Genomic DNA, 230686 nt, shown 5'->3' with positions numbered 1-230686 from the left:
TGGGCACCTGCCCGTCCGATCTGGAATCAATACGCCTACAATCCACTCTACATCAATGATGATCTCACAGTGCCGCGGGTACAAAAAAATCAGGCAACTTATCAGAATGGACGATACAATAACTTCATGGCCCAAAAAACCCTGTTGGACTCGGCAGGAAACTACAAAGTTCCTGCGGCGAGTTTGTACGGAACAATATTTTGTATTCGCTATGATGAAAGTACAAATGAGTATATTGTAAATTTTGATTTGTACAATCGCAGCGATGCTTCTGCACAAGCAGACAGCAGTCTTGCCGTTTCGTTTTATAATGGCAATCCGGAAACAGGCGGTGCATTACTAGGCATCTATTATACACAAACCAAACTACTTCCCGGCGATAGCCTGATAGGATTGGAGATCAGCTTGAAAGCGCAAAATCTCAAAGAGCTTTATCTTGTGGTTAACAGCAGCAGAAATAATTCAGGTCCCTTCGGAGACAAAGATTTTATTTTATTGGAATGTGATTACACGGACAATTTTTTTCATAGCCTTGATTTACCTGAATTGGAATACCGCAATGCAGAAATCTGCAGAGGATCCTCCTATGATTTTTATGGAAGACCGATCCAGGATACAGGAAGATATGTACACGTTCTCAGCAGCGAAAAAGGCTGCGATAGTCTGATCGTATATCTCGATCTCAATTTGTTGGATTCAGTAACAGTAATGCAGAACATTTCGATCTGCGAAAAATATGTATGGAACGACAAAGAATACACGAGCAGCGGAAGGTATATGTATGACACATTAAGTGCTAACGGATGCGACAGTTTGACAATCCTCGATTTGCAAATTTATCCAAAATCCGAGCAAATTATTTTTGATTCCGCATGTATATCGTACAATTGGAATGGAAATGTTTACACCAATTCAGGAACATACACATATCAAGGACAGACAGACCATTCCTGCGACAGCATCATCATCCTTAATTTGACAATTCAAGCTGCCGACACTATCATTCAGAATACGAGAGCTTGCGGCAATTACAATTGGAATGGAAATGTTTATACCAATTCCGGGACATACACATTCAATGGACAAAATGAAAATGGCTGCGATTCAATAGTTTTTCTGAATCTGAGCATCGATACCATTTTGTACAGCAATGAGTTCATTTCTTCCTGCGATCAATATGTGTGGAACGGAAAATCATACAACACAACAGGTCAGTACAGAGATACATTTTCTTCTATCAATGGTTGTGACAGCATCGTGACTTTGAATCTTGCATTGAACCAAAGTAAATCCATCATTCAAACACAGACAGCATGCGATTCATTCTTATGGTTGGGAAAGAATTATAAACAAAGCGGATTATATTATGATACCTTGAGCACAACCAAAGGATGTGACAGCATCATCAATCTATATCTGACCATTCATTCCACTAAAAATATAAAGCAACAAAAAACCGCCTGTGATTCTCTCGAATGGAATGGCTCTACATACAAACAATCCGGCATTTATATTTCAAAAAATCAATCACAGCATTCTTGTGACAGTATTACAGAACTGGAATTGACCATCCATCCAAGTACGCGGACGATCCTGATGCATTCTGCATGCGATTCATTCGAATGGAATAGAAATGTAATCAAACAATCCGGCATTTATACTCAAATATTGAGCAACCAATATTCTTGCGATAGCTTAGTCACACTCCATATTGAGATTTTCCCTTCTACACGAATATTAGATACGGTTCACGCTTGTGAAGAATATATCGACCCAATTACCGGGAACCGAATCACAAAAGACGAGGTATTGTCTTTCAATCAACAGACAGAACATGGCTGTGATTCTGTATTAAACAAGGTGGTATATATTCATCCACAATATTTCTATTCAGATACGGTTTATACCCAACAAAATTATCATTGGTCTATCAACAACAAAAATTATGGTGAATCAGGAACCTACACCGCAAATTTTCAAACCAAAGAACAGTGTGATTCTATATATACTTTATATCTGATCATAGAAGACGATATTGAAATTTATGCACCGAATGTAATCCATCCGGGAAGTGGCATTGCAACGAATAAATATTTTTATCTCATCACAAGCGGAGAAATAGATAGAATAGAATATCTGAACATTTATGACAGATGGGGTGAACTGGTATGGGCGAAAGAAAATTTTGGAGCTAATATTCCTGAGTTAGGTTGGGATGGAAGCTTCAGAGCTGAACAGATGAATCCTGCGGTGTTTGTTTGGATAGCAGAGATCAGATTGAAGAATGGAAAGCAGCTCACTTTACATGGTGATTTGACTGTGTTGCAATAGATCAGGCATCTTTTTTATTTATGAAGAAAGGAAGATTTTTTTACTTGGGAAAGAAATATGAGTCCAGCTATAAAAAAAATACCTAAACTAATCACGCTGTTTCGCATGCTTCCAGTGAGCTGTCCAACGATACCAAAAGTAAATGTTCCAGAAATAATAGACAGATAATACAAGGTATCATAAAAACTAAATAAGCAGGTATTCAGATTTTTTTCGGTGGGAATAATTTTTGAATATGCAGACCTTGACAGTGCCTGAATTCCACCTAGGACCATTCCTACCAGGGCAGCAACCAAATAAAATTGAGTTTTGGAATGTACCAGATATGCGAGCACACAAATTAATATCCAGATACATAGCATTATCATCATCGAAGTTTTATTTTGGCTCAGTTTTGAAATATATGCAAATAAGTAAGCACCTCCAATGGCAACTATTTGAAGGATGAGAATAATTAAAATGAGTTCTGATGATTCGAAATGTAACTCTTTTTGTGCAAATGCGGATGCGAGATAAATTACCGTTTGTACACCCGCGCTATAACAAAAGAATGAGAACAAAAAATACATCACATCTCTGTTGTGCCGAATATGATTCCAGGCTGTTTTCAATTTTTTTAATCCTCCAAAAAGCTGAGATTTATCGAATGCTACATTTTGATCCTCAGGGAGCCTGATGAATGAGTATTGAGAAAAACTAAACCACCATATTCCAACGCTAAGGAAAGCTAACCTTACAGGCAAATGATTTTCTGATGATATACCAAACCACTCGGGTTTTTGAATCACCAATAAATTTACTATCAGCAAAAGTACGCTACCTATGTATCCAAATGCATAACCTCTTGCGCTGATCTTGTCGCGATGTTCAGGTAGCGCTATGTCAGGTAAATAAGCGTCGTAAAATACCAGGGACCCTGCATGACTGGTCGTAGCGATGATGAAAGCGATAATTCCAATCCAAAGATTATTTGATCCGGTAAAAAAGTATAGCAAGATACAGGCAAGGCTCCCTGTAGTTGTAAACACACGCATGAAGAATTTCCTTTTTCCACCATGATCTGCAATTCCACTCAGTACGGGTGAGAGGAGACTAATCAGTATATAAGAAAAGGTTACAGAAAACGCGTAGAGACTTGAATTATAAACCGAAAAATTGAAAATGGGAATTTCTTCCGGCGTAGCTGCGAGAAAGAATACGGGAAATACAGCTGTGGAGATAACCAGGGAATACGAAGAGTTGGCCCAGTCAAACATTACCCAGCCTAAAATAGCCCTTTTGTCTTCTTTCATCTTTGTTCAATTGGCGGGCAAAATAAGGAAATATCCTTTCTGTCAAAGTGGAATTATATTTTGATATTTGCAAACTTAGATTCATTGTATGAAAATCTTGATTCTTTCCCGCAACGCGGCTCTATATAGTACGCAGAGCTTGATCAAAGCGGCACAGAGACGTAAGCATGAGGTTTATGTGATAGATCATTTACTCTGCAACCTGATTATTTCAGGTGGGAAACCTCAGCTATTCACAGGTTATGATGAGATGATGGGCTTTGATGCAGTTATTCCAAGGATAGGCGCTTCGGCGACACAATATGGTGCTGCAGTGATCCGGCAGATTGAAAATATGGGGATATTTACCACGGTCAAAGCAGACGCATTACTCAAAGCAAGAGACAAACTCACCTGCATGCAAATTTTATCTGCCGAGGGCATCGACGTCCCTAAGACAGGGATCGCCGCAGGAGACAGTTGCACAGGAGTAGTATATGATCAAGTTACTAAAGACAGGGCAGTGATCAAACTTTTGTCAAGCACTCAAGGACTTGGAGTAATACTTTGTGACAAGAAGAATCAGGGTCAGTCCATCGTCGAAGGATTTCATCGGGTGGGACAAGATGTGCTCATTCAGGAATTTATAGAAGACGCAAAAGGTTCGGATATACGGGCATTTGTTGTGGACGGCGAGATCGTAGGTGCGATGGTCAGGCAGGCCTTGCCTGGAGAATTCCGGTCAAATATTCATAGAGGAGCAACTGCAACAATTGCTAAGCTCTCTTCAGAAGAACAGGATATTGCCCTGCGCGCCACAAAAATTCTTGGTCTGTCCGTAGCCGGTGTGGATATTTTGAGATCGAAGCGTGGACCCCTCGTATTGGAGGTTAATGCCTCCCCCGGATTAGAAGGTATTGAAGCTACTACTAAGGTAGACATTGCAGGTAAAATTATCTCCTTCATTGAGAAGAATTTAAACTCATCTGAATAATGAGTAATATCAGTATACAAGGGCAAGATTTTCCGCCGGGCAGTTCAGGATTGGTGCGAATCAATGCAGGAAAGTTGCCGTCGGGAAATCGAATCTCAATATTTACATATATTTTCAGATCAAGGGTGCCTGGACCTACGGCACTTTTTTTAGGAGGTATGCATGGAGACGAAATCAATGGTGTGGAGATCATCAGAAGATCTATTCATGAAAATATGTTTTCTCAATTGAAGAGCGGCACGGTCATCGCGATACCCCTTCTCAATATATTTGGATTCATCAATTTTTCAAGGGATGTACCGGATGGGAAAGACGTCAATCGCAGCTTTCCGGGTAGTGTCAATGGATCATTGGCTAGCAGGATTGCCAGGATCGTTACCAAGAAAATTTTACCCTTGGTTGATTTCGGAGTAGATTTTCACACAGGCGGTGACCATCATTGGAATTATCCTCAGGTGAGGTATTCAACCAAACATGGCCCTTCAAAAGAATTGGCCCTGAAGACCAATTACGAGCTCCTCATCGAAAAAAGTATAGTTTCCAAATCTCTACGAAAAATAGCCAAGGCACAACACAAACCCATACTCGTGTTTGAGGGTGGTGGAGCTTTGAGGATTGAAAATTTTGTGGTGCAAAAAGGACAACAGGTGATCCGCAATTTATTGGAAGCTCATAAAATGTTGGAAGGTCCCAAACCTCAAAATCAAGTCAATCGCGTATTCAAAAAAACGGATTGGGAGCGCGCTCCTGAAAGTGGCATGCTGACATATTCTCGTCAGGCAGGCAGCTATGTAAAACATGGTGAAGTATTGGGGATAATTAGTGACCCTTTTGCACAAAGAGAAGTCAAAATGTTTGCCTCAAGAGATGGCTTCATCATCGGGCATAACAATGCTCCGGTGATCAATGTTGGAGATGGAATGTTTCATATAGCATATGAAGAAGAAAAGTATGTGGCTTCGGTTATTTCCTAGTATATTTTTATGCATCTTTCATTTATTTATTCCGAAAATTGCTTTAGCGCAAAAGTTTGTTACTGACAACAGATTCCAAAAAGTGGTCAACAATTTTGCAGAAGATACTGAGCTATTTACCGCATCAGTTGGGATCGGTATAATTGATTTGCAAACAGGAAATATAGTTGCCTCTTATAATCCGAACAAAGCCTTGATTCCTGCCTCAAGTTTGAAAATATTTTCTACAGCGGCTTTGATTTCAGAAGTGGGTGCAGAATATCAATATAGGACAGATTTTATTCTCGAAGGAAAAACAAATTTTGAAGGTGAATTCAATGGCAGACTTCAAATAGAACCTTCCATTGATCCCTCATTTTGTTCGCAGGATCAATTCGGTGCATTGCCTTTTGAAAATCTGGCAGATACCCTTGCCGGATTATTAATGAAGAGTGGAATAAAAAAAATCAGAGGTCAAATCACGGTCAACAGAGATTTAATTACTGATATTCCTGAGAATACGGAATGGCTTTGGTATGATCTCGGTAATTATTATGGCGCTGGTTGTTATTCACTGAATTTTATGGAGAACGCCGTAAAAATTTACTTGCAGGAACAAACTCGTTCAGGTAAAATCTGCGACATCGTAAAAGTCATCCCTTCTATACTTGAGGATAATTATTGTTCAGAGGTTCGATCCTCGGTGTACAAGTCGGACGAAAGTTTATTTGTATTGGGCAGTTCACAAGATGATATTTATACAGTACACGGAGATATATTGTGCTGTGGAAGAGATACAGTAGGATTGAAAGCAGCAATGCGACAACCTGAATCGGTATTTGTCAGGATGTTAATCTCTGCTTTAAAGAAGAGAGGGATTCAGGTAATTCTGGACAAAGTTGTCGATACTCCGGATGATGTAGAAGTATTGATCTATCAATATATTTCCCCGTCACTCTGGGCAATTGCAGATCGCGCTTTGAAAAAAAGTGTCAATTTATATTGTGAATCTTTTTTGCATACATTCGGAATGAAAAAAAATCAGACAAGCAAACGCAAGGATGCACTGATTGCTTTAAGTCAATTTTGGGGAAGTACGGGGATAGATACCAGAGGTTTGAATTTTGAAGATGGATCAGGTTTATCTCCGAAGAATAGTGCAACTCCACTTCAGCTGGCGCAGGCCCTGCTGTGGACAAATCAAAATGAAAAAACAAGGTACTTCTATAAATTACTGCCTGATGTTGCAAATGAAGGAACCTTAGCCGGTGAAATGAATAAATACCGTCTTTCCAAAGGAAAACTCAGGCTGAAAAGCGGGAGTATGGAGCGAGTCAGGTCATATTGTGGATATTTGATGAATAATGATAAACCAACTCATGCTGTGGCGTTGATCGTCAATAATTATTCCTGCAGTTCAGATACAGTAAGAAAAAAAATTGGATCTCTAATGTCAGGATTGTTAAAGTATAATTGAGACCTGAAGGAGTTTTCAAGTATTATTTTTATTATTATGATTGTAGTAATTCGTCGTGGATTAAAATTTTTTCCCATTTGATTTGCTCTTGCTTCCAATTCAGAATGTCATGGGCTTTTAAACAATTTTCATAATATTCATTATAGTTATTTTCAATAAGTCTGACAGCACTTACGATATGATCTGAATGAAGATTTGGGATGGTGACACCTACCTGAAATTTATTGATGAGATTTTGATATTCCGGAAAATTCATGTGAATTGCAGGAAGCCCTGCGGCAATGTAATCGAAAGTCTTGTTTGCCAGAGAGAGATAATAGCTTAAACTCTGATCTGAAAGTAAATTGATACCTACCTTAGCTTTTTGTGATTCTTTTCTCAACATTTCAGGAGTACATTTACCTAAAAATTTAATCTGATCATCTAGTTTATTTTCTTTTGTGAGAAGAATGAGCGACTCCAATATATCTCCATCACCTGCTATATGAAACTCATAGTCCGGCAACAATTTCATGCTAATGATCATTTGCTCTAATCCTCTGCCTATATTGACTGCTCCCTGGTACCATATGATGTTCTTGCGAAATGCTGGATTAGATACATGCATTTCCATTTGAGGTACATTTCTGATTACATGAAACTCCCTCTTATATTTTTTTTCTAAAATTTTGGAGATTTCAGTGCCTACTGTAATGCAACAGGAAGCAAAAGGGACAAATATCTTCTGGACGGATTCCCAGAAACTCTGAATGAATTTTTTCCCTTGGATTTCCGGACTTTCTTCCATGAGTTCATGTGCATCATAGATCATTTTTTTTCTAAGGATGAACTTCAGGATGGCAGCAGCAGGCAAAGTGTCTGCATCTACCGCATAGATCATATCTGAATTTTGGAATAGTCCTGAGAACAATAAACGCAAATTAAATTCCGCATAAAACCAAAACGATTTTTTAAAGAAACAGGAGACAAATACGATCTCCTTTCCAGGTATTTCATGGTTCTGAAAAAAATATCTTGAAAATATTTTAACTTGATAATCCTTCTCCGTAAACACCATCGACATTCGTTGCATTCTCTGGTCATACCTGAAATCAGATGTCGTAAATATAGCCAGAGTAGGCTTTTGTGTTTGCCTCATCAGCGGCTTTAATTTATTTTTTTAAAATCATAATTCGTGAATTCTACAAAATCTGCACAACTCACTTTTACAGATTTTACTTTGCCGTTTTGAACTTCAAAAGGAAACTCTTTAATGCCAAGCAACGGATTAGAATAAGTGCATAGGAATCTGTTTTCACCCAGTGACTCTAACCTGCCCGTACATTCATTTAACGGAAAGTAAATTTCCAATTCTTTGCCTTTGCGAATGATATTCATGCTGCCATACACTTCGTTTTCATATTTTCCTGTAAATTCATCAAGAGCAACAGAAGGCTTCCTATTCATGCTTACAGTATCTTTCTTCTGTTGGATCCATTTCAAATCCTCGTTCAATGATACCTGAAATTTTTGGAACATAGTATCAGAATAATCTCTAAAAGGCTTTTCAAGTAAAGCATCTAAGATTTCCATTTTTGCTGCCTGGTAAAATGAGTTCGCATCAGTGTTCGTAAATACGATCACACCACATTTTTTTTCAGGTACCCAGGTCACCGAAGTAACAAATCCATCAGCTCCTCCGGTATGTGATATCATCCTGAGATCGCAATAATCCTGAATTTTCCAACCAAGCCCATACATAGCAAAATGTCCGGTATTGTACATTGGCTTGTAATTGCCGATCAGACTGACGGGAGTAATGGATTTGTCAATTGCCGCCTGAGGTATGATCTGGCGCTGTTGCCAAATACCTTTGTTGATGATCATTGATAGCCACTTCGACCAATCTGCCACAGAACTGCAGATACTAGTAGCCGGTGCCATATTGTCAATGTTTGGTATCTTTAGAGGGATGAGTTTGTTTTCATAAATAGTGTGAGGCGAACAATGGTTATCACTACTTGGAAAATCAGCAGTCAGTGTCAGACTATTTTTCATTTCCAGGGGGCCGAATATTTTATTTTTGACGTATTCAGACCAGCTCAAGCCACTAGCTTTTTTTATGATTTCACCTGCAACAGCATATCCGGCATTACAATAACCCCATTTGTCTCTAAAACCGTAAACGGGCTTAATCAATGCCATCCTTCGGATGACATCGGCAGTCGTTGCCTTTGTAGACCAATGGCAGAAGTCTCCCTGAAAGGTTTCAAAACCCATCCTGTGACTTACCAAATCTTCGATGGTCAACATTGTAGTGGAATTCGGATCAAACAGTTTGAAATCAGGCAACCATTGACTCACTTTATCTTCCATGGTCAATTTTTTTTCCTGTTCCAAAGTGGCTAGAATTGTCCCCGTAACCGCTTTAGAATTACTCGCGATCATGAATAAAGTATTTTCATCTACCGGAGTTTCGGAGTTCATGTCTCGTACACCATAACCTTTGGTCAGAATTATTTTTCCATCCTGTATGACTGCAATTGCTGCACCTGGAATGTTCCATTTTTTCAGACCATTTTTGACATATAGGTCAAGACTATCGGGAATGAATCGGTCTCTTTGTGCATGTAATATTGCTGTTTGAAAACCAAGCAGAGAAAGAAAAAAAAATATTGAAGTCTTAATATAAATGCATTTGGCTGAAATCATCGGTAAGCAATTAGTATGGAATGAAGTAAATGAGATATCGGAAACGGATTGTTTGTTGATACGATAGCTTTCCTCGACAAAAATAGAAAATTTACTGATTTTCCCCTACATTTACCAAGTGGTCTTGGTGAGTGCAAATTTCTTGAGATTGTTTACAGGAGGCTTTGCCAGAGCGATTACTTTGTGGCCGTTTATCGTCGTGGACGATCACTCACTGATAAATGACACCGCATTGATAAACCATGAGAGAATCCATCTGCGACAGCAATTGGAATTGCTCATCATCTTTTTTTATTTCATTTATGGTTTACATTATTTGATTCAGCTGTTGAAAGGAATGGATCGGCATCAGGCATATTTGAACATCTGTTTTGAAAGAGAATCTTATTTGTATGAATCTGATTTGGATTATTTGGATAACCGTCGAGCATTCAGCTTTCTCAATTTCATCTATTAAAACCCTCTCTGGCTACATTATTTTTGAGTATTTGACATTGGAAAATTGCCTTATCTTAGGCGGCAAATTTGCGATATGATTTTAAGGAAAATATTAATTCTATTCGTCCATACATTATTGAGCTTGCTTGTATTTGCTCAAAATAATCCCCAAAATTTTAAACCTGAAATGTTCGGTGGTTTGATGTGGAGATCTATAGGCCCGGCAGTCACTTCAGGAAGGATTTCTGATTTTGCTGTGAATCCCAATAATTCAAGCGAATATTATGTTGCAAGTTCATCCGGAGGTGTCTGGAAAACAGTCAATCGCGGAACGAGTTTTACGCCCATTTTTGATTCACAAGGGTCATATTCCATAGGCTGCGTCAGCCTAGATCCGAACAATAGTTCTACAGTTTGGGTCGGTACCGGTGAGAATAACAATCAGCGCTCAGTAGCTTATGGGGATGGAGTGTACAAGTCTGAAGACGGTGGCAAGACCTGGAAAAATATGGGCCTTAAAAATTCAGAGCACATCGCCAATATCATCGTTGACCCAAAAAATTCTCAGACAATTTACGTCGCAGCCTATGGTCCGGTTTGGTCAGAGGGCGGCGAACGTGGGGTTTACAAAAGCACTGATGGTGGTATAACCTGGACCAATATCAAATCTGTAAGTCCTTATACCGGATGTAATAATCTAATCATGGATCCCCAAAATCCACAGGTATTGTATGCTGCATTCCATCAGAGGATGAGGAAGGTCTTCACATATATCGGTGGTGGACCTGAATCTGCATTGTTCAAAACTACGGATGGTGGTGCCAGCTGGTCAAAACTTGGAGGAGGATTGCCTGCTACGGGAGATATTGGAAGAATCGGAATAGACGTCAGCCCGGTGAACCCTTCCTACGTATATGCCGTAGTTGAAGCTAAGGACAATAACGGAGGAATCTACAAGTCAACAGACAAAGGCCAGAGTTGGACCAAGCAGAGTGGCACTTTTACTTCCGGCAACTATTATCAGGAATTAGACTGTGACCCCCACGATGCAAATAAAATTTATATTACAGATACCTACTATAAAGTTTCATACGACGGAGGAAAAACAGTCAGCAATCTAGGAGAAATCAATAAACACATTGACAATCATTGTATTTGGGTTGACCCAAAGGATCCTAAGCATTTGCTTGTGGGATGTGATGGTGGAGTATATGAAACTTATGATCATGCTGCGACCTGGGATTTTAAGTCTAACTTGCCCGTGACACAGTTTTATAAAGTTTCTACAGACAATCTATTTCCATTTTACAGGGTGCATGGTGGTACTCAGGATAATTTTAGTTTAGCTGGACCGAGTAGAACCACTTCGTCCAACGGTATTGCAAACTCGGATTGGTTTGTGACATCTGTGGGAGATGGTTTTGAGACTCAGGTTGACCCTAAGAATCCCGACATCATTTATGCGCAAAGTCAGTATGGTGGATTGATGCGATTTGATAAAACCAGTGGTGAATATCTGTTTATCAAACCTTTAGAATCAGAAAATGAAGCACCTTACCGATGGAATTGGGATGCTCCACTTTTTATTTCATCTCATAAAGAAGGGAGGCTTTATTTTGGATCAAATAAATTGCACCGAACAGACGATAGAGGAAATACCTGGAAAGTCATCAGTCCGGACTTGTCGAGACAGATCGACAGAAACAAAATTGAGGTAATGGGAAAGATCTGGTCTGTTGATGCCATTGCAAAAAATGGAAGTACCGATATTTACGGACAAACTACCAGTATTGCAGAATCAGCACTAGACGAAAATATCTTATGGGTGGGCACGGATGATGGTCTTTTACATCTCAGTACAGACGGAGGCTCCTCTTGGACAAAATTTGATAATTTGCCCGGAGTGCCCAACCAATCTTATGTGCATCAGGTGATTGCTTCTTTGCATGACAAACTGACGGCATTTGTTTGCTTTAACCATCACAGATACGGAGACTTCAAACCCTATGTCTTGAAAACCCAGGATGGAGGCAAAACCTGGAAATCGATCTGTGGGGATTTACCAGTTCGTGGATCCGTATATACTATTGCTGAAGATCAAGTAGATCCACAGTTGCTGTTTGTAGGTACTGAGTTCGGATGTTTCTTTACAAAAAATGGAGGCCAAAACTGGATGCAACTTAAAAATGGTCTACCAACAGTTGCGGTGCGAGATATCGAAATCCAACGTCGCGAAAACGATCTGGTGATTGCAAGTTTTGGTCGTGGTTTTTATATTTTAGATGATATCTCTGTTTTGCGCAATGTTAAAATTGCTGATCTGAAAGAAGAAGCAAAAATATTTCCAATTAAAGATGCATGGATATACGTAGAAAGAATGGAATTGGGTCTCAGAGGAAAAGGTCATCAGGGCAGTTCTTATTTCATGACCCCCAATCCAAAACCTGCTGCACAAATTTATTACTACATCAAGGACGATTTTAAATCATACAAAGACAAACGGAAGGAATCTGAAAAAGCAAAAGATGAGAAGAAGGAAAAATATTTTTATCCTTCCTGGGACTCATTGAGAAAAGAAGAGACCCAAGAAGATGCATATTTAATTTTTAAAATTAAGAATAAAAACGGAGAAGTTGTGCGCACATTGACATCTCCCGTAGCATCGGGTATCCAAAAAATCAGTTGGGACTTTAGGACTGCCAATCCAGGCCCAGTAGAAGGTAGGTTTGTGCCTCAAGCTGATCAATTATTTTCTGAAGAAGAAACGGGTCATCTGGTTCCTCCCGGAACTTATACGATCAGTATTTCTAAGTTTGAAAATGGAAAAGTCGTCGATTTGGTTGCTCCGGTTTCGTTCAATTGCAAATTACTTCCTCAGGGACATATGCAAAGCAAAGATCCTGAACTCAACAGCGATTACTATCAAAAAGTAGTTAAGCTTAGAAAAGCTTTAGGTTCCACTGAAGGCATTTTAGCAGATATCAAAAAGAGAGTCACTCAGTGCAAAACTTCAGCACTTGAAATGAAACAAAATCCCGGACCGGTGTTAGAGAAATTATCGACGCTGGATACTAAGTTGGCGACATTGGACCTGAGTCTATATGGAGACCGCATCAAAGCTTCAAAAGAAGTCGAAGTGCCGACTTCAGTAAGTGAACGCATAGGTACCATGGAGTATGCTACTTGGAGTGTAACTTCGGAAGTGCCTCAATTTTATAAGGATTGTTACAGCACAGCTTATGGTCAAATGAAATCCGTGATCACAGATTTGAGAATAATTGATGAAGATCTCAAGGCTGTAGAGAGGCTTATGGATCAGAATGGTGCATCTCCGACTTCTGGAAGATGGCCTGAATTGGATTGATACTTTCAGTCTTTGACAATTTTGAATAGAATTTCATATCATATTCTCACAGATCATTCGAGGCAAATTGGAGGAGATATTTATCAGTCCCATTGGACTTCGGATTTAGGCAAATTGATCATCTCAGCTACCGATCAGGGGATCTGTTTTTGTTCATTTGAGAGTGAAAATTATTCAGAAAATTTTCTCGATCTTTTTCCAAATCATCAAATCAGAAATGCAGAAAATGAATGGACAAAATCAGCGAAATCTTTTTTAGAAAATGGATGCCATTCCGGTCCACAATTGAGTTTGCATGTCTGGGGAACAAATTTTCAACACCTTGTTTGGCAGGCAACTATTGAAATTGGAAGCGGCGAGATCTTGTCATATCGTGCATTAGCCATCCGGATTGGAAATCCTCAGGCATCACGAGCAGTAGGACATGCTTTAGCGCAGAATCCAATTGCAATATTTATTCCTTGTCACAGGGTATGGTCCAGTGCTAATCAAAATGTAGGATATAAATGGGGAAAATGGCGAAAGAATGAATTGGTGTTGAAAGAGCGTTCAGCTATTCCAAATTCACGTTTACTTTTCTGATAATTTGTAAATTCGCAGCATTGCGGCAGATTTTAAGATGGCATTAGATTCCTGACAAACGGCAACTTTGTTTTCTTCCATAATACAAACGGCCTCTTTTTGACTCAAATCCGTATAGGTATATTTTCGATTCAATTTATAAGACAAAGTATCGCTACCGGTTCTTTGATTTTGCAGTAAAATGAGTTGACTAGCACTCGTGAGATAGACTTGATCTGTTGAATTTCCGCACCACGCACCGCTGATTTGGTTTTCATAGAGGAATGCATTCCCATAATGCAGACTTTGGATAGGAAGCAGCTTCTGTTGTTTTGTATTAGGAATGAGCAAATACAAGAAAGTTTTGTTGCAGAACCATCGATCTCTGTTTTTCGTAAACATCAATATGCTGTCGCCGGAAGTGCATATGGCTTCAATATCAAAATGCTTCTTGTTTCGTTTCATTTTTGTAGTAGGGTAGTCCCCAAATTGAAACTTGATTTGTTCCGCAAAAACGGTGTCAACAAAAAAACCTTTGCTGATATCGATTCTATTGATGACGCCTCCGCGGCGAGATTGATCATTATTTCCGCAGTCTGCAATATAAAGATGTTTCATTCCGTCAAAACTCATATCTTCCCAGTCGACATGAGAAGAACCTTCTACTCTAATTTGATGAATAATCTTGGCGTCTTGTGAAATTAAATAAAGAATTGGTTCGCAACCACTGTCATTGTGAGCCAGAAAATACTTTCCGTTTTCCAGGGCGATCAAACCGGAACATTCTTGTAGTTCATGAGCTAACTCTGCTTCGAAAATCAAGCTTGCATGTTGGGCAGAAATTGAAACGCTGCTGCACACGAGATAAAATGAAGTTAACAGAGTTATAACTTGCCGTATATGCTGCCTTGGCCATTTTATATTCAGCTTTTGCTCAGGCTTTACGACAAGAGTGATGGAGTGTAATTTCGCCATGCAAATGTTTCTTTCGATATGGTTTATTTTTAATTTGTGTAAAAATTGTGATCATCTATGAGGAGAGTTCTTGATGGTTTTGGTATCAAACTTGTGATGTAAGGATCAGATAGTTACAGAGAGAAAGATTTTTATTAATGACTATTTTCTGCTAAAATGAACTGATTTACAGTACCTGGAGTTTTGCGTATTTTAATATTATTTTTCGTTCCGGATTAGACACTTCGTCAAAGTGAATGGTTGCTATTTTCATGTCATTGTTTCCATCGATTTGCACTACGGTTCCTTTTCCAAATTTTTGGTGAAGAACCATTACACCTTCACGGATATCTTTGATCGGACTGGCTTTGAAATTGTCTAATAAAGCAGAGTTGACAGAACTCGGTTTTTGTGAAGGGATATAGATTTTTCTCGGCGTGAAATCATCTTCCTTTAGATTAAAAATCGACTTTCGGGCACCGGTTTGCGATTCGTATCTACCTGCGTCTATTTCATTGATAAACCTGCTCTTTTCATTTCTTCTCAGATTGCCAAAGAAATATCTGGATGTCGCATAACTCAGGCTCAACAATTTTCTGGCTCTGGTAATAGCTACATAAAACAATCTGCGCTCTTCATCGAGTTGCTCAGCTGAATTCATGGACATATAACTCGGAAAAAGATTTTCTTCCAGCCCTGTAACCAAAACAGCATCAAATTCCAATCCTTTTGCTGAGTGTATGGACATGAGAGTAATATAATCCGCTTGCGGATCCGCAGTATCCATTTCCGTGATCAGCGAAATCGTTTGCAGATAGCTCACCAGTGATTTATCTTCCGTGTTGAACTCTTCATCGTATTCATCTTCATCAACAAATTCCTTGATTCCATCCAGGAGCGACATTGCATTTTCCAATCTCGAAATTCCTTCTACGGTCATATCAGCTTTTAGTTCTGATGCCAATCCACTAAACTTAAAAATAAATTGTGCAGCATCGTAAGCATTCGCTTTTTGAGCAAAGAGATTCATCTCCTGCATCTGCATCCTAAAAGTTTGTAGAGCTGTACCTGCTTTTCCGGAAAATGCAATTTCTGCCGAAGCATCCCACAATGAGATATTTTGTTGTTGAGCGTATTCCATCAATTTATCCAAACTGGTATCGCCCAATCCCCGCTTAGGATAATTGATGATGCGTTTGAACGCTTCGTTGTCTCTTGAATTGATCGTCAGCCTGATGTAAGCGATAAAATCTTTTATTTCCTTCCTCTGATAAAAGGACATACCTCCAAAAACTTTGTAAGGTATATTCACTCTACGCAGTTGCTCTTCAAAAATTCTCGACTGTGCATTTGTCCTATACAAGATCGCGATTTCCTTATTCGGAATGTGATGCCTGTTTTTAATTTCAATAATAAAATCTGCTATTTTTTTTCCTTCATCCGTATCTGTGATGGCTTGTATCAATTTTATTTTGTGACCCTCTGAATGTTCAGTCCATATTTCTTTTTTGATCTGATTTTTATTGTATGTAATTACATCATTGGCGGCTTGCACTATATGAGTCGTACTTCGATAATTTTGTTCGAGCTTGAACACTTTTACATCCGGAAAATCATTCTCAAAATCGAGAATATTACTGATGGTCGCTCCACGAAATGAATAGATACTCTGCGCATCATCACCGACGATACAAATATTCCTGGGACTGCCTTTATACAAGCATAATTTTTTGACAATAGCATATTGCAGGTAGTTGGTATCCTGAAACTCATCCACCATCACATACTGGAATTGTGAGCGATATTTTTCGAGAACATTTTCAGGATTTTCATGAAGCAGCCTATACATCTGAAGCAACAAGTCATCAAAATCCATCGCACCTGCCAGCATACATTTTTGTATATACTTTTTATAAATTAGGTGCAACTGAGGCATTTTGTTCATCCGGTCCTGCGCTTGTAAGTCGGGATCGTTCTCATACATGATGGGCGTGATGAGATTGGATTTGGCGGAAGAAATCCGGGCCCTGATTGCATTGGCAGGGTATTCCTTGGCAGAGAGATGGAGCTCCTTGATGATTTCGGTGATGACTGACTTACTGTCGTCAGTGTCATAAATGGTGAAGCTGGAAGGATAGCCCAATTTAGGTGCCTCTACTCTTAGGATCCTCGCGAAGACGGAGTGAAAAGTACCGCTCCAGACTTTGCGCGCAGCATCTCCTGCTACCGCGTGGATGCGCTCTGTCATCTCTTTGGCAGCTTTGTTCGTGAATGTGAGGCTGAGGATGTTTTGAGGGGCAATTCCTTGTAGAATGAGGTAAGCTAATTTGAAAGTCAATACCCTGGTTTTGCCTGAACCTGGACCTGCGATTACCATTATAGGTCCATCACTGTGGGTCACCGCATTGCGTTGCACCTCATTGAGCTGTTTGAGAAAATCTGTCATTCTACAGGAGTCTGGTCTTGTGCGGCCAAAGATAATGGTTTTTTATCATGTGTTGTCTTCAGAATCTGTCCCTACCGGCTGCGCCAATCCGGATATAACAGCTTTAAGATGTACTGATGAGATCCCTGAATGTATTGCACTGCAATCCCGAAATGATCTCCTGTTTGATAACGGAATACTTGTTGTGGAAAGGACAGGTTTTTTGCAAATCGCAAGGTCGTATCTCCATAATACATGTCCTCAGAAAATCGTCATTTTCCAGCGCAAAGATGACGTCTGCAGGTGTAAACTCAAGTTGTATGTCACTGAAGTAAAATCCGCCTCGTGGACCCTTCACCGAAGACAATATCCCTTTTTTTGTCAAATCCAACATGACCTTGGCCAAAAAATGTTTGGGGATTTGGAGTTCCGTAGACAGCTCTTCCACTTTGAAGAGCTTGCCTGCTTCATGGTGGCTAACCATGTAGGTCGTCGCTTTGAGGCCGTATTTGCTCGTTTTCGAAAGCATGTGCAAAAGTAATATAAAAATATTTATTGAAAAATGATAAAAAGATAAAAATATCATAAATTTGCAAAAAACGAAGCATGAAAAAAATACTAACTATTTCATTATCAGTGTTGTGCGCTTTCGTACATACACTGTCTGCACAGACTTTTACACTTTCCGGTGAGTTTCGACCGCGGACGGAATACGCTCATGGGCTCAAAACATTAGCAGCTGCAGATCAAGATCCGGGATTTTTCACTACTCAGAGATCTCGCCTAAACCTCAAATACGGTGCATCAAAAATGACCGCATACCTGAGCTTGCAGGATGTCAGAACCTGGGGAAATCAGTCGCAGCTTAACGAAAATGAAGATAGGGCTGTGTCCATCCACGAAGCATGGATCATGCCTACCATCGGTAAAGGAGCCAAGTGGGCTTTAAAGATTGGAAGACAGGAAATCGTATATGATGACCACCGCATTTTCGGAAATGTGGGTTGGGCTCAATCAGCGAGAAGCCATGATGCTTTATTGTTGAAGTACTCTCCTTCTGCCAAATCATCACTCGATATTGGTTTGGCTTACAATCAGGATATTGCCAGATTGAATTCCAATCTCTATCTCAATGCATCCAACTACAAAACCATGCAATATCTGTGGTACCATACCAATTTTTCCAAATTGGGAGTAAGTTTGTTGGCATTGAATCTCGGCATGCAAGTGCTTTCTTTGGATAGCAATAATGTGTCAAACCAAGAGACTAAGTTCAATCAAACCCTCGGTACTCATCTCAACTACAAAACCGGCAAATTCACTATCCTGGCAAATCTCTATTACCAACTGGGTAAAAGAGCTATTTCGGCAGATCAGGATATTTCTGCCTACCTGTTGGGGCTGGACCTCGGCTATGCGATCAATGCCAAAAATAGTATCACACTGGGATATGAACTTCAATCAGGCAGCTCCCAGGTGGACCCATCTGAAAAACTTAACTCATTCACTCCCTGGTATGGTACCAACCATAAATTCAATGGTCATATGGATTATTTCTACGTCGGAAATCATCTCAATTCTGTGGGTTTGCAGGATATATATGTTAAGTGGAATACCAAATTCAGCAAATGCGGTTTAGGAGCTGACCTCCATTATTTTTCTGCCGCAGCTGATGTTAAAAAACCGGGCACACAAGAAGCTGCTCCTGCCAATCTGGGCACAGAGTTAGACCTTTATCTGGATTTTATGTTTTCCGATGCTGTGAAATGTCAATTGGGATATTCCCAAATGTTGGCTACAGAAACCTTGGGGTATCTCAAGGGCGGTAAGTACAATGAAACGCAGAATTGGGCCTGGGTTATGCTTAGCTACACCCCTACATTTTTGAAGCATGAAGTCATTAAGCAGTAAATCAATTTTATACATTAAAAAAATCATTATATGAAGAGTTTTATAAAAATTCTGGGAATGGCAATGATAGCGATCTTGCTATTCCAGTGTAAGTCAGAGAAAAGTAAAATAAAAGGTGCGGAAACGACAGTCGCATCAAAATCCGGGCATGTTTCTGCCGATGGTAAAGCAAGCCTCACGGATGATGAGATGGAGCAAGCCAAGAAAATTTATTTCCAGACCTGCGCCGGATGTCATGGCACGTCACGCAATGGAGCTACAGGTCCTTCTCTGTTGCCAGAAAAAAGAACGGCATTATTAGGTACGGCAGGTTTGAAAGCATTCATTACCAATGGTACCCCTGGAGGTATGCCTGACTGGGGAAAGCAAGGAATCCTTACACCTGAAGAGATCGATTTGATGGCCCGTTTTATACAATTACCTCCACCTCCGATCCCTGCATGGACAATGGAGGATATGAAATCGAAATGGAAATTGCATATACCTGTTGCAGACAGACCCACAAAACCTGAACACAACCGCAATTGGCAAAATTATTTTGGTGTCGTGTTACGCGATGCTGGCAAGGTTGCTATCATAGACGGTGATACCAAAGAGAAAGTGGCTATCGTCGAAACGGGTTACGCCGTTCATATTTTAAGATCCACAGCATCAGGCAGATATTTCTATAGTATTGGCCGTGATGGCAAGATTACCCTGATCGATTTGTGGATGAAAACGCCTACAGTAGTTGCGGAAGGAAAAGCATCCTTTGATGCTCGTTCTGTAGAAGTATCTAAGTACAACGGCCCTAAAGGAGATTTCAAAGACAAGTACGTGATTGTCGGTGGTTATACACCATCTCATTATGTAATCATGGATGCGCTTACTTTGGAGCCTTTGAAAGTAGTGAAAACCTCAGGAAAAGAATTGGACAATGGTCCTTTTCTGGAGGAGGCCAGGGTAGCATCGATTGTTGCTTCGCACACAGATCCATTGTGGGTGGTCAACGTCAAAGAGACCGGTATGGTGATGCTCGTTGACTATTCTGATTTAAACAAAATAGAAGAAAACACTGTGAGAATTCCAACTGCAAAATTCCTACACGACGGCGGTTGGGATAAAACGGGAAGATATTTTATAGTAGCAGCCAATGCAAGCAACAAACTGGTGGTGGTTGACGTGAAAGACAAGAAACTCAAAACTATCATAGATGTTGGTACCAAACCTCACCCCGGTCGTGGAGCAAACATAAAGAATGCCAAATACGGCAATATGTGGGTCACAGGCCACGTGGGCGAAAACCGCCTTTCTTTCATTGGTACGGATCCCGGACCCAATCAATTTAAAGAAGTCACAACGATCAAAGGATCTGGTGACGGAGGCGGCAATCTGTTTGTGAAATCTCACCCCAAATCAATGCACCTATGGGCCGACAGAGCTTTGAGCAATGACTCCATATTGCAAAGAACCATCGACGTTTATGATATCAGCAGCCTCAAATTGGTCAAAAGTTTGGTTGTCCCTGCGAAGTATCATGGCAGGGCAGTCCATATGGAATACAACAAGGACGGCAACGAAGTTTGGATCTCTGTGTGGGGTAAGATGAATAAACCGGAAGAGAATGCAGTTCTGGTTTATGATGATAAAACTCTCAATCTCAAAAAAGAGATCGTGGGTGATTGGGTAGTCACTCCGACAGGAAAATTCAATGTCTTTAATACAATGGCAGATATTTATTAATAAGCCATATATTAATTGGTAAATATTTGTAATAGACAAATAAAAATAAGTGAAAAAATATATTTTTCTTCATATTATTTGCTTTATTATCAGCTCATCTACAGCTCAGGTATTAGATTCAACCCGACCTCCTGAGCTGTTGGATGAAGTTGTCATAACTGCACAATTCAAGCCGACCCAAATAGATCGGGTCATCACACCCGTTAAAGTGATTACTTCCAATCAACTCAAGCTGACGGGAGCCCATCAACTCAGAGACGCTTTAATGCAGGAATTGTCCTTTGACATAGCCCAGGCTTCAGTATTTGGGGGCAGCCCTCAGATCAACGGAATTTCAAAAGAGAACGTGAAAATCATGGTAAATGGGATTCCTGTTGTGGGTCGATTGGATGGAGTCATTGATCTCAATCAGATTCCGCTGGTCAATGTTCGGCGCATTGAAATCATCGAAGGCCCATCATCCGTGTATCATGGCACAGACGCACTTGGCGGAACGATCAATATCATCACCGATATCGAGCGGAAATATCCCTGGTCTATCCAGGTTGGCGCCAATTACGAGTCAGTTGGAGCCAAAGAATTCAAATTCAACAGTTCGTTCAATCACCACAAACATCACTTGCAAACAGGCGCGAATGCTTATTTTTTTGATGGCGTTTCTTTCAATGGTCAAAGAGCTGAAGATTGGGAGAATCGCAATCAATATTCAGGATATTTTCAGTATGCATATTTGATGAAGAGGAGTGGTGTTCAACTCAGGTCTCAACTCACTCAAGACAATCTCTTTGATTTGGGCAATGCAGATACAAATCAGATCGCTAAGGATGTGTATTATTCCACAAGAAGATGGGTAAATTCGGTCCATTATAATTTAAGTAGCGGCAAAGCTCATTACTGGGATGTTGATGTCTCTTACTCTTTGTACAAAAGATTTCAGAAATACTACACCACTGATGTAACCAAAGACGAAACCACTTTGGATGCTAATCAGTCTGCGGCAGATACAACCGGATTTTTTACCTGGCATGGGAAAGCCACTTACAGTTTTACACCTGAAAACAAATGGTATCAGGGGCTTGCCGGTCTGGAATTCAATCATGAGACAACTACGGGAAGGAGAATTCTGGATCGCCAGCAAGAACTGAGTGAAGGCGCAGTGTTTGCTGCTGTTCGTTTGATGCCTTTCAAAAAATTGAGTCTGGAGCCTGCTGTGAGGTGGAGTCATTATTCGTATGGTAAGTCAGTACCCACGCCTACGCTGAGTGTAAACTACGAATTCTTGCCACAAAGCCATATTTGGGCAAATTATTCTAGAGGCTTTCGCACGCCAAGTATGAAGGAATTGTACTTGGATTTTTACACATTTGTCGGACCAACCAGTTATCATATTACAGGTAATTCTGACTTGAAGCCTGAATCTTCAGATCAATACCAGCTGGGGCTTAAACTGGTTTTACCATCGATACCTTTGCCTCATTCCATCCAGGTCAAGACCTATTACAATGATCTGAAAGATCTCATTGCCTTGAGTCCGATCATCCAGAATAGCAGGAATTATATCAATATCAACCACGATAAAACTTACGGTATAAAATGGGATGCTGAGCTGACTTTGTGGAAGTTCCTATCGCTATCCTACGGACAACACATGTTCTGGAACCGCAATGATTTTTATACCGAAGCTCTATCCTCACAGTTGGATAAGTTTCTGTTGTCGAAAGATTACAATGCAAGAATTCAATACTGTGTTCCGGCCTTGCACTCCACATTTGCGGTGTTTTACAAACATCGAGGAGAAAGACCGGCATATGCTTATGACAAAGCCAAGAAAGCGTATTTTGCAACCCAGACGGCTGCACTCGACAATTTGGACGCCATGTTGTCAGTGCATCTTTTCAAACACAGCATAGAGCTCAATTCCGGAGTAAAAAACATATTGAATAAGACCAATCTCGAAGAGCAGGTTTTGCTTTCGGGAGCTGCACATACCAGCTCATTATTCCTATGGGGTCGAACTTACTTCATCGGATGTCAATACTTTTTCAATCGTAAACCAACAAAGTAAACACATATGTTTTCAAAGAAAAATGCACAGATTTTCTTTTTTGGAGGGACGATCCTGTCATTCGCAGTATTTCTGGGATTGACCTGGCATAGTCTTGCCAATGAAGTACCTCGGCAGACCAATGCGGCCAATATTACGCCCGAAGTCACCAGAGGAAAAATAATTTGGGAGAAAACAATTGTATGGGTTGCCACACCCTGCTAGGTGAAGGTGCATATTATGCACCTGAATTGACCAAGGTTGTCGAGCGGCGCGGACCTGAAATGATCAAAGTTATTTTGACTTCCAAGATGCCCTGGGGTCCTCGTGGACGTCTCATGGTAGCCTATGGTATGTCAGATCAGGATGCCTCAGATATGATTGCATTTTTGAAATGGTGCGGCGAAATCGATTTGAATGGATTTCCACCTAAGCCGGTTATGTCTCAACCTCCAAAACAATAAGAATCATGAAATATCAATCACAGAAAGTCGCATATTTATTTTTTGCCCTGAGCATGCTCTTGCTCATTTTGCAGATCGTCTATGGGATTATCATGGCCCTGGGTCGCATCGGTTATGATGAGTGGTTTCATAGCTTTATCCCATTTAATACTGCTAGAGCAACGCATACCAACCTGTTGGTTGTTTGGTTGCTGAGTGGATTCATGGGGGCGGCCTATTATATCATCCCTGAAGAAAGTCAGAATGAACTTGTTTCGGTCCCTTTGGCCAAATTGCAGTTTTACAGCTTTGCACTTGTCGGAGTAGTAGCGGTCGCCGGTTATCACATGAACTGGTGGGAAGGCAGAAAATTCCTGGAGATACCAAGACCTCTGGATTACCTGGTGGTTATCAATGTATTGCTCTTTTTAGCTTTGATACTGGCCACTTTGTTTAAAGGTAAACAAAGGACAACGACAGCTATGGTGTTGACTATGGGTCTGGTTTTTGCTGCATTGCTCTACCTGCCCGGAATGATATGGTTTGAGAGTCAGACTTTAGATTCATATTTCAGATGGTGGGTGGTACACTTGTGGGTGGAAGGAGTTTGGGAGTTGATCATGGGAGGAATTCTTGCATATCTACTGATCAAGCTTACAGGAGTGGACAGAGAGGTCATCGAGAAGTGGCTCTATGTTATCATCGGTCTCACATTCATATCGGGAATATTGGGTACAGGACATCATTATTACTTCATAGGTGCACCCAGGTATTGGTTGATCATAGGCGGTATTTTTTCTGCGTTAGAGCCATTGGCATTTTTGGGAATGGCTTTGTTTGCATTTGCAATGTATCGCAGAGGAGGCCAGAAACACCCAAATACCATTGCGCTGTATTGGACGCTCGGATGTGCGATCACTTCATTTGCCGGAGCCGGATTGCTTGGAATGGCACATACCTTACCGTCGGTCAATCTGTGGACACATGGTACATTGGTGACTGCAATGCATGGCCATTTGGCTTTTTGGGGTGCTTATGGGATGTTGGTATTGGCTATTATCTCGTATGCCATGCCTATGCTGACAGGGCGTAAGCTTTATCAGAACGCTCGGGGACAAATTGCATTCTGGACTTCGAATATAGGCATGTTGGGAATGACCACAGCTCTGGCAGCAGCAGGTGTAGCACAGGTTTATCTGGAGCGAAGAATGGGAATTGAGTTTATGGATGCGCAAAACGAAATATCAATACACTTTGTCATCATGCTGGCGTCAGGATGCTTGTTTTTGTTTGGTATAATACTCTATATCATTGATTTTGTCCAGTATGGTACTCCCAAAGACGAGGCAGTCCGTCCAGTAGAAGACCATTTTGTTCCCGCTAAATGAGATCTATAAGGGATGAAGTTTGAAAAAGAACCTTTTTACCAAAGTACAGGTCGAGAAAATTTGATATTTGAACATTGTTATTTGAACCAGTTGCCCCTTTTGTTGAAGGGGCCCACTGGTTCAGGAAAATCGAGATTTGTGGAGCATATGGCCTACAAACTGGACAAAGACCTGATCACGATCACCTGTCATGAAGAAACGTCTTCCACCGACCTCATCGGCAGATTTATTTTGCGTGGCAATGAGACCGCTTGGATAGATGGTCCACTCACCATAGCAGCTAAATCAGGCTCCATCATCTATCTGGATGAAATCGCTGAGGCGAGACCGGATATACTCGTAGCTATACATTCCCTCACGGATTTTAGAAGGAATATGTTCATCGATAAGTTGGGCACTGAGATACAAGCACACCACGACTTTATGCTTGTTGCATCATTTAATCCGGGTTACCAAAAAAGTATGAAAGATCTCAAGCCATCCACAAGGCAGAGATTCGTTGCGATTTCATTTCAATATCCTTCTGCTTCGATAGAAGCTCAAATCGTTCAAGGGGAAACAGCTCTAGCCCAGGCACAAGTAGAAAAACTAATCCAAATCTCCAATAGGATCAGAAATCTACACGAATTGGGTTTGATGGAGACGGTCTCCACAAGGCTTATCGTCGATGCTGCAAAACTGATCAGCAGAGGATTGCCACCGAGGTTGGCAGTCAAAGCAGCTATGCTGGAGCCACTGACAGATGATCCTGAGACATTGACCACTTTGGAAGACCTGGCCAATCTCGCTTTATAGGCTTGAAATCAATAATTTGTCTTGGACCTACAGGAATTACTATTTAAAAAATTTTTTGCATGGCGAAAGAAGAAGAACGCTCCATCATTTTCTAGTTCATGTTCATTTCTGACTGAGCGACTCCAATCTCTTTTGCTCATCTCCAGGGCAATCTGTAAAGTAGCTATTGAAATTTCGCCGGCATTGATGAAGGGAGGTCGCAAAGGGATTTACTTTTATCTTCCTCAACAGATAGACTTTTACTCTGAAAAGTCCCTCAATGATGCATTTTATCTGTATCGTGTGCTTTATTTATGTTACCATTATCTGCTGGACTTGACTAGCCCAGATCATGGACTAAGCTCAGATATGATTATAGAAACATTGGAGAAAGATTTTCCTCGGGCGACTGAGATCCGACTTCGTTTGATGGATGGATTGCCGGATATAAGTTGGTTGACCGAAACTTTTATTCCAAATGATCAAGCAATCCAGGGGCTGGAAACAGGGCCTGCGACGTTTGCATCTTCTGTTCAAAAAGAGCAAGAAATTTCCACTGAATTAAAATCAAAAGCCGTGGAGTCGGTGAGCGTTTTGCAAGTCGATCGCCAAAAGCAGGAAGAATACATGCTTACCCACAATTTTGAGAAAGTAGAGACGGCAGAAGAGTTTGACGGAGTCTGGAGAGATTTTGACGGTGGAGACAGTCTTCAGGAGGATATGGAAGCACTGGATGAACTCAATCTAAAACATGTCGTACGTGTTGATGATATCGTCCACTCCATATACAAGGCTGAGTACAATGGTCAGTTCACGGTGGCTGAATGCAAAGAGCTCAAGCAGAGCGACCATTTCTATCCATACCCGGAGTGGGACTATGTACAGAAAAAATACCTGCCTGATTACTGCAAGGTTTTTCCGGTATTGTTCAAGTCAGTCAGATCCACCACGGGGGGCCAAATGATCAGGGATAGCCACAGGCAAATAACTATTTTGAAAAAGGAGTTGTCTAGGTTTTATAACCAATGGACACAAGTGCGTCGGATGAATCACGGTGACGAATTTGATATTGACGCATTGCACGATATGCACATTGATCTCCAGGCAGGCATACAGGCGGATGATAAAATCTATTTGTCAAAACGAAGAAATAGAAAGGATCTGTCGATTTTGTTTTTGATCGATATCAGCTTATCCAGTGACAGTTATATCAACAATGAAAAAGTCCTGGATATTGAGAAAAGAGCTATACTGAGTATGGGTGAGGCTTTGAGCGATTTTGAGCTAGACTTTCAGGTTGATGCTTATTTTTCTAAAACGAGAAATTTCTGTACCTACGTCACGCTGAAGCATTTCAAACAGAGCTGGCGAAGTGCAATTCAAAGTATCGGTGCCATTCAGGCTCAGGGATTTACGCGCATTGGTCCGGCATTGCGCCACAGCAGTACCTTGCTCCAAAAATCGCGAGCCAGATCAAAATGGCTAATCGTCCTGACAGATGGAAAGCCGACAGATTATGACAAGTATGAAGGCAAACACGGAATGGAGGATATCAAGCAGGCTTTGAAAGAAATGAAACAAAAACAAATTCAATACCACGCGGTAGCCATTGAAGATACTGCAAAATTTTATTTGCCGATGATGTTTGGCCGACAGCATTTCAGTATTGTTACACATGCAGAAAAGTTGTCGTTTGTTCTCCAGCAGTTGTATCAAAAAATAGCACAGTCTCAATGACAAATTCTCTCTTGAAACTGCTGCGTCGAGTCGAGAGGGAAGGCCAAAATCCGACTGATACATACATGATACCTGCAATAACAATAATCGCCGCAGTCTCTTTGGATATCGCTACATTCTTTTTTGTAGCCGAGCAAAAGGAGCCCGGATGCCAAACTAAATATTACTGCCAAAATAATGAAGCTTTTTTTCATGTGCGACAAGCTTGATTAGAAAGATTTGTGATATTTTTGTCACAAATTTAAATCCGTTTATATTACAAAAAATTAATTTTATTAAAATTATATAAAAATGAAAAAAAGACAAATTATTGTAATGTTATTTTCTATTTTGACAATAGGAATGTTGGTTTCATGTTCCTCAGGTCCGACGAAAGAGAATAACACAAATTCATCCAAGCCGACATCAATGGTAGAATCATGGGAAATGAAGCAATACATCAAAGGCGATCTTCCGGCGATTGACGAAGCCATGGTAAAAGCAGGAGAAGCGGAGTTTGGTAAAATCTGCGTGGCTTGCCATAAATTTGACCAGAAGCTCATTGGTCCAGCCTTGAAGGGTGTGACTCAAAAGAGAAGTGCGAACTGGTTGATGAATATTTTGCTACACAACGAAGAGATGGTTAAAAATGATCCTGATGCCAAAGCGCTGTTTGCTGAGTTTAACAATACGGCGATGTCAACTGCAGGTCTTGATGAGACGAAAGCGCGTGCAATATTGGAATACCTAAGAGCTCAGGATGCGAAGTGAGTAAAAATAAATTGCACTGAATTTTTTCATTTGATAGAAAAGGGTGGGCCAAAATTCCACCCTTTTATTTTTGCAAAAAGCAGGTACCTGTGGGTGGTTTTGTGGGATTGTGATCCTCCAACTCAGCTTCTCGGAATAATACTTGGGATTAAGATTATATTTGCGAAAAAAATTTAATATGAGACTGAGTTTGCTGTTTGTGGTTATCATCAGTTCTTGCACAGCTCAACGGGGAGACCAGGCTGCGGGATATTTTAAAACCAAGGGTATAACTACCAGTGCAGTGCTATCCGGAGAAAAAGCGATTGTCGTCGCAGGAGAAAGCAGCTTGTGGAAGGAAGATAGCCCCAATAAAGAGACCAAATATGGATTTTTGGCAAAAATGCCTTCGGATGCTTCTCAAATCCAGATCTATAAACTGGGAGATGACAAAGAAAATTGGAGAGTGGAGCATTTTGTCACTGCAGATCAGTACAGTTTTGCCTCCGGTCATTTTGGTGAAAACCGAATTCCTTTTGTTGCCAAAATCGACCAAAAGATGAATGTCGTGTGGGCAATGTCCAGCAATCAACTCAGTGCGGGAAACGAGTCTCAGACTGCTACCAACTCGAGAGGTGAACTGTTGATCAGTAGTAAAAAACCCGGAGCCGATTCGTATGTCATGCACTTCTGCCTTTTGGGTTCGGATGGAAAGCTATTGTGGGTGAGGCAACTGGAACATGTAGATCAGTTGTCCGCAATTCTTCCTGTGACAGGTGACAATTTTTTGATTTGTTTCAAACAAAAAGGCGCCTATATCGACGGTGAAACCAGAAAAAAATATTTACTCTACACTACGGTATTGTGCAGTTCCCAAGGAGAGATCATTTCTTTGGTATCGTATATTTTAGACAATTCACTCCTGCAGGATTTTAGTTTAGACGGCGTCGTACAGACAAAAAACAAAAATTTGTACCACTGGGGATCAGTGAGCACGAATGGCATTGCAGTGCCATTTGCCATGTCTAGTTCTGAAAACGGAGCCATACATTGGGCCAAAACATTTCCCGCAGCCCAAAATCTGAGTTTTAAAAATTCTGTGGAGCTTCCCAATGGTGATCTTATCGCGGTGGGTGATGGTTATGGAAGATCAGGTGGTTTTCTTCAAGCCGGTATGAAAGCTTCGGGAGACATAAAATGGATGCAATTGATTCCATGTCCATCTTATCAGCAAATAGTTTCTGCCCTACAGATTGCTGATCAGACTGTGATGATCTATGATAAAACATTGCAACTGGCATTCTACAAAATCAATGAAAATGGTCAGTCCTGTTTGCCGGGAGCGAGCCCTGTTGCGGTTCAAACCAAGGACTTTCCCGTTGATGTTCACCAGATTACTGCAGACTTCACAGAAGACAAGGAAGTTGTATGGACGAAGTGCAATGTACAGATGAGTTCTGGCGGACAGATCCACGCAGAGAGCGACTGCTCACACTAAGGTATTTGATACATCCTACTGAAATCTTGGTTATAGTACCAAATTTTGCAGCTGAATTTCAAAGAGGTGTCAATCGTTCTACAAAATAAAAGCTTTGCACTATGTTTGATTCATTAGCTAAGTTTTTGTAATCTAGCCTATGCAACTGCACTTGCTTCCTTCATGATTGTATCAAATCATTTGATCAGTTTGTTTTGCTCTGATTCTGTCACCATATAAGCACTTGGTTTTTTACCATTTTGATTCTCACCACGAACCACAGTTCAAAATCTAGGTTTAAAGTTGTAAGATGACAATTATGATTGACGAATTGTATGTTAATAGGATGAATTTCAATATTTGTCTATAGTGTAAATCTACCCATCGGGTTTGATGTATTATCGCATACTGTATGAGCATCATCTCCTTCAATCCGGCAGTGTGGTAAAATACTAAAACAGAGTATTTTTATGTTTATACTGTAACCCAAACACATCCTGATGAAATGGATTTTTTCACGTGGATTATTTTCTTGTTTCATTTCATTTCAATTTTTGAAATTCAATTAGTTCGTTCTTTTTACTTCGGATAATAAGCTAAGCAATAGCTATACATTTTGACTGGTGGATTCACAGTTCACATTTTTGTTTGATTATGCTAATTCAGGATTTTAAAAAATTGCTCTTGATCAAGTATCCGTGAAGTATCGGTGAAGTAACTTGAATCATTCGTACTCAATTTTTCGCCGTATCAGGCTCACACCGCCTTAAAGTTGGCGATTTGCAAAGTGATATTGAGTGATCAGGTTTTAAAGACGTATAACTTCTAAACTGAGCTTTGAAAAAGAAATGAACAGGATGAAAAAGTCGAGTTCATTATTTTTAATTATTTTGATTACTCAAACCAGGAAGCATACATCTGATAATTTCTCGCAGTACGAGTGACAAAAAATTCAAATTGCTTTGGGTCTATAGCTTTGATTTTTCTCACCGGAGATCCTGCATACACAAAACCGGATTCTAATACACTATTTTCCAATACCAATGATCCCGCACCGACGATTACTTGGTCCTGAATAAGCGCATGATCCATGACGATTGCTCCCATACCAATAAGCACCCTGCTGCCTATAGTACAACCATGCACTATTGCTCTGTGGCCAATACTTACCTGATCACCGATGGTGGTATCAGCTTTCTCAAAGGTCCCATGGACGATCACTCCATCCTGGATATTGACCTCGTCACCGATACGAATGGCGGCAACATCACCCCTGACGACGCTTTGAAACCAAAATGTACAATTGTCACCACATATGATATCTCCGATGAGACTGGCATTATCGGCCATCCAACATCCTTTTCCAAATTGCGGCAAATGTCCTCTCACGGATTTGATCAATGCCATGATTTGTTTAATTCATTGGAGTGAGAATATACGATTCTTTCTGTAGCAGTCGGAGGATCCCATTTGGTCCACCAAGGTGTCCTGCCCCCACCGCTATCAGGCAGACCTTTTCTTCCATGTGTTTGCGGATCAGGGGAATCCAGTTCCTGTTTCGCGAATACAGCAACAATTCCAGAAATTCAGCTGTGCCCGGATCTTTCTCTGCAGCTTCAGCCATCTCTTCCAGGTTTTGGCTGCGGTAGTCTTTGGCCAATTTTGCCAACATAGAGTCCGAACCACTATTACTTTGTTGGATGGCATCCAGCAACATTTTGGCTTGCTTTTTATAAGGTATAGCGTCGAACAAGCTGACTTGAAAATTAATGGTTTCAAGTCCTCCGGTTTCCTTCTCAAGACTGTCCGCCAAATTTTGCAGAACCAACTCATAAGATTTATAATTGCCGCTTTGTAAGGCATCACCTGATATACCATCGCTGGCCATTACCGAAAGAAACAGTGGTTTAAATTTAGAAATTAAAATCATGGGCAAACCCAATTTTTCAAAATGATCACTGATTACTTTCATTTCATCTACGGATAAGAGGTCCGCCAGGCTGGTATCGTTTCTCATCATCAACAAAGGCATGAGCTCGAATATTTTATTTGGGTCGGCGATTTCGTTCATATCAATTTCGAAGACGATTTTGCCGGATTGTTTGATAGCAGTGTCCAACTGTTGAGGCCAGAAAAAATCAGATTCAGGGATCATGTGAATTGTCCCGAAAATGTACACATAACGCTGAGTCTGAGGATCCGTCACTTTCCAAAGTAAGGAATGGGCCAGTTTTTCCTGAGCGATTACATGGTTCAGTATCAAGCTGAATACTAAAAAAAAGAAGTGTATGCGATATTTCATGTCTGACAAAACAGTTTTATGATGATTTAGATTGCTGAAACAACATCCATTCGTAACAAATAATTCCTGCAGCAACAGATACATTGAGACTGGATATTTGTCCAAGCTGTGGGATTGTACTTGTGGCGTCACAGAATTGCAATACTTGTTCTGAGATGCCTTCACCTTCAGAACCGAGCACGAAGGCCGTAGCACCAGGACTGATGTTTTCGCGCAAGGATGCAGAACTCTTTTCGGTACAGGCGATGACACGGAAGCCGTTTCGCTGCAAAGTTTTGACGGCATGTTGTGACTCACTAATCTGGGAGACCGGCAAACGGAGTAAGGCCCCTGCAGATGCTTTGATAGCTTCCTGATTGATAGGCGCACTGTCTTTTTTGGGTATGATCAAGCCATTTATACCAAACACCTCTGCGGATCGAGCGATGGCACCAAAATTTCTGACATCGGTTATCCGATCCAAAATAAGAAAACAAGGGTCCACACCTGATTGATATGCCAGATCAATGACATCTTGCAAATCCTGAAAAGCGACCCATTTCACCATCGCCACAACACCCTGATGCTGTGATCTGGTTAACCGATCGAGTTTGGATTTGGGTACCTGTAAGACGGGTACCTTATTTTTTCGGCATAGTTTGAGGAGCTCAGTGAGGCTTTCGTTCTCGAGACTGTCTTGCAAAAAAACTTTTTGTAGTGACTTACCGGCAGCAAAAGCCTCTCGCAAAGCGTTCTTTCCAATGATGAGGCCTTCGGATTCTTTTTGTTTCATAGAAAAAAGATGAAGAGAGAATGGTCAATAGACAAAGGTCATATTAATCCCGATGATGTAGGTACCTCTTCTAATAATTTTTAAATCCTATTGAGGATCCGGATTGGTTAATTCTCGCTCTCCTTTATAATTGGAAAACGCTGAGTGAGATCCCGGCCAAATATTGCAGACGCAAGAAGAAAATATTCAGTCAAAGATTTGGATAGGAATTTGTCAAAAAAGAATTGAGCTGCAAAAAAACATATTAACTTAGCACATCAAATGAAAAATCATCTGCATGAAAATTAAAATATGTAAATTATTGATTCTAGGGTTTTTAGTCATGAATATTTCATCCTTGTCTGGACAGTCTGCTGACCGGAAAGCGAGACAGTTTCTGGCTCAACAAGCTGAATCGTGGGGCTTGCAACAAGCTGATCTAAGTGATTTAATTATTTCAGACATGTACACTACAGACCACAATGGTCTTACGCATGTGTATTTTCAACAGCAATACAAAGGAATTCCGATTTACAATGCGGTAACTTCTGTTCATATTACCAAAGAAGGTAAAGTGATCGAGAGCCCGAATAGATTTTATGGCAAGTTATCCTCCACTGTAAATGCCACTACTGCCCGATTGAGCGCTTCAGATGCCCTCCTGGTAGCAGTACAACACCTGGGAGTGCCAAATGCTTTGGTGCCAACTAAGATTTCCCGTACGGATGATAAAGCGATTAGCTATTTTCCGGTAACAAATTTTACAAACAGCGAGATTCCCGTTAGACTGATGTACTTTCCCATGAAAGACGGAAGTCTGAGATTGGTTTATGATTTTAGTCTTGATCTCAATTACACTGACCAACATCCGGGCATCAAAGTAGATGCAAGGACAGGTGAGGTCTTACATCAGAATGACTACATAGTCCATTGTAATTTTGGAAGTACAAGCCCAGGATCTTGTCGTCAAGCAGATCATCAACACAGTAGTGGAGTATCTCAAGCCAGTCCGGTTGTTCGACCTGCAGCGCCAAATTCGTACAATGTAATCGCGTTTCCGGCTGAAAGTCCATTGGATGGGCCGAGGACGATTGTCGTCAATCCAGCGAGTCCACTGGCTTCACCATATGGATGGCATGACACGAATGGCAGTGCCGGAGCAGAAAATACAGTCACTCGTGGAAATAACGTCAATGCTTATTTGGACCGCAACGGTGACAATGTCAATGATGGGAATCAACCTGACGGAGGCAAAGACCTGATATTTGATTTTCCATTTGATCAAAGCAAAGAACCGCCGGATTACACCAAAGCAGCTGTGACCAACCTCTTTTATGTCAACAACATGATGCACGACATATTATATGGTTTTGGTTTCGACGAGAAAGCAGGTAGTTTTCAAGTGAACAATTACGGAAAAGGTGGACAGGGTAATGATGCAGTCAATGCAGAAGCTCAAGATGGTTCAGGAACAAATAATGCCAACTTTTTGACTTTAGCAGATGGCTCTCCGGGAAGAATGCAGATGTTCCTTTGGTCATCTTCAGGTAATGAAACATTTATCACTAAACCTGACAACCTCGCAAGTGCACTGAATGCAATACGTGGAAATTTTGGTCCGGCGCCTACTACTACTCCTATAACCGGGGATGTAGTATGGTCTGAGGACAAATCGCCGGGGAAGGAAAAACTTGGATGTTCAAATACCCAGAACGTTGCAAAATTGACCGGTAAAATAGCTTTGATAGAGAGAGGGGAATGTGAATTTGGAACAAAAGCCTTTTATGCTCAAAATGCAGGTGCTATAGCGGTCATTATCTGCAGCCATACAGATGAAAACATTGGTATGGATGGTGGCGTAGATGGAAGTAAAGTAAGTATACCGGCGTATTATATCACCAAAAAAGAATGTGACCGAATCAGGGTTTATGTAGAAAATGGTCTCGTCGTTACGATTAAAAAACCTGAGAACAATTTAGCTGTTCCCGATAGTCTTGACGGAGACTTTGACAATGGAGTCATCTGCCATGAATTTGGACATGGGGTCTCCAATAGGCTAACAGGAGGCCCGTCTCAAGCTGCTTGTCTTGGTAATGCTGAGCAAATGGGCGAAGGGTGGAGTGATTTTATGACCCTCATCATGAGTGCTAATGCTTCAAGAAAAGGATCTGACATAAGAGGTATCGGAAACTATGTGGTCGGAGCGAAAGTAGATGGTACAGGGATACGAAGAAAGCCTTACTCTACAGATTTGAATGTCAACAATTTTACCTACAAAAACATTGATGCGGAGGTCCACAATCTTGGAGAAATATGGACCTTGGTTTTATGGGATCTATATTGGGCATTGGCAGATAAATATGGTTACGATCCTGATTTCAAGAATAAAAATGCGGGCAATAATATTTGTATCCAATTGGTAATGGATGGGATGAAACTTCAACCTTGTATTCCAGGATTTATTGATGGAAGAAATGCAATTTTAAAAGCTGACGAGGTCAATAACGGAGGTGTAAATCAATGCCTGATCTGGGATGTTTTTGCTCGTCGAGGTTTTGGATATTCTGCCAATCAAGGTAGTTCAAATTTAGTAGGAGATGAGGTGGAAGATCTTGAATCTGCGCCACTTTGTGTAAATCAATTGAAGATGAACAAGAAAGCGGACTATATCGTCAAAGCAGGCCAACCGATCAATTATGAATTGACATTGAGAAATCTTCGTAAGGATGCGGCTAATCATGTCCGAGTTGTAGATCAGATCCCAGCAGGTTGTTCATATATCAATGGTTCAGCATCATTAGCTCCAAGCTCGGTATCTGGTACAGAGATCGTTTGGGAAATAGCCAATATGGCTTCCTTGCAACAAATTGTGATAAAATATCAGGTGGCGACTCCGGCAGGGCAGAATTCTAATACATTTTGGATTGACCCCATGAATGACGATAGTTCATATGACAACTGGGATATTATCATCAACAAGGGCTTTCTACTGTGGAATTTTGACAGCGATGGAGGAATAGCAGATAGCCGATGTTTTAGTGTTCCAGATACGACGATTATATCAGACCTTTATTTGGAATTATTGACTCCTGTTAAACTTTCAGGAGTCGAGCCATCTTTATTATATCAGCATTACATGAACACTGAGAGTCGTGCAGACGGTGGATATCTTGAAATCACGGAAGATGGTAAAATATGGACAAGATTGAAAACCAACAATTTCACGCTCAACACTTATAATGGTGAATTGGCCTATGGAACATTTTCAGTACCTAATTTGGAGGGTTTTTCCGGTTATACTGGAGGCTTCATTCCCGTAGTGGCTGATTTAAGTCCATGGAATGGTAAAACGGTACGAGTGAGATTTCATTACGGTTCTGATGACAATACGACTGGTACAGGAGTTGGTTTTCGCGGCTGGAAGGTGGACGAAGTTGAATTTATCAATCCAGTATTTTACAATGGACAAGCCTGTGTAACCAGCGGACTTGGAGATAATACTTGCATGACACTTTCAGGCAAGGGTACATTGGTGGAATCCAATAAAACTGTAGGCATTGATCCTGAGGTAACCACAAAACAGCTTGTCGCCTATCCGAATCCGACATCCAATCAACTTTATTTGAAGTTTGCTAAGGAAAATACAGCGAATGTAACAGTGCGTCTTCTGGACCTTTCCGGGCGAACTGTATTCCAAAATGAATTTAGGGAATTAGGTAAACAAACTAAAATAGACATCGCCAACTTGATACCGGGTCTTTACACTCTGGAAGTCAAGTCTAAGGATATCAATTATAGAACAAAGATCACAAAACAATAGTGTGAAGTAAAATTTTCGGGTGGCCGTACTCAGTCTGGCCACCCGATTTTTTTATTTATAGAGGTACACTTTAGTTTGCACACATCCTTTGAAACCGAATTGAATTTGAAAAATATATGTATTTTTTTTTGCATATATTAAATAAGTTCTTACATTTGCCCTGAATTAGTTGTCCCAACAACACATTATAAATCTCTTTAGCGCATAGCGAAAAAGCTGTAAAAAGAATTTACTAAAGCTTTTGCTATGACAAATAAACTTTCACTTCACTTTTTTCTCATCTTAGCAGGTGTGCTGTTTGTATTTATTACGCCGGCCAATAGCCAGTGTACATCAGATAATACAGCTCCTGAAATGGTAGGCAATTGCCCACCAATTTTTACAACAATATATACGCCTGCGGAGGGCGTCTGTACAGTTCCTGTTCCATTTGTATTGCCCACTTATACAGAGGATTGCAATGCAATGAATTTATTGGGTGCAGGAAGTACATTTTTTCACTCGTTCCTGATGGGACCGGGTGGAGGCACTATACCGCCTAGTGTATCATTTGGTACCGACTCTCTGCGTTTACGTGGAGTTTCTGATGGTACGGCAGGATCAAATTCTCAGAATAACTTCTGCTTTTTTGTTTACTGTTCAGGAACCTTGTCCTTCGATTATTTTGCTAGAATGACATCAGGGGATGATTTTGTTGGAGATAGGGCGAGGGTCATGATCGAAAATGCAGTCACAGGCACCAGTTCGGTCGATGTATTGACTCCAGGTACAGGTAATTCCATAGTAGGTACCAGGACGATAGCAGTCACCAGGGGTGATCGGGTTTGCTTTGAAATCAACTCAGACAATACTAATGGAGTGGACACCTTGACATTGAGTAATCTAATTCTGGAAGCAGATGGAGACCCGGAACCTTTATTTGATGGGCCTCAGCCTGAAGACTTGCTTTCCTGCGGCGTTTACTATTGGCTGCATGGAGGATTCAATTGTATTGGCGCATCTGATGGTTGTTCAGGTTTTATTTTTGTACGAGATACTTTCAATCCTGTCATCACAGGATGTCCTGATGACATATTAGTAGATCTAAGCCCTGACGAATGTGATTATACTGCCAGCTGGACGGCACCGACTGCCGAAGATGTTTGTATTTACGGCCCTGGATTTGTAGGTGCTTTTGCTCCTTATGCATGGGTGGAGTCGACACTTGATTCTTATTTTGCTACTTCATCAGGTACGCCTTCGGGACTTGATGCAAAATTCAGTCATGATGCAACGACACTTTCTATCACAGGAAGCAATAATGGTAAACCGTTTTTGTCCGTTGAAGCTTCTTCAAAAACATATATTCCTTGCAATGGTACTTTGAACTTCCATTGGGAGGCAAATATACTTGAGCCGGGAGCTTTTAGGGGAGATGAGGCTGGTTATCAATTAAGTGGAGGTCGTGTAGTACTGACAACGGTTCCATCAGGATCCTCAGCTTCAGGTGACATCAGTATCCCCGTTTCAATAGGGCAAACAATTAAATTTTGGGTCAATTCAGACAATATTGCTGAAGAAACAACACTTGATATCACAGCTTTTGAATTCATACCTGATCCTGTTACTTTAGTCCAAACAGCAGGGCCTGCCTCGGGAGATGTTTTAGCTCCGGGCCACTATGTTGTAGAGTATACGGCAACAGGATGTTGTGGAGAGAAGAAATGTACCTTCAACATTGACATCAATGCCAATACTATAATGGCATGTAAGAATATAAATGTGTCTTTAGACCAAAACTGTCAGGCACTGATTACGCCTGATGCGGTTCTTACTTCAGCATGTCCGGGAAGGGCAATTGTGGAGTTGAGTCACTATGGACATCCGATTCCAAATCCGGTGGATTCAAGCTATTTGGGTAAGACGATCATAGCCACAGTGATTGATACGCTAACTGGTAATACTTGTTGGTCAAACGTATTGATCGAAGATAAGCTTGCTCCCGAGATTCTGTGCCAAATAGATACCATGTCTTGTGCAGAGTTCAGTCGGGAATTGTCACCCGCTATCGTAGAAGACTGCAGCCATTATACAGTAACATTGTTAGACGAAAGAATTGAAAAATTGGAATGCGATCCTGATTTTATCAAGCGCATCATTCGGGTATGGGTTTCAACAGATGATCAAGGAAATTTGTCTGATACTTGTGCCCAAGAGATTTTTATCGAAAGATTGAAGATAGACGATGTCTTACCGCCACTCAATGTTCAGTTGGATTGTGAGGTCGCATTTGAAGAAGTGGATGAATTTGGTAATCCACATCCGAATGTCACCGGAATTCCTACTCTGAACGGAGAGAATATCTGGCCTAACGTGGATTTCCTATGCAATTTTGTAGTAACTTATTCTGATTATAATCTGGATGAAATCCGATGTGTACGCAAGATCATGCGTACCTGGACAGTGCGTGAATGGTGGTGTAATACAGAGTTGACCAGAACTTATCTTCAGGTCATTGAAGTTGTTGACGACAAGGGACCAAAAATCATTCATAGTGCATATGATTTCAATGCGACTACAGGTCACAGATCTTGTGAAGCGGATGTAATATTACCTCCAATAGAAGCAGTAGATGCTTGTCACAACGTACTTAGAATAGATGTAGAATATCCGGGAGGAATATTAATCAATCAGAATGGTGGTCCGGTTAAACTTCCGGTCGGTATAGACTCTGTTTTCTATAGACTTTATGACAACTGTTACAACTTGACAATGGACACTTTGATCGTAACAGTAGAAGATCATACTGCTCCAATAGCTGTTTGTGACAGAAGAACAGTTGTATCGATCAATCATAGTGGTTATAATTGGGTTCCTGCAGAAGTATTTGATGATGGTAGCTTTGACGAATGTCACCTGCACCATTTTGAAGTGAGGAGAATGGATGACAATGCTTGTGGTACCACAGGGCCTGATGATTGGGGACCTGAGGTAGGATTCTGTTGTGAGGATGTGAACCAAACTATAATGGTTGGTTTGAAAGTAGTCGATGGTCATGGAAATGAAAGCATCTGCATGATTTTAGTAGAAGTGCAAGATAAAGACATGCCTCTCATCACATGTCCGCCGAATATCACGGTAGATTGTAGATTCCCGATAGATTTAAATAATTTGGGTACTTCTTTTGGTAGAGTAGTGACTGCTCAAGCTGATCGCGAACCAATCGTTATAGACCCTGCATATTGGCACTATATTGATGGTCATCCACAAGATGGTTTGGCTACGGATAACTGCCCACCTTTGATGAGGGAAGAAATTGACTCAAGTGGATTTAATACATGTGGACTTGGAGTGATCAAGCGTTGGTTCATTGCGACGGATATTCAAGGTAACGAAGCTCGTTGCTGCCAGTATATCACCGTTGAAAATCATCACCCGTTTGACTACAGTAGCATCGTATTCCCTGAAGACCTAGATACTTCCGGTATTTGCGATCCTACAGGATTAGTTCCTGAACGATTGTCTGCACCTTACAATTATCCGACCTATTCAGATGATGTATGTAGTTTGATAGGCGCTTCATTCCACGATGAAATTTTCTCAGCAACAGTTCCTGGAGATCCATGCTTTAAAATATTCAGAGTTTGGAAAATCATCAACTGGTGCGATCGTGATGATAATGGCAACTTTATCATCTTTCAGGATACGCAGATTATCAAAGTGACGAATCTAATCGATCCGATCATCAGAACGGGATGTAGAGATACAACCATCTGTTCGTTTGATTTGAATTGCCGTCCTCTTCAAATCAGTTTGGGTATCACGGCGACTGACGACTGTACGGCGGCTAACCAATTATTGTATAGATATAAAGTTGATTTTAACAGTGATGGTACGATAGATTTGGATCGCGCCGGTATCGGTGAAAATATAGCAACAGGTACATGGCCTTTGGGTCATCATATCATCAAGTGGGAAGTAGAAGACCGTTGTGGTAATACAGCGAAGTGTAGTTATAATGTCAACTTGTTGAACTGTAAGTCCCCAACGGCATACTGCCTCAGCGATGTAGCAGTAGGTTTGGTACCAATGGACCTCAATGGTGACGGTACTCCGGAGACTAAGATGGTTCAAGTTTGGGCCTCTGATATTGACGCAGGTAGTGCACACAGCTGTGGATATCCTGTTAAATTGAGCTTCTCGAGAGATACGGCCGACAAATTCAGAATTTATGATTGTGACAGCGTAGGTGTTCGTCCGGTTGAACTTTGGGTGACAGATATCAATGGAAATACATCTTACTGCAGAACAAGAATCATCGTCCAAGACAATCCAAATTTACCGCCGCTTTGTCCAAACAACTTTGGTTCTGCGCAAGTATCTGGTTTGGTAAAAACCGAGAAAGGAAGTGAAATTCAGAATGTAAATGTTGAGTTGGTCAATGCTTCTAATATACAATCTTTGACAAACTATGAAGGTTTGTATGACTTTGGAAAAGTAAAAGCTAATGTGGATTATACTATACTTCCACAACTCAATAAAGATTGGTTGAATGGAGTAAGTACAGCGGACATCGTGAAAATACAGAAACACATTTTGGGTGTGGAATTATTCGATAGTCCTTATAAGATGATTGCTGCTGATGCAAACAACAGCAGAGACATTACTGCAAGAGATATTTCTGAGATCAGAAAGCTCATACTGGGAGTTCAGAATTCTTTCAGCTCAAACACCAGCTGGAAATTTGTGGATGAATTGTACAATTTTGGATCTATCGATCAGTGTTTGAAAGAAAATTATCCTACGCAATACAATATCACTAATCTAAGCTCTGATATGAAAGTGAATTTCGTTGGAGTAAAAATTGGTGACGTCAATGAATCTGCAAAGACCAGAGGACTTGCGGGTGCTTCAGTGAGATCTTCTCAGACCTTGGATTTGCACACGGACAATGTTTCATTAAGCAAAGATCAAGTGTACACTTTTACAGTGAAATCTGATAATGTCCATGAATTCGAAGGTATGCAGTTCACGCTTGAGTTTATCAAGGACAAAGTGGAGTTGGTTCAAATATCAGGTAATGATCAGTTCGGATTCTATCCGGAAAACTTCTCATTGCACCAGATGAATAACGGTCGCGTGACCTTCTCATGGAATGGAGCAGCTGAAAATGGACAGGATTTGTTTTCTATCACCATCAAAGCTAAATCTCCTGTAGATTTATCTGATGTATTCTTTATCAGCAGCAATGTAACACCTGCATTGGCAGTGTACAGCGGTGATGATCAGGATGCCATGGTCAAGTGGACTGTACGTGGTGCAAGCAAGTCGCCATTCGTCTTGTTGCAAAACGAACCAAATCCTTGGAACAATCGCACTACTTTGGGAATGTATATTCCTGAAAACAGCACAGTAAACCTAAGCATTTATGATGCGAATGGAAAATGTCTGTATGTGGATGCGAGACAGATGATCAAAGGATATAACGAATGGACTTTGGACAAGAGTTCTGTACTTCTTCCGGGAGTTTATTATTACCAGGTGGAATGTGCCGGCAGTGTTCAAAAGAAGAAAATGGTTATAGTTGAGTAAGAAATAAGTGAAAGAGAAAGAAAGGGTATCTGATTTTCAGGTACCCTTTCTTTTTTTTGGTGATAGCAGATATTATGGAAATGTATACGAGTCCAATTGTCATCTAACTCAAAGTTTTATGATATAATCATTTCGCAAGAATCAATTCCTTTGCAAAATTTATTATCCTAGAGCTGTCGTGAAAGAGAATCGTGTGATAGGATGTACCTGTTTTTTTGATTTATTGCTTCTGTTAAGCATGGTGTTATCTCGAAATTATCCACAATAGCGGCCATGTTTTGTAACTAGTGTACAATAGCTTTGATTAACTTGTGGCCTGAAATGTTTGCAGTTCGATTTTTCGGAATCACGCTCTTCTTCCTGTTTGCATTGGCGTGCAAGCATAATCTACCTTCAATGTCCGGAGGGATTAGTCGGGATATCCCGGTCGATTCCATTGCTGTCCCCAATCATAAAGACAGCACAGATTCAGCATTGAGAGCGCAAGACCGCACGATATGGCAGAAGCCGTATATGTTGATCGATATGTTGGGTGACCTAAGTGATAAGGTAGTCGCTGATATAGGTGCAGGAAGTGGATATTTTTCATTTCGCTTTGTGCATAGGGCCAAAAAAGTAATTGCGATCGATATTGAGCCGACACTTGTAGAAATGATGAACACTGAAGAGACCTATTACAAGCCTGAAATCCAGCTGCGGTTTGAAGCGCGCCTCGCTACACCCGATGATCCGCGTCTAAAAGATGGAGAAGTGGATATCATATTTATCTCCAATACCTATCCTTACATCAAAAATCGGAGGGATTATCTACATCGGCTCCTCAATAAATTTCGATCTCAGGGTAAGATCATGATTGTTGATTTTAAAAAGAAACTCAGCCCGATCGGGCCACCACAGGAAGAACGCCTGTCACTCGCTGATGTTGAACAAGATCTCATCGAGGCTGGTTACAAGCTCATCGTTTCTGACGATACCAGTCTGGATTATCAATACATCATCATAGCGTCGCCTCTCTGATGAGTAGATCCTCGCGGCCTGGGCCAGTGGACACATAATTTATTGGACAACGGGAATGTAGTTCTATAGCCCTAATCAATTCCTGGGCAGAATGGGGCAGCTCAGCATAAGTTTTAAAGCCGGATAAAGATTGTTTCCATCCTTCAAAAGGGCTGTATTTTACCGAGCTCACTTCTTCTAAAGAATAGGGCAAGGCCTCACTTAGCTCTCCATTGGACAGTTGGTACTTATCAACCAGACAGACCTGTTCAAAGTCGTTCAGAACGTCTATTTTGGTCAAACAAATCCCTGTAACTCCATTGATCATAACAGCATATTGCAGTTGCAGGAGATCCAGCCATCCGCATCTTCGCGGGCGTCCGGTTGTAGAGCCAAACTCATTGCCAGCTCTTCGTAGTTGCTCTCCGGTAGCATCCATGAGTTCTGATGGAAAGGGACCTGAACCCACTCTGGTGCAGTATGCTTTGGCTATACCAATGACTTCCCGGATAGAGGAAGGCGGTACTCCCAATCCCGTGCAGACTCCTGCAGTGATCGTATTGGACGAAGTGACAAAAGGGTAGGTACCAAAATCTACGTCCAGCATCGTGCCTTGAGCGCCTTCAGCCAGAATCTGTGCGCCGTGTCTGATTTCATCATTGAGATAATACTCAGTAGAAAGACATTGAAATTGCCTGATCAGCTCCAGAGATTCAAACCACGCTTCCTCATTTTCATGAATGTCGAATTCGACTTCAGGAAACTGTCGTATGAACTGTAGATGTTTTTCTTTGAGGGCCCTGTATTTGGCTCTAAAGCCTGTTTGATGGATGTCACCTATGCGGAGACCGTTGCGTCCTGTTTTGTCCATGTAACAGGGTCCAATGCCTCTCAGGGTAGATCCAATCTTCTGTTTTCCTTTGGAATTCTCTGAAGCGAGGTCAATCCACCTGTGTGTCGGTAGGATCAAATGAGCTTTCTGTGAAAAAAACAATTTTTCTTTGAGATGAGGAGCATAAGGTTCTACACGATTAACTTCCTGCCTGAACGTTATGGGATCAGCTACGACTCCGTTACCAATAATATTGACCACTTGCTCGCGAAATATCCCTGAAGGAATAGTATGGAGCACAAGCTTTTCTCCATTGATATAGAGAGTATGTCCGGCATTGGGTCCTCCCTGGAATCTGCACACGATCTTGTACCTGTCAGCCAGGTAATCCACGATTTTTCCTTTGCCTTCGTCCCCCCATTGCAATCCCAAAATGACATCTACCGGCATATCATGAAGTTTTATTGAGTTTGGTCTGAATTATCTGACGAAGGTACGATTAAAAAGTTTGTGGATGCATACTATTGAAAGTTTACGGGAATCCGGGAAAGAAGCCAAAAACAATGAGTAAATGACTTTTTGCTCAAGAGAGTTTTATTTGGATCGACAAATCGATTATTTTTGTTCGAACTATCATCCCTGGAATAAACACCGGATGAATACTCTTTAATGTCATGAAAGGTAATGTGCCTGTACGGGTAAAAAGGGTCTTGACACTCATCCAGAAATTGATGCAGTTTCCCCCGAAGAGGATAGATGCATTGGCTGAACGTCTGAATGTGAGTAAAAGTACTATTTATAAAGATATCGAAGTGGTTCGATCTATAGGAATGCCTCTGGAGCGTGACAGTCGCAGGAGATACTATTTTTCAGGGACACCTGAAAAAGCTCAGGCTTTTACCCTTGGAGAGAAGAAAGAGATCATTTCTGCTCTAAAACTCGGAGGATTATCAGCTGCACTTCAGAGCAAACTGAAGTTAAAACTGGGCTTGGAGACATTGGTGGATACACTCGAATACGCACATGTGGCGCGTCAGGTGAGCATGCTCCGGATTCTATCCCATACTGTGGAGGGAAAGAGTGCAGTATTGTTGCATGGATACAGATCTGTAAGTGTGGGCAGTTTGAACCGAGACAGGGTCGTGATTCCCCTTTACCTTGACGAGCGGTTGATGGCAATCTATGCCTACGTACCCGACAAGAGCAGAGTCCAGATATTTAAAATCAACAGAATGGAGGCTGTAGATCCAATGGATAGTATTCAGTTGAGCAATTTGCCGTCAGATCTCCCGGAAATTGATGCTTTTGGGATGGCCGGCAAGAAGGAACTTGAGGTGAGTTTGCTTCTGTCCAGGCGAGCAGCTGCGCTGCTGACAGAGGAGAATGGGATGACGAAAGACAAGCTGGTGAAATATCGCGAGAATGCGGATTATGAATGTAGATACGTCGATAGGGTATGCGCCTATGAAGGAATCGGCAGGTTCGTATTAGGATTGCTCCATGAAATCAAAGTTGAGTCTGATGATGGATTGAAGGAATACCTTGCCTCCCGGATAGCTGCACAAAAAATTTTTTAAAGTCATTCTGTAATTCTCAAAAATGGAGAAAAGCCCTTCGTACATTTACAATATTAAACCCTGAAGATGAGAATCAAAATCATTTTTGAACATAGTCGGGATGTGATCATCCCCTGGGATTATCAGTATGCTGTACAATCCTGGATCTACAAAATCCTCGACCATGCCAATCCTGAATTGGCTGCAAAGCTCCACGATCATGGTTATGCATACGAAGGCAAGCACTTCAAGTTGTTTTGCTTTGGGCCATGGCAGTGTTATTACAAACCACTGGGACAAGCAGGTATGAAGTTGTTGGAAAATATCTCAAATCTGAGTATTGGCTTTTTATTGCCGGAAGTCTTGACTGAATTTGTTCGGGGACTTTTTAAGGACCAGGCATATACTTTCTACTTCAAGGGATTTGACCCAATGCCTATTAGGATGGTTTCGGTGCAGAGGCTGAGCGAGCAGGAAATTCCGGAAGAAAGCAGGGATTATCGATTGCTCACGGGTGCAAGGATATCCATTAAAGATGAATCCAAAAAACATCCACAATACATTGGTCCGGGACACCAAGATTATATCGACCATCTCAAACTAAATAAAATTTTATTAAATGAGAATACATTTGAAATTATCTAAAAATATTCAACCTGTTGATTTTAGTTATCAACAAAAACAAGTCGGAACTATTCATAAATGGCTTGGAATAAATGAAATTCATGATCAAATGTCACTTTATTCCTTTTCATGGTTAAAGGGCGGCAGAAAAGTTGATGAACATTTAGATTTTAGTCATGGGGCTAGCTTCTTTATAAGCTTTTATGAGACCACTAGGTTAAAGGATATTATTAAAGGAATTCAGGCCGAACCCGAATTATTTTATGCTATGTCTGTTACTGACATTACCATTCAAGAAGTACCAATCTTTGAGACTAAACAGAGATTTATGGCAGAAAGTCCCATTTTTTTGAAATATTCAAAGGATAGAAAGTCAACTTATTATTACTTTAATGATTCTGAAAGTAATGACATCCTAACAAATAATGCAAAACACAAATTGCGAAAAGCAGGATTATCAGATGAAGGTGTGAATGTCTACTTTGAAAAAGACTATCCTACAGCATATACTAAAGGTACAACGTTTAAGGGAATATTTACAAAAGGCTCAGTTTGTCCTATAATCGTAGAAGGCTCTCCAGAGCAAATAGCTTTCATATGGGATGTTGGAATAGGAAATAGTACAGGAATAGGGTTTGGTTCTCTTTCAAAAATGGATTAATTATGGAAAAATATTTTGTTGTTAGATATGAAGGTCCATTTGGTTTTATAAAGCCCTGGACAGCTGTCAGGGATAGCGAGACTTATAGTCAACAATTTTTAACACCATCAATTGTGGCGGGAATGGAGAAAAAGTTATTTCCTGAGTTGTTGGTCCAAAATGGAATATTTAAAATTAAAGGTCATAGAATTTCTTATGATCAGATTTCAGGTCAACAAGAGCAAATCCAAACTAGAGGATGGAATTCGACAAGAAAAGGAAAAGAAATATTGTTTGAAAGGCCAAATGGCATATTAATAAGAGGGGTCATGATAAATCCAAAATTAGATTTAGTATTTTCGTCTTTAGATGATGCAGAAAAAGCATATAGGCAACACGTTTGCCTAAGCCGTAACGAAGATGTTTTATTACCAATTCAAATTATAGAAACAACAAAATCTGATTTTGACCAAAACGAAGAACTTTTTAAAGGTTTTGAATTAGTGTTTGAGAAAACAGAGAACTCATTTTTAGTTGGTTATCATAGGTTGACATTAGAACCTATGTATGGATGGCTTAAAATAGTTGGGAATCCAATTAATCAATATTAAAATGGAAAAATTATTAGCAAAATCTGGTCCAGAGTGGACATCCTTAGAAGACCACTTGCATCAAGTAGCAATTTCAACTGTTGCTTTTGCTTCATTTCTAGGTATGTCACAAGAATTGGCATATAAAGGTGCTATTTTACATGATATAGGTAAGGCACACCATGAGTTTCAAAAAAGATTAAAATCGAATGCCAAACCCGATAAAGTTTTTAGACATGAGATTGCATCACTGTTTTTTATTTCACTTTTTCCTGAATCAGAGCAAAATCATTTAATTGAAATGGTGATTGGTCATCATAAATCTATAAAAACGGGGGACGGTGTTGGTGAGCAAGGTATTTTGGATTTAGATAATACCGAAGATTATGAAGATTATCATTTAGGCAAGTGGGAAGACTGGAGTGCTAAAGCAATTGAATTACTAAAACAATTTGGAATAAAAACAAGGGAAATTTCTAGAGATCAAGCTTTAGATAATCTAAAAAATGTGGTTGATTATTGTAGGTATCAAGTGAAACAAAAAGGCTATTCAGAATGGAGAGGTTTGTTAATGGGTGCAGATCATTTTGCATCTGCATTAATAAGTTTAACTGAAGACGAGCTAAAAAATTGTTTTAAGCAACCAAACTTAAATTTTTATGAAAGAATTCATCCGCTTTATCCTTTATCACAAATTTCCGCTAAATCAAGTAAAAAGCATAGTTTAGTGGTAGCATGCACTGGTGCAGGTAAGACAGATTTTCTGTTTAGAAGGTGTACAGGTAGGGTTTTTTATACTTTACCTTTTCAAGCATCAATTAATGCAATGTTTAATAGAATTGGTAAAGATTTAGCTGCGGATAATCCTAACCTAGATATTAGGGTGCTACATGCATCATCTTCGGTTATTAAAAGAAAAGGAAGTGTGGAAGAAGTAGCTTTACAGTCGCTATTTGGTTCATCTATAAAAATTTTAACCCCACATCAGTTTGCTTCAATTGCATTTGGCTTAAAAGGGTATGAAGCCTTGATATTAGACTTAAAAGGTTGTGATGTTATTTTAGATGAAATACATACATATACAGGAGTTTCGCAAGCAATTGTAATTAAACTTGTTGAAATTTTAAAAAGCATTAATTGTAAAATCCATATTGGAACTGCAACAATGCCATCTATACTTTACAATAAAATTTTAAGTTTATTGGGTGATGATGTGCTAGAAATAAGTTTACCAAAAAAGGAATTAGAAAAATTCAATAGGCATAAAACATTTAAAATAAGTTCATTTACAGATTCATATCTCATAATAAGTCAAGCAATTACTCAAAAACAAAAAATCTTGATTGTATTAAATAGGGTTTCTAACGCACAAAAAGTATATGATGAAATTTGTCAATTATACCCAAGTGTTGATAAGATGTTATTGCATAGTCGATATAGGCGATACGATAGAAATCAAAAAGAAAAGGAACTTATTGGATTGGATGTAAATGGTGAAACTATCAGCAAATTTAATACAGCTTCTGATGCATGCATTGTGGTCTCTACTCAAATTGTAGAAGTAAGTCTTGATATAAGTTTTGATGTAATGATTACTGAAACTGCACCACTTGATGCTCTAGCACAAAGATTTGGTCGAATTAATAGAAAAAGGACATTGGATACAATAGGCCAAGTAAATAATGTTTTCGTCATAGCGCCACCAGATGACATTAAATTGGCACTTCCATATAATTTGGAAGTACTTAAAAGAACTTTTGATGTTTTAAATGATGGTGAAATCTTTGAAGAAAAACTCTTACAGGAAAAAATTGATCAGGTGTTTCCAAGTATTGATTTTATGGATATAGAAGAGCATTCTATCTTCAAGTCAGATGGTAAAATATCTATAAACAAACTCACTCATAGAAGTAAATCAATACTTTTTGAATTATTAAATATTGATTCTGTTTCATGTATTTGCGAAGCCGACTTAGAAGAATATGACAATTCAGATTTCGAAAGAAGAATGGAGTTAGAAATTCCAATTAGATATTATAATGTAGCAAAAATGAATCAATCTTTAAAAGGAAATAAACCATATATTATACCTGATAAAGCATATTCAACAGAACTAGGTTTAATGGCTTCAATGATAAAGGAAGAAAATTTTGACTTTAAATATCAATTATTATGATCACAGCAGTAATAGGAAGAACTTTTTTAAACGCCTATAATAATAAATAGCTGAATTCAACATTTAAGTGCGACAAGGTTCAAAAATACTTCATTTGGTGTTTTGTAGCCTAATTTTTTTCTTGGTCGATTATTTATTTGGGATTCAATTCGATCCAAGTCAGTTTGCTTGAGCATGGAAAAGTCTGATTTTTTTGGCAAGTATTGTCGTATTAAACCATTGATATTTTCATTGCAACCTCTTTCATAAGCGGAATATGGATGAGCAAAGTATATCTTAGTATTCAATGCTTTTGCCAATGTTTGATGATCTGCATTTTCTTTTCCATTGTCTAATGTAATTGTATGGCATAAGTTTTTATATTTTTCAATTTGCAACTGATTGTTTTGGCTGTGAATTTAGCTTCTTTGGACTCCAGCTTAATGATCTTGACAAACAAGGATTTTCTTTCCACCATACTGGCAATTTGGGACTTATGATTCTTTCCTACTATAGTATCTCCTTCCCAATCTCCATACCTTTTTTGAGATTCAACAATCTTTGGTCTATCTTCAATACATACTCTGTTTTTGATAATTCCCCTTTGTTTATAGGTATTTTTGCGTCTTCGCCTACTTCTGTGGGAATGTCTTAAATTACTCCATAGATCACCTCCTTTCCTTTTATCTTCATATACATATTGATATATGCACTCTTTACTAACCCTTTCATACTTATCAATATTCGCTCGACCTTCGATTTGCTCTGGGCTCCACTTGATTTTAAGTAATTGATCCACTTTGCTTTTAAGATCGCTTGTAATTTTATTCTTCCTTCCCTTTCCTTGTGCTCTCTGTTCACTCCGATCCTGAGCTCTTGCGCTTCCATATAACTTGTATGAACCAGGTGAAGAGTTTCTATCGAGTTCCCGATATATAGTGCTTCTATGATATCCTAATTCCACAGCAATCTGAATAATGCTCATTCCTTGCCTTTTAAATTGTTCAATTAATACCCTTTGAGGGTAGGTGATTTGTTTATACATTTGTGTACAGTTAAAAATCTTGAGGGGAAAGTACCTATTTTTATAATAGGTCTTTCTCCAAAAGAATGTTTTATTAACTGTCGCACTTATTTATGGAATCTAGTATATAAAAAGGAATTATCGCCCAAAGAGTTCTTTATAGAGGAGTACTTTGAATTATTTTATAATCATCCAAAATATTTGCAATGGGTTACAAACTCTCCCTTTGTACAAATGAAAAGTGGACAAAAAGTTCATTTGCTTAACTCTGAGGAACGGCTTTTAAAATTGGAAGAATTACATTTTAAAATTGAAAATGAAACTCCTGATGGTAGTTTTGTGTTGGGTTACCCAGCATCGACAAAAAAAGAATTCAATTCTACATCAAGTCTAGTTAGTGATATAACAATTCCAACTTCAAAAGATGAAATGTATTTGTCATGGTTTGGACATAGTTTGTCAATTGGAGTTGGTGCATATAATTTGCTGTTTAATGAACCAGAGATATTGCTAAGTATATATGATGGGTGGAAAATTTATAGAAAAATTTTAAACGATCCACTTTTAACACATATGGGGGGAAATCAAGTTATTACCTGGAATGGACAGTGGACAACTTATTTTTTTCATAATGATTTCGAAGAAGGTTTTGATTTTACAAATCTTGAAGATTTTGGCTTTTTCAAATCAAGTGATGGTATTCTTAAAATCGACACAATAAAATGGAGCAGGTTATTTTTTTCATTATCAAAGAAAATTCCAAATAAAATACTACTTGCTTACGTATGCAATATTTCTGATACAAATAAAACTGTTGGTTTTATACCTTTTCAATTAAAATCAGGAGTGAACTTAAAAACTATTTATAGAAAACTCACCAATGATGCTTCAATAACTCCTGAAAACTTTGATATATTATTTGGGATGAACTTCAAAAGAGCTTGTGAGCTGGGTAGTATTGGATTACATGCTTTAAGACCTGATGGGCTCGTAAAGTATATGAATGAAAACAAAAATATTTCATTCAAAAATGATGGCGATAAAATTAATTATTTCATTTATAAAACATGGTTAATAGCAATGATGTCAAAAAACAAAGAAGAAGTAAAAGAATATACGGTAGAACTGGCAAAGACCATTTTGAGGTATAGAAATTCGGGCACGAAAAATGACCGAAAAAATTTAGTTGAAAAAGAGCTTTTTGAAGCCAAATCGAAAAAAGGGTTTATCGAACATTTGACTACAATGGTTAAAGATTTAGATGAACATGATTTGAGTCAAGTAAAAAATCTTAAAGATGAAATTCATTTGATGACGAATGAAGAGTTTGGATATTTTTCCACTCTCTTAAAATTTGATTACGCATATTTAGAAAAACAATCATAATCTTAACACACAAAATTATTAAATAATGAATACAATTTATATTAGAACTTTAAAGAGAGCAGAACACACTGTATTTTGTGTTGCTGATGGACAAAAAACCTATTATGATTCGCAATTCAAAAAGTACATACCTTTTTCAAGTGGGCAACAAGTTAAAAGATCACTAATAGACAGCTTGTGTGATTCAATTAAACAAGCGCCTTCTCCAACTACTTTTTTATTTGATGTAAATAGGCAAAAAGAACTAAAGGAAGGAGAAGTGTATGGAACATGTGATCCAACTTATGCTGATCAGTTAATTGGAGGATGGATGAAAGCATCCAAGGGTGGTTCTGAAAGGACATTAAAAAGAAGAAGTCCACTTTCTATATCGGCAATGAGAGCTTTACATCCATTATTAGCAGGAGTCGAGAAAGAAGCAGGTTCTTTTGATAGAAGCGAAAGACCAAATAATGTTGTGATCGTAAGAGACGAAAATGGGAATGAATTAACAAATGAACAAATTGTCGAGTTTCTGGATGGAAAAGATAGAAGCTTGAGTCGTAAATGGTTGAATTCTTCAGACAGAGTTGTTGGATTATTTGTTGTAGATTTTGCTATTGATTTGAGGAGATTATTTTCTGTTACAATCAATTCTTTTGAACCAGAAATGAGTAAATCTACTATTGAGAAACTTAAAAATGAAGGATGGATTGAGTCATCTAATGTTTTTGGTCCTTCTCTCACCGTCCCTAAAGAATTAAGACAGAGTTGGATTAAAGGTTTAGCTAAAGCAATAATTGATTGGCGGATTACATCTAATCAATCACGTGCTTTTAGTTTGATGGATACACTTGCCATTTCAATAAGTGACAATGCAAATACCATAGCTGGAAGCATAAGAGCAAAATTGTCAGAGGATGATTCAAAAAAAGCAGATCCAATTATTGACGAAAATCTAAAAGGAGTCGAAACTTTTATAACGCTACAGGCTGGTGCTTTTGTACTTACAAAAGGTGAAAAAGTTGATGCTCTTGAAAAAGCTGAGCAACATCTCATCAACTTGATGATGGCATTTGATTATGAGAACCAATAATTATTTTTTTATAACCCTTGTAAAGCAGCGATTTACAAGGGTTATAATATTTTTCTTATAAAAATACCAGCATTCCTCATGTCCAAGCAAACCTTACAAAAATTCCTAAAAACACTCGATCGTGATCAAATAGCAGAGTTTGTGATGGAAATGTATTCAAATTCAAAACCAGCTAAGCAATACATCGACCACTTCCTTAATCCAGAAGTAGGCGCAGAGGCCATTGAGAAATATAAAAAAATCATCGAAAAAGAGTTTTATCCTAGAAATCCTATGAATGCAGGCCTAAAATATTCTGTGGCAAAGAAGGCCATTAAGGAATTTGCTGACTTAAAACCTGATCCAATCTTCTTAAGTGAGCTGATGCTATATCTCCCTGAGTTAGCAAGCAAATTCACGCATGACTATGGAGATATGACGGAACAGTATTATATAAGCGCTGAAAATAATTTTAATGCAGCTTTGCGATATATTGCTAAAAATGGGCTTTTAAAGCACTTCAAAGAGCAGGCAAAAAGTTGTGTTCAATATGCATCCCGTTGTGGATATGGCTTTAGTGATGCGATGAATGATATCTATTATAGTTATTATTAAGAATGATAGACCATGACCATCACTGCTACTCACGTCAATTACTACCACATCTGCCATCGCAAGCTTTGGTTATTTTCCAATGGCATCCATATGGAGCACACTTCAGACATCGTCACTGAAGGTAAACTCATCGGCGAATCAACGTATATGGACAGAGCTGTCAAATATACAGAATTACAGCTTGACGGTATCAAGATAGACTATTATGATGCGCGCAATAAAGTGGTCCATGAAATAAAAAAGAGCGATAAGATGGAAGCTGCGCACGAGGCTCAAGTCAAATATTATCTGTACAAACTGAAGCAACAAGGTGTAGATGGTGCTACCGGCATACTCGAGTATCCAAAACTTAGGCATACGCAGCAAGTAATCTTGACAGAAGAAGATATCAGGTTGATCCCATGCTGGGAAGAAGAAATCGAATTGATCATCGCCCGGTCGCAGATACCTAATGTTATCCATAAAACCATCTGTAAAAAATGCAGCTACTATGAGTTTTGTTATGTATAATATTTCATTGTGATCATGGCAGCTATACATGATATGACCATCCCACTGCTACCTGATAGATACTATCATATATTTAATCGCGGCATCAACAGAGAAGCTATATTTTTTAATGCAGAGAATTATAGTTACTTCCTCAGGAAATATGCAGAAAGAACGAACGGCTACTTGAAGACCTTAGCTTACTGTCTCATGTATAACCACTTCCATCTGATGGTGCAAACTTGTCCGGTGAGCGAAATTACATCACAAGCCCAAATCGATTTTGCTACTGTCAATCAAACTTTCTTAAAAGACTGCGCGCTGCCATGGTTAAGTCGGATGAATTTTGATATAAGCTCGATGAAGCTGTCACAGCTTCAAGATTTGACAAATTTCAAAAATTTGTTAAATCTTTATGATCATCTTGGTGACACCCAACATAGTGAAGACCTAAACCCTACAGATTTGTCAGGTTCAAACTTTCTAGATCAGTTGTGTTCTTGGATTTTGTCAGAGAGCTTGCGAAGTTTTTTCTTAGGCTATGCCAAGGCAATCAACAAACAACAGGAGCGGACGGGAAGTCTTTTTCAAAAAGGTTTCAGACGCAAGTTGATCGCTGATGATCTCGAACAAAAAAAGCAAGTCCTTTTTTATATTTATCACAATCCAATTCACCATTTCATCACTGACAACTATGAAGATTATCCCTGGAGTAGTTATAGGAATTTCAAATCAAATGCTGCTACCAAATTGGAATATGAAACAGTGTTGAATTGGTTTGGATCTTCTGAAAATTTTATTCGTTATGGGACCCAATATAGGACACTTAAAGGTCCTTCCAATTGGTCAATAGATGAAGATTAAATTATGAAGCGTAGCTACTATCTATTCAATGACGGGCGCATGAGCCGCAAAGACAATACGCTTTGTTTTGTAGCTCGAGACAAAGAGGGCCATGAACAGCCTGCAAAGTATATCCCAATTGAGACCATCGAATCGATGTATGTTTTCGGAGCCTTAGATGTCAATGCAGCCTTACTCAACTTGCTTGGTCAGCAGAGTATAACTCTCCACTTTTTTGATTATTACGAGCACTATACCGGTTCATTTATGCCTAAAGAATATCTGTTAGCCGGTAAAATGCAGATAGAACAGACAAAAGCTTACCTCAACAAAAAGAAACGATGTCATCTTGCTTCCCGTTTTGTAGAAGGTGCTATGTATAATATCGTAAAAAATTTAAAGTACTATGACCACCGCAATCGAGAGCTTGATCCATATATTAAGTCTATTGAGGACAATGTCGCTCAACTGGGACAAAGCAAGGATGTACCATCTATCATGGGAATCGAGGGAATTTGCAGACAATCCTACTATCAGTGCTGGAATCAGATATTGCCAGGCTTCGAGATGAAGGAACGAACAAGGCAGCCACCTTCGAACGAAGTCAATGCACTGATTTCATTTGGCAACATGATATGTTACACGCTTTGCTTATCAACAATCTACCATACACAGCTTAATCCGACGATTAGTTTTCTGCATGAACCCGGCTACAGGAGATACTCACTTGCCCTGGACATTGCAGAGATATTCAAGCCAATCCTTGTGGACAGACTTATCTTCAGAGTACTCAACAAAAAAGAAATCCAGTCTGAGGATTTTGATAGCAAACTGAACGGATGCTATCTTGCTGCGGCAGGTAAGAAGATTTTTTTGAAAGTATGGGAAGAAAAACTTGCGGAAACCATTAAGCACAGGACCCTCGGTAAGAGTGTAAGTTTCAAACAATTGATAAGATTGGAATGCTACAAAATCTCAAAGTACATATTGGGAGATACTCCGGAATACGAACCCTTTAAAATTTGGTGGTAATGTATGTGATTGCAATATATGATGTAGGAGAAAAGCGGGTGGCCAAGATGTTGAAACTTTGCCGTCAATACCTGATTTGGATTCAAAACTCTGTTTTTGAAGGAGAGCTGACTGAAGTCCAAATCCTGGAATTAAAGACAAAAGCAAAATCCGTGATGAATCCCGGTGTGGACAGTTTCATCATTTTTAGCAGCAGGGATTCGAAGTGGTTATATAAAGAAATTATAGGGAAAGAGCGCAACAGTACCGACAACTTTCTGTAATTTTAATGTATAGAAGTTCTTTGACATGTAGTTTGATTTTTTTTTGAACATAGCGAGGTATGTGTATGATGGCGAAGCAGTTTGTATACGTCGATTCCGGTTCTCAGATATTCATATTGTCGTCGATGAAGCTTGATTCTGTTTGTCCAATCACTTGTTGAATAGATAAAAACTTTGAACCTTGTTCTAAATAGCTGATTCTTAATATATTGTACTAGTCGTCGGTGAAAGGCCTAAATCGAGTAATAGAGCATCGACGCAGAAAAGCCTAAGAATGCAAAAAAATGCAATGTATAAGATATTGAAAAATAGGTATATTTGACTTCTTTGATAAAGACTTTTAATCGCACCATTTGTGGAATTGAAATCAAATAATAATTTGCCCGAAGGGCGCCTATTTAAGCTTTTAATCGCACCATTTGTGGAATTGAAATCAATGGAGGATTTCTTCATAAGGCACTGCTTATATTACTTTTAATCGCACCATTTGTGGAATTGAAATGTCGCTTGTGCCTCTCGAGGCGTTGTCTGATGTAAGCTTTTAATCGCACCATTTGTGGAATTGAAATGCAAATGGATATATTTTATAGTAAATATCAAAAGCTCCTTTTAATCGCACCATTTGTGGAATTGAAATGACGTTCCATTGGCATTAAATAATGTTACAGTAGAAACTTTTAATCGCACCATTTGTGGAATTGAAATTTTTTATACAATACCCAAGCTGCCCATATTGCACACCTTTTAATCGCACCATTTGTGGAATTGAAATCGACCAAAACAGTGTTTACCCTTAATAATCCTGTTGCTTTTAATCGCACCATTTGTGGAATTGAAATTCAATAAGTTTATTTGCAATAACTACGATTACATTACTTTTAATCGCACCATTTGTGGAATTGAAATTGTGTTGCGTCTGGATTGGATGTTAAGCTCCAATTACTTTTAATCGCACCATTTGTGGAATTGAAATCATTTTGTTAAAAATGGCTTTGTGCAAGCAGCAAGCTTTTAATCGCACCATTTGTGGAATTGAAATTCATATTTATCACACCACGCACCAATCCTAACCGTCTTTTAATCGCACCATTTGTGGAATTGAAATAACATCCCAGAGACCAGTGCATGCCGTAAATAATCCTTTTAATCGCACCATTTGTGGAATTGAAATCGAGGATCGCACGCTGCATAAAACTATTGTAAGCCGCTTTTAATCGCACCATTTGTGGAATTGAAATTAGTTTTTGTCGAATAAAACAGAATAAGATTTCATACTTTTAATCGCACCATTTGTGGAATTGAAATTGTGGGCAGACGACACAAAGCAATCCAGATTCTTGTTCTTTTAATCGCACCATTTGTGGAATTGAAATGTAACATACGCTTGGACGAAAGGAGCAGCAATTTCTTTTAATCGCACCATTTGTGGAATTGAAATAATACAGGATTTATCAAAATTTGCGATTGGCTTTGCTTTTAATCGCACCATTTGTGGAATTGAAATTGACATATAATAATGTGAACTGGGATACGAAGATGACTTTTAATCGCACCATTTGTGGAATTGAAATTTAAATAGCACATCATTATACTTAGATATTACCTTTCTTTTAATCGCACCATTTGTGGAATTGAAATTAGATAATAAAATAACAAACAACTGAAATAATAACAACCTTTTAATCGCACCATTTGTGGAATTGAAATGAATTTACATGTGATGCCGTATTGACTGAAAATCAACTTTTAATCGCACCATTTGTGGAATTGAAATCCAAACGGTTTGTTGGCAGTAGTGCTTTGTTGTTCCTTTTAATCGCACCATTTGTGGAATTGAAATCTTGTTATTGACGTAAGTGTTCTGTTTACTCCTATACCTTTTAATCGCACCATTTGTGGAATTGAAATGTATTAAAAAATATCAGATCCCAGATCTGGATCATTCTTTTAATCGCACCATTTGTGGAATTGAAATGCATCATTTGGTCGTGACGCTTGGCAAGATACATTCTTTTAATCGCACCATTTGTGGAATTGAAATTCAATTTTTGCCGGAACAATCGTACATGTTTTTTCAACTTTTAATCGCACCATTTGTGGAATTGAAATATAAATTTGAATGGTGATAATTGCATTGGTCTAAATACTTTTAATCGCACCATTTGTGGAATTGAAATTTTGTAAGTACATTTAGTGGATGGAATGGATATGAAAGCTTTTAATCGCACCATTTGTGGAATTGAAATCTTGCATCTATATTTACGAATCCATTTTGATTTGTTCCTTTTAATCGCACCATTTGTGGAATTGAAATATGTCATTAGTATATCCAGCAGCCGTACATATATTTCTTTTAATCGCACCATTTGTGGAATTGAAATATCTCACAGGACTATTTCAGTTTTCGGATCTGGACGCTTTTAATCGCACCATTTGTGGAATTGAAATTCATTTATGGTTAGACTTGGAGCGTGGTGTGATAAACTTTTAATCGCACCATTTGTGGAATTGAAATACCTGAAATTTATACAGATACCGTTAGTCGCAAGCCCTTTTAATCGCACCATTTGTGGAATTGAAATGGTCCAAGCTTAGATGAAGCAAACAAGAGGGCAACTGCTTTTAATCGCACCATTTGTGGAATTGAAATAATGGCTTAATCATTCCATTTCCAATTGAAGAAAATCTTTTAATCGCACCATTTGTGGAATTGAAATGGCCAAAGCAATGATGTAAATAAATATCTTAAAGACTTTTAATCGCACCATTTGTGGAATTGAAATAGCAAAACGCCGCTTCTCGGTGCCCTGAACGGATGCTTTTAATCGCACCATTTGTGGAATTGAAATAGCAAAACGCCGCTTCTCGGTGCCCTGAACGGATGCTTTTAATCGCACCATTTGTGGAATTGAAATATTGAAACGGCTTGAATCAGTTGCCGAGGAAACGGCTTTTAATCGCACCATTTGTGGAATTGAAATAGCGTTAGTTGCAATTTTACAGCCACCTTCTAATTGCTTTTAATCGCACCATTTGTGGAATTGAAATAAATATAAAGTTGCGCTAAGACGCTCTTGTAACTTTTAATCGCACCATTTGTGGAATTGAAATTAACTATGTAAAACTAGTTTGTCAGTCGCAACCTGCTTTTAATCGCACCATTTGTGGAATTGAAATCCCAAACGAATGGCGTTCAAGTCGTCCTCGCTGACCGCTTTTAATCGCACCATTTGTGGAATTGAAATGAAATAGTAGAATTTACAGGAAATACAGTAGTTGTCTTTTAATCGCACCATTTGTGGAATTGAAATTCTGGAAATGCTGGGACATATTATCAAAAAATAATAGCTTTTAATCGCACCATTTGTGGAATTGAAATCCGGCAGCATCTCTTTGAGATTATTCAACACTGTGCTTTTAATCGCACCATTTGTGGAATTGAAATTGTACGGAACTTCCATCAAAGCAGATTGAAGACAAACTTTTAATCGCACCATTTGTGGAATTGAAATAAAACTCGGACCGCCACAATCGGCAATCCGAAAACTCCTTTTAATCGCACCATTTGTGGAATTGAAATTAGATGAAAACAACCCTAAATCGCTTGGGTTAATAGCTTTTAATCGCACCATTTGTGGAATTGAAATTACGTTTTTAGCAGATGCGCTAAGACGCTCTTGTAATCTTTTAATCGCACCATTTGTGGAATTGAAATATAAAGGAAGGAATTGCTAAAATAAAGAATTTGCCTCTTTTAATCGCACCATTTGTGGAATTGAAATAACACGCAGGCACAGCAGGCCCAGCGCACGATTTTTCTTTTAATCGCACCATTTGTGGAATGCAAATTCACTGATTTTATTGCGTAATTAAAATTATCAATTGATGGGGCACTTATTGTGGAAATAATTTGTTATTACTTTAATTGGCAGTTTTTTGTCTGGTTAAACTTTTTGTGCATTTTTTATTCATGAGTGCGGGGCTTAAGCCGGTATGGCAGTCAGCTTGGAATATTGCAAACGAATTTTTGGATGACAGATGCATGTGATAGTATCTACTATTTTGGTGATGGAATCTATGCCTTCAGATAAATTGACCCAAATAAATTATAAATTTGGAGAGGATCAATACAATTAAACGAAAATGAAATATCATTTATAAAATTGAGCCTTTAGATTTATATTCCTAATTCGGAATTTTAAAAAATGATTATAAAAGAATGAATAATGAAAAGAATTAAGGGAGTTATTAGTTTAAGTGCCATGTTCATCTGGTTGGCTTGTGATCAATCAAATGAAATGAATCCATATCCAACAAGTATTCCTTCATGTCTTCACCATGTGTTGGATTCTATCCGATGCAGCACTCTAAATTTTCAACTTTACGAGTTAGACACAAGACAGGGTAAAATGTATCATTTAAATAACAGCAGTTTAGCGGATGAGAAAGAGTGGGTCTATGATGTGAATTGCAATGCAATTTGTTATGTCGATTGTATTTGTATCCCTCCGGACAAATTTTGCGAGCAGTGGGTATTTGAAGGTGGAGTCAATCTCATATGGAAAAACAAATAGGAGTTAGTATTTCATTTTATGTAAATTTGATTCTGGACAGTATTTATACTGAAAAGTTATAAAATCAGAATGGATAGGTTATAAATGGTGGATTTTTCAGGATTGATTTTTTGGAGTGAATAATAGAAAGATTATTATCTTTAAGATGGAAAGCCACATTCATGAAGTATATAAATTGGATCAGATCATTTCTTTTATACCTTAGTGCAGTATTATGTTCTATGACAAGCTATGCACAGGACAGCCTTCGTTCATCCAATCTACCCTTAGTTCTGATCAGTTCGCCCATAATTCCGATACCTGATGAGCCCAAAATCAATGCACACATAGCTATCATTGACCACCACACTAAACGAAACTTTGTAAAAGATACTCCTACTTTTGAAAGTGATATGCTGATTGAAACGCGAGGCAGCTCGTCTCAATCATTCTTTCCCCAAAAAAGTTTTTCACTGAAATTTATCGATAGTACAGGCGAAAATTACAATGCATCTGTGATGGATATGCCTGAGGAACACGATTGGATACTCTATGCTCCATACAATGATAAGACTTGTCAAAGAAATGTCCTCAGTTACTTAGTTTCCAACGAGATCGGGATGTATGCCAGCAAAACAAAATATTGCGAACTCTATATTAATGGAGACTATCAAGGTATATACGTGTGGATGGAGAAAATCAAAAGAGACAAAAACAGAGTGGATATCGCCAAGCTGGATAGTTCTGACTTGAGTAGTGAGGATTTAACAGGAGGGTATATTTTTAAAATCGACAAAACTACCAGTGCCGGGGGTGAAGGTTGTTTATCCAATTATCCTACATCCACCGGTCCTCATTTAGTTTATCAGTACGAGTATCCCCAGTTTGAAGATTTGCAAGATGAGCAAAAAAATTATTTGTGCAGTTATATCGATTCGTTCGAAAAAAGTTTGGTCAGTCCTCTTTATAGAGACACTGCAAAAGGATATCGGCGATTCGTTGACGTAAATTCTTTTTTCAATTATTTTATTCTCAACGAAATCAGTAGAAATGTTGATGGATACAGATTGAGCACTTTTCTATACAAAGACAGAAATGCCAAAATTCATATAGGACCTCCTTGGGACTATAATTTAGCCTGGTGGAATGCGGATTATTGTCAGGGTTCATGGGACAATGGTTGGTCATATCAATTTAATTCTTATTGTCCGACAGATCCATTCCCGGTACCTTTTTGGTGGGATAGATTTTTGTCAGATACAGGATTTACCAATGCCCTTAAATGCAGATATTCTGAGCTCCGAAGAAATGTCTTACAGGAAAAACAGTTATTTTATTGGATTGATTCTATTGCTCATATTACCGATGAAGCCAGAGCAAGGCATTTTGCAAAGTATCCAATACTAGGAAAATATGTATGGCCAAACCCGTCACCACTGCCACAAACGTTTGAACAAGAAATAGCGGCACTAAAGGTTTTTATTGTGCTGCGATTGCGTTGGTTGGACGATAACATGCCGGGAACATGCCGGATCTCAAATTCTATAGAGGGCTCTAAAGATGAATATCAATTGTTCATACATCCTCAACCTGTGAAGGATATTTGTTTTTTAAATACACCCGAAGGCCATTTGGACGAAATACGGGTTTATTCTATCGATGGCAAAGACCAAAGTGTCGGTTATGAGAAAGATCCTACACAAGAATCGGTATTCAAACTTCACGTTGAAAAGTTAAATCCCGGTATGTATGTGCTTGTAGGTTTTATTGATGGACGCTCTTTCACAGCCAAGCTATTGAAACTTGAGTAATCTATCTTTTATATATTTGAATTGGCTTGAGTAGAAAATTCCTTAAATAATAAAACATTTGCTTGAAATAGCAAAAATCCATATGCCAAATCTTCTATAGGTATTGTTTTTATTCTCAAATTGATGATTTCAGATGGATTGTAGTTGACTACTGGTGAAGGTATAAAGCTACCTGTTAATACTCCATTGACAAATAGAAATCCAGGCAATAGGCATATATATATGCTGAATATTTTGAAGACAAGATCTGATTTAGTGATAAGAAATGTGAAGATAGTAAAAATAGCATTAAACAAAAAAGTATAAAATGGATAATCTCTTTCTTTGAAATAGAACATAACGCTAACCGATAATAGAAAATAAAGAACTTGAAATATTCTATTGTATCTTTTGGTCCAGGACCAGTTAAAAAATTTGTCAAGACAGAAATAAGTAAACATGCAAGAGAAAGGGATACAGACAAAAAACATCCATTCTTCAATTGGTAAATTAATAATATCGGTTCCAATTGTATAAGTATGATCAAACCACCAAATACCTGCTTTAGTAAAGATAATATCCCAGGCAATAAAGGGTATTGCTACCAATCCTATTGAAGGAAACAAGAAATTAAAGTGAAGATGGAATTTAATTTTTTTATGATATGAGAACAGAAAACAAATGATGACTGCAAAGAACAGAACTAATAAGTATGTATAATGTAAATAAGGACTCATTGTATTATTTTAAATAGAGTTTGAAGTATTTAATTGGTACCCATAAAAATCCAAAGCACTCGCCATTTTCTTTAGAGATATGTTTGTGGTGTTGCTTGTGGGCTCTCTGATTGCCTTTAAATATGGATTTTTCGTTTGCTGTAGGACTTTGAGTCGCTGATGGATGAAAATGTCATGTACAAAAAAATATGAAAAACCGTACATTGTTATACCAATTCCGATGTATAATAATTGCGAGTAGACAGTACTCACTCCGAGGTAAATCAGTAGAATAGCAGGCGTTGCAAAAATAACAAAAAACCAATCATTTTTTTCAAATGCGCCTTTTGTAGAATGATCATGGTGATCTCTGTGTAAAAACCAAAGGAACCCATGCATCACATATTTATGGATAGTCCAAGTAGCTGCTTCCATACTTATGTAAGTGGATAGTATTATTAATAGATTCAACATGTACATTTATTTTGAGAGGTGACAAATGTGATATACTACAAGCGGTATTGATACTTTAAGTAATAAAGTTTTGATAGTATTGATTCTATACTCATTTGTTTTTCTATATTTTGATTTATGCTCATTTGGCATACCAACTTAAGCAAGGATCTCGATTTTGAATGAGAAGGATAATTCATTTTGAAATAATAAATTTATATTTCAAATTGCTTGAAATGAAAATAAGCAATTTATTGAAATTGTTAATACGGATTCTTGCTTTCATAATTTCAGATGCTGGCGTTTTTTTAATTTTGTGAAAGAGCGCTGAATAATATCGAAATGCCAAATATACTCCAAATCTCGAGTTATGTGGAAGCTTGAGTATTCCTTTTAGTGCTTCCGCGAATTCCATCTCAATTTCTTCTTCTATTATTTCCTTTGTGCCTGTATCAAATACCTTGGACTGAATATTTGGAAAGTATGATCTTCCCAGTGTGTTCAGATCCTGCTTGATGTCTCTAAGGAAGTTTACTTTTTGAAAGGCTGAACCTAGTCTCAATGCATAAGGTTTAAGTTCTTCAAATAGTTTTTTGTCTCCTTGGACAAATATTTTCAAGCAAATAAGGCCTACTACTTCTGCTGATCCGTGGATGTATTGTTTATATAAACTATCATCATATTTGATGTCCTCTAAATCCATTTTCATGCTGTTTAAAAAATGTTCAATCAGCTCCCTATCAATTCCCACTTTATTGACAGTTTCTTGAAATGCTTGAAGCACTGGATTGATAGAAATCTGGTCGTGTATTGCTTGCCATGTTTCCTTTTCTAGTCTTTGCAGGAGTTCCCGTTTGTTGGCCTCATGGAAACTATCCACTATTTCATCTGCCAACCTCACGAAACCGTATAGGGCATATATATGTCCACGTATATTTCGATCTATACACATAATTCCAAGTGAAAAGCTTGTGCTATATTTGTGGGTTAGCATCTTGCATGCTTGTCTTGAGAATTCATCGAAAACTTGCTTCATATCCTTTAGTCTAGTGTTCGTAAAATTTGCTTTGCAACAATTTTTCCAGAAATAATCGAAGGGGGAACTCCAGGTCCTGGCACAGTGAGATGACCTGCATAATATAAATTTTTGATCTTTTTATTTTTGATGGACGGTTTTAATATAGCAGTTTGCTTTAAAGTATTTGCAAGTCCATAAGCATTTCCTTTGAATGCATTATAATCGCGAATGAAGTCAGATATGCAAAAGGACTTTTTATAATCTATATGACTTTTCAGATCTGTAAAACCAGTGTGTTTTTCAATTCGTTTGAGCATCAATTCAAAATAATATTCATGCAAATTGGGTTTGTCAGAAACTCCAGCTGGAATCGGCATTAATAAGAAAAGATTTTCATGATTATGTGGCATTACAATGCGATCTGTCTTGGATGGGCAGCATACATAAAAAAGTGGGTTGCTAGGCCATTTGCTTTCTTTATATAACTCATGTAAGTGTTGGTCTAATGAAGGTTCAAAGAATAGGGTATGGTGGAGCAAACCGGGCAATGGCTTGTCCAGTCCCAAATAAAAAATTAAAGTAGAAGGAGAAAGAGATCTGCTATCCCAATATTCTTCTGAATAATTTACACAATCTTTTGGCAACAAGCTTTCTATGTGATGATAATCTGCTGACGCAACTACCAGATCCGTGATGATTTGATTTTCGTTAACCTGTAAGGATTTGATTTGATCGTTGTAGATCGTCATTTTGTGGACGGAACAGTTACAATGGATTTTTACTCCTAGTTCTATTGCAATGGATTGCATGGCTTCTATAATTTTAAAGAACCCTCCAAGCGGATATTTTGTGCCAAGTACTAGTCCTCCATAATTCATCAAACTATATAGCGCGGGAATCGATTGTGGTGCTGCTCCTAAAAAAATCACTGGAAATTCCATAAGTGCAATCAGTTTTGGATGTCGGAAGTACTTCCTCACAAAACTTCTAAAATCACTGAATAAATTGAGCTTCATGACACTTTTAAAAATGTCCAAAGTGAAAAACTCTGTTAGAGATAAGCAGGGTTTTTCAATGTAATTGGTCATACTGACAGTGTATTTGATCTTCGCATCTTCCATAAAGGCATTTAGACGTTTTCCAGCACCAGGCTCCATCGATTCGAATAGTTTGGTTAATTCACTAAAATCTTTGGGAATTTGAATTGTGCCGTCAGAAAAAACCATTTCAAACTGTGGGTCTAGTGAAATCAGTTCATAATATTGGTCAGATTTTTTCCCAAAATCAGCGAAGAAATTTTCTAATACATCGTGCATCCAATACCAACTTGGACCCATATCGAAGACATAACCATCAGGAGTTTGGATTTGACGTGCACGTCCTCCAAGAGAATTGTTTTTTTCATAAATATCGACATGGTGTCCTGATTTTGCTAGATAGCATGCAGCAGATAAACCAGACAGACCACCACCTATGATTGAGATTTTTTTAAGCATATCCTATAGATAGTTTTGGGTTACGGCTTCTAATAGATCAGAGCTGGCAATGTTTTGTTGGAATATAGATTTATGAAACTTGTCAAGTTTGTTTAATGCATTTATTAGAGTGCATTTATCCGAATGGGATAGGTGCCCAGTGACTATTCTTGAAGCTAATTTTATTTTAGGCATGATAGCTTGCAGGGCTTCAAGTCCTTGCCGCGATATTTTGATAATTTTTTTTCTTTTATCATTATTTGATTCAGTTTGGATTATCCAGTTATGTTCAATTAGCCGAGAAATCACTTTCATGCCAATAGATTTGTCATGGATATTCATTTTGATCAGATCCATCTTTGACATTGGCCCTTTTTCTTTAAGATTGATCAAGTATATAAACTCATCTTGGGTAGAAAAATCTGAATCTGACATAGCAGATTTCGAGTATGTCTTTGCGTATTTGTTTAATTGATTTAATAAAGTGCAGATGATACTATCCATAGATCTGCCCTTTTCTTTTCCATCCCAATGTGGATTGTATTTGACTTCATGCTGGTATCCAGCATGATTTATATTCCATTCTATGAAGCCCACATAATCTAGAGTGTACTGGCCTTTTGGTTCATGAGCATAGAAGGATTCCAGTTTTTCTAAAATATTTTTTAATAATTGCATCATATATCCCTTTTATAAGGTGTAAAAATACACATTATGAATCAAGTATAAGAATAAATTTACTCTAAAATTGATTTATTCTAAGTTTTTAACCTAATGATATATCACTGCATCGATTCCGACAGGATTGGGTGGATCTCGTTCTTATGGGTTTGCTTTTGGAAAACAAGCATTGAATACAACGGATAAAATCTAAGTGGTCGTCTTGGTAATATGCTTCATGCCTTCCCTTACCGTCAATCCTGATAGTGTATTTTTTTCGATAAATTTTTTAACCTTATCTGGCTCGTATTTTGAATATTGTCTCAGTGCCCAGCCAGCTGCTTTTTTTACAAAAAACTCTTTGGAATCAGCTCTGCGTAAAATCATCTCGCACATTAAAGGAAAATCTGTGTCCCTGGCATATCTCAATTGTACAATGTGTGCAGATCGCTGATACCAAATGTTGTCCGATTCGATCCATTGTTCGCATTTGGTTCTCAGCATTTTTGGTTTACTTTTAAGCAGATCACCAAGGAAATGGGGTGTGATTCCGTCAACTGTGTCCCACCAGGAATCTTTAACAATATAAGGTTCAAAAAATTCAACCCAATTGACATCCATCTTTTTGGTCAATCGAAATCCCAGGTCGAAACAAATGTATTTATATTCCCTGTACGGTTGTTTCCAGCAGGTGCTCATCCATTCAGCAAAATCACTGATTTTTTGAAATGGAAATTGAGTATTTGCGAATCTGCTGATTTCTTTTCTTTGCGGTGAATTGATGCCCAGGTAGTCAAATTGATCCCGCATATAAGCCTTCATTTGGCTGGCTCTTTCAGGGGAAGCAACTTGAAGCAATTCGGTCTCCAGATATTCGAATCGTTTTCTATTCGAAGCATTCATCGGTTATCGCAAAAGTGTTACAGTATTCGTGGTTTTAGATTCCTTTTCTCCACGTCTTTGGTAAGTAAGATGGTAAATATAAACTCCTGCAGGCATCAGGTTGCCTTCATTCTGCATTTTCCCGTTCCACCCTTGACCGATCTGATCTGTCTGGAAAACTCTAGCACCCCATCTGTCAAAAATTGACAAACTGTACTTCTCCAAATCCGGAAATTGACCGACAGGCTTGAATTCTTCATTGGTGCCGTCACCATTAGGGCTAAAGGCGGTAGGCATAAATATTGTAAAATTTTCATAGACAAAAACTCTTGCTTGAACCGTGTCGGTGCAAAGGTACTTGTCCACAGCAATAAGGTCTATGGTGTGCCAACCCGGACGATCAAATTGGATCCTGAGTTCTTTATCAAAATAGAAATCCAAGCTGTCAATCAGCCAGCTACGACCGGTAGTTGTTCTGCTGGTATCTACCAAATTGATAACGGCATTTTTTAAATTGATTCTCGTTGAGTCGAGCGTATAACCCGCTACAGGTGGTGGATATACCCTGAAGACATTTTTAAATTCTGCTTCATTGTAACATCCTAAAGGGGATGTCACCTTGAGCTTCACATCATAAGTGCCGATGGAATCAAATTGATGTCTGATGGACCCACCTGTGACGCCGGCACCGTCAGAAAACTCCCATTGGAGTTTATAAGAAGAATCAGTAGGAAAGCTGATGTTGCGCAGACTGACTTCAAGAGGAATACAGCCTTCGGTGTGATTTGGATCAAAGATCAGTATTTTAGGTGCTGGATAATACTCAAGAATTCTATTTGCTTTTTGAATGCAGCCGAACTGATCTTCGATTGCCAGTCCGATTTGATATTTTCCCGGACGGACGTACTGGATGGAGGCGTCAGGATTGTTGCTGGTAAATCCATCTCCTAAACTCCACGAGAACTCTTTTATTGTACTGGCACTGGAACTAGAATTGTTAACAAATGAGACCGGCCCTGCAAGGCAAGTATCAAAATTGACAGTAAAATCTGCTTTGAGGTCAGGTACGAGTCTGTTCGAATAGAAAAGCGAGTCTGAACATTCCAAGCCAGGGTTTAAATACATCTTGCCTATGTGAATTCCTCCTGTATCAAATTTTATGGAGGGCGACCATTTATCAGAACTATCTATTCCTCCGTTATTCTCATATTGCCATTGGATACCGCTTATAAAATTCTGCAAATAGCTTTTATTATTGAAGCTGAAACTGTCTGAATTGCAAACTAAAAATTCGTATTCTCTTCTGCCTATTTTTTTGCCACCACCCAGTTCTGCTACAACTGTGCCCTGACATATCGCTACATTGAACTGAAAATCCCTTTGGACGGTAGAAAGCAAGATCCCGTTTCTGTATTCATGGACGCATACACCTACGACGAATTGACCTACATCATTAGGTTCGCCGGTGATTAAACCGGTAATTGAGTTAATCGTGACAGCGGGATTGCCTCCCATTGGGTTTTGAGGACTATAGTACGGAAGACGAAAATTCACTTCCTCAAATGGAGGCGGGCAGTCGGGATTTGGGATAATCATATCGCATCCGATATTGCTCAGGCCACCACCATGCAGTGGTGCGCACAAATCGTAAATTAACAAATCCCCGTCGTCGTCTATTGCTGAGTGATCAAATGATAGTGGATTATTTACACAAACTACTGTAGGAGGGAAATTTTTGAATCTGGGACTGCTGTTGCACGATAATTGCGCCTCTGCACTAATTGAGATCGTATAAGTTACGCCGGTGCTGTTTGGAGAAACGATATTGGTAATCGTATAATTTCTACAACACCTTTGCCATACAATTACATATTCATCGTTGTAAATAGGAAGATCGATATAGGATTCATATATGCCTACTTCTACTCCAATGTTTCCTGGTAAAACTAAACATTTATATGTTGGATTTTGGATCAGATTAGGTGCACCATTTAAATTCACATTGACTTCATTCCTATTGTTGATCTTGTATATCTCGTAATTGTTTTTGACCTTTCTATATATCGTATAACCTAAGGGAGTATCAAAACCAGCACCATTCCCAAATTTGTCACGATAAAGTTCTATGGTGATTTTATATCTACGCGAAGTACTGTCAGTGCCATTTTTTCCATAACCTTGACACTGATAATACATTTCACCACCGATGATATGTGCTGCCTCCATCCTGATCGTTGCGAGACAAAACAAACCCAGAAATATAAACTTAAAAACTCCCATATGATGCATCAAGCGCATGGATTAAACTGCTTATGTAAGTGTCAAACATACAAAATATTATACATTGAATCCAAAAACCAACCTTTTTGAAGTTTGAGCAGATATTATGTTCCTGCCATCCCAAACGCATTGACCATTTACCCATGTAGACATAATTTTCCCTTTCAGGTAATCATTATCCAAAGGTGTCCAGCCACATTTGTACAGCACATCACTGTTTCTGATCTGAGTAGTGCCATCAGGGTCAAACACCACCAAATCGGCATAATAGCCCTCATCAAGAAAACCTCTACCTCTTAGTTTAAAGCAGATGGCAGGATTGTGAGCCATTTTTTGGACTACCCAAGTAAGGTCTCTTTGATTTTTCTTTGCGGTTGTATAAGCGAGCAAGAGAGAGTGCTGCACGAGTGGCAAACCGGAAGGCGATTGAAGATAGTTTTGAGTTTTCTCTTGGAGAGTATGAGGCGCATGATCAGTAGCTATGACATCTATATTTCCGGATTCCAAAGCGTTAAAGATTGCAATTCTGTCATGTCTGGATTTTATCGCAGGATTACATTTTATGAGGTTACCTAATCTTTCATAATCATCATCACAGAAGTACATATGATGGACACAGGCTTCAGCTGTGATTTTCTTTTGGGACAAATCCAAAGCAGGTTCAAAGAGTTTGCACTCTTCAGCGGTACTGATGTGTAATACGTGTAGACGAGTTCCATGTTCTTTTGCCAGCTCTACAGCGCTTTTGGAAGAAATCAAACAGGCTTCACGACTCCTGATGAGTGGATGATGTTGAGCCGATAACTGAGACCCATATTGCTCAAGAAAGAGTTCAGAATTCCGTTTGATCGTGTTTTCATCTTCACAATGGGTTGCAATCAATCCAGGGAATGAGGAAAATATTTTTTCTAAAACTTCCAATTTATCAACGAGCATGTTCCCTGTGGATGAACCCATAAAAATTTTCAATCCACAAACATTTTCCAGATTAGTCTTCATCACTTCATCGTAGTTCTCATTGGTGGTTCCCATATAAAAACTGAAGTTAGCATGTGATTCGGCAGCTGCTATTTGATATTTTTGTTCCAATAAAACCTGGCTTGTTGCCTGAGGTTGGGTATTAGGCATTTCCATAAACGAGGTGACACCGCCCGCAACTGCAGCAGCAGATTCAGTTTTTATTGTCGCTTTATGGGTGAGTCCGGGTTCTCTGAAGTGCACCTGATCATCTATGCATCCGGGGATAAGCGCCAGACCTTGTAAATCGATAACCTTGGCCTGAGGGTCAGAAATGTCGCTTGCTATTTTCTCTATTTTTTCTCCTTTGACGAGAAGGTCCGCTTCCCGAATTTGTGAGCGATTAACGATTTTTGCATTTTTAAAGAGAGTTTTTTGCATATTGCTTCATCAATGAATATATGATAAACATCCTTGGTAAATGACTTGTTTTGAAATAAGCTGATGACTAAAGTTCAATTGTATGAGCGATATTCATGAGCTTTGTAATTATTTTATACAGAATAGATGGTTTTCTCTCCTTCAATTTTTACGATTGGTGTTTTAGGTGGCGGTCAACTAGGAAAGATGTTGGCAATGGAAGCGATGCGACTGGATTTGAATATTAAGTTTTTGGATCCGGTGATTGATGCTCCTGTTTCTGGTGTTTGCTCTCAGTTTGTATTGGGTGATTTTTGCAAGAAAGCTGATATTTTAAGTTTCGCCGAAGGCTGTAAAGTGCTTACTATCGAAAGAGAAGATATTCTCCTTGAGGCTTTGGAGGATTTAGAAATCCAAGGAGTAAATGTTTATCCACAAGCTTCTATACTGCGCATTGTGGTGGACAAACTGAGGCAGAAAGAATATTTTTTAGCTTCAGGATTTGATTCAGCACCATTTTTTCCGGTCAATGGCAAAGCAGATATCAAAATCTTGTTGGAAAGTTCTTTGATACAATTTCCATTTGTGCAGAAAAAAAGACAAGGAGGATTTGATGGGAGAGGAGTTAAGATAGTTCGATCAGAAGAGGATCTTCAAGATCTTCTTGAAGGTCCATGCATAGTTGAAGCCATCGCTCAAATCGTCACCGAAATCAGTGTCATCGTTTGTAGAGATGCATTGGGACGGCAAGTGGTTTACGAGCCGGTATCCATGGACTTTCATCCGGAAGGAAACATGGTTGAATTTCTGGTTTGTCCTGCAGACCTGCCTCCTGATTTCGCTCTTCAAGCTAAAGCCATAGCTCTCTCATTATCAGCAAAGCTAGAACATGTCGGATTGCTAGCAGTGGAGATGTTCTGGAACAAGGACAGCTCCATTTGGATTAATGAAATAGCGCTTCGACCTCATAACAGTGGCCACCATACTCTTGATGACGGTAGTGTAAGCCAATTTGAGAACCATCTCCGGGCAATTTGTGGCCTTCCTCTTGGATCAACCGAAGCATCAGGTCCATCTATAATGATCAATTTGCTGGGTTCAGAAGGCCATACAGGATTGGCACAGTATATAGGAATGGACGAGGTTATGATAGATCCCCATGTGCACATTCACCTCTATGGAAAAACACATACTAAGCCTCATCGGAAAATGGGACATGTGACTATAACTGGCACGGATTTGGCTGCCATGAAGTCTAAAGCGAATTGGGTAAAACAAACACTTCGTGTCATATCTTCTGAAACAAATTAAATGAAAGTTGGAATAATAATGGGGTCAGATTCTGACCTGCATATCATGCGGGAAGCAGCTGAAATTCTGGATCACTTTGCCGTATCATATGAACTGAGAATCATCTCTGCCCATCGTACACCAGAAGCTATGCTCGAGTATGCGCATACAGCCATGGACCGTGGACTGAAGGTGATTATAGCAGGTGCCGGAGGTGCTGCTCATCTCCCTGGAATGGTAGCATCGGCAAGCTCTCTTCCTGTAATAGGGGTACCTGTAAAATCAAAGCAATCTTTGGACGGTTGGGACAGTATATTGTCTATCTTGCAAATGCCCGGTGGCGTACCAGTTGCAACAGTTGCACTCAACGCTGCCAAAAATGCCGGCCTGCTCGCTGTCCAAATACTCTCTGTCGCAGACAAACAGCTGTCTGAAAAAATGGTGAAGTATAAAGATGAAATGAAAAAAATGGTATTGAATAAAGACGAGGAACTCAATCGTTCGCACTCTCAGAAACTGAATGAACGATCTTAATAAATTCATCTACATTCAAACTCGCCCCACCTACCAAAAAACCATCAATGTCATTTTGCTTAGCCAAAGCTAGAGCATTTACAGCTTTCACGCTCCCTCCATACAGTATTTGTGTCTGAATGCTTAAATCATTGCCAAAGCGAGCACTAAGCCATTTTCTGATGGAAGCATGCATTTCTTGAGCTTGTTCCGGACTGGCATTTTTTCCGGTCCCGATTGCCCAAACAGGTTCATAAGCGATAACAATTTCCTCAATATGTTCTTTTTGGAGTGTGGCAAGATCTGATTCCAGCTGGTCCTTCACAAATTCTATATGAGCTTCTTTTTCCCTGATAGGGAGACCTTCGCCACAGCAATAGATAGGTTTTAATCCTGCTTGCAAAGCAGCGTGGATTTTTGCTGAAATTCTTGCATTTTCTGTGCTTTGACGTGCTCTCCTTTCGCTATGACCAATGATGACATAGCTACAACCGAGATCTTTTAACATTTGAGCAGAAATATCTCCGGTATGGGCTCCGAAAAGATTTTCGTTGCAGTTTTGCGCACCAATTTTCAAACTCTCTGATTGAAAAGGCATGAGTGAAAACAAGTGTGTAAACGGTGGGCATATGATCACTTCAACATTTTTTATAGGAAGAGCTCGAGCAACCTGCCCTGCAAGTGTCTTGGCTTCGGAAGGAAGGACATTCATCTTCCAATTTGCTGCAACAATTCTAGATCTTTCCATAAACTAACTTTGGTTCTGCGAAAGTAAACAAATATAAAGGAAAAGATTCGAAGGATCTTTTAGATCGCTTCCGATGAAGGAATCATTGAACCAAATCGACCCATTCAGAATAAAACTGGTATTTTTGTCGTTCAACTTCACCTTTGGATCTGATATGATCAAATAGGGCTATATGCTCATATTTGAAGTAGAAAGGGTTGGTGTCGTACTATTCAAATCAAATGGAAAACAATCATATTTTAGAGAATCATAAACCTGTTCCCAAATTTGAGTATAGGGATAGAGATGTGAGTTGGCTTGGATTCAATTACAGAGTTTTGCAGGAGGCAAAAGATCCATTTAATCCTTTGTTGGAGCGTATCCGTTTTCTAGCCATCTATTCCTCTAATCTTGGAGAGTTTTTTCGAATTCGGGTAGCACACCACAGAAACCTTAAAAAGCTAGGTAGGAAGACCAAGAGTAAACTGGAATACGATCCAAATGCTACTCTAAAGTTGCTTTACAAAATTGTAAATCAACAGCTGAATGAGTTTAATAATATTTTCGAGAAGGAAATAATACCTGAACTTCGTCTTCAGCAAATTTACTTACTCAAACAGAATGAACTTAATGCCACGCAAAATAAATTTATTGAAGATTATTTTCAAGAAAATCTATTGCCATTTGTTCAACCTGTTTTGTTGGTTCAAAAAAGGATTCGACCCTTTTTTAATAATTCCGAATTATATCTAACCGTTGTCCTTAAAGCAAAAACCCAACCAGGTGAACTTGAGGAAGGAACGCAATATGCAGTAGTTAAAATTCCCTCAGATCATTTGCCTCGATTTGTGGAACTGCCCTCGATAAAAGGGCGGCATGATGTGATTATATTGGATGATATTGTTAGACATTCATTGAGTTTTTTGTTTCCAGGATATTTTGTTATCGATTCATATTCAATAAAATTAACGCGCGATGCGGAGTTGTACATCGAAGATGAATTCAGTGGAGATCTTTTGGAAAAAATTAAAAAAAGTCTGGTCAAAAGAAACGTAGGTCCTGCATCCCGATTGGTATATGATGATGCAATGCCGAAAGAAATGTTGGAATATTTTCTGGATTTATTGGAAATTAAAAAAATGGATTTGACACCTGAAGGAAGGTACCATAATAATTTTGATTTTTTTAATTTTCCTGATTTCAAAAATAAAAATTTAAAAAATAAAGTATTTAAGCCATTAAAATATAAGGCCTTAATGGGTCAGGGAATTGATTTTTTCCAAAAAATTGCATTTAAAGATCACTTGCTCAACTTTCCATACCATGACTATGAGCCGGTTATTCGTTTTTTTGAAGAAGCTGCAAAGGATACCAATGTTACACAAATTAAAATTACACAATATCGTGTAGCTAAAAAATCGCGCATTATGAATGCGTTGATCGAGGCTGCCCAGCGAGGAGTGAATGTATTTGTATTTATTGAGGTAAAGGCAAGATTTGATGAAGCGGCAAATCTTGCGTGGGGCGAAGAAATGGAAAGGCATGGAGTAAAAGTGAAGTACAGTTTTCCAGGCCTAAAAGTACATGCAAAATGCGCACTCATCAGCAGGAAGATTGATGGTGAACTCAAGCATTATGCTTACTTGAGCACCGGAAATTTTCACGAAATGACTGCAAAAGTTTACAGTGATTATGGTTTGTTTACAGCTGACGAAAGATATACTTCAGAGGTAGTAAGATTGTTTGGATTTTTGGAAAATACAAAGTTGCCTTCTGCAAATTTCAAACACTTGCTCGTAGGCCAGTTTAATATGAATGATGATCTCAGGTCAATGATTGAATTTGAGAAAACAGAAGCTTTGGCAGGCAGGAAAGCTGCCATTTTCCTAAAACTCAATAGTCTTCAGGATCACGAAATAATAGACTTGCTATATGAAGCCGCTGACGCAGGCGTTAAAATCAGACTAATCGTTCGAGGAATATGTTGCATTGTTCCGGGGAAAGAAGGCATGAGTGAAAATATAGATGGTATCAGTATTGTGGACAGGTATTTGGAACATGGTAGATGCTATTGGTTCCACCGGGGAGGTGAGGAGCTACTATACATTTCTTCAGCTGATTGGATGGTAAGGAATCTGCATTTTAGAATTGAGTTGGCATTTCCTTTGTTTGATTCTGAAGTTAAAAAACAAATTATAGATATTCTGGAAATTCAATGGGAGGACAATGTGAAAGCACGCAACATCAACGAGGGCTTCTTTAATCAATACAGGAAGTCTGATACCAAAAGAAAGATTCAATCACAATACGAAACTTACAAATACCTGAAAGAAGCTGATGAAGATAAATGATTGCTCGAATGGCTTACTAAGTGAATTTGGATCTGCAAATATAATCTAAATTTAAATCTAAAAATCGAGGTGAATATTCATTCTAGCATTGTTTAACAATTAGCTATATATATTTAAACTTTCTAAGAGTATTTTATTGGATAGTTAAACAGGACTGTCTTAATAAAACCCAACCTTACATCAGGGTGAAACGCTTGGATTCACCCAGGTATCTATTTCAATTACTATTATTGCATTTTTACTATCTTCTTGGTCATTTGACCTTTGTTCGTTTGGAGCTGAATATAATAAGCACCTGCAGGAATATCGTCTAAATATAATTTTATCTCATTTTCTTTTGCAGTAAATCCACTGGTTTCAAAATGAGATAAACCATTTAAAGTGTTTACTACTTTTATGTCTTGTATAATGAGATCAACATTTGATTTTCTGATCGTAACTTGCCCTTCAGTTGGATTTGGAAAAAACTCCAACTCATATCGAAGTATTGGCTTGTCTATAGATAAAGGATCACAGTAATTAATAAGATCTACAATTCTGACTTTGACATTGCAAAAATCTGAATTTCCTGACCTGTCTTCGACCCAAATTTTTAAGACAGTATCTAATTCAGCTTGATTAGATTTTATCTTTAAATTTTTACAACAAAATTCAGTAGATACGGTCTTTTCTTTTTTATCAAAGTAATATATTAATTCATCTTTGGCTGTGCAATTGTCAAATGAACCTAAATTGAAATCTACTGCCCACAATGTGAGACAACCGCTTGGAGGCATTGGTATTGTAATAGTTTGGCTCTGACAAAATGGAGTAGGATTGATCGAGTCAATCATATTTTGAATGCTAAAGTTTTTGGATTCTACATTCCCACAACCATCCGTTGCTACCACGCTTAATATATGATCACCAACCGGATATTGCCCACTGGCGTCAAATGGATTATTATTATTGATTGCAAATAGGTTTGTCGAAAATTGAGGTTTAATACCATTTTTAAATTCTCTCATAGTCAAAGGCCCAACCCTACAATCTACCGATCCATCATTAAATAAATCGATAGAGTATTCTAATCGAATAAAATCCGGTACTGTGCAATTATCAAGGACGGATAATAGCAAATCAATCTGATGAAATTCCTGTCCGGAAGTTGATATTGAATCAATTTCATGACAAGTACCTATATTAAATTTGCATGTTGGTTTGATTAAGTCCTTTATTGCAATTGTATCCGTAAATTCCCAAATGCCGATTTCAGGTATCTTTGGATTAAATTGGCACCAGTCAATTACCTTCCAATTCCTATACACAACATAACAATAATTGCTATCCGGAAGAGTTTTATATGTATCTTGATAATCAGCAGATAAAAATGTGCAGTCAATGTTGGCTGAGTCAATATTGAAGATGAATTTTACAATACTATCACTGTTTGGTGCACAAGAAGATATGGAATAACTTCTGCCTTGAGGGGTAAAAGAAAACGGGACACAATCAATAACCCAAATTGTTTGGCTGTCAGAGATAGGAGTATTCCCTTTACCATAACTAGTTATTGTTCGAGTTATTTTACCGGTACCGCAAACTCTTTCGTCCTTAACCGTAATATGTGGCAGCATTGCACAATTTCCTGTTACATAACCGTCTAATCCCCATTCTGGCATGTATTTTTTTGTTTTATTGGTGGTATCATAAAGCTGATAATAGTGATCACATGCCATATTGGATACAGGTTTGGGTGAAATGGTCGAATCTATTTTTCCTGGATATCCATTTCTTTTATTGTTTTCGCAAAAAGCTTTACATACTATATCATGTGTGAATACTTTTTCTCTTAAAAATGGATTATTCACAATTTTACCAAATGTTGGATCATTCGCATCCTTTAATTTAGTAATGTCAAATTTAAATTCGCAGCTGACTACGATATCAGGAGGAGCTACTACCTCAGGATCGATGGCATTTACTATCTGAACATTGGTAATGCAGTCTGTGAATTTTCCATATAAATCTCCAGAGCTATCATTCATTCTCTCAGGCAATATCGGACCTTCTCCGGGATCTGTGGTGAAAACTCTGAGTATCATTGTTATCTCTGAAAATATATCATTGCAACATACATAAGTGGAATCGTCAAAATAAATTTGATGCCCCTGAGTGCTACGGTCGTCGTCTTTTAGAAATTCAGTACAGTTACTAAATGCTTGATCAACATTTGAACCATTTTGTGTTTTTTGTAATTGCTCCTGTCTTATTATTTTTTTGTAAAATGTTGTATTACAGGAATCATTAGAAGTGATGGTTATATCATCTGCGGAAATGGATAATCCGTTTATTGATGAATTTAGTAAACCATTTAAACTAAGATTTAAATTCTGTATGCATGAAATTTGACTTGGTCTTGCTACCGTTACTGACAAAACTACCTTTTTAGTAGTTTTATTTCCACAGACATCTTGCGCAATCAGTGAAACTGTATGATAGCCTTTTGGTAAATTTGTGATTGTATATCCAGTGTTTTGGTCCCCGGTGACATTGCCGGTGAAAGATTCAAAAGTATATGTGATTACTTTTGAGCAATCATCCGATAACCCTGGCACTGTCATTTTAATGTATCCTAAACAATTGGAATTACTTTCCTCGACATGAATAGAGTCTGGATAATTGATAGAAGGTCCATGATTATCTTCAACTTCAATGGTTTGTATTTTTTCCCATCTCCCAATACTTGGATTGATCAGGGGATCATATTGGCACCAATCAATGACCAGCCATTTTCTATCAATTTTGAAACAGTAGTCTGATTGAATATTATATAATTCATCAGAAAATGTAATGCTGATCATACTACAATTTGAAGTGTTTTCTACGATCTTAGGTTCACCCAATTCCGGATTGCTCGGTTCAAATGAAGAGATGCAAGAGTGTAAGCGAATTGGTTTTTGGTCGCAAACTCCAGGAGGCCAAACTATGTCACTTTTTAATGTGTCATTGCAGTATTCTTCACTTACATTGTATGGGTCACATTGAACTATCCAAATAAATTGTTGAACGTTTACGGCTCCATCCTGATCAGATACATTAAAATTTCTTATAATGAGGCCCTGGTTGCACTTACGTTGATCAGTAATCGTGATTTTAATTTTAAGAGGTTTTGAGCTGGAAGCTATTCCATCTTTACCCCAGTCAAGAATAAAAATGTTATGAGGATGTAATGGGTCAAACAAAGATTCATAGTAAGAACAAGCTCTGTCTGGAACAGAATTCGACCCACTCATTCCTCCAGGGTAACCAGTGTATTTGTTTGCATGACAGTATTGTTCACAGACGATGTCTTTTGTAACGATAGTCCTTTGATCCGATATATCTAATACTATATTGCCATATGGCGATCCCATATTGGATTTCATCAATTGTAAATCAACGTTTTGTTTACAACTCAATACTATATCAGAAGGGGCAGTTGCAGTAGGAATCGCATTCAAGTATAATGGAAAGAAGCAACTGAAAATAACTATTTTGAATGGAGTGATTTTCATTTATAATAATTTATGGAGGTTAAAATTTATAGTTGTAGCTGAAGTAAATATTTTTGTACTTTACACCTTCTTTAAAGGATGTCTCTTGTTTTGTGATATTATTTAGGGATTTTGAAAATTGGATTCCAGCTTCTATGCTGTACTTCCTTGATAAAGTATAGGATATTCCTATTTCGCCTCCCCAGAATGCGATTCCAATATTGTTATAAGGAGTATTATCGACTTTTTGATAAAAATCTGGAATGGAAGGGTTTATTTTGTATCCATAATACTTGTGAAATATAGAGATTTCTAAGCCTACTCCTATCCTGAGATTAAGTCTTCTTTGTAAGGGAAAACTTGTTTTTACTTGTAAGGGAATGGTCAACATTTTATATTTGTTATAGTAGTTGGCTTTTAGGTTTTCATGCACAATGTAATCAACTTTTCCTCTGTATTCTTTAATCAATCCACTTGAGTATTCTTCAATTCTAACCACCGCATTTGTGTCTTGCAAGTTTAATTGTCTTTGAATGTTAATATGGGTGTTATTTGTGGATTGACTGAATTTTAAACCTGAGATTAATTCCGCATGCTTGGAGAAAGAATAGGAGATCATTCCCTGGAAACCTATGTTTTCGAGTTCCTTTTCAAAATCTTTTCTGATGGCTATGGATAGATCCTCATTATTACCCTGAATATTCCTTTCTGCTCTACCTATAAAAGTTCCAATAAAATAACTAAATTTTTCGTAGTGCTTTTTGTGATTGACTTGCCTAAGTCTGGGTTGTTCTTTTGGCGTGGGAACATCCATTTCGAAACTTGGGCAATTGATTTGGGCTGATAATAGAGATGGTATGGTGTTAGGTTGATTTTTCTTTATTTCATATCGTGTTTTTGTTTCTACAAAACTAGGATTGGATGGCTCACTGTAAGGATTATTTTCAGGTTCTTTTGTCGTCTTGTTTGTGTCTGTTGAGTTGTATCCAAGCTGAATTTGATTCAAATTACTTCTTAAATCGTTTGAAATCTTTTTACCTGATTTTTCTGAGGCTAATTTTTGCAATTTATGGTTTTGTACTTTCGAATCCATTGAATGGTAATATGGCAGTGGTGATGAGTATTGTGATATTAAGTAATTAGAATGATCCGATTGATGATTATTCATATATGAGACATCGCTTAAGTTTAAGCCGCCATTATGGTAGTTGTATAATGCAAATCCAATACATATTGGTAGGAGGATCCAGAATATGTTTTGTCTTTTTCTTTTTCTAATTTTCATCCATATTATATCCAGTTGTTCTTCTTTGTCATAATGGACGTCTCTTTCGTTTGGGATAGGCCACATATTATTTTTATCGTGTGATTTCATTTATTTTCATTTTGTATTAGATCGGATAAAAATTTCTTAGCTTTATAAAATTGAGATTTAGATGTATTTTCACTTATATTTAAATGCTCAGCTATCATTTTATGGGTCCAATTGTGATATACAAATAGCTCCAAGACTGCTTTGTAACCATTTGGAAGTTGTTGGATGTAATCTTCTAAATTTGCATCATGAAGGAATGACGGAGACTCTGAATCATCATTTAGCATCTCGGGGATGTTTTCAAGGATTTCCAGAGGTACTTTCCTTTTTTGTTTTCTGAGTTCAGAGATGATAAAGTTTTTGCAAAAAATAAAAAACCAATTTTCAAAATCCCCTTTATCTTGCTTGAATGTATCATATTTATAATACAATGCTACAAAACACTCTTGCATTGCATCTTTGGCGTTTTCCTCATTTTGAAAATACTGAAGACACAATGCATAAACTCTTTTGTTGTAGTCATTGAATATTTGGTTAAAATGTTTGTGGTTGATTTTCATTTTTACTGCAGCATGCCTGAAAAAGCAAATGAAACCTGGTCTGAAAGATTGCCATTTTCATCCGATATAGAGCAGTCGGCTATTTTCAATTCGATTCGTTTCCCAGATATAAGATTAGTAGGTGCTGTTACAGCTCCATATTTTTGCAATTGAAAGAATTTGGTACCCCTGACTAAAGTAGTAAATTGAATTTTTTCATCGAAGAAATTATTTTTATAAGAGTAAGACATTTGATAAATTGACCCAGTAGATTTGTCTGTTGAAACGAACTGAAGTGTTTTGCTCAATCCATTGTATTCTAGTGTAATTACACAATTGTCAATCTTTTTCACAGCCCGATTGGAAAACTCTAGATAAACGCTTCCTGATTGACATTGAAATGCTTGTCTTGAATATAGGGATTCATTAATGCGGAAAGACTCCAGTGAGGATTCTGTATTCCCATCCAAGCATTTGAGTAATTTGAGTTCTAAGGAGCTGCATGGTATATAAGCTATTCCAAATTTTCCGGAACTATCGCTCAAAGCATAGAAGAGCAAGTCATTCGAGATGTCCATCACATATGCTTCAGGCACGGCAGAATTGTAGCAATCAATAACTTTTCCGGAAATGAAGTACCATTTTGTACCATTTAAATTAATTTTAAGTATGTTATTTTTTAAATGGTTGGTTTGTATTTCCTGAGTATAAATTGTGGATTGATTGCAATCCTTTATTTTTAGGTGATATGTCATATCGGAGGCTAATGTGGTGGCCCATTCTCCTTTGTCGTTCCAGTCAATTGTTTTGATTAGACTATTGTTATTTGAATATATAAATATTTTTCCGGTTGGAAGAAAGGAGTCATTAATTTGATCGATTGATCCACTAATATTAGTTTTAGGATGTAGGCTTGCACACGAATAAGTACCGGAATGCATGATGCGGCATGCAGCTTTATTATTTTCTATAATCGCGTTATTGTAAAATTCCCAATAATTGCTTTTTTCATTATACTTGAAAACAGAAATACTGTCTAGAGGAATATTTTCATCAATTCCATAGAGGCTTGTATTCACTTCAATCGGAATATTGCATTTCAAGGAGGTTTGATTGATATCAAGGAAATTAATGTTGAGCAGTTGGTGAATGTGCAAAGTCGATTCAGTTTCGTTCGAATCTATTGTCATATAATCAGAAGGGAATGATTCGGATGAAAAATGCTTAGTCAGGTCAAAATCAAAGTATTCGACATAGAAATTCAAACTATACTTTTGGCCGTTTGACGAGAGAAAGGAGTTAGGATGAATATACACTTCTGAATTTGCATTGGTGAGAAATCTTGCATTTGAAGACGCTGATAGCCGGATTGTATGTTTAGGTCTCATGACCAGAGAATGGATTTGGTGACCGCTTTCATAAGGTTTTTCAGCATAATAGGAATTGAAATATCCAGGACAAGTAATCTTAAAAGCCAATCTCTCCTTATCAAATTTTTCTTTAACGGTATGCATCCCCCATTGGTCTCCAAGGAATTCATGATCACCAATAATTATTTTAGCATTATTCAGTATTTTAGATTCACCGAGGGCTCTGACATATATAGTCTTTTCTGAGTAAACTTTTGGTTTAGGTTTATCCTCCTTTCTTGTCAATTGGAAGTCATCTTGCCTGCATCGAACGAAAATTAGAAGTAACGGTAGGATTATGGAGTATTTCATATGATAAGCATACTTTCTATTTGAATACGCTTCGTGGTATAATTAGTTGCCTGAATATTAAAGGAAAATAAAAAAGAGCTTCGAGTTGAGCTAGTAGCATAATAGATACCAATTGAGTATTTCTATACTTCTATAGATGGGAATAAATTATTCAATGATTACAATGAAGTAAGATATTTTCGCATTTAAGACATTGTAATTGAATACTATATATATGGCAATATTATCTTATATGAATGTTATGTATATCTTTTTTAAGGATCTAAGCCATTTGATGGCTTGGTGCAATTTGTCATTAGTTTCATAATTAGCTGTGTGGGATTTATTGATTCCTCTTACCGTTATTTAGAAAACCTGTAGAATAAGTAATATATTGTATTCAAGGTACATTCATTGTCAACAGTGATTGCTTAGTTTGATTAGTGATGTGAATATAGAGGAAATTTATCTTTTTTCTTTGTGCTTCAAAATAGAAAGCTCCAGCAACAAATCAATGAGTACTTTTATAGGTGAGCTTAATATAGTGAAATGATCGATTCTCGCAAAATTATAATCCTTTACTGTCCTGTGCCTGATGAAGAAATTGCTGTGAAGCTTGGAAGTAAACTTGTACACCTCAAGTTAGCTGCATGTACACAATATTGGCCTGCCACCTCTCAATTTTTCTGGGAGGGGCAAGCTCAGAAAGAAGGGGAGTTCATCTTGTGGGTTAAGACATTTGTTGAGCTAGGAGAGCTAGCTCAAAATTTTTTGACTGAAAATCATCCTTACCGTACAGCTTGTATCTTGACTCTTCATGCAACCGTTAACGAAGCGTACTACAGTTGGATGAAAACTGAATTGGGAGAGTAAACGCAATTAGAAAATTTTGAGAATACTAGAAGAAACGAAAGTACACTTAGTTTGAGCAGCAACACGGAGTGAAAGTGAACAAACGATATTTCTCAAGAGTCATGGTACCCGGGGCGGGACTTGAACCCGCACGGCCATTTCTGGCCACAGGATTTTAAGTCCTGCGTGTCTACCAATTCCACCACCTGGGCAAAACTTCTGAACCTTTGGTCAGTAGTTGAAGCGTATATTTTGGTTCAAATAACTAAGCAAAGTGCGCTTCTGAGGCGCAAATATAGATATAGTTGGCATATATCTATGTTTGATATCTATCAAAATTTTGGATGAAGTTAATGCAAGACTCAAAATATAACAAAATGAATAAGTACAACCGGCTGAAGGAAACTGTATTAACTCCAAATGATTCAAATACGATTAAATGAACCTCATCTTTGTAGATGCGCTGGTATCTAAAATTGATACAACTGCTGTAATAAACAAAAATAAAGATGTGATGAATTGCTCTTCAAATGAAGAGCGGGAGACGAGACTCGAACCCGCGACCCCGACCTTGGCAAGGTCGTGCTCTACCAACTGAGCTACTCCCGCAATTGAAAGGTGAATCAGATGGATCCATTCTGCTTTAAAGCATAAAGTCACCTGATGCGCTTTTAAAAATTTGTCAAGTTTTTCCGGAAATAAATCCGTCGAAATCTCGTTTGATTTCCAAAAGGACTGCAAATATAAACTCCGCGGTCAATTGAAAAAGAATTTTTAAAAGAAAAAATTATATGTCCCGGCCCTTGATTGAATTTGCATATGCGGTGAACGACCTGTAGCTTCATTTGTTTGCAAATATCATCCTGAAATATCAATTGGCACTAAATGTGTTCGTTAACCAGCATTGATTCAAAATATCTTATATTTATATATAAACAATATTCTTAATATATCTTAGTTTTGTCGCTTGATGAGTAAAATGGGTCGCGTATTGGTTGCAATGAGTGGTGGCATAGACAGCACTGTGGCTGCATTGATGTTACACGAGCAAGGATATGAAGTCATCGGAGTGACTATGAAGACTTGGGATTATAACCATACTGTTTCAACCAACGGGAAAGAAACCGGTTGCTGCTCACTGGACTCATTACAGGATGCTCGATCCTTGGCAGTCAAAATGGGCTTTCACCACTTTATTCTAGACATTCGAGAAGAATTTGGAGATTCTGTGATTGAGAATTTCGTGGAAGAATATTTGGCAGGACGAACACCTAATCCTTGTGTACTTTGCAATACACATATCAAATGGAGTGCCCTTCTTAAAAGAGCGGATGCACTCGATTGTCACTATATCGCCACGGGTCATTATGCCAGGACAAATCATGATGGCGGAAGGCATTGGATCTCCAAAGCTAGGGACTTGAACAAAGACCAATCCTACGTTTTGTGGGGATTGTCTCAAGATAGTCTTGCGCGAAGCTTATACCCCTTGGCAGAATGGGAAAAACCTCAGGTCAGAGAATTTGCCCGTGAGAGAGGCTTTGAAAGTCTCTCCAAGAAAGCTGAAAGTTATGAAATCTGTTTTGTGCCGGACAATGATTACCGGTCTTTTATACGGTATAAAGAACCTGACTTGTCTGATAGCTTAAAAGGTGGCCCATTTGTAGATCAGACCGGGAAGGTAGTTGGCAAGCACGAAGGTTACCCATTTTATACTATAGGTCAGCGAAAGGGTTTGGGATTGGCTTTTGGCAAACCCATGTTTGTCACACATATAGACCCTTTAACTAACACTGTTTATCTGGGTGAAGAATCCGACCTGGAAAAAGATGAATTGCTCATTTCAACCGCTAACTTTCAAAAATGGGACAAAGTGGTTCCCGATAAGGAAGTGGTGTTAAAAATCAGATACAAGGACATCGGACACTCTGCATTTTTGACCGAAAATTCTGAGGGTATTCATGCTCATTTTAAAACTTTGGTCAAGGGAGTGGCTCCAGGCCAGTCGGCTGTCGTATATGAAGGTGATGACCTTGTCCTTGGAGGTATCATTCAACGTTCAGCATATTCTTTACAAACTCAAACCAAGCCATTACATGAAGAGAATTTTATCCATTAGTGCAGCTATCAGCTTGACCATTTTTTTTGCATGTGAGAAAAAAACGGAGCCGGTTGATTTGGAAAAATATGGTCTTGAATATTATCCAGTCGAAATTGGAAAATATTGGGAGTACTCAGTAGATTCCCTTTTGTATGGACCTGTTGGACATACAGGGGTTGATAGCACTACCAGTTATCTGCGGGAGGAGATTGTCGATACTTTCAGGAATGACAAAAATGAACTCGTATATCGATTGGACGTTTTTGCAAGAAGCTCTGATACACTCGGTTGGGATTTAATCAATAGTTCATTCATTCGTAAAGACAACTCCAGTTTGATTAAAACAGAGAATGGTCTTCATTTTATCAAGCTAACCTTTCCTGTAACAAGGTACTCGAACTGGAATGGTAATGTTTTGATACATTGGAAAAGTGCAATCGTGATTAAAGGTGAGGAAATCGCAGCTTTTGACAACTGGAATTATATTTATGAAAGTCTGTCTGACAAGCTTGATATTGGACCGAAGCATTGGGATGATGTCCTGACTGTCAATGAAGCTGATTATACCGCATTTGACAATAAACGATACTCAGTAGCACAATACGTGAAGAATGTGGGTCCGGTGTATCGTGAACAGTGGTTTTTGGATACTCAGATCTACGATGAACGATTGACTTGGAGGGAGAAAGCTCAAAAAGGTATGATCCTCAGGATGAAACTCATACAACATAACTGATCTTTTGGAAACCGGGGATTTGCACCAGATAGAGTTATTGCCCTGTGGTACTACCGGCAAAACACAAGGAATACGGGGGGACTTGTTTTTCTTTCCAGTCGCTGCCTTGCAAGATCAATTCAGCAAAATGAATTGGATGTTTTTTGAAATCAAAGGGAATAAGGTCCCGTTTAGAATCTCCAAGTTTGAAGATTCTGAACCACCTGTGGTTCATCTTGAGGGAGTGGATACTCCTGAAACTGCAAAAGCACTTTCAAACCGCCAAGTATGGGTTGACGTTTATCATCTTCCGGAAAAGGCCTTAGGGATGATGAAAAAGACCAATGAACTGTCTGAATTGCAAAATTTTGTTATTTTTTCAGAAGACCATCAAAGTATTGCTAAGATTATCCGAACTCTCGAATATCCATCTCAACTTATGGCTGAAGTGGAGAGAGATGGTGTGGTTTTCTTGATTCCACTTCATGAGGACTTTATACAAGACATCAATATTTCTCAAAAAACGATTGTAATGAACCTGCCTTTCGGATTAATTCCTGCAGGTAATGCAACTTCTGCCGAAGAATCTGAATGAGTTCTATGGCTTTGGACATTGAACAGAGTCCTTGCCTTTACTCATAATCAGTTGATTCATTATTAGTTATCGCTAAAGATCAAAATACAAACGATTAAAAGTTTTTTGGACTTCCCAGAACTTTGGGATCAGTTCAGTATGGTCAAGAAAGGGAAAAGGTATTTTGCTTTTATTACCTTACACTTCAAGCAAAGAAAAAAACAGTTGCTTTACCTTTTCATGAGAAAAATTCGATAAAATTGCACTCTTAACTTATCCCGGCAATACATGCTCATAGGAATAACAGGAGGTAGCGGATCTGGAAAAACCAGCTTTATCAATCACTTGCGTGAGCAGTTCTCAGAAAATGAACTAGGATTGCTCTCCATGGATAACTATTACAAACAGAGGCATGAACAGCAGAAAGATCCGCAGGGAGAGTACAACTATGATACACCTGATTCTTTTATCATAGATGATTTTATTGAAGATCTCAGGAAATTAAAACGCCACGAAGAGGTCAGGAGAAAGGAGTATACTTTCAATAATGATACAAAGGCTGCGGGTATTGTGATTACACCGCCTGCTCATGCACATTATAGAGGGTTTGTTTTTAGTTCATGATCAAAGAATAAGGCAGTTGTTGGATCTGACCATACTAATCCAAGCTAAAGAAGAGTTGAAAATCATTCGCCGTATCCTCCGTGACCAAAAAGAACGGAATTATCCTATGGATGATGTACTTTATAAATACCAGCATCATGTTGGCCCGGCATTTGACAAGTACATCAGACCGCACATTGCCGATCTGGACCTCATCATTAACAATAATAGCTCTTATAGCAAAGCACTGGATGTCATAGCGGCATATGTGAGAGAGCAATGTAAAGGAACATAAAACTTTGGCTTGATGATGAGCTGCAGATGCACCTAAGTTGCTAATAATTAAACCAATAAGTATTAAATAAAAATTTATTTGAATTATCTTGAGCGATGTCAGCGATTATCTATATTTTTATGAAATTATTTAATAATAAGAGCCTTAAACAGGGAGTCCTATATAAAATAACAATCAAATTGAAGCCAGTTACATTCGAAATTATTTAATTTACTTTAATAAACAACTTTATGAAAAATTCAATCGTGTTTTTATTGTTTACCTTAATTGCATTGACCTCTTGTGAGAAAGATTGCTCGTCACCGGTAGTGCAAGACAATGAAGCTTTATTGACTAAACCTAAAGGTTGGAAATTTATTACGGCCAGGTCAATACTAAATGGTGTGCCCTATTATTATGAAAGAGGATCGCAACCACAAGATTTTGATGGCTGGACATTTACTTTTTACCCAAATCACACGGAGTTTTGAAGACAACTACCGGAATCAGAGACTTTACTTATAATTGGTTGGATCCAGAAAAACTAAATTTTCATATACTACCCAACAGCCTGATGTTTTGAATGCAATTTGGGAAAATTTAAATGTAAGTGAGACTAAGTTGTCATACACCGAATATATAAATTCACCATCTAGAATAAGCATGTCAACAATGAATTTGATTCCAATTGAATAATAGATTTAATCAGTAAAGATTTGGGAATTCTTATTGGTGCTAGCACTATTTTATTATCCGAGTAAACAATTAAGGGATTAATTCAAGCCAGATAAATTTCGCTGATTTTAAAATTTTTATCAAGAGGTTGTTGGAGAGAATTATAAAGCTGAAAAAAATTTGTAGGTTAATTTCTATGAAAGTTAAATTTCGGTAATATTTGGACTCTGATTTTAAATTTTGTAAGGTAAATATGGTCAAATTTTATTAATAATATTGATTGTGGGCTTAAATAATTAGGAATTTGAAATTTAGTTTTTATTGGCTTGAATATTTTTTAATTGCTTATTCTCTATGGATTGGTAACTAATTAATTATTAAATTCAAATAATAGTTGGTTTTTTTGACCTTTAATTGATTTGATTTTTATGACCTCTTTGTCATACTTGGATGGTTTAAAATGTGTATAGCAATCAAATAGTTTGTTTTTGTGAGAAGAGAATTGCATATTTAAGAAGCAGAATTCGGTTTAATTAAAAAGTTATAACGTAATATTAATCATTATGAAAAATCATAAATATTTACTCGGAATATTCTGTGTATTTTTGTTTGCGGATGCTGTTATGGCCCAAACTATTGAAGCTGTTTTCTCGGAGACAAATGTAAATTATGTCAACAGGTCCAGTGCTGTAAATAGCAAGGGCTATTTTTATTCTGTTTTTTCCGTTGGTGATCGGGTATCCATTTTTGAAACTGGTAATTCAAACCGCATTTCTCGAATAAAGAGCATTAAGACTCAATATGATGTCATCACCAGGGATATTTGTATTGACGCTAACGATAATATTTATATTTCGGGTTACTTATCAGGCGCTAGTAGAATTTGGGTGATTAAATTAGATAAAGACTTAAATGTATTGTGGTCTAATTTTTATGGAAATAATGTAAATTATTATGTTGGGGGGATGAGTGTAAATAGTGATGAGATCATTAATATAGTAGGTATTGATAAGTTTCCAAGTGCAGAACAAGTTTCTTTTTCTTTGCTGATTGGGAAGGATGGATCAACTATTAAGTATGAAAAATTTGCTGTAGATGCTACTGAATATGAAGCACTTTATTCTTCGATTCCTGTAGAGAATTCTGGGTTTATTCTAATAGGGACTGGAGGCATTTATAATACAAACAGATACCCGCTTTGGATTACCAGAATTGATGTACTTGGTAATATTATCTGGAGTAAGTTTTGGATACAGAGTGAAACAGATTTTGATAGGGGAATTTTCCCGGCTTCTATAGTAAAATATAATGATCGGGAGTTTGTAGTTTTCGGGAGAAAGGGTGATGATAGAAATGGGACTAATTCAAATCCTAAAGAGATAAATACAATACTGTTTAAAATTGACCTGGATGGCAATATTTTAACATTCAAGGAATTCAAAAGTCAACCAAATATTTTCAATTATTCATTTGGGGGCGCTTATGATGGAAATAATTATTATTTTGCCGGTAGTAATGGATTGCTGGGAAATGGTGCTTTTGTTGCAAAACTTGACCAGCAATTTAATGTTATATCTGCTAGGGCAGACGATCGGTTTGGGCTTTTGTTTACTGATGTGGAAACAAATAGTTCAAGGGCTTATTTTTCAGGAATCAAAAGAAATCAGTTTGGTAATTGCCAGAATTGGTATCTTAATTCGGATAAGAATTTTGATAAGTGGTGTGAGTTTAAGGATATCAACCTTACATCATTTGATTACTCACCTGTTCCTATGAACTTTGGAATCAAAAAGAGCAATGGCAGTACAACCGAACCTTTTATTATCCTTGCCAATGAAGAGTATTGTATTCAAGTGAATGAGGAAACAGTATGTCCATTGACTGGTTTACCATATGTAACTCAAGAAATAATGATTGGCCAGGGGCAGAAATCAAGCATTTCAGGACTTGACTCGGCTTATTGTAATGAGGATAATCTAATTCCATTGGTAGGTAAAGGATCGCCTTTAGGAGGTAAGTTCTTTCTAAATGGTGTGGAAGTGAATTCAATTAATCCCGGTTTATTATCACCAAATACAAAATATGTTTTAAAATACTATGCAAAAAATGCGGGTGAATGTTCTGATACAGCTTATCATAGTTTTACTGTCTATCCAAAACCGGAATTCCAAATTAAAGCTTCAAATGCCTGTGTGGGGGAGAGGTTGACCGTCAGTGTTGACCCAACGGGCTCAGGAAATTCATTCAATTGGGATTTTGGTGGGGCAAGAATCATATCTGGCAGTGGAGAAGGCCCTTATCAGGTTATTTTTGATTCACCGGGTACCAAAACAATAAAAGCTACAGAAAATTCTTTATTTTGTGGGTCATTAGAAAAAACTTTTCCATTGACAATTTCACAGGTATTGATCAAAACTTCCAATGACACCACTATTATTCAAGGATCTTTTGTTGATATGTCAGTAGCCCCTTTGAATGGTGCAAAACATAGTTTTAGCTGGTCACCAAATGTGGAACTTTCCTGCAATGATTGTCCAAATCCAAGAGCAACACCTAAGCGAACTACAAAGTATACTGTCACTGTTACCGACCTGGATACAGGGTGTAAGGCAACGGGTTGCATAACCATCAGGACATCATGTTGTAAATAGTGTTTTAATAATACCAGAAAAAGCTATGCTGATTCATATATAATTTAATTTTATATAATTTACTATCTTTGCACATTGTATGAAGGTAGTGATTTTCGCAGGCGGTATTGGTTCAAGGATTTCTGAGGAATCCATTTTAAAACCAAAACCGATGATTGAGATTGGCGGTAAGCCGATTTTATGGCATATCATGAAGATTTATGCAGCACAAGGATTCAACGATTTTATTATCTGTTTGGGTTATAAAGGACATATTATTAAAGAGTACTTTATTAATTACTTTTTATACAACTCAGACATAACTGTTGAACTAGGGACAAATAAACTCGAAATACATTACACCAATTCAGAATCCTTCAAAGTGACCCTTGTGGATACGGGCTTAAATACAAATACTGCGGGCAGGCTGAAAGCTATCAAGAGTTATGTTGAGAATGATAGTTTTATGTTGACTTATGGAGATGGGCTTGCTGATGTAGATCTGGCGAGTTTGATTAAAAGCCATAGAGATTCAGGATGTATTGCAACGTTGACTAGTATTCAACTCCCGGGTCGTTTTGGAAATATTGAAATCAACCCCAATGGGATTGTTACCAGTTTTCAGGAGAAACCTCAGGGAGATGGAGATGGATTAATGGCGGTTTTTTTGTATTGGAGTCAGCAATTTTTAAATATTTGGATGGTGATATGGCATCGATTCAATGGGAGAAAAAGCCTTTAATTGAGATCGCCAACGACGGACAATTGCATACTTACAGACATCATGGTTTTTGGAAATGCATGGATGCCATGAGGGATAAGATTGAATTAGAAGAATTGTGGGAACAGCAAATCGCACCTTGGAAAATCTGGTAAAATGCATTTCGCTTGAGTGAAGAACTAAAATCATATTATTTCAAGAAAAAAATTCTTTTGACAGGCCATACCGGCTTTAAGGGTTCGTGGTTGCTGAAAATATTATCGATGTGGGGGGCAGAAGTGAAAGGTATTTCTTTAGCACCTAATGCAAATCAAAAATTGTTTGGTCAAATCCAAGGCTTTAATTTATGCCACCACATTGAATTGGATATCCTGAATCAAAAGCAACTTGAAAATGAAATCAAAGAGTTTTGTCCGGAGATTATTTTTCATTTAGCAGCACAGTCTTTAGTAAGACAAAGTTACGATCAGCCAAAGGAAACTTACTTGACCAATGTAATTGGCACCTTGAATTTATTTGAAGCTGTTAAATTATTAAATATTAAATGTAATATTATCGTAGTTACGACGGATAAAGTTTACGAAAATATTGAACAGGAATATTTGTATAAAGAATCAGATAGGCTTGGCGGATATGATCCATATAGCTCAAGTAAAGCTGCATGTGAAGTATTGGTTTCTTCCTATCGCAATAGTTTTTTTAATCCGGAGAAGTATACGACTCATTTTGTAACGATAGCTACTGCTCGAGCAGGAAATGTAATAGGCGGTGGTGATTGGTCAGAAGGTCGAATTTTTCCGGATATGATCAAGGCATTTCAGAATTCAGAACCGGTTGTAATCAGGAATCCCAAGGCAGTGAGACCATTTCAACATGTGTTGGAATCCTTAAGTGGATATCTGCAATTAGCATTTATTATGGATGTACAAAGGCTAAAAGTGTCGTATTCATATAATTTTGGTCCAGGAATAAGTGATTGTATAGAAGTACAAGAGTTGGTAAAAACATGTGTAAAAGAATTGGGTTATGGAAGTTTTACAATTGATTCTTCAACAAATCATGTTCATGAAGCTAAGCTTTTGATGTTAGATAATTCTAAAGCAAAAAGAGAACTCGGTTGGCTTCCCAAGTGGAATATAAATATGGCAATTCGGTATACTTTAGAATGGTATATGGTGAATGACTCGGAAAAGATTATGAAAACTGATCAGCAGATTAAAGATTATTTTGATATAATATGAAAATTATAGAAGTAAGTGGTTCCGGGCTGTTTGAAGTGTATCTTGAACCTAAACCCGATCATCGAGGTTTCTTTTTGCGAACTTATTGTGCAAGAATGTTTCAAGAAGCTGGATTAAACATTAATTGGCTACAATCAAATCTGTCAACATCAACTAAAAAAGGGACAATAAGAGGAATGCATTTTCAATATCCGCCACATGGCGAGATCAAATTAGTTAGGTGTGTAAAAGGTTCAATATTGGATACTGTAATTGATGTTAGAAAAAATTCTTCAACTTTTCTTAAATACTTTCAATTTGAACTGACGCAGGAAAATTTAAAAATGTTATATATTCCAATTGGTTTTGCACATGGATTTCAAACTTTGGAGGATAATTGTGAAGTTAATTACATGGTAAGTGAATTTTATAATATTAATTCAGAAGGTGGAATCAGATATAATGATCCAAAGATTAATATTTCTTGGCCACTACCTTGTTCTGAAATTAGTGATAAAGATATAAATCATCAGTTAATTACTGATAATTTTATTGGAATTTAATGAAAAAAATTTTGGTCACCGGAGCTTCAGGATTTATTGGAAATCATGTTGTTAATAAATTGCTTGAAACAGATTGTAAGATTATTACCTCAGCAACTAGTTTAAGTAAAGTGGAACAGTATGAATGGTTTTCAAAGGTTGATTTTATAAGCTATGATATAATTAATCAGAAAATTCTAAACCTCTATGAATATTTTAGTTGTCCAGATTTAGTAATACATTTAGCCTGGCCAGGTTTACCAAATTATAAGTCTGAGCTACATGTAGATTCTATCTCCCACGTCAAATTGATTTTTTATCAGATTTGCTTAAGCAAGGATTAAAATCTGTTTCAATTGTCGGAACATGTTTCGAATATGGTATGCAAGAAGGTGAATTGATGGAATCATTTGATTGTAATCCAGTTACAGCATATGGTATTGCAAAAAATGCTTTAAGAAAGTATATTGAAGATTTAAGGAAAGAATATAATTTTAATTATAAATGGGTAAGGCTATTTTATACTTATGGATTGGGTCAGAATAATAAATCAATATTACCTCAATTGAAGTTTGCAATTGATCAAGGTCAGGAATATTTTAATATGAGTGGTGGGGAGCAAGTAAGAGATTTTTTGGAGGTTTCTAAATTGGCCAGTAATTTAACAAAAATATCATTGGATAAAAATTTCAATGGTGTTGTGAATAATTGTAGTGGCAAAGGTATTAAAATTAAGGATTTTGTTCAAAATTATATCGATTCTTGTGGTAGTAATATTAAACTAAATCTTGGGCATTATCCATATTTAGATTATGAACCTATGCAATTTTGGGGTAATATTAATTTATTAAAAAGGATATTAAATAACTCAAATACTACAAAATAAATTATCAAATGATTAATCATAGCCCATTGTCAAAGAAAGTGAATCTTAGATCATTGTACAATCAAAAACCACTTCCAATATTTCAGAATAAGGTTTATTCTAGTGAGAGAGAAGCTCGAAATTCACTTAAAAGAAGTGTCACCTTAATGCAGTGTCTTGATACTGGATTTGTGTTTAATGCATCTTTTGATCCTGAAATTCTTTCATACGACCAAGATTATAATAACGAGCAAAGTAATTCATCAATTTTCCAGGGTCATATGTTAGATGTTATAGGATTGTTGCAAAAAAAGGAGTTGCTTAATGGTAAAGTTCTAGAAGTCGGCTGTGGTAAAGGTTATTTTCTGAATCTGCTCCAGGAGAAGGGAGTTGATATTCATGGTATAGATCCTACCTACGAAGGAGATAATTCAAGAATTATTAAAGATTATTTTTCATCGCAATACAGCTATTTAAAGGCGGATTTAATTATATTACGTCACACTTTAGAGCATATTTTTTATCCATTAGAATTTTTGAATTTGATTGCAGAATGTAATAATTATTCAGGCTATATTTATATTGAAGTCCCAACTTTCGATTGGATCATTAATAATAATGCAGTTGAAGATATTTTTTATGAACATTGTAACTATTTCGACCCAGGTTCTATTTCTACCATGTTTAATAATTGTTCAATTGAGTATTTGTTTAATTATCAATATATAGGTGTTGTAGCTAAACTAACTGACATACGAAAATCTGCAATTACTACTAATGAATTTACGGATTATAAAGTTGAGTTTGATAGTAAGATTCTAAAATATCAAGATTTAGTTAATCAATTTAGTGATTTAGCTATTTGGGGAGCTGGAGGGAAAGGGTCCAGTTTTTTAAATTTAATAGATCCGGATTTAAAACGTATTAAAGCAGTCATTGATATTAATCCCTTTAAGCGGAATAAATTTGTTGGAGGAACAGGTCACCCTATTATTGCACCTGATAATATTGGTAATCATCACATTGAGAATATTATAACTATGAACAACATTTATTTACAAGAAATTTCTAAACTTACAAATAAAAACTTAATATGCTTATGAATCCAGAGTTTATTAAATTTTATAATGAAAAACAAGCAAGAATTGCATCTCAAGAAGGAAATATTCCGTTACAGAAAGCTAAAGATGAGTTTATTTTTCAAAGCATAAATTCAAAGTATTCATATAATTTTTCTTGGCTAGGTAGGCCAATAATTGCTTATCCACAAGATATGATTGCAATGCAAGAAATCATATGGAGAGTTAAGCCAGATTTGATAATTGAAACTGGTGTTGCCCATGGAGGTTCAATAGTTTATTATGCCTCGTTATTAGAGCTTCTTGGGGGCGACAGAATGGTTCTAGGGATAGATATAGATATTAGACAGTTTAATCGAGAATTAATTGAATCACATCCTATGAGTAAAAGAATTATATTGATTCAAGGATCGTCAACTTCTGATACAACAGTGAATTCAGTTAAAAGCATTGTTAAAGGTTATAAAAATATTTTGGTTTGTCTTGACTCTAATCATACACATGACCATGTATATAGGGAGTTAAAAGTGTATTCAGAGTTTGTAACTTTGAATAGTTATATGGTTGTTTTTGATACAATCATTGAGCATCTCCCCAAAGATCAGTATATAGATAGACCCTGGGATGTTGGCGATAACCCTATGACAGCTTTGCAACTATTTCTGGAAGAAGATTTTAGGTATGAAATCGATCATGAAGTTGATAATAAAATATTGATAAGCGTGGCACCCTCAGGATATTTAAAAAGAGTGAAATAATGCCATTTATAAGTTTTTTGTATCCCACTAGAGACAGAGCCAAATTTTTGGATAGGTGTTTGTTTGCTATGCTTCAATCTAAGTATAAAAACTTTGAAATTATTATATCTGATAATTCTATTGGTCAGTCTGCTAGACCTGTATTTGATATATATTCTAATGATCCGCGAATTTCCTATTTTTGGACAGGTGGAAATTTAAGTATGGCGGAAAATTATTCATTCGCATTATCTAAAGCGAAAGGAGAGTTTGTATCTGCACTCACAGATAAGATATTTCTTAAAAAACAATCTTTATCATTGATTCACAAAATAATAACTAAAAATAACTTGGATTTATTAAATTGGAGGGAAAGTACATTTGTTTTAACGGATGAAGACAATAATTTGGATGAAGGATTTATTTACAATTTGAGATATAATAATAATATCATTCTATATGATCCTAAAAAGACTTTAGATTATTTGCTTGGATTTTACAAGCACCGTTCCGAAGATAATGATTATTATCATTCTGGAAAAATATTTATGGGATGTGTTAAGAGGGATTTGATACAGAATTACATTGATAGCAATTCTTTTTTTCAGATGTATGCTCCTGATTATACTTCAAGGATTATTATTTTAAGCGAAGTTAAGAGATGCGCAGAAGTCACCTTGCCACTTCAGTCAAGTTTTCAAACTAATGTTTCTACAGGTGCAAGATGTGCCAAGTATCCTGATGTGGCCTATAATTTTTTTTATGAGTCAGATAAGATGGTGCTTGCAGAGAAATATTTTCCTATAAAAGGATTATATTCTAGCCAACAAAATCATGTGGCAGGAGATTATTTGCATATGATTGATGTATTGAAATTGAATTGGAAGATAAATTATAAGAATTTATACAATACGATTCTTTACGATTTAATAAGGGTCGATTGGCCAAATTCTGAATTAAAAAGCCAACACTGGAGATTACTTTTAGCAAAAGTTAGAGAAGGAGGTGTTAGAATTTATTTAGCAATATTATTTTATTTTTTACCCTTGCAATTGATTAAGTATTATAAGTCTTTAGCTTTTAAGAAATTATTGGCCATGTATTTCAGGATTAGGAACCCTAAAAGTGGGAATGGAGTTCGAATGAATCGTATATATTTCTCAAAATTTGAAGATGCAATTGAAAGAATGAATGACTCAATTTATTACTCCGAATATGATTTTGAGCATTGAATAGTACCGTTTCAATGAATATTTTACTCATTTATTATAGTTGGGAAAAGAAAAACAGAAATACTATAGATGAAAGTATACGAGCATTTGAGAATTATTCGGATCACAAATTATTTTACTTAAATTATGCTTTTGGGGTTCCATCGTTTTTAAAGAATAGAAAGTTTGATTTGATCATCTATCATTATTCGATTTTTGCATTAAAAATGCAAGAGAAGCGGAGTTTATTAGATGATACCGGGTTTGCAATATTAGCATCGCTGAAGGGATGTAAAATTGCTATGCCTCAAGATGAATACATTTACAATGATTTAATATGTAGATTTTATCGCAAGCAAGGTATTGAGACAGTTTATACATGCTTTTTCGAGACTGATTATCAGAAAGCTTACCCTGAATCTTTGTCAGGATTGAAGAACTACTTTACTGTTTTTCCAGGTTACGTAGACGAAAGAGCTTTAGATAATATCAAAGAATTTGTTTTACCAATTCAAGATAGACATATTGATCTTGGATATCGGGCTCGTAAAAATCCTTATTGGTTGGGTTCTTTGGGAGTTTTGAAATGGAAAGTTACGGAAGTATTTGGGAAATATAGTGGCATGATTCGGATGGATGTTTCTAATGATCCTTCGAAAGTTTTTCTTGGAGATGAATGGTATAATTTTCTGGCAAGTTGTCGATGTGTTTTGGGGGTGGAAAGTGGATCAAGTTTAATGGATTTTTATGGGGACCTGCGTCCTAAAATCGAAAAATACCAGACTGAGAATCCAATGGCGGATTTTTCAGAAGTGGAGACTGCAGTTTTTCCAAATCTCGATAATAATATTTGCCTGGCAACTGTCTCGCCACGTCATTTTGAGGCCTGCATGACCAAAACATGTCAGGTACTTGTCGAAGGAAATTATGCAGGAGTTTTCAAGCCTGGTTTGCATTATATTGAGGTTAAGAAAGACTGGAGCAATGTCCCTGAGGTAATTGAAAAAATAAAGGATCCGATATATTGTGAGCAGATTGCCGAGCGTGCATACCAGGATATCATTTTGTCTGGGAATTATACATATCGGAAGTTTGTTCAGGAGGTGCTAGACTTTGCTCAGACGCAAATCAGTGAGCCCGCTCCTGAGAATGCCAAAATGTTCCGTTTATTAGAGTGGAGAGAGAAGTATCCTTATCTTTTTCACCCCTTTTTATATGCTTATACCGGAATTAAATCTTACGCTAAACTCTATTTGCTTCGGAAAGGTTGGTTAAAATTTTTCATCAAATAGTAAAATTTTGTCTGGTGTAGCACTGACGCATGTTAGTAGGCTATTTGAATTTTAGTGTATATTTATATTTGTTATTGGTTATTGCAAGTTTAATTTTTCTTCCAATTTACCTTCTAAAATGAAAATATATGAAATTGTGGCGGGTTATAAGTTAAGTACTATCCTTAAAATTTTACTTGTTGCAATTTTGATTTACTCCCCTATATTCGGACATCTCAGCAGGCTTCCCATACGGATTTGGGATGAATCACGATTGGCTATAAACGCCTATGAAATGTACAGAGATGGTGGATGTCTTGTAACTACGTTTGAAGGAAAGCCGGACCATTGGAATACTAAGCCACCCCTCTTGATTTGGTTGCAGGTGTTAGCAATGAAAGCCCTTGGAGTAGGAGAATTAGCAGTGCGTTTGCCATCTGCATTTGCTGCATTTTTTACTGTCATGCTTTTATTGTTTTTTGGAATCAGGTATTTGCAAAATTTCTGGTACGGATTTGTCGCAATGTTGGTCCTGATCACCACACATGGTTATATAAATATTCATTGCACAAGGACAGGAGATTATGATGCTCTCTTGGTTTTATTTACGACTTGTAGTAGCATTTTTCTTTTTCTTTATCTTGATCAGCCTAACAGAAAGTATATTTATTTTTTTGCGATTTCGTCTTCCCTTGCAGTATTGACCAAAAGTGTTGCTGGTTTGCTTTTTTTTCCGGCTTATCTAATTTTTATCCTGATAGAGGGTAAACTGATAAGTCTTTTGAAAAATAAGGACATTTATTTTGCTTTTCTTATTTTTATATCGCCCATTTATATTTATTATCTTTCGAGAGAATTGATTGATCCAGGATATTTGAATGCCGTATTGGAGAATGAATTAGGTGGGAGATATTTACAAACCATTGAAAATCACAAACATCCTTTTTGGTACTATTATTCAAATTTTGTTCAATTTCAGTCACCATTTTGGATTTATTTGGTTCCGTGTGGTTGGGCAATTGGTCTATTTGCTCGTGATGTCAGGTTGAAAAAATTGAGTATTTACTTGATAATTCTTTTGCTCACTTATTTATTAATCATTTCTGTTTCAGGCACAAAACTAGAATGGTACGATGCCCCGACTTTCCCATTCATGGCCTTGTCTGTGAGCATTTTTATAAATTTGGTTTTCGATGCGCTGAAGAAAGCGAGATTCTCTGAAAATTTTGACCGGAATCCAATTCCCTACATATTCCTTTTTCTAATATTCGCTTGGCCATATAAGAAAATAGTGGAAAAGACCTATCTCCCTGTAGAGTATCCCTGGGATGTGGAATTCTATGAATTGGGGTATTATTTGCAAAAAGTATCCCGGGGACAATTGAAATCTTCGGCACGCTATTTGGCCTTTGATGGATATAATGCTCACAATTTATTTTATTTATACATGATCCGGGATCATGATAAAGCAATAGATTTTGTAGATTGGACTAAATTGCAGGCTGAAAACGTGGTCATCGCATATCAGCCGCATGTAATTCAATATATTAATGAGCATTATAAGGTGGAAGTCCTAGATACAAAAGGAAAAGTGCAAACATTTAAAATTAATGAACGGTTACCTTGAAAATAACCTACCTGATTTGGTAGTGATCGTACCTGTATACAATGAAGAGAAAATCTTGCTTGAACTGTACGCACGTTTGACAAAAGCCGCCAAGCAAGTTTCAGAAAATTATAGAATTTTGTTTATTAATGATGGTAGCAACGATGCATCTATGGAAGTCATACTCACTTTTGCTGCCCATGATGAAAATGTGGATTATATTGACCTCAGCAGAAATTTCGGCCACCAGCAAGCGGTCTCAGCAGGATTAGATGCTGTTGAAGGAAAAGCGGTTGTAATCATTGATGGGGACTTGCAAGATCCTCCCGAATTAATTCCTCAGCTTTATATCGAATACAAGAAGGGGTATGATGTTGTTTATGCCCAGCGCAAACGACGGGAAGGTGAGAGTGTTTTCAAACTGTGGACTGCCAAGTTATTTTATCGATTGTTAAGATCGATGACCTCAGTTTCGATGCCTGTTGATACCGGAGATTTCCGGTTGATAGATCAAAAGGTTGTCAACTGTTTAAAGCAAATGCCGGAGAAAACTAAATTCCTCAGAGGCCAGATTGCATGGCTGGGTTTTCGCCAAACAGCGTATTTATATGATCGGGAAAAGAGAAAAGCCGGATCAAGTGGTTACACTTTTAGCAAAATGGTCAGATTGGCATTAGATGGTATTACAGGATTTTCTGACAAACCCTTACAGCTAGTGTCATTATTGGGATTTTTATTCTGTTCTATTTCTTTTTTAGTCATACTCTATGCTTTGTATGCGCATTACATCCTGGAAAAGACGATTACCGGGTGGACTTCTTTGATCATCAGCAGTATGTTTATCGGAGGTGTTCAATTACTTTCGTTGGGCATCATAGGTTTATATATCAGTAGGATCAATACCAATGTGCTCAATAGGCCATTCTATATCATCCGGGAAAGTAAAATAAGTTCAAACAACAGAAGATCCTGAAATATTTTATTCTTCATGCTTTTTTCGGTGGGCTGAACCTGCAAGCTTATCAGATGTTTAGTTAATAAAATAGAAAATACCATGTCCGACAATCAGAATCCAAACAACCAATTGAACATTGAACTAACAGAGGAAATTTCAGAAGGGGTGTATTCCAACCTTGCCATTATATCTCACAGCCATGCAGAATTTGTGGTAGATTTTATCAGGTTAATGCCCAACGTTCCAAAAGCCAAGGTCAAGTCAAGAATTATTCTTTCACCTTCACACGCGAAAAGATTGCTGAGAGCCCTTTCTGACAATATCAACAAGTATGAAGCTCAATATGGTACCATAATTGATACAGAGCCACAAGGTTTTCCACCGATGTCATTCAACACTCCAACAGCCCAAGCTTAAAGCTAGAACAGGAAAAGAGTACCACAAAAAAAGTTTATCTCGTTGATCAAAGCCTCATTTCCTAAAATTAAAAGAGGCTATTGTTTGCATTTGGTGTCTGATAACCGAGGTGAGAAAATGCCTTTGGAGTTGCCACTCTGCCTCTGGTGGTTCTGTGGATAAATCCTTCCATGATCAAAAAAGGTTCATGGACCTCCTCTATTGTGCCTGCGTCCTCACTTACTGCTGTAGCTATGGTGCCAAGACCGACAGGACCACCATTGAATTTTTCAATAATACTACTCAGGATTCGATTGTCCATTTCATCAAGTCCATGATTATCGACATGCAATGCATTAAGTCCATATTCTGCAATATCCAGATCGATCTCTCCGGAACCTTTCATTTGGGCAAAATCCCTCAATCGACGCATCAGCGCATTGGCAATTCGAGGGGTGCCTCTACTCCTACGTGCGATTTCGTCTATTCCTTGCTGTGTATAAGGCACTTGCAAAATACCGCAAGAACGTTTTAAAATACGAGCTAACGTTTCATGATCGTAATAATCCAAATGGCAACTGATGCTAAATCTCGATCTCAATGGAGCGGTGAGTAAGCCCATTCTTGTTGTTGCACCTACCAAGGTAAATGGCTCCACATTGAGCTGTATACTTCGCGCACTTGGTCCGGAATCTATCATGATATCAATCCTGTAGTCTTCCATGGCCGAGTAGAGATATTCTTCTACAACAGTGTTTAGACGGTGGATTTCGTCTATAAACAGTACGTCTCCTTTCTGGAGATTGGTCAGCAGTCCTGCAAGATCTCCCGGTTTTTCTAATACCGGGCCTGAGGTCATTTTGAGCTGTGCTCCCAACTCATTGGCTATAATGTGGGATAAGGTGGTTTTACCTAAACCCGGAGGTCCATGCAATAAAACGTGATCCAATGCCTCTCCCCTTAGTTTTGCAGCACCTATGAATACTTTTAAATTGTCCACGATTTTAGTCTGGCCTGAAAAATCGGCTAACTCTTTCGGTCGTAAAGCCCTTTCTATTACTTTTTCTTCTGGCAATAGATGCTCGTTTCCAGATTCCAGGATCGGATTTCTCATAATTTGACTTGTGATTTCGGTGTGAAGCAGCCAATCAATATAAGTTTGGTTGTGCGAAAGTTTATTTGAAGTATCAATGCAGAGCATCGATTTCCTTGGAAAAGATCAAAAGGAGTATAAAAATTAGATACTTGCAACATATTCAACGGCGAATGTATAAGAAATTACCAAAATAGCTTAGTCTCAAAACGCAGGAAAAGAGATTTAGTTACTTACCTTTGCACCGAATTCTGAAAACTGTTTTCAGAAACGAACTAATCTAAGACCAAATCAAATGAGTAATCAAAAAATAACTTGCACAAACGGCAAACTTGCCGTGCCGGACAATCCGGTGATTCCTTTTATTGAAGGAGATGGTACGGGTAGAGATATCTGGAATGCATCTGTCCGTGTATTTGATGCAGCTGTGCAAAAAGCTTATGGTGGCAGCCGCAAAATCGAATGGTTGGAAGTTCTCGCGGGAGAGAAAGCTTTCAATCAAACCCAAAACTGGCTACCACAAGCGACATTGGATAGTATAAATGAGCATTTGGTAGCGATCAAAGGTCCATTGACTACACCAGTGGGAGGGGGCATAAGATCCCTCAATGTTGCTTTGCGGCAACAATTGGATTTATATGCTTGTGTGAGGCCTGTCAGATGGTTTGAAGGAGTGCCTTCACCTGTGGCAGATCCAAGCAAAGTGGACATGACCATTTTCAGGGAAAATACCGAAGATATCTATGCAGGAATCGAATTTCAACAGGGTACTCCGGATGCGATCAAGTTTAAAGAACTCATGAAGGAGAATTTTCCGGATCGATACAATAAGATAAGATTTCCCGAAACTTCTGGATTTGGTATTAAACCTGTGTCTCGTGATGGGACAGAAAGACTTGTAAGAGCAGCAATAGAGCATGCAATCAATCAAAATCAGAAATCCGTCACCTTGGTTCATAAAGGAAATATTATGAAGTTTACGGAAGGTGGATTCATGGATTGGGGTTATGCTCTGGCGAAAAACGAATTTGGTGCAGAGCTTCTTGACGGAGGTCCTTGGATGAAATTACCCAATGGGATCATTATAAAAGATGCAATAGCAGACGCATTCCTGCAACAAATTCTGCTTAGACCCGCAGAATATGATGTCATAGCAACGCTCAATCTGAATGGAGACTACATTTCTGATGCTTTGGCTGCACAGGTAGGAGGAATTGGGATTGCGCCTGGTGCCAACATCAATTACGTTACTGGACATGCTATCTTCGAAGCAACACATGGTACAGCTCCAAAGTATGCAGATCAGGACAAAGTTAATCCTAGCTCAGTAATCCTTTCAGGCGTCATGATGTTCGATTATATGGGTTGGAATGAAGCGGCAAAAATGATAATCAATGCTTTGGAAAGCGCAATTGGTGCTAAACGCGTGACCTACGACTTTCACAGATTGATGGTAGGTGCCACCTTGCTCAAATGCTCTGAGTTTGGTGATGAAATCATCCGCAGGATGTAATCGATTAGATATAATGCTCCTTTTAGATGTGAGTTATTCTTATCTATCTGGATGATTATAAATAGTTTAAAATTGAATAATATAAGAAGAGCAGGATGAAAATTCTGCTCTTCTTTTTTAGAATCAAATAATGGACAAATCAACATATATCCAATTAAATAAAGCAACCTGGAACGCCAGAGTGCCGGTACATCTGGGATCTGAAATGTATGATGTACAGGGATTTTTGAATAGTGATCGGGATATTTTACCTGATTTAGATTTGGGATTACTTGGGGAAATCAGGGGAAAGAATTTGCTGCATTTGCAATGTCATTTTGGGATGGATACCTTAAATCTAGCGCGCCGGGGTGCTCTGGTCACAGGCATTGATTTTTCTGAGGCAGCTATCTTGGAAGCAAATGAGCTTACAAAGCGATTGGGCTTGGATGCTCGGTTCATTTGTTCTGACATTTTTGATTTACAAACGGATCTTTATGAATCATTTGATATTATATATACATCGTATGGCACAATCGGGTGGTTGCCGGATATATCAAAATGGGCAGAAACTGTAAACTATTACTTAAAACCTGGAGGAACTTTTGTCCTTGTTGAATTTCACCCTTTTGTTTGGGCTTTTGATTCTGATATGAAGGCTATATCGTATGATTATTTCAATTCTGATCCAATTTTGGAAGAAGAAGAAGGTAGCTATGCAGATCGATATGCACCGATTAGAACTAAAACCATGAGTTGGAACCATGGATTAGCAGAAGTGATTTCTGCATTGTTGGAAAGGAATCTTCAACTTAGTCATTTTTCAGAACATGATTATTCACCCTACAATTGTTTTAGCAAATTAAGCCTTCATGAACCAGGTAAATATAGATTCTCTCATATTCCATATCGTATTCCTATGGTCTATGCTGTCAAGGTGACAAAAAAACTGGTCTAAAGGATATTTTTTTAATCAAGGGAATTCAAATCCATAAGCAATTTCTTTTTAAAAAAGTAAGATGAACAAGCTTGCTAATATGAGAATGAATTATTTTTACCACCAATTATGAGTTCTAATTCACTCAGTTATCGCTTCTTTTTTTTCTATCTGTTGATCTTTGTGTCTCAGGCAGCAATAGGGCAAAGACCCATCACCATCAAAGGTTTTGTAAAAGACAAGAAGTCACTTCAACCATTGGAATTTGTTCCGCTTACCATAACGAGCCGCACTGCAGGGACATATACAGATAGTTTGGGAAAGTTTTCATTCAAGGCATTTCCAAAAGATGTTGATAGTTTAATCATTACCTATATCGGATATTATCCCAAGTACATTGCGCTGAGCGGTAACAGTACACAGGAATTTGAAATATTTCTCGAAGAAAATGTAGGAGAACTACCTGAAATTATTATTAAGGCTGATCCAAATCCAGGTAAAACAATCATGAAAAAAGTGATTGCAGCCAATCCTAAAAATGATCCTTCGACGATTAAAAAAATGGAATCAAAAAGGTGGGAACGCAATGAGGTTTATTTGTTCCATCCCCGGGAAATGAGTGCTGCAGATCCATTGGATTTTATTTTTTCATCCAGAGTGAAAGCTCATAATGCTAACAAGTCAGATACTGATACTTCTAAATCTGAAATACCATTGTTTTTTAGTGAGAGTATTTCTTCATACATTTTAACTAATGATCCTTTTGGTGAGACTGAAAATTTAATAGCCGTAAAGAAAACAAACCTTGAGAGCGATAAATTGCTCGAACATATGTGCAGAATGGATGAAGTCCTTGATTTGTACCAATCAAAGATAGTCATCTATACAAAGGCCTTCGTGAGTCCTATTGGAAGCCTTGCATTAGATTATTACGATTACTATATCGAAGACAGTTCTTCTACAAACGATGGACATTTCAATATCACCCTTCAACTTATACCCAAATCCTGGCATGGCAATGTTTTTACCGGAAATATTGTAATCCATGACAGTAGCTTTGCCTTAGTGCAGGCAGATTTAAGATTAAGCAAAGAAGCCAATTTAAATTTTGTAGAAAAAATGCAAATTAAAGTTCAGTATGATCAAAGTTTTGATCCACTGACTAAATTAAATAAATGGTATCTCAAGCGCAATGAATTACTATTGCAGTACGAAGCAGGACTCGAATTGATAGGAATTCCATTACCATTGATCAATGATGATAGAAGATTAGTTGCCACTGTGAAAAATACTTATTACGATGTCAGACTTAATCCTTCAGAATCAAAAACCAATACCAGAATCGGTACCAGTGCTGTAATGCGTGTATATGATAGTGGACATTCAGACGAATTTTGGAAATCAGCAAGACCGGATAGCTTATCATCCAGAGAAAGTGCCATATATGATATGGCTGAAGCGATCAACAATAATAAGATACAAAAACTCAAAGATATTTTATTTAAAACAATAACAACGGGATGGTATAATTGGAACAATAAATTGTGGATTGGACCTTATGGATCTTTGGTAAGTAAAAATGAAATAGAAGGCTGGCGATTCAGGGTGCGTGTCAGAACAGATGAGGCTTGGATGAAAAAAACCGGTCTATATAGTCATCTTGCTTACGGATTAAAAGATGGAAAATGGAAAGGTTCTTTTGGTATCAAACAATTGTGGAATGTACAACCTTATACAAAGTCTGAAGCTTTTTATGGTAATGATTTTTTGATTGCTTCTGAATGGTATGATGCTCTTGATGCAGACAATATTGTCAATACTATTTTTAGAAAAAAAGTGCCTTATCAGAGGGTCCTTCAGGAACAATGGAACCTATCGCATGATCAGCAATTTGCTTCTGATTGGTATTTTCGCGTAGGGGGCATCCATAGGACCTTGACGCCATTCCAAATTAATTATATATGCAGAAATCCCGAATTTATCAGTCCGGAAAAAACGCCTGACATTTCGCCTGAACTCAGTGTGATCAATAGCAGTGAGGTGAGTATTGCTCTTAGATATGCATACAGGGAAAGGGCCAGGATTTTTGATTATGAAAGGAGAAGTCTTGGAAGTAGATATCCCACTGTTAATCTATCTTATACACATAGCATCCAATGGAAAGAATCACATTTTAATTTTCAAAAATGGAACATTGGTATTTTGCACAGAACTTACATTACTCCAAAGTGGACGATTAGTTGGAATGCGGATGTAGGGAAAATTTTTGGGAAAGTTCCTTTATTATTGGCATATATTCCGAGAGGAAATGAAAGTTATTTTACAACCAAGTATGCTTTCAATACTATGAATAAATACGAATTTGTAGCTGATAGATACGCAAGTGTCCAGGCAACAATTTCATTTGGGGGGACATTTTTTGATTATATCCCAGGTATCAATAAATTGGGCTGGCGTGAAAGAATTCTCGTTAATTCGTTCTGGGGTGATTTAAGTCAGCAAAATAAAGACTTCAATTACAATTCAATTTATAAAACAGCTGATAAGCAGCCATTCTTAGAATTTGGTGCGGGGATTGAAAATATTTTTCACCTTTTTTCTATTGATTATATATATCGGGCAAATTATAAACGGTCAGGCTCTTCTTCAGGATTGTTCGCCGGTATCCGTGCATTTTTTTAATATTGAGATGAAATTTCAATCCTGTTATAAATTTGAATTAATTTTCTAGAGCCTCAATACTCTCTCTTTTTTATTCGGATGATTATAATTCAATTGCAGTTATTGGATTAACTCTTTTATTTGATTTACAAATTCAGATATGGACATACTTCCTTGATCTCCGGTCCCTTGTTTGCGCACAGATATATTTTTTTCTTGGGATTCTTTTTCACCTGCAATGATCATGAATGGAATTTTTTTCAATTCATTGTCCCTGATTTTTCTACCAATAGATTCCGTTCTATCATCTATAGATCCTCTCAATCCGGCAGAAGTAAATTCATTTTGCAACTCGTTCGCATAATCCAAATACTTATCGCTTACCGGTAGGATGACATATTGTTCAGGTGTCAGCCAAAGAGGAAACTTACCTGCGCAATGCTCTGTAAGGACACCGATAAAGCGTTCCATGGATCCAAAAGGCGCTCGATGGATCATTACCGGCCTGTGTTTGGCATTGTCTGCCCCAATGTATTCAAGTTGAAATCTTTCAGGTAGATTATAATCTACCTGTATGGTTCCAAGTTGCCAGCTTCTTCCCAAAGCATCCTTGACCATAAAATCCAACTTTGGTCCATAGAATGCAGCTTCTCCTAATTCAGTGGTAGTCATTAATCCGGCTTCCTGTGTTGCATCTATAATGGCTTGTTCTGCTTTAATCCAATTCTCCTCAGATCCGATATATTTACTTTTATTCTCCGGATCCCTTAATGAAATCTGTGCGGTGAAATTGTCAAATCCAAGTTTTCTGATCACTAACATCGTCAGATTCATGACTTCTAAAAACTCACCCTTTACCTGATCTGGAGTACAGAAAATATGAGCATCGTCTTGAGTGAAACATCTCACTCGAGTCAAACCGTGTAACTCTCCACTTTGCTCATAACGATATACTGTTCCAAATTCAGCTATTCGCAGTGGAAGTTCTTTGTATGAACGAGGCTTGTGACCATAAATTTCGCAATGATGAGGACAGTTCATAGGTTTGAGAAGGAATTCTTCACCTTCGCGCGGAGTTTTGATGGATTGAAAGGAATCTGCACCATATTTTTCCCAATGACCGCTGGTGATGTATAAATTTTTATGTCCTATGTGTGGAGTAATTACAGGTGTGTACCCTCTTTTAATCTGTTCAGCTTTGAGAAAATCCTCTAGTCGTTGTCGCAAAGCAGTCCCTTTGGGCAACCATATGGGTAGACCAGCGCCTACTTTTTCAGAAAACATAAAAAGCTCCAATTCTTGACCCAACTTGCGATGGTCTCGTTTTTTAGCCTCCTCGAGCATGTGGAGATAATCTTCAAGTTCTTTGGCTTTTGGAAAACTGATTCCATAAATTCTGGTCAGTTGTTTTCTTGTTTCGTCACCTCTCCAGTATGCTCCTGCAAGGCTGAGAAGTTTTACTGCTTTGATGTGGCCGGTATTTGGAATGTGGGGACCTTTACATAGATCAACAAAATTGCCTTGTTTGTAAAAACTAATTTTTCCATCTTCTAATTCACGTATCAGTTCAAGCTTGTATTCATCATTCTTCTTGGTGAAATATTCCAGAGCTTCTGCTTTAGAAACTGCTGACCGCTCGTAATTATTATTTTGTTTTGCCAGTTCTGACATTTTCTTTTCTATTTGCACGAGATCATCAGGGCTTAAAGTTCGATCTCCGGAATCAATATCATAATAGAATCCGGCTTCGATAGGAGGCCCTATCCCAAACTTGATGTTTGGGTACAATGATTCAAGCGCTTCAGCCATCAGGTGAGCTGATGAATGCCAGAAAGTGCTTTTGCCTTCTTTATCGTTCCATGTGAGTAATTGAAGTGTCGCATTAACTTCTATCGGGCGAGATGCATCTACTACCTCCCCATTGACTTTAGCGGCTAATACACTTCTAGCCAGTCCTTCACTTATGCTTGTCGCAATTTGCATTGGAGTTGCACCTTTTTCATAATCAGCAACTCGACCATCAGGAAAAGTAATTTGAATTTTCATCTTTTATCTTTTATTCAATTCAGCAACAATTTCGATAAATGAACTGAAAGATCTTCAAAAGAGGATTTTGTACAGTTTTCTTATCCAAAGAATGTGAGATTGTGCTCAAATTTCTGCAAAGGTAATCAATTTAGTTTTTTTATATATTAAGATAAAAGTTAATATGAAAAATAAGCAATTCGTTAGGCTCTAGCTTTCCAAAGAAAATTTTGACAAGCAGTATTAACAGATTTTACTTATATTGCGTTACTGTTTACCACATAAAAACTTGATCATGTTGCGATTTATTTTTATATTAATATTTTATTTAATATATAATATATCATTTGGTCAATGTATTGGCTTGAGTGTAAACGCCGGTCCGGATTTGTTCAAGTGCAAACTTTCTGATGTTTTACAACTTCAAGGAGATGTACAGGGAAATTATCTAAAATACTATTGGGAACCAGCTTCGGGTTTGAGCAATCCAAATGTTCTGGATCCAATTGTAATCGCAGGACCGGGCAAATATCGATTTAAACTTGTCGCAGAAGGGCTCAGTACAACCAACCTGATTACAAACGGCGATTTTGAAGGTGGCTACTCGGGATTTTCGCATCAATACATTTACGGTGGACCACCTTTTGGCCCGGATCACCTGGTAGTCGATATGATGCCCAATGCCTACAACTCTTCCTGGAGTCCTTGCGGTGACCACACCAGTGGTTCAGGGAATCAATTAATAGCAGATGGTTCTACCAGTGCAGGTGATGCCGTTTGGTGTCAAATTGTGTCGGTGACTCCGGGAAACATGTATCAGTTTTCATTTTTTGCTCAAAGTGTATTTCCTGTGGCGCCAGGTCAGTTTTCAATTGAAGTAGATGGAACAAGTATCGGCAATGCAATTGCTGGTCCGCTATGTGGTTGGAGCAGTTTTGAAGCATGTTTTACAGCGAAATCTGCAAATATTGAAATTTGCATTAGGGAAACTTCAGGCGTTGGATATGGTAATGATTTTGGAATCGACGATATTACATTATTTGAAAAGTGCAGAGTGGAAGACGAAGTTGAAGTGGAAATCGTAGATCTAAAAGCTGCCCTTGATGTTGTTCAATTGCCAAAATGTGCGAGTGAAGAATTTACTCTCGATGGTAGCCGCTCGTCCTCCGGCCCTCAAATCAACTATGAGTGGAGCAGTTCAGGAGGAACAATTACTTCAATCAGCGGTAATAAAGCTAAGGGTAGGGGTCAGGGTACTTATATTTTGAAAGTCACTTATACCAACGGAAATGTGATTTGTGAAGAGGAAGCAGAAATTCAGATTGACGTATCCGACGATCTGATTGGAGATTTAACGAGTTCCGGAATAGCCAACTGTTCTCATGACACAGTTTATTTGGCAATATATGTACTCAATGGTAGTGGCTTATATTCATACAAATGGGGCCCGACCAAAGAAATCGTAGGAGGACAAAATACAGATACAGCCAAAGTAATCAACGCAGGAAGGTATTCTGTCACTGTCACTGATCTGAGCAGTGGATGCGAGTTTTATAAGGATATCGATGTGAAGAGTGACACGACTCTGCCACACAGCGTTATACAAGGCGACACTCTGATCAACTGTAAAACGAAATCAGTACGGTTACTCTCACAGCAGCAAGACACTTCAAGATATTTTTACACATGGATTTTGCCTGACAACTCGGTCGTATTCGATGAAACCGAATTGCTCTCAGGCCAATCGGGCAAATTCAGGCTGATTATTCAGGATAAAGCAAATAACTGTAGTGACAGCAGCGATTGGGATGTACAAATCGATACTACAACCAGTAATATCATCTGGAATGGAAATCTCACGATAGATTGTATAAATGAAGAAGTTACGCTTTTTCCCAACGTGAGTCCGAAAACTCAGAGCCTGAATTATTCATGGACCTTGCCATCAGGCCAATTGGTTTCTGGCGACACTTTAGCTTTGATCAAAACCACAAGTGCAGGTAGGTTTATTTTGACTGTTTCAAATATTGACAATTATTGTCAGGATACGATGAGTTTTGACGTTAGGGATATTCGCTCCATTCCAATGGTGGACGCTGGCCCCGATAGAGTACTCACATGCAAAGACAGTACGGTCAATTTATCCGGAATAGTTGGGCCGTCGAATTCGATTACATTCGATTGGAGAGATAGTTCCGGCAATAGCATATTGCCATCCAATCAGCTGCAACCTGATGTAAATGTGAAAGGTTGGTATTACCTGAAAGTACTTGATACGAGCAATCACTGTGAGTCTATTGATTCAGTCTATGTTGACGAAAACAGGAAAGTACCCAGATCCCTTATTACAGCCAATGATACAGTATTTGCGTGCAACGATAATTCACTTGTTCTGGATGGAGCCGGATCAGATTCAGGCCCGGGAATACTGATGAGCTGGAGTACAGTAGATGGTAGCATCCTCTCAGGTCAAACTTCAATGAAACTGACCATCGGATCTGCGGGCACATACATGCTTACGGTGAGGGATACAATTAATGGTTGCGAATCATCGAGTATGGTGACTATTGTTCCAGACAGGAATGCACCGACAGGGACAGCTTCGGTCAGTGATACATTGAACTGTAAGTTACAAACTGTAGGTCTGCGGGGCAGTGCTTTCAATCCGGCTGGACATCCAATGAAATATAATTGGTTTTCATCGCAGAATCATCCAATTATGAATGATACGAGTTTAAATGCGACTGTTACAGAGCCTGGATTATATGAGTTATTTATAGTTGATTTGTTCAATGGATGTACAACACGAGTTCAAACAACGGTCAGTCAGGATACAGTATCTCCCTTAGCATCAATAAAAGGAGACACGATCTGGAACTGTAAAACATCGGCATTGAGCCTTTCAGGGTTAACATCGATGGGCAGTCATCAGCTCAATTACAAATGGTCTACGACCGATGGAAAATTTACAGGGCAAGGCGACCGGGCAGATTTATTGATTGAAAATTATGGTACATATAAATTAGTGGTAGAAGACCAGAGGAATGGCTGTACGGCAGAGACAAGTTTTACAGTTAAACCGGATTTGAACGTACCACAACTGAGATTGGATCAAGTATTGAGCATAACATGTTTGAGAACTACTGTTGTCCTCACAGCCACAGTCAATCAACAGGGAAGCGCCAATTCAAAAGCATGGTACACAGTGCTTGGGAATTTCGTGGGCTCCCCTCTGGAAGATACAGTAAGGGTAGACAAAGCAGGGTATTATTATTATCGGTTTACCAATCTGGACAATGACTGTAGTGTAGTGGACAGTGTGTTAGTAACAGAAGACAAGACTCCACCAAAGGGCACAGCAGGAAGTGATGGTCAATTGACTTGTAGCGTGTCAGAAGTGCATCTCAATGGCAATGCTGACCCTGGAACTGAGGTTGAGTGGACTACGCAGGATGGTGTGATTGAAGGAGATGTAAATTCACTCCAAGTCACAGCTCAAAAAGAGGGAACCTATGTGTTAAGGATCAGCTCATTGACAAATGGGTGCGAAACAACAGATACAGTCAAGATCATTAAAAATACCAATGTGCCAACAGCTTCATTACATACATTGATCCAACCCAATTGTCCTGGAGACCAGGGAGCCATCCAAATAGTCGGAGCGGAAGGAGGAGAGGCTCCGTACAGATATTATGTGGATCAAAGAGAGACGGACGGGATATTTCCATTTCAAGTCAATTCGGGAGATCATGAGATTCGTATCATTGATGCGAATGGCTGTGATTGGGTAGAGAAGTTCAAGATAGTAGAGCCACAAGCCATATCAGTAGAATTACCAGTAGAGGTCACATTGCAGTTGGGATCAGATTATGATATAGTACCCGACTACTCAGTACCTGATGATTCTATAGCTTGGGTAAGGTGGACCCCGGCGGAAGGTTTGAGTTGTGGGGATTGTCCATATCCGACATTAAAAAACTTTAGCAGGGAACAGAGTTATACAATAAGCTATGTCGATAAAAGAGGATGTGAAGCACGAGCAGAGATCAGATTTGTAAAAGCGGAAAGAGGAGTTTGGTTACCAAATGCATTTAGTCCGAATGGAGATGGAATAAATGAGTATTTTTTTCCAAGTATCACTCCGTCGGCGGCATCTGAAATCAGTGAATTTTCAATATATGACAGATGGGGAGAATTGGTGTATTTTAGAGAGAACATACCACCGGAAGATAATACACAAGGTTGGAATGGAGTCTGGCGAGGAGAAAATGCATCTACGGGAGTATATGTATATGTACTGAAGCTGCGATGGAAAGACGAAACGACAGAAATTTTTAGCGGAGACATGACACTTTTCAGATAAAAATTTGGGATAAAAATTGGAAAATTCACTCGAGGTATTAGCCGAAGAAAGACATTGGATAGTAGTAAATAAGCCGCACGGTCTTCAAACAGAGCCTGATAAAAATTCACACACAAATCTGTTGGAAATGGTCGAGCAGTATCTGAAGACGCACAACAAATGGAACCAAAATGCACGAATCATTCCAGTCACCAGATTAGACCGGCCAGTCGGTGGGTTAGTATTGCTTGCATTGCGTAAAACCATGGCTGCCCGTTTGCAGAATTTATTAGAAACCCACCAGATCAGGAAAACTTATCGCGCATTGGTTTTGGGATCGCTCCCTGCCGATCAAGACTTGAAGTTCAAACATTATTTGAAGAAGGATTCCGGAAAGTTCAAGTCTATTATAACAAATCGGAAAGTAGATAAATTTTACAAGCAAGCTGATCTGCAATACAAAGTCAAAGCAAAAGTTCTTGATGAATGGACAGAAATAGAAGTGAATATCGGAACAGGTCGTTATCATCAAATCAGAGCTCAGATGGCCTTTTTGGGCTTGCCTATATGGAATGATGTTTTGTATGGATCTAAAAGCTACAGTGAAACTGTAAAAATTGGACTTGTATGTAATTCAATTGAAGTCAATTTATCACCGAGTGAAACAGCAATAAATGTTCGACTTGACCAAATTGATTGGATCAAGGATTACCTCAAGCAGTGAAGTCAAAACTAAATTTAAAGGAAGCGGAGGAAGAGGGATTCGAACCCCCGGACCTGTTACAGTCAACGGTTTTCAAGACCGCCGCGTTCAACCACTCTGCCATTCCTCCGACAGAAGTGCAAAGGTAAGTAAACTTTGAAGACATATTCTGCATCTTTTGCATGATTTATTATTGATAAAATGCGATCTATCACGATGGTAAATTCCATTGAATTGCTTTTTTGATACGTGTCCTGATATCTTTCTCCGCACCTTAATCAATTATCAATTTACATTTTATTTATATAAATAAAATGTATTTATAATATGTAGATATACAAATAAATATAATTTATGTATATTTATAATTTAAAATCAATTAAAAATTAATTAATTATATATAGCATATAATTATAATATGTATTATATTTGTACTGTGTAAGTTTTGGTTATTAAATGTATATTCGTTTTTGCTCGTGTAATGTCACGAGCTTTTTTTTTTTGTTCAAAAAATGTTCGCTTAAACCCAATTTCAACAAGAAAATTTGGTGTATACAAGGTAGCATTATACCGTGCTCATTAAAAAATCTTAGGATTTTGAAAGCTTTGACTTTATCCAAAGTCTCAAATCGCGCCAAATATTTCGATCACGAACTGCTGACCATGTCAATAAAATGCCTGGAGGCAGCATCACCAGACAAGGTATCCAGGCGGCAAGTAAGGCATCAATGGTCAGCGCTTCAGAAAGCCTTTTGCATAAAGTGTTCATTAAAATAAATACTACAAAAACGACGATGCAAAGCAGTAGTGGGTAACCATAACCTCCCTTTCTGACTATGGCTCCTAATGGTGCCCCGACAAAAATGAAAAGCAGACAGACGAAGGCATATGAATATTTGGTATACAACTCAAATATGTATTTCGCTTTTTTCTGATTGATGGATTTGAGGTTAGTATCATAAGCATTTTTTCTTGACTTTAGATCATTCAGATTAGACAACGCAGCTTCTGACATGGATTTCATGATGGAATCAGGTCGGGATTGCCATTGTGAAGTCAATTTTTTCAAAAGTGCTGTGTCAGATTGATTTCTCACAAATTCGTCGCTCAATTGTTGTACCCTGGATCGGGTTTTGCTCGTATCTCTGACTTCTTTTTTGTCATTTTTACTGATTTTACTCAAAACAAAATGACCCACTATTGGGCTTAGGTTTTTTCCCAATTCGTTATTCAAAGAATCTATATCGCGCCTGAGCTGAACACTATTTTTCATTTTCTGGTTTCCCTTGAAGAGTTCTTCATCAGTCCGATCAAGATTGAATTCCTTCAGGTCAAAAACTTTGTATAGTGTGGCAAACTGTGTCCTTATGAATGCTTCTTGATTTCGTTGACTACTTCCTCCTGCAGGCTGTTGATATATAGCACCGTTTTCCAACTTCATCACGAGGAATTTGTTTTTCCTCGTAATATACATGCTGCCTTCTGAAGCAGAGATGAATGTGCGCTCTCCGGTAGCGTCTTGACTACTGTGGTCATAGATCAGAATATCTGATATGTCCTTACCATTGGAAGCTTTCTTTCCTATCCGGATGACGTATCCATAAAAATCTTCGTTGAATACGCCTTCTTGCAAGCTCAGTGTAGGCTTTTGTTTTTTTAAATCATGAAGTCTGGAGAGAAACTGAAGATTGCTTCGAGGTATAAGATATTCTGAACATAAAAACGAAAAAATAGTCACCAACGCTGCAAAAAGTATAAGAGGGCGCATAATTCTAAGAAGGGAAATCCCAGCTGACTTCATGCTGGAGAGCTCATATCTTTCACCTAAATTTCCAAATTGGAAAACCCCTGCAAGTAAAACTCCTATGGGTAAAGCCCATGGAATCATGGAAAATGAGAGGTAAAGTAAAAACTCAACAATGATCCAAAATCCCGCACCTTTGCCGATGATGTCATCAATATAAAGCCAAAGTGTTTGCATCACCAAGACAAACATGGCTATCAGAAAGGATAAAATAAAAGGGGGAATGAACCCTTTTACCAACATCATATCCAGTTTTTTCCAAATCATTGTGGCCCCAAAAGTAGAACGATTATCTCTGTTGACAAAAAAAGAAAAGCCCTCGCTTTCGCGAAGGGCTTTTCTTACTATACGTACATCTAAACTGTTCGAACGAAAAAGTCCGCTGAGGGGTAACAGTTTTGCTTATTCTATGATGATCATCCTCTTTGTTGCAGTGTAGTGAGAAGCGTCCAACTGGTAGTAGTACATTCCTGCTCCACTCAATTCTGATTTTGAAATCGTCACAGTATTCATACCTTTTTGACCTTGCAATTCATAAACACGGATGATCTTTCCGGTTACATCGTACAATGTCAATTTCGCATCTGTTGCCTCCGGCAATTTGAATCCTACTGTAGTCTCTTTTGCGAATGGATTCGGATTGTTTTGATACAATTCAAATACTTCGCTTGAGGTTAAAGTAGAGCCATTTTTGATAAGCAATTCTACTCCTTGTTCATTTAGATCACTGTCATAAGATTCAGCTGAGGTAATATCACCTGTAATGGTTATAGCATTTGCTAAAGTCGTATTTGATTTAACGTTGAATACTAGTGTAAACAACACCTCATTCGGATTCAAGCTTACTGCTTTTGAATCATTCCAGCTAGTGGTCAATTTGCCATTAGCAACATGAGACCAACCAAAATTTGCATCGGTTAAATCCAATGTTCCCGGAATCATTTTATCCAATTGCATTGCTTGGTGGTCAAAGTTTATCGTAAACTGATATCCATTGATGTTTTTGAAATTCTGGGCAGTAAATGGAACTTCGATGGTTTTGCCAGCTTCAACTTTCTGGTCATTAGTCACTAAGCTCAATTTTGACGCGTGGCGTACAATTCCTCCGGTACCTAGACTTGCTTTTACACTTCCATTCAAATCACCCATTTTAATCGCTACAAAGTCAACAACTCGATCTCCGTTCTTCAAATCAAAAGACATGAAGTTGTCGTATTTCCAAGGATTGATCGGATCAACGAAAACAAAAGATTTTGGAACAAAAGTCCAAGATGGAGATTTCGCAAATTGCGTGTTAATTCCTAGGATCAATTTTCTGATTTCAGAAATATCTGAAGCAGTAATATTACCACTTAAGTTAACGTCGGCAGCGATCAAGCTGTATGGTGTTGCTATTGTTTCTATACCTAATATGTGTTTTTGAATTTTCACAATATCAATTGTAGATACACCATTCATCGGATTATCATTTCTCGTAGGCTGAACTGTATAGGCCTGTGACATATCAAGATCCAAGAATGTAAACACACCGTCATTTCCGGTTACCCTTGACTTCAAATGATTGCCATTCATCATCAACATCGTTTCAGATTGAGCTGTTTTATCTCCTGTTTCAGTCAACAATGTTCCTGTAACTCTCGCAATGTTTGTACTTGTATTCTTACAAACATTTTGATTGTCTTGAACGATAATACTTGTTGCACAATAGTCTCTGTTTCCTTCCAAATCTTGTACCCATACTTCTACCGGTACTATCAATTCATCATTTGCGTTTGCTTTTTCGAAATCTTCGCAGCAGATACGGATGCTAGGTTTGGATGTATCACTATTGAAATAGAATTTCAATCTTGATTTTGGTGTACAGTTATCATAACTACCTGCGTCCAGATCTTTAGCCCAGATGTCTATACAGCCAGTAGAAGGCATTGGTACTGTAATGATACCTGTAAGGCAATATGGAGTTGGAGCTTTGCAATCTTTGATTTCAAATAATGTAGAGCAAGTTCCAATATTTCCACATCCATCTTCAACATACCAAGTGATTCTGTGAATTCCAATTGGATAAATACCACTTGCATCAAACGGATTATTTACATTGTCGGCATTTGGATTATTGCGAACTGCAGGACGATCTCCTCGGGAGTAAGCTACCTGAGTCAGTTTTCCAACTGTATAGTCAATGGTTCCATCGTTGAATGCATCAATTTTGTATTCATATGACAACCAATCGCTTGGAGTACATGAATCTGATGCCGTAGCTCTCAAACTGATATGTCCTACACATACTCCCAAAGTATTGATCGCTGCAGGCTCACAAGCACCTACATGACAAGTTACATTTGGCTTGATTTTATCATTCACTTTGATCACTTGAGTATGCTCCCATCTTCCGGAATAGACTCCTTTTGAAGGATCATATTGGCACCAATCTACAACAGTCCATTTTCTCAGTATTTTATAACAAGCATCAGGCTCTATTGTAAATATTTCATCATCATGTTCAATTGAAATTAATGCACAATTGTCGTCTGCATTATTTGCTATTTCAGGTCTTCCTATTATATCTGGTGAAGTGTTTGCACCACATCCAAATACAGATGTTCCAGCACCGTCACAATCAGGCCATACGATATCGTCATCAGGATCGCACTTGTCGTCAGATACATAGAATGGATCACAATCGACTACCCAAATAGTCTGAGTTGCTTTAACGATAATATTATTAGGTCCTTTTGCTGTAACGGTACGTAAAATTCTTCCTTGACCACATTCTCTTTTGTCTTCAACTACAATTTCAGGTGATACATTGCATGAAGCCAAAACGTATCCGTCAAATCCCCAAACCAAATCATATTTATTGTCTGGGTGACTTGGATTGAATAATGTTCTGTAATAATTGCAAGCTACATTTGGAGCGGGCTGCAATTGTGGAGGTAATCCACTAACAAAACCCGGATAACCGGTGATATTGTTTTTGTTACAATATGCATCACACACTACGTCTGTAGTTTTAACCTTGCTTCTCCAAGCTACGTCATTTACAACTTTACCAAACGTCGGATCTGAAGGGTCTGACAATTTTGTCAAATCGAACCAATACATGCAGCTTACCACGATATCCGGTGGCGCTACTACTGTAGGAACGGATTTGTCTTGGACTTCTACCTCAACCATACAGTCGCTGAAGTGTCCAACCAATATTCCTGAACCGCTCATCCTTGATGGATGTACAGGACCCACACCTGGATCAACATCAAAAACGCGGAACACCACTCTGATAGTTTTGTTAACATCTTCGCAGCAGAACTTCACGTTGTCATCGAAATATGTTTGTGAACCATCCACATTCACATCATCATCTCCATTTGCCTTATTGCAAACTTTGGATTCCTTAGTAGAACCATTGTTCGTACCTTGGAGCTCATCCATTCGGATAGCTTTGAAGAATATATGAGCAGCGCAGTTGTCAAATGAACCATCGTCAAATGTTTCTGCATTGATTTTAGCTAAGTTTAAACCTGGAGATTGAGTTCCTGTAATTGTGACTACGGTTGTTTTATCACATACAGCGATAGGCGGATTTTTGTCGACAACATTGATTCTTACTAATTTCTCAGTAATGTTGCCGCAGCAATCTTCCGCTATGATATAAGCGTTTTGGATACCAAGAGGAAGATTTACCACGACAAAGCCTGTTTTTTCGTCACCAAGGACTGTTCCATCCTCTACTCTAATGCTGTAGTGGATTTCATTTGAACAGTTGTCAGTGATCCAGGCTGGTGGAACTTCCCATCTACCTTCGCATTTCCAAATATCTGTACCAACTTCATAATCATCAGGGTACAATATAGATGGTCCTTTGTCATCTACTACTTTAATGATCTGGTCGTAATAGCGGGTAGCTCCTGTGCACCAGTCTAGCATGATCCACTGACGTAAGATTTTGTAACATCCAACAGAACCCGCATCACATCCGGGTTTTGCGATATCGATACGTATGTCTTTGTAAGTGGCAGCAATGTTGGAACATCCTGATACGGTTGGTCTGCCAGTACCTTTCCACATGACAAGTGAATCTGCAGGCCAACATCCAGGATTAGATGGATAATACACCGGATCTGGATTTGGGTTGCCCGCATTTATACCGGCATCTATGCTGTTCCATCCTAGTATTCTAGGTACGCGGGCTCCAGTACATTTATATACAAATGAATCTAAAAGATAACCGTCTACACATAATGGAGCAGCAACAAAATGTGGTGTAGGATCAAAAGATTTGTTGATTTTGTTTTCACATAATAAAGCATTTTGGTTGCAACCATTGAAAATGAAATTTGTCACCATAAATGTGTCTTCTCTGCCAATATTATTTGACCTGACAAAGAATCTAAAATCGTCCCCTGGTTGAACTGCAACCGATGACGTTCCTGAGGCAAACATGCCGGCAGGAGGGGTAGATAAGAAGGTATACACGCCATTCAAAGCATAACCGGCTTCATCATTTTGAAAATTGCCGGCTCCACCTCTAATCATGGAAGTCCAATCAAATGTGATAGTTCCACAGTAAGGAATCGATAATATAGCAGCATAAGTAGTATCCATTTTAGCTGGCGCCACACCATCTGCACCAATGATTGTCAACTTTGAGTTGGTATTGGTAAAGTTGACGGTTCCATTTATTGCTCCGGGGCCTGCATTTCCAACCTGCCAATTTGCAGGATCAAACGGACCTGTAAAAAATTTGAATACTGTCTCTCTTCCTACAACATCAAAATGAGGAGGCACGGGAGCTACAAAAATATCTCCCAACAATATTCTGATCGTTTGAACACAGCTGGATTTGTTTCCATGAGAATCTGTTGCAATCCATGTCCTGGTTATAATTTTTTCATAACCTAATGCACAAGATCCTTTGTCAACTTTGTCTGTATAAGTCAACGTGTAAGTTCCACAATTTTCAGTTACAAGAGGTAATCCTGTAAATGCAGGACTTGTAGGATCCGTACAGTTGATTTCTACATTCAATGCGCACGACGTAAATATTGGCGCAAGCTTGTCTTCAACGAAAGCACGTCCCCAACAAGAATTGCCTGAAGAGATTTCTCTTACAGTCAGTTCAAGGTGTCGACCGATTTGTGCAGCTCCGATTTGCACACCCGGCATAACCGGATCTACATCAATAATCGCACGAGTCACCCAGTCGCGAGCGATCACTAGCATGTCTGCATAGTTATATCCTGTTCCTTCCAGGACCATATCAGGCGTGATCGTAGCCAGACATGTTTCATCCAGACTGATCTGAATGTCGTCATTACAAGCAAGTTGTCCACGCATGGCTTCCGGACTGGAAGAGGAAGCAATTAATGTCGCAGTGCTTGAAATGACTAGCATGAGCATAATAGCACCACTCAACTGGCGCCTCAATGCTTTTAGTAAGCTTAGTCTAATCATACAATAGAGATTTGGATTTATAAAAAAAAACAACTAATTACATGAGTATAAATACATTTTCAGCCCTGCTTCTGTCATTTCTGACTTGGCAAATACTGAAAATGCATAATTGAGTTGTTGAGTATGATTAGCTATTAAAAGATGTAGCATAAATTCGTATGTACTTTGCTTCGTCTGTAGCATACGAATTTAGGTCACACACGTATCAGTTCAAATGTTCATGCAGAGCATGAATTTGATATGATGATCAAATTGCTTGATTAGCTTTTTGATCTTGTGTGACAGTTGTTACGATGCAATGATGGAGTGAAATAGAGCTGTGTGCAAGAAATAACTGATATATTTTTTCTTGTTATTCATAATCGGAAGAATAAAAAACAGTAATACATAGTGCCCCCTGTAAAATCTCTAATATGAAATTTTACCAAATCAAAATAAATTATCATGTACTGCCTAACCTTTTGGTATTAGTACATGCAATCTCGAAAATCTGATTGTTGCGGGGGATAAAGTATAGTTTTCAGATAATAAACTAAGCTTCACTAACAGAGAATAAAAAGTGTGCCAAAAGTGCAATCTGACATTGCAAAATTCATATTCAGATTGCGGATCATTTATTTTTTGGTCAATATCTTATATTTAAAAAAGTAGATTTCTTATATTGAAATAAAAAAAATATATAGAGTTCAGGTCGTGAAGAATGTATTGTCTTGATTTTATACTTTTGCGCATCATAGTCAGACATGTGGAACTTAGATAAAACAAATACCAGACAGCTACTAAAGTTATCAGGACCGCTAATCATTGCCAATATATCTCAGATGTTTCTCGGGATAATGGATGCCATGATGGTAGGGCAGATCAGCTACAAACACTTAGCTGCCTCTTCGCTGGTCATCAATGTCGTAGGAATTCCATACGTGAGTTGCATAGGACTGGTAAGCGTAATTTCACCTCTGGTAGCTTTTCTTTACAGTGACAGAAAAGCAAGCGATATAGGAAGTTATCTATGGCATGCGCTCATTTTAAATACCTTGATTTGCATAGTAATGTGCACTTTATTACATATTTTTTCCGGTGTAATCTTTCATCTCGGACAAGATGTTGAAGTAGTTAATTTAGCCAAACCATTTCTGATTTATATGACCTGGGCAATTTTGCCAATGGTCATTTTTTTTACTTTCAAGCAATTTAGCGATGGATTAGAGCATACCAGATTCCCGATGATACTTTCATTGCTTTCGATTCCATTTAATTTTATTTTGAATTATGCTTTGATTTATGGGAATTTTGGATTCCCGAGGTGGGAACTGGTAGGATCAGGCTTGGCGACATTAATCACGCGCATCACTATCATGATAATTTTAATCGTGCATGTGCTTACCCATCCCAAGTTTAAGGAGTTTAATTTGTTCCGGTTTCGATGGGATCCCAAGGTAATGAAAAAAATAAGCTCATTAGGATTGCCATCAGCGTGGCAGTACAGTAGTGAAGTTGGAGCTTTTGTGGTTCTTGGAATATTATCCGGCTGGTTTGGCGCTCAACAACAAGCAGCACACCAAACTGCAATGTCAATTGCTGCATTTACCTTTATGGTTTCATTAGGATTGTCAACAGCAGGTTCTATCAAAGTCGGCGAAGCATTTGGTAATGGCAAAATGAATCTTGCTTGGGTATTTGGCAAAACGACAATTCAAATTGCATTTATTTATGGATTAGCTTGTGGGATAATCTTTATTTTTTTAAAAAATATATTACCTATTAGTTTTACTAATGATCCTATTGTCTTTCAAATTGCATCACATCTTCTTGTGCTTGCCGCATTTTTTCAAATTTCGGATGCTCTTCAAGCGGTTGGAATTGGATTATTGCGAGGCCTTCAAGATGTTAAGATTCCAACTATTTTTACTACTGTAATTTATTGGTTTGTCGGGGTGCCGGCAGGATATTTCCTCTCAGTCCACAGGAACATGAAAGTTTATGGCATTTGGATAGGATTTATCATTAGTCTTGGACTGATTGCAGTTTTGTTGTTTGTGAGGTTTTACTATATAACTCGAAGTGGAAGACCTAAGTTTTAATGCTTTCTTATCTTTGTTTAAAATTTGGCCGGATGAATTTTGATTTTTCATTGTTTGAAGCTTATTGTAAGGATTATTGGAAGGAGAATAAAACCTACCAAGTGGACTTGAAATCAACAAGGCCAAAATATTATATCCTCGATATGTTTCCTTATCCCTCAGGGTCTGGACTTCACGTCGGTCATCCTTTAGGTTATATTGCTTCAGATATTGTAGCAAGATGGAAAAGGATGTGCGGTTTCCATGTGTTACATCCTATGGGATTTGATGCTTTTGGTCTTCCTGCAGAACAGTATGCTATCCAAACAGGTGTACATCCAAAAGATTCTACTGAAACGAATATTAATAGGTACATTGATCAACTTGATAACATTGGATTTAACTATGATTGGTCGAGATCTGTCAATACCTCAGATCCAAAGTATTATAAATGGACTCAGTGGATATTTCTAAAACTTTTTGATCATTATTACGATACGGAGTCAAATTCAGCAAAATCAATCAATTTACTCAAACTGCATTTTGAGCAGTTTGGGACTTCAAATTTACAAGCTGCCCATTCCTTTGAAGGCCAATTTACACCTGAAGAGTGGAAGAGAAAATCGTTGTATGAAAAGGAAGATATTCTCATGAATTTTAGATTGGCATATCGAAAAGTGAGTTATGTCAATTGGTGCGAAGCATTATCTACAGTATTGGCAAATGATGAAATAAAAGATGGAGTATCTGAAAGGGGTGGACATCCTGTCGAAAAAAAACCAATGATGCAATGGGCTTTGCGTATTACAGCTTATGCGGACAGGCTTTTGTCTGACTTGGATAGTTTGCAATGGTCTGATGCATTAAAAACAATGCAGCGAAATTGGATTGGGAAATCATCAGGAGCTCAGATTTACTTTTCTACTGAAGAAGGACAAAGCGAAATTGAAATTTACACTACAAGGCCGGATACGATATATGGAGTGAGTTTTCTTGTTTTAGCACCTGAGCATTCAATGATTAAATCCATAACTCGTAAAGAAAACTTGGATGAGGTAAATCAATATATTGAGCAAGTTTCCTCAAGATCTGAAGTAGAGAGACAGACCGAAGGCAAAAATGTCAGTGGCGTATTTTCAGGCACTTATGCCATTCATCCATTCACGGGAGAAAAAATTCCAATTTGGATTGCTGAATATGTTTTGATCGAATATGGCACAGGAGCTATTATGGCGGTTCCTGCACATGACGATAGGGATTTTTTATTCGCGACAAAATTTAATCTTCCTGTTGTTCAAGTCATTGACCAGTCAAGTATTGAAAGCGCACATCGTGAAGACAAGACGGGTGTTATGATCAATTCCCCTATTATCAATGGAATGCAAGTCAAGGATGCTATCGAATTCATTATTCAAGAAATTGAGCGTAGGCAAATTGGGTCACGAAGAATCAATTTCAAAATGCGTGATGCCAATTTTAGCCGACAAAGATACTGGGGCGAACCATTTCCTATAGTTTATAGTCAGGAGGGCATAGCTACTCCATTAACCTCAGATCAACTTCCGGTAACGCTTCCTCATTTGGAAAATATAATACCTGGAAAAGGAGGACTTTCTCCCTTATCTCATGCTCAGAGTTGGATCCATGAATGTGATCCAAATACTCGTGAGATTGATACGATGCCCGGATATGCTGGTTCTTCTTGGTATTTTTTAAGATATATGGATCCTAACAACAACAATGAGTTTGTTTCGCGGGAGGCTGTTGAATATTGGAAAGACGTAGACCTGTACATCGGAGGTACTGAGCATGCAGTGGGGCATTTAATGTATTCCAGATTTTGGCATAAATTTTTATTTGATCTTGGATTTCTTCCCACTCAAGAACCATTTATTAAATTGGTCAATCAAGGAATGATCCAGGGAGAAATTAATAGGATTTATATGTCTCGGGAAGACGAAAGCACCTCTGAGATCGACCTGCATTTTGCATCCCTTGATTATGTAAATCAAAGTGGATTAAAAAATTATGTATTGGTTGAAGTTCCACTTTCGCTCATACGCAAAAACCAACAGGGCAAATCAATTTTACCGAAAGAAAATATCTCACAATTTTTAGAATTTAAAGGAAGTCCACGAAGTACAAAAATTCTGACAATTGAAGGTAAAGATATCCTTCTTGAATCTGAAATTGGGAAGATGTCAAAACGCTATCACAATGTGGTCAATCCCGATGATGTCGTAAGAGAATATGGAGCGGATTGTTTTAGAATGTATGAAATGTTTTTAGGTCCCATTGAACAAAGCAAACCCTGGGATACAAAAGGGATCAGCGGAGTAGTTGGTTTTCTGAAAAGGTATACATCGCTTTTTGCTTCTGATGGAAATACCATAGAACTTTCTAACGAAGAACCTACAAATGATGAATTAAAAATATTGCACACTTGTATTAAAAAAGTGAATTCAGATCTGCAGCAATTATCATTTAATACTTCCGTGAGTGCATTTATGATTTGTGTAAATGAACTTAAAAAACTTAATTGCAGAAATCAAAATATTTTGTTGCAATTGAATACATTGCTGGCCCCATTCGCACCATTTTTGACCGAGTTTATTTGGCAAAATTCAGGTGGAAAAAATAGCATACATCATGAAGAATATCCAAAACATGATGAAGCATATTTGCAATCTGATGTGGTCACATATCCGGTCAGTATAAACGGGAAGAAAAGATATGAGTGGACTGTTCCGGTAGATATGCCTAAGGAAGAGATTGAAAAACAAGTATTGGAGTTGGAAGATATTGTAAAATGGACAGAGGGTCACACTGTGAAAAAAATAATTTTTGTCCCTGGCAGGATGATTAATCTTGTAATTTAAGAATCTAGAAGTGTATTAAAATTGTAACTAATGTTACTTCTAATATTATTCCAAATCATCAGATCCAATCTAAGACTAATAGTTCTAGTAGAAAATAGCGGAAGGTCAGGGATTCGAACCCTGGGTACCCTTTTGGAGTACACACACTTTCCAGGCGTGCCAATTAAACCACTCTTGCAACCTTCCTCAATTTTTGCAATGACTTTTATTGCGGGCTGCAAAATTATACATCTTGAAATGGAAATCCAAATACTTCTACAATTATTAAGGGAATGACACTGGATATCATTTTGACAATGATGTATGGAATGTTCTGTGGCTATATTGCCGGACGCATCATAGGGGAGGATGGTTTTGGCTTGATTGGAAATTTGGTAGTAGGGATTGTAGGTAGTTTTATTGGAAAATGGGGGGCTTCTATAATAGGTTTTCATCTTGAATATGCATGGATGCAGAATTTTATTTGTTCAATTTGCGGTGCCATAATGTTTATAGTTTTGATTAGAATTTCCTATAGACTTGGCGAAATACCTCGAAAAAAGAGGAAACGCTAAGTATCACCAGACTTTTTTGAGACACCGTTGATTTATTTCCCAATTTTCTGTTTAGATGCGCCGTGCTAGACAAATTTAGTGTTCATTTCGTTCGATTATGAATTTCAGCTTCAAAAATAGGCTTTATTCGCTAGTTACAGAGATGATATTTACGAATATAATTTCGGCTTGGCGATTTCTAGTGAACAGGAATCACGTACTTTTGACCAGAATTCTTTTATGGCAACAAACAAATCATACCGATTGAAATGTGGTTCTAAGGACTGGATCATTACCGAGGCGGATATCAAAAGTACAGATATCATCAAGACAGGTCCCGATTCCTTTCATATTATACATAATGGTCATTCATTAAGTGCTCATATTGAGTCTGTTGATCTAATTCAGCGCAAAATAAAAGTATTAATTCGACAGCAAAGTTTTGAAGTTTATATAGATACTCCTTTGCAACAACTCATTGATTCTATCGGATTCGTAGCTGGAAGGAGGAAATCAAACGATACTTTGACTGCTCCGATGCCAGGTATGGTGTTGAGAATTCTTGTTGAAGAAGGTCAAACCATTCGGAAAGGTGAAGGATTGCTTGTACTTGAAGCAATGAAGATGGAAAATGTTTTAAAAGCAGCTGATGACGGAGTGGTGGCAAAGCTTGTGGTAAAGCCGTTAGACAAAGTTGATAAGGGCCAGACTTTGATAGAGTTTGGTTCTGTTTCGCAATAATTTGTTATGAAGTTTAATTTGCATACAAAGCTGGAATGGATGGAATTGATTCGGAAGGATCTTTTCGACAAAAATCAGCACGCACCGACCTTTGAATCGTCATTGAGTTTTAATGGTAATCCATTTGTTCATTTTGATGACCTGAATTTTGATCTCAAACCTGCTTTTTATAGTGTAGCAGACGTTTCGAAATCAATACGAATACCGCTAATTGATGCTTTAAAATCAAATCAATTTGCCCTTAGGTGCTTGAACTTTGGAGTTAGTAAATTGACATTCATTGTTGATCAAGAATTAAATGATAACGATTTGCAGATTTTGATGAACAGTATCCGACCTGAGTTTGTGGAAATCGAATGGATAATCTTAATTGAAAATGATGAAGTTAAATATAATATAATCAATTATTATTCTAAATATTATCCTCAAATTTCACCAAGCATTTATTATCCTCATTCTTATTCAGTGATAGAAGATATTGATAGATCAGCAGTCGTTTTAACTCCTTGGATGAATTTATTAAATAAATATCATGAGTTTTGTCAAGATTCAGCTGAAAGTGAATATTTTAAAATAGATTTCAGAATGAGCTCAGATTTCTTAAATTCTATAATACAAATGCGTTGTTTGAATTTGATTTTATCGCGAATTGCTGAATTATTAAATTATAAAAAAGTGAATTTCACTATTGCTACCTGTGTCAGATATCCCGGTGAATCCAATGACGAACTAATTGAAAATTCTACTAGGTCTGTAGCAGCTTATTTAGGTGGTGCAGCCGAAGTATTCATGGAATGCTCAGAGAGCGAAATGATTGCTGATTCCAACCTGCTCAGCTTGATTCAAATTCCTGAAATTCTGGAGCGAGAATCTGGTTTGTCAAAAGTTCAGGATCCTCTTTACGGTTCACATTTTATTGAATCAAATACAGAAGCACTTTGCAGTAGATTGTGGAGCAACTGGGTAAATCGATTTTAAATCAAATGCATGAAAAAAATTCTAATAGCTAACCGGGGAGAAATTGCAAGGCGCATCATAAGGACTGCTCACAAGATGGGTATCCAAACCGTAGCAGTTTTTTCTGAAGCTGACAGAGATGCACTTTTCGTTAGAGAAGCAGGTGAAGCCATTTGCATTGGTGCAGCACCTTCCAAAGATTCATATCTGGATATTGACAAAATTATTTCAGCAGCTAAAGCAACTCATGCCGATGCCATACATCCGGGATATGGTTTTTTAAGTGAGCGAGAAAGTTTTTCGCAAGCAGTTGCAGATGCGGGATTAAGTTTTATAGGACCTTCTCCTTATTCTATTAGGTTGATGGGAGATAAAATGGCTTCAAAGGAATGTGCTCGAAAAATGGAAGTGCCTATACTGCCTGGTTCTGAAAATTCAATCTCCGATCTTCAGGCTGCGCGTGCACTCGCTATGCAAATAAAATTACCTGTCATTATCAAGGCTTCAGCTGGAGGAGGCGGTAAAGGAATGAGGATCGTTCATGATTATGGTGATCTAGAGGAGAATATTAGATTGGCATCCAGTGAAGCGCTTTCAGCTTTTGGAGATGGTGCCGTTTTTATTGAAAAATATTTGCAGGCACCAAAGCATATAGAGATTCAAATCATGGCTGATATGCATGGCAATATTTGTTATTTATTTGAACGTGAGTGTTCGATTCAGCGGCGCTATCAAAAGGTGATTGAAGAAGCACCTTCGCCTTCACTTGACCAGGAACTACGTGCCAAAATAGGGGAGACTGCTGTACGCATCGCCAGATCTTGTGATTACACCGGAGCGGGGACTGTTGAATTTTTATTAGATGAAAGTAAACAGTTTTATTTCATGGAAATGAATACGCGTTTACAAGTCGAGCATCCGGTTACAGAAATGATCACCGGATTGGATCTGGTGGAACTGCAAATTAGAATTTCTCGTGGTGAAAAGTTACCTTTCGATCAAGCTCAACTCAGTTACAAAGGCCATGCTATAGAAGCAAGGGTAAATGCTGAAGATCCGGAAAATGATTTTATGCCAAGTGTTGGAGTTTTAACAGAATACGAAATTCCTGTAGGAGTTGGAATAAGAGTGGATGATGCTTATATGAAAAATCAAGAAATTCCTATTTATTATGATTCAATGATTGGAAAATTGATCGTTCATGCAAGGGATAGAATTGAGGCAATTGAAAAAATGAAAATGGCCATCAAGAAGTATAGGATTGAAGGTGTACAAACAATTTTGCCATATACTGAATTTATTCTCAACCATGAGCAATTTGTCCGAGGCAACATGACAACCAAATTCGTCGAGGCCACATGGCATGAATTTAAATCTGTGAATTATGTTGAAATTGAAGAAGAAGCAGCATCCTTGGTTGCACTCAGGTACTTTTTAGATCACCTTCAAGAGGTAAAAGTTGCGGATACAAAAATCAATTCATGGTCACATCAACGAAATAGAAAAAGATGACGGTGAAATTGTCAGAATTAAAATGGATTCGCCCAAAAATGAGTAATCATTCGGAAAGAGCGGATTCCAATTCGAGTCATTTTGAAGATAGAAAGTGTTTTCAGAAATCAGATCTCAAGGACAATAATATTTTAAATCAATTGTCAGGTGTGCCTCCATTTTTAAGAGGACCTTATTCCACTATGTATGTCAACCAACCCTGGACAATTAGACAATATGCCGGTTTTTCAAATGCCAGAGATAGTAATGCATTTTATAGAAGAAATCTCGCTGCAGGACAGAAGGGTTTGTCAATAGCTTTTGACCTGCCAACACACCGTGGATATGACAGTGATCATCCCAGGGTATTTGCCGATGTTGGAAGGGCAGGTGTAGCCATAGACAGCATTGAAGATATGAAAATTCTATTGGATAAAATTCCACTTGATCAAATTTCGGTTTCAATGACAATGAACGGAGCAGTTATCCCTATTCTTGCATTTTATATTGCTACTGCCGAAGAAAATGGGATTTCAATTTCCAAATTATCAGGTACTATCCAAAATGATATTCTCAAGGAATTTATGGTGCGCAACACATATATATATCCACCCAAACCATCAATGCGCATCATCGCGGATATATTCAAATATACTTCTGCTCATATGCCAAAATTCAACAGCATCAGCATTAGTGGTTACCATATGCAGGAAGCCGGAGCTTCAGCTGATCTAGAATTGGCGTACACACTTGCCGACGGAATTGAGTACGTTAAGACCGGAATGCAAGCAGGATTGGGCATTGATGATTTTGCACCAAGACTATCTTTTTTCTGGGGAATTGGAATGAATTTTTTTGAAGAAATAGCCAAAATGCGTGCAGCACGAGTTTTATGGTCTAATGCGATGTCCTCGCTTGGAGCTAAAAATATTAAATCACTTATGCTGCGGACACATTGCCAGACTTCCGGTTGGAGTTTGACAGAACAAATACCATATAATAATATTTGTCGAACCACAGTTGAGGCTATGGCAGCGATATTGGGTGGCACTCAGTCTCTGCATACCAATTCCATGGATGAAGCCATTGCTTTGCCTACGGACAGGTCGGCAAGGATTGCGCGTGAAACTCAACTTTTTCTCCAAAAACAAAGTGGAATCACTAAAGCTGTTGATCCATTCGGAGGTTCATATTACGTGGAGCATCTTACAGAAAAATTAATTGAACAAGTTCAAAGCCACTTGCGTGAAATTGAAAATTTCGGTGGAATGGCGAATGCCATTCAGAAAGGAATTCCTAAAATGAGAATAGAGGAGTCAGCTGCAATAAAACAAGCACACATAGACTCAGGGAAAGAACAAATCGTAGGGGTCAATGTCCTGAAACACAATCTACCAAATGACTTTGAATTGTTAGAAGTAGATCATCTTAAAGTTTTGTCTGAACAAAAACAATTAATACATAAAATTCGCAAAGAAAGAAATCAATCACAAGTTGAGAACATCTTGCAAGAACTTTCTGATGCGTGTTCAGATGAAAATAAGAATTTGCTGGAGATTGCGATTCGCGCTGCAAAAGCTAGAGCAACTTTAGGTGAAATCAGCTTTGCTATGGAAAAAGTTTTTACAAGATACAAAGCTATGACTCAAGCTGTTCAAGGTGTTTATAGAAAAGAATTTCATCAGAATATGGACCTAGAAAGGATCAGAAAACTCTCGGATGAGTTTGCTGCAATGGATGGAAGACGTCCCAGAATATTGGTTGCAAAAGTTGGTCAAGATGGACATGATCGGGGTGCAAAAATAATCGCAACCGGTTTCGCAGACCTTGGCTTCGACGTGGATATAGGCCCATTGTTTCAAACTCCTGAAGAGGCTGTAAGACAAGCATGTGATAACGATGTTCATGTGCTTGGTATTTCGTCCTTGGCGGCAGGACATAAGACTTTTGTTCCGCAGGTGATGGAAGCACTGGAACTGGAGGGCAGGAGCGATATTATGGTAGTTTTAGGCGGAGTGATTCCACCTGATGATTACGGTTTTTTAAAGACATGTGGTGTAGCTGAAATATTTGGACCAGGCACTCCTGTACCTGAATCAGCAGAAAAATTGCTACATAAAATGTTGGAACATTTCAAAAGATAATTCAATTCGATCGCGATATTATTAATCCAATTTTATTATGCAAAAATATTTGGAAACATTAAATGTTAAAAAGGAACAAGCTCTATTGGGTGGAGGTGCAGATCGGATAGATTCACAGCATAAAAAAAGAAAACTAACTGCGAGAGAACGTATTGAATTGCTATTGGATCCGGGAAGTTTTGAAGAACTTGGAATGTTGGTTGTGCATCGCACGACTGATTTTGGAATGGATAAGCAAAATTTCTATGGTGATGGTGTAATCACAGGATATGGTACCATCGATCGGAGATTGATGTATGTTTTTGCCCAAGATTTTACAGTTTTTGGAGGATCATTGTCAGAGACTCATGCTGAAAAAATTTGTAAGTTGATGGATCTAGCTCTAAAAAATGGGGCACCAGTGATTGGATTGAATGACAGCGGTGGGGCGAGGATTCAAGAAGGTGTCCGATCTTTAGGAGGATACGCGGATATCTTCTACAGAAATGTTAGAACCTCAGGAAGCATTCCGCAAATTTCTGCGATAATGGGGCCTTGTGCTGGAGGAGCAGTTTATTCTCCTGCTATGACTGATTTTATCATCATGGTGGAAAATAGTTCGTACATGTTTGTAACAGGACCCAATGTTGTCAAAACGGTAACAAACGAAGAAGTGAGTTCTGAAGCCCTGGGTGGTGCTCATACCCATGCCACAAAATCAGGAGTAACACATCTTACAGCACAAGATGATTTAGACTGTATTGCACAAGTACGAAAATTGATTTCCTATATTCCTCAAAATTGTGAAGAAAAAGTACCTGATTTGGATTATGTTTTGAGCGATGAAATGCGCCCTGAACTGAATGACATTATACCTGAAAATGCAAATCAACCTTACGATATCAAAGAAGTGATCACGCATATCATCGATGTAAGTACTTTCTATGAAATTCAGGAAGAATTTGCAGATAATATAGTTGTGGGATTTGCCAGACTTGCAGGAAAATGCATCGGAATTGTTGCAAATCAACCCATGGTACTGGCTGGATGCCTAGACGTTAAAGCCTCAAAAAAAGCAGCTAGATTTGTTCGTTTTTGTGATTGTTTCAATATTCCATTGTTAGTTTTAGTAGATGTTCCTGGATTTCTTCCGGGGACAGATCAGGAGTGGAATGCAATTATCACAAATGGTGCGAAACTGTTGTATGCTTTTAGCGAAGCCACTGTTGGACGGATTACATTAATAACTCGAAAGGCGTATGGAGGGGCCTATGATGTGATGAATTCAAAGCATATTGGTGCTGACCTGAATTATGCCTGGCCAAGCGCCGAAATTGCGGTTATGGGCGCAAAAGGTGCGAGTGAAATTATTTTTAAAAAAGAAATTGAAACTGCAGAAAATCCACTGGCAAAGCTGGCAGAGAAAGAAAGAGAATATGGTGAAAAGTTTGCTAACCCATATCATGCTGCTGGCCGTGGTTTTGTTGATGAAGTCATAGAACCTTCACATACAAGAAGGAAATTGATAAAAGCGTTTGCCAGTTTATCAAACAAAGCAGATCAACTTCCTGCAAAAAAACACGGGAATATTCCTTTATAAAAAATTTTCTTGATTGGAAGAATAAGCTCTTTTATCCATTTTAACCACAACTAAACTTGCATCAATGCTCGTGATGATGGTCGAGTTCTGTATGGTGGTGTGAGTTAATTTCTTGAACTTTTGTATTAAAATTTCCAAGCTCGATATCTTCAGAATCAATTGTCATTGATGCCTTCATATGCTCGATGACTTTTAAATTTTCCAGTTCCACATAATAATTCATAGCTTGTTCTTTGTCCTCTAGCATTTTTCTAACATATCCACGCCAAACTTCTTCATCCAATTTGAATTCTCCATATTTCTGTTTGATACTATGGATTACATAATTTTCAAGCTCCTGTCTGCTGATTTGAATTTCGTGAATTTGGCTATATTTTTCTCTAAGAATTCTCCAAGCTAAACTTTCTTTAAAATGAAAAAAATCATGTTCTAATTCATAACCACTTTTCTTAGCCCATGATTCAGATGTAGATTGTAACCATTTTTTAAGAAAATTTTCAGGAAATTCCATTTGACTTGTTTTTGCTAGTTCTTTCACCAGCATAAAATCCAGCATCTTCTCACTTTCAAGATCATAATATACCTGCAAAGAGGTTCTCAATTGTTGTCGGAATGAAAGCGAATCAACGACTTCAGTATCATTGCCAAATACCTTTTTGTAAAACTCTTCATTTTCTGTAGATGCTTTGTTCGATTGGATCTGAATGATTTTTACCTGAAATAAATTTCCAAACTCTCTTTCATCATTTTCCTCTAATTTTAAAAAGTACTTTTTTACCTGATTCAGGTCTAATTTTTTTTCAATTTGATAGATGTCAGCTGTAAATTCATTATCGATAATTTTACCCAACAGCGTCTGTTGGAATTCTTCAGTCAATGTGTCATCGACTAAAACTACAAAGTCAGATATTACTCCCTCAGGTTTGACAATTCCATTCTCCAATTCATAAACTTCTAGTTTTACTTGATCACCAACTTTGACAGCTTCAGTGCTATCTTCCAGATTACCATACTTTGTGAGTAAGAAGCTGATCTCTTCTTCAATTTTTGATTCAGGAATTTGTATTTTGTAGCGCACCAGTTTTGTGCCTTCCAATGCAGTGGAAATATCTGGGTCCGGGGCAAATCCCAGTTCAAATTCAAATTGATAAGCATCGGCTGACATGCCAAGCTGACCTATAGGATCGTTGACAGCCATAATCTCACCAACCAATTGTTTATTATTCTCTTTTAAATAAGATTCCACACTTTGCTGCACAAGTTTTTGGATAGCATCTGCTTTGATCTCTGTGCCATAAAGATTCATGAGAAGGCTTTCGGGCACTCCGCCTTGACGAAAACCTTTAATCTGTGCTTTGTTTTTAATTTTTTTGAGTTCGGATTTTACCATTGGATCCAAATCCTGTTTTGTCAATTGGATTTGAATTTTCCCGTGCTGTTTGTCTAATGGAAGAAAGTCTGTTTGCATGAAAGTGCTTTAATAAAAAACAAAATCCCACAAACCCAAAGGGTCTATGGGACTGAGTGCGGATGGAGGGAGTCGAACCCACACGCCTAAGGCGCTAGATCCTAAGTCTAGTGCGTCTGCCAGTTTCGCCACATCCGCAGAAAAATCAGGTTGCAAAGATAAACAGCCAAAGTGAATATTAAACCATATAAAATAAAATTTATACATTAATTATATTAATAATATATAAATCACTATAAATGATTAATATAGCTTAAAATTTAGGAATTTATAGATATAAATATCTTTTTTTTAGCTTTGTTGTTCTATTAAAAGATGGATGAAGAGAAAATTATAAAGATGCCACCTCACTTTGATGAGGCCGACGCCAAGATGATCAGAACTGATTATGCAAAACTCATGAAATTGCTCAAATCTCATGGTTTGCAAGCTGAAGAAATCGCTGACGTCAGCAGGGCTTTTGGATTTGCTCTCACAGCACATGGTGAGCAAAGACGAAAGTCTGGAGAGCCTTATATCACCCATCCTATCGAAGTTGCAAGAATATGTTTCGAAGAGTTAGGGCTCGGCTATAAATCCGTAATGTCAGCTTTGCTTCATGACGTTGTTGAAGATACTTCTGTCAACCTGGAAGTCATCCACAGAGAATTTGGCCCTAAAATTTCCAAAATAGTTGATGGCCTTACCAAATTGGATGGACTCTATAACGTAGAAAGTCCTCAAGCAGAAAATTTTAAAAAAGTACTATCCACTTTAGTTGAAGATGTAAGGGTGGTCTTGATAAAAATGGCCGACAGATTGCACAATTTAAGGACAATTGCAGGAATGCCCCAACACAAGCAGTTGAAAATAGCTGCCGAAACTACTTATATATACGCACCACTTGCACACAGACTGGGGCTTTACAATCTCAAGTCTGAATTCATGGATATTTGCTTGAAAATCAATGAACCTGAATTGTACAACGAGATTGTATTCAAGCTAAAGGATACTCAGAAAGAGCGGACAAGATTTATTAATGAATTCATAAAGCCTCTCAAGGAATCATTAGAAGATTTGGGTGTGAAGTACGAGATCTATGGACGACCAAAATCAATTTCTTCTATTGCTAATAAAATAAAAACAAAACGGGTAAGTTTTGAGGAAATTTATGATCTATTTGCTGTACGCATTGTGGTAGATGTTCCAAAGGAAAAAGAAAAATCAGTGTGCTGGCAAGTGTATTCTATTGTAACAGATGTACATAGGCCCATTCCCGAGCGATTGAAAGATTGGATTACAACACCAAAATCGAATGGGTATGAATCTCTGCATACTTCGGTGATTGGCCCCAAAGGTAAATATGTGGAAGTCCAAATCAGGTCTCGCAGAATGGATGACATTGCTGAAAAAGGATATGCCTCACATTGGAAGTATAAGGGGATTACCAACATACATGGCATTTATGACCACTGGTTCGACAGTATAAAAGATATTTTAGAGACACCCCATAATGATGCAATAGAATTTTTAAATGACTTTAAATCCAATTTATATGGAGAAGAGGTCTATGTTTATACGCCTAAAGGAGATATGAAAGTTTTGCCCAAAGGAGCGACAGCATTGGACTTTGCATTTAACATCCATTCCGATGTCGGTTACCATGCAAGTGCGTTTAAAATCAACAACAAACTGGTACCCATGGGGTATCAGCTCAGCAGTGGAGATCAGATTCAAGTTGTCACTGCCAAAAATCAAAGACCTACGGAAGATTGGCTCAAAATCGTAATAACCGGGAAGGCCAAATCTAAAATCCGGGCTTCACTCAAGGAAGAGGAGAAAAAGAAAGCTGAAGATGGCAAGGAAATTTTGGATCGAAAACTGAAGAACAACAAACTGGATATCGAAGAGAACCTGGAAGTGTTGATGAAATTATTGGCTTGTCGATCGCGAACCGAACTTTATGTTCATTTTGCAGACGAGAGATTTGATTTTCCGGAGTTGCTCCGCAAATTCAATGTCGAGAATGGAAAATTGAGTGAAATCAGAAATGAACCGAAAGAGCTCAATTTTACTGAGTTAGGCAAAATTTCAAGGACGTTTGCACATACTACCAAGCTCATCATCAATGGTGAAGATGGAGATCAATACCAATATTCTTTGGCGGCTTGTTGCAATCCGGTAGAAGGGGATAGAATATTTGCGTACGTAACTACGAGTAGCGGAATGAAAATCCACCGTGTCAACTGCAAGAACGCCGAGCATTTAATGGCTTCTTATGGATACAGAATACTGAAGGCGGAATGGGCTCAGAGATTGAATAGTTCGTTCACTGCTGTATTGATGGTACACGGCATTGATGATGGGCCTGGTGTGATCGAAAGACTGACGCATACTATTTCTTCCGGAATGGGAGTCAATATAAAGTCCTTTAGTATTGAAGGCAATCAAGGCACTTTTGATGGAAAGATATCTTTGCTTGTCAATCACAAAGACCAGTTAAATAAAATCATACAGTCTTTGGCAAAACTACAAGGAGTGACATCTGTGAGTCGATTAGACGAACACTGATTGTAATGATCTGCTCAATGATTGAAAAATGAAAAAAATGTTGAAAACACTATATATTCTTCTGATCAAGATCAAAAGATATTTTATTGGACATCATTTATTTTGTGAAAGTTTACCTCTTGTTAAAAGTTTTGCCTTGCCTGAAATATTGAGGCACTGTAATGCAAATGTGGGTTCAGATGTAAGCATCAAATCAGGCTTAGTCATACTAAATTCAAGCGGAAGATCTGAAAGTTTGGGTGATTTTAAAAAATTAACCATTGGCCAAGAATGTTATATCGGAGAACAGGTGATTTTGGATCTAACTGATGAAATCCGATTGGGCAAAGAAGTTGTTCTAAGTGCCAGAGTGAGTTTATTTACACATCAGGAAGTTGGAAATAGAATAATTTCAAAGTCCTTAGATGAATACCGATCTCCTATCCTTCTGGGAGATGGGGCGTATCTTGGTACAGGAGCGATAGTATTACCTGGAGTGCGAATTGGAAAAATGTGTGTAGTTGGAGCCGGAGCAGTAGTAACACAAGATTTAGATGATTTTTCTGTTGCTGTAGGTGTTCCTGCAAAAGTCATCAGGAAATTAATTCCAATGGACTTGTAAGATCAATTATGATAAAATTTAAATAAAAAAGGAGCCTGCATAGACTCCTTTATTTTAGCGGACCGGACGGGACTCGAACCCGCGACCTCCGACGTGACAGGCCGGCATTCTAACCAACTGAACTACCGATCCCGCTAACTTTCTAATGAAAGCGAGCGCAAAAATAAGGATACCTTTGATATATTTTACTTTCTGGCATATAAAAAAATAAAATCGCATTGATTTATTCATGCTCCGTAAACTTCCTGTAATTTGTCCTTGTTTTGATAAACCCATTTTCTAACGGCATTAGGCCATAATTGATTGGTTTTATGATATTTATGGAATTTGAAAAGCCTCTTGAAGTGCTCTATGAGCAGCTGGAAAAGCTGAAAAAACTCTCTGAGGAAGGACAGCTAGATCTAACTGAGAAAATTACTGAGCTGGAAGGGCGGATCAAAACCAAAAGGAAGGAAATCTACAGCAATCTGAGTGGATGGCAAAAAGTTCAGTTGTCAAGACATCCTGAACGACCTTATACAATGTATTATATCAGTCAGATTTGCAAGAAATTTATTGAATTACATGGTGACAGGTACGTCAAAGATGATCATGCAATAGTTGGGGGTGTAGGGTTTATTGATTCCCAACCCGTGGTCGTCATTGGACACCAGAAAGGCAATTCTACAAAACAAAGACAGTTTCGAAATTTTGGGATGGCTAATCCTGATGGCTATCGAAAAGCATTGCGCTTGATGAAGCTTGCAGAAAAATTCAATTATCCTGTTGTTACTTTTATAGATACTCCCGGAGCTTATCCCGGGATTGAAGCAGAAGAAAGAGGTCAGGCTGAAGCTATTGCCAGGAATTTATTTGAGATGTCGCAATTGAAAGTGCCGATCCTTTGTTATATTATCGGTGAAGGAGCATCAGGTGGAGCCTTAGGAATCGGAGTTGGAGACAGAGTGTTTATGCTTGAAAATACGTGGTATTCTGTGATTTCACCTGAAAGTTGTTCTTCAATTTTGTGGAGGAGTTGGGATTTTAAAGAGAAAGCAGCAGAAGCACTCAAGCTGACAGCTGATCACATGGAGGGTTTTGGCCTGATAGATGGTATTGTTAAAGAACCTTTAGGCGGCGCTCACAATGATCCTGAAACAATGGCTCGAACTATAAAAAAGCATATAAAAGTGCATTTAGATGATTTATTACCTATCGAACCCCTACAGAGAGTGACAAACAGAATTTTGAAATACGAACAAATGGGCAGATTCAAAGAAGCCTGATATTTTATTAAAATTTATGGCAGATTTACAATTTTTAAAAGGTACCGGTGTTGCTTTAGTCACCCCTTTCGATCGCAATGGAAAAATCGATTTTCAAGCTCTGGGAAGAATTATTGAACACACCATTACAGGTGGAGTGGAATACTTAGTGACTTTAGGAACAACCGGAGAGAGTGTCACACTTAGTCAGGAAGAAAAGGATCAAGTGGTGAGATTTACAGTTCAACAGGTAGCGGCTAGGGTTCCGGTTGTGATCGGCATAGGAGGGAATAATACGGCAGAACTATTGGCAGAAATGAAAGCATTGGACACATCCGGATTGACTGCTATCTTGTCTAGCAGCCCTGCTTACAACAAACCTTCACAAGAAGGAATTTTTAGGCATTATATGGCACTTGCCGAACAAAGTCCAATGCCTATTATCATTTATAATGTACCTGGAAGGACCAGCTCAAATCTAACAGCTGATACCACATTACGTTTGGCACACGCTTCCCCGATTTTTTGCGGTATCAAAGAAGCTTCAGGTGATCTGGTTCAGGCTTCAAAAATAATTAAGCACAAACCCTCACATTTTCATGTAATTTCAGGTGATGACCCGCTGGCACTTGGGTTGGTAGCTATTGGAGGAGATGGGGTTATAAGTGTTATTGCAAATGCTTATCCAAGACAGTTTTCAGATTTAATTCGATCAGCTCTTGCGGGAAACTACACTACAGCTGCAAAAATAAATCTAAACCTTATGGACGTGCATCAGTGGCTTTATGTCGACGGTAATCCCGCAGGTATAAAAGCAGCATTACACTTTCTGGGGCTCTGTGACAATTATCTTCGGCTCCCATTGGTGCCGGTTTCTTCAACTACAAATTCTAAGTTGATCTCTGAATTACAAAAATTGAATTCATAACATAGTCCGGACTCATTAGTCAAGAAAAGTAGTCTGTTCAGACGGTATTAAATTTCAATTGGCACGGCTTATTTTAATTTTCGGTAAGATCTAAGTATATACTTCTTAGCGGAATATGCACTATTTCAATTCGATTGGGTAAGTTGGATGGTTAATCCAGAATTTTAATTTTATGCTTGTTGAAGGAAAATTTAATTCACCCAATAACAGATACAAAATTTGGGTAAAATAAAAAAGGAGCATCTTATGATACTCCTCTTTTTGAGTCGGGGCGGAGGGATTCGAACTCTCGACCCCCTGCTCCCAAAGCAGGTGCGCTAACCGGACTGCGCTACGCCCCGAAAAAATTTGGTATTGCAATGAAGCTATTACCATTTCAGAAGGTTTATAGTGGGTATTGACCCTTCTGATTATTTATGATCTGTAAGCGGTGAAGGAGGGATTTGAACCCTCGGTACACCTTAACAGCGTACGGCGGTTTAGCAAACCGCTGGTTTCAGCCACTCACCCACCTCACCTCGATGATCGGTTGAATGCCTGATAATTTGCTTTCCACCCATCATTTGCTTTTACTCTTCAGCAAAAGTGACCGCAAAATTATAAAAACTATTTTACTCTCAAAGATTTTACAATTTTCTTTTCAATTTCTTGAGCAAGGCTCTTTAAAAGCGGATCTGTCACAAGCATATTTTCTACAGATTTGCAAGCGTGGATTACCGTACTATGGTCTTTTCCACCAAAATAATCCCCGATAGCTTTCAGGCTGACATTGGCCACATATTTTCGGCAAAAATACATAGCGAGATGCCTGGATTGGACAATTTTACCTTTTCTGGACCTGCTCATCAACAGTTCCGGATTGATTTTTTGAGTCTCACAAATGATTTTGATGATATCCTCCATGCTGATACCTTGGATAATTTGAGTACAATACTCTTGTAAAATTTCTTCAGCAAGGGGAATGTCTATCGCTCTTTTGTTTAGACTGGATTGGGCAATAAGACTGATAAGCATACCTTCAATTTCTCTGATATTCGTTTTTACGTTTTGGCACAAGTAATCCCTCACATTTTCAGGCAATTGAATATTGAGTTTTTCCATTTTTGAGAGCAGAATAGCCATTCTCGTTTCATAATCAGGACTGCCTAACTCTATGGTGAGTCCCCATTTGAACCTGCTAATTAACCGGTCTTCTATCTCATTGAGATCTTTTGGCGATTTATCAGAAGTCATGACGATTTGCTTGCCCTGCTGTTGCAAATGATTGAAAAGATGGAAAAAAACTTCCTGAGTTCCAGTTTTGCCCGCAAAGAAATGTATATCGTCAATCAATAATGCATCTACATTATTGAAATAATGAGCAAATTCATTTGCAGCATTATTTTTTACAGCCAAGATAAATTGATTGGTAAATTTATCTGTACTGATGTATACAACCTTAAAATCTGGAAAATTCTTGAGTAATCCATTCCCAATAGCATGAGCCAAATGGGTTTTACCTAGACCTGTGTCCCCATATGCTATCAGAGGATTGAACAGCTTTCCAGGATTCTTGGTGATATTGATACCCGCCTGTCTGGCCACCCGATTACAATCACCTTCAATAAAATTATCGAAAGTATAATTTTCATTCAGGTTTGAGTCGATTTTATAATCTCTAATACCGGGGATTACAAACGGGTTGTAAGCACTCAACGGTATTTTTTCAAGATTTTGGCTGTTGTTTTTAATGGTGGAAGAGGCATTATTTTGTTTAATACCCTGCATGACCAACTTATATTCCAATTTACCTGTTGGACCAAGCGCTTTTTTTATCCCCTTGCGCAAAAGATCCAGATAATTGCTTTCGAGTCTTTCATAAACAAACTGATTGGGGACTTCAATAGTGAGTGAGGTATTTTCTATTTTAATTGGTTTTATAGACGAAAACCAACGCGTAAATTCCGATTCTTCCAGTTGTAGCTTGACTTCTGCTAATATGCCATCCCACACCGCTTGAGGATCATGCGACGGGATTGGAGTTTTGATTTTTACAGGTTGATTGACCACAATTCAAATGAAAAGCTGGCACAAAAATCTTCATTTTAGATGAAACGAAAGACTTTTCTAAGCTTTTTTTCATTGGGCAACTAATTTATGACCAATTTATTATACATTAAATATAATTTATATATATAATTTCGCACCAGGGACTGTTTTTAGATATGCGAATTCGATTTAATGTGAGCTTACTATCAAAAGTAGAGCTGGGTTTGAATTTGATTCATTTTCAGAAATTGAAGGAGTGCTCTTTTTTTCAAATCATCTAAAGGAAAGGAAATCGAATGACCCAAATATTTCATCAGTGTTGAATGATCCAAATTGGTTTTGTAAGACCATTGATGTAGGTTTTGGATCCCATTGCTTAAAGCTTCATTGAAAACTTCCGAGAACTCAAGACTAACAGGTTGAAGAGAAGCCCAAACTGCAAAGACGAATGGCAAATTTGTAAAGTGCTTCCATTCACTCCCCAGATCCCACATAAACTTATACTTGTCCTCCAATTCAAATGTCCTGTCTCCAATTACAACTTCTGCATCAGCATCTGCATCAGTAAAAATTATATCTTTTTTCCAAAATTGCCGTACAATGATTTGTGCGAGAAGATTGGAAGTGCGGGAAGCGGCGTCAAGCTTAATGGATCGAATTTCGTCCAAATCTTTATTACTCCATATTCCAACGGTTTCGACAGCACCATCGCATCCTATGCAATAATCAGAAATGATATGAGCTTGTTCGAAGTCTGACAATGAACCAACAGGGATCAGTGCAATGCACGCTTCCTGTTGCAATAACATCTCTGCACAAAATGCCGGAGTTCCAGTGATTAACTTCATATCCTCGAATTGAGGGTGCTCTTGCAGTCCAAATAACATCGGTGCTGTATTGAGATATTGCACAGCTACAATTTGGGGAATTTCAATCATTCAGGTGACTTAAACTATGGTTGATCGTGCATTCCATTTGATTTCGATCACCTGAGAATAGATAAAGACCTGTATTCTTCTGTGCCAGATTTTCCATTTCCGAAAGTGGCAAGTTTTGCAGTATGCACGCAAAAACCCTGATGGTCCTACCATGTGTACAGATTAAAGTATGCCCTCCGGGATGATAATCCAGATCATCCAAAAAACTTTTACATCTGGCTTCCAATTCTTCTGCACTTTCGCCACCAATTGCTTTTGCAGTATAATCACCAGATTTCCAGGAGTTAATGACAGAAAAATACTTGCGCATGAATTCTTCTCCGCCTGATTTTCCTTCGTGTTCTCCCCATGAGATCTCGTTTAACCTCCGATCGGATTGTATTTTACCATGCGATTTTTCAAAAGATTGAATCGTCTGATAGGTTCTTTTCAGGGCTGAACAATACATCTTCTTGAAGCCAATATTTTTGTAATGTTCGTAAAATTTTTTTCCTTGGTTCAATCCATTTTCATTCAGTACTGAATCCACACCACAACCTTGAACTATTCTCTTGACGTTTTCGTCGGTTTCTCCATGTCTGATGAAGTACAAATTGTGTTTCATTCCTCTACTGTATAACATTTAGAGCTGTATAAGCTCTCACTCTTGGTTCTTCATCAAATTCCACATCTGAATAATTTTTGAGCTCATTATAAAGCGAATCACGTTCTATAGGCTGACGATCTATCTGGCGAATTAAATTTACAAGTTCGTAAGTGGTCATTATAGGCGATTTCTCTTCTGACCCTGCCAGACTGTATATCTTGGTGCTGTCGTCGATGGTTCCATCAATATCGTCAACGCCGAACTGTAAGGCTAGTTGAGCGTTACTCCTACCGATCATAGGCCAGTAAGACTTGATATGATCAAAGTTGTCCAGAAATATTCTGGAGATTGCATAGTTCCTTAAATCTTCAATTGTACTCACTTCAGGGAGGTGCGACATTTCGTTGTCTTTATTTCTGAATTTTAGAGGAATAAACGCCTGAAAACCGAGGGTCTCATCCTGAAGTATTCGCAATCTATTGAGATGGTCTACTCTATGTTCATAACTTTCGATATGTCCATAGAGAATTGTCGCATTACTCTTCATTCCCATATTGTGCCAGATCCTGTGGATCTCCAGCCATTGATCTGAAGAGCATTTGCCTCCTGCAATTTTTTCGCGGATCGTTTCATCAAAAATTTCTGCACCTCCTCCTGGCATGCTATCCAGACCGGATTCTTTCATGAGATGCATTCCATCTTGATAACTGAGTTTTCCTTTTTTAAATATATAATGATATTCAACAGGTGTCAACGCTTTAATATGTAAGTCAGGCCTGTGCAGTTTGATGGCTTTGAATAAATTCGTGTAAAAAGCTACATCATACTGAGGCAGCACTCCTCCTACAATGTGCACTTCAGTTACGGGAATTCCATCGTATGCTTTCACCTGCGACATGATATCTTCAAAACTGTATTCCCAGCCATCAATCCTATTTTTGATCAGTCGAGAGTACGAACAGAAACTACAAGAATATACACAAACATTGGTAGGTTCGATGTGAAAATTTTTATTGAAAAAAGTTTTAGCTCCATGCTTTCTTTCGCGAATGTCATTTGCTAGAGAACCTAACAATGACAATGATGCTCTCTGATACAGATAAAGACAGTCTTCGGTGTCGATCCTCTGATTTGTTTTTACTTTTTCAGCAATGGCATACAATCGTTTATCAGAGTGAGTTTGATGGAGGAAATCTGCGCTATAGTTCAATGAGGATATTTTTTATGCCTTTAAACAACCCTGAAGTCTTTCTGTTGATCGACCAGCTTGTTTTTTCGTAACTTTGTTAGATGGGATTGTCCATATTATTGCCAGTTTACCAGCGCAGTTTACATCCTTTGGTAGAAGAATTGACTCAATCTTGCAACCAAATACCAATTGGGGATTACGAAATTATTTGTTTGGATGATTTTTCAGACAAGGAATTTAAAATTGGGAATAAGGAAAATATTGATATCGATGATCGCATTTTTTACTACGAGAATGAAAGTAATTTAGGTAGATCAGTTACTAGAAATAAATTAGCTGCATTGGCACGATACGAAACTCTCTTGTACTTGGATTGCGATTCAAGGCTCCTTGATTTGAGTTTCATAAGCAACTATATCCATGCAAAAGCCCAATATCCGGATCGCGTTATTTATGGTGGTACCTCATATGGTAATGAACCTACAAAATCTTACTATTTACACTGGTTAACTGGTATTAAAAGTGAGGCACTTAATGAAGATGAACGAAACAAAGATGAATACCTTAGCTTTCATAGCAATAATTTTTTATGTGATCGCGAGATCATCTTGAAAATTCCATTTGATCCACAACTTATTGCGTATGGTCACGAAGATACACTCTGGGCAAATCAACTAAAGAAAGCCAATATTAGAATACAACATATACCAAATCCGGTAAAGCATGATGGTCTGGAAAATACAGAAATCTTTCTTTCTAAAACTAGAGAATCCGTCAAGCAACTTGTCATGCTTAATTCAGTGAAAAAGCAATTTTTAGGCAGCAAACTGGAAACTATCGGAAGTCGACTCAAATTGCTCCGAATGGACAAAGTTTACCTGTGGTTTTTTGGTTGTTTTGAAAGTAAAATTAATGATCGATTATTGAATAAAAGACCTTCAATTTACCTGTTCAAGTTATATAAATTAGCCTGGTTCATCCGATTTGAAAATCGCGAAAAAATGAACTAGTTTCTACCAAATAAAATACGGAAATTTCCAAAAATACCAAATGCAATACTAGGCTTTTACATGATAAAAGGGAAGTCCGATCACTGATCCGCAATTAATTTTATTGAAAAAAGGCGCAAATTCAGCAGAATACTTTACTTTGCGTTGCTGAATCAAACAAAACCAAGCTAAGAAATGATGAATAGGTATATATTATGTCATTTAGTAATATTTATATATTTCATATTCAGTTGTGGAATAGATCTTCAAGCACAATCTCATTTAAGAGGAACACTAAAGGATGCGATTACCGGTGAGCCTTTGATAGGAGCAACGGTTCTCGTCAAAGGTACTACTAACGGTACAGCTACAGATTATGAAGGAAATTTTATTTTGAACTTAAGCAGCACAGGGTCGCAGAAGATTGAATGCCGGTACAGTGGGTATAAAACGACAGAATTTACTATATCGGATTTGGGAAGATCACATCAGCTAACTCTGGAAGAGGAGACTGTGATGATCGAAGCCATCGAAGTGAAAGGTCAGCGCATTTCTGACAAACAGAAATCCTCTCCTCTTACTGTTGAATCAATGGATTTAATTGCTATAAAGGAAACGCCTTCTGCCAATTTTTATGATGGATTGGGTTCGCTAAAAGATGTGGATTTGACCACGGCTTCTCTTGGATTTACGGTGATTAATACACGCGGTTTCAATAGCACAAGTCCCGTGCGATCACTACAGATTATAGATGGAGTGGACAATCAGTCTCCGGGCTTGAACTTTTCTCTGGGAAATTTTCTGGGCGCTTCAGAATTGGATGTCAACAAAGTGGATCTAATAGTAGGTGCAAGTTCTGCATTCTATGGACCGAATGCATTTAATGGAGTAATCAGTATGGAAACCAAAAACCCATTTCTACACAAAGGTGTCAGCGTTAGTGTCAAATTGGGTGAGCGCAATTTGGTGGAGAACGCTGTTCGATGGGCTGATGTAAAGAAAAACAAATCAGGACATGATTTTTTCGGATACAAGCTGAATTTGTTCCATATGAGAGCTTATGACTGGGAAGCAGATAATTATGATCCGGTTTATGATACAAAAACTGATCGGAACAACCCCGGAGGTTACGATGCTGTGAATATATATGGCGATGAATATCAGAGTTCAAATGATTTGTCCAAGAGTGCTCCAGCCAATCCTGGAATTGGAATATTCCATCGCAAAGGATATAAAGAAACGGATCTGGTAGATTACCATTCTTATAACATTAAAGCAAATGCAGCTTTGCATTTTCGACTAAGACCATCTAAGGTTTTTGAATCACCTGAGTTGATATTTTCATCCAGTTTTGGTGGAGGATCAACAGTTTATCAAGGCGATAATCGTTATTCGCTCAAGAATATTTTATTTTTCCAACATAAGGCAGAATTGATCAAGAGAGACCATTGGTTTCTTCGTTTGTATGGTACACATGAAAATAGTGGAGATTCATATGATCCTTATTTTACAGCACTTAAACTACAAAGCAACGCCAAGTCAAATGATATATTTACAAAAAATTATATCAATTATTGGAATATCAATATTAAACCAAAAATACAATCCATCGAAGGATACCCGAAACCATCCAATTTTATAGGAAATCCTGAAGGATACAATAAAGCATTATCTGAATTTTTAGGTAAAATTCAGGATTCACTTTATCTGTGGCATTTCCTCACTCAAACATTCGCTAACATAGGCGATTCTATAATCAATACCGCGAGTTTTTATGAACCCGGATCAACAGAATTTAATAGTGCCTTTGAATCCATCACTTCGAAAATTGCTTATAGTGAAAACGGCACTAAATTTTACGATAGATCTGCTTTGGTTCATGGACAAGGGGAATATATATTTAAGGATCTTGTAGCCAATCAAATTTTGTCAGATTTTGATATAACAGTCGGCGGAAGTGCAAGAGTTTATTTTCCGGATTCTAAGGGTTCTATTTTGCTGGATACAGGAAATGCTGATATCCGCACTTACGAATATGGATTTTATGTAGGACCTACCCTTAGCTTTTTGCACAATAAGCTAAAATTCAACATTACGGCAAGACTGGACAAACACGAAAATTTTAATTTCTTAGTCTCACCTGCTGCATCAATCGTTTACAACCCTTCAGCAAATAATTATTTGCGCATTTCCTTTTCTTCTGCCATCAGAAATCCGACACTTACCGATCAATACTTGCATTACAATGTGGGAAGAGCGGTTCTATTGGGCAATATCAATGGAATTGATGACCTCATCACAGTTGAATCCTTTGTAGATTTTCTCAATACGGGAAGGAGAGATACTTTGGTTTATTTTTCCATTCCTGCAATACAGCCAGAAAAAGTAAAAACTATAGAAATAGGTTATAGGACTACTGTTTTGAAGAATTTGTTTGCTGACTTAGGTGCATATTATTCACGGTACAAAGACTTTATAGGTTATCAGCTAGGTATCGATGCTTTTATTCCTGTCGGGTCCGCTACTCCTACATCTGTGCAAGCATATCGTGTGAGTTCAAATGCAACTGATGTGGTTACTTCACAGGGTTTTTCAATAGGGCTTAATTATTATTTTAGAAAATTTTATGCATTAAAAGGAAATTATAGTTGGAATAAATTGGTTACTCAAACAGATGATCCGATCATCCCTGCATTTAATACCCCTGAACACAAGTATAATGTTGGAGTTAGCGGAAGAGATATATCCGTTTTTGGAATTCCCAATTTTGGATTTAATATCAATTACAAGTGGATCCAAGGATTCCTTTTTGAAGGCTCTCCACAATTTACCGGCTTTATTCCGACTTACAGTTTGACTGATGCACAGATCAATTGGTTGTGGAAGAAACAAAACACAACTTTAAAGCTTGGAGCATCTAACATTTTCAATCAAAAAAATTTCCAGACATATGTTAGATCTAAAGTAGGTAGATTGGCTTATATATCATTACTTTACGAATTAAAAAAATCTTGAATATTTGTTAACCATTAATATTAAAAAATGAAAAAAATTTACGCCATTGCTTTTTTATTATGTTCCTTCTTCCTCCAAGCGCAAAATCGCTACCTGGATGCGATGTTCGGGGTGAAAGTAACCCCTAATCTTGTGTATGGTAACAACATCACCGTATTAACTGCGAACGGTACTCCTGCACCTGAAGATCTTAAGTTCGATTTGTATGAACCAGAAGGGGATACAAGAACTGACCGACCCCTCGTATTAATTGCGCATACTGGAAGTTTTCTTCCACCACTTTACAATGGTCAGATTACCGGTAGTAGATCTGACTCCACTGTGACTGCCGCAGCCAAGTATCTAGCAGCACGAGGATTCGTTGTTGCAGCTTATACTTACAGATTGGGTTGGTTGCCTACTGCTCCTGATGTAAATGTGCGTACAAGTACATTGCTCCAGGCTGCGTATCGGGGTATCCAGGACACAAGAAGCTGTATTCGCTATTTTAAAAAATCGGTTGCTGAAGGAGGAAATGCTTTTGGTATTGACCCGAACAAGATTGCTGTGTATGGTGTAGGTACAGGTGGATATCTTTCTTTTGGAGCAGGGTCTTTGAACGATTTTAACGAAGTTGTATTGGATAAATTTATCAATAGTGTGGATTTGAAGCCTTATATCGACAGCACAATTTTTGGTAATATTTATGGTACTTCTCAGGCAGTTCTTTGTTTGCCGAACCATCCAGGTTACAGTTCAAATTTTCAGTTCGCATTTAATTTGGGTGGAGCACTAGGTGATTCCAGTTGGTTGGATGGTGAAGCAGTAGAACCGGCGTATTCAGGAATGCACTGTGTAAATGACTTTTTTGCACCATATTATGAAGGAGCTGTTATAGTACCAACCACTAGAGAATTTGTTGTAAACGTCATAGGAACCAGAAAAGCGATAGAGTTAGCCAATAAACTAGGTTCGAATGCAGTATTAAATACAATCCCTGATGGTAAGGATCCTCTTGAAGCACAAATTGAAGTTCAGAAAGCTACTAATATCCTGATTCCATTGACTGGACAAAGGATACAAATGGGCGATGATCATTTTTATGGCTTAAATTTACCTCCTTTCCAAGGTTCACCTTGGGACTGGTGGGATTTGCCAACGCTTAGAAATGTTGTGGCATTTGTAAATCAAACAAGAGGTACTAATTTTAATGCAGATACATTGCACTTTAGCGGCCTTCAAACCAATCCTGACATGTCTCAGGCAAAAGGTAGAAGATACTTGGATACTGCTTTTGCGCTCTTCTTGCCAAGAGCTTGTGCTGCAATGGGTCTGGGTTGTACCTACGTGGACAATAAAGAAGTTTCTGCAGAACAAGTTGGTTTGAGTATTTCACCAAATCCAGCTGTTTCTTCAGTTTATTTCTCAGTAAAAAACCCTGAAGTTATTCAGTCTATCTATGTGTATGATATGCAGGGTCGGTTGGTGAAAGCCCATACTGATATTAATAATTCAGGATTTAACATGCCTCGCAACCAATTGGGTGCAGGTGTGTATTTGACCAGAATTCACCTCCAAGGCAAGACGATTTCAAAACAAATTGTGTTTGAAAATTAATTCTTAAACAAAATCTCAATATTGAAGAGGTTGTCTATAAACTTAGACAACCTCTTCTTGTTTTTGTACATAACCAAATAAATCATTGAAATGCTATATCGCAGACTCGGAAAATCGGGATTGCAGGTAAGTCTGCTCTCCTTTGGAAGCTGGGTAACTTTTGGAAACCAGATTGACGATACTACTTCTGAAGCCTTGATGAAAAAGGCATATGACAGCGGAGTTAATTTTTTTGACAATGCAGAAATATACGGAAGTGGTCAGTCAGAGGTGGTTATGGGCAGAATCCTGAAAAAAATGGCTTGGGATAGAACCAGTTACTTGGTTTCCTCGAAAGTTTTTTTTGGAAGGGGCGGCAAACTACCAAACCAAACCGGTTTGAGTAGAAAGCACGTCATTGAAGCTTGCAATGAAGCTTTGACAAGACTTCAAGTGGACTATCTGGATCTTTATTTTGCTCACAGACCAGACAAAAACACCCCTATTGAAGAAACGGTTTGGGCAATGAATACTCTCCTTCAACAAGGTAAAATATTGTATTGGGGCACATCCGAATGGTCTGCACAAGAAATTATGGAAGCTCACATGATTGCTCGAGAACTCAGATTGATCGCCCCTACAATGGATCAAGTCCAATATAATATGTTTTGTAGGCAAAAAGTGGAAGCAGATTACTTGCAAGTTTATAAAACGGTTGGGCTGGGAACCACGATTTGGTCCCCTTTGGCTAGTGGATTGTTGTCTGGCAGGTACTTGAATGAGGTTCCTCAAGATTCTAGACTTGCAAGACCGGAACTCAGCTGGCTTCGTGAAAAAACGCTTGTTAACGATCAAATGTCCAAGGTTGAACGTTTGAAAACACTCGCAGATCGCCTGGGTGTCAGTTTGGCTCCCTTTGCGATTGCATGGTGCGCACAAAATCCAAATGTAAGTACTGTAATATTAGGAGCATCCAGACTCAGCCAATTAGAAGAAAATCTTGGGGCCTTGGAAGTGCTGCCTTACTTCACTGAAGAACTCAATAAACAAGTAGAGAAGATACTCGAAAACAAACCTTTACTTCCACAATATTGATTTCAACTCACCACGTGATTAGTACTAATGAATCCCAAGTAGAAGTTGAATTGAACTAATTGCCTGATGACTCTGAAGGAATCGCGTATTTGCGAACTAGTTTGATCTGCCAAGGATTGTTTTGGTATTTTTCTGTTCCAATCAACAGCATAGCATCAGGATCAACTTTGACCCTCCATTCAGATGAGCTGTCTTGCTGGGATGATCTCAATTCAAGTTTTTGGCTCAGTTCATCAAAAACAAATTTTCCTTGGTCCAAAGTACGACTGTACTTTCCGGATTTATAATCACCTCCTGGAAGTAAATCAATCCAATCACCTTTATAGATTAACGGGTCTTTGATTCGGATAGATATACCTACGTAATGATGCCAAATAGAGTCTGTAATCATTGGTGCGGGTTTTTGATCACGAACCCTATTGAGAAAATCATTGTCTATTTTTGCAAATGCGACTTTTACTGATGGAACAGCTTCCTCTTTCGTTGTGTTGTCTTGAACAACCGGTGGGGCAGTAGTTTGATTGGATCTGGGATCATGTTTGCAAGCAGCATAGCTAACGACTAATGTAAGTAGCAATAATTTAGTTTTCATGAATATATCGGATATTTGAACAATGAATTCACTCCACAAAATTATTCAAAATCAGGGTTTTATCAAGCAAGAAGACAAACTTTTGCTTTGTGTGAGCGGTGGAAGAGATTCTATGGTACTCCTCCACCTGATGTTTGATTTGGGATATCATATAATGGTGGCTCATGTTAATTACCATTTACGTCTGGATTCTGATAAAGACGAAGCTTTGGTTAAAGCTTGGTGTGAAACACACAAAATTGAATGTGCCGTAAAATCAATTGAACCGGGGGATTTGGTTCCTGGAAACTTGCAGGAAAATGCTAGAAGAATCAGGTACCAGTTTTTTTTAGAAATTGCTGCCAAAGAAAGCTGTAAATGGATAATCACTGCGCATCACAGTGCTGACTTAGTAGAGACTTTTTTGATGAATCTGAGCAGAGGTTCAGGAATTTTGGGGCTGAAATCAATACCAGCATTACAGGGTAATATTCTCCGGCCTCTTTTAAGCTGTGATCCAAAATTAATTGAAACTTATGCACAAAATCATGGCATTCTTTATAATCATGACGAATCAAATCTAAAGTCTGAGTATTTGAGAAATTTTTTTCGGAATACCATCATTCCTGCTATAGAAGATCGATTGCCTCATTTCAGTATGAATGTGGTGAAAAGTGTATGTTTGATCCAAGATGCTTCAGAAATATTAGATGACCAATATGATCAATGGAGAAAAATAAATGTATCGGACGAAGGAAAAGAAGTGTTCAAATTATCACGCTATGACCACAGGTACTTTCTCAGCAGGTATTTTTTGGAAATAGGCTTCGGGTATGAACAAATAAATCTGATTTTGGATAAAAACACGCATACCGGAGCCCAATTTACTGCTGTTAAGAATGACAAACTTATTAGAATAGATAGAGACTGGATTTGGATTTTCCTTGATTTAAATTCGGAGTTCAATCAAACCGAAACTTTTAAGTTAGAAGCTCAAAAATTAAAATTCGCAAATTGGAATCTAGAAATAGAAATTTTTCCTAAAGAGCACCTGAAACAATACACAAGCAAATTTCAAACAAACATGCTCTATGGGGACATGGCCAAAATCTCAGAGAGATTAGTCTTGCGTCAATGGGAGTCGGGAGATCGCATGAAACCGTTTGGTATGACAATAGGCACTAAAAAACTACAAGATATTTTTTCAAACAAAAAATTGGCACAGCATGAAAAAATGAATGCGGTTATTCTTCAAGATTCAGAGAAAATAGTTGCAGTAATACCACATTTAATTTCAGAAGAAGTGAGAGTTGATGAGCGAACAGAAATGATTTTCAGTGTCCGCTTTTGGAAGGAAAGGAAATAGAATTCATTTTTTTTTCAAATCCCTACCCAGGATATCTTTATTATCATTACCCAATACCGGCTTGGTGCGTGGTGCTTGATTCAATGGCTCGATTTTGAGGTGCGGATCATGCTTCCAAAATGTACCCGTCCACGACAAGCTTTCATAGCTACCGTCTGGTATTTTAAGGATTTTGTTGGCTGGTGTGAAGTTGTCTGTTATAGTGGCTATATGGTCATATTGTATTTCATTTTCTGCCTCATTGAACTCAACAACACAATTTGATTCTTTTGAATAGGGGATGACTTGTCTGAAAAACTTGTCAGTTCCCCCTTGATCGTCTGAAATTCGATATATGGGTTTACCAAATGTCAATTTTTCATCCTCTACAGTGATTGTTTCTATAATTTTGTATTTATAATCTTGTTGATCTTGAGCAAAACCGAAAAGAGTGTACTCATTTTTTGTGTTTTCAAGAATGGGTAATATAAAATAATACATGGCGCCATACCAATTTGATTCTCCAAAAACCTCCATTCGTATGCGATTATAATCTCTGATCTCCCTGGTTAGTTCAGTGATTCTTCCAGTTCTCCACCTGATGACTGCTTCATATTTCCATTCATTTTCTTGGGATTGGTACTGCCACGAGTAAAGTGTAAAATCTTGGTTGGAGGGTTGAATGACAGCAATTCGATTTTCAAAATTTAAATTATCGTCACTTGGTTTTACGGCATTTAAATATTCCAAAAGCAGAGGCTTGAATTTTTCAGCAGCAGCTTCCCGGAATTTAGGCACCGTGCAAGTTAGCATTGCATCAGAATAGAATAATAAACTATCTGCTTTAGTCCAAATGGCAGTTTGACCATTAACTGAACTCAGTTTGGAAAAAAATGCAACGATTAATACTTTAAACAGGTACTTCATTCACGTTAAACGCACTCCTTGGAGATAGATTTTATAAGTCAAAAAAATTTTGAAAATCTTAAATCATTTTGCAGACATCCTCCTCCATTTTACCATAGGAGTCGAAGGACCAGTAGTTCGATCCAACACCATAGACAAGTAATCTGGTTTGTCAGAAACTTTTGTGTGAATAAAATGACTTACAACTTCATCATTTTCGATGACAAAAACACCGGGCATCTGGAACCCATCACCCAATTGGGCACTCATGCCATGTCCTCTGATAATTCCCGCTTCAATACCTCTGAGCCAACTGTGAAATCCAAAAAGTTGATTGAATGTTCCTTTCATTAAACCGAAAGCATGGTAGAAAGTACAATCCTGATCAGCGATTTTGTGTGCCGTGTCCAGATTATATTTGGAGAAGTATGGGCTTGCCTTTTCAGGCGATGCCATATGTACAAAGACAACATTTTGATTCTGGCGTTCGAGTTGAGTTTTTATTTTACTCAAATCGTCCAGTGCTTCTCTACAGAAAATACAGCCGAAATGCCTCAAAAAACAAGTAGGATACGATTCGATTTTGACAATTCAGAAACTGTAAAACCGGTATCAGTTTTCATCTGTCTGAATATTATTGGCGGCACTTTCATAATTGCATAACATTGGCAGGACAATTTTGTTTGCCGGCAAAGTCTTTGCTTTTACAATTGAATTTCAGTTAAGCAAAAAGAGTTTAAAATTCTCTATTTGTAGCGATCAGGCTTTGGGGAGATTGTCGTACACATCCATCGTTGACCTAACTTCTGTAGCAGATTTGTCTAGAAGAGTTTTTTCGTCTGGAGAAAGAGGAATTTCAAGAATTTGTTCTACTCCATTTCTACCTAATTTCACAGGTACGCCTACAAATACTCCATCAATGCCGTATTGACCCGATAATTTAACGCAACATGGGAAGATTCTGTTTTCGTCTTTGAGAATGGCCTCTACCATTTGTGCGGCAGCGGCTCCAGGTGCATACCAAGCAGAAGTTCCCATCAATTTCACCAATTCTCCACCTCCATATTTTGTTCTTTCTACAATCTCATTTAGTCTAGCAGAATCAATCAATTCTGTTACAGGAATCCCTGCAACAGTTGTATATCTTGGAAGTGGAACCATGCTGTCACCATGTCCTCCCATCAAGATAGCTTGGATATCTTTTGGAGAAACATTTAAGGCTTCAGACAGAAATGCTCTATATCTTGCAGTATCCAGTATACCTGCCATACCAATAATGCGGTTTGCCGGCAAGCCACTCACTTGGTGTGCAGCATAAGTCATGACATCCAGAGGGTTTGAAACTACAATAATGATAGGATTTTTGCTATAGGCCATACAGGATTTGGTCACCGAGTTCACAATTCCAGCATTTGTAGAAATTAAGTCGTCACGTGACATGCCTGGTTTTCTAGGTAAACCTGCGGTAATAACGATGATATCAGAATCTTTAGTGGCCTCATAATTGTCAGTTCCGATAACTCTTGTAGAGTAATAATCTATTGGAGCCTGTTGGCAAGTGTCCAGAGCTTTCCCTTGGGCCATTTCACTTTTAATGTCCACCAGGACGATTTCCTTTATAAAATCTCTATGGGCGAGGACATTTGCAACTGTTGCACCAACATTTCCAGCGCCGATTACGGTAACTTTGTTCATTTCTGTACGTTATTTAAGTAAAACCTGTTTTTTGCGCCACAAAACTACAGTATCGAAGTGGAAATAAATCTTAATTTTGCAGCTTTATTTACAAATATGAAAAAATCAATCATTATTTCTTTGGAAAGACTTTTTGTTGTATTGGCAATGAGCTTTCTACTTCCTGGTTCAATCTTTACTCAATCCGGTATTATTGGCACCTGCGGTACATCTATTGAAGATCAAATGATCATTAAGCAAAGAATGATGGAGAATAGAGAAGCTGCAAATGGAATAGTCACGCCGAGAAGCGGCGCAATAAGGTATATTCCGGTAAGATATCACCTTTATGCAAAGAATGATGGAACAGGTAGATTGACAACAAAGAATGTGTTTGATAATTTGTGTGCTATAAATAAATTATATGCAGATCAAGACATCGTTTTTTATTTGAAAGAAATCAAGCGTCCAAACAACACTAATATTTATACAGACCCAAGTGCCACCACAAGTGCTGCTTCTTTGTCTTCACTTGCAAATGGATCTGCTAATCATAATGCAATCAATATTTTCGTCGCCAGTAAAGCAAATGCTTCAGAACCTGGCGTTTTAGCATTTTATAGTCCAAATGGCGATTACATCGTGGCAGATATGAATTATGTAAACTCTAAAGGCACAACATTAGCGCATGAAATTGGGCATTACTTTTCATTAGCGCATACATTTTTTGGTTGGGAATGTGGAACGTTCGACCCTCAAGATCCACCGAATAATGTTTGTAGTAATATTCTCACTGAATACTATGATAGAACAAAGCTGTATGCAAATGGTAAATTGCATTGCAACATTGCAGCTGATGGCTTTTGTGATACCCAAGCTGATTATAATCTTGGATTCGGGTGGAATGGTTCATGCCAGTGGTCTGGTAATGTGGATGATCCTGCAGGGCATATTTTGGATCCGGATGAAGATAATATGATGAGTTATTTTTTGAATTGTCTTGCCGTTTTTTCGAGCGAACAAAAGTCAGCTATAAACTTAGATTACAATTCTCCTCGCAGATCTTATCTCAGAACTCCTGTTTATACTCCAAAATCATCGATTAGCTCTGCAGTCAATTACACTACTCCTTTGGATTCAGTATGGTCTTATGATTCCGTTTATTTTAAATGGGAACCTGTGACAAATGCTGATAATTATTACGTTGAAGTATCCGAATTATTTGGCTTCACCTTGAATACTATAAGTTGGACAACAACTAGGGTAGATACTGTACTCAGAAATTTGAAACCAAGTAAGCGTTATTATTGGAGGGTCATTCCTTACAATTCCAATAGCGTTTGCTTTACCCCAACTGTAAAAAGTTTTTACAATACTTCTGTAAAAACCGCATCAGATGATGTCTACCTGAATTCATGGAATGCAAGCCTCCGATTTGATTTAGAAAATAGAGAGCTTGTTCTTATTTCTAACGAAACAATTGATCAAGTAGAACTTAAAATTTACAATCCTGAAGGTAAAATTTCTTCGCGCCAAATTGTCAGTTTAGAAAATGGATCAGTTTCTTTGGGAAGCGGTAATCACGCTGCCGGATTATATTTCTACACACTGGAAGCAAGAAATAGGAAAACTCAGACAGGAAAAATATTTATACCATAATTTGTTCAAGGCAGAAATTAAACTTATTTGAATGATAGTTAAAATGAAATTTTTTAGCATTCTGGTACTTTGTTTAATACAGTATAATCATCTTCAATCACAGTATTGTGGTACTAGCCATGTTGATCAGCAGCGAATGATAGATCTGTCATCAGGAGAACAAGGAAATTCTAGGCCGGATTTTGCTCAAACCATATATATTCCGCTCTTGATCCACAGTTTAAGTAATGATGGAAGCAGTTCATATTATGGCAACTGGCAATTGTATGAAACATTAGGTACATTAAATAAGGATTTTGAAAAATCAGGAATTCAGTTTTTTCTTGAAAAACCAATTCATTATATATCGAGAACAAAATGGAATGACCACAAAGATTATAATGACGGTGAAGAAATGATGATCGAAAACAATGTCGCCGATCAGGTAAATTGTTATCTTGTACAAAACCCGGCTGGAAATTGTGGGTATTATACTTATAATGGCGATGGGGTCGCATTGAGTAAAAGTTGTTTAGGTAAATTGAGCCATACCTGGGCGCATGAATTGGGCCATTTTTTTTCACTTCCGCACACTTTCTTTGGATGGGAGGGTATAGATTATTCTTTTCAAAAATCAACTGCAGAATACAAGGCTAAGGTTTGGAATCAGATTGAGAATGTTGAACGCATTGATTGCAATTCACAAGCAGACCAATTTTGTGACACAGAGCCTGATTATATAAGCGATAGGTGGCCATGTGATGCAAATAACAGGAGTCTTATTAATTTAAAAGATCTTAATGATTCTATTTTTAATGCTGATGGCAGTTTGTTTATGTCTTATGCATTCGATGGATGTATGTCTAGATTTTCAAATGAACAAAACAATGGAATGCTCAATAACATTTCTAATCGAAGGCAAATATTGCTCCGCCCAAATGTAAAGCCAATATATCAAAATACGGATTCATTTGATTTTATATATCCTTTGAATGAGTCAACTGTACCATATAAGTCTCTTACCATAACATGGCCCAAAGTAGAAGGTGCAAAGTATTACTTGGTACAAGTAGCTCGTGCCCCTTCATTTAGTATTATTGTTAAAAACGAGATTATAGAATCCACATCAACTTATATTGATTCACTCTTGCCCGGTAAAACATATTATGCCAGAGTCAAAGCAGTCAATGATTTTGAATTCAATGGCACATATGCTCATCCGATTAAGTTTTATGCGGAAGGTTTGCAGACGAGTAACTCAGATGGATTTGGTACTCCGGAAGTTACTGTTTTTCCAAATCCTGTGACTCGGGGTAAAAATTTGATTGTGACTTTTCCCCAAGAGCTCGGAGTTCAAAACATTGAAATCATGACAATTGCTGGTCAGCGAGTAACAGACAAACTCAATTGGAATATGTATAATAGAAGTATGGCAACTTTGACTGATTTACATCTGAGTTCAGGAGTCTATGTTCTTCAATTGACCACAGAATCAGGTATTATAGCAAAGAAAATAGTAGTAGAATAAAAGATTTAATTAAACCGAAGAAAAGAAATTAGCTGTAATTATGAATCTCCACGAATATCAGGGAAAAAAACTCTTAAGTAAATATGAAATCCCTGTCCAAAGGGGTGTTTTAGTTGAAAATCAATCCGATATGGCAAATGCCTACGATGATTTGGTAGCAGAAACTGGTAGCAAATTTGTAGTTGTGAAAGCGCAAATTCATGCCGGTGGAAGAGGCAAGGGAGGAGGTGTAAAGCTTGGAAAGTCCAAAGAGGAAACGATCCAAATCGGAAACCAAATATTGGGGATGATGCTCAAAACGCCGCAGACTCCAGGTGGACTGGAAGGTCCTGGTAAAAAAGTAAATAAAATCCTTTTAGCCGAAGATTCTTATGCTCCAGATTTTGATGCATGCAAAGAATATTATTTTTCAATTTTAACTGATAGAGGAAGCCAAAAGAATGTAATTATCTATTCCACGCAGGGTGGAATGGATATAGAAAAAGTAGCTGAAGAAACTCCTCATCTAGTGCATAAAGAATTCGTGGATCCAGCTCTTGGATTCCAGGATTTTCAAGCGCGCAAAATAGCGTTTCAATTAGGATTGGGTGGCAAAGCATACAAGGAAATGTGTGTATTTGTCAACAAACTGTATAATGCTTTTGTAGGGAATGATGCCACTTTAATTGAAATTAACCCATGTTTACATACAGGCGATGATCGAATTATAGCTGTTGATTGCAAATTTGCAATTGATGATAATGCATTATATAGGCACGCAGATATTGAAGCCATGCGTGATATTTCTGAAGAAGATCCTACTGAAGTTGAGGCCAGAGATGCCAATCTCAATTATGTCAACCTTGATGGTAATGTGGGATGCATGGTGAATGGAGCAGGACTTGCGATGGCGACAATGGATATAATAAAATTGTCTGGAGGAAATCCCGCTAATTTTTTGGATGTTGGTGGCACAGCAGATGCTGCCAGGGTAGAAACTGCTTTTCGTATTATTCTAAAAGATCCTGCAGTAAAGGCGATACTGGTGAATATTTTTGGAGGGATTGTGAGATGTGACCGAGTAGCTCAAGGTATCATAGATGCTTATAAAAACATGGGAAACATTCACGTACCAATAATTGTAAGGCTGCAAGGTACAAATGCAGATATAGCAAAGAAAATGATCGACGATGCAGGATTAAAAGTATTCTCAGCGATTCAATTGCAGGAAGCCGCTGATCTTGTAAAGAAGGTTTTAGCCGGTTAATATTCTCCATGTCTTCCTTAAGGCTCAGTAAGCTCAACGAATATATCCGGAGAGCGATAGCTGTAAATTTTCAAGAACCGGTATGGATTACAGCAGAAATAGCCTCAGTTAAGGAAAGTAGAGGGCATTGGTACCTTGAACTTGCGGAAAAGGAAAATGAAGACATAGTAGCTCAGGCAAGTGCTGTTTTGTGGCGATTAAATTTTCTAAATTTATATAAACATTTCCCATCAGAACTAGAACTCCTCCTCAAAGCGGGGAATGACATCCGAATTCAAGTATTTGTAGAATATCATGTTCGGTTTGGGCTTAAACTAGTCATCAATAATATCGATCCGAAATTTACATATGGCCAAATTGCTCAAAAAAGAGCTGCTACCATTCAAAAATTGATAGATCAGCATTTGTGGCAAAGAAATAAAGAAACAGAATTGGCGGTAGCCATTAAAAATATAGCCGTCATCAGTTCCAAAAGTGCAGCCGGAAAGTCAGACTTCCACGACCATTTGATGCAGAATAATTATCAGTATTCATTCAATGTTAAATATTTCTATGCTGCTATGCAGGGACAGAATACTGAAGAAGAAGTTTGTTCTTCTTTGGAGAAAATCATTAAGCAGAGCTGGAAATATGAGCTCGTCGTAATCATTCGGGGAGGAGGAGCAAAGTTGGATTTAATTGACTTCGATTCCTATCGAATCAGCGCTAAAATAGCTACAGTTCCAATCCCTGTTATAGTTGGAATTGGACATTCGACAGATGAATCAGTAGCAGACTTAAACGCTTTTCAAAGTGTAAAAACTCCTACTGCCGCTGCAGAGTTTATAGTAAACCATAATTTGGATTTTGAGACCGACATGTTGGGAATATTGCAAGAAATTAAAGATGCATCCAACGATCTTTTTGTTGCTCAAAAACAGAATATTCATGAACATGAAATGAGAATTTTGGCTTTAGCTAAGCAACAGTTCATTCTCCAACAACAGTGGCTCGATCAATATACTCAAACTATATATATGCGTCTTCATAATCTGATTCAAATTCAGGAACTCGAGTTGCGAAACCTGGAAAATCATATTGAATCTCGCAATCCATTTGCTATATTGAAAAGCGGCTATACGATGGTAATTCAAAAAGGGAAATGGGTCAAAAGGCTGAAAGATTTATCAAGTGAAGAGGCATTTGACATCAAGTTTGAGGACGATTCACTTTCTGTAAAAACTAATTGAACTAAAATGGCACAAAAGTCAAAGAAATATAATAGTTATCAAAAAGCTTTAGACGAGCTCAGAAGCATCAATTCAAGACTACAAAATGAGCAAGTAAATATAGACGAAGTTACGGGTCTGGTAGCCAAATCTAAAGAACTCGTAAGTCAATGTAGAATCCAACTTCGAATGTTGGAGAATGAATTGAAGTCTTTGGAAAATGATGAAGAGTGATTTTACTCATTTTTTTATTAAACATTGATAAACTTCTTCCAGATAATGTGGCGTGTCAGGCCCCATATGGAAAAGTACATCCAATATACTAAGGTTGCTTAAAAATGAATGCTGGGGTTGCCACAATTGGTAGTATTCCGGAAGATCAATTCGCTGAAAAGGCTTAAATTCATTTCTTAAGTCGACAATGCCCTCCGGTTTTTTCTGGTATTCAATACTTTCTTCAAGTCTTGCTCTGATGTTGCAAACGGAGATCAAATATTCCAGTGTTTTATAATTCAAGTCAAATAGGGATTCAGTCATTCTGTTTAAAATAAATTTTATTTCATCGATATAATGTATATAATAAGCCGAGTTGCTGTATAAGGATTGAATCGTTCTGAGATGAGATCTTGTCCAGTTTTCAGAGTAACATATTTTTGTTTCAGTGATCACTTGTTGCTGATGCTTGCCTTTGACTAAAGGCACAGATAATGAAATTGGCCCTTGCACTGAACCCAACTCAAAACGATTGCGATAACTTTTCTTCTGATAGTTTTCACGAGCTTCTAATACGATAGTTTGATAATGCGAAATGTGAGACATGACTACAACGGGGGGGAACAGCATGCTCTCGATGAGAAGGATTTGATTATCTTTCGAATTCAATGTCCAATGAGTTTGTTTTGCAAAGATATATGGAGAAGCACATCATGTTTCCTTCATTTGCAAGTAAAAAGTTGCGAAAGGATACCTACGTGATAGTTGTGATACCTGCTTATTGTGAGGATCGACTTAAGGATTCCATTAATTCGATACTGAACTGTTTTGATTCGTACCCTTATTTTGAAATCATAGTGGTGATCAATCATTCTGTCGCAGATCTTGACGAGTTGAAGTTTCGACATGAGATTCAAAGTCATGATTTGAGGTGTGATTATTCAAATCGCCACAATTCAAATGTTCATATAATCGGTCCTGTGGAATTTGATCATAAACATGCAGGTGTCGGCTGGGCTAGAAAAACGGGGATGGATGAAGCAGTAAGATTGTTGTATGATAATGGCAGATTGGATGGCATTATCATTTGTTTTGATGCTGACTGTACATGCGATACATCCTTAGTTTCAAGTGTGGTGGATTATTTTAATACCCATCGCGATAAAGATGCCCTAAGCATTGGTTTTGAGCATCAATTGGAATCTTGCACTGATGTTGAAGAAAGAAAGGCAATAATCTTGTATGAATTACATTTAAGATATTATATCGAAGTTCAAAAATATTATTCTTATCCTTTTGCTTTTCAAACGATTGGTTCAGCAATGGCGGTAAGAGTGGATGCTTATTGTCGAATGGGGGGAATGAATAGAAAAAAAGCTGGAGAAGACTTTTATTTTTTACACAAGTATTCGGAAATTGGCAAGTTGGGCGAGTTAAAAAAAGCATTGGTTTTCCCTTCTTCACGAAAATCAAATCGTGTTCCTTTTGGTACAGGCAAGGCAGTAAACCAAATTATTTTGAATAATCAGAACTTTCAGACCTATAGTTATGAGGCAATCCAAAAGTTCTGTCTTGCGGTAAAAGTGATGCATACTGTTCGTAACTGGGCTCAGTTTTTATATCAACTAAATGAACTTGATACTGACTTAGGATTTTTTTTTGTGGAAAGAAAGTTACAAGAGAAGTGGGAGGAATCAGAAAAGAATACCTCTGATATGTATTCCTTCAAGCAAAGAATATTAGCAAAATTTAATGCTTTCGAATTGATGAAGTGGTTGCACAGAGCAAATCAAATGGCTTATCCTCAAGTTGAGGTCTTTGGGCAATCGGTTGAATTTCTGAAAAAATGTTACCCTGAGATAGTTCCTGAATCAAATTTTTCTGTAGAGCAGTGTCTCCAAATATTCCGAGATTTGGCTAAAGATCTGAAAGTGGATTGATGCAAAAAAAAAGCTCCACTAATATAAATCAGTAGAGCTTCTAATTTTTCTAAGCAACTTTTTTATGCTTCACTAGTAGTCTCCGGCATTGGTGCCATAACCTCTGGAGCTGGAGTTGCTTTTTTTCTACCCCTACGAGCTGCAGGTTTAGCCGCTTTTTTAGCAGTTGCTTTTTTAGTAGCAGATTTAGCTGCAGGTTTAGCTGCTTTTTTAGCAGTTGCTTTTTTAGTAGCAGATTTAGCTGCAGGTTTAGCTGCTTTTTTAGCAGTTGCTTTTTTAGTAGCAGATTTAGCTGCAGGTTTAGCTGCTTTTTTAGCAGTTGCTTTTTTAGTAGCAGATTTAGCTGCAGGTTTAGCCGCCTTTTTAGCAGTTGCTTTTTTAGTAGCAGATTTAGCTGCAGGTTTAGCCGCTTTTTTAGCAGTTGCTTTTTTAGTAGCAGATTTAGCTGCAGGTTTAGCTGCGGCAGTTTTCTTAGCTGCTGGTCTGCCCACTTTTTTCTTAGCAGCAGGTTTAGCTGCAGTAGTTTTCTTAGCTGCTGGTCTGCCTACTTTTTTCTTAGCTGTAGGTTTAGCTGCGGTAGTTTTCTTAGCTGCTGGTCTGCCTACTTTTTTCTTAGCTGCAGGTTTAGCTACAGTAGTTTTCTTAGCTGCTGGTCTGCCTACTTTTTTCTTAGCTGCAGGTTTTGCAGCAGTTGTTTTCTTTGCAGCAGTTTTTTTAGTGGCGGTTTTCTTAGCCGTCGCTTTTTTAGCAGTTTTTTTAGCTGTTGTTTTTTTAGCTGTTGAACTTGCTTTTGCCATGTTGAATTTGTTTAGTTAACGAATTTAGATTTAATTCAATGAAATTGAAATACAATTTTCATACCAAAGGTATGATAAAATTGATATATGCAAATAAAAATTAATATTTTTTTACTAGTTATGACTAAAAAAATCAAATAACATTACATTTTTTCTCTTGAAGTAATTATAATTTCAAATTTTAGCACTTGTTAGCAATCAATTAACGATTGAAAGAGTCTATTCTTTGATCAAATTTCTCAAAATTGATATCTGAATAGGAACTTAATATCTTGCTGATACTTTTCTGGAGTAGCCAGTCGGGTACTAAAAGTGTTTATTGTTGAAAATTTAAGAGAGTATCTGCCTTCAATTGTAATTTTTGAAAGTAGTTTAGCTCTCACATTTAGGTAAAAAACAATACCCTTTCCATAATATGCCGGAATGGAAAATTGGTATAACAGATCATTTTCAAAAGCATAAATACGGGTATTGTAGGAAGGTGAATCATAAATTCCAGTCCTGAAATTGAAAGAAACAGGAGCTTCGATATTCCTGTACAGTAAATCAAAATAAGCCAAATAACCCCGCGCAAGCTCCTCTGTTGTTTCCGATTTTTTAAATTCCAATCTTTGACGCAGGGTCCAGTTTCTATTAAGAATGAACTCAAAGTGTTGTCTAAAGCTTTTGAGTTTTTCAAAACCTATCGGTGATTCAAATTCGTTTGTGCTGGACTGCACTGTATTTTCTCTTTGGCTGTACTGAAAATAAGTTAGCCATTTTTTGCGAACCTGATAGTGTGCTTTGATTTGTATTTCATTTCCACTTGTAAGACTTTCAGTTTGATACTTGAGCCATGGAAATGACCAGGTATCTGTAAGTACTGATAATTGAAGTCTAGGATTTATTCTTACCGAAAGTCCACCCATGATCCCTTTCTCATTTCTGCTTGTACCAGAAATTGAAAGGGTGTTGGACATTAAACTGTAAAAACCAGGATGGAAATTCCGGTAGGCACTTATCAATTCTGCATTCTTACCTAATGCGATGACAATCCCAATAAGCGATGCAGGATGTAATTTATCGTCGATAGCAAGTTCCCCAAAACTGCTTATGTTCCTCCATGAATAGGTATAATCGCAAGATCCAAAATGTGAATGTTTGTCCTGATCGACAAATGCCAGATCAATCCTGTATTCTCTTGTGAAGGAATAATTTGTGAATTGATTGAGTAAATTAACACCAATATGACCTTTTGGTAGTTTATACTGTAAGGAAGCACCCAGATACTGTAACGTAATATTTTGTCGATTAGAAATTTCTTTTTTTGTTCTATGCAAGCCACTTTGATTGATTGAAGTGAATTCCCTGATCGATGGTACATCTTCGATTGTAGTTAGATCTTGTGTGACTACGCTTGCATCAGCGAGTAATCTTGATCCGTAGGTCAATAATTGGATTCTTCGCTTAATCCTTGCTTTCAAAGCAAGGCCTCTCAACATATTGCCTTCTTGTAATGAACTGTATGGTTTTAAATCTAACGGAGTTTTAATCCAACTCCCAAAACTTGTTGTCCTCCCTGAGCTAAACAAATTGTCCAATAGTAATCCTTGTCCTATTCTAATCGCATAATCACCTATTGCCAATTTGATTTTTGATTTGTAAAGTTTGTCAATGAACAAATGAGCGCTCAAGAAGTCCACACCGGTATTCCGGTAACCCCACCATTTTTCTCCAGGATCTTTTTCCAAATGAAATCCATATGATAGTTTTCCAGGGAGAGCATATTTGAACTGCATAAAGGCTTTCAACTCGTCTCCCACATATGCCCCAGGCAAACTGTCGGCTAGATTGAATGCAGATTCTTTATCTAATGATTTACCAATTCGCAAGACCAGCCTTGAGGCATCTTGTTGAAATAATTCTTTCCAACTCCTTTTGTATAGGGCGTTAGTGTTTATTGTTATATAAGGCATTAGTTTCCGGATTTTATCCAGCGGAACGCTTGTAATCACTTGTAATTCATACTTCGACAACAATGGTTTGTTTTTTGCTATAAAACTTAAAATTATTGTTTTTTCTTCTTCCGAGAACCAATCAAATATGCTCATCCAGCTTTCATTAAGCAATTCGACATCAATAGGATTTTCCGCCAGATCTGATAAGAGGATAGTATACTCTGTTTGCTCACTTTGAGCTTTAATCGAGTTTTCGTCAAATTGGTTTATCTGGTCTGGGATCTGAGCATACAAATTGGAGGAAAAAGCGAATTGGAATAGGCAATAGCACATCCATTTGGTGAGCCAAGGAAAATAGAGCTGATAAAATGTTGAAAATTTCATTCAGGGATTCGTAATTGCCAAATATAAGCTATATTCTAATGATTTGTTATTTCTTCAAAGCGGATTCATACAATTGATTCCATTGGTCTGCAGTCACTTTTCCACACAGATCAGCGATCAAATCGAAAGGAAGAGCATTTAAATTTTTGAACCTGATACAACTTTTTCCTATATCAGGCTTTTTAATGCTGTACTTTTTGTACACTAGGAGAAACCAATCCATCAATTTTTGAGCAACGTATAATCCCATATTGTATATTGCAACGAAGTTTTTTTGAGAAGATAAAGACACAAAAGGCAGCGGAAGCTTTGGGTCACAATGATAATCAGTAGGGTAAATACTGACTGGTACCACATATCCGACCATTCCATAATTCATTTTTCCGATGAAACCCTTTGGTAAATTTTTTAAAATCCTATTGTGCAGTTTCTTCATCACTGTTTTTCTGTCTTCTGGAATTTGCTCAAAATAAGCTTCAACATTCAGCGCACCAGATCTCACCTTTTTTTTAAGTAAAAATAAGGGATTTTAGTAAAAACACCCTATGTGCTTACGATTTTGAGTTAAAATGCGTAAATTTTTCTAAATCTCTAAATAGGAAGTTATTCAATTGAGGAGAAATCTTCCTCCATAGGATCAACGTAATATAAATGATTGCAAAGCTTACACTACTAAAAATGATTTGATAGAGAGGAGATTCTATCTTTGGTAAACTTAATGCGGCCAAAAATGATAGGGTAGCGATGGAAATTAATTCTACCCACTTCATATCAAAAGGTTGACTTCCCAATTTGATTAACACAATGGTTGTTTTACAAATATTGAATCCTGCGACCGAAACAAAAGTCGCTATAGCAGCACCCATCATCCCATATTTTGGAATAAGCAAGGTGTTCAAGCCAACGTTGATCATCGCCATGAAGAGCATCAAAACCATTTCGATTTTGTAATATTTTGAATAAGAAAGAATATGGTTATTTACTCCAGTTGAAGCATCTACTATCCTGGCAAAAAGAAGAAAAACCAGAGATGAAAATGCCAGTAATACTTTCTCTGATTGTGGCATTATTTTACTCAAAGATTCAAAACCCAAAATGACACAACCTGCTAGAAAAAGAGTGGGGATCAGCATATTTATCATGGAGATCTTATAGGTTTTTTTGAGTTGATCGCGGTCATCTTCTTTTAAAATGTGGGCAATGCGCGGATTGAGAATGTCAGATATGGCTGATGCAGGAATATAGGCAGCATTGCTGATGAAAGCCGCTAAAGCAAATGTACCATTTGCCTCTGTCCCGAGATATGAAGTCACCATCATTGAATCTATGCGTAATGCGATGACTGCACTCGTACCACCTAAAATACTATACATTGCAAAACGAATCATCTCTTTCATATCAGGTAATTTTAGGAAGCTTGAATCCAGTCCTTCGATCATATCTCCTGAATACCAAAGTGAAAGGCCTAGTGCCATTATGATGCATATATAATGTATACACAAAGCTTGAATAAATTGATTTGAGTTGATCCAACCTTTAATAACACAAAAGAATAATACAGGTAGTATTATTTTAATGAGATTTGCCAAAAAGGTAGGAAATATCATTTTGAAATGAGCTAAGCTATACACCTGAACTACATCATATATTACATATAATACAGTAAAGGCCGGTATAAAGATCAGAAATGGGACTATAGACTGATTTAAGGACATCTGATAGGTGATGATTGAGGGATAGAGAAGGTAGAAAGCTGCAATAAAGAACACAATACCTACAGTATAACCGCATATGACAAAGCTCACTAATCGAGATTTTGAACTGCTCACCGCTTTAAAGTAAGGAAAGTATTTTAATAGTACCACCCCAAATCCCAGGCTAACAATGGGTGTGAGAATTGAAGCAGTATTGGTGAGAAATCCATAAATACCATATAGGGCTAAATCGCGTGGATAAATAAATAATGTACTGAACATACCTATTGCCACACCGATGTAATTGATGATGGTACAACTCAAACTTTGCTTTCGGAACAGATCCACGATAATGCAAAGATCAAGAAAAACCAAATTGTATGGCAAAAGCAATGAAGTGTTTTTAGAAAATTTTTGACTTACCTTTGCGTCATGGAGCAAAGCATCAAGCTTAATATTCCATTTAATAAAAGATACCATGCCCACAATGAGCTTGTATATCTAACTGAGGTGATAAAGTCAGGTCATTTCTCATCAGGCGGCGTTTTTAGTAAGGCATGCGATAATTTCTTTTTACATTACTTTCATGACTCTTTTCCATATTTCACAAATAGCTGTACAGATGCTTTGGAAATGGCGGCAATACTCATTGATATTAAGGAAGGTGATGAAGTGATATTGCCTAGTTATACTTTTGTATCTACGGCAAATGCTTTTTTACTCAGAGGGGCAAAATTGATTTTTGCGGATAGTTGTTCAGACCATCCAAATATTGATATTGAGTCTGTACAGAATTTAATCAGTCCCAAAACAAAAGCCATTGTGGTTGTCCACTACGCCGGTGTTCCAATCGACTTTAAAGGATTGAAAACCATATGCCTGGAGCGAAATATTTTTTTAATTGAAGATGCAGCTCAAGCCTTAGGGTCTAGTAGAGATGAGTGTGTTGCAGGAAAAATTGGAGACATTGCATGTTTTTCATTTCATGATACAAAAGTTATCAGCTGTGGTGAGGGAGGATTGTTGGTGCTCAATAGACCTGACCTTAAATTCAAAGCAGACCTGATTTATGAAAAGGGGACTAATCGTAGGGAATTTCAGTCAGGAGGAGCTGATAAATATAGTTGGAAAAGTGTCGGTTCATCGTTTGCAGCATCTGAACTTCAGGCAGCAGTACTATTGGCTCAATGTGATGAACTCCATGATATCTTGAGCAAAAGGAGGGAACTGATTTCTTTTTACCACCAAGAACTCAATAGCAGAAATTGGAATCAAATCAAACTCAAATGGAGCTTGCCCGAAAAAACAAGGGATAATGGTACGATTTTCTTTGTAGTACTTGAAAACTTAGAATCGAGAAATTCACTCTTAAAACATTTTATTCAAAATGGTGTTCAGGCAACTTTTCATTATCTGTGTTTGCATCAAAGCCCCTTCTTTAAAGAAAATTATATAGGTAAGGCCTTAAAAAATGCTGATTATTTTGAAAAAGGATTGGTGAGATTGCCTCTTTATACAGATCTAAACACCGATGATCAAAAGCTAATAATTGAATTATTAAAAGAATGGGACAATAATCAACCTAGCCAAATTTGATAAAAGCTCATCAGAATTTTGTATCAAAAGGAATTACCATTCCATATTCTTTTCTTCCGGAGATTCTTGGTTTTTATGCGCCTGCTCATTTTCCCACTCTTCATCTCTTCTGGCAAATGCCTCATAATCAAAATCAGGTAGTAATTTGAACCGAACCTCGTCTATGGCTTCCTGAAGTCCGGCAGCAAATCGTAGGAAATCTTCTTTATAGATGAATACTTTGTGTTTTTCAACTCCCTCCTGCCCAAACTTCTTCGTGCTTTCAGTAATGGAGATATAATAATCTTCTCCCTTGGTCTGGCGAACATCAAAAAAGTAATTTCTCCGCCTTCCGGCTTTTACCTTTTTTGTAAAAACGCTTTCGATATTTCGTTGTTTGTCCACGTTGAAAAATTTAATTTTATGTAAAAATAACAAAGATTTGATTATACAGTCATTTCTTCTTCCAAATTTGCGTGGTACAGTTTAAAGAAATAGCTTTCATTGTGCATGAGAGATTCGAAAGTGCCAGACTCAACGACACTGCCTTCATCCATTACAAAGACATGATCTACATTTTTACATAGTTCCAAGCGATGCGTAATAAAGATAGTTGTAAATTCATTCTGAAGGCTAAAAATTGCCTTTGTAATGTGGCGTTCAGTATGTTCATCGACAGCGGAAAGTACATCATCAAGAATGAGGAGACGGAATGGTTTAGCTAATGCTCTGGCCAAAGAAACTCTTTGTTTCTGTCCTCCGCTGAGAGAAACTCCTCTTTCTCCAATCATAGTTTGGTACCCATCCTTGAATTGAGGTAGTTCTGAATCCAGTGAAGCCAAATTGGTGATCCTTTGCAAGGAATCAGGAGAGGATTCAGGCGCAAAAAGCATATTGTTTTGTATGGTGTCCGAAAATAAAAATACATCTTGTGGAGTAAAACTGATCAGGCTCCTCAATTGTAAAACCGATATGTTCTCAATTGGAATATGGTTAATTAGTATTTTGCCATGGTCCGCTTTTTGAAACTTGAGCAAGAGTTCGGTGAGGGTACTTTTGCCGGATCCGGTTTTGCCCACAACTGCAACACGAGATCCGGATTTTATTTTGAAATTGAGGTTTTGGATTGCCTGAATTCCGCTCTCCGGATACCTGAATGCGACATTTTCAAATTCTATTTCCCAGGGACCAGCTGTAAGCAATTCATGCTCATTTCCTACTTTGGCAGGTGAAGGATGTGACAGGAATTCGTTGATGCGTTTTTGTGATGCTTCTGCTTGCTGAATTAATGAAGCGCACCAACCAATTGCAGAAACCGGCCAAGTTAACATATTTACATAGATCACAAATTCAGCAATATTTCCTGTGGTAACATGTCCGTCATATACATTGAGTCCTCCTATATATATGGTAATCAAAGTTGAAATTCCGATCAATAAAAACATGCTAGGAAAAAACAATGCATCCACTTTGGCAAGACTTAAGCTCAGTTTTTTTTGTTCAGACGCTTGCTTATCCATTTCTTCGTTCCAGTATTTCTCCGCAGCATAAGACTTGATGACACGGATACCAGAGAAAGCCTCCTGAGCCAAAGAGGTGAGTTTGGCAAGTTGAATCTGAATATGTTCGCTTTTAACATTGATTTTATTACTTACCCAATAAATAATGGCAGATAAAAAAGGCAATGGCAACAATGTGAAAAGAGCAAGTTTAGGATTCACCTGAACCATTGTAAAGATGACGACAATGAATAATGCCACAAGATTTATACCATACAATAGTACGGGACCAAGATACATTCTCACTTTATTGACGTCTTCCGAAATTCTCGACATAAGATCTCCTGTCCTGTGGGTTCTAAAAAAACTGTTGTCTTGCTGAAGATAATGGTTAAAGATCACCTTTCTCAGGTCGTATTCTATCCATCTCGAGACTACAATAATAGTTTGACGCATGAAATACATGAAAATCCCCATCAATACTGCATAAGCTAACACCAATAGTCCAAATTTCATTAAGTTACTGCGAAGTAGGACACTACCTTCTTGAGTCGGATTGTTCAGATACAAGACGATAGTATCCAAAGCATGCCGAATTGCTTGGGGTTGAAGAACACGAAAATGTTGGACAATACAACAAAGATCATCCCGAGTATCAGCTGTCTTCTATACTTGTAGAGGTACTTGTTTAAAGTAAACAAATGTTTCATCTGCGATAATAGGATACAATCCAAAGTCTGAATTGTTTGTTGTGATGCTTCGTTTGGCTTTTCTAAAAAACTTTGATTAGCCGTGGATGAGGAGTACATTTGCAGAAAAATGAAAATATGTCACGAAGAATAACATTGGACGAATTTATTATCCAGAACGAGCAAATGTTTCCTTTGTCAACAGGAGAGTTTTCAGGGCTGTTGAGGCATATCGGAATTGCAGCTAAAATCGTCAATCGGATAGTGAATAAAGCAGGATTAATGGACGTTTTCGGTATCGAAGGTACAGTCAATACATCTGGTGACACAGTCCAGAAACTGGATATATATACAAATGAACTCATGATTGAATATCTGAGAAACTCGGGTTTATGCGCTGGTGTCGCGTCAGAGGAATTGGATGAGTACATTTCTTTTCCTGCTGTAAAGAGTAGTCCCCATAAATATATAGTAGTGATGGATCCATTAGATGGATCATCCAATATTGATGTCAACATTTCTGTGGGAACTATTTTTGGAATTTATGAACGCATAAGTCCTGTTGGATCTCCTGCAGTGTGGGGAGATTTTCTTCAAAAGGGAACTCATCTAATTGCAGCAGGTTATGTTTTGTATGGTACTTCAACAATGTTCGTTTTTACTACTGGAATGGGTGTTAATGGTTTTACTTATGACAGAGGTATTGGTGAATTTTGCTTGTCACATCCTCAGATGGCAATGCCTGAAGATGGACCTTATTACAGTGTAAATCAGTCTTATTATTCTGATTTTACAAATGAAATCAAAAATTTTATTTCATACTGTGTGGATCAAAAGAAAATGTTGAGATACATAGGTTCGATGGTAGCTGATATTCATCGCACGATTTGTCTTGGCGGCGTGTTTATGTATCCTTCAACATCAAAGAATATAAGTGGTAAGTTGCGGATGTTGTATGAATGCAATCCTCTTAGTTTTATTGTAGAACAAGCAGGAGGAGTGAGTATTAATGAACAAAATGAACGGATTCTTGACATCGAAATCTCCGAATTGCATCAGCGCTCTCCCATAATTATCGGTTCTAAGAAACTGGTCGATAAAGCAGCTTCATTCCGATAAAGTATCTTTATTTTTCCAGGATAAATAGGGGCCAATTTTCTCAATGGTCGCTTGATCTAAACCGAATATTTGGTTTAGTTCATTGGTTGAACTGATATCTGGATGCTGCTTCAAAAAAGCATGTATGAGTTTTGCCGATTTGTAATCCAAATATGGGTGACTTGCAATTTCTTTTATGGATTTTTCCCTCAAATCGAGTGGAGTAATTCTCTGATTGCATTTCAAATATTGCTTTATTTGTTCGTGTGTTTCAGGTGCAAGTCCGTAAACTTCCATCAACTGGTCAACATGATAGAAGCCTCCCAACTTATTTTTGTAACGAATGATGCGATCTGATAGAACGGGTCCAATTCCAGGTAATTTTGACCAGTCTTCTACACTGGCCTCATTGATGTCAATGGATTCAATAGTCTTTTTTGAATAAGAACTTTGTTTGGCACTTACTGCAGTGATATTCTGGAATCTAATGTACTTTTCAAGTTTTTTGAAGAGTGCAGGAGAAATACCATAAATCTTAGAAAACTGTTCAGATGAAGAAATCATACCTGCTTTCTCTAAATAGTTTTGCAGAATCTCATAGGTTTTTTCTGAAATTCCAAGATTTATTGCATCCTGTTTTGTGAGATGATTGGGATCAAATTCAAATAATTGATTTGGAATGTTTTTATATTCGTTAGAGGGAAATGGATTAAGGCGTTTGCTCTTACTTTGCAGTGGATTTACATGATTTGAAATCTCTGTTATCCCGGTAAGCTCTTGTTCAATCTTACCAGGAGATGATTTAAGATTGTATTCCTCAATTTTCATCCGTCCTCTCCAAAGAATAGGTATGAATACAACACACAAGAGTACCAAAAGAAGCAAGGCTATCCCGAGCCTTTCATTTTTACTGAGATACAGTTTGTCATAGAATTTCCCTGTTGTTTGCATAAGTATTTATTATAGTTTTAAAACGAGTGATCCTTCTGTTTTCAAGTCATGGATGATAGCATCTTGATTTGTAAATATTTTTTTAATCAGCTTTTTTTGGAAAGGTTTAAGGGTGTTTCCTAATACCACAATATTAGGAGGAATCGTGTCATATTTCTGGATGTTTTTGAAATTGTCCTTATTTACTAGAAGAATACCGAGGGAGGCAAGTTGTTCCAGGTACCTTACTTTGCTCAGTGAATCTCTGAGTTCCCATACCTGATCTACAAAATTTGCTGCTCTATACAATTTGACATTTGCAGGGATTGAATCCGTCAATCCCGAAATTACACTATGTTCGACCCTTTTGTCAAAAGCTTCTTTATCTTTTAGAGAATAAAATATGATTTCTTCAGTCCGATTTGCCAGAGAATATTGGACTAGGAAACTGGCTCCGTACACGATCATCAGTAGCATACTTATCCTAAGAGAAGGAAAATGTTTTCGTGAAAAACTTTGATAAAGAAAGTAAATACTCGAAAAGGTGATGATCAACTGGAAAAGATTGATCCATATGCCATCAATGATGTAAAATGGCAATTTCTCCAAAACTTCGAAAGTCTTGGTACCGGTCAACATCAGTACGTTGCACAACCATCCGAATATGATAGCGATTGTCGGAATTAAACCAGCTGTGACAATAATCATCAGACCACATACCATTAATAAAAACGAAAGCGGAATCCATATAATATTTGCTGGGATAAAATATGTTGGAAACTGATGGAAATAGTATAGTGTCAAAGGAATTATCAAAATCTGAACAGAAATAGTTATCCACAAATTTTCTGCTATGTGGTTTGTGATTTTGTTGCTTCCAGGCCATATTTTTCTGAAATGAGATTGGAATAAGATAATACTCAGTACTGCAGCCACAGACAACTGAAATCCAATATCGAACAAGGTGCAAGGGTCTAGCACAACCATAATGAAAGCTGTCGCACACAAAATATTTATACTATCGGCATACTTTTTTAAATGAATTCCAATTTCCCATAATGTGAACATGACCACAGCACGAATGATCGATGCACCTCCACCACATATAAATGCAAAACACCAAATACTGAGTATCGTTAAAACTGATTTTATCCATTTGAATTTCTTCGGTAATGGGATGAAGCGAAATATAAAACTAACAATGACATAGAGCATACCAACATGCAATCCGCTTACTGCAAGAATGTGAGCTGTTCCTGTTTGAATGAAGGCGTTTTTTGTATCCTTAGAAATACCTTGCTTGTTCCCAAACAATATTCCGGAAAGTAATGCGGAGTATTCTCTTTTGGTGTATTTTTCAATTTGCAGGCATGCCCATTCGTTTGCCATTTGAGATAAGCGCTTTGGGTGTGAGCCGTTATTTTTATTGATTTGTATAAGGGAATCAACCATGCCTTTTTGAAAAATATGCATGGTGTGTAGATATTTTGCTTCATTGTATGGGTCGTAAATAGATGCTCTTTGAATTGGGGTATTCCTGATTAACGCTATTAAAGTATCTCCATGGTATAGCTTTGGTAGTTTTTCAAAGGATGTTAATAAAATCAATCTTTTATCTTCATCGGATGCTATGATTTTTGAATATGGCTCATTGCTAAAATGTTCTTTTACTATTAATACTTGTTCTCTGGTTTTGGTACCTTCAGATTGTCGAATCTGCCAATGTTGGTCCGTTCTATGGGTGACATTGATCAATAAAGATGCAATGCAAATTCCTCCAATAATTCCAATTGAATGTCTTCGTGAGTAGTAGAGTAAGTACGAAAATATTAAACTCAATATACCCAATGTCCAGTTTGACCAATTTCCACACCTGCCTTCATAGGCTATGCTCTCTAATGTTAGGGTCACCATTCCAAACAATAGCAAGAGGAGCAAAAAGGGTCTTTTGGATAATTCTTCTAGTATCATTTTCAGAAAAAAAATACATAGATTAGTGTCGCAAAGAATAAAAATGTTACTTTTAGCAAGTATTTCAGTCACATTTTTGTAATTTTATTAACAAAATCTGGGAAATGAGATGGTTAGCATTTATACTTTGGCTTCTTCTAGGTGTCATTTATTTCAGTATCTGGTCTTGTAGTAAAGAAAGCTGTTGCACAGCTTCAATGAACAAATCAGATTCAGAGCCAAAAGGCGAAACTCAGATTGTTTCAAAAGCATTACCCGGCAATATTTATTTCCATTCGAATAGTGACAGTGCTAGTTTCGGCGCGCATTGGGGAACCTATGCAGATTCACTCGGCAAAATTGAAAAGGGAAATAAAGAATTGACAATTACCGGCTTCTACAATTCCAAAGAAATTAATCATACAACTTATGCTAATTTAGGACTTGCCAGGGCTGAAATGATGAAAACACAATTGGTTAAAAGGGGAGTGATTGCGACCTATAATACAAACTCAAAATTGATTGATTCTGACTTCATCTCTGATAGTTTGTATGTATTAACCAGCGCTATATTAGCACTTCCAGTTGTTGAAGAATTGGATAATAAAGCTATTATTCACCATGAATTCAATTCAACTGATTGGGATAAATCACCGGAATTGATTAGTTTTCTGGATAAAGTAGCAGCCAGGGCAATAGAGGAAAAATTCAAAATAGACCTTAAAGGTCATACTGACAATGTCGGCGATGATCAAGAAAATAAAAAATTGGGACTGAATAGAGCCATCACAATAAAGAAATATCTAGTTTCAAAAGGTGTTATAGCAAAGAGCATTAGCGTAGAATCTTTTGGTGAAAGCCAACCAATAGCTTCCAACGATACTGAAGATGGAAGAGCACTTAATCGTAGAACTGAACTTATTATAAAAAAATAAAAATCATTGCCATGATATTACTTTTTTCTATTTGTAACCTCGCCTGGTGGCAAGTTTTACTCTCTTGGTTGCTGCCATTTCTACTTGGATGGTGGTTTTCTAGATTGCTCAATTCTCAATATCCTGTGGAATCCGATGAAACTGTGACAGAAAGTCTAGACCTAAATTCTCAGGCGAAATGGAGTTCAATGCAGGCAGATCTGGACCTAAGGTTAAAATCAGAGGCTAGTCTTCGTGATGAGTTGAATAGACTTCGAATTGAGTTAAAATCTACTCAATTGCAATTGGAAGATTGCCAAAATTCAAAGAAATCTGAACCCGTTCATATTGACTTAGACCAGAAAACAGAACTGTTTCCAGAATCCAGAATGTCAAGTGAACATTTAGGCTCAAGTTATATACCTGAAACAGCATTTGCTGCGCTCCATCCTGATCAGCTTCAAATCGTTGAAGGAATTGGACCTAAAATGGATGAGTTTTTAAAATCAAAAGGTATAATCACCTGGAAGGATCTTTCTTTGCAGGATGGAGCCCAATTGAAAAAAGATCTAGAATCCGCTGATGCAAAATATCGAATCATTGACCCGACCAGTTGGCCACAACAAGCCGGATTGGCACATCATGGCCAGTGGGATGAATTGATTATGTTGCAGAAGCAGCTTGCTGGTGGAAAAGATGATTCTTCCAATACAGAAACAAATTCAAAATTGGAAAGTGTACTCATTAAAATGGGTTTATTGAAAAGGTACGATCAAGATGACCTAAAAGCAATAGAGGGCATCGGACCAAAAATTGAGTTGCTGCTTCATGAAGCGGGAATAAAAACTTGGAAAGCTCTGTCAATTACTGCTGTAAGTGACATCCAGGCTATTCTTACAGCTGCAGGAGATCGCTTTCAGCTTGCCAATCCATCTACTTGGCCTAAGCAAGCAGATTTGGCAGCTCGGGGAGAATGGAAAGCCTTCTATGAATATCATGATCAGTTGAACGGAGGCAAAGAAGCTTGATTGTAATCACATCTTATATACGAATAAAAAGCGGGCTAGTCCCGCTTTTTTATTTAGTTGCTATTTTTACTCAGGTACAATTGGATAGCGAAGCTTTTACTCTTTAATTTTGTGCAAGTATGAAATTTAAAAAAGCTGTTTTTCCGGGATCTTTTGATCCAATGACCCTCGGACATGTGGATGTGGTATTGAGAGCTCAATATTTGTTTGATGAAGTGATTATCGCTATAGGGATAAACTCTGTAAAGAAATCGCTTTTTTCAGCAGAGCAAAGGAAAAAATGGATAGAGCAAATTTTTGAGCAAGAGCCAAAGATTAAAGTCGAAATTTATTCCGGATTGACCGCTCTCTTTTGCAAAGAAATCGAAGCGCACTATTTAATTCGTGGCTTGAGAAATACGCAGGATTTTGAGTACGAAAAAACTATTGCGCAAATGAATCAACAAATCGATGAACAACTCACTACAATACTGCTCATGTGTAGACCAGAGTTTTCACAACTGAGCTCCACAGTCGTTCGGGAACTTGTGATGGCTAAACATGATGTAAGAAAATTTGTTCCTGAAGTTATTGCAAACGAAATTCCAAATATTAATATAAACCTCAATCCATGAATAATTCAATCCTGCATATACCAATAATGAAAAATGAGCCAGTGCTAAGTTACGCGCCAGGTTCTTTGGAAAAAAAACAAGTTAAAGCTGCGCTTAAAACACTGAAAGAACAGGTACTCGAAATAAACATGATCATAAATGGCCAAGAAGTCAGTGGTGTTGAGAGGATAGCAATCCATCCTCCTCATGATATCAAGCATGTTTTAGGCTATTATCAAAAAGGAGACGCTACTCATGTGCGCTCTGCTATTCAGGCTGCTATGGATGCAAAACCAGATTGGGAAAATATGAGATGGGAGGACAGAGCCTCTATTTTTCTGAAGGCGGCCGATTTGATTTCAGGGAGATATCGAGCCATGACCAATGCTATGACGATGTTGGGTCAGTCAAAGAATATTTTTCAGGCTGAAATTGACGCGGTATGTGAGTTTTGTGATTTTTTAAGATTTAATGTTCAGTTTTTGACCGAGATTTACAATACACAGCCACAATCCTCGCCTTTGATTTGGAATAAAATGGAATACAGGGCTCTTGAAGGGTTTATTTTCGCTTTGACGCCATTTAATTTTACTTCAATCGCTGGTAATTTGCCTTGTGCACCTGCATTGATGGGCAATACAGTAGTGTGGAAGCCGGCAGAAACTCAGATCTATTCTGCATCTTTGATAATGAAAATTCTTCAGGAAGCGGGTCTACCTGACGGTGTAATCAATCTTGTATTTGTCAATGGAAGTACAGCGGGAGCAGAAATTTTTTCACATCATGATTTTGGAGGTATACATTTTACTGGATCTACCGCTGTGTTTAGACAAATTTGGGCTACGATTGGCAACCAATTGTCAAATTTTAAATCCTTTCCAAGATTAGTAGGGGAGACAGGCGGTAAAGACTTTGTTCTAGCACATCCTTCTGCCAATGCCAAAGCAGTTTCTGTGGCATTGTCCAGAGGAGCATTTGAATTCCAAGGACAGAAATGCAGCGCTGCTTCAAGAGCTTATATACCAAAATCCATTTGGGGGGAAGTAAAAAATTCTCTCCTATCAGATTTGCAAGATATGAAAATGGGATCACCTGAAGATTTTACGAATTTCATTAATGCTGTGATTGACGAAAAAGCTTTCGATAAAATCAAATCATACATAGACGGAGTTCAAAGTGATACAGATGCAGAGGTTGTTTTTGGAGGGCATTGCGACAAAAGTACCGGTTATTTTATTCAGCCTACGGTTATTTTAACATCCAACCCTCATTATATAACCATGGAAGAAGAAATATTTGGTCCCGTTTTAACAATTTATGTCTACGATGACGAGAAATTTGAAGATGTGGTTAACCTTGTAGACTCTACTTCACCATATGCTTTAACAGGAGCAATTTTTGCTAGTGATAGAGCAATCATTTCTAGAGTCAGTTCAAAATTGAAAAATGCTGCCGGAAATTTTTATATCAATGACAAGCCAACTGGTGCTGTCGTAGCGCAACAGCCTTTTGGAGGTGCAAGAGCTTCTGGTACGAATGATAAAGCGGGCTCCGTTTTGAATCTTTACCGATGGGTGTCCCCGAGAACCATTAAAGAAAATTTTGACCCACCTTTAGACTATCACTATCCTTTTCAAACTGAAGCTTAAAAATTATTAATCCAATTTTTGTTTCGTGATTCTGAAAAGTATTTCAGCTTTAATCTATAGCTTCAACAGTATTTCATTAGAAAATTCAATAGTTTAGATATTTTGATACAAGCTGAGGATCTAATGCAAGCCCTGCAATTACTCCAAAAACAGCTCCATAAAAGTGGGCTTCGTGATCAATGCCATCCTGACGCTTTGAAGATGCGTACCAGGAAAAACCAAGGTACAATAATGCAAAGACCCAAGCAGGCATAGGCAGGAAAAAGAAAACAGATAGCATTGTAGTAGGGAAGTACAAAATAAAAATGAAAAGAAGACCCGAGATGACTCCCGAAGCGCCTATACTAGCATAATCAGAGTTTTCTCTGTGCTTGAAGAAAGTTGGAATTGATGATAATACTGCCAATGCAAAATATAATGCTAAATAAACCAAAGCTCCTTGCCAGAACCCAAATTTGACCATATAGATTTGTTCGATCAAGCTACCAAATTGCCACAATACAAATAAATTAAGGAACAAATGCATGTAATTACCATGTAGGAATGTACAGCTTATCCATCGATAATATGATTTTTCACGCCATTCGTAATAGGGATAATGTTTGTATTGGTTGATTATACTATAATTTGTAAACCCCATGAGGGAGACTATTCCTATAGTGATCATTAAAGAAATTGTGATAACTGGATAATGGTCATTCATGATGATAAGGTAATTTGTGAATTATACTAAAAGCCCTATACAATTGTTCAGTAAAGATAAGTCTGATGATTTGATGTGAAAAAGTCATCTCTGAGAGCGAGATTTTTTCATTTACATGAGTCTTGAACTCTTCTGAAAAACCATAGGCACCGCCGATAATAACGACTATTTTCTTTATGCCCTGTACCTGTTTTTTGTCCAGCCAATTGGCAAATTTTAATGATGTAAACTGTTGGCCTCTTTCATCTAATATGACAATGTAATCATTATTATTGACGAGATGTTTGACAATAAGTTGTTCTTCTTTTTTAATAAGTTCAGAACGAGACAAATTCTCCTTGATGTCCGGTAATACCTTCAATTGAAATTTACAAAAGTGCTTTAATCTGTTTATGTAGTCATCCAAGCCTTCCTGAATATATCCAAAACTGGTTTTTCCGATGCAAATCAATTCCAAATGCAACATTTTAGAATTTGTTTGTCAATACAAGAAATTGGAAAGGGTAAAGTTTGTACTCTGTCGCTGTGTCGAATTCTTGTAGTACAGTTGTAAATAGCTCATAACATTTTGGAAAGTTGGTGTCGATATGAAAAGAGGCTGCCTTTGTGCTCAGATTTACCAAAATCAGGTCTTGGTGATCTCCCGTTTTTCTCAGCATAGAGAGCACCTGAGGTGATGAACTTACGATGCTGACTTCATTTTCCTTTCGTACTGCTTGAACGGATTTATTACTATACCTGTGAATAAACATTGCCCTGTAAAAAACCAGGTCAAAAAGAAATGGCATTTTTATAGGAGTTGTATTAAATGTATTGATCCTTTCATACAAAGGTTCTTCTTGTCCATTGAGCATGATAGGTACTCCAGGTAGAAAATTGCATAGCACCGCCAGGGCTCTATGATTTGAATAAAATCGTTGCGGGACAGTTGCTTCATATTCATCGATATGGAGATCATGACTATAATTTACGAAAAAGAAATTTTCAGACTTGGATTGATCAATCATTTTCTGGAAAAAACTCATGTCCACTGAATCATTATTCATTTTTAGGAACTGTGCGTACAAATCGTGATTTATTTCACCATGGAAAGCTGGAATACTCTTCGATCCTTCGGTACACTTATCAATGATACATACTCGCGAAGGGTCTGAAGATACAGCTTTGATGATATCTTCCAGAAATGCATCTGGAGCGGATTCTGTAGATCGAAGAATGAAACCATCTATTGGTAAAGTACTCATCCAATGTTCCAGTATTTTAATCCATTCCTTTTGAACATTAACATTGGATAAATTCAATTTTACATAATCCGGATTAAAATTATTATTTACCATAGCTTCAGAAGAAAGATAATAATCAGGTTTCTCTTTCCTCCAAGTGTGCAGTGGATGAGTCAATGTCATGTCTATTTCTAGAAGGACTCTCATATGCGTGTGATGCAAAGTGTCAATGAATCGAATGACCTCTTTCACGTCGCCATATCTTGGATTGATTGAGTAATGATCTGATACTGAATTTACGTTACCAGGATTGAAATTGTTTCCCGGATCTTCATATTTAAGCATTGAAATCAATGAAACGGTATTGGCATTCAATTTTCGGAAATGGTTGATATTGTCAATCACTCCCTGCAGAGATTTAGCCTCAGAAAATTTATAGGGGATTAATTCATAAATTGTAGCTGTTCTAATCCATTCTTTTGCTGGTACCGTCGATTTTGAATTTGTATTGCAAGAAAATAGAATGAGAATAGAGAATATAAATGTGAGTTTGGATTTCATATCATGTTTGCTTTTTTAAAATTATGCATTTTGAAACAAGCTGATTCGTTCCGGGAAATGTTGGAGAAGGGATAAATGAAGTTTAACATCTGCCTTATCTTTGCTATATTTTTTTAGTTTGCCTTTAATGTTTTCTACATATTGATATGCCTCCTGACCTGCATGCTCTTGCAAATATGAAATACAGTGATCTGTATAGAATAGCAATATCTCATCTGCATAAGCAGGTATCAATTGGTCAGCAAACAGGTTTACAAGGTCAATGGACTGAAGCCGAAGTATTTCGTCTTTGAGTAATCCTATTTTTTGGATTTGTTGTAATTCCATCAAATAGGCTTCTGTTTGAATTACTTTTTTTGAATAGGCCTCATGTAGCAGGTCCACATATTCTTCCAGTTGTATAATATTACTTTCGTGTAGAATTTTTACGTATTTAAGTGAGCCGGATTGAAGGAACTCAGACCTGGCAAGGTTCTCAAAATTTTTAAGGTCTCCCATGCCGGTATAGTATTGAAGGATGACTTGAACGAAGAGGTCCCTAGTTTTTATATCCGATACTCGCTTCAAGGATTTTTCAAACATGAAAATCATTTGGCTGCTAAACTGAATTTGCTTTTGTGAAAGTAATTCATGCCATTGAACTGACGAATAGTTTTGAGAGCTAAGAAAATCAATCACAGGTTTTTCTTTGTCCTTTGTTGACGCCTTTTGTATCCAAAATTCTGCGGCTTCCAGTTTTGAATTCAAATCTTTATCCGCTGAGCATAGCACTTGATTTAAAAAATGGAGAATAACTGGTGTAAAATGTTTGGTTGCGAATTTTCGCATCATGATTTGTAGCAAATTTTCTTTGGCTGAAATCACAGAATATGAAGGATGTAAAAATACTTTTTGTAAGGAAGGTAGGATACTATCCAAAGCTTCAGGAGCTACAATAGCATGCACTATTTCATACAATAATTGATGGTATTTCTTATTGTACTGACTAACCCTAAAGCTTGGGTTTGAAGAGGGATTATAGAACCACAGTGAAATTTTATCAATCAAAGCAAGGTTGATCCAGAAAGATTCAATGATCTGGTTTTCTTTAAAGAACGAAATCGCTGTTTGGTACAGAATTTCAAGGCTCTGCAATCTCGATTTGTTCAACTTCGGGGAATGTGTTTTACCTATCGAATCGACATCAAATTGAGCTAAAGCCTTCTCATATTTTGTAGATTCATTCTGCGAATGTTGTAAATAAGGTAGGGTGTAAAGTGAAATCAGTTTTCTTGCTTCTAGATCTATATGCGCCAGACGGAGTAATATTTCTTCCAATTTTGGTTTTGGCGTCTGTTCCAAGAATATTTTAATTTGATCCAGATGATAGGGTTTTGGCTCGCGACTTTTCTCTTCATTTTTTTTAATTTTATGAAGATGTTGGATATGCCAGTAAGCAGCCATCAATACGTGGTCACATTCTTGCTGGACACCGCACATGCTGCAAATTGCAGAACGCACACTCTTAGCACTATAATGCAGTTCACATTCTAAAAGGTGAAAGTCGTGCTTAATGACGTATAGCCAGTGGTTTTTGTTTTTCTCTATTGCTTTTCTAATAGCTCCGCTGCGGATGGCTGTTTTGATGTTCACAAATTGCCTTTCATCCAACTGTTCTTCCAGACTATCAAGAATTATTTTCAAATGGCAGAAAAATTTGCTTTAGAAATGAAGTAAATTTGCAAAAATAAGTGAAAGAATACGGTGGTACAACAAAAAGAAATATTTTTTATAAGACATGCGAAAAGTGATTGGTCGGAGCCGGGGATGCGTGATTTTGAGCGACCTCTTAATGGCAGAGGCAACAAAGATGCATCATCGATTGGCGAATTCCTGAAATCAAAGATAAAAGTGCCATATTACATCCATTGTAGTAGTTCTCAGCGTACAAGAGAAACTTGTCAGCATTTTGTTAAAATATGGAATACAGATAGTGACGCTATAAATTTTGAAGATTCTCTGTATCATGGGAGTTTGGCGGATTTTAAAAGCAGTATTCGTAGTACAAATGATAAATTCCACCATATTGTCTTAATTGCTCATAATCCTACTATGGATGAATTGGTACGTATGCTTACTAAATATGCAATCTATGATATGCCTACATGTGGGGTAATTCAGACAACATATCGACTGAATTCATGGAGAGACTTTGACTTTCAATACCTTAATTTCGTTGATCGTTATGTTCCCAAAGAAATTTAAGTTTTCCGCATTATTGATATCTGTCGCTACTTCGGCGATTTATTTGACTAATTGTGGAACCGGCGATAAGGCACAGCCGCCTGTAGAAAAGGAAAAATTCATAGCCATTATGACTGAATTCGCTTTATTGGAAGCGCATTTCGAAGAATTGCCTTATAGGGACAGAGATTCTGTGATAGCTGCGAATAAAGCCAAGTTTTTAAAGGAACAACATCTTGATGATAGCATTTTCAACCAAGCAATATATTTTTATAACAGGGACCGCAAGCAAATGAATGCTATCGAAAATGAGATACTAAATAGGATTGAGAAATTAAAGTCGTCGAATTAGGTCTTATACTTTCTTAGCTTCTGATTTTCGCAGTCGCAAATTCAAGATTGAGAAATTGAGTTTTTAAACTGTCTCTATATTTTGAAAAATTTACGAGAGCAGTGGCGGGTAAAGGTTCTTGCGCAGGAAAGTTTAGTTTTCTGTGATCAACTTGTGCGCCATTTTTCCAAAACCTAAAGCATACGTGAGGTCCAGTAGCCAATCCTGTCGAGCCTACATATCCGATTACTTGTCCCTGCTGTACGTGTGTTCCGGCTCTGATTCCCTGAGCAAATTTAGACATATGAAGGTACTGAGTCTGATATGTTTTATCATGTCTGATTTTGACAAATTTACCATTTCCACCGGTGTAGGCAGCTGCCTCAACTACACCATTGCCAACGGCGATGATTGGAGTGCCATAAGGTGCTGCGTAGTCTGTCCCTAAATGCGGACGATTAAATTTGAGCACTGGATGAAAACGTCTGGAAGCAAATGGTGACGATATGCGAGAAAACCTTACAGGAGCTTTTAAGAAAAATTTTCGCATCGGTCTCCCTTCATTATCGTAGTAGTCAAATTTGCCATCTTGTAGAAAACCATAAGCATAATGCTCATTTTGATCTGTCTTAAAATAAGCAGCTTTCAATTTTCCCTCAGCTGTTGGTTTTCCATCAATATAAAGACGGTCATATAATAACTTAAACACATTACCTGCTTGAACTTGATGAAAATCCAAAGAACTTGAAAGGGCATCCTCCATTTGATCTATAATCCCAGATGGGACTGACTGATCTTCCAACGCTTCCCACAAGGAACTTGAAATCATGCCTAAAGCAATTTCAGATTTGATTTCTGATTGTTTTTCCATCACTTTGCAGCAACCGTCATTGCCAAGATCAGCTACCAGTACTTGTTTTGGACTCAATTCAAATGCAAAAAAATCAGGCGTTGTGCAGTCGTTTGTAGATACAAAAGCCAATTTTGTCCCTGCTTTCAAAGATCTAAAATCTAAATGCTCCTTCAAATTTTCCAGTATGGTTCTCACTTGTTTGGTATCAAAACCATACGAGCTAAACAAATCTGGTAGGAGTTGATTTGATTTCAACGACATTGAGCTGATTTGGAAATTTTGGTGATCAAACCCAAATGAACTATAAGAATTGCTGAAACAATCTGAATTTTCTGAAATTATTGAGGATTCTTTTTTGTTAAATTGAAATGGTGTTTCACTTAAAATAAACTGAAGCAGAAGGATATTAACGATTAAGAGCACTCCCAGTGTTAACGACTTGGCAAAAGTCTCGAGCAGGCCTTTCCTTAACTTCATCCTGATAGCTTGTTTTGTTGAAAAATAAAAATGGCAGTGCAAAGCTACAAAAATTATGTGAAACTGCGTAATCCGAAATATCATATGGGCAAATCTTAACTTTTATATTACACATTATAGAAAAATATAATGTATAAAAAATTATATATTAAACCATTGTCAGTAGATCGGCAGATTTTCCTGGAAGAGTTTATCTTTGTATTTGAACAAAATCCGTCAAATTCGCAATGCAATCCAAAGAAGCGGCTCTTTGTATACGTGGAAGGCTCTTGGAACTGACAAGGCCTAAAGTCATGGGGGTACTGAACCTTTCGGAGGATTCATTTTACCAGTCAAGTATCAGCAACACAATAGATTCTGCTATTGGCAAAGTCAGTGTTATGATAAAGGAGGGAATGGATATACTTGATCTTGGCCCAATGAGCTCGCGTCCGGGGGCTAAATTGGTGCCAACAGATCATGAAGCTGGATTGATACAGAAGTTTTTAGTGCCTATTAAAAATGCATTTCCTGAACTCATTACATCTTTGGATGTTTTTCGTCTTGAATCTGTCCAAATTGGCATAGACCTTGGAGTAGATATCATCAACGACATCACTGGATCCCACCAATGTCAAGATGTCTTCAAAAGCATACATGATGCAGGATTGGCATATATTCTGATGCACAGTCGCGGTGCATTTGGAAATTTCCATCATGCAGATCAAAAACATTACAAGCATACAAGTTCAGATGTGATTCGGGAGTTAGCAATTGCATTAGACAAAGCTATGCAAACCGGTCTGCAGAGCATTATCATTGATCCGGGATTTGGATTTAGTAAAACAATTGATCAAAATTTTGAATTACTAGGCCAGTTGGAATGTTTTTGCATTTTAGAAAGACCTTTGTTAGTTGGTCTTTCGCGGAAAAGTATGATATATACAACCTGTAAATCTGATCAGAATCAAGTGCTTGGAGGTACTTTAGCTGCACAGACAATTGCATTAATCAAAGGCGCAAATATTTTACGCACTCACGATGTCAAAGAAGCTGTTCAATGCATAGACATTGTTGAGAAAATGAAGTCCGTACAATCTGGCATTTAAATTTAACATAATATTTATCATGGTTCTTGCCAACAAACGTAATTTAATCTGAAAGGTGAAAGAATAATTTGGGCGAAAAAAAAATCATAGGAAAGATAGCACTCCTTTTAAGGAGAGTTCTGATCATTAGCGGAGGCCTGATGTTCGCAATATTTCTTTTCTTTATTCTTGCACAAACAGCTTCTTTTCAGACTTGGTCTAAAGCCCAGATCATAAAGTATCTTAATGATCATATAGACAATGAATTTAGTGTGGGCAATATTGACATGAATGTTTTTACAGGTTTCAAAATTGAGAAATTACTGATTAAGGATCAGAAATCAGATACTTTGATTTATTGCGGTGTCTTGAAAGTCGGCCTCGCTCAGGGGCTTGGTTCACTTTGGAACAATGCGCTTTCCATTGAATCTATTGAATTGACAGATGCTTTGATTTTTAATGTTCGCTATAAATATTCTGAACCGACAACTCTCAACCAATTTATCAAGCAATTCAATAGGAAAAAGTCCACTGGAGGAAAGGGATTTCAGCTCAATATTGAAACTGTAAAATTGAACAACGTTTCTTTTGTGAATGAAAACATAAGTTCCTCAAGTCGTGATATTTATACAATAGGAAAGGGTAAACTTCAAGTAAGAACTTTTGAACCAAAAGCTAAGCATATCGCTTTCAGGTCTGCTGATATTTCAAATGTATATGTGCTCTTGTCCAAGAATTTTCCGATCGATAGTTTTACTAATACAAAATCTCCAGGAAGAGATTCCATTCAGGAAGATGAAAATTGTGAAATTCCGCTCGTGATAGCTGTGGATCAGGTGAATATTTCTGCTTCTAGTTTTAATTTACATGATTTCCGGAAACCTTCAGATGGTATAAGCAGGTTTGATCCGCGCCACATTGAATTCCAAAATATCGATGTCTCCTTGAACAATTTTGTATATGATGATTTGAAAATGACTTGGAGAAATCAAATTATGTGTTTAGCGACTAAAAGTGATTTTGTAATTAAAAATCTCAATGCAGAATATGTATCTATATTGCCCGATCTGATAGGACTCTACAATTGTGAACTGACTACAGGTAATAGTTATTTGAAGGATACTGTTGAACTATTAATGAGTAGCTATGAAGATTTGAAGAATTTTCAAGAAAATGTGTATTTGAACATCCATTCTAAAAATTCAGAGATCGGTGTGCAAGATATTCTTTATTTTATACCGGAAAAGAAAAAAGTTGATATTTTAAATAGAAATATCAAAAAGAAAATTCGGATTGATGGGGAAATATTGGGACAAATCAATAGTTTAAAATCAAATCAAATTCATTTGAGTGTGGATCGTGATTTGGAATTTGAAGGTCGGGTTGCAATCAGAAATATTACAAAATCAGGGGAAGAACTTCTCAATATTAAATCAAAGAAACTCAGGTCTTCCATTGGATTCGTGAAAAGTTTGGTGCCGCAATTCAAATTACCAGAGCAATACGATCGCTTGGGAAATTTCGATTTTGTAGGAGAATTTGATGGTTATTTTGAAGATTTTGTTTCGTATGGAAGGTTCGGCACCGAGCTTGGATACCTTGTCACCGACTTAAGAATTGACATATCTCAGGGTAAATCAAAAGCGAAGTATTCCGGTTCGATAGCAATGGATAATTTTTATCTAGGAGCTTTGTTCTCACAACTAGATCTGAGAGGAGTAAATTTAAAAGCACAGGTTCGAAATGGAACAGGTCTTACATGGGAAACTTTGAATGCTGATCTGGATATGAATGTTGGCAGTGCCCAATATAAAGGAGTGAACTATTCCGGCATCAGTTTTAATGGTAAATTAAACAAGGATTTGTTAGATGGAAAATTAATTTCAACTGATGAAAAACTTAGATTAAAGTTTCAAGGAAAAATAGCAAATTTAAATTCAAGACCGGAATTTGACTTTACTGCTCAGATTTTTCAGGTAAATTTGAAGGATTTGGGACTCAGTAAACAGAATTTTAGTATAACCGCTAATATGGAAGCAGACCTTGAAGGTAAGAATATTGATGATGCTACGGGTTGGTTGAAGATTGATCAAGGAGTCCTAATAGATATGGAGCGGCAGACAAAGTTGAACTTGGGATCCATCCAAATAAGCAAGATTAAAGATATTTCTGGTGCTCTATTAAAGATTCAAACCGAATTTGCACAAGCATCTCTGAAAGGGAATGTAAAAGTGAACGATGTGTTTCCTGCATTGAAATACCTGGTCAGTCAATCATTACCTTTATGGACACAAGAGTTGAATTGGAGTATTCAGCAAGTTGATCCTGCGACTAATTTTGACTTTTATATAGATATTGGTAAACTTACACCATTGCTCCAGTTTGCTAGAGTTCCAATGAGCCTTGAAAATGCTACATTGAAAGGAAATTTGAATAAATCTGCTCTAGAAGCTTCTCTGAATGGAAAAGTTGAGAAATTGGAATATGATACGCATAAACTCTTTGACTTAAAGCTAGATGCTAGAGTTTTAGGAAATAAAGTGCAGGCGAATATTTCGTCAAGTAAGTATAATTTTAATAATAAGACTTGGCTCAATGAAATAAAGGCTACTTTACTTGCTGAAGATTCAATAATGAATCTAGATCTATACAGTAAAGACTCAGTTTCGAAGAATGATTTTATAGTAGCCAATATGCAGGTGAGTAAACATTTAAATTCATACAGTTTCCATTTTCTGGACGAGACTTTAGTTTTAGACTCAACTAAATGGACTGTGAGGCCTGGTTCTGAGATTAAATATTCGGGAGGGAAATGGTATGTCAGAGATTTTGAAATAGAAAACAAATATCGAAGTGTATCCATTGAGGATATTGATAATAAGGGAATCCAAATTTACCTCCAAAACGTCAACATTGACATTTTGAATTTGTGGTTGAGGAAAAAGTCATTTGTTGTTTCTGGTATTGCGACAGTGGATATAAAAATTCCGGATCTTTCGAAATTGGAAAAGATCAATGCTGATATAGCTGTTGAATACACAAAAATAGGTGGAGTGCATTATGGCAAAGTTTATTTGTTTGCAGTGTTGGATAGCCTTAATAGTCCTTTAAAAATTAAATTAAAAAATGAGTATAAACAGTATCTTCTTGAGGCTGAAGGTTCATTGAAAATACCAACTGCCAAAGGAAAGAATCAGAAGAATTGGGAAGGTGATTTTGTAGTGAATTTGCAAAATTACCCTATTCGCATACTCGAGAATTTTATAGCTTCAATTTCAGAAACTTCAGGTTTTGTGACGGGAGAAGTAAATTTGATGATCAGAAACAGCAAGATTTTACTGAGAGGAGAAGCAACTGCTACGGAAGTTCAAACAAAGATTAATTATTTGGGAGTGAGAGTTTTTGCAAATGACCAGAAAATTTATTTTGAGAATGATAAGTTGATTTTTGATAAAGTAACTGCCAAAGACGAACTTGATAATCCAATTCAAATAGACGGTTATTTAAGACAAGATAACTTTAGCTCTTTCTATATTTCATTAGAAATGAAATCTCAAAAAGCACTATTGCTCAACACATCAAAATCTTCTAATAGTTATTATTATGGAAAAGTGATAGGGGAGTTTAGATCGACATTCGAAGGTAATTTGTCCAATGTAAATTTATACACTTCGCTGCATGTATTAAAAGGGAGCTCTGTCACTATACCTGTAAATTATAATCAGGATATCGGTGAAGCAAAATTCCTGGATTTTAAAAGGGATACCGTCAAGAGTGACAGTATCAATTGGTCAGCTACTTCAAATTCAATTCCGGGTATGAATTTTCTCATGGACTTATCTGCTAATGATAATGTTGAGGTATCTCTGGTGTTTGATGAAGCCGCAGGAGACCGTATAAAATCCTACGGTAGAGGTAATCTCCAGATCGCCTCCTCTCCCTATTCTGACTTCTCTATACATGGAAGTTATGAAGTCGAAAGAGGAGAATATTTATTCACTTTACTCAATTTTGTTAATAAACCATTCACTATAAAACGTGGAGGTTTGATTCAATGGAAAGGGGATCCGTTGAACGCTGAAATAGATTTGGAAGCCAGCTATGGAGGTTTATACACAAGCATGAGCACTTTCCTTGCCGAATATCTCAACGATGAGAAGCTATTAAGGAAGCTAGCGCCAGGACACAAGTCGAACTCACGATGCTACTGAATGGATCATTATTAGCACCTGATATTCATTTTAAATTACGTTTTCCAGATTTAACCGGGGAGTTGAAAGGTCTTGCAGAAAGCAAAATTAATACTTTGGAAAACAATGAAGATTTGCTCAATCAGCAGGTATTTGGTTTATTAGTGTTTGGTAGTTTTATTGAATCCAATAATGTGTTCAATTCTGGATTGAGTGGATCATTAACAAGGAATTTTTCCGAATTATTATCCAATCAACTTTCAATTTTTGCCTCCAATCTTTTGTCGGAAGCCTGGGGTAAGAATAGTTTTATTTCCGGGGTAGATGTCAATGTAGCTTATGATGTAGTGAAGACTTATAACTCTGAAGATGTGAGTACAAATTCAGGTGAAGTAGCTATAAGTTTGAAACACCGATTGCTGGATGATCAGTGGGCAGTCACTCTGGGGGGCAATTATAAAACCAACTCAGCAATATATTATTCAACGAATTTTACACCGGAAAGTGTGATCGAATGGAACACTCCGGTCCCTGGTCTTAAACTTCGTTTTTATTATAAAGGAGAGGACAGTTACTATGGCGTGAGACATAAAGTAGGTTCTGGAATAAGTTTTAGAAAGGAGTTTGATTCTTTTGAATTATTTAAAAAGAGTATAGAAGAGCAAGTGAAGCGAAGCAGACCCAATCAATAATGGAGAGACAATCAAAACTTGAATTATATCCGTCGCATTTACCCCAGATGGTAGATTTTTATAGAATCATTGAATGGATGAAATTCAGATGTGTTTCTGATGAAGCAAGACTTCAGATTGATAATATTCAATTTTCTTCTGACCCTGAGGAAATCACTAGGAAGCAAAACTCTATCGCCGAACTTGTGGATCTGATTACAATTTCCGCTTTACCGTTAACCGGTTTTGAATCTATTGAAGAAGAAGGAAAGTTGCTCCAGATAGAAAACTTGCCTCTGGGAATGGAGTCATTCATACGCTTGATCAAAGTTCTCCGCAACACTAAGGCAGTAATGACTTATTTGGCGCATCAAGATGTAAAACATTATCCATCCACTAGGCAGTTGTTAGAACAAATGACACCGCTGGATGCAATGTGGAAAAAGATTGTATCCATAATTGAAGAAGAAGGATTCGTGAAGGACACGGCTTCTCAGAATCTCTCTAATTTAAGAAACGAGATTAAAAATTTAGAAGCAACTGTTTACAAAACTTTTAGAAAGAGTGTAGCGAATTATCGTTCACAAAATTTTTTAGTTGAACAAGAGGAGTCTATTAGAAATGGTAGATATGTTTTGTGTGTATTACCTGAACACAAGAGAAAAGTTCCCGGTATATTACATGCTCAATCCGACTCTGGTAGAATATTCTATATTGAACCTCAGGAATTAGTTTTTTTGTATAATTCGATTCGTGAACTGAAGTTAGAAGAGGAAGATGAGATAAGGAAAATATTGATCGATCTGACGGAGCATATCAGGCCGGAAGGGGAAGGATTGATGAATAACTATTTTATTTTGGTTGAGTTGGATGTACTGCATGCAAAAGCGTGTTTTGCTGAATTGATTTCAGCAAGAAAGATGGCAATAAGCAATGATTCGATTGAACTTTACAATGCATTTCATCCACTTTTATTTATTAAAAATAGTCAGGCAGGGAAATCCACTGTACCTTTCAATCTGTATTTAAATCAGAAAAACCGTATACTCATTTTATCTGGCCCTAATGCAGGAGGCAAATCAATAGTTTTGAAAAGCATGCTTTTATTTCAATTGATGTTTCAAGCAGGATTATTAGTGCCTGCAGATCGGAATGGATCGATGAAAGTTTTTAAGAAAATTTGCGCTGATATAGGAGATTTTCAATCCTTGGATAATGAGTTGAGTACCTACAGTGCAAAATTAATGTATATGAAGCAGTTTTTGGAAGTGGCAGACGAAACGACTGCTGTATATATCGATGAGTTTGGAACTGGTACAGAGCCCAAACTCGGAGGAGCCATTGCTGAGGCGCTGTTAGAAGATTTGAATAAGAGAAATATTTTTGGTGTAATCAATACCCATTACGGCAATTTAAAAACTTTTGCATACAATACGGATGGTTTAGTAAATGGCGCTATGCTTTTTGATGAAGCTCATTTGCGACCAACATACAAATTGGCCGTTGGCAAACCTGGTACTTCTTACGCACTTGAAATTGCGTCTCGGATGAATATTCCAGATCCGATTCTAAAGAAGGCCAAAAAACTAGTGGGCAGTTCTACCGTGAGTTTTGAAAAATTGTTAGAAGATCTGGGTAAACAGAAGCTTCAGCTGGAGGAGGAAGTTCATAAACATAAACAACGTACTGCTCAACTGGATAAACTGATAGCACATTATTCCGAAATCAGTAAGACTGTGGAGCTTAGGCGTATGAAGATGAAAGTAGAACAGAAACAATTGGAGCTTCAACAGAATCAGTTACAGCATGAGCAAGTTAGAGAATTATATCGTGAAAGAGTTAGCCAGCGCAAAGAGATTGAACTACGAAAGTTGGCCGAAGAACAAAAGGCTAATCATGAAAAGAAGCATTTGGAACTGAAATATCTTTCAGATAAGCTAAAAGAAATTCAAAAACATAAAAGTACACTGGAAGACTTTGAAACCGGCCAAATTGTACGATTACTTCAGTTTGGTATTCTGGGAAAAGTATCTAGAGTCGTTAAGGACATAGTTCATGTGGAAGCGAATAACATGGTATTTAAAATTCCTTTCGGCGAGTTGGAATTAGTGAGCAATGCAGTTGATACGAAAAGCGAACATAGTGTCCAAATAAAGGGAGCCCAAGTGGAACCACAATTTAATAGTACTTTAGATATAAGAGGATTTCGTCAAGTTGAGGCTATAGATACACTTGAAGTTTTTCTTGACCGTGCTTTGTTGTCGAATTTTAAGGAGGTGAAAGTTATTCACGGCAAAGGAAACGGAGTGTTGAAAAATGCGATTTCCAAAAGCTTGAGAACTTATACATTTATTGATAAAACCTGGCAGCCTCCTGCTGAAGAGGGTGGCGATGGCATTACGATGATAAGTTTTCGGGGATAGCGTACCTTGCTAAAGCCGGGGTGTCAAAGGAAGCGAAATTACCGGCTTTGTATTTCAAAGTAGCAACCATTCCAATCATTGCAGCGTTGTCAGTGCAATACTGCAATTTGGGAAAGAGTAAATTCCAGTCCTTTTCAACCGCTTTGAATTGTAATTTTTCTCTCAAACCGCTATTAGCAGAGACACCACCGGAAATACCAATATGTCCGATGTTGAAATCGTTAGCTGCTTTTTCAAGTTTGTCCAGTAACATATCAATAATCGCTGATTGGATAGATGCACAAATATCATTAATGTTTTGATTGATGAATTCTGGATTTTCTCTTGTATTATTTTGTAAAAAATAAAGAGCTGCCGTTTTTAGGCCGCTAAAGCTAAAGTTGTAAGCATCCATTTTTGATTTCGGGAATACATACTTTGGAAATCCAAGCCTGGATAGTCTATCCACTTCAGGTCCAGCAGGATATTGTAATCCTAATAGCTTTCCAATTTTGTCAAAGGCTTCACCTGCAGCATCATCCACTGTTTGACCAATAAGCTGTATTGAATAATCGCTTTGAATTAAAACAAGTTGTGTATGTCCACCAGAAACAATCATGCACAAAACCGGAAATTGGGTGTGATCTCTGTCCATAAAAATCGAAAGCGCATGGGCTTGCAAATGATGCACGGTGATTAAGGGTTTTGCCATGCCCTTGCACAAGCCTTTTGCGAAATTAAGTCCAACTATCAGTGACCCCATTAGACCAGGTCCTTGAGTGGCAGCAATGGCATTGAGATCTGACAAATTTATTCCAGCGACAGAAACAGCCTCTTCTGCACATTGAATGATCATTTCAAGATGTGCACGGGATGCCGCTTCTGGGACCACACCACCGTATTTTTTATGAATTTGTTGTGAAGAAATGATATTCGATAGAACCCGATTTCCTTGGACGATAGCGACTGAGGTATCATCGCACGAACTTTCTATTGCCAATATCAAAGGTACCTGCATGATTTTATTGAGGAATTGAATTTTAACGAAATGTATTTCGATTTTTGATTGAAACGTATACCTCTCACGAAGGTTCATGAAGAGAAATTCATAGACATGGTGATTTTTGATTATTTTTGCGTGTCTTTGGTTATTTTTTTTCTATTATGGCAATATTGATTTCAAATCAGGATGTAAATTCGCGAAGAGTAGAAATATCGACTCAAAGCAAGTTTCATGCCGAGAATTGGGTAGTTTCATTGACAAAAAAACACCAATGGAGTGCAGATTTAAAGGAACAAAGGATGTACCCATTATATCCGAATGAAATAGAAATCATCAGACAATACGGAAATCGTTTTATTCGCTTTGCAATTGCTAAATCTGATTATAATGGTCTGCCGGCTAATGTTGGTACTGTCTTTCATATATCAGAAAAATGTAAAGAATTTTGCAGCTCAGAACTTTGTATAGATCAAACATGTGTTTATGCATTCATTTCAAATCAGCATTTAATACTGCAAGTTCATAGATTATCAGAAGTTATATTTGTAAATATTTTTCAGTTTCAGGATGAAATTGAGTTACTTTATTTTATCCAGCTTGCCTATAGATTAAATGGATTGGATCAAAATTTAGACAGATTAGTCTTATGTGGATCTGTTGCGGATGATTCTAAAATAGCTCAAACTTGTAAGATTTATTTCAAGAAAGTACAAGTCAACTTCACACTTGAATAAATATGAGAATTTGTGGAGGAATATTTGGTGGGAGAACTTTTTATCCACCTGCAAACAATTGGCCTACGAGGCCTACCACTGAAATAGCCAGACAGGCATTGTTCAATATATTGGATAATATTATTGATTTCGCAGATTCGTCAGCTTTGGATTTGTTTGGTGGAACCGGTGCGCACACTTATGAAATGCTGTCAAGAGGTTGCAAAAAAGTAACGTATGTTGATAAATTTAAACCGGCTACTTTGTTTGTAAAGAAGGTTTTGGAGCAATTGGATTCAGTAAATTCGGTAAAGGTTGTATTGTCAGATTATAAGCAGTTTGTGTTATCAGATCCAGGAAAGTATGATTATATTTTTGCTGGCCCACCATATCCTTTGAAAGAGATCCCTTTGATTCCGGATCTCATATTTGACGCTAATAAATTAATGGAAAATGGTTTGTTTGTATTAGAGCATCATCAGGCTCACCAATTTCAATCTCATGAGTTTTTTGCTCAATGCAGAAATTACGGCCAGACTCATTTTAGCTTTTTTAAAAGAAACATATGAATTATTTTTCAAGTTTAAAACCTGCTGTAGTCAATATCCTGCAGTCAGTTTACCAAGTTGAAGTATTGGAAGAACAGCTTGTAATTGATATTTGCAAGAAGGAATTTGGCAAGCAATTTACCTTGTTGACATTCCCATTTGCAAGACTTACCGGAAAATCACCAGAAATGATTGCTAATGAATTGGGAATTCAATTAACAGCTCAAGATGAGCTCAAATCTTTTTCGGTTGTAAAAGGTTTTTTGAATTTTGATTTGCCGGATACTATCTGGTATGACATCTTTAGTACTGTGCACCGTAAGCCAATCCAAGACGTATTAAGGGAGAATAGAATTATTGATTCTTACTTGATTGAATTTTGTAGCCCCAATACAAATAAGCCATTGCATCTGGGTCATATCAGAAATATTCTCCTCGGGTGGTCAGTGAAGACTATTTTGCAAGAATTGGGACAAGATGTTTTAACTACCCAAGTTATCAATGATAGAGGAATTGCAATTTGCAAAAGTATGGTAGCATGGTTGAATTATGCAAATGGAGCTACACCTGATACTTCTCATCAAAAGGGTGATCATTTTGTAGGAGATTTGTATGTCGCTTTTGAAAAACACTTTAAAGAGGAATATTTTGCATGGCAACAAACTGATACTGCTCGAAATTTATTTTTGAATATTTCAAAAACTGATTCTGAAACTGAATTTTTCAAAGATTATAAAAATGAATATTTTAATAAGTATAGTATTCTAGGCAAACAAGCAAAGGATTTGCTATTACTGTGGGAGAAAAATGATACTGCAACAATTGATTTATGGCAGAGGATGAACAATTGGGTATATGTAGGATTCGATGAGACATTGAAGCGAGTCGGTATACATATTGATACCAATTATTATGAATCGGACACTTATTTATTAGGTAAAGAAATCATCGATCTGGGCTTGAATTCCGGTGTATTTTATAGAGAACCTGATAAATCAGTTTGGATCGATTTGCAGGATGTAGGCTTAGATAAAAAAGTCGTTCTAAGAAGTGATGGTACATCCATGTATATCACTCAAGATCTTGGAACTGCAGAATTGCGAAATACACAGCACGGGAAGAATAATGTGGTTTATGTAGTTGGGGATGAACAAGATTATCATTTCAAGGTATTGTTTGAAATCCTTAAGAAATTAAATCGACCATATGCGAAGGGATTATTTCATCTTTCATATGGGATGGTGGAATTGCCAACAGGAAGAATGAAATCAAGGGAAGGAACTGTCGTGGATGCAGATGACTTAATCGATGAAATCGTTTCTGAAGCAGCACTATCCGCAAATGAAAGAGGGGAGCTGGTAGCTTTGAATGAAGAGGAAAAATCGACTATTTTTTATCAGATTGGAATGGCAGCTCTCAAGTATTTTATTCTAAAAGTGCATCCTAGGAAGAAAATGATATTTGATCCATCTGAGTCATTGGATATGCAGGGCCATACTGGCCCATACATTGTTAATGCCTTTGTAAGGATGAAATCGATTTTACGTAAATCTTCTAAGCCGATTTTACCTAAAGTCACTATTGCTTCTCAAATTCATGAACAGGAAAAAGTGCTTATTTATGCAGTTTCTCAATACCGAGAAATTCTTGATCACTCAGCACAAACTTTGGATCCCAGCCATCTTGCAAATTTCTTGTATCAAATGGCTAAGGATTTCCATAAATATTATCATGAATGCAGGATTCTCAATGCAGAAACAGACGAATTAAAACAATGGAGATTAAGCATATGTTATGTCATTTCACTTTACTTAGAGCATGGCATGCGCTGTTTAGGTATTTCAATGCCGGATAAAATGTAAGATCTATAAATAATGGTTATGGAAAAGGAAGTCAAGTCTCTTAATTTTATTGAAGAGATAATAGAGGCAGATATAAAAAATGGAAAACATGGAGGTCGGATACAAACCCGATTCCCACCCGAACCAAATGGCTATTTACATATAGGACATGCCAAGTCCATTTGTTTGAATTTTGGTTTAGCGCAAACTTATAAGGGAAAGACAAATCTTAGGTTTGATGATACCAATCCGGAGACAGAAGAGACAGAATATATTGATGCTATCATGGAAGATATCCGGTGGCTTGGTTTTGATTGGGAAGACAGGCTTTTTTATGCATCTGATTATTTTCCACAGCTTTATGAGTTTGCCTTGCAGCTTATCCGGGATGGTAAGGCTTATGTAGAAGACTTGTCAGCAGAACAAATTGCTACATTCAAAGGGACTCCAACGGAACCAGGTAAAGCTACACCAGGGAGGAGCAGGACAGTCGAAGAAAATCTCCGACTGTTTAAAGAAATGAAAGAAGGTAAATTCAAAGAAGGCGAGAAGGTATTGAGAGCTAAGATAGATCTCAGTTCTCCAAATATGCATATGCGTGATCCCATTTTATATCGTATTTTGTTTACACCACATCATAGAACTGGCACTCAGTGGTGTATTTATCCAATGTATGATTTTGCGCATGGACAGTCAGACAGCATTGAGGGTATCACCCATTCTATTTGTACTTTAGAGTTCGAAAATCATAGACCTCTGTATGATTGGTTTATCGAAAATTTGGAAATCTATCCTTCACGGCAGATCGAATTTGCAAGGCTCAACTTGAGTTATACGGTGATGAGTAAGCGGAAATTACTTCAGCTTGTTCGTGAAAAATATGTGAGCTCCTGGGATGACCCTCGTATGCCTACAATTTCAGCCTTTAGAAGGCGAGGATATACTCCTGAATCGATCAGGCATTTTGCAAAATTGGTAGGTGTTGCGCGTAGAGATAATTTAATAGATCTGTCTTTACTAGAATTTGCTATCAGAGAGGAACTCAATAAAAAGGCGACACGCGCGATGGTCGTTCTGCATCCTCTCAAACTTATTATCAGCAATTATCCTCCAGGACAATCGGAGATTTTAAGTCTTGAGAATAATCCGGAATCGCCTGATGAAGGAAAACATGATGTCCCTTTTTCGAACGAAATTTGGATAGAATCTGATGATTTTATGGTTTCTGCAGAAGAAGGTTTTTTGAGATTATCTCCAGGGCAGATGGTGAGATTGAAGGGGGCTTATATCATCAGATGTGATGACTTCAAATTAAATGACGAAGGTAAAGTGATTGAGCTCAGTTGTACCTATTTTCCAGAAAGCAAAAGCGGACAAGACAAATCAGGACTTAAAGTTAAAACCGTAATTCATTGGGTCGACGCTAAATGTGGCTTTCCAGTGGAAGTGCGATTATACGAAAGACTGTTTACTGTCGAAGATCCAAATGTGCAAGCTTCTGATTTCAAGGAGTTTGTAAATCCCAATTCACTCACTACGCTCCAAAATGCGATAGCAGAACCATTTTTGAAAAATGCTGGCATAGAAGACAGATTCCAATTCATGCGTCAGGGATATTTTTGTTTGGATAAAGATTCTAGCATGGACAATCTGGTTTTCAACAGAACTGTTGGCCTGAAAGATAGCTACCAGAAAGCGAGAACGAAGTGATGGGGTAGTTTACCTCACATATTTATTATTGTAGGATAAAAATTGGAATTTTTGTGAATAAAAAGTATTTTTGTTCGCAAATGCTTCTATATGCAACAAGATTATAATGATTCTAACTTGATGTTTTCAAATTGGGAAAACGAGAATGCTAGCCGTGGACAGCGTAAAGATTATTTATCTCAGATGGGTTATTCAGATGTTGATTCAGAGTCTATTCTGGATAAATACTATCAATACCGTGTAAAAAAAAGACTAAATTGGGGTTGGTTTTTAATGGGCTTTGGAGGATTTCTTGGGTTTTTGAGTTGTGTCCTCACTATGATGGAAATTCTACCTTCTATGAGAGGTTTCGTGCTGTATGGTTTGACCTCAATAGCTATTCTCTTGGCTTTGGCTGGATGTTATCTAGTAATGGAAAAAGGCGGAGAAGATGAATAGTGAACTTTGATTATAATCGCGTGAAAAATAATTTCAATTCAATTCTCCGCATATCGAATTAGTCAAATTTTACCCAGTAAATTAACGGCAAAGATCTAATTAATTTAACTGGTAGTCGAAATTGAAATTATAACGCTGGAATAAATAAGATCCTAAACTATTTATGCTACTCTTAATACCACTTTTAATATTTGGCTTGAAATTAATAAATACCTAAAATACGACTACAGCATGTTAAAATCAAGAAGATTTCAACATACTGTAGCCAATATTTACCTTAATCTATTTTTGAAAAATGCTCTGTTTTCTGAGCATAAAGTGAAGCAATTCGTACAAAATAATTACCGGAAGGTACACCACCCATTTCCCAACTGAGATTATGTTCTCCGGCACGACTTCGACCATTTACTAGAATTTTAATTTCAGAGCCCATACTGTCGAAAACACTAAGTCTGATTTTTTCATCACCTGTATGATAATTTATTTTTAATGTATGCATTACAGGATTTGAAATGACATCAAGTGCGAGGCCAAAATCTCGGGAGTAGTCATCAGTATTGGTTGGAGCGCATCCTTCAATTACTGGTAATTTTTGGAAATCGGAAAACAAGGTAGATTTTACTTCTGCAGCAGACAATCCGAACCAGTCCATAAGTACAGAAGCGTAAACTGATCTGAAGTCATATTGCATAGCGACTCCTTCATCATTGGCTACTGTATCATTAATTGTCGGATTGTTTCCTAGTATCCCACCTTTGATACATGTTCCAAACATAAACATAGGTGCAGCTGTACCATGATCAGTCCCAGTACTGTCGTTTGCCAAAATCCTTCTCCCGAATTCTGAAAACGTCATTCCGATAACTCTTTTGTCATTTCCTGATTTTTCAAGTTCTGTCTGGAAGGCTTTTACAGCATCTGAAACTCTTTGCAATAATGTCGCATGATTGCCTATCTCATGATCGGTGGGATCGCATTGATTGGCATGCGTATCAAATGTGCCTATGTCCACAACATAAACTTTGGTACGAAGACCTCCTTTGATCAATTGAGAAACGATATTCAATTTGTCCTGTAATGGGTTGCCCGACGAAGTGATCGTACCTCCAGCTGCAGTATACGCATTTGTCATGATGTCTGAATAATCATTGTTTTGGAGCAACATGGTTTGCAGATATTTCAATTCAATCCCGTAGTTAGTATTCGGAACAGATGTAGCAAGCTCCCCTTGTGGAATTTTGATCAGGTTTGCCGGATCGTTTACAGCCAATGAGAAATTCGTGATCGGACCTTGACAAGTTTGTGAAACCAATGAACCTATAGTAATCGCTAATGGATCCGGGTTGTCATTATTCGGATATCCATTAGGATAATTTGTATGATTTGGATAATAATATCTTCCAAGCCATCCTGTAGTCTCAAAAACATCTACGGCTGAACCTGAAGTCCAGATGTCTGTAGATCTAAAATGAGACCTATTTTGATTTGGATATCCTACTGACTGGATTAATGAAATTTTACCTTCATCATAAAGCGCTTTCATGCCTGTCATGACTGGATGCAATCCGAGATTATCCCTCAATTTGAGGGCAAGATTTTCTTTTATAAGGATTTTATTTCTCGCTTTATCAAGAGCAGAATATTGGTCTAATGGCAGGACTGTATTTAATCCGTCATTTCCACCTGTCAGCTGGATTAAGACCAGAATTTTATCATTTTCAGGGCTGACAAGGTTCAGAAATGAGCTGCGTGAAATGGCATTCACCGGGATTCCGTTGATCAACAGAGGTACACCTATTGCTGAACTAGATTTTATAAATGATCTTCTTTTCATTTTCTGTTTTTTAATAATTGAACACAATTAACTGAGTTGATATTCGGGCATTGCGAGAAGCGCGAAAAATAGAATTTTAAGCTTATTTTCTATTGTAGCCCTCGCTTGCGTATTGGTCGGATTGGCTTTAAAATTGTTATAATCTGTTGTCCACCTGGCTTCTGAAATATTTCCCAAAAGAACTTTCAAAAGGTAGTCAGACTGATTTGAATATATAGGTCTTGGCAGTAGATGTGCGACGATATCGGCTATCAAATTTTTTGCATTTGTAGGGTCCGGCAAAGTTCCAACATAGGCGACCAAATCCAGACCAAATAAACCGGTGACATTCCTGATTCTAAGTTTTGTAATGAGGCCGCTAGTCCATGTCACCCTCGCAGGTAATGTCACTGAATTAATCCAAATTTCATGGAAGCCTGGTTCCTGATAATAAGGAGTCCATCCGGCTACACTTGGAACATCAAAATACACTTGTTGTAAGTTTGCAGATCCACGATAAAAAAACAGATATGTATTATATTTTTCTGCCAATTTTGTCGGAGGAGTAAAAGACATTGTCTTCAATGTATTAAACAAAAATTCATAAGGAGGTCTGATCATTGCTCCTAATGCTTCAGACGAGTAGAAGTGGTCGCTTGATAAGAGTTTCCTGACTACAGTACTTATGTTAAAATTATCCGCTATCAATAGATCTGCAAGCCCATTGACGATTTCATTCTCTATTGCCAAATCAACCTGGTAATAAACAAAATATCTATACAGTTTTCGGCAAATGAAAGTTGCCGTTTCTCTTTTCTGGAAAAGCAGATTAATGATTTCTTTGTATTCATTGTTTCCTTTATTCGAGATAGTTGCATTGTTGAATCTGTTTGAAAGAGTTTTAGTACTGGTATCGTGGAGGTTTGCCACAAACTGTACATTGTATGTACCTAGATTCCTATCTCGAGCTATAGTCCAACCGGTCAAAACTTTTGCAACCGCTGCGATGTCTTTTTCAGTATATGTAGTGTAGTCACCCGGACCAACTAATTGTCCTTTCCCACAAGTAAAGAGCTCCATTAATTCTCGCGCATAATTTTCATTTGGAGCCCGATTTGTGTTCTGATTTCCATTCAAATACACTAGCATGGCAGCATCGATCGTGATTTCTTCCGTTAAAGTTTTAAAATTGCCAAGCACATTTTTTCTCAACGTTGTAAGATAATAGTATTTGTAGCGTGGATCAAAAACATCAGATACTACAAAGTGATTGTGCCAAAACAGCATCATTTTTTCTGTTAGGCTTACCCCTTCGTTGAATATGTTTTCCATTATCCAGGCATGAAGGGAGTTGTCCCTTGATTGGAATAAACCCTGAATCGTGGGATCTCCAGGTTTGTCAACCCAAGTCTCTCCAACCGGAGCACTGACATCCTGTGCAAATCCATAATTGAGCGGTGGAGCCGGTTCTGGAGTAGTTTGCATTAGTTTGTCTAAAGTTTTGCTTAGTCCGTCACTGACAGCTTGGTTGATTTGTGCATGAGTAGGTCCAAACATTGCCCGCCTCAACAAGTGTGCTGCTGTAGCATAATTCCAAGCCCCGGAAAATAGATCCAGGCCACCCATAATAGGCAGAGCTGCTGCTCGGGATGGCATCATTTCTGGGGAGCTTTCATCTTTGGGATTGGAGTTCAAAGTAAATCGTCTCTGATTCATATATTGTAATTTGGAAGCGAATGATATTTCTTTGATTGTTTAATGGTAAAAAAGTTTAATGAATATTATAAATAAATTAACATTGTTCGGGAACTGTAGATAATAAGTAGTTTTTTAATGTCTTGTACTGATTTTAAGTAGGAAAAAGCAAAGAAATTTTGATTTTTTTAATTTCGCAGTGAATCTAGAAGCTTTTCTGGCATTATTTCAGTATTTCAATTGAAAATGTTTTCCTTTTAGTTGTGAAAGAATATTAACAGTTGAAACAGTTGAGTCTCTGTATATTTGCTTGCTTTTTAATCATCCGTACTGTATTAAGATGTCAGGTCAAAGCAAAGTCCGCAGTATTTCATTCGAACTTGTTGACAAACGTGTTTATGTGCCCTTATTGGTCATGGTGCTGGTGGCATTGTACCTGGTCAAATTATTGAATGGATTTTATCTCCCGGTATTGGAGCATAGACCGGGCATCAGTATTAAAGATCCTCTTCTTGATTGGTTACCTCCTGTTGATTGTTCTTGGCCAATCTTTATTTTGCTGTATGGCTCCCTTTTGTACGGTTTGATTTCTCTTGTTCGTTTTCCGGTTGTGTTTCTTCAATTGTTATTCGCTTTTGCTTTTATGTACTTGGTGCGGTTTCTTTGTATTTTTTTTGTACCGCTGGCAGAGCCAAAGGACCTAATTCCGCTTTATGATCCAGTTTTGGAAAGTCTTTTTTTTCAGGCAACTATACTGAAAAGAGACCTATTTTTTTCAGGGCATTTTGCCAGTATGTTCCTGTTGTTTTTAAGCATGAAGCCTCGATCGATGAAGATCGTTTATTTTTTTCTTGCCATCACTTTAGCAATCATGATCCTATTTCAGCATGTTCATTATAGTTATGACATAATTGGAGCTGCATTATTTTCATGGATTTCCTATGTACTTGCTCAAAAATTTATTTTTGCCTTTTATTCAAAACTTGTTCAAAAGGAACAGCTGGAAAGCTGAATGATCAAAAAAGTCAGTTCGACGAATTCTATCCGGAACAATTCGTACCTTACATTATATTTCTTTTATTGTATTAATTTTATTTAACATGACAAAGAAGCTACTTCTTTCTTTTTGTGCTGTTTTAATGATGAACCTTGTATTTGCTCAGTATTTCCAAACCTCTTGGGTAAATGCGGGAAGAAACCCAGGTGGGATTAATAATGACAACGAATATCCACCGGGAGGCGGATTGCCTGCAGGCTGGTCAACCATTCTCGGAAACACGGCTTCGTACACCAGGTCATACAGCTCCATCCAATCCATAGGTTTTCCTTTTTTGTTCAATAATCAACCCGTATCAAAATTTAAGGTATCCTCTTCCGGAATATTAACCTTTGATACAGCTACTGTTTTAGGACTGGATACAATAAACCAAATTTTACCTTCTACTAAGGTCCCGGATAAATCTATTTGTATGTGGGGCCTAGGATGCTGGCCGGGAGATTATATCGTGAGAAAGACATTCGGCAATCCTGGTGCAAGACAACTTTGGATATCATTCAACTCCTATCATGAAAAAGAACTTCAGATACAAGGTTATTTCTATGGATCTATAGTACTGGAAGAAGGTACAAATGCAATTTATTTGGTCGAACAACGCACATTATGTGTCTTGAACAATACCGAATGTACAGGTAAGACCTCATTGACATTAGGTATTCAATTGGATCAGTCCACAGCATACAACTTGGATAATACTGCAAGTTATGCATTCAATTCAGGGGCAGATTATACGCCTAAAGATAATAGTTACCATGAGTATTTACCAGGGCAACGACCAAACCACGACGTTGCTGGTGTTGACTTTACCAATAAAAGATATTACTCAAGAAATGACTTGCCGGTACCCTTAACAGCTAACTATAGAAATGTTGGCGAATCAACAATAAATTCATATAACTTAAATTATAGTGTTAACGGACTTAATCCCACTGTTGAAAAATTTTCAGGACTGAATATTAAGAGTTTGGATGCGTTTAAAGTCAGCACTAATAAAGCTTTTAATGGTAGTGCAGGTGAGTACGACATAAAGTTGTGGCTTTCGGATATCAATGGAAGCTCACCTTCGACAAAACCAGCTAATGATACAGTAACAGGCTTGGTTACTTTGGTGGATTCTTTTGTCCAACGTAAAGTCTTACATGAAACATTTACATCTTCCACCTGTCCACCTTGCGTGCCTGGAAATATTAATCTCGAAACTATACTTCTTTCAAATGAAGATAGGTACACAAGCATCAAATACCAATTTTATTTTCCTGGAACCGGAGATCCTTATACTACTCAAGAAGGTAGAAATCGAGGGACATCTTACCAGCCTTCTGTAACTTTAGTACCTACTACTTTTATCGATGGAACTACCAGAATTAATCCGTCAGCATACACTTCTGATGATTTTGAAAATGCCACTGCTGTGCCTGCCTTTATTAGTATTGAACCAAGAGCAACTATAAATGCAGATCATAAGGTCAATATCGATACTAAGATCACCGGCTTAACGGATTTTAAGGGCGGCCTGGTTTTATATACTGCAATTTGTGAAAAGACTACATCCAAGAATCTCAAAACTAATGGTGAAAGGGAATTTTATCATGTTATGAAAAAAATGCTGCCTACTGATGCTGGCAAATCTTTGCCAGCATTCAATAAACTGGTATCTCAGGATTTTCATTTGGACTTTAGCTTCAAAGGAAACTACAGATTACCTCTGGATGGCCAGGTAGCCAATCATATCAATCATGCAACAGAACATTGTGTTGAAGAATTCTCGGATTTAGAGGTAGTACAATTTATTCAAGACCAGGTAACAAAAGTGGTTTACCAATCTGAAAGTGTGTCCGTAGAAGTATTGACAAATGCATCAAATCCTGTATATGATGTGTTTGATTTGAATGTTTATCCTAATCCAGCAAATGAAATGTTGCACTTGAAATGGATTGCACCAACTAATGAAGTTGTGCGCATTGATCTTGTCAATTCAAGCGGCCAGGTCATTTACCATAGCCAATCAGATCTCAGCCAACTTATCATTGATTTGAAAAATATTCCCTCGGGGATTTATTCGGTTAGACTATACAGCGGTAGAGCATTATCAAGTAAGATGGTGATAATCCAGGCAAATAACTAAGGTTTTCATTTTATTAGGAAAAATGCTGATACTACCTAATCATTCGTATTTGAAAAATCTGGGGCAAAAATTTGATTGATTATCAGAACCCTCTGGAAAGCATTGATGATAATTCAAATAATGACAGTTATTTATTTGAAAAAATGAATTCAAAGCGAATTATTTAATATTTTCTTTGTTTAACCAATCTCTGTATGCATTAGCATTAATAGCATGCCCTTGAAGGTTTACTGCAAAAGAATGAGTTCCTTCATATCCCGGTTTGGCGCAGAAAAAAATGTAATCATGTTTTTCCGGATGAATGACTGCATCCAAACTCGCTATCGATGGCATGTAGATCGGACCTGGAGGAAGCCCAGTGTTTACATAAGTATTGTAAGGAGAGGGAGTATGGAGGTGCTCGAATAGTATGCGCTGAATTCCAAATAAACCTAGGGCGAATACCACTGTTGGGTCAGCTTGCAATTTCATGTTTTGTTTTAATCGATTCAGATATACGCCCGCTATGGTTGCTTTTTCTTTATCCACCAAAGTTTCCTTTTCAACAATTGAGGCTAACGTGTAAGCTTGAACTTCTGTCAATTGTTGATCTGCAATTGCTTGTTTTCTTCCATTTTTTGACCAGAAATTGTCATGTTCTTTTTGAAACCTATCTGCAATTTTTCTGGGGCTAACGGTCCAATATATTTCATATGTATCTGGTATAAAAAGAGAAAGCACAGTTTCCGGTTTGTAACCTAATGAATCCAAAAATAAACTATCTGTAAATAACTGTACAAAACTCATGGAATCTTCCATCAAACTATTGCCAAGTCTGCCACATAATTGATAAATGTCCCTGACATTGTTGATAGATAGTTTGATTGGATCTTGCTTGCCGGATCTTAACTTCGAGATTAATTTGTAATTATTCATTCCCGGAGAGATAATATATTTTCCAGGCTTTATTTTTTGGTCATTAAAAGAAAGAATATTGGCTGCTTGACGAAAACTTAACTCACTTTTAAGAATTTGATTTTCTTTTAAATTTGTAAATACATCTTCGAGCTTTTCATTTTTTGAAATGTAAAAATCGAATGACTCAGTGTTTTTTATATTGTCAGCATATAATATATAAAACACTATGGCTAAAAATAATACTACTGCCAAAGTCAATGCAATTAATATTTTTTTCCAAGATTTAGAAAGCATCAATATTGTTCTTTTTCGTTTGGAAAATTTTTTGATTTAACATCATCAGCGTATTTTTTAACAGCAAGGTTTACTTGATCAAAAATATCTAAATAGCGACGAAGAAATCTTGGGTGAAAGTCTTTATTGATTCCAAGCATATCGTGTGTGACGAGCACTTGTCCATCCGTTTCTGCTCCTGCACCAATGCCAATTGTGGGTACCTGTAAGCTTTGGCTGACCTTAGCTGCCAATTTTGCTGGTATTTTTTCAAGTACGATGGCAAAGCAACCACACTTTTCCAACAAATGTGCATCTTCTATTAATTTATCAGCTTCTTCATCCTCTTTTGCTCGGACTACATAAGTTCCAAATTTATAAATGGATTGAGGAGTCAGACCCAAGTGTCCCATAACAGGGATACCTGCAGTGAGTATTCTCTTTATTGAGTCAGTCACTTCAGCACCTCCTTCCAATTTGACTGCATGTGCACCACTTTCCTTCATTATCCTGATAGATGACTCGAGGGCTCTTTTCGAATTCCCTTGGTATGACCCAAAAGGAAGATCGACTACCACAAGCGCTCTTTCTACCCCTCGCACTACTGATTGGGCATGGTAAATCATTTGATCCAAGGTGATAGGCAAAGTGGTTTCATGACCTGCCATGACGTTGGATGCTGAATCTCCGACTAGCAGAACGTCTATACCTGCATTGTCTAGCATTTTTGCCATCGAATAGTCATATGCAGTGAGCATTGCGATCTTCTCCGAACGGAGCTTCATTTCTTGAAGCGTATGCGTGGTTACACGCTTGATTTCTGAATGAATTGACATGCTGTAAAATTAGTTTTTATTTAGTATTTCACTAGAAATCACGTAGTCTTAAAATGCATGTTAGCCAATTTTATTGCTTATGTACGTACGCATATAAATCAAAGGGTTATTGGCGAAAATACTGCTTGTTTGATGGATTAAGCTTATATGTATAATACTCCAGATAATTCGTATAATCCAATGAACCCAGGCTAAAGTTTAGCTTTAGCGGAGCTGTGTTTGGAATTTTATCTTCCAGTTTGCAAAAAAAACCTGGTTTGTAAATAATATCTGATTCCAAGTGAACTTTGTTTATGAATTCAAACTTATGGAGGAAAATATTATCCATTTTTTCTACCGATTTAAATTGTGCATTCAGGGTAGAAGCACTCAAAATAATAATGAAGATGCTCAGGAATTGCACATCCAGTTGATTAGACTTCCACCTAAGAAAAGCCACAGCAATCCTTTTATCAGAAAAAAAAGGAAACCGGCAATTCCAATTTTCTTTATCCACTTCTTGTGATCTTCTCTCATCATACATCATGCAAATTTTAGAATAACAGGAAAATAAATGCTTTGTTCTTTTATTACTTTCTCATTATAAACATAAGAATCCTATGCCTGTAAATCGAAACTTAGGTTTGGAGGACTCCTGTATTGAATTTTTTAATTGGCGCATTATTTGCGACTTGTAATCCTAAAGAAATCCAGTCTCTAGTGGTTCTGGGATCAATGACTTCATCCACCCAAAGCCTGGCTGCGGCGTAATAAGGGGTGGTCTGTTTTTCATATTTTTTACTGATTTCCTCGATGAGCTTTTGTTCTTCTTCCGGACTAGGAGGCTGACCTTTTGATTTGAGGGAGGCTACCTGAATTTGAGCGAGTACCTTGGCAGCTTGAAGTCCCCCCATGACAGCAATTTTTGCTGTAGGCCATGCCAGGATCAACCGTGGATCGTAAGCCTTTCCACACATGGCATAATTGCCCGCGCCATAAGAATTTCCAATTATTATTGAGATTTTTGGAACAGTTGAATTAGCGAGAGCATTGACCATTTTAGCCCCATCTTTGATGATCCCACCATGCTCTGATCTGGTCCCGACCATAAATCCTGTAACATCATGAATGAAGACTAGTGGGATTTTCTTCTGGTTGCAATTCATAATAAATCGAGCTGCTTTGTCTGCTGAGTCAGAATATATGACCCCACCCATTTGCATTTCTCCTTTGCCTGACTTGAACACTTTTCGATTGTTCGCAACAATCCCAACTGACCAACCATCTATTCTCGCGTAAGCACAAATAATTGTTTTGCCATAGTTTTCTTTATATTGAACGAGCTCAGAGCCATCGACCAAACATTCAAGTATAGGAATCATGTCGTATGGTTTCAGGGGGTTTTCAGGATACAAGCTGAGTATTTCTTGAGCTTTCCTTTTGGGGGATAGGGGAGTTGATCTTTCTAAATGATCATTATTGATCTTCCCAAATTTATCTACAAGTTCTCTAATTTTTACAATGCAGCTTAGATCATCTTCCATTTCATAATCCGTAACACCTGAAATCTGGCTATGAGTGCTGGCTCCTCCCAATGTTTCATTATCGGTATCTTCACCAATTGCTGCTTTGACCAAATAGGGACCTGCAAGGAAAATGGAACCATGGCCCTTTACTATGAGAGCTTCGTCAGACATAATTGGCAAATATGCACCGCCTGCTACACAGGATCCCATAACTGCTGCTATTTGGGGAATTCCCAGGGAAGACATCCTGGCATTGTTTCTGAATATTCTTCCAAAATGCTCCTTATCAGGAAAGATTTCATCTTGCATTGGGAGATAGACTCCTGCAGAATCCACTAGATAGATGATAGGAATCCGATTTTCCATCGCTATCTCCTGTGCGCGTAGATTTTTTTTGCCAGTGATGGGAAACCAAGCACCGGCTTTTACGGTGGCATCATTTGCTACTACAATGCACACTCTATTACTTACATAACCTAATACTATCACTACACCTGCAGCAGGACAACCGCCATGATCTTCATACATCTCAAACCCAGCCAAACTCCCCAGCTCAAAATAGGGTTGTTGGGGATCCATTAATGCTTGGATCCGCTCTCGCGCAGTCATTTTACCTTGTGATTTTTGAGCTTCCAGCTTTTTTTTTCCACCACCCAATTCGATGATATCTAATGTTTTTCTCAAATGAGCAATCATCGTTTTCATCTGATCCTCGTTTTTGTTGGACTGTAAGTCTACTTTCATATTTTGATGTGAAATTTTAAAAAAGATGCTCAAAAAGTCTTTGAATTCTCAATTTACGAATAATTTACAAGTGTGTATTGGCAGGCATCAAAAATTTGAAACAGAATTCAATTTAGCGGCAATGATCTCCAGAGCTCTGTCGAGCTGCTCCTTTTCTGTCAAGTGTGTATTGTCAATAACTACGGCATCATGGGCTTTAGTCAATGGACTGTCGGCTCGAGTAGAATCTATGTGATCTCTGTGTAGAAGATTGGCTTCAATTTCTTCCACTTGCATCATGATTCCTTTTTTTCTGAATTCATTCCACCTACGAAGTGAGCGTGTTCTCAATTCGGCAGTGATGAATAGTTTTACTGCTGCATCTGGAAAAACGACTGTACCAATATCTCTGCCATCCATGACTACAGGCCGTTCTGTTGCATATGATCTCTGAACTTCAACCAACTTCCTTCTCACTGAGGAAATGGCAGAAACTTCACTGACAATTTTCGATACATTTGGATTGCGTATAGCAGTTGTGACGTCAGTTTGATTAAGAAATACTTGATTTCCGTCAGGCGAAGGCGTCAGCATGATCTCGATTTCAGACATCAATCTATCCCAATCATTAGCAGCTAAGTTCTCTATATTATTGCTAAGGCAATAATATGCAACACATCTGTACATGGCACCCGAATCTATATAAAGTAAATTTAACTCTCGGGCAATCGCCTTGGCTAAAGTACTCTTTCCACAAGATGAATAACCATCTACCGCTATTTGAAATAGCATCGTGCTTGTTGTTGAGTCAAACTTATCCATGTGGTAAAATTAAAAATCCCTTCTTTGAATGGAAGGGATTTTATTTCTCTGGCATTTATTTTTTAAAACTCATCTTCGTTAAAGAGGAAGTCATCTTTCCGTGGATAATCCGGCCAAATATCTTCCATACTTTCATAAGTTTCTTCTTCGTCTTCCAGTTCCTGGAGATTTTCAATCACTTCTATAGGCGCCCCTGAACGTATAGCATAGTCTATAAGTTCGTCTCTTGTAGCCGGCCATGGCGCTTCTTCAAGGTGATGTGCAAGTTCTAAAGTCCAATACATAGAATTCTACTTAGTTTTGATGAATACTTCTGTTCAAATAACGACAATGTCAAAAAAGTTCCAATAATTGTCAAAAAAATTAAATTATAAGCATTGCATCACCATAAGAGAAAAAGCGGTACTTCTCTTTAATAGCTAATTCGTATGCATCGATCAATAATTCATGCCCTGCAAATGCTGAAACCATTATGAGTAATGTGGATTTTGGCAAATGAAAATTTGTAATCATCCTATTGGCGATGCTGAAATCATAAGGCGGATAAACAAACAGGTTTGTCCAGCCTTCAGAGGCCTTCAACATTTTCGAAGCTGTGATCGATGATTCTAATGTACGCATAGTTGTAGTACCCATGGCGAAAACATTCTTTCCGTTTTCTTTTGCATTGTTGACCAATTGGGCCGTTTCTGCAGGAATTCTGTAATATTCTGCTTCCATCTTATGTTTAGATAGATCTTCTACATCAATTGTGCGAAAAGTCCCAAGACCGATGTGTAGAGTTACTTCACCAAAGTCCACTCCTTTTATTTGAAGCATTTTGTAGATCTCACGACTCATATGCAATCCTGCGGTTGGAGCTGCAACAGCGCCAATTTCTTTTGCATAGATGGTTTGGTACCTTTCTTCATCCAGAGGTTCAGCATTTCGGCTGATATATTTTGGCAAAGGTGTTTGACCTAAGATTTTTAGTGCCGCTTGGAACGCAGCTTCATTGCCGTCGTGCATAAATCTGATCGTTCTACCACGAGATGTTGTATTGTCTACAACCTCTGCAACCAGAATCTCTTTGCCATTCTTATCGTAGAAGTAAAGCTTATTTCCAACCCTAATTTTTCTAGCAGGATCAACCAATACATCCCAGAGCTTGACGTCTTTGTTGAGTTCACGTAACAGGAATACTTCAATTTTCGCACCCGTTTTTTCTTTGCGCCCATACATACGGGCAGGAAACACCTTGGTATTGTTTAAAATCATAGCATCACCATCTTCAACATAATCCAGTATATCTTTGAATTTTCGGTGTTCAATCTTGCCTGTATTGCGGTGTACCACCATCATTCTAGCATCCGATCGTTCGTCTGAAGGATATTGTGCGATTAAGTTTTTGGGGAGGTTAAATGTAAATTGAGATAATTTTGTCCGCATTTAAAGGTTTTTAATAATTGTCGCAAAAATAAATCATTCCAATAGGCGAAAGCAAGTAAAAGGGGATTAATCTGTTACCTATAACTGCCATTTTTAGTTTAGAAATGAATACTGAACGCTCTAATTGGTCTTTTCGTCTAAATTTCTTTCGTAGTAAAGGGGAGTAAGGTACTTTTGTTGCAATTAGGTGACATGATTTTTTTAAAAATATTCCACGAAAGTTTCAGACAAGCCATACAACAGCTAGTGTCAAATCGGCTCAGAAGTTTTCTCACTCTACTGGGAATCTCGATAGGGATTTTTTGTGTAATAGCAGTGCTTTCCTCTGTGGATTCACTTGAACAGAGTTTAGTAGATAGTTTTGAAAAGCTTGGGACTGATGTTCTCTATGTTGACAAGTTTCCATGGCAGGAAGATCCGGGACAAAATTTTTGGAAATATCAGGCAAGGCCAACACCCGATGCGGAAGACCTTCGGTCTATCCAGAAGAGATCACTGATGGCTGAAGCCTCAGCTCTGACTGTGTTCATACCTGGACAAGTGGCAAAGTATATGAACAATTTTGTCGAAGGAGCCTATGTGGCTGCTATCACTGATGATTATAATGACGTTGTCAAACTTAAACTGGAAGAAGGTCGGTATTTTACTCCTTCAGAGTTTTCGCATGGGTCCAATGCTGTTATTATTGGGGCTAAACTCGCAGAAGCACTTTTTCCCCATGGGAATGGGGAAGGGAAAGAAATTAAGCTTTTTGGGCAGCGATTTCAGATAGTTGGTGTGCTGGAACAGGAAGGCAACTCTCTCATTAAAGTAATGCCTTTTGACAATGCGATATTCATTACATACCAGACAGCAAAGAAAATAGTTAATGTCCGTTCAGGCTCAAACTATGGAAGCCTCCTCAGTGTCAAGGCTCGTCCAGGTGTCATTCTTGAGGAGCTGAAATACGAGTTAGCCAGTATCATCAGGTCAGAAAGATCACTCAAGCCTTTGGAAAAAGACAACTTTTCTATCAATGAGATTAGTCTCCTTACCAATCTGATTGGCAATGTGTTTGGAGTACTCAATTTTGCAGGATTCTTCATAGGTATTTTTTCAATGCTTGTAGGTGCTTTTGGAGTTGCAAATATCATGTTTGTGTCCGTAAAAGAGAGGACTTCTATGATTGGAATTAAAATGGCTATCGGAGCCAAAAGGATTTATATCTTGTTAGAATTTCTGCTAGAAGCAATCGTTTTGTGTATAGTGGGAGGACTAGCGGGTATGATACTCGCCTGGCTTGTTCTTACTTTAATAGGTAAGCTTGTGCATTTTGAGATGAGCATTTCTATGTTCAATATCATTTTAGGAGTAAGCTTATCAGTAATGATTGGAATCATTTCTGGGATTATTCCCGCGATAGGCGCATCTCGAATGGATCCTGTTGAAGCCATTCGCAAATAGATAAAACTATAGCCTTAAAATCAATTAAAAAAAGTGAAACAGAACCTACTTCAAGCCTTTCACTAAGCTTTCAAATGCTTTTGGATGATGAAGTGCTATATCAGCCAAAGACTTACGATTTAGAGTCACTTGCTTTTTGATGAGCATATCGATAAATCGGGAATAGTTAAGACCGAGTGGTCTAACTGCAGCATTGATTCTTGCAATCCATAATCTGCGAAAAGCCCTTTTCTTTTCTCTTCTGTGCTTGAATGCATACTTCATCGCTCTTTCGACTGCATTCTTCGCAACCGTATAAACTTTTGATCTTCCGCTGAAGTAACCGCGTGCTGCTTTAAGAATCTTTTTTCTTCTTGCTCTGGATGCTACTGCATTTACTGAACGTGGCATTTTATAATAGATTTTGTAGGTAAGGGATCATTATTGATACTTTGCCTCACCCCGTGATACAATTTATTAAATTAATTGATACCCAATAGTGCTTTCATTCTGCCTTGATCTGCAGAACTGAGTACCTGACTGGTTCTGAGGTGGCGTTTGGCTTTTTTAGTCTTACTTTTCATCCTGTGGGATGTTTTTGTCTGATAAGCCTTCACTTTTTTCTTACCGGTAAGCTTTAAACGCTTTTTGGCACCGGAATGTGTCTTTACCTTTGGCATGTACAAAAAATTGAGGTGCAAAGTTACAACACTCTGCTAAAAAAAAGTAGCATTACCGAATTAAATTCTATTTCTTTTTTGGACTAAGGATGATATGCATCCTTTTTCCCTCTAGTTTTGGCAATTCTTCAGCTGATCCATAAGGTTCCAATTCCTTCATAAATTTGAGAAGAATGAGTTCTCCACGATCTTTAAACATAATGGCCCGACCTCTGAACTGTACGAATGCTTTAACTTTCGCACCTTCCTCGAGAAACTTCGTAGCGTGTTTCAACTTAAATTCAAAATCATGCTCATCTGTATTAGGTCCAAATCGAATCTCTTTGACAACAACTTTTGCGGTCTTAGATTTGATCTCCTTGTCCTTTTTTCGCTTGAGATAGATGAATTTGTTGAAGTCAATGATCTTGCAAACCGGGGGATCTGACTTATCAGTAATAACCACAAGATCTTCCCCTAGGTCTTCAGCCCAGCGAAGTGCATCATTTGTATAATACACACCGGCTTCAATGGTTTTTCCGGCTACTTCAGAGATTTCTTCAAAACTTTCTCCCACAAGTCTGACTTGTGAAGTCCGGATTTCTCTGTTGGTCTTAAACTGGCTTCTCAGCTCGTCTGTTATCTTTTTATTCTTCCGTATGGTCAAAGGCTTAAAATTAAAATTTGCCTGTAAAAATATGGATACTTATGCGGCTTTTGCAAGTTGCCTCGATCATTTATTTTTTACAGTGCTACTTTTGGATGATGTGGTGATTACAATATTGTCTTTTTCTGGGTTCAAGAGGGCCTTCAGCTTGGTACCTTGTTCCGGATTTTCTTTCAATATAAACTCAGCTAAATTGTCTTCAAGATATTTTTGTAAAGCACGATGTAATGGCCGCGCTCCAAATTGAGGGTCATATCCCTTTTCAGCAAGAAACTCCATAGCATCATCTTGAATTTCCAAATGTAGCCCCATTCCTTCAATTCTTCTCAGCAAATCGGCGGTAACAAGATGGATGATTTTGAAAATCTGATCTTTTTCAAGTGTATTAAAGATAACAACATCATCAATCCGATTTAAAAACTCTGGTGAAAATGTCTTTTTTAAGGCATTTTTGATGATTGTCTTTGCATGGTCATCCTGACTATCAACCCTGGCTTGCGTAGCGAAGCCAATGCCTTGTCCAAAATCCTTGAGTTGCCTTACTCCAATGTTGGAAGTCATAATGATGATTGTATTCTTGAAATCTACTTTTCTTCCCAATCCATCTGTCAACTGACCTTCGTCCAACACCTGTAATAAAATATTGTATACATCGGGATGGGCTTTTTCAATTTCGTCAAGTAAAACAACAGCATAGGGCTTTCTCCTTACTTTTTCAGTTAAAAGTCCACCTTCTTCATAACCCACATAACCCGGAGGAGCCCCTATGAGTCTGGAAACGGTAAATTTTTCCATGTATTCGCTCATATCAATTCGCACTAGAGCATCCTCAGAGTCAAAGAGGAAGCGTGCGAGAACTTTTGCCATCTCGGTTTTCCCAACTCCGGTTGGTCCGAGAAAAATAAATGTACCGATTGGTTTTCGAGGATCTTTCAAGCCGACGCGATTTCGCTGAATAGCCTTCGTAATTTTTAGTAAGGCTTCATCCTGTCCAATGATTGCTCCACTCAGCTTGTCAAACATACCCACCAACTTATTACTTTCGCTCTGGGCTACCTTATTGACGGGAATTCCGGTCATCATAGACACTACTTCAGCGATATCTTCATCTGTCACCGGATACCTCTTCAATTTCGAGTCTTCTTCCCATTCTAATTTGCTTTGTTCTAATTTTCGAAGCAACTTAGACTCCATATCACGCAGATCTGCAGCTTTTTCGTATTGCTGACTTTTGACAGCTAGGTTTTTTTGTTCTTTGATGAGGTCAATTTGTTTTTCAATTTCCTCAACATATTTTGGAACATTAATATTTTTAAGGTGCACCCTGGCCCCGACTTCATCAAGAACGTCTATAGCTTTGTCCGGCAAGAAACGATCGGTAATGTATCTATCACTCAACATCACGCACGCTTTGATGGCTTCTTCAGAATAGCTTACTGAATGGTAGTCTTCATATTTCGGCTTAATATTGGTTAAAATCTGAATTGCTTCCTCGGCGGAAGGTGGGTTAATCATAACTTTTTGGAACCTACGATCCAGAGCTCCATCTTTTTCAATGTGCTGCCTATATTCATCCAGTGTAGAGGCACCAATACACTGTAACTCTCCTCTTGCCAGAGCTGGTTTGAAAATATTGGATGCATCCAATGAGCCGGTAGCGCCACCTGCACCTATGATCGTGTGAATTTCGTCTATAAACAAAATCACGTCCCTGGATTTTTCAAGCTCATTCATGATGGCTTTTATCCTCTCTTCAAATTGCCCCCTGTACTTTGTACCGGCAACTAAAGCAGCCAGATCAAGCATGACAATACGTTTATTAAACAAAGTTCTACTCACTTTTTTCTGCAGAATGCGCAGAGCCAGTCCTTCTACAATCGCTGTTTTTCCTACTCCTGGCTCTCCGATCAAAATAGGATTGTTTTTCTTTCTACGACTTAAGATTTGAGATACACGCTCTATTTCCTGCTCCCTTCCTACGATTGGGTCAAGCTTGCCGTCTTCTGCCAGACGGGAAATGTCTCTACCATAATTATCTAAAACGGGCGTTTGTGATTTTGTCCCTGACCGTTTTGCAGAAGCACCCATGCCGCTTTGTTCTTCATCAAATGATTCTGCATCAGAGGACGCCTCAGAACGGATTTCATCTATCTCATCAGGCAGATCGGAGTCAAATCTAGCCTCCAATTCCTTTCGAAAGCTGATATAATCTACCCGAAAATGATCAAGGATCGAAGCTGCAAGGTTGTCGTGATGTTTCAAAATGGAAAGTACAAGATGTTCCGGAGAGATTTCATCTTCCTTTGAGATTTTTGCTTCGAGGTATGTAAACTTAAGTACTTTCTCTGCATGCTTGTTCAAAGGTAGATTTCCTACCTGAAATGGAGCATCTTCACCCTTTTTAACGGGAATAGCTTCTTCAATTTTGAACCTCAATTCTTTGATATCCACATGAAGATTTGACAAAGTGCGTACTGCAATACAGTCTCTTTCCTGCAATACTCCTAGTAGTATATGTTCTGTGCCAATATAATCATGGCCCAATCTCAATGCTTGATCTCGGCTATTGGCGAGGACTTTTTTTACTAATGGCGAGAATCTTTTATTATTCATATTCTGAATCTTACTTCTATACAACAAAGTTAAGGACTCATATCAAACGCGTCCTAAACGGAACTGATTTAATAGGGATGTGTCTGATTTAAATTTACTTTTAGACGACAATAAACAAAGTCTGGCCACAAAAAGTTTCTTACTTTTATGCCGGTTTAAAGCATTAAATGTATGATATTTTTTTTTAAACAATTGACTGATATCATACTTTATTGTTTTTCATCCGTTTATATCAAAATGTAAAAGAAAAATGAAGTATCAAGTCGATAAACAGGAAAGGTATTCGGTGTTTACCCTGGATGAGAAGAATTTAAATTCGGTAATCTCTCCCCAGTTGAAGTCTGAGTTCGTTTTTTTGAGAAATGAGGGTGTCCGTAATTTGATTTTCGATCTAGGGCATGTAGATTACATCGATTCCAGTGGCTTGAGTTCTATCTTAACTGCACACAGGCTTTGGAAGGACTATGGCTCATTTATTTTAACAAATATCAAAAGTGAGAGTATTTTCAATCTCATTGAAATTTCTAAACTGAATGATATTCTTACAATCGTCCCAACTTTGGAAGAATCCATAGAATATGTGTTTATGGAAGACATTGAAAGGGATCTGGTAGAGGAAGAATGAATTTAAATGTATTTGAAATCCTGATTTTAGGATCCAACTCAGCTGTACCTATGAAGGGTCGGTATCCTTCAGCGCAATTGGTGAACATACATGAGAAGTTATTCCTGATGGATTGTGGTGAAGGAACTCAAAATCGATTGGCAGAACATAACATTAAGAGATCTAGAATTTCGCACATTTTTATTTCGCATTTACATGGGGATCATGTTTTAGGATTACCGGGTTTGCTAAATAGCTTTAGCTTGGCTGGCAGATTGGATGAAATCCATATTTATGGCCCAGTCGGTTTAGACAAATATTTGAATGATTGTCTTGAAAATACTTATTCGCATATCCAATACGATTTACATTTTCATATTCTAGATCATAATCTTTCAAGTATATGTTATCAGGATGACAGTTGCTCGGTAATGCACTTCCCCTTGATACATAGAGTGCCGACAATTGGATATAAGTTTGAGGAGAATCGTCTCAAAAGAGATTTGGACCAAATTACTGGCAGCCAAAAGTTAAGATCTTACTGCTATTGTAGTGATAACTATGTGACAGATGCTTTGTTGCCCTATATAAAAGATGTTACTGTGCTCTATCATGAAACCACTTATCTTCATGAACTAAAGGACAAGGCGGAAGCAACCAAGCATTCGACAGCAAGAGATGTTGCAAAAATGGCTAAACATGCCAATGTTGGACAATTGGTTACCGGGCATTATTCATCCAGATATGATAATATTGAGGTGTTTTATGAGGAATGTCGCAATTTTTTTGATTCTGTAATTCTTGGACAAGAGGGAACTAAGATTGATCTGAGCTATAGCACATAATGTTACTAGATACAGACTTTTAAAGTCAAGAATAGCGCTGCTTTAAAATTTTAACTTGGAAGCTTATCAATATAAGGGCTGACTATAGCCGAAAGAACGTGAATAATAAAACTCAAGCTACTTCAGAAGCGGGATAAGCAAAGCTTATCTGTAAAGGATTCATTGCCTTGTTTTAGGTCAATGATATAGATTCCGCCAGGTATTTTTTCCTGATCAACTACAAGGAAATGCTCTGAGGATGAACATGGGATATAATCTTTTTGGAAAATTGTTCTGCCGTCTAAAGCTCTTAAAGTAATCTGCAATGGCAGAGAACAAATCGAAGTCATGATTCTCATTTGTCCATTTTCATCATTTAAAATCTTAAAATTTGGAGCTTTTGCAGACCAAGAAGACTGCGTCGTCTGAGAGTAGGAATGTCCACTATTTTTTGAAAGTTCTTTTAACCTATAGTAATTGAGTCCTAATAATGGTTTGGAATCTAAAAACTCAATGGCATTCTTATGCAAATCTGTGAGTTTTTGCCAGTTTTTGCCATCAGGGGATCGTTCTAACTCTAAACGGTCTCTGTCAGAAATATTTCCTACCTGATTCCAACTTACAATCAAGCCTTCTTTTACTTGACGAGATTGCAACTCTAAACCACCCAAAGCAAGGAGCGGTGGTTCGTATAAATAATCATAGCAATTAATATCAAGACTGTTTGGGTTGTAACAACAAGTAGCATTAAGATTCGCTGTGCCATACGAACTCGGTATATGATCGTGACCTAGCGAATGCGACAATTCATGAATGAGGATCAATCTATATAAAGTCGAGTTTATACAAGGGCCGACATTGTCGTTGACTATACAATAACCATATCCTCCGGTATACCAAAGTTTGTTGTCATAGAAATGGTCAGAAATTCCGTACAATCCGCTGATTGCAACTATTCCTGTGCAATTGTTGAGATCTGGAATTTCATCACAAGGATCGTTGTAAATTATGAGTGTATTGAGGTAACCACCATTGGCATTTAAATAGTCAAGAAAATTTCCGGAAGAAGCGGATCCACCTACACAATCAGGTAGAAAATCATGAGTACCTGCGTCTTGCAGATCGACGCCCATATAGGTATTATTCATTTCTGAAATTGCCGCTTGAGTTGCAGCTATTGCGCCTGAAAATGAATAGTCTCCCCCTTCAGAGTAGCGAAAAGGGATTGCGTTATTGCCAAAGACATTCCATCGAAATCCATTGTTGCCAATCGATAGAAATCTGCAGTGTGATGGTGCAGCTCTGAATTCGTTGGAAATATCAGAGGGCAAGCGATTTGCGATTACATAGCGTTCATCCCAGTCAGTAAGCTTTCTCACGTATTTTTCAAGTTGTCGAATTAGACGAGATTGGTCATAGACAGAGTTAGGATTGAGCCCTTCTGGATTGATGACATTCATTTCGCGGGATTGTTCTGAAGGAACCAAATAGTCTATTCCATCCTCTGAGACAGACTTATAAATACCAAATGACATGAGTTTAGGAATCCATCTATCGTCATGTTTCTCTAGAAACAAAAGATATTCAGGACCAATAGATAAATCAATATCACCTACTGCTCGATGATGGACTTCTTTTTCAGTGTAGCTCATATTTCTGACTTCAAACAGATCTCCGGCTTGCAATCCGCCTTTGATGCTATAACTAACCTGAAATTTGTAGGATTGATAGATTCTATTATTCAAAGAAATATCTTCACGGTCATATAATTTGGCCAGCACCACCTGGTTAGAATTTATGGCAAGATCACCAAGATGCAAGGGGGCTATAATAGACGTAGAGTGCAACTGGGTACCGTTCATCAAAATAGAGAGTACTACAGATATCAGGAACGTAGATGAGCTGCCAAATTTGGTAACAAAAGTAGTTTTGAGAATCATGACCTTGCAAAATTTAAAAGACACAAAATTATAAAAAGTATTGATATAGAGGGAATAAAGCATTAAAAAAAATATTAATATAAAGATTTTGCCATATCTTTTTGTAAAAACCAATAAGCACACTATTTTTGCAGCTCGATTTTAAGATCGAAGGATCGATTCCGTAGCTCAGTTGGTAGAGCATTACACTTTTAATGTAGGGGTCCTGGGTTCGAGCCCCAGCGGGATCACGAAACGGCAGAAGCCCTTGATAATCAAGGGCTTCTGCCGTTTAATAATATTCCATTTTTAGAAATTTAGAACCACAGATATAAAACGATTCATGGTTGATATTAAAAGGGTTGAAACAAGTTTTACGTTTAATTTCTTAGATTTCTACCAAGAACAATATTGTAAAACAGGCCATGGTCCCAGCTATTCGACGTTATTGTTTAGGTTTTGCTCTTTTTTTTTTTTAACCAAGACTGTGTCGTAAGGATTCGTCGTATGAATCAATTCAGGATTAAACCTAATGTTGATTAAAATAAAACTATAATATTAATTATGAGAATTTTGTCCTGACTTGACTCAAACCGGAGTTAAGGCTGGCAACTATATCGAAGATTTAAAAAGTCTTACTGACAAATTTATCACATTTTATTTGCCTTGGGTGACTTCATTTTATTATAATTTCATAGCTTGTGGTGAGACAAAATGGTTTCGCAAAACTAAAATCGAGTGAATGATTGGACAAGATAAAGTGGGAGCTGAGCAAAACTTTGTTTAATGGCATTTTGATTGCTCTGAATAGAGTAGACATTTATTTCGTAAATTTCACTTGGGATCGATAATAAAGGTGTCAAATACATTTTTTCTTGGCTTGATTTTAAAAATATAATCTTGTGAATCATGCACAGTCTAAGCTTTGAGTTAGCATTGAATTTCTCACAAAATAATTACACTTTCATAATTTGGATTCATGCAATAATAATTAGAGAATTTTTATTCTGGATATTAATTTTTAGGTAAAGTTGTTTCATTTACTTATTCTTTTTCGAAGCTATAAGGAAATATTCCTTTATAATTTTCATAAACTCCTTGTAACACAACTCTACCTTGAGTAGTGTCCAAAAAACTGATCAGCTGATCGACATCATGAATATCCTTCCCATTGGCAGAGGTTATGATGAAATTTGGGGCCATATTGGTTTGTGCGATAATACTTCTGTCATAAATGCTAATGACTTTTACACCTGATTTTTTAGTCTTTTTCTGTTCATCTTCTGACAAATTTCTTAGTTCAAAACCCAAATCCGTCAGAATCTTATCATGCCTGGTTGCTATCAATTCAGTGGTATTTGCCTGATTTCGAAGTGTTGCATATGCGGTGTATCTCTGCTTGTTTCTAAAGTATTCTATCTTGATTCTATTGCCAGGACTAAGTCCACCAATTAACTCTTGAAGTTCAGGTACAGAGTTTACTTTTCGATCTTCTACCTTTAGGATTACATCTTCTGAAATTAAGCCTGCTTTGTCAGCTGCTCCATCGGGCGTGACAGAAGTGATGAGGACACCATTTGGACTGGGAAGGTCTTTTTCTTTTGCGATATCACCATTGACAGATTGTATCATGACTCCAAGAAGACCTCTCTGCACAGCACCAAATTGCTGTATATCTCTTACCACTTTTTGGACCAAATTAGCAGGAATTGAAAAGGAATAACCTTCATACCTGCCGGTAGCACTCATGATGGCGGTATTAATACCAACAAGTTCCCCTGCAGTATTGACTAATGCCCCTCCACTATTTCCCGGATTGACAGCTGCATCTGTTTGAATGAATGATTCTATGCTGTATTTTCGTGAATTCAAAATTTGGATAGATCTTGCTTTAGCAGACACAATCCCAGCAGTCACTGTGGATTGAAGTCTGAATGGGTTTCCAACGGCTAAAACCCATTCACCTATGAGAAGCGAATCTGAATTGCCAAACACTAAAAAAGGTAAATCCACCTCCTCAATTTTAAGAAGCGCAAGATCCGTAGAAGGGTCGGTGCCTATGATTTTAGCTTCATAATTTCTATTGTCATTGAGCAAAACGGTTATTTTTTCTGCATTTTCTACGACATGGTAGTTGCTCACGATCATTCCATCACCAGAAATCAAGACTCCAGAACCTGTATTAGACTTAGAATTTTCAAAAAACGGATTTTCGTTTTGGTCCTGAATGGATTCAATGTATACTACAGCAGGGGTACTTAGTTTTGCCGCTTCAGAAAAATGAGTTGGCTGAGTAGATGAAAACTGCCTCTGAAGGCGGCCGGACATCAGGTATTTGTGAAGTTGTTCCTGACCTGCAATTTCCTCGGCAGGAGCAGATTGGGGACGTTGCACAAAATATAAGACTGCGAATGTAGTCATTAACGCTGTTGTCAACGAGATGAGTACTGTCTGGAGGAGGGTAAGAGATTTCATTATATTAAAAAATATTTTAATATATAATTGATTACAAATACTGTGCCTTAAATTTAAAATCAGCCTTCATACCCAAAATTTTCCAAAATCCTGTAACAATTTGCTTAATATTCAATTTCAATAGATAACAATGAAACGCAAAATTCCATTCGAAAAATACGAGGCTGCAGGTAATGATTTTATCATTTTAGACTTTTTTGAATTTTGGCACACAGATCTTAACGACCAGTTATTGATGGCCAGAATGTGTGACAGACATTTTGGAGTGGGAGCAGATGGAATCATAGCCTTATGTCCTCATGAGGAACATGCCTTTGAAATGAAATATCTGAATTCAGATGGTAGGTTTTCAAGCTTTTGTGGAAATGGCTCCAGAGCCATTTCTCAATACTATTATAGAAAATATGGTAAAACCAGTTTTGATTTTGTAGCAGCTGATGGCTTACACGAAGCCGAGGTCTTGGATTCAAGCAGAATCCGAATCAGAATGAAAAACCTGACAAAGCCTGTTTCAACTCCTTTCGGATACCTGGTCGATAGTGGTTCGCCTCACTTGATAATAGAAGTAGATAATCCTCTTGGGTTGAAAGTGAAAGAGGTAGGTAAGCCCTTGAGGGATGAGTTTGGGTCTGATGGAGTAAATGTAAATTTTATAGCTATTGAAGGGAATAAACTCTTGATTGCTACGTATGAAAGAGGTGTTGAAGATGAAACATTGGCTTGCGGTACAGGTATAGTGGCATCTGCATTTTACAATTGCTGGAAGGAGCAATCAAATGGTAAACAAGTTCAAAATGTGACGTGCAAAGGAGGTTCTCTTCAGGTAGAGTTGACAATTCATGGTGATGTTGCCGAAGAAGTATATTTGATTGGACCTGTACATCATGTATTTTCTGGCACCTTTTTCAGAAGGGGAGAATCAAGGTTCTGATCAGATTAATTTGATTTTAATCCTCCATCAACAAATTCATCATGGCATTTCTCAATTCAGAAGCGGCATGCAAATCATTTTTTTGTTGACAGACCTCAATGCCTTTTTGGTACACTTCTTTGGCAGCTTGGTTTGAGTTCATTTTTTCCAAAAGCCTCCCAAAATGGTAGTACACACCTGTATAGCCAGGATCTGACTCTACTAAGTTTTGGTACCAGGCTAGAGCATCATCGAGATTATTTTCGGTTTCGCATTCTTTTGCAATCGCAAAGAGTAAAAAGCTATTACTTGAATCGCTTTTCAGGTAAGACATTAATTGTTCTTTTCTATTCATGACTTGGTTTCAGACAAGGATATCTTGGGGAATGACTATCTTTGTGTTGGCAAATTTAAGGCATTCATGAAAATATTAGTTTGCATTAGCAAAACACCAGACACCACCTCAAAGATCGCTTTTGATTCAGATAACATGCACCTGAAAGAGGAAGGTGTTAGTTTTATCATGAACCCTTATGACGAATGGTATGCATTGGTTAGAGGTATTGAGTTGAGAGAAAAATTCGGAGGCACAGTGAGTGTCATGCATGTTGGAGAGGCTTCTTCTGAAGTGATCGTCAGAAAAGCATTGGCAATCGGAGCAGACCAGGCAATCAGAATAGACTCAAAGCCAAAAGATTCTAATGATGTCGCGACCCAAATTGCACATTATGCTCAAAACCAGTCATTTGATATCGTTTTTTTAGGAAAAGAAACGATAGATCATAATGGTTCTGAAGTAGGTGCTTTATTAGCTGGAATGCTTGCCATTCCTTTTATATCCTACTGTACAAAATTAGATGTTGAAGGCAATGAATTGTCGGCAACGTGTGAAATAGAAGGTGGAGAAGTAAGCTTCAAAACCCAACTTCCTGCAGTAGTTTCTGCTGCTAAAGGATTGGCAGAACAGAGAATACCTAACATGAAAGGTATTATGGATGCCAAGAAGAAACCATTAGAAGTCATTTCTCCAGTAAGTGCTAACCAGAAGGTAAAACTCGTAAGGTTTGAAGCCCTTCCTCCAAAAACAGCAGTAAAATTGATTGCTCCTGATGACATTGATTCATTGGTTAAAATACTTCATGAAGAAGTAAAAGTGATCTAACTATAATCATAAAAAAAAAAAGGAATGATTGCAACATATATTGAAGTAATAGATGGCAAAATCAAAAAATCAAGCCTGGAAGCACTCAGTTTGGCAAAAGACATAGCAGCAGTTAAAGGTATTAAATGTCTGGCGCTAAGTACTTCCAAATCAGCTTCCGCAGAGGTGGTAGGTTCTTGTGGTGCAGATGAGTTGATAGTGCAGGACTCTGGAGAATTAGATCAATCCCAACTCATAGATTGGCTTTGCAAACTGTACTCCGCCTATCAAATTTCATACATTGTTTTGGCGAACAGCAGTATAGGGAAAGCCATTGGAGGGCAAATTGCTGCAAAACTTCAATTGGGAATTATTTCAGGTGTCAATGGTTGGGCAGCAGCCAGTCCTATGCAGTTTCGCCGCTCAGTTTTTTCTGGTAAGGCAAACGCATGGTATAGTTTTATGGAGGATAAAGGTGTGATTTCAGTGATGCCAAACAGTATCCCAGTCAAAAAAACTTATAGCAAAGTTGCCGAGATTAGTGAGTCTAATGTGAACCTTTCAGGTCCTGTTTTCAATTCTGTAAACAAAGAATTGGTCAAAGGCAAAACGCCACTCACTGAAGCTGAAGTAGTCGTGTCTGGAGGTAGGGGATTAAAAGACCCATCAAATTGGGGCATGATCGAAGAATTAGCAGATTTGCTTAATGCAGCTACTGCCTGCTCCAGACCGGTTGCCGATTCTGGTTGGAGGCCACATCATGAGCATGTGGGCCAGACTGGAATCGCGATACGTCCCAATTTGTATATAGC

General features: G+C 37.7%; 174 protein-coding genes, 9 tRNA genes, 5 pseudogenes and 1 CRISPR repeat array (2 of these 189 running past the window's edge). Of the genes and pseudogenes, 110 read left to right on the top strand and 78 right to left on the bottom strand.

Features of this window, described 5'->3' with window-relative positions:
- On the top strand, window positions 1-2331 hold the 3' portion of the coding sequence (locus IPI99_13875; protein ID MBK7341590.1) for a gliding motility-associated C-terminal domain-containing protein. Its footprint begins 1323 nt before the window's first position; the window shows 2331 of its 3654 coding nt (coding positions 1324-3654); the start codon falls outside the window, past its left edge; its stop codon occupies window positions 2329-2331.
- A gap of 14 nt (window positions 2332-2345) precedes the next feature.
- Here IPI99_13875 and IPI99_13870 read toward each other — a convergent pair whose 3' ends face one another.
- Entirely contained in the window at window positions 2346-3623 is a 1278-nt protein-coding gene (locus IPI99_13870) for an MFS transporter (protein ID MBK7341589.1), read from the bottom strand.
- A gap of 88 nt (window positions 3624-3711) precedes the next feature.
- Here IPI99_13870 and IPI99_13865 point away from each other — a divergent pair, with 88 nt between their 5' ends.
- The 3 genes from IPI99_13865 to dacB all read left to right on the top strand — a co-directional run bounded on the left by IPI99_13865 (window position 3712) and on the right by dacB (window position 7026).
- On the top strand, window positions 3712-4596 hold the full coding sequence (locus IPI99_13865) for a RimK family alpha-L-glutamate ligase (GenBank protein MBK7341588.1): 885 nt from the start codon (window positions 3712-3714) through the stop codon (window positions 4594-4596).
- Window positions 4596-5570, top strand: a complete 975-nt coding sequence (locus IPI99_13860; protein MBK7341587.1) for a succinylglutamate desuccinylase/aspartoacylase family protein — start codon at window positions 4596-4598, stop codon at window positions 5568-5570. Before IPI99_13865 ends, IPI99_13860 begins: the two co-directional genes overlap by 1 nt.
- Window positions 5571-5652: 82 nt before the next feature.
- Window positions 5653-7026, top strand: coding sequence for a D-alanyl-D-alanine carboxypeptidase/D-alanyl-D-alanine-endopeptidase (dacB, locus tag IPI99_13855; GenBank protein MBK7341586.1), 1374 nt, complete (start codon window positions 5653-5655; stop codon window positions 7024-7026).
- Window positions 7027-7060: 34 nt separating this feature from the next.
- On the opposite strand, the gene IPI99_13850 is transcribed toward dacB, so the two are convergent.
- Window positions 7061-8164: a glycosyltransferase gene (locus tag IPI99_13850; protein ID MBK7341585.1), complete on the bottom strand. Its 1104-nt coding sequence runs from the start codon at window positions 8162-8164 to the stop codon at window positions 7061-7063.
- Window positions 8165-8172: 8 nt separating this feature from the next.
- Window positions 8173-9717: a serine hydrolase gene (locus tag IPI99_13845; GenBank protein MBK7341584.1), complete on the bottom strand. Its 1545-nt coding sequence runs from the start codon at window positions 9715-9717 to the stop codon at window positions 8173-8175.
- Window positions 9718-9835: 118 nt separating this feature from the next.
- On the opposite strand from IPI99_13845, the gene IPI99_13840 reads away from it, so the two are divergent.
- From IPI99_13840 to IPI99_13830, 3 genes are all read left to right on the top strand, one after another.
- Complete coding sequence (locus IPI99_13840; protein MBK7341583.1) at window positions 9836-10174, top strand: hypothetical protein; 339 nt, start codon at window positions 9836-9838, stop codon at window positions 10172-10174.
- A 75-nt stretch (window positions 10175-10249) separates the two neighbouring features.
- Complete coding sequence (locus IPI99_13835; GenBank protein MBK7341582.1) at window positions 10250-13519, top strand: glycosyl hydrolase; 3270 nt, start codon at window positions 10250-10252, stop codon at window positions 13517-13519.
- 21 nt (window positions 13520-13540) lie between these two features.
- Window positions 13541-14101 carry a methylated-DNA--[protein]-cysteine S-methyltransferase gene (locus IPI99_13830; GenBank protein ID MBK7341581.1) on the top strand — a complete coding sequence of 187 codons (561 nt, stop codon included), beginning with the start codon at window positions 13541-13543 and terminating at the stop codon, window positions 14099-14101.
- Here the strand turns inward: IPI99_13830 and IPI99_13825 are convergent.
- The 3 genes from IPI99_13825 to IPI99_13815 form a co-directional block, all read right to left on the bottom strand.
- Window positions 14090-15055: a hypothetical protein gene (locus tag IPI99_13825; GenBank protein MBK7341580.1), complete on the bottom strand. Its 966-nt coding sequence runs from the start codon at window positions 15053-15055 to the stop codon at window positions 14090-14092. The genes IPI99_13830 and IPI99_13825 overlap by 12 nt on opposite strands.
- A 166-nt stretch (window positions 15056-15221) precedes the next feature.
- Window positions 15222-17480, bottom strand: a complete 2259-nt coding sequence (locus tag IPI99_13820) for a UvrD-helicase domain-containing protein (protein ID MBK7341579.1) — start codon at window positions 17478-17480, stop codon at window positions 15222-15224.
- 103 nt (window positions 17481-17583) lie between these two features.
- Window positions 17584-17988 (bottom strand): Rrf2 family transcriptional regulator, encoded by a 405-nt coding sequence (locus IPI99_13815; protein ID MBK7341578.1) that lies wholly within the window; start codon window positions 17986-17988, stop codon window positions 17584-17586.
- 77 nt (window positions 17989-18065) lie between these two features.
- Between IPI99_13815 and IPI99_13810 the strand changes: the two genes are divergently transcribed.
- The 10 genes and pseudogenes from IPI99_13810 to IPI99_13765 all read left to right on the top strand — a co-directional run bounded on the left by IPI99_13810 (window position 18066) and on the right by IPI99_13765 (window position 29705).
- Window positions 18066-19370 carry an alginate export family protein gene (locus IPI99_13810; GenBank protein MBK7341577.1) on the top strand — a complete coding sequence of 435 codons (1305 nt, stop codon included), beginning with the start codon at window positions 18066-18068 and terminating at the stop codon, window positions 19368-19370.
- 63 nt (window positions 19371-19433) lie between these two features.
- Entirely contained in the window at window positions 19434-21092 is a 1659-nt protein-coding gene (locus IPI99_13805) for a c-type cytochrome (GenBank protein ID MBK7341576.1), read from the top strand.
- A gap of 49 nt (window positions 21093-21141) precedes the next feature.
- Window positions 21142-23157 (top strand): TonB-dependent receptor, encoded by a 2016-nt coding sequence (locus IPI99_13800; GenBank protein MBK7341575.1) that lies wholly within the window; start codon window positions 21142-21144, stop codon window positions 23155-23157.
- Between the two features lie 6 nt (window positions 23158-23163).
- Window positions 23164-23600: pseudogene (locus IPI99_13795) on the top strand (cytochrome c).
- Between the two features lie 5 nt (window positions 23601-23605).
- A complete protein-coding gene (locus IPI99_13790) occupies window positions 23606-24967 on the top strand; it encodes a cbb3-type cytochrome c oxidase subunit I (GenBank protein ID MBK7341574.1) in 1362 nt (453 codons plus the stop codon).
- 12 nt (window positions 24968-24979) lie between these two features.
- Entirely contained in the window at window positions 24980-25762 is a 783-nt protein-coding gene (locus tag IPI99_13785) for a CbbQ/NirQ/NorQ/GpvN family protein (protein ID MBK7341573.1), read from the top strand.
- Window positions 25763-25783: 21 nt separating this feature from the next.
- Window positions 25784-27478, top strand: a complete 1695-nt coding sequence (locus IPI99_13780; protein MBK7341572.1) for a VWA domain-containing protein — start codon at window positions 25784-25786, stop codon at window positions 27476-27478.
- Window positions 27475-27687: a hypothetical protein gene (locus tag IPI99_13775; protein ID MBK7341571.1), complete on the top strand. Its 213-nt coding sequence runs from the start codon at window positions 27475-27477 to the stop codon at window positions 27685-27687. Before IPI99_13780 ends, IPI99_13775 begins: the two co-directional genes overlap by 4 nt.
- Window positions 27688-27793: 106 nt before the next feature.
- Window positions 27794-28228: a cytochrome c gene (locus tag IPI99_13770; GenBank protein ID MBK7341570.1), complete on the top strand. Its 435-nt coding sequence runs from the start codon at window positions 27794-27796 to the stop codon at window positions 28226-28228.
- Window positions 28229-28406: 178 nt separating this feature from the next.
- Window positions 28407-29705 (top strand): hypothetical protein, encoded by a 1299-nt coding sequence (locus IPI99_13765; GenBank protein ID MBK7341569.1) that lies wholly within the window; start codon window positions 28407-28409, stop codon window positions 29703-29705.
- Window positions 29706-30048: 343 nt separating this feature from the next.
- Here the strand turns inward: IPI99_13765 and IPI99_13760 are convergent, their stop codons facing one another.
- The 4 genes from IPI99_13760 to rlmB all read right to left on the bottom strand — a co-directional run bounded on the left by IPI99_13760 (window position 30049) and on the right by rlmB (window position 32758).
- Window positions 30049-30225, bottom strand: a complete 177-nt coding sequence (locus tag IPI99_13760) for a hypothetical protein (protein ID MBK7341568.1) — start codon at window positions 30223-30225, stop codon at window positions 30049-30051.
- A 353-nt stretch (window positions 30226-30578) separates the two neighbouring features.
- The gene (locus tag IPI99_13755; GenBank protein MBK7341567.1) at window positions 30579-31091 is read right to left on the bottom strand and encodes a gamma carbonic anhydrase family protein; all 513 of its coding nucleotides are present in this window, start codon (window positions 31089-31091) and stop codon (window positions 30579-30581) included.
- 7 nt (window positions 31092-31098) lie between these two features.
- Window positions 31099-31986 carry a TraB/GumN family protein gene (locus tag IPI99_13750; protein MBK7341566.1) on the bottom strand — a complete coding sequence of 296 codons (888 nt, stop codon included), beginning with the start codon at window positions 31984-31986 and terminating at the stop codon, window positions 31099-31101.
- Between the two features lie 16 nt (window positions 31987-32002).
- Window positions 32003-32758, bottom strand: a complete 756-nt coding sequence (rlmB, locus tag IPI99_13745; GenBank protein ID MBK7341565.1) for a 23S rRNA (guanosine(2251)-2'-O)-methyltransferase RlmB — start codon at window positions 32756-32758, stop codon at window positions 32003-32005.
- A 277-nt stretch (window positions 32759-33035) separates the two neighbouring features.
- On the opposite strand from rlmB, the gene IPI99_13740 reads away from it, so the two are divergent.
- From IPI99_13740 to IPI99_13730, 3 genes are all read left to right on the top strand, one after another.
- A complete protein-coding gene (locus IPI99_13740; GenBank protein MBK7341564.1) occupies window positions 33036-36557 on the top strand; it encodes a M36 family metallopeptidase in 3522 nt (1173 codons plus the stop codon).
- 246 nt (window positions 36558-36803) lie between these two features.
- Entirely contained in the window at window positions 36804-42128 is a 5325-nt protein-coding gene (locus tag IPI99_13735) for a T9SS type A sorting domain-containing protein (protein ID MBK7341563.1), read from the top strand.
- A 321-nt stretch (window positions 42129-42449) separates the two neighbouring features.
- Entirely contained in the window at window positions 42450-43145 is a 696-nt protein-coding gene (locus IPI99_13730; protein ID MBK7341562.1) for a methyltransferase domain-containing protein, read from the top strand.
- Here the strand turns inward: IPI99_13730 and IPI99_13725 are convergent.
- The gene (locus tag IPI99_13725) at window positions 43126-44406 is read right to left on the bottom strand and encodes an adenylosuccinate synthase (GenBank protein ID MBK7341561.1); all 1281 of its coding nucleotides are present in this window, start codon (window positions 44404-44406) and stop codon (window positions 43126-43128) included. The two genes, IPI99_13730 and IPI99_13725, sit on opposite strands and share 20 nt — an antisense overlap.
- A 224-nt stretch (window positions 44407-44630) precedes the next feature.
- Between IPI99_13725 and IPI99_13720 the strand changes: the two genes are divergently transcribed.
- The 5 genes from IPI99_13720 (at window position 44631) to cas3 (ending at window position 49542) form a co-directional block, all read left to right on the top strand.
- Window positions 44631-45533, top strand: coding sequence for an HTH domain-containing protein (locus IPI99_13720; protein MBK7341560.1), 903 nt, complete (start codon window positions 44631-44633; stop codon window positions 45531-45533).
- A gap of 66 nt (window positions 45534-45599) precedes the next feature.
- A complete protein-coding gene (locus tag IPI99_13715) occupies window positions 45600-46157 on the top strand; it encodes a hypothetical protein (GenBank protein MBK7341559.1) in 558 nt (185 codons plus the stop codon).
- Entirely contained in the window at window positions 46132-46797 is a 666-nt protein-coding gene (gene cas6 / locus IPI99_13710) for a CRISPR-associated endoribonuclease Cas6 (GenBank protein MBK7341558.1), read from the top strand. Before IPI99_13715 ends, cas6 begins: the two co-directional genes overlap by 26 nt.
- A gap of 2 nt (window positions 46798-46799) precedes the next feature.
- Window positions 46800-47387, top strand: a complete 588-nt coding sequence (locus IPI99_13705; protein MBK7341557.1) for a hypothetical protein — start codon at window positions 46800-46802, stop codon at window positions 47385-47387.
- Window position 47388: 1 nt separating this feature from the next.
- Window positions 47389-49542: a CRISPR-associated helicase Cas3' gene (gene cas3, locus IPI99_13700; protein ID MBK7341556.1), complete on the top strand. Its 2154-nt coding sequence runs from the start codon at window positions 47389-47391 to the stop codon at window positions 49540-49542.
- A gap of 56 nt (window positions 49543-49598) precedes the next feature.
- Here cas3 and IPI99_13695 read toward each other — a convergent pair whose 3' ends face one another.
- Window positions 49599-49919 (bottom strand): IS30 family transposase, encoded by a 321-nt coding sequence (locus IPI99_13695; protein ID MBK7341555.1) that lies wholly within the window; start codon window positions 49917-49919, stop codon window positions 49599-49601.
- Window positions 49874-50566: an IS30 family transposase gene (locus IPI99_13690; GenBank protein MBK7341554.1), complete on the bottom strand. Its 693-nt coding sequence runs from the start codon at window positions 50564-50566 to the stop codon at window positions 49874-49876. The genes IPI99_13695 and IPI99_13690 overlap by 46 nt, the downstream gene beginning before the upstream one ends.
- Before the next feature lie 42 nt (window positions 50567-50608).
- On the opposite strand from IPI99_13690, the gene IPI99_13685 reads away from it, so the two are divergent.
- The 9 genes from IPI99_13685 to IPI99_13645 all read left to right on the top strand — a co-directional run bounded on the left by IPI99_13685 (window position 50609) and on the right by IPI99_13645 (window position 62591).
- Complete coding sequence (locus tag IPI99_13685; protein MBK7341553.1) at window positions 50609-51931, top strand: hypothetical protein; 1323 nt, start codon at window positions 50609-50611, stop codon at window positions 51929-51931.
- A gap of 25 nt (window positions 51932-51956) precedes the next feature.
- On the top strand, window positions 51957-53006 hold the full coding sequence (locus IPI99_13680) for a CRISPR-associated protein Cas7 (protein ID MBK7341552.1): 1050 nt from the start codon (window positions 51957-51959) through the stop codon (window positions 53004-53006).
- Window positions 53007-53084: 78 nt separating this feature from the next.
- Window positions 53085-53600, top strand: a complete 516-nt coding sequence (locus tag IPI99_13675) for a hypothetical protein (GenBank protein ID MBK7341551.1) — start codon at window positions 53085-53087, stop codon at window positions 53598-53600.
- A 12-nt stretch (window positions 53601-53612) separates the two neighbouring features.
- Window positions 53613-54110: a CRISPR-associated protein Cas4 gene (gene cas4 / locus IPI99_13670; GenBank protein ID MBK7341550.1), complete on the top strand. Its 498-nt coding sequence runs from the start codon at window positions 53613-53615 to the stop codon at window positions 54108-54110.
- Between the two features lie 15 nt (window positions 54111-54125).
- On the top strand, window positions 54126-54953 hold the full coding sequence (locus IPI99_13665) for a hypothetical protein (protein ID MBK7341549.1): 828 nt from the start codon (window positions 54126-54128) through the stop codon (window positions 54951-54953).
- A 3-nt stretch (window positions 54954-54956) separates the two neighbouring features.
- On the top strand, window positions 54957-55964 hold the full coding sequence (gene cas1b, locus IPI99_13660) for a type I-B CRISPR-associated endonuclease Cas1 (GenBank protein ID MBK7341548.1): 1008 nt from the start codon (window positions 54957-54959) through the stop codon (window positions 55962-55964).
- Entirely contained in the window at window positions 55964-56227 is a 264-nt protein-coding gene (gene cas2, locus IPI99_13655) for a CRISPR-associated endonuclease Cas2 (GenBank protein ID MBK7341547.1), read from the top strand. The genes cas1b and cas2 overlap by 1 nt, the downstream gene beginning before the upstream one ends.
- 337 nt (window positions 56228-56564) lie before the next feature.
- A CRISPR array of direct repeats spans window positions 56565-60139; the repeat unit is 31 nt; unit sequence CTTTTAATCGCACCATTTGTGGAATTGAAAT.
- Between the two features lie 314 nt (window positions 60140-60453).
- Window positions 60454-60801, top strand: coding sequence for a hypothetical protein (locus IPI99_13650; GenBank protein MBK7341546.1), 348 nt, complete (start codon window positions 60454-60456; stop codon window positions 60799-60801).
- Between the two features lie 161 nt (window positions 60802-60962).
- Window positions 60963-62591 (top strand): CotH kinase family protein, encoded by a 1629-nt coding sequence (locus tag IPI99_13645; protein ID MBK7341545.1) that lies wholly within the window; start codon window positions 60963-60965, stop codon window positions 62589-62591.
- A gap of 8 nt (window positions 62592-62599) precedes the next feature.
- Here IPI99_13645 and IPI99_13640 read toward each other — a convergent pair whose 3' ends face one another.
- From IPI99_13640 to IPI99_13605, 8 genes and pseudogenes are all read right to left on the bottom strand, one after another.
- Complete coding sequence (locus IPI99_13640; GenBank protein ID MBK7341544.1) at window positions 62600-63307, bottom strand: lycopene cyclase domain-containing protein; 708 nt, start codon at window positions 63305-63307, stop codon at window positions 62600-62602.
- Between the two features lie 4 nt (window positions 63308-63311).
- Window positions 63312-63757, bottom strand: a pseudogene (locus IPI99_13635) (sterol desaturase family protein).
- Window positions 63758-63935: 178 nt separating this feature from the next.
- Entirely contained in the window at window positions 63936-64775 is an 840-nt protein-coding gene (locus IPI99_13630; protein ID MBK7341543.1) for a phytoene/squalene synthase family protein, read from the bottom strand.
- A gap of 5 nt (window positions 64776-64780) precedes the next feature.
- Window positions 64781-66253: an oleate hydratase gene (locus tag IPI99_13625; protein MBK7341542.1), complete on the bottom strand. Its 1473-nt coding sequence runs from the start codon at window positions 66251-66253 to the stop codon at window positions 64781-64783.
- Window positions 66254-66256: 3 nt separating this feature from the next.
- A complete protein-coding gene (locus IPI99_13620) occupies window positions 66257-66913 on the bottom strand; it encodes a winged helix DNA-binding protein (protein ID MBK7341541.1) in 657 nt (218 codons plus the stop codon).
- Between the two features lie 189 nt (window positions 66914-67102).
- Window positions 67103-67795 carry a DNA alkylation repair protein gene (locus IPI99_13615; protein ID MBK7341540.1) on the bottom strand — a complete coding sequence of 231 codons (693 nt, stop codon included), beginning with the start codon at window positions 67793-67795 and terminating at the stop codon, window positions 67103-67105.
- 3 nt (window positions 67796-67798) lie between these two features.
- The gene (locus IPI99_13610) at window positions 67799-70072 is read right to left on the bottom strand and encodes a gliding motility-associated C-terminal domain-containing protein (GenBank protein ID MBK7341539.1); all 2274 of its coding nucleotides are present in this window, start codon (window positions 70070-70072) and stop codon (window positions 67799-67801) included.
- A 39-nt stretch (window positions 70073-70111) separates the two neighbouring features.
- Complete coding sequence (locus IPI99_13605) at window positions 70112-71452, bottom strand: dihydroorotase (GenBank protein ID MBK7341538.1); 1341 nt, start codon at window positions 71450-71452, stop codon at window positions 70112-70114.
- Window positions 71453-71578: 126 nt separating this feature from the next.
- Between IPI99_13605 and purK the strand changes: the two genes are divergently transcribed.
- Both purK and purE read left to right on the top strand, forming a co-directional pair.
- On the top strand, window positions 71579-72742 hold the full coding sequence (purK, locus tag IPI99_13600; protein MBK7341537.1) for a 5-(carboxyamino)imidazole ribonucleotide synthase: 1164 nt from the start codon (window positions 71579-71581) through the stop codon (window positions 72740-72742).
- Window positions 72743-73255 (top strand): 5-(carboxyamino)imidazole ribonucleotide mutase, encoded by a 513-nt coding sequence (gene purE, locus IPI99_13595; GenBank protein ID MBK7341536.1) that lies wholly within the window; start codon window positions 72743-72745, stop codon window positions 73253-73255.
- On the opposite strand, the gene IPI99_13590 is transcribed toward purE, so the two are convergent.
- Window positions 73215-73982, bottom strand: a complete 768-nt coding sequence (locus IPI99_13590; protein MBK7341535.1) for a triose-phosphate isomerase — start codon at window positions 73980-73982, stop codon at window positions 73215-73217. The two genes, purE and IPI99_13590, sit on opposite strands and share 41 nt — an antisense overlap.
- A gap of 221 nt (window positions 73983-74203) precedes the next feature.
- Here IPI99_13590 and ppk1 point away from each other — a divergent pair, with 221 nt between their 5' ends.
- The gene (gene ppk1, locus IPI99_13585) at window positions 74204-76312 is read left to right on the top strand and encodes a polyphosphate kinase 1 (GenBank protein MBK7341534.1); all 2109 of its coding nucleotides are present in this window, start codon (window positions 74204-74206) and stop codon (window positions 76310-76312) included.
- A gap of 227 nt (window positions 76313-76539) precedes the next feature.
- On the opposite strand, the gene IPI99_13580 is transcribed toward ppk1, so the two are convergent.
- The 4 genes from IPI99_13580 to IPI99_13565 are packed head-to-tail and all read right to left on the bottom strand — an operon-like array spanning window position 76540 to window position 83402.
- Complete coding sequence (locus IPI99_13580; protein MBK7341533.1) at window positions 76540-79848, bottom strand: T9SS type A sorting domain-containing protein; 3309 nt, start codon at window positions 79846-79848, stop codon at window positions 76540-76542.
- 19 nt (window positions 79849-79867) lie between these two features.
- Window positions 79868-81202 carry a hypothetical protein gene (locus tag IPI99_13575; GenBank protein MBK7341532.1) on the bottom strand — a complete coding sequence of 445 codons (1335 nt, stop codon included), beginning with the start codon at window positions 81200-81202 and terminating at the stop codon, window positions 79868-79870.
- Window positions 81199-81702, bottom strand: a complete 504-nt coding sequence (locus tag IPI99_13570) for a sigma-70 family RNA polymerase sigma factor (GenBank protein MBK7341531.1) — start codon at window positions 81700-81702, stop codon at window positions 81199-81201. The genes IPI99_13575 and IPI99_13570 overlap by 4 nt, the downstream gene beginning before the upstream one ends.
- A 2-nt stretch (window positions 81703-81704) precedes the next feature.
- Window positions 81705-83402 carry a hypothetical protein gene (locus tag IPI99_13565; GenBank protein MBK7341530.1) on the bottom strand — a complete coding sequence of 566 codons (1698 nt, stop codon included), beginning with the start codon at window positions 83400-83402 and terminating at the stop codon, window positions 81705-81707.
- Window positions 83403-83930: 528 nt separating this feature from the next.
- On the opposite strand from IPI99_13565, the gene IPI99_13560 reads away from it, so the two are divergent.
- A complete protein-coding gene (locus IPI99_13560; protein ID MBK7341529.1) occupies window positions 83931-84254 on the top strand; it encodes a divalent-cation tolerance protein CutA in 324 nt (107 codons plus the stop codon).
- A 102-nt stretch (window positions 84255-84356) separates the two neighbouring features.
- Here the strand turns inward: IPI99_13560 and IPI99_13555 are convergent.
- Together IPI99_13555 and IPI99_13550 are read right to left on the bottom strand one after the other, a co-directional pair.
- Window positions 84357-84445: transfer RNA gene (locus IPI99_13555), tRNA-Leu, on the bottom strand.
- Between the two features lie 324 nt (window positions 84446-84769).
- Window positions 84770-84842, bottom strand: a tRNA-Gly gene (locus tag IPI99_13550).
- A 361-nt stretch (window positions 84843-85203) separates the two neighbouring features.
- Here IPI99_13550 and mnmA point away from each other — a divergent pair.
- The 18 genes and pseudogenes from mnmA to IPI99_13460 all read left to right on the top strand — a co-directional run bounded on the left by mnmA (window position 85204) and on the right by IPI99_13460 (window position 102429).
- On the top strand, window positions 85204-86352 hold the full coding sequence (mnmA, locus tag IPI99_13545) for a tRNA 2-thiouridine(34) synthase MnmA (GenBank protein MBK7341528.1): 1149 nt from the start codon (window positions 85204-85206) through the stop codon (window positions 86350-86352).
- Complete coding sequence (locus tag IPI99_13540) at window positions 86330-87070, top strand: hypothetical protein (protein ID MBK7341527.1); 741 nt, start codon at window positions 86330-86332, stop codon at window positions 87068-87070. The genes mnmA and IPI99_13540 overlap by 23 nt, the downstream gene beginning before the upstream one ends.
- A 19-nt stretch (window positions 87071-87089) precedes the next feature.
- On the top strand, window positions 87090-87644 hold the full coding sequence (locus IPI99_13535) for a hypothetical protein (GenBank protein ID MBK7341526.1): 555 nt from the start codon (window positions 87090-87092) through the stop codon (window positions 87642-87644).
- A 267-nt stretch (window positions 87645-87911) separates the two neighbouring features.
- Window positions 87912-88521 (top strand): annotated as a pseudogene (locus IPI99_13530) (uridine kinase).
- A 230-nt stretch (window positions 88522-88751) separates the two neighbouring features.
- Window positions 88752-88991 carry a hypothetical protein gene (locus IPI99_13525; protein ID MBK7341525.1) on the top strand — a complete coding sequence of 80 codons (240 nt, stop codon included), beginning with the start codon at window positions 88752-88754 and terminating at the stop codon, window positions 88989-88991.
- 747 nt (window positions 88992-89738) lie between these two features.
- Window positions 89739-91826, top strand: coding sequence for a hypothetical protein (locus IPI99_13520; GenBank protein MBK7341524.1), 2088 nt, complete (start codon window positions 89739-89741; stop codon window positions 91824-91826).
- Between the two features lie 79 nt (window positions 91827-91905).
- A pseudogene (gene rfbF, locus IPI99_13515) lies at window positions 91906-92681 on the top strand (glucose-1-phosphate cytidylyltransferase).
- 12 nt (window positions 92682-92693) lie between these two features.
- Entirely contained in the window at window positions 92694-93767 is a 1074-nt protein-coding gene (gene rfbG, locus IPI99_13510) for a CDP-glucose 4,6-dehydratase (protein MBK7341523.1), read from the top strand.
- Entirely contained in the window at window positions 93764-94309 is a 546-nt protein-coding gene (gene rfbC, locus IPI99_13505) for a dTDP-4-dehydrorhamnose 3,5-epimerase (protein ID MBK7341522.1), read from the top strand. The genes rfbG and rfbC overlap by 4 nt, the downstream gene beginning before the upstream one ends.
- Window positions 94309-94632 (top strand): NAD(P)-dependent oxidoreductase, encoded by a 324-nt coding sequence (locus IPI99_13500; protein MBK7341521.1) that lies wholly within the window; start codon window positions 94309-94311, stop codon window positions 94630-94632. The genes rfbC and IPI99_13500 overlap by 1 nt, the downstream gene beginning before the upstream one ends.
- Window positions 94614-95174 (top strand): NAD-dependent epimerase/dehydratase family protein, encoded by a 561-nt coding sequence (locus IPI99_13495; GenBank protein MBK7341520.1) that lies wholly within the window; start codon window positions 94614-94616, stop codon window positions 95172-95174. The genes IPI99_13500 and IPI99_13495 overlap by 19 nt, the downstream gene beginning before the upstream one ends.
- 8 nt (window positions 95175-95182) lie before the next feature.
- A complete protein-coding gene (locus IPI99_13490; protein ID MBK7341519.1) occupies window positions 95183-96256 on the top strand; it encodes a methyltransferase domain-containing protein in 1074 nt (357 codons plus the stop codon).
- A complete protein-coding gene (locus IPI99_13485) occupies window positions 96253-96990 on the top strand; it encodes a cephalosporin hydroxylase family protein (protein ID MBK7341518.1) in 738 nt (245 codons plus the stop codon). The genes IPI99_13490 and IPI99_13485 overlap by 4 nt, the downstream gene beginning before the upstream one ends.
- Complete coding sequence (locus IPI99_13480) at window positions 96990-98201, top strand: glycosyltransferase family 2 protein (protein ID MBK7341517.1); 1212 nt, start codon at window positions 96990-96992, stop codon at window positions 98199-98201. The genes IPI99_13485 and IPI99_13480 overlap by 1 nt, the downstream gene beginning before the upstream one ends.
- Before the next feature lie 14 nt (window positions 98202-98215).
- Window positions 98216-99472, top strand: a complete 1257-nt coding sequence (locus IPI99_13475; GenBank protein ID MBK7341516.1) for a glycosyltransferase family 1 protein — start codon at window positions 98216-98218, stop codon at window positions 99470-99472.
- Between the two features lie 118 nt (window positions 99473-99590).
- Window positions 99591-101078 carry a glycosyltransferase family 39 protein gene (locus tag IPI99_13470; GenBank protein MBK7341515.1) on the top strand — a complete coding sequence of 496 codons (1488 nt, stop codon included), beginning with the start codon at window positions 99591-99593 and terminating at the stop codon, window positions 101076-101078.
- A complete protein-coding gene (locus tag IPI99_13465) occupies window positions 101062-102030 on the top strand; it encodes a glycosyltransferase family 2 protein (protein MBK7341514.1) in 969 nt (322 codons plus the stop codon). Before IPI99_13470 ends, IPI99_13465 begins: the two co-directional genes overlap by 17 nt.
- Window positions 102031-102111: 81 nt before the next feature.
- Entirely contained in the window at window positions 102112-102429 is a 318-nt protein-coding gene (locus tag IPI99_13460; protein MBK7341513.1) for a DUF3467 domain-containing protein, read from the top strand.
- Between the two features lie 67 nt (window positions 102430-102496).
- On the opposite strand, the gene ruvB is transcribed toward IPI99_13460, so the two are convergent.
- Complete coding sequence (gene ruvB, locus IPI99_13455; GenBank protein ID MBK7341512.1) at window positions 102497-103522, bottom strand: Holliday junction branch migration DNA helicase RuvB; 1026 nt, start codon at window positions 103520-103522, stop codon at window positions 102497-102499.
- A gap of 274 nt (window positions 103523-103796) precedes the next feature.
- On the opposite strand from ruvB, the gene icd reads away from it, so the two are divergent.
- The 3 genes from icd (at window position 103797) to IPI99_13440 (ending at window position 108612) form a co-directional block, all read left to right on the top strand.
- A complete protein-coding gene (gene icd / locus IPI99_13450; GenBank protein MBK7341511.1) occupies window positions 103797-105014 on the top strand; it encodes an NADP-dependent isocitrate dehydrogenase in 1218 nt (405 codons plus the stop codon).
- A 130-nt stretch (window positions 105015-105144) separates the two neighbouring features.
- Complete coding sequence (locus IPI99_13445) at window positions 105145-105951, top strand: class I SAM-dependent methyltransferase (protein MBK7341510.1); 807 nt, start codon at window positions 105145-105147, stop codon at window positions 105949-105951.
- A gap of 108 nt (window positions 105952-106059) precedes the next feature.
- Window positions 106060-108612, top strand: a complete 2553-nt coding sequence (locus IPI99_13440; protein ID MBK7341509.1) for a carboxypeptidase-like regulatory domain-containing protein — start codon at window positions 106060-106062, stop codon at window positions 108610-108612.
- A 99-nt stretch (window positions 108613-108711) separates the two neighbouring features.
- Here IPI99_13440 and thrS read toward each other — a convergent pair whose 3' ends face one another.
- On the bottom strand, window positions 108712-110637 hold the full coding sequence (gene thrS, locus IPI99_13435; GenBank protein ID MBK7341508.1) for a threonine--tRNA ligase: 1926 nt from the start codon (window positions 110635-110637) through the stop codon (window positions 108712-108714).
- 274 nt (window positions 110638-110911) lie between these two features.
- Here thrS and IPI99_13430 point away from each other — a divergent pair, with 274 nt between their 5' ends.
- Together IPI99_13430 and IPI99_13425 are read left to right on the top strand one after the other, a co-directional pair.
- Window positions 110912-114979 carry a gliding motility-associated C-terminal domain-containing protein gene (locus tag IPI99_13430; protein MBK7341507.1) on the top strand — a complete coding sequence of 1356 codons (4068 nt, stop codon included), beginning with the start codon at window positions 110912-110914 and terminating at the stop codon, window positions 114977-114979.
- A gap of 16 nt (window positions 114980-114995) precedes the next feature.
- A complete protein-coding gene (locus tag IPI99_13425) occupies window positions 114996-115682 on the top strand; it encodes an RNA pseudouridine synthase (protein ID MBK7341506.1) in 687 nt (228 codons plus the stop codon).
- 24 nt (window positions 115683-115706) lie between these two features.
- On the opposite strand, the gene IPI99_13420 is transcribed toward IPI99_13425, so the two are convergent.
- The 3 genes from IPI99_13420 to IPI99_13410 all read right to left on the bottom strand — a co-directional run bounded on the left by IPI99_13420 (window position 115707) and on the right by IPI99_13410 (window position 122916).
- Window positions 115707-115791: transfer RNA gene (locus tag IPI99_13420), tRNA-Ser, on the bottom strand.
- 459 nt (window positions 115792-116250) lie between these two features.
- Window positions 116251-117732 (bottom strand): LptF/LptG family permease, encoded by a 1482-nt coding sequence (locus tag IPI99_13415; GenBank protein ID MBK7341505.1) that lies wholly within the window; start codon window positions 117730-117732, stop codon window positions 116251-116253.
- A gap of 135 nt (window positions 117733-117867) precedes the next feature.
- Entirely contained in the window at window positions 117868-122916 is a 5049-nt protein-coding gene (locus IPI99_13410) for a T9SS type A sorting domain-containing protein (protein MBK7341504.1), read from the bottom strand.
- A gap of 821 nt (window positions 122917-123737) precedes the next feature.
- On the opposite strand from IPI99_13410, the gene IPI99_13405 reads away from it, so the two are divergent.
- Together IPI99_13405 and IPI99_13400 are read left to right on the top strand one after the other, a co-directional pair.
- A complete protein-coding gene (locus IPI99_13405) occupies window positions 123738-124997 on the top strand; it encodes an MATE family efflux transporter (protein ID MBK7341503.1) in 1260 nt (419 codons plus the stop codon).
- 32 nt (window positions 124998-125029) lie between these two features.
- On the top strand, window positions 125030-127855 hold the full coding sequence (locus IPI99_13400) for a leucine--tRNA ligase (protein MBK7341502.1): 2826 nt from the start codon (window positions 125030-125032) through the stop codon (window positions 127853-127855).
- Between the two features lie 98 nt (window positions 127856-127953).
- Here IPI99_13400 and IPI99_13395 read toward each other — a convergent pair.
- Window positions 127954-128041 (bottom strand) — tRNA-Ser (locus tag IPI99_13395).
- 86 nt (window positions 128042-128127) lie between these two features.
- Between IPI99_13395 and IPI99_13390 the strand changes: the two genes are divergently transcribed.
- The 6 genes from IPI99_13390 to IPI99_13365 all read left to right on the top strand — a co-directional run bounded on the left by IPI99_13390 (window position 128128) and on the right by IPI99_13365 (window position 135300).
- On the top strand, window positions 128128-128409 hold the full coding sequence (locus IPI99_13390) for a GlsB/YeaQ/YmgE family stress response membrane protein (protein MBK7341501.1): 282 nt from the start codon (window positions 128128-128130) through the stop codon (window positions 128407-128409).
- Window positions 128410-128628: 219 nt separating this feature from the next.
- Complete coding sequence (locus tag IPI99_13385) at window positions 128629-129129, top strand: acetyl-CoA carboxylase biotin carboxyl carrier protein subunit (GenBank protein MBK7341500.1); 501 nt, start codon at window positions 128629-128631, stop codon at window positions 129127-129129.
- Window positions 129130-129135: 6 nt separating this feature from the next.
- Window positions 129136-130107 (top strand): hypothetical protein, encoded by a 972-nt coding sequence (locus IPI99_13380; protein ID MBK7341499.1) that lies wholly within the window; start codon window positions 129136-129138, stop codon window positions 130105-130107.
- A gap of 9 nt (window positions 130108-130116) precedes the next feature.
- Window positions 130117-131598: an acetyl-CoA carboxylase biotin carboxylase subunit gene (accC, locus tag IPI99_13375; protein ID MBK7341498.1), complete on the top strand. Its 1482-nt coding sequence runs from the start codon at window positions 130117-130119 to the stop codon at window positions 131596-131598.
- Complete coding sequence (scpA, locus tag IPI99_13370) at window positions 131595-133721, top strand: methylmalonyl-CoA mutase (protein ID MBK7341497.1); 2127 nt, start codon at window positions 131595-131597, stop codon at window positions 133719-133721. Before accC ends, scpA begins: the two co-directional genes overlap by 4 nt.
- 37 nt (window positions 133722-133758) lie before the next feature.
- Window positions 133759-135300, top strand: a complete 1542-nt coding sequence (locus IPI99_13365) for an acyl-CoA carboxylase subunit beta (protein ID MBK7341496.1) — start codon at window positions 133759-133761, stop codon at window positions 135298-135300.
- 61 nt (window positions 135301-135361) lie between these two features.
- On the opposite strand, the gene IPI99_13360 is transcribed toward IPI99_13365, so the two are convergent.
- Together IPI99_13360 and IPI99_13355 are read right to left on the bottom strand one after the other, a co-directional pair.
- A complete protein-coding gene (locus IPI99_13360) occupies window positions 135362-136768 on the bottom strand; it encodes a hypothetical protein (protein ID MBK7341495.1) in 1407 nt (468 codons plus the stop codon).
- Between the two features lie 57 nt (window positions 136769-136825).
- Window positions 136826-136906 (bottom strand) — tRNA-Leu (locus IPI99_13355).
- 177 nt (window positions 136907-137083) lie between these two features.
- On the opposite strand from IPI99_13355, the gene IPI99_13350 reads away from it, so the two are divergent.
- Window positions 137084-139318 carry a bifunctional (p)ppGpp synthetase/guanosine-3',5'-bis(diphosphate) 3'-pyrophosphohydrolase gene (locus IPI99_13350; GenBank protein MBK7341494.1) on the top strand — a complete coding sequence of 745 codons (2235 nt, stop codon included), beginning with the start codon at window positions 137084-137086 and terminating at the stop codon, window positions 139316-139318.
- Window positions 139319-139346: 28 nt separating this feature from the next.
- Window positions 139347-139919: an acyltransferase gene (locus tag IPI99_13345; protein MBK7341493.1), complete on the top strand. Its 573-nt coding sequence runs from the start codon at window positions 139347-139349 to the stop codon at window positions 139917-139919.
- Between the two features lie 58 nt (window positions 139920-139977).
- On the opposite strand, the gene IPI99_13340 is transcribed toward IPI99_13345, so the two are convergent.
- A tRNA-Asp gene (locus tag IPI99_13340) sits at window positions 139978-140051 on the bottom strand.
- Between the two features lie 179 nt (window positions 140052-140230).
- On the opposite strand from IPI99_13340, the gene IPI99_13335 reads away from it, so the two are divergent.
- Together IPI99_13335 and IPI99_13330 are read left to right on the top strand one after the other, a co-directional pair.
- Window positions 140231-141184: an acetyl-CoA carboxylase carboxyltransferase subunit alpha gene (locus IPI99_13335; GenBank protein ID MBK7341492.1), complete on the top strand. Its 954-nt coding sequence runs from the start codon at window positions 140231-140233 to the stop codon at window positions 141182-141184.
- 16 nt (window positions 141185-141200) lie between these two features.
- Window positions 141201-142091: a 4-hydroxy-tetrahydrodipicolinate synthase gene (locus IPI99_13330; GenBank protein ID MBK7341491.1), complete on the top strand. Its 891-nt coding sequence runs from the start codon at window positions 141201-141203 to the stop codon at window positions 142089-142091.
- Window positions 142092-142357: 266 nt separating this feature from the next.
- Here the strand turns inward: IPI99_13330 and IPI99_13325 are convergent.
- The 6 genes from IPI99_13325 to IPI99_13300 form a co-directional block, all read right to left on the bottom strand.
- A tRNA-Pro gene (locus IPI99_13325) sits at window positions 142358-142432 on the bottom strand.
- An 87-nt stretch (window positions 142433-142519) separates the two neighbouring features.
- A tRNA-Ser gene (locus IPI99_13320) sits at window positions 142520-142609 on the bottom strand.
- Between the two features lie 88 nt (window positions 142610-142697).
- Window positions 142698-144140 (bottom strand): chromosomal replication initiator protein DnaA, encoded by a 1443-nt coding sequence (gene dnaA, locus IPI99_13315; protein ID MBK7341490.1) that lies wholly within the window; start codon window positions 144138-144140, stop codon window positions 142698-142700.
- A gap of 185 nt (window positions 144141-144325) precedes the next feature.
- Window positions 144326-145057: a menaquinone biosynthesis protein gene (locus IPI99_13310; GenBank protein MBK7341489.1), complete on the bottom strand. Its 732-nt coding sequence runs from the start codon at window positions 145055-145057 to the stop codon at window positions 144326-144328.
- Window positions 145050-145661 (bottom strand): histidine phosphatase family protein, encoded by a 612-nt coding sequence (locus IPI99_13305; protein ID MBK7341488.1) that lies wholly within the window; start codon window positions 145659-145661, stop codon window positions 145050-145052. The genes IPI99_13310 and IPI99_13305 overlap by 8 nt, the downstream gene beginning before the upstream one ends.
- 4 nt (window positions 145662-145665) lie before the next feature.
- Window positions 145666-146862: a CofH family radical SAM protein gene (locus IPI99_13300; GenBank protein MBK7341487.1), complete on the bottom strand. Its 1197-nt coding sequence runs from the start codon at window positions 146860-146862 to the stop codon at window positions 145666-145668.
- A 71-nt stretch (window positions 146863-146933) separates the two neighbouring features.
- On the opposite strand from IPI99_13300, the gene IPI99_13295 reads away from it, so the two are divergent.
- The 4 genes from IPI99_13295 (at window position 146934) to IPI99_13280 (ending at window position 153506) form a co-directional block, all read left to right on the top strand.
- Window positions 146934-147842 (top strand): glycosyltransferase family 2 protein, encoded by a 909-nt coding sequence (locus tag IPI99_13295; protein ID MBK7341486.1) that lies wholly within the window; start codon window positions 146934-146936, stop codon window positions 147840-147842.
- A 177-nt stretch (window positions 147843-148019) separates the two neighbouring features.
- Window positions 148020-150836, top strand: coding sequence for a TonB-dependent receptor (locus IPI99_13290; protein MBK7341485.1), 2817 nt, complete (start codon window positions 148020-148022; stop codon window positions 150834-150836).
- Window positions 150837-150863: 27 nt separating this feature from the next.
- Window positions 150864-152432 carry a T9SS type A sorting domain-containing protein gene (locus tag IPI99_13285; protein ID MBK7341484.1) on the top strand — a complete coding sequence of 523 codons (1569 nt, stop codon included), beginning with the start codon at window positions 150864-150866 and terminating at the stop codon, window positions 152430-152432.
- A gap of 90 nt (window positions 152433-152522) precedes the next feature.
- Window positions 152523-153506 carry an aldo/keto reductase gene (locus tag IPI99_13280; protein ID MBK7341483.1) on the top strand — a complete coding sequence of 328 codons (984 nt, stop codon included), beginning with the start codon at window positions 152523-152525 and terminating at the stop codon, window positions 153504-153506.
- 55 nt (window positions 153507-153561) lie between these two features.
- Here the strand turns inward: IPI99_13280 and IPI99_13275 are convergent, their stop codons facing one another.
- The gene (locus tag IPI99_13275; GenBank protein MBK7341482.1) at window positions 153562-154098 is read right to left on the bottom strand and encodes a hypothetical protein; all 537 of its coding nucleotides are present in this window, start codon (window positions 154096-154098) and stop codon (window positions 153562-153564) included.
- Between the two features lie 22 nt (window positions 154099-154120).
- On the opposite strand from IPI99_13275, the gene tilS reads away from it, so the two are divergent.
- Window positions 154121-155443 (top strand): tRNA lysidine(34) synthetase TilS, encoded by a 1323-nt coding sequence (gene tilS, locus IPI99_13270; protein MBK7341481.1) that lies wholly within the window; start codon window positions 154121-154123, stop codon window positions 155441-155443.
- A 3-nt stretch (window positions 155444-155446) separates the two neighbouring features.
- Here tilS and IPI99_13265 read toward each other — a convergent pair whose 3' ends face one another.
- The 3 genes from IPI99_13265 to mdh form a co-directional block, all read right to left on the bottom strand.
- Window positions 155447-156349 carry a hypothetical protein gene (locus IPI99_13265; GenBank protein MBK7341480.1) on the bottom strand — a complete coding sequence of 301 codons (903 nt, stop codon included), beginning with the start codon at window positions 156347-156349 and terminating at the stop codon, window positions 155447-155449.
- Window positions 156350-156412: 63 nt separating this feature from the next.
- Window positions 156413-156886, bottom strand: coding sequence for a redoxin domain-containing protein (locus tag IPI99_13260; protein ID MBK7341479.1), 474 nt, complete (start codon window positions 156884-156886; stop codon window positions 156413-156415).
- Between the two features lie 201 nt (window positions 156887-157087).
- Window positions 157088-158023, bottom strand: a complete 936-nt coding sequence (gene mdh / locus IPI99_13255) for a malate dehydrogenase (protein MBK7341478.1) — start codon at window positions 158021-158023, stop codon at window positions 157088-157090.
- Window positions 158024-158119: 96 nt separating this feature from the next.
- Between mdh and IPI99_13250 the strand changes: the two genes are divergently transcribed.
- The 5 genes from IPI99_13250 to IPI99_13230 are packed head-to-tail and all read left to right on the top strand — an operon-like array spanning window position 158120 to window position 163856.
- A complete protein-coding gene (locus IPI99_13250; protein MBK7341477.1) occupies window positions 158120-159661 on the top strand; it encodes a hypothetical protein in 1542 nt (513 codons plus the stop codon).
- Between the two features lie 43 nt (window positions 159662-159704).
- A complete protein-coding gene (locus tag IPI99_13245) occupies window positions 159705-161168 on the top strand; it encodes a T9SS type A sorting domain-containing protein (GenBank protein ID MBK7341476.1) in 1464 nt (487 codons plus the stop codon).
- Window positions 161169-161208: 40 nt separating this feature from the next.
- On the top strand, window positions 161209-162414 hold the full coding sequence (sucC, locus tag IPI99_13240) for an ADP-forming succinate--CoA ligase subunit beta (GenBank protein MBK7341475.1): 1206 nt from the start codon (window positions 161209-161211) through the stop codon (window positions 162412-162414).
- Between the two features lie 8 nt (window positions 162415-162422).
- Entirely contained in the window at window positions 162423-163643 is a 1221-nt protein-coding gene (xseA, locus tag IPI99_13235) for an exodeoxyribonuclease VII large subunit (GenBank protein MBK7341474.1), read from the top strand.
- Between the two features lie 6 nt (window positions 163644-163649).
- Window positions 163650-163856, top strand: coding sequence for an exodeoxyribonuclease VII small subunit (locus IPI99_13230; GenBank protein ID MBK7341473.1), 207 nt, complete (start codon window positions 163650-163652; stop codon window positions 163854-163856).
- A 6-nt stretch (window positions 163857-163862) separates the two neighbouring features.
- Here the strand turns inward: IPI99_13230 and IPI99_13225 are convergent, their stop codons facing one another.
- Window positions 163863-164441 carry a WbqC family protein gene (locus tag IPI99_13225; protein MBK7341472.1) on the bottom strand — a complete coding sequence of 193 codons (579 nt, stop codon included), beginning with the start codon at window positions 164439-164441 and terminating at the stop codon, window positions 163863-163865.
- A gap of 62 nt (window positions 164442-164503) precedes the next feature.
- Between IPI99_13225 and IPI99_13220 the strand changes: the two genes are divergently transcribed.
- Window positions 164504-165775, top strand: coding sequence for a glycosyltransferase (locus IPI99_13220; protein ID MBK7341471.1), 1272 nt, complete (start codon window positions 164504-164506; stop codon window positions 165773-165775).
- Between the two features lie 62 nt (window positions 165776-165837).
- Here the strand turns inward: IPI99_13220 and IPI99_13215 are convergent, their stop codons facing one another.
- The 4 genes from IPI99_13215 to IPI99_13200 form a co-directional block, all read right to left on the bottom strand.
- Window positions 165838-166572 (bottom strand): hypothetical protein, encoded by a 735-nt coding sequence (locus IPI99_13215; protein MBK7341470.1) that lies wholly within the window; start codon window positions 166570-166572, stop codon window positions 165838-165840.
- Between the two features lie 239 nt (window positions 166573-166811).
- Window positions 166812-168893: a hypothetical protein gene (locus IPI99_13210; protein ID MBK7341469.1), complete on the bottom strand. Its 2082-nt coding sequence runs from the start codon at window positions 168891-168893 to the stop codon at window positions 166812-166814.
- Window positions 168894-168939: 46 nt separating this feature from the next.
- Window positions 168940-169395 (bottom strand): DUF1801 domain-containing protein, encoded by a 456-nt coding sequence (locus IPI99_13205; GenBank protein MBK7341468.1) that lies wholly within the window; start codon window positions 169393-169395, stop codon window positions 168940-168942.
- 49 nt (window positions 169396-169444) lie between these two features.
- A complete protein-coding gene (locus IPI99_13200; GenBank protein ID MBK7341467.1) occupies window positions 169445-171067 on the bottom strand; it encodes a polysaccharide biosynthesis C-terminal domain-containing protein in 1623 nt (540 codons plus the stop codon).
- Here IPI99_13200 and rffA point away from each other — a divergent pair.
- Complete coding sequence (gene rffA / locus IPI99_13195; GenBank protein MBK7341466.1) at window positions 171020-172183, top strand: dTDP-4-amino-4,6-dideoxygalactose transaminase; 1164 nt, start codon at window positions 171020-171022, stop codon at window positions 172181-172183. The two genes, IPI99_13200 and rffA, sit on opposite strands and share 48 nt — an antisense overlap.
- A gap of 33 nt (window positions 172184-172216) precedes the next feature.
- On the opposite strand, the gene IPI99_13190 is transcribed toward rffA, so the two are convergent.
- Together IPI99_13190 and IPI99_13185 are read right to left on the bottom strand one after the other, a co-directional pair.
- On the bottom strand, window positions 172217-172567 hold the full coding sequence (locus tag IPI99_13190; protein MBK7341465.1) for a DUF3276 family protein: 351 nt from the start codon (window positions 172565-172567) through the stop codon (window positions 172217-172219).
- A 41-nt stretch (window positions 172568-172608) separates the two neighbouring features.
- A pseudogene (locus IPI99_13185) lies at window positions 172609-174371 on the bottom strand (ABC transporter ATP-binding protein).
- Window positions 174372-174488: 117 nt separating this feature from the next.
- Between IPI99_13185 and fbp the strand changes: the two are divergent.
- Window positions 174489-175469 (top strand): class 1 fructose-bisphosphatase, encoded by a 981-nt coding sequence (gene fbp / locus IPI99_13180; GenBank protein ID MBK7341464.1) that lies wholly within the window; start codon window positions 174489-174491, stop codon window positions 175467-175469.
- Here fbp and IPI99_13175 read toward each other — a convergent pair.
- Window positions 175458-176399, bottom strand: a complete 942-nt coding sequence (locus tag IPI99_13175; protein ID MBK7341463.1) for a helix-hairpin-helix domain-containing protein — start codon at window positions 176397-176399, stop codon at window positions 175458-175460. The two genes, fbp and IPI99_13175, sit on opposite strands and share 12 nt — an antisense overlap.
- Window positions 176400-176408: 9 nt before the next feature.
- Window positions 176409-178349: a ComEC/Rec2 family competence protein gene (locus tag IPI99_13170; protein ID MBK7341462.1), complete on the bottom strand. Its 1941-nt coding sequence runs from the start codon at window positions 178347-178349 to the stop codon at window positions 176409-176411.
- A 104-nt stretch (window positions 178350-178453) separates the two neighbouring features.
- Here IPI99_13170 and IPI99_13165 point away from each other — a divergent pair, with 104 nt between their 5' ends.
- The 4 genes from IPI99_13165 (at window position 178454) to pruA (ending at window position 182512) form a co-directional block, all read left to right on the top strand.
- Entirely contained in the window at window positions 178454-179263 is an 810-nt protein-coding gene (locus IPI99_13165) for an OmpA family protein (protein MBK7341461.1), read from the top strand.
- An 11-nt stretch (window positions 179264-179274) separates the two neighbouring features.
- Window positions 179275-180270, top strand: coding sequence for a hypothetical protein (locus IPI99_13160; protein ID MBK7341460.1), 996 nt, complete (start codon window positions 179275-179277; stop codon window positions 180268-180270).
- Window positions 180271-180389: 119 nt separating this feature from the next.
- Window positions 180390-180884 carry a pantetheine-phosphate adenylyltransferase gene (gene coaD, locus IPI99_13155; GenBank protein ID MBK7341459.1) on the top strand — a complete coding sequence of 165 codons (495 nt, stop codon included), beginning with the start codon at window positions 180390-180392 and terminating at the stop codon, window positions 180882-180884.
- A complete protein-coding gene (gene pruA, locus IPI99_13150; protein ID MBK7341458.1) occupies window positions 180881-182512 on the top strand; it encodes an L-glutamate gamma-semialdehyde dehydrogenase in 1632 nt (543 codons plus the stop codon). The genes coaD and pruA overlap by 4 nt, the downstream gene beginning before the upstream one ends.
- Window positions 182513-182597: 85 nt before the next feature.
- Here pruA and IPI99_13145 read toward each other — a convergent pair whose 3' ends face one another.
- From IPI99_13145 to IPI99_13130, 4 genes are read right to left on the bottom strand one after another with little or no spacing between them, the layout of a single operon-like run.
- Window positions 182598-183215: a rhomboid family intramembrane serine protease gene (locus tag IPI99_13145; protein ID MBK7341457.1), complete on the bottom strand. Its 618-nt coding sequence runs from the start codon at window positions 183213-183215 to the stop codon at window positions 182598-182600.
- Entirely contained in the window at window positions 183208-183678 is a 471-nt protein-coding gene (locus IPI99_13140; protein ID MBK7341456.1) for a 23S rRNA (pseudouridine(1915)-N(3))-methyltransferase RlmH, read from the bottom strand. The genes IPI99_13145 and IPI99_13140 overlap by 8 nt, the downstream gene beginning before the upstream one ends.
- 4 nt (window positions 183679-183682) lie before the next feature.
- Window positions 183683-184999 carry a hypothetical protein gene (locus IPI99_13135; GenBank protein ID MBK7341455.1) on the bottom strand — a complete coding sequence of 439 codons (1317 nt, stop codon included), beginning with the start codon at window positions 184997-184999 and terminating at the stop codon, window positions 183683-183685.
- A gap of 21 nt (window positions 185000-185020) precedes the next feature.
- Window positions 185021-186682: a hypothetical protein gene (locus IPI99_13130; protein MBK7341454.1), complete on the bottom strand. Its 1662-nt coding sequence runs from the start codon at window positions 186680-186682 to the stop codon at window positions 185021-185023.
- A gap of 60 nt (window positions 186683-186742) precedes the next feature.
- On the opposite strand from IPI99_13130, the gene IPI99_13125 reads away from it, so the two are divergent.
- Both IPI99_13125 and IPI99_13120 read left to right on the top strand, forming a co-directional pair.
- On the top strand, window positions 186743-187243 hold the full coding sequence (locus IPI99_13125; protein MBK7341453.1) for a histidine phosphatase family protein: 501 nt from the start codon (window positions 186743-186745) through the stop codon (window positions 187241-187243).
- Window positions 187224-187574 (top strand): DUF4296 domain-containing protein, encoded by a 351-nt coding sequence (locus tag IPI99_13120; protein ID MBK7341452.1) that lies wholly within the window; start codon window positions 187224-187226, stop codon window positions 187572-187574. The genes IPI99_13125 and IPI99_13120 overlap by 20 nt, the downstream gene beginning before the upstream one ends.
- Window positions 187575-187587: 13 nt before the next feature.
- Here IPI99_13120 and IPI99_13115 read toward each other — a convergent pair whose 3' ends face one another.
- Window positions 187588-188667 carry a peptidoglycan DD-metalloendopeptidase family protein gene (locus tag IPI99_13115; GenBank protein ID MBK7341451.1) on the bottom strand — a complete coding sequence of 360 codons (1080 nt, stop codon included), beginning with the start codon at window positions 188665-188667 and terminating at the stop codon, window positions 187588-187590.
- A 443-nt stretch (window positions 188668-189110) separates the two neighbouring features.
- On the opposite strand from IPI99_13115, the gene folP reads away from it, so the two are divergent.
- The 4 genes from folP to IPI99_13095 all read left to right on the top strand — a co-directional run bounded on the left by folP (window position 189111) and on the right by IPI99_13095 (window position 197234).
- Window positions 189111-189971 (top strand): dihydropteroate synthase, encoded by an 861-nt coding sequence (gene folP, locus IPI99_13110; GenBank protein ID MBK7341450.1) that lies wholly within the window; start codon window positions 189111-189113, stop codon window positions 189969-189971.
- 68 nt (window positions 189972-190039) lie between these two features.
- The gene (locus IPI99_13105; protein ID MBK7341449.1) at window positions 190040-194161 is read left to right on the top strand and encodes a translocation/assembly module TamB domain-containing protein; all 4122 of its coding nucleotides are present in this window, start codon (window positions 190040-190042) and stop codon (window positions 194159-194161) included.
- Complete coding sequence (locus IPI99_13100) at window positions 194152-194832, top strand: hypothetical protein (GenBank protein ID MBK7341448.1); 681 nt, start codon at window positions 194152-194154, stop codon at window positions 194830-194832. Before IPI99_13105 ends, IPI99_13100 begins: the two co-directional genes overlap by 10 nt.
- The gene (locus IPI99_13095; GenBank protein MBK7341447.1) at window positions 194832-197234 is read left to right on the top strand and encodes a Smr/MutS family protein; all 2403 of its coding nucleotides are present in this window, start codon (window positions 194832-194834) and stop codon (window positions 197232-197234) included. The genes IPI99_13100 and IPI99_13095 overlap by 1 nt, the downstream gene beginning before the upstream one ends.
- Here the strand turns inward: IPI99_13095 and tsaD are convergent.
- Window positions 197209-198231 (bottom strand): tRNA (adenosine(37)-N6)-threonylcarbamoyltransferase complex transferase subunit TsaD, encoded by a 1023-nt coding sequence (tsaD, locus tag IPI99_13090; GenBank protein MBK7341446.1) that lies wholly within the window; start codon window positions 198229-198231, stop codon window positions 197209-197211. The genes IPI99_13095 and tsaD overlap by 26 nt on opposite strands.
- Window positions 198232-198377: 146 nt before the next feature.
- On the opposite strand from tsaD, the gene IPI99_13085 reads away from it, so the two are divergent.
- The 5 genes from IPI99_13085 to IPI99_13065 all read left to right on the top strand — a co-directional run bounded on the left by IPI99_13085 (window position 198378) and on the right by IPI99_13065 (window position 203466).
- A complete protein-coding gene (locus IPI99_13085; protein MBK7341445.1) occupies window positions 198378-198950 on the top strand; it encodes a DUF3822 family protein in 573 nt (190 codons plus the stop codon).
- A gap of 2 nt (window positions 198951-198952) precedes the next feature.
- Window positions 198953-199498, top strand: a complete 546-nt coding sequence (locus tag IPI99_13080; GenBank protein MBK7341444.1) for an RsmD family RNA methyltransferase — start codon at window positions 198953-198955, stop codon at window positions 199496-199498.
- Window positions 199495-201339, top strand: coding sequence for an arginine--tRNA ligase (locus IPI99_13075; protein ID MBK7341443.1), 1845 nt, complete (start codon window positions 199495-199497; stop codon window positions 201337-201339). Before IPI99_13080 ends, IPI99_13075 begins: the two co-directional genes overlap by 4 nt.
- Before the next feature lie 18 nt (window positions 201340-201357).
- The gene (locus IPI99_13070) at window positions 201358-203028 is read left to right on the top strand and encodes a glutamine--tRNA ligase/YqeY domain fusion protein (GenBank protein ID MBK7341442.1); all 1671 of its coding nucleotides are present in this window, start codon (window positions 201358-201360) and stop codon (window positions 203026-203028) included.
- A 90-nt stretch (window positions 203029-203118) separates the two neighbouring features.
- The gene (locus tag IPI99_13065; GenBank protein MBK7341441.1) at window positions 203119-203466 is read left to right on the top strand and encodes a hypothetical protein; all 348 of its coding nucleotides are present in this window, start codon (window positions 203119-203121) and stop codon (window positions 203464-203466) included.
- A gap of 277 nt (window positions 203467-203743) precedes the next feature.
- Here IPI99_13065 and IPI99_13060 read toward each other — a convergent pair whose 3' ends face one another.
- Window positions 203744-205300 (bottom strand): DUF1501 domain-containing protein, encoded by a 1557-nt coding sequence (locus IPI99_13060; protein ID MBK7341440.1) that lies wholly within the window; start codon window positions 205298-205300, stop codon window positions 203744-203746.
- A 27-nt stretch (window positions 205301-205327) separates the two neighbouring features.
- The gene (locus tag IPI99_13055; GenBank protein ID MBK7341439.1) at window positions 205328-206995 is read right to left on the bottom strand and encodes a DUF1800 domain-containing protein; all 1668 of its coding nucleotides are present in this window, start codon (window positions 206993-206995) and stop codon (window positions 205328-205330) included.
- A gap of 319 nt (window positions 206996-207314) precedes the next feature.
- Here IPI99_13055 and IPI99_13050 point away from each other — a divergent pair, with 319 nt between their 5' ends.
- Both IPI99_13050 and IPI99_13045 read left to right on the top strand, forming a co-directional pair.
- Window positions 207315-207986: a hypothetical protein gene (locus IPI99_13050; GenBank protein MBK7341438.1), complete on the top strand. Its 672-nt coding sequence runs from the start codon at window positions 207315-207317 to the stop codon at window positions 207984-207986.
- An 88-nt stretch (window positions 207987-208074) separates the two neighbouring features.
- Window positions 208075-210156 carry a T9SS type A sorting domain-containing protein gene (locus tag IPI99_13045; protein ID MBK7341437.1) on the top strand — a complete coding sequence of 694 codons (2082 nt, stop codon included), beginning with the start codon at window positions 208075-208077 and terminating at the stop codon, window positions 210154-210156.
- A gap of 159 nt (window positions 210157-210315) precedes the next feature.
- Here IPI99_13045 and mltG read toward each other — a convergent pair whose 3' ends face one another.
- The 7 genes from mltG to queA form a co-directional block, all read right to left on the bottom strand.
- Window positions 210316-211347 carry an endolytic transglycosylase MltG gene (mltG, locus tag IPI99_13040; protein MBK7341436.1) on the bottom strand — a complete coding sequence of 344 codons (1032 nt, stop codon included), beginning with the start codon at window positions 211345-211347 and terminating at the stop codon, window positions 210316-210318.
- Window positions 211347-212162, bottom strand: a complete 816-nt coding sequence (panB, locus tag IPI99_13035; protein ID MBK7341435.1) for a 3-methyl-2-oxobutanoate hydroxymethyltransferase — start codon at window positions 212160-212162, stop codon at window positions 211347-211349. Before panB ends, mltG begins: the two co-directional genes overlap by 1 nt.
- Window positions 212163-212268: 106 nt before the next feature.
- Window positions 212269-212688, bottom strand: a complete 420-nt coding sequence (locus IPI99_13030) for a hypothetical protein (GenBank protein MBK7341434.1) — start codon at window positions 212686-212688, stop codon at window positions 212269-212271.
- Window positions 212689-212779: 91 nt separating this feature from the next.
- Window positions 212780-214411 carry an acyl-CoA carboxylase subunit beta gene (locus IPI99_13025; protein ID MBK7341433.1) on the bottom strand — a complete coding sequence of 544 codons (1632 nt, stop codon included), beginning with the start codon at window positions 214409-214411 and terminating at the stop codon, window positions 212780-212782.
- Window positions 214412-214498: 87 nt separating this feature from the next.
- Window positions 214499-215182: a (d)CMP kinase gene (locus IPI99_13020; GenBank protein ID MBK7341432.1), complete on the bottom strand. Its 684-nt coding sequence runs from the start codon at window positions 215180-215182 to the stop codon at window positions 214499-214501.
- 92 nt (window positions 215183-215274) lie between these two features.
- Window positions 215275-215496, bottom strand: coding sequence for a DUF2795 domain-containing protein (locus IPI99_13015; protein ID MBK7341431.1), 222 nt, complete (start codon window positions 215494-215496; stop codon window positions 215275-215277).
- A 79-nt stretch (window positions 215497-215575) separates the two neighbouring features.
- A complete protein-coding gene (gene queA / locus IPI99_13010; GenBank protein MBK7341430.1) occupies window positions 215576-216640 on the bottom strand; it encodes a tRNA preQ1(34) S-adenosylmethionine ribosyltransferase-isomerase QueA in 1065 nt (354 codons plus the stop codon).
- A 192-nt stretch (window positions 216641-216832) separates the two neighbouring features.
- Between queA and IPI99_13005 the strand changes: the two genes are divergently transcribed.
- On the top strand, window positions 216833-218083 hold the full coding sequence (locus IPI99_13005; GenBank protein ID MBK7341429.1) for an ABC transporter permease: 1251 nt from the start codon (window positions 216833-216835) through the stop codon (window positions 218081-218083).
- Between the two features lie 45 nt (window positions 218084-218128).
- Here the strand turns inward: IPI99_13005 and rplT are convergent, their stop codons facing one another.
- From rplT to IPI99_12985, 4 genes are all read right to left on the bottom strand, one after another.
- Window positions 218129-218473, bottom strand: coding sequence for a 50S ribosomal protein L20 (gene rplT / locus IPI99_13000; protein ID MBK7341428.1), 345 nt, complete (start codon window positions 218471-218473; stop codon window positions 218129-218131).
- Window positions 218474-218544: 71 nt separating this feature from the next.
- On the bottom strand, window positions 218545-218742 hold the full coding sequence (gene rpmI, locus IPI99_12995) for a 50S ribosomal protein L35 (protein MBK7341427.1): 198 nt from the start codon (window positions 218740-218742) through the stop codon (window positions 218545-218547).
- Window positions 218743-218809: 67 nt separating this feature from the next.
- Window positions 218810-219382, bottom strand: coding sequence for a translation initiation factor IF-3 (locus IPI99_12990; protein ID MBK7341426.1), 573 nt, complete (start codon window positions 219380-219382; stop codon window positions 218810-218812).
- A 72-nt stretch (window positions 219383-219454) separates the two neighbouring features.
- Entirely contained in the window at window positions 219455-222001 is a 2547-nt protein-coding gene (locus IPI99_12985) for an ATP-dependent Clp protease ATP-binding subunit (GenBank protein ID MBK7341425.1), read from the bottom strand.
- Window positions 222002-222251: 250 nt separating this feature from the next.
- Between IPI99_12985 and IPI99_12980 the strand changes: the two genes are divergently transcribed.
- Both IPI99_12980 and IPI99_12975 read left to right on the top strand, forming a co-directional pair.
- The gene (locus IPI99_12980; GenBank protein MBK7341424.1) at window positions 222252-222626 is read left to right on the top strand and encodes an STAS domain-containing protein; all 375 of its coding nucleotides are present in this window, start codon (window positions 222252-222254) and stop codon (window positions 222624-222626) included.
- Window positions 222623-223450 (top strand): ribonuclease Z, encoded by an 828-nt coding sequence (locus IPI99_12975; protein ID MBK7341423.1) that lies wholly within the window; start codon window positions 222623-222625, stop codon window positions 223448-223450. Before IPI99_12980 ends, IPI99_12975 begins: the two co-directional genes overlap by 4 nt.
- A gap of 122 nt (window positions 223451-223572) precedes the next feature.
- On the opposite strand, the gene IPI99_12970 is transcribed toward IPI99_12975, so the two are convergent.
- Window positions 223573-225369, bottom strand: a complete 1797-nt coding sequence (locus IPI99_12970) for a hypothetical protein (GenBank protein MBK7341422.1) — start codon at window positions 225367-225369, stop codon at window positions 223573-223575.
- 157 nt (window positions 225370-225526) lie between these two features.
- On the opposite strand from IPI99_12970, the gene IPI99_12965 reads away from it, so the two are divergent.
- Window positions 225527-225599, top strand: a tRNA-Lys gene (locus IPI99_12965).
- 793 nt (window positions 225600-226392) lie between these two features.
- Here IPI99_12965 and IPI99_12960 read toward each other — a convergent pair.
- Window positions 226393-227823 (bottom strand): trypsin-like peptidase domain-containing protein, encoded by a 1431-nt coding sequence (locus IPI99_12960; protein MBK7341421.1) that lies wholly within the window; start codon window positions 227821-227823, stop codon window positions 226393-226395.
- A gap of 130 nt (window positions 227824-227953) precedes the next feature.
- Here IPI99_12960 and dapF point away from each other — a divergent pair, with 130 nt between their 5' ends.
- The gene (dapF, locus tag IPI99_12955; protein MBK7341420.1) at window positions 227954-228754 is read left to right on the top strand and encodes a diaminopimelate epimerase; all 801 of its coding nucleotides are present in this window, start codon (window positions 227954-227956) and stop codon (window positions 228752-228754) included.
- Window positions 228755-228770: 16 nt separating this feature from the next.
- Here dapF and IPI99_12950 read toward each other — a convergent pair whose 3' ends face one another.
- Complete coding sequence (locus IPI99_12950) at window positions 228771-229067, bottom strand: hypothetical protein (protein ID MBK7341419.1); 297 nt, start codon at window positions 229065-229067, stop codon at window positions 228771-228773.
- 87 nt (window positions 229068-229154) lie between these two features.
- Between IPI99_12950 and IPI99_12945 the strand changes: the two genes are divergently transcribed.
- Window positions 229155-229895, top strand: coding sequence for an electron transfer flavoprotein subunit beta/FixA family protein (locus tag IPI99_12945; protein ID MBK7341418.1), 741 nt, complete (start codon window positions 229155-229157; stop codon window positions 229893-229895).
- Between the two features lie 24 nt (window positions 229896-229919).
- Window positions 229920-230686: the 5' portion of an electron transfer flavoprotein subunit alpha/FixB family protein gene (locus tag IPI99_12940; GenBank protein MBK7341417.1), read on the top strand. Its footprint extends 187 nt past the window's final position; the window shows 767 of its 954 coding nt (coding positions 1-767); its start codon is at window positions 229920-229922; its stop codon lies beyond the right edge, outside the window.

The organism is Saprospiraceae bacterium, from assembly GCA_016710235.1.
Lineage (GTDB): Bacteria > Bacteroidota > Bacteroidia > Chitinophagales > Saprospiraceae > Vicinibacter.
Note: the sequence above shows the minus strand (reverse complement) of the source record. Positions and strands in the feature narration are given on the sequence as shown.

Excerpts from the sequence above, each read along its gene's own strand:
- IPI99_13470 (MBK7341515.1), top strand. The coding sequence starts at position 99,591 with ATGAAAATATATGAAATTGTGGCGGGTTATAAGTTAAGTACTATCCTT.
- IPI99_12985 (MBK7341425.1), bottom strand. The coding sequence starts at position 222,001 with ATGAATAATAAAAGATTCTCGCCATTAGTAAAAAAAGTCCTCGCCAAT.
- IPI99_13045 (MBK7341437.1), top strand. The coding sequence starts at position 208,075 with ATGACAAAGAAGCTACTTCTTTCTTTTTGTGCTGTTTTAATGATGAAC.
- IPI99_13570 (MBK7341531.1), bottom strand. The coding sequence starts at position 81,702 with ATGAAAATCAACCACAAACATTTTAACCAAATATTCAATGACTACAAC.
- IPI99_13350 (MBK7341494.1), top strand. The coding sequence starts at position 137,084 with ATGGATGAAGAGAAAATTATAAAGATGCCACCTCACTTTGATGAGGCC.
- IPI99_13280 (MBK7341483.1), top strand. The coding sequence starts at position 152,523 with ATGCTATATCGCAGACTCGGAAAATCGGGATTGCAGGTAAGTCTGCTC.
- IPI99_13835 (MBK7341582.1), top strand. The coding sequence starts at position 10,250 with ATGATTTTAAGGAAAATATTAATTCTATTCGTCCATACATTATTGAGC.
- IPI99_13400 (MBK7341502.1), top strand. The coding sequence starts at position 125,030 with ATGAATTTTGATTTTTCATTGTTTGAAGCTTATTGTAAGGATTATTGG.
- IPI99_13765 (MBK7341569.1), top strand. The coding sequence starts at position 28,407 with ATGAGACTGAGTTTGCTGTTTGTGGTTATCATCAGTTCTTGCACAGCT.
- IPI99_13665 (MBK7341549.1), top strand. The coding sequence starts at position 54,126 with ATGGCAGCTATACATGATATGACCATCCCACTGCTACCTGATAGATAC.
- IPI99_13165 (MBK7341461.1), top strand. The coding sequence starts at position 178,454 with ATGAGATGGTTAGCATTTATACTTTGGCTTCTTCTAGGTGTCATTTAT.
- xseA (MBK7341474.1), top strand. The coding sequence starts at position 162,423 with ATGTCTTCCTTAAGGCTCAGTAAGCTCAACGAATATATCCGGAGAGCG.
- IPI99_13460 (MBK7341513.1), top strand. The coding sequence starts at position 102,112 with ATGTCCGACAATCAGAATCCAAACAACCAATTGAACATTGAACTAACA.
- IPI99_13615 (MBK7341540.1), bottom strand. The coding sequence starts at position 67,795 with ATGAATGCTTCGAATAGAAAACGATTCGAATATCTGGAGACCGAATTG.
- IPI99_13050 (MBK7341438.1), top strand. The coding sequence starts at position 207,315 with ATGTCAGGTCAAAGCAAAGTCCGCAGTATTTCATTCGAACTTGTTGAC.
- IPI99_13285 (MBK7341484.1), top strand. The coding sequence starts at position 150,864 with ATGAAAAAAATTTACGCCATTGCTTTTTTATTATGTTCCTTCTTCCTC.
- IPI99_13330 (MBK7341491.1), top strand. The coding sequence starts at position 141,201 with ATGGCAGATTTACAATTTTTAAAAGGTACCGGTGTTGCTTTAGTCACC.
- IPI99_13580 (MBK7341533.1), bottom strand. The coding sequence starts at position 79,848 with ATGAAAATCACTCCATTCAAAATAGTTATTTTCAGTTGCTTCTTTCCA.
- IPI99_12950 (MBK7341419.1), bottom strand. The coding sequence starts at position 229,067 with ATGTCTTACCTGAAAAGCGATTCAAGTAATAGCTTTTTACTCTTTGCG.
- dapF (MBK7341420.1), top strand. The coding sequence starts at position 227,954 with ATGAAACGCAAAATTCCATTCGAAAAATACGAGGCTGCAGGTAATGAT.
- IPI99_13145 (MBK7341457.1), bottom strand. The coding sequence starts at position 183,215 with ATGAATGACCATTATCCAGTTATCACAATTTCTTTAATGATCACTATA.
- IPI99_13175 (MBK7341463.1), bottom strand. The coding sequence starts at position 176,399 with ATGCAAACAACAGGGAAATTCTATGACAAACTGTATCTCAGTAAAAAT.
- IPI99_13160 (MBK7341460.1), top strand. The coding sequence starts at position 179,275 with ATGATATTACTTTTTTCTATTTGTAACCTCGCCTGGTGGCAAGTTTTA.
- IPI99_13715 (MBK7341559.1), top strand. The coding sequence starts at position 45,600 with ATGAGAATCAAAATCATTTTTGAACATAGTCGGGATGTGATCATCCCC.
- IPI99_13650 (MBK7341546.1), top strand. The coding sequence starts at position 60,454 with ATGAAAAGAATTAAGGGAGTTATTAGTTTAAGTGCCATGTTCATCTGG.
- IPI99_13775 (MBK7341571.1), top strand. The coding sequence starts at position 27,475 with ATGACAAATTCTCTCTTGAAACTGCTGCGTCGAGTCGAGAGGGAAGGC.
- IPI99_13870 (MBK7341589.1), bottom strand. The coding sequence starts at position 3,623 with ATGAAAGAAGACAAAAGGGCTATTTTAGGCTGGGTAATGTTTGACTGG.
- IPI99_13410 (MBK7341504.1), bottom strand. The coding sequence starts at position 122,916 with ATGATTAGACTAAGCTTACTAAAAGCATTGAGGCGCCAGTTGAGTGGT.
- thrS (MBK7341508.1), bottom strand. The coding sequence starts at position 110,637 with ATGAAAATTCAAATTACTTTTCCTGATGGTCGAGTTGCTGATTATGAA.
- ppk1 (MBK7341534.1), top strand. The coding sequence starts at position 74,204 with ATGGAAAACAATCATATTTTAGAGAATCATAAACCTGTTCCCAAATTT.
- IPI99_13290 (MBK7341485.1), top strand. The coding sequence starts at position 148,020 with ATGAATAGGTATATATTATGTCATTTAGTAATATTTATATATTTCATA.
- rpmI (MBK7341427.1), bottom strand. The coding sequence starts at position 218,742 with ATGCCAAAGGTAAAGACACATTCCGGTGCCAAAAAGCGTTTAAAGCTT.
- IPI99_13030 (MBK7341434.1), bottom strand. The coding sequence starts at position 212,688 with ATGATGTATGATGAGAGAAGATCACAAGAAGTGGATAAAGAAAATTGG.
- IPI99_13465 (MBK7341514.1), top strand. The coding sequence starts at position 101,062 with ATGAACGGTTACCTTGAAAATAACCTACCTGATTTGGTAGTGATCGTA.
- cas6 (MBK7341558.1), top strand. The coding sequence starts at position 46,132 with ATGAGAATACATTTGAAATTATCTAAAAATATTCAACCTGTTGATTTT.
- IPI99_13440 (MBK7341509.1), top strand. The coding sequence starts at position 106,060 with ATGAGTTCTAATTCACTCAGTTATCGCTTCTTTTTTTTCTATCTGTTG.
- IPI99_13170 (MBK7341462.1), bottom strand. The coding sequence starts at position 178,349 with ATGATACTAGAAGAATTATCCAAAAGACCCTTTTTGCTCCTCTTGCTA.
- IPI99_13405 (MBK7341503.1), top strand. The coding sequence starts at position 123,738 with ATGTTTCTCGGGATAATGGATGCCATGATGGTAGGGCAGATCAGCTAC.
- IPI99_13215 (MBK7341470.1), bottom strand. The coding sequence starts at position 166,572 with ATGGCAAAAGCAAGTTCAACAGCTAAAAAAACAACAGCTAAAAAAACT.
- IPI99_13790 (MBK7341574.1), top strand. The coding sequence starts at position 23,606 with ATGAAATATCAATCACAGAAAGTCGCATATTTATTTTTTGCCCTGAGC.
- IPI99_13520 (MBK7341524.1), top strand. The coding sequence starts at position 89,739 with ATGAAAAATCATAAATATTTACTCGGAATATTCTGTGTATTTTTGTTT.
- IPI99_13245 (MBK7341476.1), top strand. The coding sequence starts at position 159,705 with ATGAAATTTTTTAGCATTCTGGTACTTTGTTTAATACAGTATAATCAT.
- IPI99_13365 (MBK7341496.1), top strand. The coding sequence starts at position 133,759 with ATGCAAAAATATTTGGAAACATTAAATGTTAAAAAGGAACAAGCTCTA.
- IPI99_13360 (MBK7341495.1), bottom strand. The coding sequence starts at position 136,768 with ATGCAAACAGACTTTCTTCCATTAGACAAACAGCACGGGAAAATTCAA.
- IPI99_13095 (MBK7341447.1), top strand. The coding sequence starts at position 194,832 with ATGGAGAGACAATCAAAACTTGAATTATATCCGTCGCATTTACCCCAG.
- queA (MBK7341430.1), bottom strand. The coding sequence starts at position 216,640 with ATGCGGACAAAATTATCTCAATTTACATTTAACCTCCCCAAAAACTTA.
- IPI99_13335 (MBK7341492.1), top strand. The coding sequence starts at position 140,231 with ATGATATTTATGGAATTTGAAAAGCCTCTTGAAGTGCTCTATGAGCAG.
- IPI99_13690 (MBK7341554.1), bottom strand. The coding sequence starts at position 50,566 with ATGTATAAACAAATCACCTACCCTCAAAGGGTATTAATTGAACAATTT.
- rffA (MBK7341466.1), top strand. The coding sequence starts at position 171,020 with ATGGAGCAAAGCATCAAGCTTAATATTCCATTTAATAAAAGATACCAT.
- IPI99_13385 (MBK7341500.1), top strand. The coding sequence starts at position 128,629 with ATGGCAACAAACAAATCATACCGATTGAAATGTGGTTCTAAGGACTGG.
- IPI99_13565 (MBK7341530.1), bottom strand. The coding sequence starts at position 83,402 with ATGAAATACTCCATAATCCTACCGTTACTTCTAATTTTCGTTCGATGC.
- IPI99_13305 (MBK7341488.1), bottom strand. The coding sequence starts at position 145,661 with ATGAAACACAATTTGTACTTCATCAGACATGGAGAAACCGACGAAAAC.
- IPI99_12945 (MBK7341418.1), top strand. The coding sequence starts at position 229,155 with ATGAAAATATTAGTTTGCATTAGCAAAACACCAGACACCACCTCAAAG.
- cas3 (MBK7341556.1), top strand. The coding sequence starts at position 47,389 with ATGGAAAAATTATTAGCAAAATCTGGTCCAGAGTGGACATCCTTAGAA.
- IPI99_13210 (MBK7341469.1), bottom strand. The coding sequence starts at position 168,893 with ATGAAATTTTCAACATTTTATCAGCTCTATTTTCCTTGGCTCACCAAA.
- IPI99_13630 (MBK7341543.1), bottom strand. The coding sequence starts at position 64,775 with ATGAAGCAAGTTTTCGATGAATTCTCAAGACAAGCATGCAAGATGCTA.
- tsaD (MBK7341446.1), bottom strand. The coding sequence starts at position 198,231 with ATGCAGGTACCTTTGATATTGGCAATAGAAAGTTCGTGCGATGATACC.
- IPI99_13805 (MBK7341576.1), top strand. The coding sequence starts at position 19,434 with ATGATAGCGATCTTGCTATTCCAGTGTAAGTCAGAGAAAAGTAAAATA.
- IPI99_13080 (MBK7341444.1), top strand. The coding sequence starts at position 198,953 with ATGAGAATTTGTGGAGGAATATTTGGTGGGAGAACTTTTTATCCACCT.
- rplT (MBK7341428.1), bottom strand. The coding sequence starts at position 218,473 with ATGCCACGTTCAGTAAATGCAGTAGCATCCAGAGCAAGAAGAAAAAAG.
- IPI99_13625 (MBK7341542.1), bottom strand. The coding sequence starts at position 66,253 with ATGCTTAAAAAAATCTCAATCATAGGTGGTGGTCTGTCTGGTTTATCT.
- scpA (MBK7341497.1), top strand. The coding sequence starts at position 131,595 with ATGACGGTGAAATTGTCAGAATTAAAATGGATTCGCCCAAAAATGAGT.
- IPI99_13590 (MBK7341535.1), bottom strand. The coding sequence starts at position 73,982 with ATGGAAAGATCTAGAATTGTTGCAGCAAATTGGAAGATGAATGTCCTT.
- IPI99_13755 (MBK7341567.1), bottom strand. The coding sequence starts at position 31,091 with ATGGCATTGATCAAATCCGTGAGAGGACATTTGCCGCAATTTGGAAAA.
- IPI99_13820 (MBK7341579.1), bottom strand. The coding sequence starts at position 17,480 with ATGACAGATTTTCTCAAACAGCTCAATGAGGTGCAACGCAATGCGGTG.
- rfbC (MBK7341522.1), top strand. The coding sequence starts at position 93,764 with ATGAAAATTATAGAAGTAAGTGGTTCCGGGCTGTTTGAAGTGTATCTT.
- IPI99_13085 (MBK7341445.1), top strand. The coding sequence starts at position 198,378 with ATGGCAATATTGATTTCAAATCAGGATGTAAATTCGCGAAGAGTAGAA.
- IPI99_13120 (MBK7341452.1), top strand. The coding sequence starts at position 187,224 with ATGTTCCCAAAGAAATTTAAGTTTTCCGCATTATTGATATCTGTCGCT.
- IPI99_13275 (MBK7341482.1), bottom strand. The coding sequence starts at position 154,098 with ATGAAAACTAAATTATTGCTACTTACATTAGTCGTTAGCTATGCTGCT.
- IPI99_13850 (MBK7341585.1), bottom strand. The coding sequence starts at position 8,164 with ATGAGGCAAACACAAAAGCCTACTCTGGCTATATTTACGACATCTGAT.
- IPI99_13345 (MBK7341493.1), top strand. The coding sequence starts at position 139,347 with ATGAAAAAAATGTTGAAAACACTATATATTCTTCTGATCAAGATCAAA.
- IPI99_13100 (MBK7341448.1), top strand. The coding sequence starts at position 194,152 with ATGCTACTGAATGGATCATTATTAGCACCTGATATTCATTTTAAATTA.
- accC (MBK7341498.1), top strand. The coding sequence starts at position 130,117 with ATGAAAAAAATTCTAATAGCTAACCGGGGAGAAATTGCAAGGCGCATC.
- IPI99_13380 (MBK7341499.1), top strand. The coding sequence starts at position 129,136 with ATGAAGTTTAATTTGCATACAAAGCTGGAATGGATGGAATTGATTCGG.
- IPI99_13485 (MBK7341518.1), top strand. The coding sequence starts at position 96,253 with ATGAATCCAGAGTTTATTAAATTTTATAATGAAAAACAAGCAAGAATT.
- ruvB (MBK7341512.1), bottom strand. The coding sequence starts at position 103,522 with ATGAGAAATCCGATCCTGGAATCTGGAAACGAGCATCTATTGCCAGAA.
- IPI99_13810 (MBK7341577.1), top strand. The coding sequence starts at position 18,066 with ATGAAAAAAATACTAACTATTTCATTATCAGTGTTGTGCGCTTTCGTA.
- IPI99_13865 (MBK7341588.1), top strand. The coding sequence starts at position 3,712 with ATGAAAATCTTGATTCTTTCCCGCAACGCGGCTCTATATAGTACGCAG.
- pruA (MBK7341458.1), top strand. The coding sequence starts at position 180,881 with ATGAATAATTCAATCCTGCATATACCAATAATGAAAAATGAGCCAGTG.
- IPI99_13135 (MBK7341455.1), bottom strand. The coding sequence starts at position 184,999 with ATGAAATCCAAACTCACATTTATATTCTCTATTCTCATTCTATTTTCT.
- IPI99_13560 (MBK7341529.1), top strand. The coding sequence starts at position 83,931 with ATGATCGATTCTCGCAAAATTATAATCCTTTACTGTCCTGTGCCTGAT.
- IPI99_13055 (MBK7341439.1), bottom strand. The coding sequence starts at position 206,995 with ATGAATCAGAGACGATTTACTTTGAACTCCAATCCCAAAGATGAAAGC.
- IPI99_13705 (MBK7341557.1), top strand. The coding sequence starts at position 46,800 with ATGGAAAAATATTTTGTTGTTAGATATGAAGGTCCATTTGGTTTTATA.
- purE (MBK7341536.1), top strand. The coding sequence starts at position 72,743 with ATGAAAGTTGGAATAATAATGGGGTCAGATTCTGACCTGCATATCATG.
- IPI99_13620 (MBK7341541.1), bottom strand. The coding sequence starts at position 66,913 with ATGATGCAATTATTAAAAAATATTTTAGAAAAACTGGAATCCTTCTAT.
- IPI99_13310 (MBK7341489.1), bottom strand. The coding sequence starts at position 145,057 with ATGATTGAAATTCCCCAAATTGTAGCTGTGCAATATCTCAATACAGCA.
- IPI99_13610 (MBK7341539.1), bottom strand. The coding sequence starts at position 70,072 with ATGCGCTTGATGCATCATATGGGAGTTTTTAAGTTTATATTTCTGGGT.
- IPI99_13200 (MBK7341467.1), bottom strand. The coding sequence starts at position 171,067 with ATGGTATCTTTTATTAAATGGAATATTAAGCTTGATGCTTTGCTCCAT.
- IPI99_13480 (MBK7341517.1), top strand. The coding sequence starts at position 96,990 with ATGCCATTTATAAGTTTTTTGTATCCCACTAGAGACAGAGCCAAATTT.
- IPI99_13065 (MBK7341441.1), top strand. The coding sequence starts at position 203,119 with ATGCAACAAGATTATAATGATTCTAACTTGATGTTTTCAAATTGGGAA.
- IPI99_13730 (MBK7341562.1), top strand. The coding sequence starts at position 42,450 with ATGTTTGCAGTTCGATTTTTCGGAATCACGCTCTTCTTCCTGTTTGCA.
- IPI99_12980 (MBK7341424.1), top strand. The coding sequence starts at position 222,252 with ATGAAGTATCAAGTCGATAAACAGGAAAGGTATTCGGTGTTTACCCTG.
- IPI99_13860 (MBK7341587.1), top strand. The coding sequence starts at position 4,596 with ATGAGTAATATCAGTATACAAGGGCAAGATTTTCCGCCGGGCAGTTCA.
- IPI99_13490 (MBK7341519.1), top strand. The coding sequence starts at position 95,183 with ATGATTAATCATAGCCCATTGTCAAAGAAAGTGAATCTTAGATCATTG.
- IPI99_13645 (MBK7341545.1), top strand. The coding sequence starts at position 60,963 with ATGAAGTATATAAATTGGATCAGATCATTTCTTTTATACCTTAGTGCA.
- IPI99_13005 (MBK7341429.1), top strand. The coding sequence starts at position 216,833 with ATGATTTTTTTAAAAATATTCCACGAAAGTTTCAGACAAGCCATACAA.
- IPI99_13770 (MBK7341570.1), top strand. The coding sequence starts at position 27,794 with ATGTTATTTTCTATTTTGACAATAGGAATGTTGGTTTCATGTTCCTCA.
- IPI99_12970 (MBK7341422.1), bottom strand. The coding sequence starts at position 225,369 with ATGATTCTCAAAACTACTTTTGTTACCAAATTTGGCAGCTCATCTACG.
- IPI99_13735 (MBK7341563.1), top strand. The coding sequence starts at position 36,804 with ATGACAAATAAACTTTCACTTCACTTTTTTCTCATCTTAGCAGGTGTG.
- IPI99_13500 (MBK7341521.1), top strand. The coding sequence starts at position 94,309 with ATGAAAAAAATTTTGGTCACCGGAGCTTCAGGATTTATTGGAAATCAT.
- IPI99_13295 (MBK7341486.1), top strand. The coding sequence starts at position 146,934 with ATGGGATTGTCCATATTATTGCCAGTTTACCAGCGCAGTTTACATCCT.
- IPI99_13060 (MBK7341440.1), bottom strand. The coding sequence starts at position 205,300 with ATGAAAAGAAGATCATTTATAAAATCTAGTTCAGCAATAGGTGTACCT.
- IPI99_13025 (MBK7341433.1), bottom strand. The coding sequence starts at position 214,411 with ATGAAAGTAGACTTACAGTCCAACAAAAACGAGGATCAGATGAAAACG.
- IPI99_13540 (MBK7341527.1), top strand. The coding sequence starts at position 86,330 with ATGAAGAGAATTTTATCCATTAGTGCAGCTATCAGCTTGACCATTTTT.
- IPI99_13115 (MBK7341451.1), bottom strand. The coding sequence starts at position 188,667 with ATGTCGTTGAAATCAAATCAACTCCTACCAGATTTGTTTAGCTCGTAT.
- IPI99_12975 (MBK7341423.1), top strand. The coding sequence starts at position 222,623 with ATGAATTTAAATGTATTTGAAATCCTGATTTTAGGATCCAACTCAGCT.
- sucC (MBK7341475.1), top strand. The coding sequence starts at position 161,209 with ATGAATCTCCACGAATATCAGGGAAAAAAACTCTTAAGTAAATATGAA.
- mnmA (MBK7341528.1), top strand. The coding sequence starts at position 85,204 with ATGAGTAAAATGGGTCGCGTATTGGTTGCAATGAGTGGTGGCATAGAC.
- tilS (MBK7341481.1), top strand. The coding sequence starts at position 154,121 with ATGAATTCACTCCACAAAATTATTCAAAATCAGGGTTTTATCAAGCAA.
- cas1b (MBK7341548.1), top strand. The coding sequence starts at position 54,957 with ATGAAGCGTAGCTACTATCTATTCAATGACGGGCGCATGAGCCGCAAA.
- rlmB (MBK7341565.1), bottom strand. The coding sequence starts at position 32,758 with ATGAAACAAAAAGAATCCGAAGGCCTCATCATTGGAAAGAACGCTTTG.
- IPI99_13250 (MBK7341477.1), top strand. The coding sequence starts at position 158,120 with ATGAAAAAATCAATCATTATTTCTTTGGAAAGACTTTTTGTTGTATTG.
- IPI99_13640 (MBK7341544.1), bottom strand. The coding sequence starts at position 63,307 with ATGAGTCCTTATTTACATTATACATACTTATTAGTTCTGTTCTTTGCA.
- cas2 (MBK7341547.1), top strand. The coding sequence starts at position 55,964 with ATGTATGTGATTGCAATATATGATGTAGGAGAAAAGCGGGTGGCCAAG.
- IPI99_13680 (MBK7341552.1), top strand. The coding sequence starts at position 51,957 with ATGAATACAATTTATATTAGAACTTTAAAGAGAGCAGAACACACTGTA.
- IPI99_13825 (MBK7341580.1), bottom strand. The coding sequence starts at position 15,055 with ATGGCGAAATTACACTCCATCACTCTTGTCGTAAAGCCTGAGCAAAAG.
- IPI99_13415 (MBK7341505.1), bottom strand. The coding sequence starts at position 117,732 with ATGATTTGGAAAAAACTGGATATGATGTTGGTAAAAGGGTTCATTCCC.
- IPI99_13845 (MBK7341584.1), bottom strand. The coding sequence starts at position 9,717 with ATGATTTCAGCCAAATGCATTTATATTAAGACTTCAATATTTTTTTTT.
- cas4 (MBK7341550.1), top strand. The coding sequence starts at position 53,613 with ATGACCATCACTGCTACTCACGTCAATTACTACCACATCTGCCATCGC.
- folP (MBK7341450.1), top strand. The coding sequence starts at position 189,111 with ATGCAATCCAAAGAAGCGGCTCTTTGTATACGTGGAAGGCTCTTGGAA.
- IPI99_12960 (MBK7341421.1), bottom strand. The coding sequence starts at position 227,823 with ATGAAATCTCTTACCCTCCTCCAGACAGTACTCATCTCGTTGACAACA.
- panB (MBK7341435.1), bottom strand. The coding sequence starts at position 212,162 with ATGTCAATTCATTCAGAAATCAAGCGTGTAACCACGCATACGCTTCAA.
- IPI99_13815 (MBK7341578.1), bottom strand. The coding sequence starts at position 17,988 with ATGCTTTCGAAAACGAGCAAATACGGCCTCAAAGCGACGACCTACATG.
- IPI99_13265 (MBK7341480.1), bottom strand. The coding sequence starts at position 156,349 with ATGAAGTACCTGTTTAAAGTATTAATCGTTGCATTTTTTTCCAAACTG.
- IPI99_13725 (MBK7341561.1), bottom strand. The coding sequence starts at position 44,406 with ATGCCGGTAGATGTCATTTTGGGATTGCAATGGGGGGACGAAGGCAAA.
- IPI99_13015 (MBK7341431.1), bottom strand. The coding sequence starts at position 215,496 with ATGTATTGGACTTTAGAACTTGCACATCACCTTGAAGAAGCGCCATGG.
- IPI99_13445 (MBK7341510.1), top strand. The coding sequence starts at position 105,145 with ATGGACAAATCAACATATATCCAATTAAATAAAGCAACCTGGAACGCC.
- IPI99_13020 (MBK7341432.1), bottom strand. The coding sequence starts at position 215,182 with ATGCTATTTCAAATAGCGGTAGATGGTTATTCATCTTGTGGAAAGAGT.
- IPI99_13740 (MBK7341564.1), top strand. The coding sequence starts at position 33,036 with ATGAAAATTAAAATATGTAAATTATTGATTCTAGGGTTTTTAGTCATG.
- IPI99_13760 (MBK7341568.1), bottom strand. The coding sequence starts at position 30,225 with ATGAAACAAGAAAATAATCCACGTGAAAAAATCCATTTCATCAGGATG.
- IPI99_13070 (MBK7341442.1), top strand. The coding sequence starts at position 201,358 with ATGGAAAAGGAAGTCAAGTCTCTTAATTTTATTGAAGAGATAATAGAG.
- icd (MBK7341511.1), top strand. The coding sequence starts at position 103,797 with ATGAGTAATCAAAAAATAACTTGCACAAACGGCAAACTTGCCGTGCCG.
- mdh (MBK7341478.1), bottom strand. The coding sequence starts at position 158,023 with ATGAACAAAGTTACCGTAATCGGCGCTGGAAATGTTGGTGCAACAGTT.
- IPI99_13575 (MBK7341532.1), bottom strand. The coding sequence starts at position 81,202 with ATGAAATCACACGATAAAAATAATATGTGGCCTATCCCAAACGAAAGA.
- IPI99_13220 (MBK7341471.1), top strand. The coding sequence starts at position 164,504 with ATGTCCAATGAGTTTGTTTTGCAAAGATATATGGAGAAGCACATCATG.
- IPI99_13390 (MBK7341501.1), top strand. The coding sequence starts at position 128,128 with ATGACACTGGATATCATTTTGACAATGATGTATGGAATGTTCTGTGGC.
- IPI99_13230 (MBK7341473.1), top strand. The coding sequence starts at position 163,650 with ATGGCACAAAAGTCAAAGAAATATAATAGTTATCAAAAAGCTTTAGAC.
- IPI99_13605 (MBK7341538.1), bottom strand. The coding sequence starts at position 71,452 with ATGCAAAAAACTCTCTTTAAAAATGCAAAAATCGTTAATCGCTCACAA.
- IPI99_13675 (MBK7341551.1), top strand. The coding sequence starts at position 53,085 with ATGTCCAAGCAAACCTTACAAAAATTCCTAAAAACACTCGATCGTGAT.
- purK (MBK7341537.1), top strand. The coding sequence starts at position 71,579 with ATGGTTTTCTCTCCTTCAATTTTTACGATTGGTGTTTTAGGTGGCGGT.
- IPI99_13475 (MBK7341516.1), top strand. The coding sequence starts at position 98,216 with ATGAATATTTTACTCATTTATTATAGTTGGGAAAAGAAAAACAGAAAT.
- coaD (MBK7341459.1), top strand. The coding sequence starts at position 180,390 with ATGAAATTTAAAAAAGCTGTTTTTCCGGGATCTTTTGATCCAATGACC.
- IPI99_13750 (MBK7341566.1), bottom strand. The coding sequence starts at position 31,986 with ATGAAATATCGCATACACTTCTTTTTTTTAGTATTCAGCTTGATACTG.
- IPI99_13075 (MBK7341443.1), top strand. The coding sequence starts at position 199,495 with ATGAATTATTTTTCAAGTTTAAAACCTGCTGTAGTCAATATCCTGCAG.
- IPI99_13430 (MBK7341507.1), top strand. The coding sequence starts at position 110,912 with ATGTTGCGATTTATTTTTATATTAATATTTTATTTAATATATAATATA.
- IPI99_13720 (MBK7341560.1), top strand. The coding sequence starts at position 44,631 with ATGAAAGGTAATGTGCCTGTACGGGTAAAAAGGGTCTTGACACTCATC.
- IPI99_13225 (MBK7341472.1), bottom strand. The coding sequence starts at position 164,441 with ATGTCTCACATTTCGCATTATCAAACTATCGTATTAGAAGCTCGTGAA.
- IPI99_13785 (MBK7341573.1), top strand. The coding sequence starts at position 24,980 with ATGAAGTTTGAAAAAGAACCTTTTTACCAAAGTACAGGTCGAGAAAAT.
- fbp (MBK7341464.1), top strand. The coding sequence starts at position 174,489 with ATGTCACGAAGAATAACATTGGACGAATTTATTATCCAGAACGAGCAA.
- mltG (MBK7341436.1), bottom strand. The coding sequence starts at position 211,347 with ATGCTTTCTAAATCTTGGAAAAAAATATTAATTGCATTGACTTTGGCA.
- IPI99_13525 (MBK7341525.1), top strand. The coding sequence starts at position 88,752 with ATGAAAAATTCAATCGTGTTTTTATTGTTTACCTTAATTGCATTGACC.